General features: G+C 41.5%; 206 protein-coding genes, 2 tRNA genes and 1 other RNA gene (1 of these 209 cut by a window edge). 105 read left to right on the forward strand and 104 right to left on the reverse strand.

The genetic code is table 11. The features are described from left to right. The 4 genes from ACH3Z1_RS10705 to ACH3Z1_RS10720 all read left to right on the forward strand — a co-directional run. On the forward strand, nt 1-369 hold the end of the coding sequence (locus ACH3Z1_RS10705) for a pyruvate dehydrogenase complex E1 component subunit beta (protein ID WP_490821948.1). The gene continues 621 nt to the left of window position 1, outside the view; the window shows 369 of its 990 coding nt (coding positions 622-990); its start codon lies off the left edge, out of view; the stop codon is at nt 367-369. Nucleotides 370-457: 88 nt separating this feature from the next. Continuing rightward, nucleotides 458-1,780, forward strand: a complete 1,323-nt coding sequence (locus ACH3Z1_RS10710) for an alpha-L-fucosidase (RefSeq protein WP_490821950.1) — start codon at nt 458-460, stop codon at nt 1,778-1,780. After that, nucleotides 1,777-3,837, forward strand: a complete 2,061-nt coding sequence (locus ACH3Z1_RS10715) for a TonB-dependent receptor (protein ID WP_490821952.1) — start codon at nt 1,777-1,779, stop codon at nt 3,835-3,837. Before ACH3Z1_RS10710 ends, ACH3Z1_RS10715 begins: the two co-directional genes overlap by 4 nt. 34 nt (nt 3,838-3,871) lie before the next feature. Next, nucleotides 3,872-5,023, forward strand: coding sequence for a sigma-54-dependent transcriptional regulator (locus ACH3Z1_RS10720; protein WP_490821953.1), 1,152 nt, complete (start codon nt 3,872-3,874; stop codon nt 5,021-5,023). On the opposite strand, the gene ACH3Z1_RS10725 is transcribed toward ACH3Z1_RS10720, so the two are convergent. After that, nucleotides 5,020-5,904 (reverse strand): MerR family transcriptional regulator, encoded by an 885-nt coding sequence (locus ACH3Z1_RS10725; protein WP_490821954.1) that lies wholly within the window; start codon nt 5,902-5,904, stop codon nt 5,020-5,022. The genes ACH3Z1_RS10720 and ACH3Z1_RS10725 overlap by 4 nt on opposite strands. A gap of 233 nt (nt 5,905-6,137) precedes the next feature. On the opposite strand from ACH3Z1_RS10725, the gene lepB reads away from it, so the two are divergent. Together lepB and ACH3Z1_RS10735 are read left to right on the forward strand one after the other, a co-directional pair. Continuing rightward, nucleotides 6,138-7,646, forward strand: coding sequence for a signal peptidase I (lepB, locus tag ACH3Z1_RS10730; RefSeq protein WP_490821955.1), 1,509 nt, complete (start codon nt 6,138-6,140; stop codon nt 7,644-7,646). Nucleotides 7,647-7,822: 176 nt separating this feature from the next. Beyond that, a complete protein-coding gene (locus tag ACH3Z1_RS10735; protein ID WP_490821956.1) occupies nt 7,823-8,308 on the forward strand; it encodes a cytidine deaminase in 486 nt (161 codons plus the stop codon). 9 nt (nt 8,309-8,317) lie between these two features. On the opposite strand, the gene ACH3Z1_RS10740 is transcribed toward ACH3Z1_RS10735, so the two are convergent. The 3 genes from ACH3Z1_RS10740 to ACH3Z1_RS10750 all read right to left on the reverse strand — a co-directional run bounded on the left by ACH3Z1_RS10740 (nt 8,318) and on the right by ACH3Z1_RS10750 (nt 9,858). Further along, nucleotides 8,318-8,974: a hypothetical protein gene (locus tag ACH3Z1_RS10740; RefSeq protein WP_490821957.1), complete on the reverse strand. Its 657-nt coding sequence runs from the start codon at nt 8,972-8,974 to the stop codon at nt 8,318-8,320. Beyond that, nucleotides 8,952-9,449, reverse strand: a complete 498-nt coding sequence (locus ACH3Z1_RS10745; RefSeq protein WP_490821958.1) for a methylated-DNA--[protein]-cysteine S-methyltransferase — start codon at nt 9,447-9,449, stop codon at nt 8,952-8,954. Before ACH3Z1_RS10745 ends, ACH3Z1_RS10740 begins: the two co-directional genes overlap by 23 nt. Before the next feature lie 79 nt (nt 9,450-9,528). Beyond that, nucleotides 9,529-9,858 carry a tRNA-binding protein gene (locus ACH3Z1_RS10750; RefSeq protein WP_490821959.1) on the reverse strand — a complete coding sequence of 110 codons (330 nt, stop codon included), beginning with the start codon at nt 9,856-9,858 and terminating at the stop codon, nt 9,529-9,531. Nucleotides 9,859-9,896: 38 nt separating this feature from the next. On the opposite strand from ACH3Z1_RS10750, the gene ACH3Z1_RS10755 reads away from it, so the two are divergent. Next, nucleotides 9,897-10,307 carry an OsmC family protein gene (locus tag ACH3Z1_RS10755; RefSeq protein WP_490821960.1) on the forward strand — a complete coding sequence of 137 codons (411 nt, stop codon included), beginning with the start codon at nt 9,897-9,899 and terminating at the stop codon, nt 10,305-10,307. A 52-nt stretch (nt 10,308-10,359) separates the two neighbouring features. Here ACH3Z1_RS10755 and ACH3Z1_RS10760 read toward each other — a convergent pair whose 3' ends face one another. After that, nucleotides 10,360-11,232 carry a transglutaminase family protein gene (locus ACH3Z1_RS10760; protein ID WP_490821961.1) on the reverse strand — a complete coding sequence of 291 codons (873 nt, stop codon included), beginning with the start codon at nt 11,230-11,232 and terminating at the stop codon, nt 10,360-10,362. A gap of 239 nt (nt 11,233-11,471) precedes the next feature. On the opposite strand from ACH3Z1_RS10760, the gene ACH3Z1_RS10765 reads away from it, so the two are divergent. Continuing rightward, the gene (locus ACH3Z1_RS10765; protein ID WP_490821962.1) at nt 11,472-12,551 is read left to right on the forward strand and encodes a fatty acid desaturase family protein; all 1,080 of its coding nucleotides are present in this window, start codon (nt 11,472-11,474) and stop codon (nt 12,549-12,551) included. Nucleotides 12,552-12,643: 92 nt separating this feature from the next. Here the strand turns inward: ACH3Z1_RS10765 and topA are convergent, their stop codons facing one another. Both topA and ACH3Z1_RS10775 read right to left on the reverse strand, forming a co-directional pair. Continuing rightward, nucleotides 12,644-15,220, reverse strand: coding sequence for a type I DNA topoisomerase (gene topA / locus ACH3Z1_RS10770; RefSeq protein ID WP_490821963.1), 2,577 nt, complete (start codon nt 15,218-15,220; stop codon nt 12,644-12,646). A gap of 268 nt (nt 15,221-15,488) precedes the next feature. Next, entirely contained in the window at nt 15,489-16,355 is an 867-nt protein-coding gene (locus ACH3Z1_RS10775) for an alpha/beta hydrolase (RefSeq protein ID WP_490821965.1), read from the reverse strand. Between the two features lie 11 nt (nt 16,356-16,366). Between ACH3Z1_RS10775 and ACH3Z1_RS10780 the strand changes: the two genes are divergently transcribed. The 7 genes from ACH3Z1_RS10780 to ACH3Z1_RS10810 all read left to right on the forward strand — a co-directional run bounded on the left by ACH3Z1_RS10780 (nt 16,367) and on the right by ACH3Z1_RS10810 (nt 21,524). Next, entirely contained in the window at nt 16,367-17,131 is a 765-nt protein-coding gene (locus ACH3Z1_RS10780) for a Rossmann-like and DUF2520 domain-containing protein (RefSeq protein ID WP_490821966.1), read from the forward strand. 100 nt (nt 17,132-17,231) lie between these two features. Next, nucleotides 17,232-17,567 (forward strand): 2Fe-2S iron-sulfur cluster-binding protein, encoded by a 336-nt coding sequence (locus tag ACH3Z1_RS10785; protein WP_490821968.1) that lies wholly within the window; start codon nt 17,232-17,234, stop codon nt 17,565-17,567. Nucleotides 17,568-17,711: 144 nt separating this feature from the next. Beyond that, on the forward strand, nt 17,712-17,951 hold the full coding sequence (gene iscX / locus ACH3Z1_RS10790; protein ID WP_490821970.1) for a Fe-S cluster assembly protein IscX: 240 nt from the start codon (nt 17,712-17,714) through the stop codon (nt 17,949-17,951). Nucleotides 17,952-17,963: 12 nt separating this feature from the next. Continuing rightward, complete coding sequence (locus tag ACH3Z1_RS10795; RefSeq protein WP_490821971.1) at nt 17,964-18,479, forward strand: KdsC family phosphatase; 516 nt, start codon at nt 17,964-17,966, stop codon at nt 18,477-18,479. 58 nt (nt 18,480-18,537) lie between these two features. Beyond that, nucleotides 18,538-19,464 carry a geranylgeranylglycerol-phosphate geranylgeranyltransferase gene (locus ACH3Z1_RS10800; protein WP_490821972.1) on the forward strand — a complete coding sequence of 309 codons (927 nt, stop codon included), beginning with the start codon at nt 18,538-18,540 and terminating at the stop codon, nt 19,462-19,464. Between the two features lie 145 nt (nt 19,465-19,609). Beyond that, the gene (locus tag ACH3Z1_RS10805; protein ID WP_490821973.1) at nt 19,610-20,197 is read left to right on the forward strand and encodes a Maf family nucleotide pyrophosphatase; all 588 of its coding nucleotides are present in this window, start codon (nt 19,610-19,612) and stop codon (nt 20,195-20,197) included. A 58-nt stretch (nt 20,198-20,255) separates the two neighbouring features. Then, entirely contained in the window at nt 20,256-21,524 is a 1,269-nt protein-coding gene (locus ACH3Z1_RS10810) for a DUF2851 family protein (protein WP_490821974.1), read from the forward strand. A 77-nt stretch (nt 21,525-21,601) separates the two neighbouring features. Here ACH3Z1_RS10810 and ACH3Z1_RS10815 read toward each other — a convergent pair whose 3' ends face one another. Further along, on the reverse strand, nt 21,602-22,009 hold the full coding sequence (locus ACH3Z1_RS10815) for an OsmC family protein (protein WP_490821975.1): 408 nt from the start codon (nt 22,007-22,009) through the stop codon (nt 21,602-21,604). A gap of 45 nt (nt 22,010-22,054) precedes the next feature. Here ACH3Z1_RS10815 and ACH3Z1_RS10820 point away from each other — a divergent pair, with 45 nt between their 5' ends. From ACH3Z1_RS10820 to ACH3Z1_RS10835, 4 genes are all read left to right on the forward strand, one after another. Then, nucleotides 22,055-22,876: a hypothetical protein gene (locus tag ACH3Z1_RS10820; RefSeq protein WP_490821976.1), complete on the forward strand. Its 822-nt coding sequence runs from the start codon at nt 22,055-22,057 to the stop codon at nt 22,874-22,876. A 146-nt stretch (nt 22,877-23,022) separates the two neighbouring features. Then, the gene (lipA, locus tag ACH3Z1_RS10825; RefSeq protein ID WP_490821977.1) at nt 23,023-23,958 is read left to right on the forward strand and encodes a lipoyl synthase; all 936 of its coding nucleotides are present in this window, start codon (nt 23,023-23,025) and stop codon (nt 23,956-23,958) included. 109 nt (nt 23,959-24,067) lie between these two features. Next, nucleotides 24,068-24,778: a hypothetical protein gene (locus tag ACH3Z1_RS10830; protein ID WP_490821978.1), complete on the forward strand. Its 711-nt coding sequence runs from the start codon at nt 24,068-24,070 to the stop codon at nt 24,776-24,778. A gap of 23 nt (nt 24,779-24,801) precedes the next feature. Beyond that, nucleotides 24,802-25,755, forward strand: a complete 954-nt coding sequence (locus ACH3Z1_RS10835; RefSeq protein WP_490821980.1) for a phosphodiester glycosidase family protein — start codon at nt 24,802-24,804, stop codon at nt 25,753-25,755. A gap of 89 nt (nt 25,756-25,844) precedes the next feature. On the opposite strand, the gene ACH3Z1_RS10840 is transcribed toward ACH3Z1_RS10835, so the two are convergent. Further along, complete coding sequence (locus ACH3Z1_RS10840) at nt 25,845-26,822, reverse strand: ROK family protein (protein WP_490821981.1); 978 nt, start codon at nt 26,820-26,822, stop codon at nt 25,845-25,847. 26 nt (nt 26,823-26,848) lie between these two features. Then, nucleotides 26,849-28,456 (reverse strand): MFS transporter, encoded by a 1,608-nt coding sequence (locus ACH3Z1_RS10845; RefSeq protein WP_490821982.1) that lies wholly within the window; start codon nt 28,454-28,456, stop codon nt 26,849-26,851. A 124-nt stretch (nt 28,457-28,580) separates the two neighbouring features. On the opposite strand from ACH3Z1_RS10845, the gene ACH3Z1_RS10850 reads away from it, so the two are divergent. The 9 genes from ACH3Z1_RS10850 to ACH3Z1_RS10890 all read left to right on the forward strand — a co-directional run bounded on the left by ACH3Z1_RS10850 (nt 28,581) and on the right by ACH3Z1_RS10890 (nt 38,593). Beyond that, nucleotides 28,581-29,996 carry a glycogen synthase gene (locus ACH3Z1_RS10850; RefSeq protein ID WP_490821983.1) on the forward strand — a complete coding sequence of 472 codons (1,416 nt, stop codon included), beginning with the start codon at nt 28,581-28,583 and terminating at the stop codon, nt 29,994-29,996. 84 nt (nt 29,997-30,080) lie between these two features. Then, nucleotides 30,081-31,364 (forward strand): glucose-1-phosphate adenylyltransferase, encoded by a 1,284-nt coding sequence (locus ACH3Z1_RS10855; RefSeq protein WP_490821985.1) that lies wholly within the window; start codon nt 30,081-30,083, stop codon nt 31,362-31,364. Nucleotides 31,365-31,569: 205 nt separating this feature from the next. Next, entirely contained in the window at nt 31,570-32,964 is a 1,395-nt protein-coding gene (locus ACH3Z1_RS10860) for an MFS transporter (RefSeq protein ID WP_490821987.1), read from the forward strand. Between the two features lie 30 nt (nt 32,965-32,994). Then, nucleotides 32,995-34,863 (forward strand): alpha-amylase family glycosyl hydrolase, encoded by a 1,869-nt coding sequence (locus ACH3Z1_RS10865; protein WP_490821988.1) that lies wholly within the window; start codon nt 32,995-32,997, stop codon nt 34,861-34,863. A gap of 93 nt (nt 34,864-34,956) precedes the next feature. After that, entirely contained in the window at nt 34,957-36,138 is a 1,182-nt protein-coding gene (locus ACH3Z1_RS10870; RefSeq protein ID WP_490821989.1) for a cation:proton antiporter, read from the forward strand. A gap of 10 nt (nt 36,139-36,148) precedes the next feature. Then, a complete protein-coding gene (locus ACH3Z1_RS10875; protein WP_490821990.1) occupies nt 36,149-36,514 on the forward strand; it encodes a VOC family protein in 366 nt (121 codons plus the stop codon). Between the two features lie 14 nt (nt 36,515-36,528). Further along, a complete protein-coding gene (locus ACH3Z1_RS10880) occupies nt 36,529-37,464 on the forward strand; it encodes a WD40 repeat domain-containing protein (protein WP_490821992.1) in 936 nt (311 codons plus the stop codon). 20 nt (nt 37,465-37,484) lie between these two features. Next, nucleotides 37,485-37,907: a tail fiber domain-containing protein gene (locus ACH3Z1_RS10885; RefSeq protein WP_490821993.1), complete on the forward strand. Its 423-nt coding sequence runs from the start codon at nt 37,485-37,487 to the stop codon at nt 37,905-37,907. 95 nt (nt 37,908-38,002) lie between these two features. Further along, nucleotides 38,003-38,593, forward strand: a complete 591-nt coding sequence (locus tag ACH3Z1_RS10890; RefSeq protein ID WP_490821995.1) for a PepSY domain-containing protein — start codon at nt 38,003-38,005, stop codon at nt 38,591-38,593. A gap of 99 nt (nt 38,594-38,692) precedes the next feature. On the opposite strand, the gene ACH3Z1_RS10895 is transcribed toward ACH3Z1_RS10890, so the two are convergent. Together ACH3Z1_RS10895 and ACH3Z1_RS10900 are read right to left on the reverse strand one after the other, a co-directional pair. Continuing rightward, complete coding sequence (locus ACH3Z1_RS10895; protein WP_490821997.1) at nt 38,693-39,430, reverse strand: GLPGLI family protein; 738 nt, start codon at nt 39,428-39,430, stop codon at nt 38,693-38,695. A gap of 16 nt (nt 39,431-39,446) precedes the next feature. After that, nucleotides 39,447-42,224, reverse strand: a complete 2,778-nt coding sequence (locus ACH3Z1_RS10900; RefSeq protein ID WP_490821998.1) for an outer membrane beta-barrel family protein — start codon at nt 42,222-42,224, stop codon at nt 39,447-39,449. Nucleotides 42,225-42,343: 119 nt separating this feature from the next. Here ACH3Z1_RS10900 and glgB point away from each other — a divergent pair, with 119 nt between their 5' ends. Both glgB and ACH3Z1_RS10910 read left to right on the forward strand, forming a co-directional pair. Further along, nucleotides 42,344-44,371, forward strand: a complete 2,028-nt coding sequence (gene glgB / locus ACH3Z1_RS10905; RefSeq protein WP_490821999.1) for a 1,4-alpha-glucan branching protein GlgB — start codon at nt 42,344-42,346, stop codon at nt 44,369-44,371. Between the two features lie 168 nt (nt 44,372-44,539). After that, complete coding sequence (locus ACH3Z1_RS10910; RefSeq protein ID WP_490822001.1) at nt 44,540-45,208, forward strand: head GIN domain-containing protein; 669 nt, start codon at nt 44,540-44,542, stop codon at nt 45,206-45,208. Nucleotides 45,209-45,310: 102 nt separating this feature from the next. On the opposite strand, the gene ACH3Z1_RS10915 is transcribed toward ACH3Z1_RS10910, so the two are convergent. The 3 genes from ACH3Z1_RS10915 to ACH3Z1_RS10925 all read right to left on the reverse strand — a co-directional run bounded on the left by ACH3Z1_RS10915 (nt 45,311) and on the right by ACH3Z1_RS10925 (nt 47,701). Further along, the gene (locus tag ACH3Z1_RS10915) at nt 45,311-46,075 is read right to left on the reverse strand and encodes an SDR family NAD(P)-dependent oxidoreductase (protein WP_490822002.1); all 765 of its coding nucleotides are present in this window, start codon (nt 46,073-46,075) and stop codon (nt 45,311-45,313) included. 69 nt (nt 46,076-46,144) lie between these two features. Further along, entirely contained in the window at nt 46,145-47,095 is a 951-nt protein-coding gene (locus ACH3Z1_RS10920) for a helix-turn-helix domain-containing protein (RefSeq protein ID WP_490822003.1), read from the reverse strand. Between the two features lie 87 nt (nt 47,096-47,182). Continuing rightward, complete coding sequence (locus tag ACH3Z1_RS10925; RefSeq protein ID WP_490822004.1) at nt 47,183-47,701, reverse strand: GNAT family N-acetyltransferase; 519 nt, start codon at nt 47,699-47,701, stop codon at nt 47,183-47,185. Between the two features lie 102 nt (nt 47,702-47,803). Between ACH3Z1_RS10925 and ACH3Z1_RS10930 the strand changes: the two genes are divergently transcribed. Next, nucleotides 47,804-48,097, forward strand: a complete 294-nt coding sequence (locus ACH3Z1_RS10930; RefSeq protein ID WP_490822005.1) for a hypothetical protein — start codon at nt 47,804-47,806, stop codon at nt 48,095-48,097. On the opposite strand, the gene ACH3Z1_RS10935 is transcribed toward ACH3Z1_RS10930, so the two are convergent. Together ACH3Z1_RS10935 and ACH3Z1_RS10940 are read right to left on the reverse strand one after the other, a co-directional pair. Continuing rightward, a complete protein-coding gene (locus ACH3Z1_RS10935; protein WP_490822006.1) occupies nt 48,069-49,226 on the reverse strand; it encodes a sensor histidine kinase in 1,158 nt (385 codons plus the stop codon). The genes ACH3Z1_RS10930 and ACH3Z1_RS10935 overlap by 29 nt on opposite strands. Before the next feature lie 169 nt (nt 49,227-49,395). Further along, nucleotides 49,396-50,370, reverse strand: coding sequence for a DUF8428 domain-containing protein (locus ACH3Z1_RS10940; RefSeq protein ID WP_490822007.1), 975 nt, complete (start codon nt 50,368-50,370; stop codon nt 49,396-49,398). Between the two features lie 42 nt (nt 50,371-50,412). Here ACH3Z1_RS10940 and ACH3Z1_RS10945 point away from each other — a divergent pair, with 42 nt between their 5' ends. Beyond that, nucleotides 50,413-51,129 carry a ribonuclease H-like domain-containing protein gene (locus tag ACH3Z1_RS10945; RefSeq protein WP_490822008.1) on the forward strand — a complete coding sequence of 239 codons (717 nt, stop codon included), beginning with the start codon at nt 50,413-50,415 and terminating at the stop codon, nt 51,127-51,129. Nucleotides 51,130-51,279: 150 nt separating this feature from the next. Next, a complete protein-coding gene (gene holA / locus ACH3Z1_RS10950; RefSeq protein ID WP_490822009.1) occupies nt 51,280-52,278 on the forward strand; it encodes a DNA polymerase III subunit delta in 999 nt (332 codons plus the stop codon). Nucleotides 52,279-52,353: 75 nt separating this feature from the next. On the opposite strand, the gene ACH3Z1_RS10955 is transcribed toward holA, so the two are convergent. Beyond that, nucleotides 52,354-53,307 (reverse strand): bifunctional riboflavin kinase/FAD synthetase, encoded by a 954-nt coding sequence (locus tag ACH3Z1_RS10955; protein ID WP_490822010.1) that lies wholly within the window; start codon nt 53,305-53,307, stop codon nt 52,354-52,356. A 236-nt stretch (nt 53,308-53,543) separates the two neighbouring features. Here ACH3Z1_RS10955 and ACH3Z1_RS10960 point away from each other — a divergent pair, with 236 nt between their 5' ends. Together ACH3Z1_RS10960 and ACH3Z1_RS10965 are read left to right on the forward strand one after the other, a co-directional pair. Continuing rightward, nucleotides 53,544-54,722, forward strand: coding sequence for an AIR synthase related protein (locus tag ACH3Z1_RS10960; protein ID WP_490822012.1), 1,179 nt, complete (start codon nt 53,544-53,546; stop codon nt 54,720-54,722). Between the two features lie 75 nt (nt 54,723-54,797). Continuing rightward, nucleotides 54,798-55,478, forward strand: coding sequence for a cell division ATP-binding protein FtsE (locus ACH3Z1_RS10965; RefSeq protein ID WP_490822013.1), 681 nt, complete (start codon nt 54,798-54,800; stop codon nt 55,476-55,478). Nucleotides 55,479-55,559: 81 nt separating this feature from the next. On the opposite strand, the gene ACH3Z1_RS10970 is transcribed toward ACH3Z1_RS10965, so the two are convergent. Then, nucleotides 55,560-56,705, reverse strand: a complete 1,146-nt coding sequence (locus ACH3Z1_RS10970) for a glycosyltransferase (protein WP_490822015.1) — start codon at nt 56,703-56,705, stop codon at nt 55,560-55,562. Further along, nucleotides 56,705-57,787 carry a glycosyltransferase family 4 protein gene (locus ACH3Z1_RS10975; protein ID WP_490822017.1) on the reverse strand — a complete coding sequence of 361 codons (1,083 nt, stop codon included), beginning with the start codon at nt 57,785-57,787 and terminating at the stop codon, nt 56,705-56,707. The genes ACH3Z1_RS10970 and ACH3Z1_RS10975 overlap by 1 nt, the downstream gene beginning before the upstream one ends. A gap of 238 nt (nt 57,788-58,025) precedes the next feature. On the opposite strand from ACH3Z1_RS10975, the gene smc reads away from it, so the two are divergent. Further along, nucleotides 58,026-61,547 carry a chromosome segregation protein SMC gene (smc, locus tag ACH3Z1_RS10980; protein WP_490822018.1) on the forward strand — a complete coding sequence of 1,174 codons (3,522 nt, stop codon included), beginning with the start codon at nt 58,026-58,028 and terminating at the stop codon, nt 61,545-61,547. Nucleotides 61,548-61,645: 98 nt separating this feature from the next. Next, on the forward strand, nt 61,646-62,083 hold the full coding sequence (locus ACH3Z1_RS10985; RefSeq protein ID WP_490822020.1) for a hypothetical protein: 438 nt from the start codon (nt 61,646-61,648) through the stop codon (nt 62,081-62,083). A gap of 1 nt (nt 62,084) precedes the next feature. Here ACH3Z1_RS10985 and ACH3Z1_RS10990 read toward each other — a convergent pair whose 3' ends face one another. Further along, a complete protein-coding gene (locus ACH3Z1_RS10990; protein WP_490822021.1) occupies nt 62,085-62,918 on the reverse strand; it encodes a hypothetical protein in 834 nt (277 codons plus the stop codon). Nucleotides 62,919-63,018: 100 nt separating this feature from the next. Here ACH3Z1_RS10990 and ACH3Z1_RS10995 point away from each other — a divergent pair, with 100 nt between their 5' ends. From ACH3Z1_RS10995 to ACH3Z1_RS11005, 3 genes are read left to right on the forward strand one after another with little or no spacing between them, the layout of a single operon-like run. After that, entirely contained in the window at nt 63,019-64,143 is a 1,125-nt protein-coding gene (locus ACH3Z1_RS10995; protein ID WP_490822022.1) for a DUF3667 domain-containing protein, read from the forward strand. 21 nt (nt 64,144-64,164) lie between these two features. After that, nucleotides 64,165-64,932: a nucleoside triphosphate pyrophosphohydrolase gene (gene mazG, locus ACH3Z1_RS11000; RefSeq protein WP_490822023.1), complete on the forward strand. Its 768-nt coding sequence runs from the start codon at nt 64,165-64,167 to the stop codon at nt 64,930-64,932. A 4-nt stretch (nt 64,933-64,936) separates the two neighbouring features. Then, nucleotides 64,937-68,680 carry a sensor histidine kinase gene (locus ACH3Z1_RS11005; protein ID WP_490822024.1) on the forward strand — a complete coding sequence of 1,248 codons (3,744 nt, stop codon included), beginning with the start codon at nt 64,937-64,939 and terminating at the stop codon, nt 68,678-68,680. A 45-nt stretch (nt 68,681-68,725) separates the two neighbouring features. Here the strand turns inward: ACH3Z1_RS11005 and ACH3Z1_RS11010 are convergent, their stop codons facing one another. From ACH3Z1_RS11010 to rplU, 5 genes are all read right to left on the reverse strand, one after another. Next, the gene (locus ACH3Z1_RS11010) at nt 68,726-70,927 is read right to left on the reverse strand and encodes a TonB-dependent receptor family protein (protein ID WP_490822025.1); all 2,202 of its coding nucleotides are present in this window, start codon (nt 70,925-70,927) and stop codon (nt 68,726-68,728) included. A 109-nt stretch (nt 70,928-71,036) separates the two neighbouring features. Then, nucleotides 71,037-72,710, reverse strand: a complete 1,674-nt coding sequence (locus ACH3Z1_RS11015) for a DNA polymerase/3'-5' exonuclease PolX (RefSeq protein ID WP_490822026.1) — start codon at nt 72,708-72,710, stop codon at nt 71,037-71,039. 95 nt (nt 72,711-72,805) lie between these two features. Further along, on the reverse strand, nt 72,806-72,988 hold the full coding sequence (locus tag ACH3Z1_RS11020) for a hypothetical protein (protein WP_161817819.1): 183 nt from the start codon (nt 72,986-72,988) through the stop codon (nt 72,806-72,808). A gap of 73 nt (nt 72,989-73,061) precedes the next feature. After that, nucleotides 73,062-73,328, reverse strand: a complete 267-nt coding sequence (gene rpmA / locus ACH3Z1_RS11025) for a 50S ribosomal protein L27 (RefSeq protein ID WP_490822028.1) — start codon at nt 73,326-73,328, stop codon at nt 73,062-73,064. 53 nt (nt 73,329-73,381) lie between these two features. Further along, nucleotides 73,382-73,687, reverse strand: coding sequence for a 50S ribosomal protein L21 (gene rplU, locus ACH3Z1_RS11030; RefSeq protein ID WP_490822029.1), 306 nt, complete (start codon nt 73,685-73,687; stop codon nt 73,382-73,384). A gap of 273 nt (nt 73,688-73,960) precedes the next feature. On the opposite strand from rplU, the gene ACH3Z1_RS11035 reads away from it, so the two are divergent. Beyond that, a complete protein-coding gene (locus ACH3Z1_RS11035) occupies nt 73,961-75,457 on the forward strand; it encodes a GH3 auxin-responsive promoter family protein (protein ID WP_490822030.1) in 1,497 nt (498 codons plus the stop codon). 34 nt (nt 75,458-75,491) lie between these two features. Here the strand turns inward: ACH3Z1_RS11035 and ACH3Z1_RS11040 are convergent, their stop codons facing one another. Beyond that, nucleotides 75,492-76,238, reverse strand: coding sequence for a DUF6498-containing protein (locus tag ACH3Z1_RS11040; RefSeq protein WP_490822031.1), 747 nt, complete (start codon nt 76,236-76,238; stop codon nt 75,492-75,494). Between the two features lie 187 nt (nt 76,239-76,425). On the opposite strand from ACH3Z1_RS11040, the gene ACH3Z1_RS11045 reads away from it, so the two are divergent. Then, the gene (locus ACH3Z1_RS11045; RefSeq protein WP_490822032.1) at nt 76,426-77,583 is read left to right on the forward strand and encodes a 1-deoxy-D-xylulose-5-phosphate reductoisomerase; all 1,158 of its coding nucleotides are present in this window, start codon (nt 76,426-76,428) and stop codon (nt 77,581-77,583) included. A 73-nt stretch (nt 77,584-77,656) separates the two neighbouring features. Further along, entirely contained in the window at nt 77,657-79,009 is a 1,353-nt protein-coding gene (gene rseP / locus ACH3Z1_RS11050; RefSeq protein ID WP_490822033.1) for an RIP metalloprotease RseP, read from the forward strand. Between the two features lie 210 nt (nt 79,010-79,219). Here the strand turns inward: rseP and ACH3Z1_RS11055 are convergent, their stop codons facing one another. Further along, nucleotides 79,220-80,380, reverse strand: coding sequence for a hypothetical protein (locus tag ACH3Z1_RS11055; protein ID WP_490822035.1), 1,161 nt, complete (start codon nt 80,378-80,380; stop codon nt 79,220-79,222). A 107-nt stretch (nt 80,381-80,487) separates the two neighbouring features. Then, nucleotides 80,488-80,860: a transfer-messenger RNA gene (gene ssrA, locus ACH3Z1_RS11060) on the reverse strand. Nucleotides 80,861-81,116: 256 nt separating this feature from the next. Here ssrA and ACH3Z1_RS11065 point away from each other — a divergent pair. Both ACH3Z1_RS11065 and ACH3Z1_RS11070 read left to right on the forward strand, forming a co-directional pair. Continuing rightward, on the forward strand, nt 81,117-82,637 hold the full coding sequence (locus ACH3Z1_RS11065; protein ID WP_490822036.1) for a DUF2271 domain-containing protein: 1,521 nt from the start codon (nt 81,117-81,119) through the stop codon (nt 82,635-82,637). After that, a complete protein-coding gene (locus ACH3Z1_RS11070) occupies nt 82,627-83,277 on the forward strand; it encodes a PepSY-associated TM helix domain-containing protein (protein ID WP_490822037.1) in 651 nt (216 codons plus the stop codon). The genes ACH3Z1_RS11065 and ACH3Z1_RS11070 overlap by 11 nt, the downstream gene beginning before the upstream one ends. 69 nt (nt 83,278-83,346) lie before the next feature. On the opposite strand, the gene ACH3Z1_RS11075 is transcribed toward ACH3Z1_RS11070, so the two are convergent. Continuing rightward, entirely contained in the window at nt 83,347-83,958 is a 612-nt protein-coding gene (locus tag ACH3Z1_RS11075; RefSeq protein WP_490822038.1) for a bactofilin family protein, read from the reverse strand. Nucleotides 83,959-84,169: 211 nt separating this feature from the next. Between ACH3Z1_RS11075 and ACH3Z1_RS11080 the strand changes: the two genes are divergently transcribed. Both ACH3Z1_RS11080 and ACH3Z1_RS11085 read left to right on the forward strand, forming a co-directional pair. Beyond that, nucleotides 84,170-84,601: a bactofilin family protein gene (locus ACH3Z1_RS11080; RefSeq protein WP_490822039.1), complete on the forward strand. Its 432-nt coding sequence runs from the start codon at nt 84,170-84,172 to the stop codon at nt 84,599-84,601. A gap of 9 nt (nt 84,602-84,610) precedes the next feature. After that, nucleotides 84,611-85,108: a cupin domain-containing protein gene (locus ACH3Z1_RS11085; RefSeq protein ID WP_490822041.1), complete on the forward strand. Its 498-nt coding sequence runs from the start codon at nt 84,611-84,613 to the stop codon at nt 85,106-85,108. A 4-nt stretch (nt 85,109-85,112) separates the two neighbouring features. On the opposite strand, the gene ACH3Z1_RS11090 is transcribed toward ACH3Z1_RS11085, so the two are convergent. Both ACH3Z1_RS11090 and ACH3Z1_RS11095 read right to left on the reverse strand, forming a co-directional pair. Then, nucleotides 85,113-85,472, reverse strand: coding sequence for a hypothetical protein (locus ACH3Z1_RS11090; RefSeq protein WP_490822042.1), 360 nt, complete (start codon nt 85,470-85,472; stop codon nt 85,113-85,115). After that, on the reverse strand, nt 85,472-86,035 hold the full coding sequence (locus tag ACH3Z1_RS11095; RefSeq protein WP_490822043.1) for an RNA polymerase sigma factor: 564 nt from the start codon (nt 86,033-86,035) through the stop codon (nt 85,472-85,474). The genes ACH3Z1_RS11090 and ACH3Z1_RS11095 overlap by 1 nt, the downstream gene beginning before the upstream one ends. A 71-nt stretch (nt 86,036-86,106) precedes the next feature. Here ACH3Z1_RS11095 and ACH3Z1_RS11100 point away from each other — a divergent pair, with 71 nt between their 5' ends. Beyond that, nucleotides 86,107-86,871 carry a C40 family peptidase gene (locus tag ACH3Z1_RS11100; RefSeq protein ID WP_490822044.1) on the forward strand — a complete coding sequence of 255 codons (765 nt, stop codon included), beginning with the start codon at nt 86,107-86,109 and terminating at the stop codon, nt 86,869-86,871. Nucleotides 86,872-86,922: 51 nt separating this feature from the next. Here the strand turns inward: ACH3Z1_RS11100 and ACH3Z1_RS11105 are convergent, their stop codons facing one another. Genes ACH3Z1_RS11105 through ACH3Z1_RS11120 form a run of 4 tightly spaced genes read right to left on the reverse strand, consistent with a single transcriptional unit; the run spans nt 86,923 to nt 88,560 of the window. Then, nucleotides 86,923-87,075 (reverse strand): hypothetical protein, encoded by a 153-nt coding sequence (locus ACH3Z1_RS11105; RefSeq protein ID WP_490822045.1) that lies wholly within the window; start codon nt 87,073-87,075, stop codon nt 86,923-86,925. A gap of 44 nt (nt 87,076-87,119) precedes the next feature. Then, nucleotides 87,120-87,560, reverse strand: a complete 441-nt coding sequence (locus ACH3Z1_RS11110; protein ID WP_490822046.1) for a TSUP family transporter — start codon at nt 87,558-87,560, stop codon at nt 87,120-87,122. 5 nt (nt 87,561-87,565) lie between these two features. Continuing rightward, complete coding sequence (locus ACH3Z1_RS11115) at nt 87,566-88,114, reverse strand: inorganic diphosphatase (protein ID WP_490822047.1); 549 nt, start codon at nt 88,112-88,114, stop codon at nt 87,566-87,568. Nucleotides 88,115-88,158: 44 nt separating this feature from the next. Continuing rightward, entirely contained in the window at nt 88,159-88,560 is a 402-nt protein-coding gene (locus tag ACH3Z1_RS11120; protein WP_490822048.1) for a hypothetical protein, read from the reverse strand. Nucleotides 88,561-88,697: 137 nt separating this feature from the next. On the opposite strand from ACH3Z1_RS11120, the gene ACH3Z1_RS11125 reads away from it, so the two are divergent. From ACH3Z1_RS11125 to ACH3Z1_RS11135, 3 genes are all read left to right on the forward strand, one after another. Continuing rightward, nucleotides 88,698-89,696: a fatty acid desaturase gene (locus tag ACH3Z1_RS11125; protein WP_490822050.1), complete on the forward strand. Its 999-nt coding sequence runs from the start codon at nt 88,698-88,700 to the stop codon at nt 89,694-89,696. 187 nt (nt 89,697-89,883) lie between these two features. Beyond that, nucleotides 89,884-90,087 (forward strand): hypothetical protein, encoded by a 204-nt coding sequence (locus ACH3Z1_RS11130; protein ID WP_490822051.1) that lies wholly within the window; start codon nt 89,884-89,886, stop codon nt 90,085-90,087. 96 nt (nt 90,088-90,183) lie between these two features. Further along, nucleotides 90,184-90,906, forward strand: a complete 723-nt coding sequence (locus ACH3Z1_RS11135; protein ID WP_490822052.1) for a TlpA family protein disulfide reductase — start codon at nt 90,184-90,186, stop codon at nt 90,904-90,906. Between the two features lie 69 nt (nt 90,907-90,975). Here the strand turns inward: ACH3Z1_RS11135 and ACH3Z1_RS11140 are convergent, their stop codons facing one another. Next, complete coding sequence (locus tag ACH3Z1_RS11140) at nt 90,976-91,422, reverse strand: acyl-CoA thioesterase (protein WP_490822053.1); 447 nt, start codon at nt 91,420-91,422, stop codon at nt 90,976-90,978. A gap of 152 nt (nt 91,423-91,574) precedes the next feature. Here ACH3Z1_RS11140 and ACH3Z1_RS11145 point away from each other — a divergent pair, with 152 nt between their 5' ends. Both ACH3Z1_RS11145 and ACH3Z1_RS11150 read left to right on the forward strand, forming a co-directional pair. Further along, nucleotides 91,575-92,324, forward strand: a complete 750-nt coding sequence (locus ACH3Z1_RS11145; RefSeq protein WP_490822054.1) for a M12 family metallo-peptidase — start codon at nt 91,575-91,577, stop codon at nt 92,322-92,324. A 121-nt stretch (nt 92,325-92,445) separates the two neighbouring features. Beyond that, nucleotides 92,446-92,904, forward strand: a complete 459-nt coding sequence (locus ACH3Z1_RS11150; RefSeq protein WP_490822055.1) for a DinB family protein — start codon at nt 92,446-92,448, stop codon at nt 92,902-92,904. Between the two features lie 39 nt (nt 92,905-92,943). On the opposite strand, the gene ACH3Z1_RS11155 is transcribed toward ACH3Z1_RS11150, so the two are convergent. The 9 genes from ACH3Z1_RS11155 to ACH3Z1_RS11195 all read right to left on the reverse strand — a co-directional run bounded on the left by ACH3Z1_RS11155 (nt 92,944) and on the right by ACH3Z1_RS11195 (nt 107,040). Further along, nucleotides 92,944-94,365 carry a TolC family protein gene (locus ACH3Z1_RS11155; protein WP_490822056.1) on the reverse strand — a complete coding sequence of 474 codons (1,422 nt, stop codon included), beginning with the start codon at nt 94,363-94,365 and terminating at the stop codon, nt 92,944-92,946. A gap of 19 nt (nt 94,366-94,384) precedes the next feature. Next, the gene (locus ACH3Z1_RS11160) at nt 94,385-95,053 is read right to left on the reverse strand and encodes an ABC transporter ATP-binding protein (protein ID WP_490822057.1); all 669 of its coding nucleotides are present in this window, start codon (nt 95,051-95,053) and stop codon (nt 94,385-94,387) included. A gap of 37 nt (nt 95,054-95,090) precedes the next feature. Further along, a complete protein-coding gene (locus tag ACH3Z1_RS11165; RefSeq protein WP_490822058.1) occupies nt 95,091-97,481 on the reverse strand; it encodes an ABC transporter permease in 2,391 nt (796 codons plus the stop codon). A gap of 22 nt (nt 97,482-97,503) precedes the next feature. Next, nucleotides 97,504-99,933: an ABC transporter permease gene (locus ACH3Z1_RS11170; protein WP_490822060.1), complete on the reverse strand. Its 2,430-nt coding sequence runs from the start codon at nt 99,931-99,933 to the stop codon at nt 97,504-97,506. A gap of 35 nt (nt 99,934-99,968) precedes the next feature. Then, on the reverse strand, nt 99,969-102,326 hold the full coding sequence (locus ACH3Z1_RS11175) for an ABC transporter permease (RefSeq protein WP_490822061.1): 2,358 nt from the start codon (nt 102,324-102,326) through the stop codon (nt 99,969-99,971). Between the two features lie 31 nt (nt 102,327-102,357). After that, nucleotides 102,358-104,790, reverse strand: a complete 2,433-nt coding sequence (locus ACH3Z1_RS11180; protein WP_490822062.1) for an ABC transporter permease — start codon at nt 104,788-104,790, stop codon at nt 102,358-102,360. Nucleotides 104,791-104,822: 32 nt separating this feature from the next. Next, entirely contained in the window at nt 104,823-105,500 is a 678-nt protein-coding gene (locus tag ACH3Z1_RS11185; RefSeq protein ID WP_490822063.1) for an ABC transporter ATP-binding protein, read from the reverse strand. Between the two features lie 114 nt (nt 105,501-105,614). Further along, a complete protein-coding gene (locus ACH3Z1_RS11190) occupies nt 105,615-106,871 on the reverse strand; it encodes an efflux RND transporter periplasmic adaptor subunit (RefSeq protein WP_490822064.1) in 1,257 nt (418 codons plus the stop codon). 16 nt (nt 106,872-106,887) lie between these two features. Continuing rightward, nucleotides 106,888-107,040 carry a hypothetical protein gene (locus ACH3Z1_RS11195; protein ID WP_490822065.1) on the reverse strand — a complete coding sequence of 51 codons (153 nt, stop codon included), beginning with the start codon at nt 107,038-107,040 and terminating at the stop codon, nt 106,888-106,890. Between the two features lie 239 nt (nt 107,041-107,279). Between ACH3Z1_RS11195 and ACH3Z1_RS11200 the strand changes: the two genes are divergently transcribed. Next, nucleotides 107,280-108,644, forward strand: coding sequence for a sigma-54-dependent transcriptional regulator (locus ACH3Z1_RS11200; protein WP_490822066.1), 1,365 nt, complete (start codon nt 107,280-107,282; stop codon nt 108,642-108,644). A gap of 6 nt (nt 108,645-108,650) precedes the next feature. Then, nucleotides 108,651-110,015 (forward strand): sensor histidine kinase, encoded by a 1,365-nt coding sequence (locus tag ACH3Z1_RS11205; protein ID WP_490822067.1) that lies wholly within the window; start codon nt 108,651-108,653, stop codon nt 110,013-110,015. Between the two features lie 87 nt (nt 110,016-110,102). Here the strand turns inward: ACH3Z1_RS11205 and dnaG are convergent, their stop codons facing one another. Then, on the reverse strand, nt 110,103-112,037 hold the full coding sequence (gene dnaG, locus ACH3Z1_RS11210; protein ID WP_490822068.1) for a DNA primase: 1,935 nt from the start codon (nt 112,035-112,037) through the stop codon (nt 110,103-110,105). Between the two features lie 173 nt (nt 112,038-112,210). Here dnaG and ACH3Z1_RS11215 point away from each other — a divergent pair, with 173 nt between their 5' ends. The 4 genes from ACH3Z1_RS11215 (at nt 112,211) to ACH3Z1_RS11230 (ending at nt 118,924) form a co-directional block, all read left to right on the forward strand. Beyond that, nucleotides 112,211-112,957, forward strand: a complete 747-nt coding sequence (locus ACH3Z1_RS11215) for a DeoR/GlpR family DNA-binding transcription regulator (RefSeq protein WP_490822069.1) — start codon at nt 112,211-112,213, stop codon at nt 112,955-112,957. A 335-nt stretch (nt 112,958-113,292) separates the two neighbouring features. Beyond that, nucleotides 113,293-116,436 carry a SusC/RagA family TonB-linked outer membrane protein gene (locus tag ACH3Z1_RS11220; RefSeq protein WP_490822070.1) on the forward strand — a complete coding sequence of 1,048 codons (3,144 nt, stop codon included), beginning with the start codon at nt 113,293-113,295 and terminating at the stop codon, nt 116,434-116,436. Nucleotides 116,437-116,475: 39 nt separating this feature from the next. After that, a complete protein-coding gene (locus ACH3Z1_RS11225; RefSeq protein ID WP_490822071.1) occupies nt 116,476-118,116 on the forward strand; it encodes a SusD/RagB family nutrient-binding outer membrane lipoprotein in 1,641 nt (546 codons plus the stop codon). Nucleotides 118,117-118,138: 22 nt separating this feature from the next. Further along, complete coding sequence (locus tag ACH3Z1_RS11230) at nt 118,139-118,924, forward strand: DUF4397 domain-containing protein (RefSeq protein WP_490822072.1); 786 nt, start codon at nt 118,139-118,141, stop codon at nt 118,922-118,924. A 48-nt stretch (nt 118,925-118,972) separates the two neighbouring features. Here the strand turns inward: ACH3Z1_RS11230 and ACH3Z1_RS11235 are convergent, their stop codons facing one another. Beyond that, entirely contained in the window at nt 118,973-119,605 is a 633-nt protein-coding gene (locus tag ACH3Z1_RS11235; protein WP_490822073.1) for a J domain-containing protein, read from the reverse strand. A gap of 86 nt (nt 119,606-119,691) precedes the next feature. Next, nucleotides 119,692-120,090, reverse strand: coding sequence for an STAS domain-containing protein (locus tag ACH3Z1_RS11240; RefSeq protein ID WP_490822074.1), 399 nt, complete (start codon nt 120,088-120,090; stop codon nt 119,692-119,694). A gap of 91 nt (nt 120,091-120,181) precedes the next feature. Between ACH3Z1_RS11240 and ACH3Z1_RS11245 the strand changes: the two genes are divergently transcribed. Then, on the forward strand, nt 120,182-122,737 hold the full coding sequence (locus ACH3Z1_RS11245) for an ATP-dependent Clp protease ATP-binding subunit (protein WP_490822075.1): 2,556 nt from the start codon (nt 120,182-120,184) through the stop codon (nt 122,735-122,737). Nucleotides 122,738-122,878: 141 nt separating this feature from the next. Here ACH3Z1_RS11245 and ACH3Z1_RS11250 read toward each other — a convergent pair whose 3' ends face one another. From ACH3Z1_RS11250 to ACH3Z1_RS11260, 3 genes are all read right to left on the reverse strand, one after another. Further along, the gene (locus ACH3Z1_RS11250; RefSeq protein ID WP_490822076.1) at nt 122,879-123,442 is read right to left on the reverse strand and encodes a UbiX family flavin prenyltransferase; all 564 of its coding nucleotides are present in this window, start codon (nt 123,440-123,442) and stop codon (nt 122,879-122,881) included. A 166-nt stretch (nt 123,443-123,608) separates the two neighbouring features. Beyond that, the gene (glgP, locus tag ACH3Z1_RS11255; RefSeq protein ID WP_490822077.1) at nt 123,609-125,261 is read right to left on the reverse strand and encodes an alpha-glucan family phosphorylase; all 1,653 of its coding nucleotides are present in this window, start codon (nt 125,259-125,261) and stop codon (nt 123,609-123,611) included. Between the two features lie 192 nt (nt 125,262-125,453). After that, a complete protein-coding gene (locus ACH3Z1_RS11260; protein ID WP_490822078.1) occupies nt 125,454-126,410 on the reverse strand; it encodes a hypothetical protein in 957 nt (318 codons plus the stop codon). A 107-nt stretch (nt 126,411-126,517) separates the two neighbouring features. On the opposite strand from ACH3Z1_RS11260, the gene ACH3Z1_RS11265 reads away from it, so the two are divergent. From ACH3Z1_RS11265 to ACH3Z1_RS11280, 4 genes are all read left to right on the forward strand, one after another. After that, the gene (locus ACH3Z1_RS11265) at nt 126,518-127,174 is read left to right on the forward strand and encodes a metal-dependent transcriptional regulator (RefSeq protein WP_490822079.1); all 657 of its coding nucleotides are present in this window, start codon (nt 126,518-126,520) and stop codon (nt 127,172-127,174) included. A 1-nt stretch (nt 127,175) separates the two neighbouring features. Continuing rightward, a complete protein-coding gene (locus ACH3Z1_RS11270) occupies nt 127,176-129,059 on the forward strand; it encodes an Nramp family divalent metal transporter (RefSeq protein WP_490822080.1) in 1,884 nt (627 codons plus the stop codon). A gap of 91 nt (nt 129,060-129,150) precedes the next feature. Beyond that, nucleotides 129,151-130,383, forward strand: a complete 1,233-nt coding sequence (locus ACH3Z1_RS11275) for an NADP-dependent isocitrate dehydrogenase (RefSeq protein ID WP_490822081.1) — start codon at nt 129,151-129,153, stop codon at nt 130,381-130,383. 95 nt (nt 130,384-130,478) lie between these two features. Next, nucleotides 130,479-131,033, forward strand: a complete 555-nt coding sequence (locus tag ACH3Z1_RS11280) for a hypothetical protein (RefSeq protein ID WP_490822082.1) — start codon at nt 130,479-130,481, stop codon at nt 131,031-131,033. Between the two features lie 65 nt (nt 131,034-131,098). On the opposite strand, the gene smpB is transcribed toward ACH3Z1_RS11280, so the two are convergent. From smpB to ACH3Z1_RS11335, 11 genes are all read right to left on the reverse strand, one after another. Continuing rightward, a complete protein-coding gene (smpB, locus tag ACH3Z1_RS11285; RefSeq protein ID WP_490822083.1) occupies nt 131,099-131,539 on the reverse strand; it encodes an SsrA-binding protein SmpB in 441 nt (146 codons plus the stop codon). Between the two features lie 29 nt (nt 131,540-131,568). Then, the gene (gene accD, locus ACH3Z1_RS11290) at nt 131,569-132,489 is read right to left on the reverse strand and encodes an acetyl-CoA carboxylase, carboxyltransferase subunit beta (RefSeq protein ID WP_490822084.1); all 921 of its coding nucleotides are present in this window, start codon (nt 132,487-132,489) and stop codon (nt 131,569-131,571) included. 101 nt (nt 132,490-132,590) lie between these two features. Then, on the reverse strand, nt 132,591-133,658 hold the full coding sequence (gene fbaA / locus ACH3Z1_RS11295) for a class II fructose-bisphosphate aldolase (protein WP_490822085.1): 1,068 nt from the start codon (nt 133,656-133,658) through the stop codon (nt 132,591-132,593). Nucleotides 133,659-133,806: 148 nt separating this feature from the next. After that, complete coding sequence (locus ACH3Z1_RS11300) at nt 133,807-134,625, reverse strand: ABC transporter substrate-binding protein (protein WP_490822086.1); 819 nt, start codon at nt 134,623-134,625, stop codon at nt 133,807-133,809. Nucleotides 134,626-134,656: 31 nt separating this feature from the next. Then, nucleotides 134,657-134,848 (reverse strand): hypothetical protein, encoded by a 192-nt coding sequence (locus ACH3Z1_RS11305; protein WP_490822087.1) that lies wholly within the window; start codon nt 134,846-134,848, stop codon nt 134,657-134,659. Between the two features lie 59 nt (nt 134,849-134,907). Then, nucleotides 134,908-135,807 carry a LysR substrate-binding domain-containing protein gene (locus tag ACH3Z1_RS11310; protein ID WP_490822088.1) on the reverse strand — a complete coding sequence of 300 codons (900 nt, stop codon included), beginning with the start codon at nt 135,805-135,807 and terminating at the stop codon, nt 134,908-134,910. Between the two features lie 98 nt (nt 135,808-135,905). Then, the gene (locus ACH3Z1_RS11315; protein ID WP_490822089.1) at nt 135,906-137,261 is read right to left on the reverse strand and encodes a pyridoxal-phosphate dependent enzyme; all 1,356 of its coding nucleotides are present in this window, start codon (nt 137,259-137,261) and stop codon (nt 135,906-135,908) included. Nucleotides 137,262-137,450: 189 nt separating this feature from the next. Next, entirely contained in the window at nt 137,451-137,633 is a 183-nt protein-coding gene (locus tag ACH3Z1_RS11320; protein ID WP_490822090.1) for a hypothetical protein, read from the reverse strand. A 296-nt stretch (nt 137,634-137,929) separates the two neighbouring features. After that, nucleotides 137,930-138,874, reverse strand: coding sequence for a phosphate acyltransferase PlsX (gene plsX, locus ACH3Z1_RS11325; protein ID WP_490822091.1), 945 nt, complete (start codon nt 138,872-138,874; stop codon nt 137,930-137,932). A gap of 34 nt (nt 138,875-138,908) precedes the next feature. Next, a complete protein-coding gene (gene rpmF, locus ACH3Z1_RS11330) occupies nt 138,909-139,103 on the reverse strand; it encodes a 50S ribosomal protein L32 (RefSeq protein ID WP_078830450.1) in 195 nt (64 codons plus the stop codon). Nucleotides 139,104-139,131: 28 nt separating this feature from the next. Next, on the reverse strand, nt 139,132-139,677 hold the full coding sequence (locus ACH3Z1_RS11335) for a YceD family protein (protein ID WP_490822092.1): 546 nt from the start codon (nt 139,675-139,677) through the stop codon (nt 139,132-139,134). A 123-nt stretch (nt 139,678-139,800) separates the two neighbouring features. Here ACH3Z1_RS11335 and ACH3Z1_RS11340 point away from each other — a divergent pair, with 123 nt between their 5' ends. Continuing rightward, nucleotides 139,801-140,922 (forward strand): DUF3810 domain-containing protein, encoded by a 1,122-nt coding sequence (locus tag ACH3Z1_RS11340; RefSeq protein WP_490822093.1) that lies wholly within the window; start codon nt 139,801-139,803, stop codon nt 140,920-140,922. Beyond that, a complete protein-coding gene (locus ACH3Z1_RS11345; protein ID WP_490822094.1) occupies nt 140,909-141,391 on the forward strand; it encodes a TspO/MBR family protein in 483 nt (160 codons plus the stop codon). The genes ACH3Z1_RS11340 and ACH3Z1_RS11345 overlap by 14 nt, the downstream gene beginning before the upstream one ends. 76 nt (nt 141,392-141,467) lie before the next feature. On the opposite strand, the gene dcd is transcribed toward ACH3Z1_RS11345, so the two are convergent. Next, nucleotides 141,468-142,004: a dCTP deaminase gene (gene dcd, locus ACH3Z1_RS11350; RefSeq protein WP_490822095.1), complete on the reverse strand. Its 537-nt coding sequence runs from the start codon at nt 142,002-142,004 to the stop codon at nt 141,468-141,470. Nucleotides 142,005-142,115: 111 nt separating this feature from the next. On the opposite strand from dcd, the gene ACH3Z1_RS11355 reads away from it, so the two are divergent. Beyond that, nucleotides 142,116-142,697 (forward strand): 4'-phosphopantetheinyl transferase family protein, encoded by a 582-nt coding sequence (locus tag ACH3Z1_RS11355; RefSeq protein WP_490822096.1) that lies wholly within the window; start codon nt 142,116-142,118, stop codon nt 142,695-142,697. 81 nt (nt 142,698-142,778) lie between these two features. Here the strand turns inward: ACH3Z1_RS11355 and ACH3Z1_RS11360 are convergent, their stop codons facing one another. Both ACH3Z1_RS11360 and ACH3Z1_RS11365 read right to left on the reverse strand, forming a co-directional pair. Beyond that, nucleotides 142,779-143,885, reverse strand: a complete 1,107-nt coding sequence (locus ACH3Z1_RS11360) for a hypothetical protein (protein WP_490822097.1) — start codon at nt 143,883-143,885, stop codon at nt 142,779-142,781. Next, nucleotides 143,878-145,131: a DUF2130 domain-containing protein gene (locus ACH3Z1_RS11365; protein ID WP_490822098.1), complete on the reverse strand. Its 1,254-nt coding sequence runs from the start codon at nt 145,129-145,131 to the stop codon at nt 143,878-143,880. Before ACH3Z1_RS11365 ends, ACH3Z1_RS11360 begins: the two co-directional genes overlap by 8 nt. A 233-nt stretch (nt 145,132-145,364) precedes the next feature. Here ACH3Z1_RS11365 and ACH3Z1_RS11370 point away from each other — a divergent pair, with 233 nt between their 5' ends. Beyond that, a complete protein-coding gene (locus ACH3Z1_RS11370) occupies nt 145,365-145,922 on the forward strand; it encodes a hypothetical protein (protein WP_490822099.1) in 558 nt (185 codons plus the stop codon). 233 nt (nt 145,923-146,155) lie between these two features. Here ACH3Z1_RS11370 and ACH3Z1_RS11375 read toward each other — a convergent pair. Further along, a tRNA-Leu gene (locus ACH3Z1_RS11375) sits at nt 146,156-146,241 on the reverse strand. Between the two features lie 68 nt (nt 146,242-146,309). Beyond that, entirely contained in the window at nt 146,310-148,121 is a 1,812-nt protein-coding gene (gene argS, locus ACH3Z1_RS11380; RefSeq protein ID WP_490822100.1) for an arginine--tRNA ligase, read from the reverse strand. Between the two features lie 57 nt (nt 148,122-148,178). Here argS and ACH3Z1_RS11385 point away from each other — a divergent pair, with 57 nt between their 5' ends. Continuing rightward, the gene (locus ACH3Z1_RS11385; RefSeq protein ID WP_490822101.1) at nt 148,179-148,676 is read left to right on the forward strand and encodes a GtrA family protein; all 498 of its coding nucleotides are present in this window, start codon (nt 148,179-148,181) and stop codon (nt 148,674-148,676) included. Here ACH3Z1_RS11385 and ACH3Z1_RS11390 read toward each other — a convergent pair. Continuing rightward, nucleotides 148,673-150,886, reverse strand: coding sequence for a right-handed parallel beta-helix repeat-containing protein (locus tag ACH3Z1_RS11390; RefSeq protein ID WP_490822102.1), 2,214 nt, complete (start codon nt 150,884-150,886; stop codon nt 148,673-148,675). The two genes, ACH3Z1_RS11385 and ACH3Z1_RS11390, sit on opposite strands and share 4 nt — an antisense overlap. A 201-nt stretch (nt 150,887-151,087) precedes the next feature. Between ACH3Z1_RS11390 and dnaK the strand changes: the two genes are divergently transcribed. Next, nucleotides 151,088-152,998: a molecular chaperone DnaK gene (dnaK, locus tag ACH3Z1_RS11395; RefSeq protein ID WP_490822103.1), complete on the forward strand. Its 1,911-nt coding sequence runs from the start codon at nt 151,088-151,090 to the stop codon at nt 152,996-152,998. Nucleotides 152,999-153,143: 145 nt separating this feature from the next. Here the strand turns inward: dnaK and ACH3Z1_RS11400 are convergent, their stop codons facing one another. Beyond that, complete coding sequence (locus ACH3Z1_RS11400) at nt 153,144-153,371, reverse strand: hypothetical protein (RefSeq protein ID WP_490822104.1); 228 nt, start codon at nt 153,369-153,371, stop codon at nt 153,144-153,146. Nucleotides 153,372-153,527: 156 nt separating this feature from the next. After that, a complete protein-coding gene (locus tag ACH3Z1_RS11405; RefSeq protein ID WP_490822105.1) occupies nt 153,528-154,478 on the reverse strand; it encodes a class I SAM-dependent methyltransferase in 951 nt (316 codons plus the stop codon). Between the two features lie 110 nt (nt 154,479-154,588). Here ACH3Z1_RS11405 and ACH3Z1_RS11410 point away from each other — a divergent pair, with 110 nt between their 5' ends. Together ACH3Z1_RS11410 and ACH3Z1_RS11415 are read left to right on the forward strand one after the other, a co-directional pair. After that, nucleotides 154,589-156,220: a M14 family metallopeptidase gene (locus tag ACH3Z1_RS11410; RefSeq protein WP_490822106.1), complete on the forward strand. Its 1,632-nt coding sequence runs from the start codon at nt 154,589-154,591 to the stop codon at nt 156,218-156,220. 20 nt (nt 156,221-156,240) lie between these two features. Then, on the forward strand, nt 156,241-157,986 hold the full coding sequence (locus ACH3Z1_RS11415) for a M14 family metallopeptidase (protein ID WP_490822107.1): 1,746 nt from the start codon (nt 156,241-156,243) through the stop codon (nt 157,984-157,986). A gap of 58 nt (nt 157,987-158,044) precedes the next feature. Here the strand turns inward: ACH3Z1_RS11415 and ACH3Z1_RS11420 are convergent, their stop codons facing one another. Both ACH3Z1_RS11420 and ACH3Z1_RS11425 read right to left on the reverse strand, forming a co-directional pair. Then, nucleotides 158,045-159,235: a pyridoxal phosphate-dependent aminotransferase gene (locus tag ACH3Z1_RS11420; RefSeq protein ID WP_490822108.1), complete on the reverse strand. Its 1,191-nt coding sequence runs from the start codon at nt 159,233-159,235 to the stop codon at nt 158,045-158,047. 292 nt (nt 159,236-159,527) lie between these two features. Beyond that, nucleotides 159,528-160,757 carry a serine hydrolase gene (locus ACH3Z1_RS11425; RefSeq protein ID WP_490822109.1) on the reverse strand — a complete coding sequence of 410 codons (1,230 nt, stop codon included), beginning with the start codon at nt 160,755-160,757 and terminating at the stop codon, nt 159,528-159,530. Nucleotides 160,758-161,012: 255 nt separating this feature from the next. On the opposite strand from ACH3Z1_RS11425, the gene ACH3Z1_RS11430 reads away from it, so the two are divergent. Together ACH3Z1_RS11430 and ACH3Z1_RS11435 are read left to right on the forward strand one after the other, a co-directional pair. Beyond that, the gene (locus ACH3Z1_RS11430) at nt 161,013-162,440 is read left to right on the forward strand and encodes an L-serine ammonia-lyase (protein WP_490822110.1); all 1,428 of its coding nucleotides are present in this window, start codon (nt 161,013-161,015) and stop codon (nt 162,438-162,440) included. A 152-nt stretch (nt 162,441-162,592) separates the two neighbouring features. Next, on the forward strand, nt 162,593-163,897 hold the full coding sequence (locus tag ACH3Z1_RS11435) for an NAD(P)/FAD-dependent oxidoreductase (protein WP_490822111.1): 1,305 nt from the start codon (nt 162,593-162,595) through the stop codon (nt 163,895-163,897). An 83-nt stretch (nt 163,898-163,980) separates the two neighbouring features. Here the strand turns inward: ACH3Z1_RS11435 and mqnE are convergent, their stop codons facing one another. Then, entirely contained in the window at nt 163,981-165,141 is a 1,161-nt protein-coding gene (gene mqnE, locus ACH3Z1_RS11440) for an aminofutalosine synthase MqnE (protein WP_490822112.1), read from the reverse strand. A gap of 268 nt (nt 165,142-165,409) precedes the next feature. Between mqnE and ACH3Z1_RS11445 the strand changes: the two genes are divergently transcribed. Continuing rightward, a complete protein-coding gene (locus ACH3Z1_RS11445; RefSeq protein ID WP_490822113.1) occupies nt 165,410-166,729 on the forward strand; it encodes a nucleoside permease in 1,320 nt (439 codons plus the stop codon). 180 nt (nt 166,730-166,909) lie between these two features. Here the strand turns inward: ACH3Z1_RS11445 and trxA are convergent, their stop codons facing one another. After that, nucleotides 166,910-167,227 (reverse strand): thioredoxin, encoded by a 318-nt coding sequence (trxA, locus tag ACH3Z1_RS11450; RefSeq protein WP_295203810.1) that lies wholly within the window; start codon nt 167,225-167,227, stop codon nt 166,910-166,912. A 335-nt stretch (nt 167,228-167,562) separates the two neighbouring features. Here trxA and ACH3Z1_RS11455 point away from each other — a divergent pair, with 335 nt between their 5' ends. The 9 genes from ACH3Z1_RS11455 (at nt 167,563) to ACH3Z1_RS11495 (ending at nt 177,059) form a co-directional block, all read left to right on the forward strand. Next, a complete protein-coding gene (locus ACH3Z1_RS11455) occupies nt 167,563-168,900 on the forward strand; it encodes a PIN-like domain-containing protein (RefSeq protein ID WP_490822114.1) in 1,338 nt (445 codons plus the stop codon). Nucleotides 168,901-169,565: 665 nt separating this feature from the next. Next, nucleotides 169,566-169,847 carry a GIY-YIG nuclease family protein gene (locus ACH3Z1_RS11460; protein WP_490822115.1) on the forward strand — a complete coding sequence of 94 codons (282 nt, stop codon included), beginning with the start codon at nt 169,566-169,568 and terminating at the stop codon, nt 169,845-169,847. Between the two features lie 96 nt (nt 169,848-169,943). Next, the gene (locus ACH3Z1_RS11465; RefSeq protein ID WP_490822116.1) at nt 169,944-170,675 is read left to right on the forward strand and encodes a methyltransferase domain-containing protein; all 732 of its coding nucleotides are present in this window, start codon (nt 169,944-169,946) and stop codon (nt 170,673-170,675) included. 981 nt (nt 170,676-171,656) lie between these two features. Beyond that, nucleotides 171,657-172,280 (forward strand): hypothetical protein, encoded by a 624-nt coding sequence (locus ACH3Z1_RS11470; protein WP_490822117.1) that lies wholly within the window; start codon nt 171,657-171,659, stop codon nt 172,278-172,280. 441 nt (nt 172,281-172,721) lie between these two features. Continuing rightward, nucleotides 172,722-173,462 carry a hypothetical protein gene (locus ACH3Z1_RS11475; protein ID WP_490822118.1) on the forward strand — a complete coding sequence of 247 codons (741 nt, stop codon included), beginning with the start codon at nt 172,722-172,724 and terminating at the stop codon, nt 173,460-173,462. A 260-nt stretch (nt 173,463-173,722) separates the two neighbouring features. Further along, nucleotides 173,723-174,550: an energy transducer TonB gene (locus ACH3Z1_RS11480; RefSeq protein ID WP_490822119.1), complete on the forward strand. Its 828-nt coding sequence runs from the start codon at nt 173,723-173,725 to the stop codon at nt 174,548-174,550. 342 nt (nt 174,551-174,892) lie between these two features. Next, nucleotides 174,893-175,459: a helix-turn-helix domain-containing protein gene (locus ACH3Z1_RS11485; protein WP_490822120.1), complete on the forward strand. Its 567-nt coding sequence runs from the start codon at nt 174,893-174,895 to the stop codon at nt 175,457-175,459. A gap of 100 nt (nt 175,460-175,559) precedes the next feature. Continuing rightward, on the forward strand, nt 175,560-176,513 hold the full coding sequence (locus tag ACH3Z1_RS11490) for a hypothetical protein (protein ID WP_490822121.1): 954 nt from the start codon (nt 175,560-175,562) through the stop codon (nt 176,511-176,513). Nucleotides 176,514-176,711: 198 nt separating this feature from the next. Then, complete coding sequence (locus tag ACH3Z1_RS11495) at nt 176,712-177,059, forward strand: bleomycin resistance protein (protein WP_490822122.1); 348 nt, start codon at nt 176,712-176,714, stop codon at nt 177,057-177,059. A gap of 73 nt (nt 177,060-177,132) precedes the next feature. Here the strand turns inward: ACH3Z1_RS11495 and ACH3Z1_RS11500 are convergent, their stop codons facing one another. After that, a complete protein-coding gene (locus ACH3Z1_RS11500) occupies nt 177,133-178,380 on the reverse strand; it encodes a DUF418 domain-containing protein (RefSeq protein WP_490822123.1) in 1,248 nt (415 codons plus the stop codon). Between the two features lie 234 nt (nt 178,381-178,614). Continuing rightward, the gene (gene dnaE, locus ACH3Z1_RS11505; protein WP_490822124.1) at nt 178,615-182,361 is read right to left on the reverse strand and encodes a DNA polymerase III subunit alpha; all 3,747 of its coding nucleotides are present in this window, start codon (nt 182,359-182,361) and stop codon (nt 178,615-178,617) included. Nucleotides 182,362-182,625: 264 nt separating this feature from the next. Here dnaE and ACH3Z1_RS11510 point away from each other — a divergent pair, with 264 nt between their 5' ends. Further along, nucleotides 182,626-183,345, forward strand: coding sequence for a C40 family peptidase (locus ACH3Z1_RS11510; protein WP_490822125.1), 720 nt, complete (start codon nt 182,626-182,628; stop codon nt 183,343-183,345). A 129-nt stretch (nt 183,346-183,474) separates the two neighbouring features. Here ACH3Z1_RS11510 and ACH3Z1_RS11515 read toward each other — a convergent pair whose 3' ends face one another. Together ACH3Z1_RS11515 and ACH3Z1_RS11520 are read right to left on the reverse strand one after the other, a co-directional pair. Beyond that, nucleotides 183,475-184,737 carry an aspartate kinase gene (locus tag ACH3Z1_RS11515; RefSeq protein ID WP_490822126.1) on the reverse strand — a complete coding sequence of 421 codons (1,263 nt, stop codon included), beginning with the start codon at nt 184,735-184,737 and terminating at the stop codon, nt 183,475-183,477. Nucleotides 184,738-184,910: 173 nt separating this feature from the next. Further along, the gene (locus ACH3Z1_RS11520) at nt 184,911-186,554 is read right to left on the reverse strand and encodes a M28 family metallopeptidase (protein ID WP_490822127.1); all 1,644 of its coding nucleotides are present in this window, start codon (nt 186,552-186,554) and stop codon (nt 184,911-184,913) included. 294 nt (nt 186,555-186,848) lie between these two features. On the opposite strand from ACH3Z1_RS11520, the gene ACH3Z1_RS11525 reads away from it, so the two are divergent. The 6 genes from ACH3Z1_RS11525 to ACH3Z1_RS11550 all read left to right on the forward strand — a co-directional run bounded on the left by ACH3Z1_RS11525 (nt 186,849) and on the right by ACH3Z1_RS11550 (nt 191,087). Beyond that, complete coding sequence (locus ACH3Z1_RS11525) at nt 186,849-187,346, forward strand: CAP domain-containing protein (protein WP_490822128.1); 498 nt, start codon at nt 186,849-186,851, stop codon at nt 187,344-187,346. A 143-nt stretch (nt 187,347-187,489) separates the two neighbouring features. After that, nucleotides 187,490-188,503 carry a class 1 fructose-bisphosphatase gene (gene fbp, locus ACH3Z1_RS11530; protein ID WP_490822129.1) on the forward strand — a complete coding sequence of 338 codons (1,014 nt, stop codon included), beginning with the start codon at nt 187,490-187,492 and terminating at the stop codon, nt 188,501-188,503. A 76-nt stretch (nt 188,504-188,579) separates the two neighbouring features. Beyond that, a complete protein-coding gene (locus ACH3Z1_RS11535) occupies nt 188,580-189,062 on the forward strand; it encodes a hypothetical protein (protein WP_490822130.1) in 483 nt (160 codons plus the stop codon). A 2-nt stretch (nt 189,063-189,064) separates the two neighbouring features. Continuing rightward, on the forward strand, nt 189,065-189,829 hold the full coding sequence (locus tag ACH3Z1_RS11540) for an ABC transporter ATP-binding protein (protein WP_490822131.1): 765 nt from the start codon (nt 189,065-189,067) through the stop codon (nt 189,827-189,829). 166 nt (nt 189,830-189,995) lie between these two features. Continuing rightward, nucleotides 189,996-190,523: a YfiT family bacillithiol transferase gene (locus ACH3Z1_RS11545; RefSeq protein WP_490822132.1), complete on the forward strand. Its 528-nt coding sequence runs from the start codon at nt 189,996-189,998 to the stop codon at nt 190,521-190,523. Beyond that, nucleotides 190,524-191,087, forward strand: a complete 564-nt coding sequence (locus tag ACH3Z1_RS11550; protein ID WP_490822133.1) for an NUDIX hydrolase — start codon at nt 190,524-190,526, stop codon at nt 191,085-191,087. It abuts the gene before it with no gap. Nucleotides 191,088-191,171: 84 nt separating this feature from the next. Here ACH3Z1_RS11550 and ACH3Z1_RS11555 read toward each other — a convergent pair whose 3' ends face one another. From ACH3Z1_RS11555 to ACH3Z1_RS11595, 9 genes are all read right to left on the reverse strand, one after another. After that, nucleotides 191,172-192,479 carry a bifunctional folylpolyglutamate synthase/dihydrofolate synthase gene (locus ACH3Z1_RS11555; RefSeq protein WP_490822134.1) on the reverse strand — a complete coding sequence of 436 codons (1,308 nt, stop codon included), beginning with the start codon at nt 192,477-192,479 and terminating at the stop codon, nt 191,172-191,174. 117 nt (nt 192,480-192,596) lie between these two features. Continuing rightward, nucleotides 192,597-193,481: a hypothetical protein gene (locus tag ACH3Z1_RS11560; RefSeq protein ID WP_490822135.1), complete on the reverse strand. Its 885-nt coding sequence runs from the start codon at nt 193,479-193,481 to the stop codon at nt 192,597-192,599. A 234-nt stretch (nt 193,482-193,715) separates the two neighbouring features. After that, on the reverse strand, nt 193,716-194,483 hold the full coding sequence (locus ACH3Z1_RS11565) for a sulfite exporter TauE/SafE family protein (RefSeq protein WP_490822136.1): 768 nt from the start codon (nt 194,481-194,483) through the stop codon (nt 193,716-193,718). A gap of 37 nt (nt 194,484-194,520) precedes the next feature. After that, complete coding sequence (locus ACH3Z1_RS11570; RefSeq protein ID WP_490822137.1) at nt 194,521-195,741, reverse strand: MFS transporter; 1,221 nt, start codon at nt 195,739-195,741, stop codon at nt 194,521-194,523. An 8-nt stretch (nt 195,742-195,749) separates the two neighbouring features. Further along, the gene (locus ACH3Z1_RS11575; protein ID WP_490822138.1) at nt 195,750-196,667 is read right to left on the reverse strand and encodes a DMT family transporter; all 918 of its coding nucleotides are present in this window, start codon (nt 196,665-196,667) and stop codon (nt 195,750-195,752) included. 14 nt (nt 196,668-196,681) lie between these two features. Beyond that, a complete protein-coding gene (locus ACH3Z1_RS11580; RefSeq protein ID WP_490822139.1) occupies nt 196,682-197,995 on the reverse strand; it encodes a radical SAM family protein in 1,314 nt (437 codons plus the stop codon). An 89-nt stretch (nt 197,996-198,084) separates the two neighbouring features. Further along, the gene (locus ACH3Z1_RS11585) at nt 198,085-198,654 is read right to left on the reverse strand and encodes a hypothetical protein (RefSeq protein WP_490822140.1); all 570 of its coding nucleotides are present in this window, start codon (nt 198,652-198,654) and stop codon (nt 198,085-198,087) included. A 6-nt stretch (nt 198,655-198,660) separates the two neighbouring features. Continuing rightward, nucleotides 198,661-199,698: an agmatinase family protein gene (locus tag ACH3Z1_RS11590; RefSeq protein WP_490822141.1), complete on the reverse strand. Its 1,038-nt coding sequence runs from the start codon at nt 199,696-199,698 to the stop codon at nt 198,661-198,663. Nucleotides 199,699-199,774: 76 nt separating this feature from the next. Continuing rightward, a complete protein-coding gene (locus ACH3Z1_RS11595) occupies nt 199,775-200,308 on the reverse strand; it encodes a hypothetical protein (protein WP_490822142.1) in 534 nt (177 codons plus the stop codon). A gap of 103 nt (nt 200,309-200,411) precedes the next feature. Here ACH3Z1_RS11595 and ACH3Z1_RS11600 point away from each other — a divergent pair, with 103 nt between their 5' ends. The 3 genes from ACH3Z1_RS11600 (at nt 200,412) to ACH3Z1_RS11610 (ending at nt 204,084) form a co-directional block, all read left to right on the forward strand. Then, nucleotides 200,412-200,831, forward strand: coding sequence for a cytochrome c maturation protein CcmE domain-containing protein (locus ACH3Z1_RS11600; RefSeq protein WP_490822143.1), 420 nt, complete (start codon nt 200,412-200,414; stop codon nt 200,829-200,831). Nucleotides 200,832-200,875: 44 nt separating this feature from the next. Next, a complete protein-coding gene (gene ccsA, locus ACH3Z1_RS11605) occupies nt 200,876-203,332 on the forward strand; it encodes a cytochrome c biogenesis protein CcsA (protein ID WP_490822144.1) in 2,457 nt (818 codons plus the stop codon). Between the two features lie 173 nt (nt 203,333-203,505). Continuing rightward, nucleotides 203,506-204,084 carry a DUF4294 domain-containing protein gene (locus ACH3Z1_RS11610; RefSeq protein ID WP_490822634.1) on the forward strand — a complete coding sequence of 193 codons (579 nt, stop codon included), beginning with the start codon at nt 203,506-203,508 and terminating at the stop codon, nt 204,082-204,084. A 33-nt stretch (nt 204,085-204,117) separates the two neighbouring features. Here the strand turns inward: ACH3Z1_RS11610 and aat are convergent, their stop codons facing one another. The 5 genes from aat to ACH3Z1_RS11635 form a co-directional block, all read right to left on the reverse strand. Continuing rightward, complete coding sequence (aat, locus tag ACH3Z1_RS11615) at nt 204,118-204,762, reverse strand: leucyl/phenylalanyl-tRNA--protein transferase (RefSeq protein ID WP_490822145.1); 645 nt, start codon at nt 204,760-204,762, stop codon at nt 204,118-204,120. An 88-nt stretch (nt 204,763-204,850) separates the two neighbouring features. After that, entirely contained in the window at nt 204,851-205,156 is a 306-nt protein-coding gene (locus ACH3Z1_RS11620; RefSeq protein WP_490822146.1) for an ATP-dependent Clp protease adaptor ClpS, read from the reverse strand. Nucleotides 205,157-205,300: 144 nt separating this feature from the next. After that, entirely contained in the window at nt 205,301-205,555 is a 255-nt protein-coding gene (locus ACH3Z1_RS11625; RefSeq protein WP_490822147.1) for a GIY-YIG nuclease family protein, read from the reverse strand. A gap of 55 nt (nt 205,556-205,610) precedes the next feature. Beyond that, nucleotides 205,611-205,685 (reverse strand) — tRNA-Val (locus ACH3Z1_RS11630). Between the two features lie 68 nt (nt 205,686-205,753). Next, nucleotides 205,754-206,044 carry a hypothetical protein gene (locus tag ACH3Z1_RS11635; protein ID WP_490822148.1) on the reverse strand — a complete coding sequence of 97 codons (291 nt, stop codon included), beginning with the start codon at nt 206,042-206,044 and terminating at the stop codon, nt 205,754-205,756. Nucleotides 206,045-206,176: 132 nt separating this feature from the next. Between ACH3Z1_RS11635 and ACH3Z1_RS11640 the strand changes: the two genes are divergently transcribed. Next, entirely contained in the window at nt 206,177-206,509 is a 333-nt protein-coding gene (locus tag ACH3Z1_RS11640; protein WP_490822149.1) for a DMT family protein, read from the forward strand. 38 nt (nt 206,510-206,547) lie between these two features. On the opposite strand, the gene ACH3Z1_RS11645 is transcribed toward ACH3Z1_RS11640, so the two are convergent. Then, nucleotides 206,548-206,949: a DUF3106 domain-containing protein gene (locus tag ACH3Z1_RS11645; protein ID WP_490822150.1), complete on the reverse strand. Its 402-nt coding sequence runs from the start codon at nt 206,947-206,949 to the stop codon at nt 206,548-206,550. 170 nt (nt 206,950-207,119) lie between these two features. Next, complete coding sequence (locus ACH3Z1_RS11650; protein ID WP_490822151.1) at nt 207,120-208,184, reverse strand: YCF48-related protein; 1,065 nt, start codon at nt 208,182-208,184, stop codon at nt 207,120-207,122. 162 nt (nt 208,185-208,346) lie between these two features. On the opposite strand from ACH3Z1_RS11650, the gene ACH3Z1_RS11655 reads away from it, so the two are divergent. After that, on the forward strand, nt 208,347-209,069 hold the full coding sequence (locus ACH3Z1_RS11655; RefSeq protein ID WP_490822152.1) for a tRNA threonylcarbamoyladenosine dehydratase: 723 nt from the start codon (nt 208,347-208,349) through the stop codon (nt 209,067-209,069). 101 nt (nt 209,070-209,170) lie between these two features. Here ACH3Z1_RS11655 and ACH3Z1_RS11660 read toward each other — a convergent pair whose 3' ends face one another. Further along, a complete protein-coding gene (locus tag ACH3Z1_RS11660) occupies nt 209,171-210,340 on the reverse strand; it encodes an exo-beta-N-acetylmuramidase NamZ family protein (RefSeq protein WP_490822153.1) in 1,170 nt (389 codons plus the stop codon). Between the two features lie 108 nt (nt 210,341-210,448). Beyond that, the gene (locus ACH3Z1_RS11665; RefSeq protein WP_490822635.1) at nt 210,449-211,021 is read right to left on the reverse strand and encodes a YkgJ family cysteine cluster protein; all 573 of its coding nucleotides are present in this window, start codon (nt 211,019-211,021) and stop codon (nt 210,449-210,451) included. A 153-nt stretch (nt 211,022-211,174) separates the two neighbouring features. Between ACH3Z1_RS11665 and ACH3Z1_RS11670 the strand changes: the two genes are divergently transcribed. From ACH3Z1_RS11670 to ACH3Z1_RS11685, 4 genes are read left to right on the forward strand one after another with little or no spacing between them, the layout of a single operon-like run. After that, nucleotides 211,175-213,055 carry a DNA topoisomerase IV subunit B gene (locus ACH3Z1_RS11670; RefSeq protein WP_490822154.1) on the forward strand — a complete coding sequence of 627 codons (1,881 nt, stop codon included), beginning with the start codon at nt 211,175-211,177 and terminating at the stop codon, nt 213,053-213,055. Nucleotides 213,056-213,083: 28 nt separating this feature from the next. Continuing rightward, the gene (locus ACH3Z1_RS11675) at nt 213,084-213,920 is read left to right on the forward strand and encodes a DUF1835 domain-containing protein (RefSeq protein ID WP_490822155.1); all 837 of its coding nucleotides are present in this window, start codon (nt 213,084-213,086) and stop codon (nt 213,918-213,920) included. 9 nt (nt 213,921-213,929) lie between these two features. Beyond that, on the forward strand, nt 213,930-214,301 hold the full coding sequence (locus tag ACH3Z1_RS11680; protein WP_490822156.1) for a polysaccharide biosynthesis C-terminal domain-containing protein: 372 nt from the start codon (nt 213,930-213,932) through the stop codon (nt 214,299-214,301). A gap of 20 nt (nt 214,302-214,321) precedes the next feature. Continuing rightward, entirely contained in the window at nt 214,322-216,838 is a 2,517-nt protein-coding gene (locus tag ACH3Z1_RS11685) for a DNA gyrase/topoisomerase IV subunit A (protein WP_490822157.1), read from the forward strand. A 96-nt stretch (nt 216,839-216,934) separates the two neighbouring features. Here the strand turns inward: ACH3Z1_RS11685 and ACH3Z1_RS11690 are convergent, their stop codons facing one another. From ACH3Z1_RS11690 to ACH3Z1_RS11705, 4 genes are all read right to left on the reverse strand, one after another. After that, nucleotides 216,935-217,450, reverse strand: coding sequence for a hypothetical protein (locus ACH3Z1_RS11690; RefSeq protein ID WP_490822158.1), 516 nt, complete (start codon nt 217,448-217,450; stop codon nt 216,935-216,937). Nucleotides 217,451-217,477: 27 nt separating this feature from the next. Further along, nucleotides 217,478-219,160 carry a SusD/RagB family nutrient-binding outer membrane lipoprotein gene (locus ACH3Z1_RS11695; protein WP_490822159.1) on the reverse strand — a complete coding sequence of 561 codons (1,683 nt, stop codon included), beginning with the start codon at nt 219,158-219,160 and terminating at the stop codon, nt 217,478-217,480. 23 nt (nt 219,161-219,183) lie between these two features. Beyond that, nucleotides 219,184-222,408 carry a SusC/RagA family TonB-linked outer membrane protein gene (locus tag ACH3Z1_RS11700; RefSeq protein WP_490822160.1) on the reverse strand — a complete coding sequence of 1,075 codons (3,225 nt, stop codon included), beginning with the start codon at nt 222,406-222,408 and terminating at the stop codon, nt 219,184-219,186. Between the two features lie 319 nt (nt 222,409-222,727). Beyond that, nucleotides 222,728-223,648: a hypothetical protein gene (locus tag ACH3Z1_RS11705; RefSeq protein ID WP_490822161.1), complete on the reverse strand. Its 921-nt coding sequence runs from the start codon at nt 223,646-223,648 to the stop codon at nt 222,728-222,730. A gap of 129 nt (nt 223,649-223,777) precedes the next feature. On the opposite strand from ACH3Z1_RS11705, the gene ACH3Z1_RS11710 reads away from it, so the two are divergent. Then, on the forward strand, nt 223,778-224,620 hold the full coding sequence (locus tag ACH3Z1_RS11710; protein ID WP_490822162.1) for a CvfB family protein: 843 nt from the start codon (nt 223,778-223,780) through the stop codon (nt 224,618-224,620). 81 nt (nt 224,621-224,701) lie between these two features. Here the strand turns inward: ACH3Z1_RS11710 and ACH3Z1_RS11715 are convergent, their stop codons facing one another. Further along, nucleotides 224,702-225,124: a hypothetical protein gene (locus tag ACH3Z1_RS11715; RefSeq protein ID WP_490822163.1), complete on the reverse strand. Its 423-nt coding sequence runs from the start codon at nt 225,122-225,124 to the stop codon at nt 224,702-224,704. Between the two features lie 168 nt (nt 225,125-225,292). On the opposite strand from ACH3Z1_RS11715, the gene ACH3Z1_RS11720 reads away from it, so the two are divergent. Beyond that, nucleotides 225,293-226,483 (forward strand): acetyl-CoA C-acyltransferase, encoded by a 1,191-nt coding sequence (locus ACH3Z1_RS11720; RefSeq protein WP_490822164.1) that lies wholly within the window; start codon nt 225,293-225,295, stop codon nt 226,481-226,483. Nucleotides 226,484-226,489: 6 nt separating this feature from the next. After that, nucleotides 226,490-227,014 carry a GNAT family N-acetyltransferase gene (locus ACH3Z1_RS11725; RefSeq protein ID WP_490822165.1) on the forward strand — a complete coding sequence of 175 codons (525 nt, stop codon included), beginning with the start codon at nt 226,490-226,492 and terminating at the stop codon, nt 227,012-227,014. 73 nt (nt 227,015-227,087) lie between these two features. Here the strand turns inward: ACH3Z1_RS11725 and ACH3Z1_RS11730 are convergent, their stop codons facing one another. Both ACH3Z1_RS11730 and ytxJ read right to left on the reverse strand, forming a co-directional pair. After that, on the reverse strand, nt 227,088-227,732 hold the full coding sequence (locus ACH3Z1_RS11730) for an NAD(P)-dependent oxidoreductase (RefSeq protein WP_490822166.1): 645 nt from the start codon (nt 227,730-227,732) through the stop codon (nt 227,088-227,090). 56 nt (nt 227,733-227,788) lie between these two features. Beyond that, nucleotides 227,789-228,121 (reverse strand): bacillithiol system redox-active protein YtxJ, encoded by a 333-nt coding sequence (gene ytxJ / locus ACH3Z1_RS11735; protein WP_490822167.1) that lies wholly within the window; start codon nt 228,119-228,121, stop codon nt 227,789-227,791. 297 nt (nt 228,122-228,418) lie between these two features. On the opposite strand from ytxJ, the gene ACH3Z1_RS11740 reads away from it, so the two are divergent. After that, nucleotides 228,419-229,798, forward strand: a complete 1,380-nt coding sequence (locus ACH3Z1_RS11740; protein ID WP_490822168.1) for a UDP-N-acetylmuramate--L-alanine ligase — start codon at nt 228,419-228,421, stop codon at nt 229,796-229,798. Nucleotides 229,799-229,822: 24 nt separating this feature from the next. Then, complete coding sequence (locus ACH3Z1_RS11745) at nt 229,823-230,593, forward strand: exonuclease domain-containing protein (protein ID WP_490822169.1); 771 nt, start codon at nt 229,823-229,825, stop codon at nt 230,591-230,593. Nucleotides 230,594-230,686 lie beyond the last annotated feature (93 nt).

Raw genomic sequence — 230,686 nt, forward strand, 5'->3', positions numbered from 1 at the left:
ATCGTTTCATTCAACAAAATGATGAAAGTAGCCCTAGGAGCCGCAGCCGAACTGGAAAAAGAAGGGGTGAGTGCAGAAGTGATCGATTTACGTACTATCCGCCCACTTGATTGGATGACGATTCTGGAAAGCGTAAAGAAAACAAACAGACTGGTTATTGTGGAAGAACAATGGCCATTTGCATCTGTTTCATCTGAAATATCCTACCGTATCCAGAAAGAAGGTTTCGACTACCTCGACGCCCCCATACGCAGAATCACCAGCGCTGATGCCCCCATGCACTATGCACCCAACCTTACAGCCCTCGCCATTCCCGATGTGGCCAGAACTGTAAAACTGGTGAAAGAAGTGATGTACATGAAGAAATAAATCAACAGATAGAATAAACAGAAAACAAAACCCGGAGAACTTACTCCGGGTTTTTGTTTTCTGTTTAACTTCATTCAAACTGTTTATCATGAGAAAAACCTTCATCCTGTTCTGTGCCCTCTTTCTGTTTTTGGTGAGCATGGCACAATACAAGCCAACAACGGCAAACCTGCAGGCACGTCAATGGTTTGATAGTGCACGTTTCGGACTCTTTATCCATTGGGGAGCATCGAGTGTACTGGGTGCGGGCGAATGGGTAATGAATATCAGAAATATCAGGGTCAATGAATACAAACGACTGATGCAGTTTTTTAACCCGACAAAATTCGATGCTAGGGCATGGGTGAAAATGGCAAAAGATGCAGGGATGCGCTATATTACTTTTATTACACGACACCATGATAGTTTCAGTAACTGGGATACCAAACAGTCTGACTGGAAAATTACCAATACCGTTTATGCCAAAGATGTTCTGAAAGAATTGTCGGTTGCCTGTAAAGAACAGGGTATTAAATTATTCCTGTATTATTCACTGGTCGACTGGTTCAGGTCCGATTATCCATATGAAACAGGCAGAACAGGGAAAGGTACCGGGCGCACACAGAAAAGTAATTATGAAGCGTATCTCAATTTCATGAAATTGCAACTGACAGAGTTGTTAACCGGTTACGGAGATATAGCGGGTATCTGGTTCGACGGTCACTGGGATCAGTTGGATAATGATGAAGACAAAACACAGCAGTCTAAAATCAACTGGAAGTATGAAGAAATATATGAACTGATTCATCGGCTGCAACCACAGGCGCTTGTTGGTAATAATCATCATCTTGCACCATTACCTGGTGAAGATTTTCAGATGTTTGAGAAGGATCTGCCAGGCGAAAACAAAGGAGGGTTTAGCGGACAGGCTGTCTCAACATTACCATTGGAAACCTGTGAAACGATCAACAATTCCTGGGGTTTTAATATCACAGACAGAACATATAAATCTACCAAAGACATTATTCATTTACTGGTAAAAGCTGCAGGTTATGGTGCCAATCTCTTACTCAACGTTGGCCCGATGCCGAATGGAGAGATACAACCCGAGTTTGTTACACGTTTAAAAGAAGTGGGCGACTGGCTACAAAAAAATGGTACAACCATTTATGGAACGAAAGCAGGAGCAATCAAACCCCAGGATTGGGGAGTGTTAACAGAAAACCAAAACCAGGTATATGTTCACATTCTCAAAAAAACAACTGGCAGAATTTTCTTTCAACTACCTTATCACATTGAATCAGCTTTTTTAGCAAGAGATAAAACGTCCATATCATTCGACAAACTTAAAGACGGATATTGGTCGCTCGATATTTCAACAACAGATGGTAGTTTACCTGATGATATAATTGTGTTAAACATAAAAAGATGAAGCGTAGGGGAATATATTGTATTGCTTTTTTACTATGTATCGTTCAAGCTCTTTTTGTAAATGCACAACAATCTGTGTCTGATACTACCAGGTTAACAGATGTAGCCGTGACTGCATTTTATGGTAGAACGAAATGGCAAACCATTCCTGCAGCCATTGCATTAGTTGGGCCATCGGTTATAAGAAACAGTCCTGTGTCATCTCTGCTACCAGCCATGAACAGCCAGCCAGGCATTCGAATGGAAGAAAGGTCGCCCGGCAGTTACCGGTTATCTATTCGTGGGAGTTTATTGCGATCTCCATTCGGTGTGAGAAATATTAAGGTTTACCTCGATGAGTTGCCATTAACAGACGGTGGTGGAAATACTTATCTCAATCTGATAGACCTCTCACAGATCAATAGTGCAGAAATATTAAAGGGTCCTGTAGCTGCCGCATATGGAGCGGGAACAGGAGGCGCAGTTTTATTTCAATCCGGGTTGTACTTCGCTGCAGTAAGAGAGGATCGGTTGTATGGAGGTATTGCAGGAGGTTCTTACGGACTTTTTCAGCAGCAGGCAGGCTGGTTACATCATACCTCTACATTCAGCAGTCATTTGCAACAGGTACACCTGCAGTCAGATGGATATCGTGAACAATCTGCCATGCGAAGAGATGGTTTTAAGTGGCAGGGTGCCATCAAAGCCGGCCATCACCAATGGGGGTTTTTGAGCTTCTATACCGATCTCTATTACCAGACACCTGGCGGTATTAATGAAACACAATTCAACCAAAATCCCAAACAGGCACGTCAGCCTGCAGGTGCATTGCCTGGTGCGGTACAGCAAAAAACGGCTATCTACAACAAAACGTTTTATAATGGAGTGCATCACCAGGTAAACCTCAATGCTAAAAATAGTATTCGCTCTTTTGCTATGATGAGTGTAACCGGGTTTAAAAATCCTTTTATCACGAACTATGAAGAAAGGGCGGAAGACAATTTTGGTACAGGTTCACAATGGCAATACAAACACCAGTCTGGCGATCATCAATGGCAGCTCAATACCGGTGGAGAATGGCAGTACCAGCATTCACTGATTGATAATTTCGGAAACAGGACTGGTGTAAAAGATACTGTCCAGTTTAGCGATAAAGTGTATGCCATACAATGGTTCCTGTTTTCACAGTTACAGTATAAGTACAAAGAAAAACTATTACTAACTGTTGGTCTCAGCTCAAATCAACAGTCCTATCGTTACAGAAGGCTCACCGATGCAGGTTCTGTTTATGCACGCAGGCAAATAAGCAGTGTAGTCACACCAAGACTGGCTTTATCGTATGCCATCCAACCAATGATCAATCTATATACTGTTGTGTCAAAAGGGTTTTCAGCACCCACACTGGCAGAGTTCAGACCCTCAGATGGAAATTTTTATGGAGAGCTGAATGCAGAATCAGGATGGAATGTTGAAGCAGGTATCAAAGGAAGCCTGATAAATGAAAGAATATTATTTGATGTAGCTTTTTATCGTTTCAAACTCAATAATGCCATTGTTCGCAGAAACAGCAATAGCGGAGCCGAATATTTTATAAATGCTGGCGGAACTTTGCAGCAGGGCGTGGAACTGATGCTGAAAACCTTCCCGGTAAGAAATGGAGCAGGAAAAATAAAAGACTGGTCTGTTTGGGCTGGTTATACCCATCAGCCATATCGTTTTACCAATTACCGGCAGGGGAATACCGATTACAGTAATAAAAAACTTACAGGTGTTCCAGCAGCAACCTGGATACTGGGTATTGATCTGCAGTTGCGAAATGGTATTTATCTGACATCGTTTTTCAATGCAGTATCATCTGTTCCGTTGAACGATGCCAATGATGCATATGCAAAAGCGTACCAGTTATTGCAGGGTAAACTTGGCTACAGGGTGGGTAAAATCGATATTTTTATGGCAGTTGATAATGCCTTGAACCAGGTGTACAGCCTGGGTAACGATATCAATGCCCTGGGCAGAAGGTATTACAATGCTGCTGCTCCCCGTAATTATATGTTCGGCATGAATTTTGGTTTACGCTGACTTCACATGCTTTATCTTAGCAAAAACGTACACTATGCCAACTATTCTGATTATTGACGATGAACGTGCTATCAGGAATGTTTTAAAAGATATCCTGGGTAATGAAGGGTTTAAAGTAGAAGAGGCTGCTGATGGGGAAGAAGGACTCAAAAAATTTACCTCAGGTACCTATGATGTAGTGCTATGCGATATTAAAATGCCCAAACTCGATGGGATAGAATTCCTGCAGAAAGTAACCGAACTTAATACCGACACCCCTGTCATCATGATCAGCGGACATGGAAACATTGAAACGGCTGTTGATGCTGTAAAGAAAGGAGCATATGATTATATCTCAAAACCACCAGATCTGAACAGGTTACTGATTACCATTCGTAATGCAATGGACAGAACCAACCTGGTGCAGGAAACAAAAGTGCTAAAGAGGAAAGTATCAAAAGTGCAGGAGATTATAGGTGAAAGTGAAGCTATTCTTCGCATCAAGGAAACCATCGATAAAGTGGCGCCTACCGACGCACGTGTATTGGTAACCGGTGAAAATGGAAGTGGTAAAGAACTGGTAGCACGTTGGTTGCATGAAAAAAGCAATCGTGCCCAAGGCCCCATTGTAGAAGTAAACTGCGCCGCTATTCCAAGCGAGCTGATTGAGAGTGAATTGTTTGGTCATGAAAAAGGATCTTTTACATCGGCTATTAAACAGCGTATCGGAAAATTTGAACAGGCAAATGGTGGAACCCTGTTCCTCGATGAAATAGGCGATATGAGTCTGAGTGCACAGGCAAAAGTATTACGTGCTTTACAGGAGGGTAAGATTACCCGTGTTGGTGGTGATAAAGAAATATCGGTAGATGTACGCGTCGTGGCCGCAACCAACAAAGACCTTTTAAAAGAAGTGGAAGAAAAAAACTTTCGTCTTGATTTGTATCATAGGCTCGGTGTTATCTTAATTCATGTGCCTTCACTCAATGAACGAAAAACAGATATTCCCCTGCTGGTCGATAAATTCCTGGATGATATTGCCACAGAATATGGGCAGGCTAAAAAAGACATCGATAAAAAAGCCATTGAAGCTTTACAACAACATAACTGGACAGGTAATATCCGCGAACTGCGAAATGTGGTTGAGCGTCTGGTAATTTTATCGGGTAAGGAAATTACCGTGAGTGATGTGACATCTTATGTTTAATTGTTGACTTCCTTCGCAAATTCCAGCATTTCCTTCAATGTATATAGTACACGCACATTTTTATGTTGTTGTGTGAGTTCTTTGGTGAGTGGTCCAGCCATTACAATCTGTTGTTCTTCGAAAAGTAGAGAAGTGTGTGCCATCATTTCATCAACCGATGTTTCATTCAAATTTGTAATGGCATGGAAATACAGGTGTGAGGGTTTTTTATGCAATACATATGCTTTTAAATCATCAAACGGCAGGTCAACTCCCATATAAATACAACGTTTGCCACTTGCTTTCATCAGGTAATACGTAAGTAGTAAAGGAATTTCATGGTATTCTCCTTCCAGGGTAAAAAGCACATACGTATTTGGTGAGGGTAGAGGTGATACTTTGAGCAGTTCGATCTGCGCAATTATTTTCCGCCTCACAATATTACTGGCAAAATGTTCCTGAGCCGGTATCATATGATCGGTTAGCCAAAGCAGCCCTACGCGCTCTAAAAACACATAAACGATATCGAGGATGGTGGATTCAAATCCGAATTGTTTGAAAGCTTTGTCCAGCAACATTTCAAAAGCATCTTCATTAAAATCAATGGCTGCTTCAATCAGTTTATGTACATACGTGCCTGCCGATTGACGTTCTTCCATGCTTCCCATGGTGAGGGAGCGTATGGAATCATCGGATAAACGTGCAATTTTTGAAATTTTAACCCCATTGTGGTACAGCTGTGAAATGCGGAGGATCTGTTTCAGATCCTCATTATCATAATACCTATGCTTACTTTCTTTGCGTTTGGGTATCAGAAGCTGGTATCGTTGTTCCCATATTCTAAGGGTATGCGCCTTGATGCCACTCAGATTTTCGATGTCTTTAATCGTAAAATGGTTCATGCTTGGTTTTTGGTCGTCTACCCGGGGTTCTGCCATAAATTTACAGCATATAAATTAAACAATTTTTTTTGTAAGAATTTGGTGTGCCCAAAGACTAAGGGGATGTTACAGGAAACCAGTATGGCAGGTTGCCCTAAACCGGCTGTAAACCACTGATTTAGGAAAAGTTTTCAAACGATTCCCTTGTCATGTGCCTGAAAAGGATATTTTTGTTTCCACCTAAAAAATAAAACATGGGTTTAATTCTGTTTGTAGTAGGTATCATTGGTTGGCACGCAGGTATGTGGGGCATGTTTAAAAAAGCCGGTATTGCACCCTGGAAAGCATTGGTGCCTTTTTATAACACTTGGCTGATCGTTGAATTATGTCATATCCGTAAGTATTGGTTCTGGCTGCAGTTAATACCCATTGCCGGTCAGTTTATTACGATCTGGATCACCATCATTTTTGTCATGCATTTTAAAAGGTTTAACCTTATTCATCATACTGCTGCGGTATTACTGCCCTTTATTTATTTTCCTTATCTCGGTTTTTCCAGCAATGAAAAGTGGTATGGGAAAGAAGCATTTAGTCAGTATAAAAAACCAGGATCAAGAGAGTGGGTGGATGCAGGTGTGTTTGCAGTAGTAGCAGCCACCATCATCCGTACCTTTGTTTTTGAAGCTTATGTGATTCCTACAGAGAGTATGGAGAAAACCCTACTGGTAAACGATTTTCTCTTTGTCAATAAAATGAGTTATGGTGCACGCATACCCCAGACACCACTCTCATTTCCATTTGTACACAATACGCTTCCCTTTTCACAAACAACACCATCTTACCTGAAATGGATACAACTACCTTATAAAAGATTACCGGCATTTACGGAAGTAAAAAGAAACGATGTGGTGGTGTTTAATTTCCCCGCAGGTGATACCATCATTAACCTGCCTGAATATGGTAGTAAGAATACTTATTACGATGTGTTGCGTTATACTTTTAAAGGCAACAGACAGGAATTATTTGCAAGCCCGGAATTTCCGGTCATTGTTCACCCGATGGATAAAACCGATAATTATATCAAAAGATGTGTGGGTGTGGGTGGCGATGTATTACAGATACGAAATGGTGAACTGTATGTAAATGGCAATCCGGCCATGGTGCCGGGTGGGTCACAAACTGAATATATAGTAGTTACCAATAAACAACCCTATGATGCCGATTTCCTGAAAGAAGAATTGGGAATTGATATTGCAGATACAAAGGGACAACTGGAAATGCTCAGCGACAGTAGCTATAAATTTAATCTGACACCCGAAGAGTTGGAGAAGTTGAAAAAACTACCCAACTATGTTTCATCTACTAGGTATGTAGAGAATTATGTCGGTATGACCTTCCCTAACGACGAAGCCAATTATCCATGGAGCATTGATAATTTTGGCCCCCTTCGTGTTCCTGCAAAAGGCGATACCCTGCACCTGACTACACAGAACATATCCATCTATCGGCGTTTGATTGCTACGTATGAACACAATACACTGGAAGAGAAGGATGGTAAATTCTTTATCAATGGAAATGCCACAACCACGTATATCACGAAATACAATTATTACTGGATGATGGGCGATAACCGTCATCGCAGCCAGGACAGCCGTTTCTGGGGCTTTGTACCCGAAACACATATCGTTGGTAAAGCCTCGCTGATCTGGTTTAGCTGGGATAAAGGCCCAAGATGGAAGCGGATTATGCGAAGCATCAGGTAGGAGTGTAAAGCTACAAGCCGCAAGCTTCAAGCTACAAGTTAGGTTTCTCTTGTAGCTTGAAACTTGTGGCTTGTATCTTGCCCTTTTTTTCTCCATTAAAATCATTATATTACATTGCCGTAAGGGGTCCTCATCGCGAAAGCTTTGAGGACTTTTTTGTCTAAATATGTTTGTGTATGAATCATCAACAGTACCAATTCGAATTTGAAGTGTACGACTCAGCGGATCAGTTGAATGAACAGGATGCCGCATTATTGAAACAGGCAAGGGAAACCACCAAATTGGCATATGCCCCTTATTCCCATTTTAATGTAGGTGCAGTAGCAGTACTGTCCAATGGTGAAATAATAAAGGGCACCAACCAGGAGAATGCAAGTTTTCCGGTAGGAATCTGTGCCGAACGGGTATTATTGTCCAACGCAGCAATGCTTTATCCCCAGGTGCCTATTGAGCACATGGCGATCAGTTATGATAATACCAGGGGTAATAGCAATCATCCCATATCGCCCTGTGGTATCTGCCGACAGAGTTTACTGGAGTATGAAATCAGGGTACAAAAACCCATTCGCCTCATACTGGGTGGATTATCCGGTAAAATATATGTAGTGCCAAAAGCCAGCAGTTTATTACCCTTGAGTTTTACAGGGGCAGATATGGAATAAACATTACTACTACCCGCTTGTTAAATCAGTCGTAATAATGGCAGTTGGTTTTTCTTTTCTGTAAAACTGTAAAGTTTGCGTAATCAGCCTGAAAAGAAAAGGATAGTTATTGGGACCAGGTTGCGGCGTAAAAAAATCTGCTGTTTTCTTTCTTCCATTAAACCTGATAAAATGAAAAGAATAACCACTGGTTACCTGCTTTTCATTTTTTAGTCCTGCGTTATTGCTGAGTAATTCAACGGGCAGATTGATTAAACTATCAAGTAAAGACCTGAGTGATAATTCCGGAAGCGTCGAGCTGTAGCTTAATGAATCTCTTCTCGATACTTCAAACAGTTCAATAATACTGGCCAGTTTTTCGATCTCGTAAGTAGCTTCCTCTACTGTAGTTGCAGCCCGTATGGCCGCTCTTTGTGCTAAATATGCCGGGTCTTTCTCCATATCGCGCTGGCGAAGACTGTCGATGCGTTTAAAGAAGAAATTTGTTTTATCACGATACTGTTCTATACGGATGTCATAACCCGAAGTGGTTCCGGCTGTTCTAACTGCAATCTGCCAGTTTGCCAACATGGATTTTGACTGGGCAAGCAATGAGATGGGCAACTGCATCAATAACAGCAATGCAAAAAGTGATGGGAGGGTATTAGAACAGCGTTTGTACACCATGTGTAATTTTAAATTCATGTTGAAGCAGCCACTTTTTCCGCCACATTCCGCCACCATAACCTACCAACGACCTGTCGCTGCCAATGACCCTGTGGCAGGGAACGATAATGGCAATATTATTTCTGCCATTGGCACTGGCAGCGGCCCTGATTACTTTTGGGTCACCCAGTTTTTTGGCCATATCCAGATAGCTGATGGTTTTACCATAAGGGATCTCGAGTAGCTCACTCCATACTCTTTTCTGAAATTCGGTTCCTTCCTGGTGAATGGGAATGTCGAAATGCTTTCTGCTTCCGTGAAAAAACTCAATCAACTGCTCCGTACACTGGTGCATGATTTCACTTATACCCGGTTCGCCATAAGTAAGCTGGTCGGGATTATCAACAAAACTCAATTCGCCAATAAACTGGTCTGTACCACCAATTTTGAGCAGTCCTACCGGACTTTCATAATAAGTATAATAGAGTTCGCTCATGGCAGAGGTCGTGTGGCGATCAGTTGGTTTGATCTCCGAATATACTAAGCCAAAACGGTAATTGGTAGATTTACCCCGATCAGCCAATTCTTTGCCCGTTTTCTACAGCTCGTTCAGGTTGTAATAAAATTACATTTCCTTCAGTGTCATATACCCCCAATACAAGACATTCACTAAAAAAATTGGCGATTTGTTTGGGCGGAAAATTTACAACAGCTACTACCTGCTGCCCCACCAACGTCTCTTTAGGGTAGTGTTGTGTAATTTGTGCAGAAGATTGTTTAATACCCAGTACGCCAAAATCGATCTTTAACTGGTAAGCAGGCTTCTTTGCTTTGGGAAAATCTGTAACTTCAAGAATGGTTCCGCTTCGAATTTCTATTTTTTCAAAATCATCCCAACTGATCATATCTAAATCATTTATTCAAATTTAAAAATTTAATCGCTATGAAACGCAATGCAACTGCAGTATGGAACGGCTCTGGAAAAGAGGGTAGTGGACATCTTACCACACAAAGTACCACACTGAATCAAACCCAGTATTCTTTTAATTCAAGGTTTGCAGAAGGAGTAGGAACCAACCCTGAAGAGCTCATGGCAGCAGCACATGCGGGTTGTTTTACCATGAAACTGAGTTTTGTATTGGGTGCTGCTGGTTTTACACCTGACTCATTAGAAACACAATGCACGATCACTTTGGAAGATGGCACGATTACCAGTTCTCATCTTGTACTCAAGGCAAAAGTACCCGGTATCAGTGCCGAACAGTTTGAAACATGTGCGGCAGATGCAAAAGCCAATTGTCCGGTTAGTAAGGCCTATAATATGAGTATTACACTCGACACGCAGTTATTGTAAAAATCTGAAATTGAATAAAGAATAAGTTGGAGCAAAGAAGGTTTGCTCCAACTTATTCATCCAATAACCCTGCCAGTTGCAATAATTCTGTATGCTTATAGGCGTTGGTGGGGCTATCAAAGCATTTAGACAGCTCTTCCAGCAAAAGTTGGATCAGTCTTTTATGTGATTGAGGCTTGAAATAAGAAGCAACCGGCGGAACAGAAATACGTTTAAAATAGTTCTCAATATCGGCATGTGAAAAAGCCTGTCCACTGGTACCATCTACGAAAAAATGAATTTTATCCTGTGGATGTCCAGGGTACAATGCTGCATCATAATCTGAATGATAAAAAGCAATAATGCATTGTTTCGGGATATTGATGATGCGCGCATTGATCTCCAGTTGATCACATAGCACCTGGTAAATCAGTGCATTTGAAACAGCATTCCCTTTTTTTGTCTCCAGTACTTTGTGTAGAAAAAATTCATCCGGCTTTTCGTAGTTTACTTCAGTTCCTTTGAGGTTGTAATAATTGTAGAGAATACTCGACAATACATTGGCCTGTTCAAGTGGTGTGAGAAAACTATTGAGCTCAAGCCATACATTCCGTCGTATTTTTTCAATTTCCTGTATCACCGGAGTAGTCTGAAGATCGGGGTACTGAAATTTCGATACCAGTAATGCGCCGAATAAAAGATCGTGATAAGCACTATCCCGCCATTCAGTAAAATCGTTGTTCAGGTCTCTGAAATGCAGGCGATGGATAATCATTTCGATTCTGCCCTGAATATCTTCACTGGGGGTATTTTCCCAGAGATGCTCGAGGTTGGGGATAATTCCTTTACCATATCCTACGATCCGCTCTGAAATAGTGGAGTAAACCTCCTCATCGGGGTCATCGATCAGGGTGAACAATGCATGTATTTCCTTTGTTTCCTGCATGTGTTGAAGCTTAGGGCGTGTTGGTTACCATACTGTAACCTATATTTATATCAAACTAAAATAAAATTGATGTATTTGTCAATAAGAAGTTATTCAGTGCTGTGGAAATATCAGGATAATGTTGAATACTAATGTGGAGAAATTGTCGTTCTGTGCCACAGTTCTGTAAAAAACAAGTTTTAACAGGCAAATGACATAGAATTAGCGTTATTTTGTGGTCTATCATCTCAAACTTATACATGTCACAGCTTGCTATCCCCAAGTTTCCCGCAGTCAAACAATCATTGCATACAGAATTAAAGAAAAGAGTTCAGCAATATTTTGATGAAAGAGGCATTGCGCCAACGGGTAATCCCAAACTTTTTACCAAGGCCATTATCATGGTCATTGCATTTATAACCGTTTATCTGCACCTGCTTTTTTTTACGCCGGTCTGGTACCTCGCTATTTTTGAATGTGTTGTGTTGGGTGGGCTCGTAGCAGCCATCGGTTTTAACGTTATGCACGACGGCAGTCATGGTAGTTTTAGCCATAACAAATGGCTCAACAGGGTTGCTGCATCATCGATCAGCATGTTGGGTGCCAATCACTTTATGTGGAACATGAAACACAATATGATTCACCATAGCTTCACGAATGTAGACGGAGTGGATGATGATATCGAAGTAGGCATCCTGATGCGTATGGCTCCCACACAAAAACATTATAAAGTACATAAATTTCAACACATTTATTTCTGGATATTGTATATGCTGTTGTATGTGTTCTGGATCTTTTTTGCCGATTACAAAAAATATTTTTCACAGAAAATCGGCAATGTTCCCCTGAAAAAAATGAGCTGGAATGATCATGTTGAATTCTGGGGTGTTAAACTGTATCATGCTGCTGTATTCATTGTACTGCCTATTCTAACCGTTGGCTGGTTATACTGGATGATCGGATTTATCATCATGAGTTTCTTTGCAGGATTTGTACTGAGTATTGTATTTCAGCTCGCACATACTGTTGAACATACAGAGTTTCCTATTGCCGATATCGACACCAATAAATTGCCGGATGAATTTGCGGCTCACCAGATAAAAACCACAGCTAATTTTGCTACCAGAAATAAACTGGTGAGCTGGTTAGTAGGTGGATTGAATTTCCAGATTGAACACCACCTGTTTCCTAAAATATCGCATGTGCATTATCCAGCCATCAGCGAAATCGTAAGAAATGTATGCAGGGAATATCAGTTGCAATACATTGAATACCCTACCATGCGTAAGGCCGTAGTGGCGCATGTGCGTTTTTTGCGCCAGATGGGAAGACCAGTGTAAGGAATATCGAATAAGAAATATGGAATGACCAATATAAAATAAAGAGGGTTCATCTTTGAAAAGATGGACCCTCTTTATTTTATGAAATACAGTTATTTCTTTTTTGTGGCAGCTTTCTTTGGAGCTGCTTTTTTTGTAGCCGCTTTCTTGGCTGGCGCTTTTGTTTTTTTGGCAAAAGCGTTGGGAACCTGTTCTACGATCATTTTTTTGATGTCTTCCACATCAATATCAACAAGCTCCTCGGCTGTGTATTTACCACCATCGGCTTTGCGGCCCATTTTCAACATCTTCTTATTGAAGCGGATAAACGGACCCCAGCGACCATTTTCAATATTGATTTTTTCTGCAGGCCATTGTTTGATGAAACGATTGGCCTCTTTTTCCATTTTCTTTTCAATCAGTTCATTGATATCCTGCTGCGAAAGTGTATCGTAGTTGTAGGCCCTTGGGATATTAATAAACATATCATTCCATTTGATAAACGGCCCAAAACGTCCTTTTCCTTTGGTTACAGGTAATTCATTATAGAAGGCAATAGGAGCATCCGCCTGCTGTTTTTCATGCAACAATTCTATGGCTCGTTCCAGTTCAATGGTATGAAGGTCTTCGCCCTTGGGAATGGAAATAAACTGATCGCCCAGTTTGATGTAGGGACCAAAACGCCCCACATTAACCGATAATTCCTGCTCTTCATAAGTGCCGAGTACACGTGGTAAAGCAAAGAGCTCCATGGCTTCTTCCATGGTAATGGTTTCAATACTCTGATCTGCTTTCAGTTTGGCGAATCTTGGCTTCTCTTCATCTTCTACCTGGCCAATCTGCACCATGGGGCCATAACGGCCCATACGGGCAATTACTTTTTTGCCCGTGGCTTCATCTATACCTAATTCTCTTTCACCTTTGGCTCTTTCGGCATTCTCTAATGTATGTTCAATGTTTTCATGGAAAGGTTTGTAGAATTCATCGATCATGCTACTCCAGCGGGTTTTGCCTTCGGCAATCTCATCAAACTCTTCTTCGATGCGTGCAGTGAAACCAAAATCCATCACTTTACTGAAATGCTGTTTCAGAAAATCAGTTACTACCATCCCCAGATCAGTAGGGAAGAGTTTTGATTTTTCAGCACCCGTATTTTCTGTGAGTATTTCTTTTCCTATTTCCTGTGTTGGGGTGAGTCGTAAAATATTTACCTGTCTTTTAATCCCTTCCTTATCGCGCTTCTCAACATAATTTCTTTTGATGATAGTTGAAATGGTTGGCGCATAAGTAGAAGGGCGACCAATACCCAGTTCTTCCAGTTTTTTCACCAGCGATGCTTCCGTATAACGCGGGGCGGGGCGGGTAAATTTTTCAGTAGCGGTCATTTCCCTGAAATCCAGCACCTGTCCTGAACTAAGAGGAGGTAACATGCCATCAGTGTCCTCTTCATCTTCCTCATCTTTTCCTTCAAGGTATACTTTCAGGAAGCCGTCGAATTTCATTACCTCACCGGTTGCGCTCAGGGTTTCATGGTTGGTGGAGATATCTATTTTGGCTACTGTTTTCTCAAATTCTGCATCACTCATTTGTGAGGCGATGGTTCTTCTCCAGATAAGTTCATACAGCTTACGGGTATCTTCATCGGCCACCGTCCGGTTATTCATATAAGTTGGGCGTATGGCTTCGTGTGCTTCCTGTGCACTCTCGTTTTTGTTTTTATACTTACGTGGCTGATAATAATCATTACCATAACTGTTGTCAATTTCCTTACGGATATCGCCCATCGCAGTATCACTCAAATTAATGCTGTCTGTACGCATGTAAGTGATCTTACCACTTTCATATAATTTCTGCGCCAGTAACATGGTCTTACTTACACCATAACCCAGTTTGCGCGATGCTTCCTGCTGGAGGGTAGAAGTAGTGAAAGGTGCTGCAGGAGAACGTTTGGCAGGTTTTACCGTTACATCCTGTACTTTATAGGTGGCGTTTTTGCAACTGGCTAAAAAATCAGCAGCTTTTTCCTGTGTATTGAGTTTGGTAGGGCCGTCTGCTTTAAATGAAACATCCCTGTTATTGATGTCTTTCGCAGCAAAAATGGCTTCAATCTTATAACTGCTTTCCGGTATAAAATGATTGATCTCCCGCTCACGTTCTACAATTAATCTCACAGCCACACTTTGTACCCTGCCGGCACTGAGGCTGCGTTGCATACCAATTTTGCGCCATAAAACAGGGCTCAGTTCAAAACCTACCAGCCTGTCGAGCACCCTGCGGGCCTGTTGGGCATTCACCAGATTCATATTGATCAGTCGCGGTTGTGCAATGGCTTTTTTTATGGCCGGTGCTGTAATCTCATGAAAGACAATTCGTTTCGTGGTTTTGGGGTCCAGACCCAATACCTCAGCCAGGTGCCAGCTAATACTTTCTCCTTCACGGTCCTCATCCGATGCCAGCCATACTTCGTCGGCTTTCTTGGCCAGTTGGCGCAGTTCTTTCACCACCCTTTCCTTGTCTTCCGGCACAATATAACGGGGCTGGTACTGATTGTTTACATCAATACCCATATCGTCTTTTTCAAGATCGCGTATATGTCCATAACAACTTTTTACCTCAAAATCGCTTCCAAGGATCTTTTCAATTGTTTTGGCTTTTGCCGGTGACTCAACTATCAATAAATTCTTTGCCATCTACCGTTTATATGCTGTTTAAAACAGCTTTTTATTGCTTTTCAAGTCATTTTTTCATCGCATTCATACATATATATATGCGTCAAAAAAATGGTATGCTACCCTGCAATATTAGGCGAAACCATGAAAACACAAAAAATGTTGACAGATTAAGGAATAATTACGCCGTATTTTCTCCTGGTTTTGAGAGGAGAAGCAGAAGCGGACAATTTATTTATTAAGCTTTGAAAATGAATAGGTTAGAAGCTTTTTACACCCGAAAACAGGCTTAGTTGTGTTTGAGGAAATCAAAAATTGCCCGCATCACCTGTTTATCGCGGTATATTTTGTTGTGCCCCAGTCCTTCTGTAATCCTGAACTGAATATAGGGTAATTGCAGGGACTGAACGGGAATGGTATCCTTATAAGGGCATATATGGTCGCCCTGGTCATGAACCCAAAGAATGGGTAATCTTACTGACTGAACCACTCTTTTAATGGAAAAATGATCTACAGGTTTACCGGTCATTTCCATGATCAGTTGTTCAAATTCAGCCTGAACAGGCTCTTTGATCCGGAACATGGCATAAAACCCTGCTACGGCTGATCTCGTTTCCGTGGCTGGGGCAATCAACACCAGTTTTCTATTGACAGATGGGTTTGCTTGCTCAACAAAAAGTGAAGTGGCCAATCCCCCCAACGAATGGGCGATAAACCCGTTGATGGGGCCAAATTTTTGTTCAACAGTTTGTAAAAAGCCCATATAAATAAGGGCGTTGATCATTTTGCCCTCACTCAATCCATGTGCCGGGGCATCAAATGCCAATACTTCAAAACCTTCTTTTAATATTGGCTGAATATATTTTTCAAACTTGTAGCTATAACTGCTGAATCCATGCACAATGAGCAGTTTTTGTCCGTTGGGCTCATCGGGTATCCATTGAAACCCTTTTATATTCAATCCTTCAAAAAGCAAAGAATGTCTGATGGCTTTGTGAAAAATGACGGGCTCTTTTTGTTTTACCCCTTTGCTATAGGGCGTACAAAACACCCGGAAAGCCTGTTCTGCCGCTTTCCGGGGCGATACCATGGCGATGGTGCGAAGTTTTGTTTTGTAATAACCAATCACAACTCTTTGTGCTAATTTCATCTTCATAATATAAAGATATGGAGGTAGTACTGATAGGAGCGGGTAATATGGCACATGTATTGGGGCGAACGCTTAAACAGGCTGGTCATCGTATTGTATCTATATGGAACAGGGATCCGCAGAAAGCGCATCAACTGGCGGAGGAGTTGTCGGCAAGTGTTGTTGAGAAGTTGGAACAATTACCAGAGCACGCAGATCTGTATATATTGGCAGTAAGCGATCATGCGATTGGTGAACTGGCAAGCTCTCTGCATATTAGTAATGGGGTTCTTATTCACAATGCAGGAACAGTAGCGATTGATGTATTGGCGCCAGCAGCTAAAAAATTTGGGGTACTATGGCCCATGAAGATGATCAGAACATCGATGACAACGCTGGGTGATTGTACCATCGTGGTGGATGGTATTGATAAAGATACAAGACATATGCTGCAACAACTGGCTGGTCAGTTATCGACAAGGGTAACGGAGGCCAATGATGCAACAAGACAGAAAATGCACCTGGTAGCAGCCATCAGTTCCAATTTTACCAATCATATGTACCACCTGGCGGCAGATTATTGTAAAAAAGAAGCGATTGATTTTTCTTTATTCTATCCACTTATTGAATCGGCGGCCACACAGATTCAGACGTCTTATCCGGGTGATGTTCAGGCAGGGCCTGCTTTCAGGGGTGATATCGAAACCATTGAGCGTCACAGGGCTTTATTGGCCGGCGATCCAACTGTTTTGAAGTTGTATGATGAAGTGACCCGTAGTATCCGGGAAAAGTTTGGCCGATAGGCCTTTTTCCACAAAATTCCTCATTCCGACGCTAAAACCATGAATAGATGAAGGGAAAGACATGGTTTTGAAATACTTTTGCACTCCAAACGGAACCGATATGTACACGATTAAAGTAAAGTTTGAACAGAAAGGAATGGAGCCGGTTACTTTAACCGCAGTTGAACCCGACCAGAGTTTACTGGAAGTTTGTTTAGACAATGGAATAGAATTACACCATAACTGTGGCGCTGTTTGTGCCTGCAGCACCTGTCACCTCTATGTGGAAAAAGGAATGGAGCACCTGGAAGAACTCAGCGATAAAGAAGAAGATTTTATTGACCGGGCCATTAATCCAAGACTCAATTCGAGATTAGGTTGTCAGTGTGTATTACAGGAAGGTACAGGAGAAGTTGAAGTAACGTTGCCGGATCAGACACAGTTTCTAGGAGAGTGATAATTTGAAAATTTGGGAATTCGAAAATTTGAAAATGAAAAATCTTGCGAAGCAGGATGCATTTTCAGCAGGCTTGATACTGCAGCCAAATATCCTGATTCCCAATTTTCAAATTTCCCAATTTTCAAATTTTCAAATTAATATATGAGCCATTTCGAACCACCGATACACTGGGCAGATCATGAAGACATTGCGATGAAACTCTATGAGCGTTTTGGCGATGATTTTAGTGAAAGCAAAATTTATCGTATCCGTTTTACCGATTTACTGGAATGGATTTTACAGATACCCAATTTTGAAGGTAAAAGAGAAGAGAGCAATGAGGGGCACCTTGAAATGATACAGAGTGCATGGGTATATGAGTGGAGAGATAACCAGAAATAACCTGAACTGAAGATGTTAGAAGCATTTCGTCATATCAGCACTTTTGTATTTGATGTGGACGGTGTAATGACCGATGGCAGTTTATTGGTATTGCCTGATGGGGTTATGGCACGTCGCATGAACATTAAAGATGGCTATGCTTTACAACTGGCTATTAAAAAAGGATACAGGGTGTTGGTTATTTCAGGTGGCGATTCCCCGGAGGTGAAAGACAGACTCAACAAACTGGGTGTAACAGATGTGTGGATGAAAACACATCATAAAAAACAGGTATTGGCCGAATACCTTTCAAAGAATGGTATCACCAGCGAGCAGGTTTTATATATGGGCGATGATATTCCTGATCTGGATGTCATTCAATTGGCTGGATTGCCCTGTTGTCCTTCAGATGCCGTTCAGGAGATAAAAGATAAGTCAGTTTATATTTCTCACCTGAATGGAGGTGCAGGTTGTGTAAGGGACGTGATCGAAAAAGTAATGAAATTGCGTGGCGACTGGAATGAAGACACATCTGTAAGATCCAGGTAACATTTAATTGATACCTCCATATTCACTGATTATTTATCTTGTAGCATAAATTCTTTTTTTGAAATTAGTCACTGCTTTTTTTCAGTTGGTGCGCTGGCCCAACCTTTTGTTTATCATACTCACACAGTTTCTGTTTGAGTATTGTATTTATGCGCGTATTTATGGAACTCCCGAGAATCAATACCAGTTCTGGTATATTGTTATTGCATCTGTTCTAATTGCTGGTGCAGGTAATATCATCAATGATTATTTCGATCTGAATATAGACCAGGTGAATAAACCTGACAAAGTAATAGTAAACACTGTCATCAACAGACGATGGGTCATCTTCTGGCACATGCTGTTGAGTTTGATGGGTTTATTTTTTACTGTGATGGCATTACCCGTTTCGCTCTACTGGCACCTGGTACTGGCCAATATCGGCAGTGTGATATTGCTCTGGTTTTATTCTACCAATTTTAAAAAACAGTTGCTGGTTGGGAATATCGTGATCTCCCTGCTCACGGCATGGGTAATACTCATTCTCTTTTTTGCCAAACAACCATTGCAGATTAAACAACTCTTATCGGCCGGATATAACGAAATCCGGTTCTTTCGTCTGGCGATATTATATGCTTCTTTTGCATTTGTGATCTCTCTGATCAGGGAAGTGGTAAAAGATATAGAAGATATAGAAGGTGACAGAAAATACGGTTGTAAAACCCTGCCGATCGTTTGGGGTGTACAGGCAGCAAAAATATTTGTTGCTGTTTGGCTGGTAGTATTAATTGCAGCACTTACCATCCTGCAATTATATGTGCTGCCATTAGGCTGGTGGCATAGTGCATTGTATTGCCTGATAGCTATTATTGCACCACTGATCTGGATTTTTAGCCGATTATTTAAAGCATCTTCACCGGCAGACTTCCATCGGTTAAGCTCCGTCATAAAACTGGTGATGCTAACCGGAATTTTGTCAATGATATTTTTCAGAATTTATCAGTGAGTAGTGAGTAGTCAATCGTGAAAAAATAAAAAATAAAAATTCAAAAAATAAAAGCTGAACTACAATAAAGCAAATCTAAGCCAAGTTCTTTTAAATACTTGTAGCTTGTAGCTTGTAGCTTGTAGCTTGTAGCCCCTTTAACACCATGCAACACATCATACTCGCATCACAATCGCCACGTCGTAAAATGTTATTGGAATGGGCAGAAGTGCCCCTTGAAGTGATCGTAAAGCCAACTGATGAATCTTTCCCTGCCGGACTTTCTGTGGAAGAGGTACCGGTGTATATCGCAAAAGAAAAAGCACACACAGTTAAAAAATATTTACAGGATGCCTATCACGGAGAGCATGGAGGTAAAACTATACTTGCAGCAGATACCGTAGTGGTCCTCAATACTGAAATTATTGGTAAACCCAATGACCGCGATCATGCTATTAAAATCCTGAAAAAATTATCTGGTCAAACACACCAGGTCATTACGGGTGTGGTGATTTTATCCGGCGAAGCAACTATCTGTTTTGCAGATATAACTGAAGTGCAGTTTCATCCGCTCACAGAGGAACAGATTATATTTTATGTAGACAAATATGAGCCTTATGACAAGGCCGGAGCCTATGCCATACAGGAGTGGATTGGCGTGGTAGGTATTCAATCCATCAAAGGCGATTTCTATAATGTGATGGGGCTACCTGTTAGCAGGGTGGTGCAGGCACTTCATCAATTATCCCTTTAAAAATCAGGTATAAACCGCAATAGCGTTCTGGGTAGTTTTCGGGAAAATCAACCATCCAATGAACGAACGTCTATTGCAGTTTATCTGGCAGTTTCAGCATTATAATGCAAAAGAACTCACCCTTTCTTCTGGTGAAACCCTGAAAGTCATTCACGCTGGTACCTGGAACCATCACCAGGGACCAGATTTTACCGATGCGAGACTTCAAATAGCAAATACCATATGGGCGGGCAACGTGGAACTGCATGTGCAATCATCAGATTGGTACAAACATGGACATGAAAACGATCCTAATTATCACAACATCATTCTGCACGTGGTATGGCAGGAAGACAATATTGTAAAAGACAATTTTCAGCAGCGCATACCCACGCTGGTTTTATCGGGCAGGGTATCAGGTTTACTATTGGACCGTTATGGGCAGATGATGGAAACGGTAAAACAGGTGCCCTGCCACCATTTATTACCGGCAGCGAGCGAGCTTATCTGGTTTTCATGGAAGGAGAGACTAATGGTAGAAAGACTGGAAAGAAAAGCAGCAGGTATTCTGAAGCAACTACAGCAAACAGACAATCATTGGGATGAGTCTTTTTGGCGACAATTGTCCATGGGTTTTGGCTCAAAAACCAATGCTGTTTTTTTTGAACAGTTAGCAAGAACCATTCCTTATTCCATTTTACAAAGACACAGAAACATAGCAGAAGAACTCGAAGCACTCCTTTTTGGTCAGGCACAACTCCTGAATAAAAAAAGAACAGATGCTTATCCGCAGAAGCTGATGAAAACATACCAGCACCTTCAGCGGAAATACAAGCTTGTAACTGTTAGCGGTCATCCGGCATTTCTGCGTATGCGGCCAGCATCATTTCCTACCATTCGTCTTTCTCAATTGGCCATGTTGATACATTTTCGTGAGAACCTGTTTTACCAGATCAGGAATATGGAAACAATAGACAACCTCGTGCAACTTTTCCACGTAAAAGCAAGTCATTACTGGAATGAGCATTATCGTTTTGATGAACCTGCGTCTCCATCTTTGAAATGGATCGGCAGGCAGATGACCATTCACCTGCTCATCAACTCAGTGATTCCTATGGTGTTTACTTATGGTCTCGAAATGAAAAAGCAGGTGTATAAGGATAAATCGCTGCAATGGTTGTATGCATTGGAAGCAGAGCAGAACAGGATCACACGCTACTGGCAGTCTGCGGGCATTCATAACCGAAGCGCACTCGATTCTCAATCCTTGATCGAACTCAATACGCAATATTGTGTTAATAAACGTTGCCTCGATTGCGCAATAGGCAACAAACTATTGAGCCAATGAGTCATAGGAGAAATATACTTGCGGCTTGTGGCTTGCGGCTTCAAGCAACAAGCCACAAGCTACAAGAAGATACTGCCTTACTGCCAATAAAAAGCCATATCCAGTTCCATATCCGGGTGAAGGCTTCTTTCAACAGGGCAGGTGCGGGCCGTACGTTCGAGCAGTTCTTTGGTTTTATCGTCGAGTTGCAGTGTTGATGGAAAATATACATGGGCAATGATCTTACCGATTCTTCGGGGATCACTCAACATGATTTTGGTCGTATCAACACGGGTGCCGTCAAGGTCAATGTTCATGGTCCGGGCCTTGATGGCCATTGTAGTAACCATACAGGCACTGAGGGCAGTAGCCACCAGGTCGGTAGGAGAAAAACGCTCTCCCTTACCCTGGTTATCAGTAGGGGCATCGGTTTCAATACTGGTTCCGCTCTGAAGATGGGTGGCGATGGTTCGCAACTCACCTTTATAAATAATTTGTGAAGTCATTGCGTCAATTTTACTATAAATTTACAAGTAACAAATCTAATGGAAGTGAAGAAGCTATTTATCATTGTTAGTCTCCTCGGGTCAGTTGTCGTTTCGGCACAACAGAAAACACAAACACCAGCCCAAATGGAGAAAGCCAGGAAAAAGGCAGAGAGAAAGGAAAAGATCAATCAAATGATCAAACAGGAGGAGGAGGGTGCCCTTGTTTTTAACAAGCAGGGATCATTTAGCTTCAAATTCAATTCCGATGGATGGGGCATGTTTTATGAGCGCGGTAAATACAAAACCGTTACCAAAACCAATCTCTGGTGGATTGAATTAGGGGAACATAAACATCCGAAAGAAGAGAAAGTGCCTACCATCAGTGCATCAGGCGGGTTCCTGATTGTTTCCAGCTATATCTATGGCAAACGAAATAATTTTTATAACCTCAAGCTGGGTTTTGGTCAGCAAAAACTGATTGGAGGCAAAGGCAATAAAAATGGTGTAGCCGTTTCGGCCATCTATGGTGGTGGTCTTACAGCAGGTCTTTTGAAACCTTATTACATCGAAATTCAAAATCCAACCACCAATAAACAGGAACAGATTAAATACGATAATAACGATAACCTGTTCTTAGACCCAACCATTATTTTGGGTCGCGGCGGACTTACCAAAGGCTTTGGTGAAATGAAATTTGTACCCGGGGCCCACGTTAGAACGGCACTCCGTTTCGATTATGGCCGCTACAATGAAGTGGTATCTGCACTCGAAGTGGGCTTAAATGCGGAATATTATTCCCAGAAAATGCCCATTTTGTTACTAAATAAGGAAAAACCCTTCTTTTTCAACGCTTACGTAGCCCTTACTTTTGGTAAGCGAAAGTGACCTATTTTTGCGGGGCAAAGTCCGAAAGTCGGGAAGATGCATCTTTCCGGAGAAAAGGGTCTATGAATCTGTTTGGATGATAACCCATTGAACTTTTCGCTTACAGACTTTCGCTCTTTCCTACTTACGGACTAAAAAGGAGTTACATGCAAGAGTTACCAGTTGTTTCTAAAATAGACCCTGCCAGTTCCAAAATACAAAAACCTTCTTGGTTAAGGGTAAAGCTGCCCATCGGCGAAAGCTACAAACATGTTCGTGGATTGGTTGATACCCATAAACTGCATACCATCTGTGAAAGCGGTAATTGTCCGAATATGGGCGAATGCTGGGGAGAAGGTACGGCTACATTCATGATTCTCGGAAATGTGTGCACCCGTAGTTGTGGTTTTTGTGCAGTGGCTACCGGCAGACCAGAACCCGTTGATTGGGATGAACCCCAGCGTGTGGCAGAAGCTATTCACCTGATGAAAGTGAAACATGCGGTACTTACAAGTGTAGACAGAGATGAATTAAAAGACGGTGGTTCGATTATCTGGTACAATACCATTAAAGCGGTTAAAAACCTTAATCCCGATACCACACTTGAAACATTGATACCCGATTTTAAAGGGAATGCCGACCAGGTACAACGTATTATTGAAGCAGCACCAGAAGTAGTGAGTCATAATATGGAAACAGTGGAACGCCTCACACGACAGGTACGTGTACAGGCCAAATACCAGAGAAGTCTTGAAGTATTAAACCTGCTGAAAAAAGGTGGGATGCGAACCAAAACGGGCATGATGCTGGGTTTGGGCGAAACCAAAGATGAAGTGGTGCAAAGCATGAGAGACCTGGTGAATGTAGGATGTGATGTACTTACACTCGGACAATACCTGCAACCCACTAAAAAACATTTAGCTGTTCAGCGTTTTGTTCATCCTGATGAATTTTCGGAATTACGTGAAATTGGATATGATCTTGGTTTTGATTATGTTGAAAGTGGTCCGTTGGTACGTTCGTCATATCATAGTGAGAAACATGTGATAAAGGGATGGGGTAGAAATAAGTGGATGGAAGAGAAAGCCAACATGTTGGTATGATTGAATAGTAAATGAAGTGATTATTGTGGTTTGATCTTGAACCGTATTTTTTATATTATAAATATTCTTCTTAGTTTTTCTGTTGGCACTTGCTAATACCTCACTATCAATGATAGCACAAGAACAGAATGAGGCCTTACTTATAGTTGGTAATGCAGCATTGAAAAATGCCGGGTGGGTGAATTATGCAAATTATTGTTTTGATAGAGAGAAAGGTCTGCGAAAACAGGCATTTCAACAACTTGATCATTTTCTGAAATTAACGGATGGCTGGACAATTGAGCAACAGAGAGAATTTGTACAATTTCTCTTCCCCTTTATGGAAACTGTGCAGGATGCAGATTATGGCCCTTTCCCTCAACTGCTAAGTGAGCGACTGGTGAGACCTGTTCTTGAGAAGTGGTGTGAAACAGAACAAAAAGATGCAAGGCCATTCAGATGGTATGGTACCTATTATCGAAGCCAGGAGTATTTATTTAAGGCTCTGGAAATTGATCCTGCAGATGATATGGCGAGAGAAATAATTTTAAAAAGATGGACTGATAACATTAATTATTCTCTGCATCATTTACCTGAGTATTATATCGGAGATCCCTCAGAAGATTTAAAGTTAGCAGAAAAAATAGAACTTCAAATCAGCGAGTTAGCTGCTTTTTCACGCCAGCAATATTGGATCAATATACTCGAATCAGATATGGAGCTTGTGAGAAATTATATGGATTGGCAAGCATCCGCACACAACAATTTCGAAAAATGGGGGCAGGAAAACAATAGAAAAACTGGTTACGGCACAACACCAACATATTACTACGAGAAATAAACGTGGCTATTTTAATGATTTTCATGCGTAAAAAAGTATATCTCTTGCTGATTCATGTAATTTTTATTTCTGGATTACATGCTCAAATACAATGGGTAAATGTAGATTCCCTCTTTCAGCCATTGCCATCATCGGTTCATGTCTATAAAACCAATGAGTCACTCGATGGGAAACCCAATATTGCTTATTATGTAACCGTTGAGCTGAAAGATAAAAAACTGGACATCTCTACAGCGGTCGGAAATGGTAAAAGATATACACCCACTGAATATTTCGAACAGTACAATCAACCATTACTGGTAATGAACACTACTTTTTTTGAGTTTGTTCATAATAACAACCTCAATGTAGTGATCAATAAAGGGAATTTGCTCGCTTATCAACAGCATGCTATAGCAGGAAGAGGAAAAGACACTTTAACCTATCGCCATCCTTTTGGAAGTGCAATAGGTATCAACAAAAAAAGACAAGCAGATGTGGCATGGTTGTACACTGATTCTGCATCTAAGTATGCGTTTGCAAGCCAGGTAACTGTACCATTCTTTAAAGACAGTATTGCTGACCCGTCAGCAAGTGATATGCTAAAAAAAGGAGTATTCAAAAAATGGAAAATGCAAACGGCAGTAGGCGGTGGTCCGGTATTATTGCAGCATGGCGGGATAAGCATTACCAATAACCAGGAAATCAAATTTGCTGGTAAAGCTATCGACGATAAACACCCACGTTCAGCAATGGGTTATACAAAAGATGGGAAACTTATTTTTCTGGTAATTGAAGGGAGATTCCCCGGTAAAGCAGAAGGTGCCACTCTCACACAGACTGCTCAGCTATTGAAAGATATTGGCTGCACAGAAGCTCTTAACCTTGATGGTGGTGGCAGCAGTTGTTTACTCATCAACGGAAAAGAAACCATCACACCAAGTGATAAAACAGGTCAAAGGGCAGTGCCGGCAGTGTTTGTAGTAAAAAGGTTATAAGCTACAAGCTTCAAGCCACAAGCTGCAAGTTGATCTGTTCTGGTAAACACTACTATTCTTGTGGCTTGAAGCTTGTAGCTTTTTTTCTACTAGTTCTTCTCCCACACCAGGGCAGAAGCCCCTAAAATTGCGGCATCAGACTCTTTCAGGTGGCTAACGAGTATTTTTACTTTGTTCTGGAATACCTGGATCAGGTTGTCTTCCATGCTTTCGCGTGTAGGTTTTAATATCAGGTCACCTGCTTTGGTAAGTCCGCCGAAAAGAACAATCGCTTCCGGGCTGGAGAACATAACAAAATTGGCGAGTGCTAGGCCAAGTATTTTCCCGGTGTATTCAAAAATTTCTTTGGCCAGTTCATCCCCTTCCATTGCGGCATCATATACTTTTTTGGAATCGATTTCATCTTTTGGCACATTTCTCAGCCAACTGGGCTGATCACTTTTTTCGAGTAATTCCAATGTGGTGAGTCGAACACCTGTGGCAGATGCATAACTTTCCAGTGATCCACGTTTGCCGGTACCATCATGTAACCGGCCATCGGGTATAATGATGGTATGTCCGAGTTCACCTGCAAACCCATCATGCCCATAAACCAATTTCCCATTGGCTACAATACCACTACCCACACCTGTACCCAGTGTAATCATGATAAAATCATTCATACCCTTGGCAGCGCCATACATCATTTCACCAATGGCTGCTGCATTGGCATCATTGGTAAGGGTAACGGGTAATTTGAATTTGTCTTCAATGAGTTTTGCGAGTGGAATAATGCCTTTCCATGGCAGGTTGGGTGCATATTCAATGGTTCCTGTGTAAAAATTCCCGTTGGGTGCACCAACACCAATACCTTTCATTCTTCCTACACCTCCTGCTTTTGCAATGAGTTCAGATAAAAGATTGTATAGTTCATCAATAAATGATTCAACTTCTGCATGCTTGCGTGTAGACATTTCACTGGAGAACAAAACATTTCCCACACGGTCTACAATGCCGAATTTGGTTCCGGTACCTCCAATATCAATACCAATTGCCAGTGGTTCTAAAGATGTCGTATTGCTAGCCATAACAATTCAAATTTTCATCCGCAAAATTAATGTCCGCTGCTTACTTGTGCATCAAAATCAAGACCCTGCGATTGTAATACTTTTTTCATCTTAACAGCCAGGAAGGCAAGAAAGGCAAAACAACCGGCAGCCAACAGGTAAGACTGGTGCATGCCTACCGCTTCCAGATCGCCAATAGCACCCTGTAAAGGAGGAATGATGGCACCGCCAAGAATCATCATAATTAAAAATGCAGAACCCTGACTTGTATACTTGCCTAATCCGCCTACACCCAATGAGAATATACATGGCCACATAACTGAACAACAAAGCCCGCCAGCCATTAAGGCATAAACAGAAACAATTCCATTGGTAAATACGCCTACAAGCATGGCAATGGTTGCGAGTATGGAAACGGCCAATAAAGTTTTGGCAGGTTTTTCCTGACCGTAGAAAAAGGCGATAAGGGCAATAATAATACAAACACCATATCCCCATAAATCACTGATATCACTACCATACATGGAGTTAACACCCAAAACCACTAAAAATGCAATAAATGGAACGACAACGGTAAGTAATCTGCGAACACCAGCAGATACGTTGAAAACACTTACAGCACCTGTCCACCTGCCAATCATCAGGCTACCCCAATACAAGGAAATGTATTTTGAAATCATGCTTTCATCGAGCCCCATTTCGGTCAGATAGCCGGGTGTTTTCAAGAGTGCACCAAAATTATTATCGATGGTTACTTCAACACCTACATATACAAAAATACCTAACATGCCATAAATCAATTGTTGGTATTTCATGGCACCCCAGCCAGTATTGTTTTTAATGGCACTGGCATTGGAATAAAACAAAATACCTACAACAGATACCATGCTAATTAATAGCAAAGTAAGTTTGGGCACTTCTGTTAATTGTCCAACAACAATGATGGCACCAATCAGTAAAGTCATGATGGTTAAAGAAGCGGCAGCTTTATTGGCTTTTTCAAATTTTTCATCATTCTTGCCATCGGGTAATTTGGAGAAGGCAAAAAACAGTGCTACCAATGCGAACACAGCAGCTACGATCATATACAATACATTTATATTAGTTACAGTTACTTCTGCTTGTTCTCCACCAACAGATCCAAACAGGAAAAAACTCACAATGATGGGTCCCAGTGTGGTACCTAATGAGTTTACACCACCGGCAAGATTAAGTCTGTGAGCACCTGTAGAAGCATCACCTAAAGAGATCGCAAAGGGTTGTGCAGAAGTTTGTTGTAAAGAGAAACCCAATGCCACGATAAAAAAGGATGCCAGTAAGGCAGGGAATGAGTTGGCGTTGGCAGATGGAATAATCAGTAATGCGCCAGCCACTGATATCCATAAACCATAAATAATACCTTTTTTATATCCGATTTTGTTGAGGATATCATAACCTAAAATATTAGAAGAGATAAACAGAATCAAAGACCCAATAAAATAAGCCCCATAAAATGCGGAACCGATCAATTGCGATTGAAACTGGTTGAGCTGAAAATGGGTTTTACAGAATGGGATCAGTATACTGTTTGAAGCAGCAATAAATCCCCAAAAGAAAAAAACAATGACAAGTGTAGCAAGAGCACTCGTATTAGTTGGTTGTTTTGGCTGGGTCATACAATCGGTCGTTTAATGTAGGCTGTAAAATAACGAGAAAAATCAGCCCGAAAAATTTTAAAGTAGAATTTGACAGTACCGTTTTACTTCCTAACTTGAAAGCAAATCAGACAAACTGCGATTCATGGAGATTATTCATGTGAGTGCCGAATGTTACCCGGTAGCCAAAGCCGGCGGACTGGGAGATGTGGTAGGGGCACTTCCTAAATACCAGGTAAAAGCTGGGCATATTGCCAAAGTGGTGATGCCCATGTACAGAACTAAATTCTTATACGAGAACGACTGGACGGTAGATTTTAAAGGGCAAGCCAATTTGGGGAACTGGTTTTTTGATTATACGGTTATCAAGGAAAGCAGCAACAAACTGGGCTATGATCTTTTTCTCATTGATATCAATGGTTTACTGGATCGCCAGAAAATTTATGGATATGATGATGATGCCGAAAGATTTACTGCTTTCCAGATTGCCTTGGTGAATTGGATGATTCACTGGGAACATCAACCCGATATTGTTCATTGTCATGATTATCATACCGGGCTCATTCCGTTCATGATGCAGTATTGTTATGATTATAACAGGCTGAAATATATTCCTACAGTTCTCACTATTCATAATGCGCAATACCAGGGTTGGATGGGCTGGGATAAAAGTCGTTATATACCCCGTTGGGATCTCTGGAAAAGAGGGATGCTCGATTGGAATGATACGATTAATCCATTGGCATCAGGTATTAAATGTGCCAGTAAAGTAACAACTGTTAGTTGGAGTTACATGGATGAACTCAGGAGTAATTCAAACGGACTCGAAAAATTGTTTGAGTATGAAAGAGGGAAATGTGTAGGTATCTTGAATGGAATTGATAATGAGGTCTGGAACCCGGCAACCGATCAATACCTGGAAAACCACTACAGTGTTAAGAATGTTACTGCAGGCAAAAAAAAGAACAAAGCCCTTTTATGTGAACGTTTCGGACTGGATATTGAAAAGCCTTTATTCATTTTCATTGGTCGGTTGGTAGGAGAAAAAGCAGCAGATATTTTGCCTTATGCTATTCGTTTAGCCATTGAACAAACACAGGGACAAGCCAGTTTTCTGGTATTGGGTAGCGGAGAAACAGCCGTGGAGTGGGAGTTCCAGCAAATGGCTGAACCTTATAAAGGCGTATTCAGTGTTGTGATAGGGTATGATGAAACTTTGAGTCACCTGATGTATGCAGGAGCCGATTTTCTGCTGATGCCCAGCAGGGTAGAACCTTGTGGATTAAACCAGATGTACTCGATGCGTTATGGTACAGTGCCGATTGTGAGGAGTACGGGTGGCTTGCAGGATACCATAGTAGACATGGGCGATTCTGATGGTTTTGGTATTCGCTTTAACCATGCAACAGCAGAAGATGTAAATTATTCCATAGGCCGCGCTGTTTCAGTTTATCAGGACAGCACACATATGGAACGCATGCGTAAACACATGATGCAGATAGACCATAGTTGGGAGAGCACGGTGGATGAGTATACTAATGTGTATAAAAGCCTTAAATAATTTTATGATATCAGATGTCGGATATCTGACTTGAAATATATCCGACATCTGATATCTGACATCAAAAGATTAAATAACGACCATATGAATAGTATTTCAAAATCAGTGTTAGCCGTAATTCTTGGTGGTGGTGCGGGCACCCGTTTGTATCCGCTAACGGCCAGCCGGTCAAAACCGGCTGTTCCTATCGCAGGCAAATACAGATTGGTAGATATACCTATCAGTAATTGTATCAACAGTAATATTAACAGGATGTTTGTATTGACACAATTCAATTCAGCATCCCTGAACAAACATATCAAGAACACGTATCATTTCAGTGCATTCAGTACAGGCTTTGTTGATATCCTGGCTGCAGAACAAACACCTGATAATCCGGGTTGGTACCAGGGAACTGCAGATGCAGTAAGACAGTCGCTAAGACATATATCCAATATGGATTTTGAGTATATACTCATTCTCAGTGGCGACCAGTTATACCAGATGGATTTTAGTGAGATGCTGGAAAGCCACCGGTCGAAAGGAGCTGATATTTCTATTGCCACCATTCCCGTGAATGAAAGAGATGCACCTGAGTTCGGTATCCTGAAAGCGGATGAAGATAGTTATATCACATCCTTCATTGAAAAACCAAAAAAAGATTTGTTACCTGATTGGGTAAGCGATACGGGCGCCGAAATGCAGCGAACCGGCCGTAACTACCTGGCTTCAATGGGTATTTATATCTTTAGTAAGAAGGCATTGTATCATTTATTAAGTGACGTACATCCCAATGCCACCGACTTTGGTAAAGAAATTATTCCGGATTCAATTCAGAATTATAAAGTCGTGAGTTTTCAGTACGATGGTTACTGGACCGATATCGGAAATATTTATTCCTTTTATGAAGCCAACTTGGCTCTTACACAGGAAATACCTCCGTTTAATCTATTCGATAACACCAAAACTGTATACAGCCGGGCACGCATGTTGCCACCTGCCAAAATAAGCGGTACCACACTCGAAAAAACAATTATAGCGGAAGGGTCAATTATACATGCAAGCAGAATTGAGCAAAGTGTGGTGGGTATCAGATCGCGTATTGGTCATGGAACCACTGTGGTGAATAGTTACCTCATGGGTAATGATTATTATGAAACCATTGAAGAGATGGCAGATAATACCGCAAAAGGATTACCCAAAATAGGTATTGGAGAACGGTGCTATATTAAAGATGCCATTATTGATAAAAACTGCAGAATTGGTAACGACGTAAGAATCAACGGAGGAGCTCATTTATCCAATACCGATCATGCATTATATACGGTAAAAGATGGTATTGTAGTTGTCAAAAAATTAGCAGTACTGCCGGATGGCTTCGTGATTTAATTTCATTTGTATGGAATAAAAATAGCTCTGCGTAAACTCAGCATCCTCTTGTTCTCTGCGGTGAATACTTCTTCAGAAAAAGAATAGGAGTAAGCAACGGTTACGCATTGTTGTATGGAAAGTATAGTTGAATATTCATTCACTACTTAATAAAAATACGCTACATTTAAGTATATGTAATTAGTACACATTACAAACGATTGCCATGGCCAGCTCAGCACCACATTCACCTGCTTCTGCAGGTTTGATGCCTAAACCACGTTTATCACTCAGCCAGATATTCTTTATGAGTTTTGGCTTTCTCGGTGTTCAATTCGGATTTGCACTGCAAAACGGAAACACCAGTCGTATCCTCCGCTCATTTGGTGCAGATGTAGAACATCTTCCCATGTTCTGGATCGTAGCGCCTTTAATGGGAATGATTGTGCAACCACTCATTGGTCACTACAGCGACAGAACCTGGAACAGGGTAGGGAGGCGAAAACCTTACTTTCTGGCAGGCGCTTTACTATCATCCGCAGCACTTGTATTTCTTCCGAATTCTGCATCTATGTCATCCATGATTCCTGCGTTGTGGATCGGTGCAGGAATGGTGATGATTATGGATGCTTCTTTCAATGTGGCAATGGAGCCCTTTCGAGCACTGGTAGCAGACAACTTACCCGATTCGCAAAGAACAAGTGGATTTGCTATTCAAACCTTTCTTATTGGTGTGGGAGCAGTAATTGGTTCGGAGCTACCATCGATACTTGCTAAAAACGGATTTTCACAGGAAGCAGGAGAATCAGGTGTGGCTGACAATATTAAATATGCGTTTTATATTGGAGCTGCCGTATTCATTATTGCCATACTCGTCACTGTTTTTTTATCGAGGGAATACCCGCCAGCAGAATACGAAAAATACCATGGTAAACCAGATGAAGCTTCACAGAAAGCTGGTATTGGTGAGATATTCAAAGACTTTAAAAACATGCCAAAGACCATGAAACAGTTGGGACTGGTTCAGTTCTTTTCATGGTTTGCTTTATTCAGCATGTGGGTGTTTACCACTGATGCTGTTGCTACACATGTTTACCAGTTGTCGCCCGACGATACAAGATCTGTTGCCTACAATAATGCAGGTAATACAGTAAGCTCAGCGTTCGGTACCTATAACCTGGTGGCAGCGATTTATGCATTATTCCTGCCACTCTTTGCTAAGTTTTTGGGGCGGAAAGGGACACATGCATTCTCGCTTATTGCGGGGGGGGTCGGACTGATCTCTATCTATTTCCTTAAAGATCCTCAGTTCTTAAAATATTCTATGATAGGCGTGGGGCTTGCGTGGGGAAGTATTCTAGCGATGCCTTATGTAATACTGTCCGGCTCTATACCCGCAGGTAAACTGGGTATTTACATGGGTATCTTCAACTTCTTTATTACACTTCCGCAAATTGTAAATGGTATTGGTGGCGGGTGGATTGTAAAAAATATTTATGGTGGTCAACCCATTTATGCCATTGTACTGGCAGGATTTTTTATGCTTTGTGCAGCAGTAAGTGTTTTGTTTGTGTATGATGCAGGTGCCATTAGTATAAAACAGGAAAGAAGCAAGGGATAAATGTTTTGATCGAATCAAAAAGAAATGGGTATGAAAAAATATTTTCAGTTATTGTTGTTGCTGATGTTGTGTAAGCCAGGAACATCACAGGATGTATCTATTTATCCCTCGCATTGGTTTGCCGATATGCAGCATAATAATGTTCAACTCATACTGAAAAGTAATGATACATCTTTCTGGCGCTATCGTTTTACCATTACGTATCCGGGGGTACAGAAACAACGCTCGCATCGCTTTAGTAACGGGAAATATGTGGGTCTTGATGTTGCCATCGCAAAAGACACCAAACCCGGTGATGTGAAGATTGTAGGTGTGTACAAGGGCAAAACCATAGAGCTCACATGGAAAATCAAACCAAGAAGAGCAGGCAGAAATACAGCTTTTGCTCAGGGCGTCACCTCAAAGGATTTTATTTACCTCATCATGCCAGACAGGTTTAGTAATGGTGATCGCACAAATGATCAGTTTAATAACCTGCATGATGTAAGTAGTAACCGCAATGATGTATTGCTGCGTCATGGTGGCGATTTAAAAGGAGTGCAAAATCATTTGTCATACCTGAAAGATTTAGGAGTCAGCACCGTGTGGATGACGCCGGTGATTGAAAATAATATGCCACTCAATAAAGAAGCTGCGGGTATGATGAGTGGTTACCATGGTTACTGGTTTACGGATCATTACAAAGTGGATGAACGTTTGGGAGGCAACCGGGCGTATCAGGAACTGTCTGATTCCTTACATGCCAATGGCATGAAATTGATACAGGATGCAGTGTACAATCATATCGGGTCACATCACTGGATAGCACAGGAACCACCATCACCAGACTGGATCAACCAATGGAAAACCTATACCGGCAGTAATCATAGGGATGAAGCCATCTTTGGGCCATATTCAGGTACAAAGGATAAGAAACAGATGCTGGACGGTTGGTTTGTTCCACACCTGCCAGATGTAAACCAGCGAAATCCTTTTGTGGCTAACTATCTCATTCAGCATGCTATCTGGAGTACAGAAGAATTTGGAGTTGATGGATGGCGGGTCGATACTTATAAATATTGCGACGAAGTTTTTTTGAATAAAGTGAATGACGCACTGTTAAAAGAATATCCCAGACTAACCATCTTCGGAGAAGCCTGGACCAATACGGTTACCGGTAGTGCCTATTTCACCAGAAACAACATAAACGTTCCGTTCAAACACAATGCGGAGGGCGTAACAGATTTCCCATTGAATGCGGCTATCATAGCCAGCCTCAATCAACCCTTTGGCTGGACAGAAGGAGTGAATAAACTATACATGACATTGGCGCAGGATATTTTATACCAGCAACCGCTGAACAATTGCATTTTTCTCGATAACCACGATATGGACCGCTTCTATTCAGTGGCAGGAGAGAATATGAATAAATTCAAACAGGGTATAGGCATGTTGCTTACACTAAGGGGTATTCCACAACTGTATTATGGTACGGAAATACTGATGAAGAATTTTAAAAACCCGAGTGATGCAATGGTGAGGCTGGACTTTCCGGGTGGATTTGAGGGCGATCAGGTAAACAAATTCGATAAAGCCGGAAGAACAACAGAAGAACAGGAAGCATTTGATTTTGTAAAAACACTGGCATTGTTCCGGAAAAAATCAACGGCGCTCACTACAGGTAAAACCATGCAGTTCCTCCCAACTGATGGTGTGTATGTGTATTTCCGGTACGATAATAAACAGACCATCATGTGCATCATCAATACAGGCGATGTGAAGAAGAATGTATCATTCAATGAGTATGCAGAAAGAACCAAGGGTTTCACAAAAGCAATAGATGTTTTTTCAGGTAAAAATCAGGGAGAAGCATTCGAATTGCCCGCACGGGGAATGATGATATTGGAATTACAGAAATAGTTGCTGCATACTTGCCGCTGTTATGTTAATCTGTTGAGGAAGTGCCAAGCACGATTATGAAAACCGGCACTCAGCGCTTATATTGCAATCAACATGACTACATCCATCATTATAACATTATGTGTACTGATATTACTCGCATATCTCTTTGATATCAGTTCCGCTAAAACAAGAATACCAACCGTCATTCTTTTGTTGTTATTGGGCTGGGCGCTTAAACAATTAACGGTATTCTTTTCAGTGACAGTTCCCGACCTATCCTCTTTATTACCCTTGCTGGGTACGGTAGGGTTGATATTAATTGTACTGGAAGGTTCTCTTGAATTAGAGTTGAATAAATCAAAACTGCCACTGGTAAGGAAAGCGGCCATCGTATCTTTTTTCCCACTAATTGTGAGTGGATTATTGCTGGCCTGGTTATTCAGTTATTACGGCGGGTATTCCTATAAACAATCACTGATCAATGTACTTCCCTTCTCCATCATCAGTAGCGCCATAGCCATACCCAGCGCCAAAAACCTGGATACCTATAGCAGAGAGTTTGTTACCTACGAGAGCAGTCTGTCTGATATTGTGGGTGTTATCATTTTCAATTTTGTGGCACTGAATGCAGTAATTGACGCTACCGCATTTATGCATTTTGGCTGGCAACTCTTACTGATACTGGTGGTTTCCTTTTTAGCATCTGTTGGCCTTTCTTACCTGCTTGGCAGAATACAGCATCATATTAAATTTATTCCCATTATGGTGATGGTAATATTGATTTATATTGTATCCAAACATTATCACCTGCCTTCACTGTTACTTATCCTGTTGTTTGGCGTTTTTCTTGGCAATCTCGATGAACTGAAACAGCATAAATGGATTGCCAAACTAAAACCAGATGACCTGAACAAGGAAGTTCACAAGTTCAAAGAGATCGCAACAGAAGCAGCATTTGTGATCCGTACTTTTTTCTTTCTGGTATTTGGTTTTCTGATCGAGACAACAGAATTATTAAATACAGATACACTTGTATGGGCAGCAGTAGTAGTAGCTGTTATTTTTATAACCAGGGCCATCCAGTTGAAAATAGCAGGAATAAAACTCTTTCCGCTGCTGTTTATTGCACCCCGTGGATTAATCAGTATTCTCTTATTCCTGTCGATTTCTCAGACCGATAAAATTGATATGGTAAACAATTCACTCATCATACAGGTCATTATCTTAACAGCATTGGTAATGATGATAGGAATGATGGGTGTGAAGAAAAACAAAGCCTCTATACCTGTATAAAGAATAGTATATGGAAATTCGTCTTCATGAAATTGAAATAGGTGCCACAGTACCCGGGCAGACTACAGCTTTTTTTTCTTCGGTATTGGGTTTGCCTGTCAAACTACAGGAGAATGGGCTTAGTGTTTTCGATAGTGGAATATCTGGTCTTGATTTTAATGTATCAGATCATCTGGCAGATGGCGCAGTGAGGGTGAGTTTTCTGACCGACGATTTACAAAGCTGTATCCTCACATTAGAAAAACAACAACAGCCATACGAAGGTCCATATGAATCGCATTTGGGAATGTTGGCAATACGGTTCAAAGCACCCAATGGAACGGAAATAGTCATCAATACGCCAACAGACAGTTCACCTCTCTGGTTGAAACCATGATATAAAGTATAGGTATGAAATATGTAGCACTGCTGTTGAGCTGTTTTTTGCTTGGATCATTTTCTAAGCCATCGCCCGGTAAGGGTTTGTGGACCGTAACAGTGGATCCAAGTGGACGTTATGCAGTAACGGGAGGAGATGACCGCATCATCCGGCTTTACCAGACCAAAGACATGAAATTGCTGAAAACTTTTCCGGTTGGCTCCATGATCAGACGACTGGCATGGCAACCATTCGGACAATTGCTGGCAGTAGCTACCAACGATAAACATATGCACCTGCGTAATATGGTTACGGGCGACTCTATTCCATTGCAGGGCATTGAGTCTGGCGGAAGAGGAATAACCTGGAGTTATAATGGTAAATTTCTTGCGGCAACAGATAATCACCTTATTAAAATATTCAATGAAAAGGGACAATGGATAAGAACCATTCCCAAAGAAAATAACAGCAGCTATTTTGATATTGACTGGCACCCCTCGAAGAATTTGCTGTTGGTGAGTGGAGATGATATTCGTTTGTATGAAATGAGTGGGAAAAAAATTATTACCCTCAAACATCGGGAAGAACAGACAGGCGTGTTATCTGTAGAGTGGCATCCTTCCGGGTTGTTTTTTGTAAGTGGCGATTATGGACATGAAGCTGAGGGTATTACCAGTTTATTACAGTACTGGACGCCGGAAGGTAAATTATTTAAGACCATCAAGGGTAGTAAAATGGAATACCGTGATCTGCAATGGAACCCGGATGGAACTTTGTTGGCAACAGCCAGCGACAAGTTGCGTATCTGGACCAAAGATGGTGAATTGAAATATGAAGGAGGTGAGGGGAAAGAAAATTTATGGGGGCTAAGCTGGAACGATTATTCAAAAGAACTAGTCACCGTATATTTCACAGGAATTTTAGAAAAATGGAACAGCAAAGCTGTTTCTTTGCAACGATTCGAATAGCTCACTAAAAATGCCATGTTATGAAAAAAAATAGGAAATCACTTAGTCTGGCGCTGATTACCTGCATTGTTACACAAGCTGCAATGGCCCAGGAAATGAATGATACCGAACTCAAAAAATACATCAGGCCGCTAAGCGATGCAACAACCCAGTTGCTAAAATTAAAGCCACAGATGTTTGAGTATAAAGCAGAATTCAACCGTTCACTGAAATTACCGGCAGGCAGACAATTTGGCTTTGGTATTGAAAATGTTGAAGCGGTTTTCCCGCAACTGGTAAAAAGTAAAACCATCTCTTATACGGCCGGCAAGAATCTCTTTAAACAGGCTTATGTAAAAGAAGTGGAAATGGAGGGGCTGATTCCAGTATTGGTAGAATCAATCAGGGAGTTACAAACGCAGATATCGCAGCTAAAAGCAGAGTTACAGGCTTTGAAAAAATAGCTTTACCCAGCCACATAAAACATCTCAGGCTTCATGGGTTATTGAATATATTTAGCATTTCCCGGTTACTGGGTCATGCTAAATAGTGCAGTGTCATGTTGAATCATCAGGAAAGCCGGCAACAGCAGGCAAAAGTTTTACGGGTATTCAGAAAAGTACATCGGGTAACCGGTGCTTTATTGTTTGTTTTCTTTTTTATGGTAGCCATCACCGGTCTTTTATTGGGATGGAAGAAGAACAGTAAAGGGTATTTGCTGGCCAAATCATATAAAGGAGTATCGGCCGAAACCAGAAACTGGTTGTCGGTAGATAGCCTTAGCAGGAGAGCTGCTCATTATTTGCGTGATAGTGTTAATGCTGGTTTAAGCACTACGATTGACCGTATCGATTTCAGACCTGAAAAAGGCATGGTTAAATTCCTCTTCACCGAACATTTTACAGCCTTGCAACTCGATGCCAGTACGGGAGAACTGTTACATGTTGAAACAAGAAGAGCTGATTTTATTGAAAAAATACACGATGGTTCTGTTGTAGACCATTACCTGAATATTTCATCAGGTAGTTTCAAATTATTTTATACAAGTATAATGGGACTTGCCCTTGTATTGTTTACCGTGACGGGCTTCTGGTTATGGTATGGTCCGAAAAGAATGCGGGCAAAAAAAGGAAAGTCCGTGAGTCTGTAGCCGATAGTAATTACCCCCAAAACTATTCAGCCATCAAAACCCCCGGACTTACCAGTATACATTTCATTCTCACATGCCGGAATGAATCCGACGTCAGTTTTATAGTAAAGAAGTCCACAATATTCGTGCCGCTTCTTTACCCCAATCCTTCATTGCTTTATTCAGGTCAGTAGAAAGTTGTGTCCAATTTGCTTTCTTACCTTTTTGTGCTGGAGTAAGTTGGGCGGGTGTTGGGTCTACCAATTCTACTTTCGTGGCAAACCAGGTAGTATGTAATCTCGGTACTGCCAGGCCAAGTATCATGCCCGGTAAACCGCTAAAACTTTCAGGGCCGCTATTGACCATGATCTGGTCGGTATAAAAAGCAACTACATAAACTGAGTCGCAGATTTTAGTGACAGCTTTTTTGCATTCAAAGCCTGCAATGGTACGTGTTTCATCGGTAATGCGCCATTCGAGCTGGCGAAGGCTGTCCTGTATCAGGTAAGTTTGTTCAAATACATCCCGCTGCATGGAAATGGTGCCCTTATTGATGTCTTTAATGGTAACATCAGATTCTGAAGGTTTGCCCATCCAGAGATATTTATTGTCAGGATTTTCTTTGAGCAAACGGTAAACAGAACGTTCATTATTGAAGCGAAGTTCAAAATGATCTGTCAGCATTTTGGGATAGATCTTTTTCATTTCAGCAATCCAGGGACCTTCATTTTCTCCTTCAAGCTGACTGTGCTGGTTGTATTTTCTTTCAAATTCAACCCTGCCGGAACTGATAAACCTTGCCTGCGAAAAACAGGTGGTTGCTGATAACAGGAATAATAGGATGAATATATTTTTCATAGTAATGCTATGTTTTTTAAAATCCGTTAGTAGGTTTTCCGTTTTTGCTGAAATTATAAGCCAGTGTAAACATCCAGAAACGCTGGATATTCTGCTGGATGGTTTCCGTGATAAAGTTGGTGTTGATATTTCTTCTGATATTCTGATTCTGGTTAAAAATATCATTGATGGCCAGCTTCATTTCAATCTGGCTACTTTTTCCAAAAGTCTTGGAGAGGAAACTGTTTACAAGGTAAACATTGCTATTGCCTGCAAATACAGATGTTTTTTGATACAGGTTAAACTGAGCTGTTGCATTGAATACAAATTTGGCAGGTAATTTCAACGTTAGATCAGACCATGTAGAGTATGACCAGTATTTGGTTGTTGCATTAGGTCGGATGGATGAACTTGAATTATTATAGCGGGCATCAAAGCTCACATAGAAATTAAATTTCTTTTCAGACCAGTGGCTGATACTCATGTTAAAGCCAAGCGAATTGTTTTTACTGATGTTTTGTAAACCATTAACAACGTTTACGAAACGCGAGATATTGGGTGATAATCCAAAACTCAGGTTGTAGGAAGGAAATAAGTCAAATCCATAAGAACTCCACATAGACCCATTGTAGTTGCCATTCACATTAATTGCCTGGTTAATTCTTCTTCCCAATGTATCAATAAAGTTGGCATTGGTAATGGCGTTATTGGTGGTGGTGAAGTTTGCACTCAGGTAAATATTCCTGCTCTTCAATACTTTATAATCACTGAAACTCATGTTGAAATTGTGCCTGAATTCCTGTTTCAGGTTAGGATTACCTATGGTAATATTTAGTGGATCGATATTGTCGATAAATGGCTGTATCTGCTGTAGGGTGGGGTTCCTTGTAGAGCCATTATAGTTCAGGTTAATTCTTCTTTGTTTTTTAGGAAGGAAAGTGATACCCGCCGTTGGTAAGAAATTCGTAAAGCTGATATTCCTGTTATTTCCTTTGTTGATATCATCGAGGTTAAACTTGACAGAACCCAGAGAAGCCCCACCGTATAAATTGAATTTCTTCTCATTCAATCTGATGGTAAATCCTCCCATATGGTTATTGGAATTGTAAATGAAATGATTGCTTAAAGTGTCAATCATATTTTCATATTTACCACCCGGGCCTGTGCGTTCCAGCGTATTTCTTTCTGCATCATTTCTGTTAAATGCAAAGCGATAGTTCAGTTCCATGAAAGTATTTTTCCATAGGGGTTCTGTATAAGAGAGCTTTCCATTTACACTGGATAATGCTTCTTTATTGGTTTTGAACTGATCAAGGTTATCCTGGCGAACCAGCAAACCATTCTTATCGTAGAAATCATTTTTTGCAAATAGGAACCCGTCATTGGTTTTGTCCATAATGGAGAAATCACCACTGAAAGAAAGAGTACGACCTTTTTTCTTTAAACGTTTCTGCCATTGTAAAGAACCCAGTAAGTTTCTGTCTTCACCATCATTCGTCGTAGTACGGTCAGACTGGTTAATGATTTGCCCCTCTTCGCTGATGGCTTTACCTAAAAAGGTATTGGCATTTCTGTTCGTAACAATAGAGCCTGTTAATGACATTTTTAAGGTACTCGTAGAATCTATTCTCAAGTCATATTTACTGGTGATACGGTTTCTTTTCCTGTCGCTTACAAAATTCTGATCCTGTGTATTAATGAATGTAGTATCTGGCAGAATGGTTTGTGTAGTAGTGAGTGTTCTGCCTTTTACATTCAGGTTATTGTACTGGTAAGAATTATTGATATTGTGCTTATCCTGGTTCCATTTATTGCTGAACAACAATCCTCCGGTGGTAGAAGTTGGTAAACCCTGACCATATGCAAACTCATCGCCACCACCGCCCATGATCATAATACCACCGTCTTCCATAATCTGCATATCACCACCCATTCCACTACCACTATAATTATTTCTTTCATTCCAGTTGAGCGATTCGAATTTGGTATTATCATTGGTAATATAAGCTGCAATCTTTCTTTTACCTTTAAAAGCATTCAACATGCCTTTGCCATAGCGGTAACGATCAAAATCGGTACCTGCTTCTACTTTACCAAAAAATCCTTTTTTCTTATCTTCTTTTAATTGAAGGTTGATTGTTTTGGCTGTTTGGCCATCATCAATACCAGTAAATACCGCCTGGTCACTTTTTTTATCAAACACCTGTACTTTGTCAACAGCATCTGCTCGGAGATTTTGCGTAACAACAGCAGGGTCATCACTAAAAAATTCCTCTCCATCTACTAATATTTTCTCTACTTTTTGTCCCTGGGCACTGATTTCACCCTTTGAGTTTACCTGTATGCCCGGCATCCTTTTTAAAAGATCCTGCACATTGGCATTGGGACCTACATAAAAACTATCAGCACGGTATTCAGTTGTATCGCCTTTCATGCGGATGGCAGAAAGACGTTGTTTCACAATTACTTCTTCCAGCAAATGTGCTTTTGTGGTTACATAAATATTACCGAGTGTTTTTTGAGGCTGTGCCGACAGGTCAATATCATCTACAAAATCAGCATATTCAGGGTAGGAAATGATCATGATATATTTGGAAGCAGCAAGATTGCCAAAGCTGAATTTTCCCTGCTGATCGGTTCTTACAAACTTAACCAATACAGAATCTTTGGGTCTCAATAACGAAACCACCGCATGCTGTAGATTTACTTTATTGGTAGAGTCAACAACCGTACCTTTAAGGGAGGCGTTCTGGGCAAAAGTTTCAGTAATGGAGAATAACCCCATTATGAATAGAAGTGCAGTCAGTTTTTTCATTGTGTTCAGTTGCAGTATTTGATGCCTGATATGGAAAAATCCATAAAAAAATTGTAATAACTAATTAATTAGTTGAAAAATAATGTTAATATTTTTCTTAATCTGATTACAAACCTCTTATGAGCGACAAAACTAATAAGTCAAAAAACGTCAATTCAGATAATCCTGTTAAAGGAGTGGGCAATGGAGGAAAGGTTGTAAACGAGGATAAAAAATATGAAGAACTGCATTTTATAGATGCAAGTCAACCCGTATGGAACTATTCCTTATTCACTGACACCGATATCCAAAACTTTCAACAGGGTACCCATTATCATTTGTATGATTTTTTGGGTAACAAACAACTTGAAGTATTAAATACTTATGGAACCTATTTCGCAGTATGGGCGCCTAATGCAACCTATGTAAGTGTAACAGGTTACTTTAATGAATGGAACAAAACATCGCATCCATTAAAAGTTCGTTTAGATAACTCTGGTATTTGGGAAGGCTTTATTCCAAACGTAGGTCAGGGAGAAGCCTATAAATACCATATACATGGATACAAAGGCATTAAACTTGATAAAGGAGATCCATATGCACATTTTTGGGAGAAACGTCCCTATACCGCATCCATTACCTGGCAAACCGATTATGACTGGCAGGATGAAGAATGGATGAAAAACAGGTCAAAACACAATGCATTGGATGCCCCTTGGTCGGTGTACGAGGTACACCTGGCCAGTTGGATGAGACCTGATAAAAATGATGAAGAATCATATAATTCATACCAGCAGCTAGCTGAAAGACTGGTTCCTTATGTAAAAGAAATGGGTTTTACCCATGTGGAACTGATGCCTGTGATGGAACATCCTTTTGATGGGAGCTGGGGATACCAGGGAACAGGCTATTTCGCACCCACTTCACGTTACGGTTCACCACAGGATTATGCAGCATTGGTTGATGCTTTTCACCAGGCGGGCATTGGTGTGATTCTCGACTGGGTACCTTCACATTTTCCTTATGATGCTCACGGATTGTTCATGTTCGATGGTACACATACCTATGAATATGCCGACATGCGTAAGGGCTACCATCCAGACTGGAACTCTTATATTTTCAATTATAAAAGGGGAGAGGTAAAATCATTTCTCATCAGCAGTGCCAGATTCTGGTGCGATCGTTTTCATACAGATGGCCTGCGGGTAGATGCAGTTAGTTCCATGTTGCGGCTAGATTACAGCCGTAACAAAGGACAATGGGAGCCCAATGAATTTGGCGGCAATGGTAACCTGGAAGCCATAGCTTTCATCAAAGACCTGAACGAAACACTGTACCGGGACTTCCCCGATATTCAAACCATTGCAGAGGAAGCAACCGACTGGCCCAAAATAAGCAGACCTACATTTGAAGACGGATTGGGTTTTGGTATGAAGTGGATGATGGGCTGGATGCATGATACCCTTGATTATTTCAAAATGGACCCTATCTATCGCCAGTTTCATCAGGATAAGTTTTCATTCAGTATGATGTATTTCTACGATGAAAATTTTATGCTGCCGCTGAGTCACGACGAAGTAGTGCATGGTAAGAGTCCGATGTTGTATAAAATGCCCGGAGACGAATGGCAGAAATTTGCCAACCTGCGCATACTGTACACCTATATGTTTACACATCCCGGAGCCAAACTCTTATTCATGGGAAATGAATTTGGTGCTACGAGTGAGTGGAACTATAAAAGCGAATTACAATGGGAGTTATTACAGTTTCAGAGTCATGGTGGTATGAAACACTGTGTGCAAAAACTCAATGAACTCTATCGGTCAGAACCCGCGCTCTATGAACAGCAGTTTTCTTCAGAGGGATTTGAATGGGTAGACCTCAATCATAGAAGTGAGTCGGTGATGGTATATAAACGCAAAGGCAAGCAACCCAAAGATGATATTCTTGTGATACTTAATGTTACCCCTATTGTTCGCCACGACTGGGAAATTTATGTACACGGAAAGGGGAAATGGGCCGAAATATTCAACAGCGATAACGAAGCTTTCTGGGGAACCGGAGATGTATATAATCCTGCAATCAGTTCCACATTGGTTGATAAAGTCTCAGAATGTTACCAGCTAAAAGTGCATTTGCCGGCCCTGGGAGCTGTGGTGTTAAGGTAGGGGGAAGCAACAAGCTACAAGTTTCAAGCCGCAAGCTACAAGCACTTTAAGGCGAAATTAAATCAACTTGTGGCTTGTAAAAACCCACTTGAAGCTTGTGGCTTGAAGCTTTAACTCCTGTTGTAACATTTCTCCTGCTGCCCCGTTACACTTCAAAACAAACCTATCATGAAACAGTTATTCAGTAGTTTATTGGCGATCAGTATACTATTTTCTTTTGCTCTTGGACAGGAAGTGGTATCGGGAGAGAATGCGCAGAAAAGAAATGTGGGATCGTTCCATGCCATCAAAACATCGGCAGGTATCCAGGTTATTTTAACCAAAGGAAGTAAAGAGGAACTGGCAGTAACTGCCAGCGATGCAGACCTAGTAGATAAAGTAAAAACAGTTGTATCAAACGGCGTTTTGCGTATTTCACGCGACAGCGATAACTGGCGTTTTTGGGAAAAAAGAAGAAACTGGAAAGTGGTTGTATATGTTTCATATACAGAACTGGATGGACTGGATGCCAGCAGCGGAGGTTCTATACAGGCGAAATCTGTTAACCTAGATAAACTAACTGCCGATGTCAGCAGCGGCGGTACCATTACATTGTCGGGATCAGCAAAAACCTTATCGGTTGATGGCAGTAGTGGTGGAATTTTCCGTGGGTACGATTTGGCGGTTACCAATTGTAAAGCCGATGTAAGCAGCGGTGCCGGTGTACAGGTGACTGTTACCAAAGAAATTTCTGCTGAAGCCAGCAGTGGCGGTTATGTTCGTTTCAAAGGTGAAGGACTTATACGCGATATAAATGTGAGTAGCGGCGGTTCAGTAAAAAGACAGAGCGATAAATAGGAGAAGTTTTATAGTCCATAGTTAATAGTCCATGGTCCATAGAAAGAATTAAATTTTCTGCTATGGGCCATGGACTATTAACTATGGACTAGTCACTATAAACTAATAATGAATTCCCCCGGCCACTTCAATCCGCTGTGCATTTACCCATTTGGCATCATCGGTACAGAGAAACGCCACTACGGTTCCAATGTCATCGGGGATACCTACACGTCCGAGTGATGTAAGAGAAGCGAGATAATCTTTCAGTTCCTGGTTGTCTCTCACAGCACCACCACCAAAATCGGTTTCAATAGCACCAGGTGCAACCACATTCACCCTGATCTTTCTGTTACCCAGAAATTTAGCCTGGTATTTGGTCAGTGTTTCTACTCCTCCTTTCATAGTGGCATATGCATCATATCCGGTATAGGTAAACCTTGCCAGACCTGAAGAAATATTGACAATTCCGCCACCGTCATTCACGATCGGTAATAACTTTTGTGTAAGGAAGAAAGGAGCTTTCAGGTGAATATTCATCATGCTGTCGAACTGTTCTTCTGTCGTCTGTTCAAAATCGGCATACACACCCGAGCCTGCATTGTTTACCAGAAAGTCGAACCTGTCTGTTTGAAATTCGTCTGTCAGTGTTTTTTGTACCGTTGCGGCAAAAACAGCAAATGAATCAGCTTTTGATACATCCAAAGAAAGTGCTACTGCTTTTCTTCCGGTAGCTGCAATTGCTGCGACTACTTTTTCTGCCTCTGTTTTTTGTTGTTGGTAAGTAATGATGAGATCCAGTCCTTTTTTAGCCAGCTCAATAGCCATGCTTTTGCCCAAACCGCGACTTCCACCGGTTACAAGTGCAATTTTTGTTTTACGAGTCATTTTTATTGTTTTAAATACCACACAAAATTGACCCGGTCTGTAAAATCTGTTGTTGCGATTATCAGTGTATTATTTGTAAATATCAAATAATTGATCCCGGTAATGCAGGGGAGACATATTGCTTTGTTTCTTGAAAAAATTAGAGAAATGAGCTACTTCCTCAAACCCCAGGCTCATAGCAATCTCTGAGATATTCCAATTGGTTTGGCGTAAAAGTAGTTTCGCTTCCTGAGCTATACGACTCGAAATAATTTCGGTAGTGGTTCTGCCGGTAAATTCTTTTAATACTTTATTGAGATGGTTAACATGCACCTGCAAAGTATTGGCATAATCTTTGGCCGTTCTTAAAGCCAATGTCTGTGTATTGGTTTCAATAGGGAACTGTCGCTCCAGTAACTCGATAAAAAGGGATGAAATTCGGCTGGCAGCATTGATCGTGTTACCTGTAGCTGTCAGTGGTTTGAGTTTTTGTCCGTTGTGTATTAGTTCAATCACATAATTTCTCAGGAGGTCGTATTTGTAAGGATAGTCAGATCCGATTTCCTGGTGCATTTTCCTGAAAATAGCTTCAAAATCAGCAGCCTGGCTGTCAGAGATATGATATACAAAGTCGCTGCCCGGTTTAAAAATCGGGAGATCATCTATCACCAGTCCTGAATTTGATTTGGATAAAAATTCACGCGTGAAAACACAAAAATGACCAGCCTGTTTTGAATCATGGGGTGTATAACTGTAGGGTAGCTTAGGTGTGGCAAAAAGTATGGCATGCTGTTGAATCTCTATCACGCGATCTGCATACTCGACCCTGTTTTTGCCTTTAATCAGACTGATTTTATAATAAGTGCGCCGATTGTACGGCATTTTGGCTTTTCCCGCACAGGCAGACTGAAGCTCGCTGATATCAAACACATTAAAATGACCAATGTCTTTTCCCTGGTCGGCATCGAGCATTTTATCGATTTCTGAACATACACCCCCGAATATTTCCTTGTAAAAAGCCTTGATGGTAACCGGTTCCATAATCGTTTGTAAAATTCAAATAATGTGCAAGGTAGGGATTTTATGGTAACTGGATGATTGGGTGGTAAAACCAATTGGCGTATGTCGTTACAAATATTTGACCATATCCAAATTCCACATCCCATTCATAGCGAAGCCACCGATCGTTTCAAAACCCATTTTTTGATAATAGGCAACGGCGGTTATATTATTTTCCTGCACACCACCCCAGAGCAGTACCTGTTTGATCTGTTGTTGTTTCAGGTATGCTTCTGTGGTTTGCCATAGTATTTTCCCCAACCCTTTATTGCGCCATCCGGCTGCCAATGATGGTGCATACATGGCTGTGTTATTGTGAGCGGGGAAGAATGAATAACTATTTAGCCGTTGTACATCATGTTCAAAATACCCCAGTTTGATAATGCCATAACCAATGATATACGTGCTGCTGTTTTCGATCAGCATAAAACCCATAAAAGATGGGTCATGGTATAAATGATTCAGTGCATCCATTGTAAAAGGGTGTGGTTCGAAACGTAAACGGGTCTCGTTATCCAAATGCAATAAATAAGACAGGAGATGAGGCAGGTCATTTTCTTTCCAGGTTCTGCAAGTAATGTCTGTCATCGGTTTTCACAGTTTATGCACAAAAAAATCGGGTAACAATTTCTTTACAATTTAATCATTGTGCAGTTATGTTACTGTGGTCACTTGCACTAAATATTTTGTATGAAAACAACATCTTACAGCCTCCTGGTAAATGCAACCGGGCAATTATTGCAGCAGCATGCGTTTGATCATCTGTCTGATGAAAAACTTTCACGCATGAACAGTTGCCTGCATAAACTGGGAAGCCAGCCGGTCACAGAAGATCTTCGATCGGTAGAGACTGAGTTACTCAATTATTGCAGAGAGGCCAATCTGTATGTGGAAACAACCACACCACAATCATTGCATCAATGGTATGCGGCCATGAGTTGTTTTGGTGAGCCTGTTATGCTTTTGCTGGAAGAGGCAGAATAAGACGGAAGCAGGTGCCTTTACCGGCTTCACTCCATTTGACAAATAATTTTCCATTATGGTATTCTTCCATGATGCGTTTACTCAGCGGTAATCCAAGTCCCCAACCTCTTTTCTTGGTGGTAAATCCGGGTTTGAAAACTTTATTAAGGTGTGCAGACTGGATACCTTTTCCTGTATCGGTAACATCAATCACCAGCCCTTCAGGGGTAATATGTGATTCAATACGGATCACGCCTTTGCCTTCCATGGCATCCAATGCATTCTTGATCAGATTTTCAATAACCCAGTCAAACAAAGGAGCACTTAGCAAAGGAGTAACCGGTAAAATTTCCGGATGAAACTCAAACTGCACCTGTGCACCCGAACGTTTTTTCATGTACACAATCATCTGTTCAATCTGCTCATAGGGGTTGCCCGGTTCCAGTTTAGGCTGACTGCCTATTTTCCCAAAACGGTCTGTAATGAGTAACAAGCGATTTACATCTTTACTGATTTCAGGAATGATGGCTTCATTTTCCTTTTTCTGTTTCAATATTTCCACCCATCCTTCCAAACTTGAAACAGGGGTACCCAGTTGATGCGCAGTTTCGCGTGCCATGGAAGCCCATAACTGGTTTTGCGCACCACGATAATGCGATTGTACCGCCATGATGGCAATGGCAATAAACAACGCAACAATGACCAACTGAATCAGCGGATACAGTTTTACTTCTTTCAATAATTTACTTTGTCCGTAATAGTAATGATTCGCAGTGTAAGGACTGTCTTTGAGCACCAGTACAATTGGCTTGTCATTGTATCGGCGAAACTCCTGAAGTTTCGATTGTAAATACCCGGAATCTGTCTGAACTAAACTACTGTCGAGGTTCAGGTAATTACCGGTGAGACTATTTTTTTCAGTGGTTTCAATAATCGGGATCTCTTTGTTTTCAAAAGAAATAAAAGTGGCGAGGTTCAGGCTGGCGGTATCGGGTGTATTCAGGATGGTTCTTTGTGCTTCGGCCCAAACCGTAACATATTTTCTTTCTTCTGTAGCAATTTTACCTGCTACATACTGTGAATAAAAAATGGTTCCGCTCACCAGTATAATGGCAATTACAACCAATATTATCCGCCAGTTAATACGCATGGATGTTTTTTTGGTTGAAGATAGGGGATAGTGAGTAGTCAGTAGTGAGTAGTCAGTGTTTTTTTACTCACTACTGACTACTCACTATCAAGTTTCCAAAACACAAAGGGCACCTTGCGGTACCCTCGTGTTTTGCTTGCTTGCTTGCTTCTTATTTCTTTATAACATATTAACTGAATAAGCCGCCTTTCTTCAATGTCTTTACCCCTTCACCAATTTTGAAACCATTGTTATAGATTTCAATTTTATAGTTGCCGGTCTGGTATTTCTCAGACTGTTTCCAGTCGAAGCTAACGGGCGTTACTTTACCCTGCTCATAATTAACGGTTACTTTACTGGTATATGTTTTTTCACCGTCTTCACGGGTAACAAATTTGGTGCCTTCAGAAATGACTTTTCCATCAGGAGCTGTTACACATACATAGATGTCTTTACTTCCACTAGGCGCAATCCTGTTAGGATCAAGTACGAAAGAAATACGCATCAGATCGGCACGCTTTGAAGTGCTGGTGGCTTTTTCTTTACCGCTGCTGCGCACATCAATGGCAGTGATACCAATATTTGAAGCATGTAGGGTAGAAGCTACATCTACTTTTTCATCCAGTTCTTTTTTAGTGGCACTGAGGTTCTGTTGCAGGTTTTCTTTTTCAGAAGTCAACTGCGTTTTTTCGGTACTCAGTTGTTCGTTGGCAGCCGTAAGCTGCTTATTCTCCCCCTGCAGTTTCTCAATTTCTGCAAAGAGGCCATCCACTTTGCCATTCAGTTCACTGATCATTTGTTTAGCCTGTGCCAGTTCAGCATCAGAAGCATTTTTGCGTTTCAGGATATTGCTGATACTGCCTTTCAGTTTCTGGATCTCAGAACCACGGTCGGCCAGTGCACCCTGTAACTGGATATTGTTCTGCGTAAGTGAATCGGCTTTGGCGGATACTTCCAGGAACTCCTGCTGAATGGCATTACGTGCACTGTCAACATTGGTAATCCTGGTTTCTAACTGCCCAATGGTTTCTTTGGTCTGGCTTTTATCGTAGAAGATATAGGCCCATGTACCCAGAAGGGCAAAAATGAGAATGCCGTATATTACTTTACGGTTGTCTTTTTGCTGTGGTGCAGCACTTGGATCGGGAGTGTTGAAGCTACTCATAAAATGAATTTTTCAGTTAACGGATTTTTTTAAACTTTTTATATGCTCAAGGATCTTTTAATACTTGATATTGAAACAGTGCCTGCCTTCTCATCCTTTACCAGTATGGATCCGGACTGGCAACGCCTATTTTGCGACAAAATATCTAAAACCGTGCCAGAAGGTATCGACCCGGTAGAATCTTACCGAAAAAAAGCTGGCATACTCGCCGAATTCGGACGTATTATCTGTATCTCAACCGCTTTTTTCCACACAAATGAAGAGGGCCAGTGGCACCTGAAAGTGAAGAGTATTGCCGGAGATGATGAGGTAGAAATACTGAGGATTTTTACGCAATTATGTGAAAAAATCCAGCAGGTGAATCCACATTTCCAGTTTGCGGGTCATAATATCCGCGAATTTGATATACCCTATATCGGGAGGCGCATGCTTATCAATAACCTGACTTTACCTGCCTGTCTGCAGTTACAGGACCGAAAGCCCTGGGAACTGAAAATGTTTGATACCCTTAACTGGTGGAAATTCGGGGACCATAAAAATTATGTATCACTCGATCTTTTGGCGCATGTGCTGGGTATTCCCAGCTCAAAAACCGATATGGATGGCAGTATGGTGCAGGACGTGTATTATGTTGATAAAGACCTGCCGCGTATTGTAGCTTATTGTGAAAGAGATGTAGTGGTAACAGCCAATATTATCCTTCGTTTCCTTCAGCAACCTGTCCTGAAACCAGAAAATATTACAGTCGTAACGGTCTGATGGCAATATTGGGGAGAAAAGGGGCGTTGTAACATCGTGAATGGTGAATGGTCGTGTTTTATTCACGATTCACCATTCACCATTCACGATGTTCATAACTAAAACCCTAATCTTTTTTTAAATCCTTCATCAACCATCATCTTTGCACCCATGTCGGCGGAAAAGATCATCACAGAATGGAAAAAGGGGCATTTCAAGCCAATTTATTGGCTGGAAGGAGAGGAGCCGTATTTTATTGACCAGGTGGTAGATCATGCCGAACATAAAATTCTGCCCGAATCGGAAGCCGGGTTTAACCTCACTGTTTTTTATGGTAAAGATGCCGATTGGGCAGCAGTGGTAAATGCCTGCAGACGTTACCCCATGTTTGCAGAAAGACAGGTGGTGATACTCAAAGAAGCGCAGCAGATGCGTGATATTGATAAGCTGGAACCTTATATTGAAAACCCCCTCAGTTCAACCGTTTTTGTTGTCAGTTATAAAGACAAAAAAGTAGACGGCCGTTCCAAACTGGCCAAAACCCTGAAAGCTAAAGGGGAAATGCTGACCACCAAAAAAATGTATGAAAACCAGTTGCCTGAATGGACAATGGAAGTGGTTAAAAAACAGGGGCTCTCCATCAACCAGAAAGCCCTCATGCTGTTGGTGGATCATGTGGGTAATGATTTAAGCAGAATTGAGAATGAAATTGAGAAACTGGCGGTAAATCTTTCCGGCAGAACCAATATTACCGAAGACGATATTGAGAAATACATAGGCATCAGTAAAGAATTCAATGTGTTTGAATTGCAGGAAGCCATTGGGAGAAAGGATCTGTCGAAAACCATCCGGATCATACAATATTTTGAAGCCAATCCAAAAGCCGCGCCCATACAGCAGGTATTGCCTGCCTTGTATAATTATTTCAGTAAAGTATATATGTTGTTTGGACTACAGAACCCCGATGAAAAAACAGCCGCCAGCTCATTGGGTGTGAACCCTTATTTCATCAAAGACTATCTTAGTTCTGCACGTAAATATGAATACTCGGGTGTGGAAAGGGTATTATTACTTCTCCATCAATATAATCTTCGTAGTGTAGGGGTGCACGATGCCGGCACTTCAGATGCAGGTTTAATGAAAGAAATGGTCGTGAAAATGATGAATTAGTGGCGATCATCAGTTAGGAGATGATTCATCATAGTGAGGAGTGAGTAGTCAGTAGTGAGTGAAGAAAGAGCGGGTTTAGTTTTCACTTTTAACATCAAGAACTTCCTGGGCCTCTTTTTTATCCTGTGCCAGTTGTGCTTTCAACCCATCAAGACCATCAAATTTTACTTCATTACGCAGTTGCTGTAATACATGTACACGAAGCTGCTGGCCGTAGATATCTTCATTGAAGTCGAAAATATTTACTTCAATAACCCTTTTCTTTCCGTCAACAGTTGGGCGTAGTCCAATATTCATCATTCCTCCGTAAAAGCCTTCATGACTATCGATGAGTTCAACCCTTACCGCATACACGCCATTCTCGGGAATCAGTTTCTCTTCGCTTCCAATATGAAGGTTTGCTGTTGGATAGCCGATGGTTCTGCCCAGTTGATTGCCTTCTACTACCAGTCCTTCAAAAAAGTAGGGATAACCCAATGCAGCATTGGCAGTGGCTATATCATTTTCTGTTATTGCTTTTCTTATTCTCGTAGAGCTTACCGCAATTTCATTGAGCAATTGTTCGGTAATTTCTTTTACAACAAACCCTAATTGTTTACCATACAACTCCAGTAACTGATAATCTCCTGTTCTGCCCTTGCCAAACCTGTGGTCGTAGCCAATGATAATGGTATGCGGTTTGAAATATTTGTAAAGGAAATCAGTAATATATTCTTCCGCAGACTGGTTGGCAAAATGATGATCAAATGGAACCACCACCAGGTGATCGATACCTGCTTTTTCCAGTAATATCTTTTTCTCAGCCAGCGTGTTGAGCAGCTTCACATCTCCCGGAACCGAAGAAACAATTTTGCGTGGATGTGGATGAAAAGTAATAATGACCGTTTCGCCGTTTATTTTCGCAGCTTCTTCTTTTAACTGGGTCAATATCTGCTGGTGACCTTTATGTACACCATCAAAAGTGCCAATGGTAACGACGGCATTACGAAATTCGGGTAGAGAACCCGCCAGTTCACGATGTACTTTCATATCGATCGCGAAGGTAGGGAAAAGGGAAATGTGAGGCGTAAACATGAAAAGTGAGACGTGAAGGGAATCATCTTTTCTCATAGCCCCATCAAGGGTCGGGATGAGATGAATAAGCTACAGGCCACAAGCTGCAAGCCACAAGGAAATCCACCTCTCAACCCTTACCTTTGCAACCACGAGAATTAGCATGAGCCCTAATTTTCAAATTTTCAAATTTTCAAATTTCCAAATTAAAAATGTCTCTCTATTCCCAACGTGGTGTTTCAGCCCAGAAAGAAGAAGTGCATGCGGCCATCCAGAAGCTGGATCAGGGTTTGTATGCACATGCTTTCTGTAAAATATATCCTGATTTTCTGTGTAATGATGAGGCTTTTGTAAACATCATGCATGCCGATGGAGCAGGCACCAAAAGTATCCTTGCCTATTTGTACTGGAAAGAAACCGGAGATGTGTCGGTTTGGGAAGGCATTGCGCGCGATGCAGTGGCCATGAATCTCGATGATTTATTATGTGTGGGTGTAACTGATCAGCTTCTGTTTTCTTCTACCATCGACCGTAATAAACTCAGGATACCAGGAGAAGTACTGCAAGCGGTTATTAATGGTACACAGGCATTTTTTGATCAGCTAAAGACCTATGGCGTAAACATTCATTACCTCGGTGGCGAAACGGCCGATGTTGGCGATGTCGTAAGAACCATTGCAGTGAACGGAACCATGACCAGCCGCTGGCCCAAAGAAAAACTCATTACCAATGAAAAAATCAGTGCCGGAGATGTGATCGTAGGTTTTGCCAGCGCAGGAAAAGCCGTGTATGAAAATGAATACAACAGCGGACTGGGCAGTAACGGATTAACCAGCGCCCGTCATGATGTATTGGAAAAATATTATGCAACACAGTATCCGGAAACCTATGAAACCTCATTATCGGATGCAGTAGTGTATATCGGAAAGAATAAAATGACAGAAGCCATACCCGTGCAAGGTTTTGGTGATTTACAGGTGGGCAAATTATTGCTGAGTCCTACACGTACTTATGCACCTCTGGTAAAACAATTACTCGATCTATTTTTTGATCAGATACATGGAATGATACATTGCAGCGGGGGCGGACAAACCAAATGCATGAAATACCTTCCCAAACCGTTTAAGATTGTAAAAGATAATTTGTTTGAAGCGCCACCCATTTTTAAACTGATTCAGGAGAATTCAGGTGCCGATATGCGCGAAATGTACCAGGTATTTAATATGGGGCACCGTCTGGAAATTTTTACAGATACAGCTACAGCAAATGCCATGATGGGTATTGCTGAAAAACTAGGTATCGAGGCTAAAATTGTGGGAAGGGTAGAAGCTGCTGAGAAAGCAAGTCTTCATCTACATACAACAGCAGGCGAAATCATTTATGAATATTAACAGGATCAAAACCTGCTGATCCTTATTTTTGAAGATGACCAGTAATGGTCTGTTTAGAAATTGTAATTTAGAACCATGTCAGAAACAGTCGTATCCATCCATAACGCCAAAATTTACCAGGGCGGCAGTCTTATCTTAGAAGATGTAAATTTCTCTGTAAACAAAGGAGAATTTGTGTACCTCGTTGGTAAAACCGGAACCGGTAAAAGCAGCCTGCTGAAAACATTGTATGGTGAATTACCGCTCACAGAAGGGAGTGCATCGGTTGTGGGTTTTAACCTGCGTGATATGGACTGGAAAAAAGTGCCCTTCCTTCGCAGGAATCTTGGAGTAGTATTCCAGGACTTTCAGTTGCTGACAGACAGGAACGTGCATGAAAACCTTCGCTTTGTACTCAAAGCTACAGGTTGGCAGGATGAGAAGCTGATCGAAGAAAAAATCAATGACGTATTGGATAAAGTAGGATTGAGAAGCAAGGGCTTCAAAATGCCTTTTGAAATGAGTGGAGGGGAGCAACAACGTGTAGATATTGCCCGTGCACTGCTTAATTCACCCAAACTGATTCTCGCCGATGAGCCAACAGGAAACCTCGATCCCGAAACCAGTGATGAAATCATGCAATTGCTGATCCAGATTGCCCGCGATTATGGAACTGCCGTGATCATGGCCACACACGATTTTATAGTGATCAACCGCTACCCCTCACGCATCCTCAAAACAGAAAAGGGCAGGGTAATGGATAGCGCAGCGATGTAAAAGGGAAGTTGAAAAATCAAAATTCAAAAAGGGATCAGCATTGACTCCGCGAACATTCTCGTACAGCTACCCTTGTCATTTTCAAATTTTCAAATTTTCAAATTTCCAAATCCACCCCACCTGCTTTTCCGCATTTCTTTGATTGTTAAACAGGTCATTGGTAATCGCTCTTCGTTTTTCAGTTTCTTCCTTCGTAAAAGCTGCTGAAAAAAGCGTTTCAATTTTTATGATAAAATCTTCGGCGTTGTCGGCGATATGACAAACCGGTTCAAGTCCGGAATGAGTAACTGTGGATGCATTTACCAGACAATGCCTGCCATTAAAAATGGCATTCACCAACTTTATCTTAATCCCTGTATTCGTATAAGAAGGGAGGATATTGATCTGGGCTTTGGCAATCATATCCTGCATTTCTTTTTCAGAAGGATCGGCCACCAGACAGGTATGCCCCATGCTATGGGCCAGTTCATAAAGTCTTTCAGATGGATTATGTCCTGCAATAACAAAAGGGATATCAGTTTTACTGAATACTTTCTCTAATAACCAGATGGCTGCTTTTTCATTGGCATCCACGCTCAGGTCGCCATGAAAGAGGCAAAAACTACCAAACCCATGTTTTTCTTCTACCGTCCAGTGATCGGGTATATATAAAGAAAGATGGTCAATATTGTTGGCGCCAAATTCATTCCGGTACACATCATTATCCGCATCTGTCATACCCCAGAAAATGGCTTTGGATGCAATTTTTCTTTCATAGGCTTTCAGCATAATACTTTCCCTTTTGTAATACAGTTTTCGGAAAGCAGAGCTGGCCTGTTTGCAGAGATCATTGTAGTATTGATATTCTACATTGTGAAGCCGTACAAAACAATCACGGTGTTGGAAACGTTCATCTGTTAGCAGGTAAGTACAATGTACGCCCTCCATCATGATGGGGTGGTTATCATGAAGCAGGTTTTGAAGCAAGTCTTCATTCTTTCTAGATGCAACAATATAGGGAAGTGAGGCAGATACACCTTTATGACCTGTAAAGCGCTGATAGTAATGAACAGAAGTGCAATAGTCATTCAAAACAGGTTGTTCTCCGCGACCATAATCAAAACAGTGAAGATGAATATGCACACCTGCGGCCTGTAATGCTTTCAGTTTATAGAACACATCATATATGCCACCCTGGTTAACAGGATAAGGAACAGTATAAGCGATAATGTGCAGGTGTTTTTCCATTATGCCAGAGCTTGGTAAAATCGGATAAGTTTTTCCGACTCATGCTGCCAATTGAGAACAGAACGTGCCGACAGGGCTTTTTGTTGCAAACTTTTATATAATACAGTATCAGTAAGCAATTTGTTCAGTTCGCGGGCAATACTGTCGCTATCCGTTTGGGCTATCAGATGGGCAAAGCCAAATGTATCATTGATGGATCTGTATTCAGGATAGTCAACACATAACTGCGGAATACCGGCCATCATGTAATCGAAAAACCGGTTGGACAATGACTGGTACTGATTTAGCCCCTTTTCATCAAAAAGGGTGAGACCAAACAGCGCTTTTTGTGTAATGGTTTTTAGGTCGACGGGGGGGATATAACCCCTCAGTTCAACCTTGTTTTCAAGCTGGTATTGCTGAATGAGTGCCTTGGTTTGTTCGTAGTAGTTGCCCTTCCCGCAAATTACCAGCTTTGCATTTACATGCTGCATGGCTGGAATCAGGGTATCAAAACAACGTCCTTCATTAACGGAGCCCTGGTATAAAATATAGTTTTCCGGCACAATCTTTTCCAGCGGGTATTCATGCGGAAGATTTCTGATGATAGCATATTGAACATCATATTGTTGCTGCAGCCAATTGGCAATAAACTGGTTCACTGTATATCCTTTTTTAAACCTTTTAACAGCGAATTTTTCAATCCCTGACCATATCTTTTTTATAGAAGGCCTGCGTATGATTTCAAATTGTTCTGTAAACAGTTCATGTGCATCGTACACCCTGATTTGCTTTTTGAGTGCCGAAGAAAAATAACAGGGCAGAATGGTATCAAGATCAATGGCGCAAATAATATCTGCTCTATGTGCTAAAAGAAATAAGAAAAGCCTGATATTAAACTCGATATAAAACAGCGGCCCCTTTTCCATGAAACAAAAAAGCCGCTTCTGTCTGAATGGTTGATCCGATAACGGATTTGATTCTTTTCGTTTTCTTCCTACCAGTAAAACCTCATAATGATTGCTGCTCAACGTAGCCGCAATTCGGTGCATACGCTGGTCGTAATTCAGGTCGTTGGTAACGGTAAAAATGATGCGCTTCAAATCAGGAGGTTATTCAACAAATATACAGTCAGAAAACTTCGGAGGGGTGGGTTAAAAAATCGATTTTTTAAATCAAAATAAACGATTTAATTAATTTATTATCAGTTAGTTATGTAATTTTCATCTTTATGTATTTTTTTCATCATCCTTTTTCTCCACCTATTATACACAGCGATATAATCTTTCCGGAAAATCTACCCCTTTTCCTGTATGTTCGCAGGTACTAAATAGAGGAAAAGTGAGATTAAAATCATTAGAAATCAAAGGGTTCAAAAGTTTTGCTGATAAAACCGTGGTGAGTTTTGATGAAGGTATTACCGGCATCATCGGTCCCAATGGTTGTGGCAAGAGTAATATCATTGATAGTATCCGTTGGGTAATAGGCGAACAAAAAATATCTGCATTAAGAAGTGAAAACCTGGAAGCGCTGGTTTTTAATGGTAGTAAAACCAGAAGTCCGAGTGGTCTGGCAGAAGTAAGTCTCACTTTCGAAAACACAAAAAATCTCTTACCAACCGAGTTCAATACCGTAACGGTAACACGTCGCTTTTATAAAAATGGTGAAAGTGAATACAGGCTGAATGATGTAACCTGTCGTTTAAAAGATATCCATAATCTTTTTCTGGATACCGGAGTGAGCACCGACAGTTATGCCATCATTGAATTGGGTATGGTGGATGATATCATCAAAGACAAAGAAAACAGCCGTCGTCGTATGCTCGAACAGGCTGCAGGTATTACCATCTACAAAACACGTAAGAAGGAAGCCAAGAATAAACTCGACGCAACTGAACAGGATCTGGCACGTATTGAAGACTTATTGTTTGAGATCAATAACCAGTTAAAAACACTGGAGAACCAGGCAAAGAAGGCAGAGAAGTATTACGAGATCAAAAAAGAATACAAGGAAGTATCCGTAGAACTGGCCAAAGCTGCTTTGGAAGGATTTAACATCACTTACAAAGAACTGAATGAGCAGCAGGAACTGGAGATCAATAAAAAGGTACAGCTTGATGCAGAAATTGCATTGGAAGAAGCTACCATCGAACAGGAGAAGGTAGGTTTTATTGAGAAGGAAAGGGCTTTACAAAGCATGCAGCATGAGTTCAACGACCTTCTGCAAAACCTCCGTAGCAAAGAGAACGAGCGAAACCTCGCTACACAGAAATTACATTACCTCAAAGAAAAGGAAACCAGTTTAAAGGATTTCCTCGAAAAAGCATCGGGTCAGTTAAAAACCATTGGTGATTCTATCGAGTACACACAGATACAGGTGGGTGAAGAAGAATCGCGTTTGGTAGAACTGCAAGACAGGGTAGAAACAGCCAAACTCGATATAGAAGATAAACGCCGTCTTTTCGACGAACGCAGAAGTGGGGTAGATGCATTGCGTAACCAGTACCAGCAGATACAACGTAACCAGTTCGATGCTGAGAAGAAAGTGGCTGTAGCCGATACATCCATCCAGAACCTGCAGCGTGCACAGGCGCAACTGAATGAAGAAAAACAGAACCGCGAACTGCAACTGGAGCAACTGCAAAAAGAGCTGACAGAAAAAGAAGAAAGCCTGGAAGCGCGTCGTGTAGACCTGCAGCAATTGCAGGAACAGCATGAGCGTACCCGCGAAAATATTTTTGAAACTCAGGCGCAGCTTGAAGTATTACGTAACGAACTGGCAGAAGAGAACCGTAAACTCGATGCCAAACGAAACGAATACAACCTCCTGAAAAGCCTCATCGATTCGATGGAAGGTTATCCGGAGAGCATCAAGTTCCTGCATAAAAATCCGGAGTGGAACCATGCGGCACCTATTCTTTCCGACATCATTTATGTAAAGGAAGAATTCAGGGCGGCAGTTGAAAATGTACTGGAGCCATACCTCAACTATTATGTAGTGAACAACCTGCAGGAAGGATTGCAGGCCATTCATTTACTGGATGCGAACAGCAAAGGGAAGGCCAACTTCTTTATGCTCGAAAAATTTGCCGATCTGCGTGTGGACACCCACCAGCCGGCCAATACCATCCGGGCCATGGATGTAATTGAAGTGGATGAACAATACCGTAAACTGGCAGAATATTTATTAGGGAATGTTTATATCGCCGAGAATGATGAAGCCATAGCCAACAGTAATGGTGCTGTGGTACTCGAAAAAACTGGTAAATACGTCAAAGGTAAATACACGCTTACCGGCGGTAGCGTAGGCTTGTTTGAAGGAAAGAAAATTGGCCGTGCCAAGAACCTCGAAAAACTGGCGGAAGAAATTCAGGACCAGGAATCGGTGGTAAGCCTGCTGAAAGCCGATATTCAGGCCAAACATAATGAAGTGATTGCATTTAATGAGCAGTTAAAAGAAAATGCAATCAAGCAAACGGAGAACGAAATCAATCAGCTCACCAACCAGGTATTTGCTACCAAAAACCGTATCGAAAACCTGCAGGCTGCACAGCAGAATGGTTTACAGCGTTTGACAGATATTGAAACCCGTTTACAGGACGAACAGGATGGTATTGCTGCTACCAGGGAAGAGCTGCACCTGCTCAATGACCAGTTGTTACAAACAGGTGAACAGATGAAACTGGTAGAACAGGATTACCAGTTGGCTGAACAGGAATACAATTATGCATCGGTACAATACAATGAAACCAACCTGCAGTTAACGCGTCAGCAAAGCAAGATTACCACCCTCAAGCAGGAACTGGTATTCAAAGAAAATCAACTGAGCGAATTACACCAGCAGATTGAAAACAATACATCTCAATTGTCTGAAGCATCAGATAATATTAAAGAAGGTGAAAAAGCGCTGGTTGGTTCTGAGGAATTGCTCATTGAACTGATGCGCAAGAAAGAAGAAGAAGAGAAAAAATTAAATGAAGCCGATCAGGCCTATTATAACCTGCGTAATGCCTTACAGGAGAAAGAAAGTGAGCTGAGACTGAAAGTGAAGAGCAAGGAAATGATTGATCATCTGGTAACAGAGATCAAAGACAGGTTGAATGAACTGAAACTGCAACTGGCTGGCATGAAGGAAAGACTGAGCGTGGAATTTAAAGTAGAGCTCGATGAAATACTCGATCAGGCCCGTACCACAGAAACCACACTCGAAGAATTGCAGGCCACCAGCGACCGCATGAAAAAGCGACTGGAAAATATGGGTGAAGTAAACCCTACAGCCATCGAAGCTTTCATGGAAATGAAGAAACGTTATGAGTTCATTCTTGAACAAAAGAATGACCTTGTTTCTGCCAAAGAAAGCCTGCTGCAAACCATCCAGGAAGTAGAGGCAACAGCTAACCAGCAGTTTCTGGATACTTTTAACCAGGTTCGCGAAAACTTCCAGAAAGTATTCAAAGCCCTGTTTACCGAAGAAGATACGGCCGATATGGTACTAGTTGATCCTACCAACCTCGCCGAAACAGGTATCGAAATTATTGCCAAGCCAAAAGGGAAACGTCCATCTTCTATTACACAGTTGAGTGGTGGTGAGAAAACCTTAACGGCAACAGCATTACTATTCTCGATTTATCTGATCAAACCCGCACCATTCTGTATTCTTGATGAGGTTGATGCGCCACTGGATGACGCCAACGTTGGTAAGTTTACACAGATGATCAAGAAGTTCAGTGATAATTCACAGTTCATCATCGTAACCCACAACAAACAAACCATGGGAGCCGTTGATGTAATCTACGGTGTAACCATGCAGGAGCCCGGTGTAAGTAAACTGGTTCCGGTGGATTTCAGGAGTTTGACGAACTAAATAATAGAAGTGAGTAGTGAGTAGTCAGTAGTGAGGTGGTGTTATTACTCCCTACTGACTACTCACTACTCACTTTTCCCATCCTGCGCCTATACTCCATGTACAAGTCTATTTTTATACTATACCTTGTCTGTTTTGGTTGCTATCTGCTGTTCACCCGTCAGCCGGATTATTTTGATGGGATAAAAGTTCCGGCAGTAATCAGACAGGTACACAATGCATCTGACGGTCACCTGGAACTGATGGCTGTTTTTAATACCGGTACAAAAGAGTTTTCAATCAATCCACAATATATATTCAGGAATATCAGAGAAGGACAGCGGCTCACGGTTATTTATGAAACCGGTACACCTGAAAAAGGGGCTGTATATGCATATTGGGGTTATTGGATCACATGGGGCGAACTGGTCATGTCTGTTGTACTTTGCTTTTTACTCTTCCAGATAGCAGTATCTGTTACCAGTAATCCAAGTGCTGCATCACTTGCCGAACAAGCCGGTTATAAAGAAGAAAAAAAGAAAAAATACCTCGACTGATTTATTGTACTGTATACTGGTATTCGATTTTTCCTACCTGTAATTTGCTTTTATCACTACAGATTTCTTCTGTCTTAAGCCCCTTCTCGTTGTATTTGTATTTCCAGACGAAATAATTATTACTACCCAGTGAAAACTGGGTCATTTGAGTGGGTTGATTAGCGGCATTATACTCATACACAAAATCGGGTAGTAGCTTTTTGAGTTTGCTATTGTATCGGACAATATCGGTAAGCTGCCTGTTGGCATTATAATAATAGTAATAGCTTTCGATGGTACGTCCGTTCTTCTTCCATTTTTCTTCTCCAATATTACCCTGCTCATCTTTTATAAACTGAACAGTAACGGTATCGGTCAGGTTCTTGATTTTGAGCATAGAAAGAGGGGCGCCATATTCATCATAGAACCATTGGTGTACTTCTGAAAGGGTGCTGTTCATGAAAGTATCAATGGTAGACAGGGTAACCACACTGATGCGACCCTGGGCATCGTAGCTATAATCGGTTTTGTTGCTGATGTTTTTATTATTGGTCTGGGTGCGCTTTAAAACGCCGAGATCGTAAGTGTTGGTGGTAACACTGGTCTGGTTATTGGTTTGTGTTGTGATGGTTACTTTTTTTCCATCTCTGCTGATCTCCTGTGTAACCGAAAACCCTTCTGTGATGGAATTATCGGGTTCATAAGAGATGGTTTTAATGGTAGCAATCTTTTGTGCCCGCCATATTTTGTACTGATCATTTCCCTGGCGAATGGAAATAAGATCATTGAAATAATATTGCGCCTGACAACAAACAGTTATTAATAAGAACGAAACTACACTGAGGGTTTTCATCATGGAGCAAAATTACTCAAATCTGGCTGTTCATTTTTCAACATTCAGTCAAAGGCCGTTGCGGCTATGGATTAGTTATGTATTTTTAATCAAACGTTAACAAGTGTCGCATTTACCGGAAAGAAAGGAAAAAATATGCCTGAATTGTGGAGCCGCCCTGCATGGACGGTTTTGTCATTATTGTGGACAGGAAAACATTGAGCCAAAAGACAGCTTCTGGCACCTGGTAACACATTTTGTGTATGATATCATACATTTTGATGGTAAGTTTTTCAGTACCCTCAAATACCTGTTATTCAGACCCGGGTTTCTTTCCTATGAGTATTTAAGAGGGCGAAGGGTCGATTATCTCCACCCAATCAGGATGTATGTATTTACCTCTGCTTTTTTCTTTCTGATTTTTTTTAGTTTTTACCAGAAAGAACAAGACATTGAGATCAAAGAAAAAAAGGACACGGCTGAGAAAGTAATGTCCAAACTGGAAAAACAGAAAACAAGGCTGGAAGCGGCATTGAAAACTTCTGACGCAGTTGTAGCTACCGGACAGATCAAGGATAAGATAAAACAGACAGAAGTTGATATTGCGATGTTGAAACGCGACAGTACCCTTGTGGACAGTGTTCGAAGTTTGCCACAGGGTGGATTTACAATCATGTCATTCGATGACAGAAAAATTAACGCCACATTGGGCTCTGTAAAGGAATATGACTCATTACAGGCTGCATTACCGGAGAATGAACGCGATGGTTTTATTGTAAGGGCATTTGAAAGGCAGAATATACATCTGCGTGAAAAATATAAAGGCGATTCAAAGGCAAGTATGAAAGCCATCACGAATAAGTTTATTCACTTCTTTCCTCAGATGCTATTCGTATCCTTACCGTTATTTGCACTCTTGTTGCAGGCCATGTATGCAAGAAGAAAGCAGTTTTATTATGTAAACCACATCATTTATTCCATACATCTATATTGCGCCATTTTTATTATCATCCTGTCTGGCTTATGGTTACACAGTATTATAAAAGGAATTACACATGAAGTACATGACTGGGTTGGCACTGTATTTACGCTGGCCGGCTTCTTCTACCTGTATAAATCGATGCGTAATTTCTACGGACAGCGTAGAGCAAAAACAATCCTGAAATATATTTTGTTATTGTTTGCAGCTTTATTGATAATGGTCTTATTGTTTAGCGTGTTTTTCCTTTTTTCAGCATTTACAGTATAAACGGAACAAGAAAATTAAAACATGAAATCAACCGCTGATAGTTTTCTGGCATTGGTAACCATTATGGACGAACTCAGGGAGCAATGTCCGTGGGATAGAAAACAGACCATTCATACACTCCGTTCCATGACCCTTGAGGAAACATATGAGCTGGCTGATGCAATAGATGCCAATGACTGGCAAGGTATAAAGGAAGAACTGGGAGATATGCTGTTGCATATACTTTTTTACACCAAAATAGGAACAGAGCAGCAACAGTTTGTACTACAGGAAGTAATAGACGGAATAGCACAGAAACTCATAACACGCCATCCGCATATTTATGGAGATGTTAAAGTCGACAATGCAGAAGATGTGAAACGAAACTGGGAACAGATTAAAATGAAAGAGGGCAAAAAATCGGTGCTCGGTGGTGTGCCGAAATCATTGCCTGCTGTTGTAAAAGCCACCAGAATACAGGAAAAAGCAAAACAGGTAGGCTTTGAATGGGACAACAGGGAAGATGTATGGAAAAAAGTGGAAGAGGAGATGGGTGAACTGAAAGAAGCCATCCAGGCAGGTAAAGAGGAAGAGATTAAAGAAGAATTTGGCGATTTACTCTTTAGTCTGATTAATTATGCACGGTTTTTGCAGGTAGATGCAGAAGCTGCACTGGAGCAGACCAATAAAAAATTCATGTATCGTTTTCAGGCGATGGAATCAATGGCATCAGAAAAGGGATTAAATCTTGTAGATATGACCCTGACCGAAATGGATGCGCTTTGGAACGAGATCAAAAGAAAACAATAAACTGTTGATCAAAACACTCAGAAAAGCTGCTTATAAACACGGATACCTGGCCATTACTGCTGCCTGGCTCTATACCTTTTCATTTATTTTCATCAACTACTGGAGCTATAATTCTTCGCCCCAGAAAGTAAAATCAAAACTGGAACAGCAAATCAATAAACTTGAAAAAAAGTATTATGATCTGCTCGATGATACAGCAAGATTACATGCACTGATAGAACCTGCGAATAATGAGGCCAAAGAGAAGATCACCAAAGAACCTTTTGGCTTGTTTGTATATGCACTGGCTGGAAAAACAAGTCCAACGCTCTTGTATTGGAATACGAATAGCTACTATACCGTACAGGACGATCTCTACAGACAGGATAGTGCCTGGTTTTCCGTAAAGCGAAATGGAGAATTTGAGATATTGAAATCAACAGTTCCTGTTAAAGACGGGGGATTGCTGATCGTTGGAATGATACCCATTCACTGGTCTTATTTTATTGAGAATAAATACCTGCATAGCGATTTTGCCGGCTTCAAAGGATTAGATGAACAGTATGAGCTGACAACTCTTCCCGGATCTGATGTGTTGCCGATTTTGAGTAGTACAGGCAAAGAATTGTTTGGGATTAAACTCAGGCAGGGTAAATCTTTTATAGCTTATGATGGGTTTACGATCCTGTTAAGAATACTGTCAGTCGTCTTTTTACTGATTTTCCTCCATTCAGTAACTGCTGAATTGATTTTGGTACATGGATTCAAAACCGGGTTTAGTTTATTGGCAGCCATCGTATTATTATTACGTTTTATAGCCTACCAGTTTAATTTCCCTTTTGATTACAGTAAGCTGCCGTTGTATGATCCCTCTATTTATGCTTCCAATATTATTCATCCATCACTGGGTGATTTATTGGTGAATGCCATCTTATTATTCTGGTTGATTGGCGTATATAAAAACTATACCGATGATAAAACATGGCTCAGGAAACCCTTGCCATTAAAGGTCAGGAACTATGGCAGTATCTTTCTATTAACCCTGATAGGATATGGAATCGCCGGCATTGTACAAAGCCTGGTACAGGACTCCAAAATATCTACAGATGTAACCAATTTTTTCAGTCTGGATATTTACAGTGTAGTAAGTTTTGTGATTCTCTGTTTTCTGGTGCTCAGTTTTTTTGGTCTTTCCCAGATATTGATAAGGCCGTTGGTGGAACGAAAATTTCCCCTACTGGAACAATCTATTACAGTAATTATAAGCGGATTTATTTGCCTGTTATTGTTTTTTCCCAATAAACAAATACCAACAGGCCTGGTAATTTTACTTTGGTTATTGTTGTATTTACTCATCATCCATTTCAGGGAAAAAGACCTCAATTTACCATTACTCAGGTCTACCTTTTTTATATTCTGGGTTATGTTCTTTACTTTTTCCATTGCTGGGATGGTCTTATATGAGAACAGGATTACAGAATTTGAGCAGCGAAAACGCATTGCCGAAAAGCTGGCACTGCAGATAGATCCTTCAGGTGAGAATCTCTTGAATATTGCGGCCACCAATTTCGATGATCAGTTCTTACTGAAAAATTTTAGCCGATTTCAAAGTGAACTGGAGAACAAGTATATCAAAGACAGCCTCATTAACCAGAACTTCTCGGGCTATCTCAACAAATACGATACACGTATTTATACTTTCGACAGTTTGTATCATCCGCTTTACAATGAAGATTCCACCGATTTTGCAGCTATTAAAACCATTATCCTCAATCAGGCAAGGCCTACGGTAATACCGGGTTTGTATAGCTATGATAATACGTCAGAAGGATTTAGTTATCTCTATCAGAAAGAGGTAAAAGAAAAGGAAAGAACGCTTGGGTATTTGTTTGTGATCGCCAAATCGAAACGATATAAAAGTGAAGCATTGTATCCTGAATTGTTTAATCAAGTGCAAAATCTTTCCTCTGATCTGAATACCAATTATGCGTATGGTATTTATAACAAGGGGAAATTGATCAACCACTTTAATACTTACCATTTCCCTTCAAGACTGAAAAAGAATCAGATCAACGATTTTGAATTTACGTATAAGGTTTCCGGCGAATACAGTGAACTATGGTTTAATAGCGGAGATGATAAGCAGGTTGTAGTAGTGAAAAGAAATACATGGGTTGTGGAGTTTCTTACCTTATTTGCATACCTGTTTTGTTCTTTTCTGCTCATCATCTTTGTTTTTCATATTGGCAGCCAGCTGTTGATCGCAAGATTTAAATGGCGTGAGATTAAAAAACTGTTCAGATTTAATATCCGCACACAAATACAGGCTACGATTATTTTCCTGAGTGTATTCTCTTTTCTTGTCATTGGTATAGCCACGATTTCATTTTTCATTATTCGATTTAACAGGGGTAATGAAGAGCGGTTGTCAAAATCGATCCAGGTGATGTCGAATGAAATCAATAGTAAACTGAATGCACAGTTTAGTTTTGATGATGTATTGACCTTCAAAAACGTAGGCTTGTCGAGAGAACTGGAACAGGATATTGCAGAAGTATCTGACCTGCATAATGTTGATGTGAACTTTTACGACATCAATGGTAACCTGCTCACTTCCACGCAACCATATATATACAACAAACACCTGCTGAGTACGCAAATGGAACCCAAAGCCTTTCAGCAGTTGAGCTATGATAATAGTATACGTTATATACAATCTGAAAAAGTGGGCGATTTTGAGTACCTGAGTATTTATGTACCCCTCTCAGATGATGCAGGGGAGAATTACGCTTATCTTAATATTCCTTACCTCAATTCGCAAAATGAACTGAACCAGGAGATATCGGGTTTTCTGGCCACATTAATCAACCTCAACGCCTTTATCTTCCTGGTAGCAGGTGCCATTGCCTTTTTCCTCACCAGTAGAATCACTGCATCGTTTAGTTTGATTGGTGATAAAATGCGACAGATGAATATTGGGATAAGTAACCAGGAGATTGTATGGACAAGAAACGATGAAATCGGCATGCTGGTGGGGGAATACAATAAAATGGTACGTAAGTTGGAACAGAGTGCCCTTGCATTGGCCAGAAGTGAAAGAGAGGGGGCGTGGCGTGAAATGGCCAGACAGGTGGCACATGAAATTAAGAACCCACTTACACCAATGAAGTTGAGTATTCAATACCTGCAGAAAGCGATATTGAATGGATCGCCGGATGTGAAAGAACTCACATCGAATATGGCGCTTACATTAATAGAACAGATTGATCAGTTATCGAAAATAGCCAGCGATTTTTCGCAATTTGCCAATATTGGGAATGCAAAAATGGAAAAGATTGATCTGCGTGAAGTGGTAGAATCCGTAACACGTTTATATGCAACCCATCCTGAACTGGACATTCACTTTGCACAATCACTGAGCACTGCCCCCGTTATGGCGGATCGTGTTCAGATGAACCGGCTACTCACTAACCTCCTACAGAATGCAGTAGAAGCCGGGAATGAGAACGATAAAAAAGTACAGGTGACCATTGATATTGAACAAAGAGAAAACAAGCTGTTGCTTTCTGTTCGGGATAATGCGGGCGGTATTCCAGAATCGATGCAGGTGAATATTTTTACACCCAATTTTACAACCAAATCATCCGGAACGGGTCTCGGCCTAGCTATTTGCAAGGGTATTGTAGAGAAAGCGAATGGCAGTATCTGGTTTGAAACAGCAGAAGGTAGTGGAACTAGTTTCTTTGTTGAGTTTCCGGTAGCATCATAAAAAGAGCCGACCACTGGTCGGCTCTTTTTATGAAATATGAAGTGGCTATAATTGTATTTCAAGCCCGGCTGAAATAAACCTGTCTAATCCAACCCTGATGCCTGTTGGTCTTCTGCTTGCGATATACCTTTCATTCAATATATTCTTACCAGACAGACTGAAATGAACAGTGGGTGTAATATTCCAGAATAATGAAGCATCCAAGACCCAACGATTGTTGATTAGCCCTGTTAAGCCATTGGCAGATGCAGTTAAGGTGTTTAACTCGTCGGTAAATTGTTCTCCCGTATAAGTGCCATAGAATCGAAACCCAAACCCTTTTTTAAATTCTGCACCTGCATTCATATTAATGATCCAGGAAGGAGCATAGGGTAATTTGTTGTTCCGTACGTTTTTGGCGCTCGCGCCTGCGCCGATAAACCTGTCAGCAACATACCTGGATTCAACATAAGTAGCATTTATGCCGATAGAATATTGATGCATGCTCTTTAATATTTTACCCATCTCCAGTTGCAAAGCTGCTTCAATTCCCTGGTGTTTGGTTCTTCCGCCATTGGCCAATCCGGTAGCATTGGAATTGCCGCTGGATTGCGATACCGGTATGATCTGGTTATCAAAGTTCATCATAAAACCAGTGATCTCGGCCGTTAAAAAATCACCCTTCGCAATACGTGCACCGATTTCATAATTGATACTTTTTTCTGCATTCAGATCGAGCGCTATTCCTTCAGCAGTAATGGCATCTTTTGTACGTGGTGGTGCAAAACCTTTATGAACACCTGCAAATAAAGTGAACAGTTCATCCGCTTTATAGCTGATACCTGCACCCGGAATAAGGCTGAAAGTATTACTACGCGTAAGCAGGTTGGTATCTGCCACCACATTATTGACACCATTGATCCTGAAACGGCCTCTTAAAATTCTTCTCGAATAGTCAAAGTTCTCCAGACGAATGCCGGCATTAAAACTCCAGCGATTATCCAGCGCAAGAGTGTTTTGGATATAAGCACTGAAAGCGTTTCCTGCTCTTTCTTCCACATCTCTCAGATCACCACCTCTTGCATCTGCTTTACGGCCAATCAAAAATTGTTCATCCGCTTTTTCATATAAAAATCTTGTCCCAACAACCAGTGCATTATTGCCATTCAGAAAATGATGGTTCACTTTTAATTGTGGTTCAATGCCCATTACCTGGAACTGCCTGTTTCTATGACCATTTGCATTCAACATATAAATAGCACCACCTGAAATAGATGGATTACCCCAAACAACCCCTGTCTGATTAGGTGTACTGGCATTGGAGGTAAATTCCTGTCTCTGCCAGTTACGGGTAGTAGTATAAGCAAACCCCGTTGTTTGTAACGACACAGCGTTGCTGATTTTATATTGATGTGTGGCACTTACAGAATAACGGCGAACTGGTAAGCGGTCGTTGGGTGCCATCAGTACAAAATCCTGATCGCCCTTATCGTACATGGTTTGTGTTAAACCGATATAGGTACTGTTGCTGATTTCATCGTAAACACCCATTTTTAACCCCAGAGATGATTGATCACTCAACCGTAACTTGAATTTGACATTCAGGTCATTGATCCTGAATTTGGTATAACCTAAATGATCGGCTCTTTTATGCAGGTAGTTTACAATGAAACCGGTATTATTCACCGTTTTTCCATAACTCATATAACTGCTGAAAAAACCTTTTTGCCCGCCCTGTAATTTTAATTTTGCTGATTCTTTAGCTGGAGGATCCTGCGTAATATAATTTACCACACCGCCAATTGTTTGCGGGCCAAAAAGTATCTGTCCGCTTCCTTTCAATACTTCTACTGTCTTCATTTTATCGATAACTGGGGTGAAGTACATCTCAGGTTCACCATAGGGGTTTAGCGCAACAGGTATACCATCTTCGAGTACCAGTATATTACGGCTTCTGTCGGGATCCAATCCGCGAACGCCTATGTTAATTCTCAATCCGGCACCTTCTTCATCCACCACATTCAAACCTGGTATTTTTCTCAATACATCATTACCACTTACAGGAGCAATCTGCCTGATTTGTCTTTGTTTCATCACATATACAGACCCCGGTATACGCGACAATAACCTGTCTGTATAAGAGACCACCTGTATCTGCGGCATTTCAACAATTTTACTGCTATCTTCTTTGCCTGTAGAGGATACTGGACCTTGGGCATAGGCACAATTTGCCATGATGATAAAGGCGATCATCTTTCCGATTTTCATGCATTCTGTTTTAGATGTGCAATATTCGGAAATCAGCAGCCCCTGGATTGACAGGATCGGGAAATCGATTTACGGAATCCGTAAAATCAAGCTACAACCAACAAACAGTCTATCTTTTGGCATGTTGCTGTACCAGAAAGGCTTCAAAATCTTCTCTAGAAAAACTGCTCAGGTTGTTTTCTTTGGTCAGCCCGGCTTTTTGTGCTGTGAGTACCCCGTATCTGCAATCATCAAAGCCTTCTATATAGTGTGCATCGGGGTCAATTGAAATCAGTACGCCCTTCTCCAGAGCCAGGTCAATCCAGCGCCAGTCAATATCAAGTCTGCGGGGGTGTGCATTTAATTCAATCACCACATCATTTGCGGCGCAGGCATCAATTATTTTGGCATGGTCCACCGGGTATCCATTACGGCTGAGGAGTAAACGCCCCGTCATATGACCCAGTATGCTGGTATAGGGGTTCTCAATGGCGTTTATTAACCGCATCATGGCTTTCTCTTCGGGCATTTTCAGGTTAGAGTGAATGGATGCGATGACGAGGTCAAAATCAGCCAGAACTTCATCGGGATAGTCAAGGCTGCCATCGTTCAGGATATCGCTCTCAATGCTTTTGTAAATTCGGAAGGGGGCGAATCGCTGGTTCAGTTCCTCTACCTGCTGGTGCTGTGCATATACACGGTCAATATCAAGCCCGCTGGCATAAAAAGCTGAACGGGAGTGGTCGCTGATGACCAGGTATTCAAAACCCCGTTCAATAGCGGCGATGGCCATTTCTTCCAGTGTATTACTGCCATCACTCCATTTACTATGACTGTGAATGATGCCTTTGATATCATCGGGCTGAATAACAACAGGTAACTTGTTATGGCGTGCCTGATCAATGATGTTTTCTTTTTCGCGTAAGAAAGGGGGGATGAAAGCCATTCCTGCTGCTTCAAAAATCGCTTCTTCGCTTACATATGAATGTTCCGGATTCCACCCGAAATTGTTTTTCCAGGCGGTAAAAAATTCTTCACTGCAACTGGTTTCAAAAAGTTTGCTGAAGCGTTGCTGTTCATTGCAACAATGAAATCCAAGACTCACATTGTCGGTTGATTTAACAGAGATATGCTCGTCGCCCGATGAGATGATTTCGAACTGTTGTGCCGAAAAAAAAGCATGCAGTTCATCAGAAGAACAGGTAGTTACCCATTCGAGTATATGCACAATTTCGTCCTGTTTTCGGTACGATCCTGTGGATAAAAAAATTGCCTTAGGGAAGCTTGCCTGGAGCTTTTCGGTGGCTTTTCCGGCAAAACCTTCCATTTGCTGGTAGAGGTAACTGCCGAGTGATCCAAAATAAAATTCGATAGACTCCCTGATATTGTTCTGTGTTTTTTCACCAAAACCTTTATAAAGTGTCAGACGATTTTCATTACAGGCATACAACAATTCACCCAGTGTTTCTATTTCGAGTTCTTTCCAGATCGTTGCAATTTTCTTTGGACCGAGTCCTTTGATCTGCAACATTTCAATAATGCCTTCCGGAGTTTTGGCGATGTACTCATCCAGCACAGAGAGGTTTCCTGTTTCCAGTTGTTCCAGAATACGCTTGCCGGTACTTTCACCAATTCCTTTTTGTGCGAATATTTTATCCGGGCTCAGCGTAGAGAGTTCCATCGGCAGCTTGTCAATGCTGAAAGCTGCGCTGGCGTAGGATTTGGCCTTAAATGAATTGTCTCCATGGATGTCCATGAGCTTGGAAAGAAGAGAAAAATTGGCGGCAATTGCTTCGTTGGTCATACTGAAAAAATAAGAAATGGGAGTGAAGTTAGCATAAAAAAAGTCCCGCTTGAGGCGGGACTCTTAAATCTATTTTAGCTAAAGCTAAACTAAGATTACTTCTTTTTAGCGGCTTTTTTAGCAGCTTTTTTAGGAGCAGCTTTTTTAGCAGCTTTTTTAGGAGCAGCTTTTTTAGCGGCTTTTTTAGGAGCAGCTTTTTTAGCGGCTTTTTTAGGAGCAGCTTTTTTAGCAGCTTTCTTTGGTGCAGCTTTCTTAGCAGCTTTTTTTGCAGTTGCCATGTTTTTTAGATTTAATGGTTAGTAAATAATACATTAAAAATAAAAACTTATTTGTAACTACAAAAAAAATTTTTTATGCGGTCACTTCAACGGGAGAAACCGATACGGTTGTTTTATCGTTTCTTCCTTTCTTAAATTCAACGATACCGTCAGATAATGCGAACAAAGTAAAGTCAGAACCAACACCTACATTCTTACCTGGATGGTAAACTGTTCCTCTCTGACGAACGATGATATTACCAGCAATTGCAGGTTGACCACCATATATCTTAACACCGAGACGTTTGCTCTGAGAGTCGCGGCCGTTCTTTACGCTACCTTCACCTTTTTTGTGTGCCATGGTTATTTGTTTTTAATCCGGATCACTCAATTGATACCGGGTTATGTTTTTTACTAAGCGATGCTTTCGATTTTGATACGCGTATAATGCGTTCTGTGACCATGCTTCTTACGGAAGCCCTTTCTTCTTTTCATTTTAAAGGCGATCACTTTGTCTCCCTGAACTAAGTCGCTGATGATTTCAGCTTTTACAGTAGCTTTTACATTACTGCCTGAAGCAACAGTACCGGCATTGTCTGTAAACAATACATCGGTAAATTCAACTTTGTCTCCGGTTTTGCCCTGCAGGTGAGGAACGTACAGGCTTTGACCTTCCTGTACCTTAAATTGTTGACCTGCGATTTTTACAACTGCTAACATAGCTATCCAAAATTAGGACGGCAAAGGTAGGGATTTGGGCGTTAATTTTGCAAAGATTTTTGAAATAAATCTTATTCACAAGTGCGGAAAAGCAAAATTATGCCTTGATTCGATCATTTTTAGCCATTTTTGACGGAATGATCCACCAATCTCCGACCTGTTTTTTCGTATGTCATTGATAATCATAGTTATGTAATAATATCCCTTTCAGGCCCAATTAACCCGAACTTCTGTCTATTTTTGCCCGATGGGTCTTAAAGACCGCATATTGCTATGAACCTGAAATCCTTGCTGGCAAAACCATTTGCCCAATATATCCATAAACAGATCAAAAGAAACAGTTCTCACGCCCTGGCCGATCAGGATACAATCCTGAAACAGCTATTAAAGGTTGGTAAGGGTACTGAATTCGGCAAAGAGCACAAATTCAATGAGATCACTGATTACCAGTCTTTTCAACAAGCCATACCCTTACGCGACTATGAAGCGTTTAAACCCTTTATTGAAAGAATCAAAGAAGGCCGGGAAAATGTACTCTGGAAGGGAAAGCCTATCTATTTTGCTAAAACAAGCGGCACCACCAGTGGGGTGAAATATATTCCTATTACCAAAGATTCCATTCCAAACCATATCAATACCGCACGTAACGCCTTACTCTGTTATATGGCAGAAACTGGTAACACCGCATTCGCTGGCGGAAAAATGATTTTTTTAAGCGGCTCACCCATATTGGAAAGGGTGGGCGGCATACCCACCGGACGTTTAAGTGGTATCGTCAATCACCATGTACCCAGTTATCTCAGGGCCAACCAATTGCCCGGGTATGAAACCAATTGTATTGAAGACTGGGAAACAAAGCTGGATAAAATAGTAGCAGAAACCATCAATAAAGACATGACCCTCATCAGCGGTATTCCACCGTGGATGCAGATGTATTTTGACAGGTTGATAGAGAAGAGTGGCAAAAAAGTGGGCGAACTCTTCCCCAATTTCAGCGTAATGGTACAGGGTGGTGTGAATTTTGAACCATACAGGGCCAAATTATTTGAAAGCATTGGCAGGAAAGTAGACAGTATAGAATTGTTTCCGGCGAGTGAAGGTTTTTTTGCCTTCCAGGATCAGCAGGATGGGGAAGGATTATTGCTCAATACCAATAGTGGCATTTTTTATGAATTCATTCCCGCCGCAGAAATATTCAATGAAAACCCCACAAGGCTCAGTCTGAAAGAAGTGAAAACAGGAGAGAACTATGCACTTGTTATCAATAACAATGCAGGACTATGGGGGTATAATATTGGTGATACAGTAAAATTTGTAAGCACAGATCCATACAGACTTGTGGTAAGTGGCCGAACCAAACATTTTATCTCTGCATTCGGTGAACATGTGATAGGAGAGGAAGTGGAATATTCATTACTTAAAGCTGCAACAGAAACAGGAGCGCATATTACAGAGTTTACCGTAGCTCCCATGATTGAACAAGGAGAAGGAAAAAGTTACCATGAATGGTTTGTTGAATTTGAAAAAGAACCGGAAAACTTCCAGCTTTTTATACAGAAGACAGAAGAAAACCTGCGCCTGAAAAATGTGTATTACGATGACCTGATCAGGGGGAATATCCTTCAAACATTAAAAGTCCGCAAAGTGCGCAAAAATGGGTTTATTGATTATATGCGTTCCATCGGCAAGCTGGGCGGACAGAATAAAGTTCCTCGTTTAAGCAACGACAGAAAACTGGCAGATGCGCTGACAGCTTTTGTTGATCATTGATACAACTTCATTTTTTTAGATTGATACGGTTGAATTATTCCAGGAACAGATCAATTTTTTCTGGAGTGATATGGATGTTTTTCAATTTGCCGTCCTGTGTAATATAGTTGATCAATTTTTGTTGAACAGGCGGATGGTACTTTACCGCAAAAAGATACATATCTAATGCAAAGCGGGTGAAAATCAATAACACAGCCGCTACGATGGCCTGATCTGCAAAAAAGAAAAAGAATCCGGCCATGATGGCCACAATTTGTTGTACGACTATCCTGATATAGGGCTGCAGGAATAAACCTGTTAAAGTAAATTCATGGTAGCGTTTCGGAATAAAAAAATTACGGATACTATATGCTAGGTTGGCAATTGCAATGGAGGCAAAAGCCAGTTGCATATCGGTCTGTGACAGTAAAAAACGATAATTCGCCAGCACATTAAATCCGTCAGGCTGTAAGCCCGGCAAACTCTTACCAACAGTAGAAAAAATAAATATTGACTGTACAAAAATGAAAAAGAAATAGTGGGCAAGAAAAAAGGGTATAATACCCCATCCGTTCACTTGCTTCGGGTCTTTCGACACAGGAGTATGCTGTTGGGTCTGTCCATACCGGTATACCATCCATAATTTAAAGAGATGAATAATACCAATAATGATGGTTTCAAACACGTAGGCAAAAACAATAATCACTGGGCGCCACCCTAAAAAAAACAAACCCACCAACATCATGAGCATGTTTAGCCAGATAAAGAGATTGCGGGAAGAGGGTAAATAAATTGTGTACATGCAGGGTTATAAAATGTAAATGGAAGTTAACTGTTTTATGATTGTGGCTAAACTGTAAATATGCATCTATACAATTGAAAATTCTTTATGGTTCAAGAAAACCGTTAAAAGACCAATCGGGTATTGCTGATACTCCTTTTTTTGGCATAAATTGTGTAACTATGCCCGCATCTACGGGAATGATACTATGAATCAGAAAAGGATCGCCATATTTGGCTCAACAGGATCAATCGGAACACAGGCACTGGATGTAATTGCAGCCAATCCCGACCTGTTTACAGCAGAAATACTTACCGCTCAAACCAATGATGAACTGTTGATCAAACAGGCACTGGCATTTAATCCGAATGTGGTGGTGATTGGCGATGAAAGAAAATACAACACCGTAAAAGAAGCACTCAGTGGTACTGATGTAAAAGTATTTGCCGGTGAGAAAGCCCTGATAGAAGCCGCCGCCATGGATTGTTATGATATGATGCTGGCTGCCATTGTAGGATATGCAGGACTCAAACCCACACTGATGGCCATCTCCAACGGGAAAGCCATCGGGCTGGCCAATAAAGAAACACTGGTAGTAGCAGGAGATATAGTGGTGCGTATGGCCATGGAGAAAAAAGTGCCGATTATTCCAGTAGACAGCGAACATTCAGCCATATTCCAGTGCCTGGTAGGAGAAGGAAGAAATAAGATTGAAAAAATTATACTTACCGCAAGTGGCGGACCTTTTCTGGGAAAGAAACCCAATTTCCTGGTGAATGTAAAAAGAGACCATGCACTACAGCATCCCAACTGGAACATGGGGGCCAAGATCAGCATCGATTCGGCTACACTCATGAACAAGGGATTGGAAATGATTGAGGCCAAATGGTTGTTTAATCTTCATCCCGATCAGATAGAAGTGATGGTACATGCCCAAAGTATAATTCACAGCATGGTACAGTTTGAAGATGGCAGCATTAAAGCACAAATGGGCCTGCCCGACATGAAACTGCCCATCCAGTATGCCATGGCTTTCCCGGAAAGGATACCCAATGCATTCCCCCGGTACGATTTCCGAAAACCCAATACCCTCACATTTGAGGAACCCGATACCAAAACCTTCCGTAACCTGGCACTGGCAACAGAAGCCCTGTATAAAGGAGGTAATATGCCCTGTATACTCAATGCTGCCAATGAAATAGCTGTTTTCGCCTTCCTGCGCAACCGGATCGGTTTCCTGGATATGACCGAAGTGGTGGAACAAACCATGCAAAAAACGGCTTTTATCGAAAATCCAACACTTGAAGAGTACTTTGAAAGCGATGGAGAGGCCCGTAACTTCGCCGCTTCCTTGATTCACATGTAATCTTTACCTATTTTCACACCTCTATACTGCACGAAAAATGAGGTATTTTAATCTAAACAATCAGTAATCCTGTATGACATTATTAGCAATTGACTGGGGTAGTGTGGCAGTTAAGGCCGGACAATTCATTTTATCTTTTTCCATTTTAGTCATTTTACATGAACTCGGACATTTCTTACCGGCACGCTGGTTTAAATGTAGAGTAGAGAAATTCTACCTGTTCTTTAATCCATGGTTCAGTCTGTGGAAGAAAAAGAAAGGTGAAACAGAATATGGTTTGGGCTGGGTACCATTTGGCGGTTATGTAAAGATCGCAGGCATGATTGATGAAAGCATGGACAAGGAGCAGATGAAATTACCTCCGCAGCCATGGGAGTTTCGTGCGAAACCAGCCTGGCAGAGATTAATCATCATGATTGGTGGTGTAGTAGTAAACGTAATACTCGCCATTGTAATTTTTATTGGTATTACATGGGTATGGGGTGATGAATACCTTCCGGTGAAAAACCTGAAATATGGTGTACATGCCGACTCTCTCTCAAAATCGATTGGTGTGCAGGATGGCGATAAAATTGTTGGCATCAATGGGAAACCATTGGAAAATTTTGCCACACTTGAATCTGAAATGGTGTTGAATGATGCACAAACCATATTGGTAGAACGTGAAGGCACCGTAAGGGCATTAAATGTACCGGAAGGATTTACCAAGCAACTGGTAAAGAACAGGAAAACAGGAGGGATGGCGATACCACGTTATCCTGCTATCGTCGATAGCGTGTCGGCAAAAGATGCAGTATTTACCGATGGCAAATTGCAAAAAGGCGATACACTGATTGCACTCAATGGAACACCGATTATTTATTACCATGAATACCAGCAACTGGTAAAAACTTTTGCAGATTCTATTATCACACTTACTGTATTACGTGGAACAGATACCGCAAAAGTAAAACTGTTGGTGAATGAAAAGGGTAGGGCCGGATTTTTTGCAGTGTCGCCCCTCGCTATCTTCGGAACAGTAGAAAAAAAATATACACTGATGCAGGCCATCCCTGAAGGCTTTAAGCGCTGCTGGGAAACACTGGATCGTTACATTACAGGCCTCAAACAATTGTTTACGGGCAAACAGGATGTAAACGATTCATTAGGAAGTGTAATCAGTATTGGTAACACTTTCCCCGGGGAGTGGGACTGGCAGCGTTTCTGGACGCTCACTGGTATTTTCTCCATTGTATTGGCCTTTATGAATATTCTGCCCATACCTGCACTCGATGGCGGTCATGCTTTGTTTACCTTAATTGAAATGATTACCGGACGTAAACCCGGCGATAAATTCATGGAGTATGCACAAATGGCCGGAATGATTCTTTTATTAGGATTGATGGCCTATGCACTCGGACTCGATTTCTGGCGTTTATTCAAGTAAGAAATAACATAGCATAAAAAAGTGCTCAACTAACAGGTTGAGCACTTTTATTTTGTACAATACAAAAAGACGCTGCGAAACCTTCGTTACCTCTTTTCTCAGCGGTAGAAAAGGAGCAGAAGCGCTTCACCGCAGAGAAATAAGAGCGCAGAGATTTCGCAGAGTCGTTGATGATTTTTATAACTGAAAAAAATAGGGAGTGTTTTATTGCTAATTTCTTCTTCTTTTCTGCCAAACTAAATTTTCAAGCAATAAAAGATGATTGTATGCAGGGGAATAATAGTAGAAAGTACCTACTCCCATCTTAGTCACTCTTTTTTTCCAGGGGTCAGGCAACATGGAAGCCATACTGGCTATAAAGAAATAGAACTCTTCATCTTCAATCAGGTAAAGTAAGCTGGTTGTTTGATCGTAAATAATTTCAGGTGGTTGAACGCCCCACCGCAAGAGGGAAGTGCTCAGTATTACTTTATCCATAAAACTATTGGCAGAAGCCAGTGCCGTTTTCGTATCTGCTATCAACTGCGGTTTTAGTTTTTCAAGCGAGGAGATAGGCTTCAATGACATCAGCCTTGAAATATGGTATAAAATATTGGGCAAAGTAGCATAATGCGGAGAAACATAATTGGCAAACTCTATATGCTTATTGGTTTTAATCATGTCCTCTATCAGGTATAAACTGGCTGAATCCGCGGCTGTCCATGGCAGGTTATAAAACTGAACGAAGTACAAAATATTCGACAATACACTGATATCAAAATCAACCGGCATTTTTTCACCAAACCAGGTTGAATAAGCACCTATCTTTTGGTACGCTGGAAAAGTATTGGTCACTTTTTTAATACCATTATTGGTATAACCCTGCATGAGCTGGTGCACTTTTTTTGCAACCGAATCACTGCTTCGTTGTGCCATCAGTATGATCACGGTATCATCAAGATCGTCGGGTAATGACCTGCTCTTGTTAAACAGGTTGAGCCAACCCGAATGGGGAAATATCTGTGGGTGATCGGTGGGCCAGAAATTATAGGTATCCCTTCCGTTTTTTCTGTTTTGAAAAGTTGGATAGACAGTTTGCGTATTGGCAATGATCTTATTTGCCTGTATTTTTTGCGTAGCTGATAAATCAGCTTTAATATCTTCTAAAGTAAATGCCACCAGTCCTGTAAAAAATGGGTTGATGTCTGCTTTATACCTCGTTTTATTGAGTGCATACATACGGTAAGATGGTATGCTACCCTTGGGGAATACCTCATTGTTCTTTGCCTGCAATTGATCTATCCGTTGTAACAGTCTTGATATAACAAGACTGTCATTGGCGCTGAGGCAGGTAGAAAGCAAGAGTAGAAAAAACGGGATGCAATGTTTCATCTATGGTAAAAATACGCTGTTTTATGGTTTGGTATTTCTTAGCCATTGGCTGGTTGGCTCTTTGATAAAAACAGAAAGGAAATGCCATGGCATTTCCTTTCTGTTGCTGGTGGAGTCGAGGGGAGTCGAACCCCTGTCCAAACATCGCTACCATTAGCTTTCTACATGCTTATTTCATGATTAATTGTCGGTGTACTGCCGGACATGAACAAACCAACAATACACTTAGCTGGATGGTCTTAAGCAACAGTCACAGCCTTCTGTTACAGCAACCTGTGTTTATTTTGAGTCGGCGGTGGCACCTGGTAACAGATCAACCTGTGCGACGGCCCAAATGACTATCTAATCACTGATTAGGCAGCCATGGCATACTGTGTATTGCCATTTGAAGTTTGAATATTCAGATTAAAGTGCTAATTATCCAACGCACTGCATGCTTACACCAACCGTACCATATGCTGTCAAAACCAGTACGACCCCGGTAAGTTTGCAAAGTTACGATTTTTCAACGGGAGATTTCTACCGATTTCGATAATGCAGAAGTTAAACCTTTGGCTAAAATTTCCATCAAACGCATTACCAGCGGGCATCGACCAGAAAAATGGGTCCATTGTCTTTTTACCGATCTGGTAAATCCGTCCATTTGAATGCCATTAGTTTTGCTACCATTCCATATGCCATTATCCTGTCAACACCGAACAATTCATCATAGCCCAATACAAACCCATTTTATTTCATGAAAACAACCGGAAGACTGTCTCTCCTGCTTTTACTGGTAACGCTTTTTAGCAGTGCCACCATCACCCCAGAAAAAAAACCTAGAATATTTGTCTCAGATTATGAGAATGTACTGGGTACATCCATGGAAATAAAAATTGTTGCCGGTCAGGAACAGGATGCGAACAGCGCCGAAAAAGCAGCACTCGCAGAAATTGACAGGCTCAACATAATATTAAGCGGCTATGACCCATCCAGTGAGTTCAGTCAATGGAAAGCAACAGTCCATACGGCAAAACCCGTTTCAGCAGAATTATTTGAAGTGCTTTCCCTGTTTCAGCAATGGCATGCTAAAACCCATGGAGCATTAGATGCTTCAGCAGAAGCCATCGGTAAACTCTGGAAAGCAACAGCCAGGGAAAACAGAACACCTTCTGAGAAAGAAATACAAGAAGTAGTACATACCATCCGGCAACAACATTATGTGCTCGATAAAAACAACCAGACTGCCACACATAGAACCAATGCGGCACTGATGCTGAATTCCTTTGCTAAAAGTTATATCCTTCAAAAAGCGGCAGATGCAGCGCTGAAAGTGCCCGGTGTTCAAGGCGTAGTGGTAAATATAGGTGGTGATATTTTAGTACGGGGAGAGCATACAGAACAGGTGATGATCGCCAATCCAAAAGCAGATGCTGAAAACGATCTGCCCATCTCACAAATACAGATAGCCAATAAAACTGTGGCCACCAGCGGAAATTATCGCAGAGGATTATTGATCGATGGTAAATGGTACTCGCATATTGTAGATCCGAGAACAGGATATCCCGCAAACCAGGTAATCAGCGCCACAGTAATCGCTGATCAGGCTACAGATGCGGGTGCACTCGCCACTGCATTAAATGTGTTGAGTCTGAAAGAAGGGGAAGAACTCGTTGCTTCGATACCAGGAGCCGAATACATGCTCATTACGGCCGATGGTAAAAGAATAGAGAGTGATGGCTGGAATGAAGTAAACCCTGGTAAAACAATTGTGTCAGGCAATACCAAATCGGTTACAGCCGCCGCAAAAGATTGGGATACCAAATACGAACTCGCCATTAACCTTGAACTGGCTACTATTGAGGGAACAAGAATACGTCGCCCATTTGTAGCCGTATGGGTAACAGATGCTGATAAAAAACCAGTCCGCCTGCTGGCTCTCTGGTTCAACAAACCCAAATGGTTAAACGATATGCGTTCCTGGTACGCCACTTATTATGGACAGTTTTCATCAGGTCCCAATAATATCAGCTCCACCAGCAGTGCTACCAGAACACCGGGAAAGTATACCCTGAAATGGGATGGCAAAGATGATAATGGTAACCTTGTAAAACAGGGTACGTATACCATTTTTATTGAAGCGGCACGCGAACATGGTACTTACCAGATCATGCGGCAGGAAATAAAAACCGGGAAAGCACAACATATTGATATCGCCGGAAACCCTGAAGTAAGCTCGGCATCGCTGGATTATCAAAAGAAGTCGAATGGAAATTAAACAGGGCTCTCAACCGGTAGCAAAACTGCCCGGCAAGAAACAATCAGAATGGAAAAAATTTACGGCACGTTACTCGCGCTGGCTACATATTTACCTATCGATGTTCAGTTTTGTCATCGTGTTGTTTTTTTCTGTTACGGGTATTACACTCAATCATCTTGAGTGGTTTGATGAATCGGTGGAGAGAGAAAACAAAATCACCGGAACCATACCCGCCAACTGGGTGAATGCCACTGATACAACACAGATTAAAAAACTGGAGATTGTTGAATTACTGCGAAAACAATATGCGATCAGGGGTTATGTGAGCGATTTTATGATTCAGGAGGACCAGTGTCTGGTGTCTTTTCGCGGACCGGGCTATAGTGCAGATGCATTTATTAACAGGCAGGATGGAGCGATGCAGTTAACTGAGTTAAAACTTGGCGCCATTGCCATTTTGAATGACCTGCACAAAGGGCGCGACAGTGGTAATGCATGGAAATGGGTCATTGATCTATCGGCCGTTTTTTTAATCATCGTTTCATTAAGCGGACTCGTTATGTTGTTTTTCCTTAAAAAGAAAAGAATAAATGGCTTACTGATTGCCTTGCTTGGCGGAGTGGTTTGTTACATGATTTATAAAATATGGATCCCCTGACCAGCAAAGTAGGGACAATAAAAAAGGGATGTTGTTAGGCATCCCTTTTTTAATATTATCATATATTGATCAGAATTCATCTGAATCAAGGTCGGTAACATTGCTGTCAGCAGGAGGATTACTTGGTGGCGGATTTGGGGCCACATAAATCGTCTGGTGATAGAATTTATTGGATGGTTTTACCTGGTTCATTTTCTCATTGAAAATATTCAGGTAATTATTGTCTTTGTTGTTCTTGCCAAACACTTCTTTCAGGTGAGAGAAGAGGTCCATCGAACTGCTTTCAAAGGCAGTGGTTTCGAGACTGATCAGTTTGATATTAGCATCCACATACTGGTTCATTTCTGTATTAATGATGGTACAATGAATATTACCTTTCAATACAGAATCTTTACAGAGATTAACCCTTAAGCCATATACAGAACCTTCAAACTCACCTTCTACTTTTATGTCATTACAAATGATCACACCTGTCATTACACCGGTAGGGGTAATATGAACGGTCTTTTTACTGTACAAAACACCATTGAAATTACCATCGAGTACAATATCGTTCTCAGAATCGAGTACACCCGAAACATTGGTTGATTTGGTGATGATCAGTTGTTTGTCTTCCGGAAAAGACTGGTTACCGAAACCGGCATTGGGGTCGTGCAGTAATTGTTCCCTGAATTTGTTCATGGTTTGCTTTTTTAAGCGGATAACTAGGTTGCAAAACTAAGCTTTGCGGCTGTTTAAAGATCAAGATACAAATTATTATTTATTTGTAAAGATTTAGAGATCGGTACCAAATAGCGGATAAACCACATAATTTGGTTATCTTAAACGTCCAATTATTCATAAAACCATATCCGATCCTATGTTTTTTCTCAAAAAAAGCAAGTCAGAGCCTATGCTCCCCGCCGTACAGGTGGTCTCGGGAGGCTTTTATTTTGGTATTATCCGCACCATTTCACCCATTCGTATTGAAGGCGATTTTAAGGGTATTATTTTCTGTAACAACAAAGTCATCATCGACCGGAAAGCAACCGTAAGTGGCGATATTCTTTGCCATGAAATAGTGGTGGGGGGATTAATTGACGGAAATGTAATCTGTAAAAACAAATGCATGCTGAATGAAGATGCAACGGTAAACGGAGTGGTAAGAACGGCATTGTTTGAAAACGAACCCAATAGTTCTGTATCTGGCCCTGTATATGTGAACAAGGAAAATACCAATATCAATATCGATGAGTATTATGAGCTCTTCAATAAAAAAGAAAACCTCGAGAAAATCAAGAATGAATATTTTTCTTTACCACAAAAATTAATTCTGATCAGTTGATATTTGCACATGCACGAAACCGTACAACAACTGATTAAACAATTCGCCCTGCAGCCACATCCGGAAGGGGGCTATTATAAAGAAACCTACCGGTCAGCGGAAATAATTTCGAAAGAAGCATTACCAGACCGTTTTGCCGGGGAACGGTATTATTCATCTGCTATTTATTTTTTGCTGGAGCAGGGTAATTTCTCTGCCTTTCACCGTATTCAAAGCGATGAGTGCTGGCATTTCTATGCAGGTGATACTTTATGGGTTCATATGATCTCACCCAATGGACAGTTTACAACCATTCACCTCGGAAACAAGCCTGGTACCCAGTATCAGTATGTAGTGCCGGCAGGGTATTGGTTTGCATCTGAAACGGCACCGGGTGGCAGTTTTTCTTTTGTAGGATGTACGGTTGCTCCGGCTTTTGATTTCGCAGATTTTGAACTGGCAGATAAGGAAACACTCTCTCAACAGTTTCCCCAACATCGTAAAATGATTGAGCGATTGTGCAGGTGAACCTTTACACTTTATGCTGATAAAGACGTATCACCCAGTAAGCCAGTACACAAAGCAGGAGGATGGTAACAATGGTGATCATTGTCCATTGCTGGCTGTTTAAATTTCTCCTGAGTTTTCTTTTGCGGTCTTTGGAAGTTTGTTTGCGTAATTGCAGCTTTAACTGCGCCGCATATTGCTGCATTTTTTGTTTGTCCTGAAATCCCTGTAAACCTTCTACTGCATCGTTGATGAAATCAGAATCTGCCATCTGTTTCTCAATGGCAAAACGTTCCTCATCCGAAGCATTGCCCTCCAGGTAACGAAGCAGGTCGTCATTTTTTATGCGATCGTCCTCATGTAATATGTCTTTCAAATCGGTCATCAGGCTTGTTTCATTTTCTTTTCAACCAAAATTTTGAGGTTTCTTTTTCCATTCTGAATATGGCTCTTTACCTGTAATAAGGTAAATCCGGTCTGGTCGGCAATTTCCTGGTAGCTTCTTTTTTGCAGGTAGAATAAAGTTACACATGTTTTCTGCTCCGCATTTAATTCATCCAGTGCATTTTCAAGATAAGTAAGCGCCACTTCCTTCTCCATCAGCGACTGCTTATCGGTTTCCTGCGCGGTGAGCCCCCTTTGTTCTTCGGCTGATACGATGATATGTTTATCGCGCAGCTTCATCAAACAGTGGTTTTTGGCCACCATATAGAGCCAGCTTTTCAGGTAATCTACTTTGTATTTACCCAGTTCGGTAATGGCTTTTAAGAAAATCTGTTGTACGGCATCTTTAGACTCTTCTTCATTTTTCAGGTATTTCATACAAACACCCAGCAGGAGATAGGTATAACGTTCGAGGAGAATACCCAGCCATTCATTATTACTATCGATATAAAAACGTTCGAGTAATTCGTTATCGCTGATATGTGAGTATTTCTCTGAAACCACGCTTTAAAATAGCTATTTCTTATTAGATGCCCAACCTTTAAAATTCCATATCTTGAACACAAATAATAACTATGTCATTTGTTATGCCGGTTGTGGCTGTTAGTCCTATGCGTAAAGAAGCGGCACATCGTTCAGAAATGGTGAGCCAGTTAATGTTTGGAGAACTGGCAACCGTATTGGAAACATCAGGCGATTTTGTACGGGTACATACTTTGTATGATGAATACGAAGGATGGTGCCAGCAATCGCAACTGGTTTTTATGGAAGAGGCTCCGGCGATACATACGAACCTGTTAAGCCAGGGCTGGTCATCGGTTGTGGAAGTAAATGGCGCAGCTATGATGATTGGTGGAGGAACGCCACTGGATTTGTTTTCAGGGAATACATTGTCGTTGCCCGGTTTTCATTTTGTATACCAGTCAGCAGGCTGGCAACCTGCTACAGCAAAATTTGAAGAAGCACAAATTAATACCATCGCTAAACAGTACCTGAATACTGCATATTTGTGGGGCGGACGTAGCGTATTTGGCATTGATTGTAGTGGCTTTGCGCAACAGGTATTCCGGCATTTTGGCATACGATTACCACGCGATGCTTACCAGCAGGCAGCCATAGGGGAGACGATTGGTTTTTTACAGGAAGCACGTTGTGGCGACCTGGCTTTTTTTGATAACCCTGAGGGCCGCATTACACATGTAGGCATCATGTTATCAGCAGATACCATTATCCATGCATCCGGACAGGTTAGAATTGATCCGATTGACAATATGGGTATTGTGCATGCACAAACCGGGAAAAGAACCCATCAGTTGAGAATCATCAAAAGGTACAGGTAATAAAAAAGCAACCCTCGGGTTGCTTTTTCTATATTACTCCAATAGTAAATCTTACATAATATCCATGCCTTTGGCAAAATAAGTAACGGTGCCAGGTAAAGCCAGCCAGAAGAACTCACGGTAAACAAACAATAAAACGATCATTGCAGCAAACCAGAAAAAGAAAAGGGCCCAGTATTTAGCAGTGGATTTTTTTGCTTCCATTTTTTTCAATTTTGGCAAAGATAGGGTGATGGGTTGAATCGGCATCAGCCTTTTTCATGGTTTTTTTCGGGTGATTGGATAGTGGCGCTATGTACCGGGTCTTTTTTATGCGTTGAGCGGTCGAAAAACAGCATCTTCACCGAAATCAGAAACAATACCACGGCAAATACTTTTTTCATTTTTTCATCACTCAATGAAAGAGATAGTTTACTTCCGAGAAAACCTCCTGCAACAAATGCCAAAGCCACAATCAGTACATAATTAATATTGATGTAACCCTGCTTATAATATTGCATAACAGCCAGTATGCCAATAGGGAGCAGCATAATGCCCAATGAGGTTCCCTGAGCCTGTTTTTGGGTAAAGCCCAAAAGCAATACTAAAGCGGGTACAATAATAATGCCGCCACCAATGCCCACCAGTCCGCTCAAAAAACCTGCGGCAAGCCCTATTAATATCAGTAAAATAATGGTTGTTGTATTCATGGGGTTTATTTGTTACCAAAAGTTTCTTTATAAAAATCAATGGCTTCCTGAACAATAGACAATGCTTTGGCCTTATCACCAAAATCTTCTACAACCACCGATTTATTTTCCAGCTTTTTGTATTCTTCAAAGAAATGCCTGAGCTCATCAAAAAAATGCTTGGGTAATTCTTCAATATTATTATAATGGTTGACACCCGGATCGGTAGCGGCAACAGCAATAATTTTATCATCGGGGTCGCCGCCATCTACCATCTGCATCACACCAATTACTTTGGCATCCATCAGGGTAAGTGGTTGTACCGATAAAGAAGTAATTACCAGTATATCCAGCGGATCTTTATCACCACCATAAGTCTGTGGAATAAATCCGTAATTGATCGGATAATAGAAAGAAGAAAAAATAACGCGGTCGAGCCTCAGTAAACCGGTTGTTTTATCAATTTCATATTTACAGCGGGAACCTTGTGGTATTTCAATAACTGCATTCACAACACGGGGTGCCTGTTCACCGTAATGAACGCCATGCCAGGGATGAAGAACGGTTGATTGCATGATTAGTTGGTTTAGTCGTTTGATCCAATAATGGTATAGGCCGATCAGAGATTCGGGTTAAAAGTATATTTAAAATCAACCAGCCATTTTTCTTCCTGCTTCACCACTTTTACTTTCAAAGGTTGCTGATCGAATGAGTTGCTATAATAAATAATAGAAGTAACCGTATCCACATCGCTCACTTCACTGATATTGATGGAAGCTGTTCTTAATTGCTGCCGACCCTCTTTGTCATAGTTCCTGAATTTGGCTTCTGCTCTTTCCAGATGTCCCTTATTAGTACTGTCATCAACCATATACCATTTTGCTTTGGTAAAATCTCCTTTCAAACAGGCATCTATAAACTCACGCCCTGCATCAAGTGCATTTTCGGCAACAGGGTAAGTATTTGTTGGCTGACTACAGGACATTACCAGTACAAGTAATGACAATAATAGTTGTTTCAAGCTCTTTTTTTGATAAAGGTAATACGGTCTTTTCAAACCCTGCCATATTTCAATATTTAAAGGTTTTTTTGACGATTATTTACGAATGCTCAAACAAAATCACTGTTTCTATAGAAATAGCTATATATTGAAGAAATATGCAGCAGAAAAAAAGCTTTGTTTATTCCCAGGAATCTGAACCCCATCGCAATCGTACTAAAACCATTCTGAAGGCGCATCCGCAAATCAGGAACCTGATCGGGAAAAACCCACTGACTATTTTTGCTATAGTTGCATTGGTACTGTTTCAAACACTGGGAGGCTGGGCCGTAGAGGGACAATCCTGGTGGATCGTTTTTGCTGCCGCCTATATTGTAGGAGCATTTGCCGATCATGCATTGTTTGTGATGATACATGAATGTTCACACAGACTTATTTTCAAATCGCCGGTGGCCAACAGGCTGGCAGGTATTTTCGCCAATATGCCGCTGATATTTCCCAGTTCGGTTTCATTTGAAAGATACCATATCAAACACCATTCTTTTCAGGGCGTACATGAGCTAGATGGCGACTTACCCAATCATTGGGAGGCCAAACTGATCGACAATTATTTTATCGGCAAAGTAATCTGGCTTTTGTTCTATCCTTTTTTTCAACTGTTTCGTATATCAAGGTTAAAAGAAATCAAACCCTTCGACAAATGGATCGCCTTAAACTGGCTGGTACAGATTGTTTATGTTACGGCCATCACTGTATTGATTGGTCCGAAAGCACTGGTATTTATGGTACTTAGTTTTTTCTTTTCTGTTGGGCTACACCCATTAGGCGCACGCTGGATACAGGAACATTACCTTACACATGGCGAACAGGAAACCTACAGTTATTATGGTGTGTTTAACCATGTAGCATTCAATGTGGGTTATCATAATGAACACCATGATTTCCCCTCTATACCCTGGAACCGTTTACCTGAAATCAGAAATACGGCACCAACTTTTTATAATTCGTTATCCTATCATACATCCTGGACAAAACTCTTCTTCCGTTTTTTGTTTGATAAGGAGATCAGTCTCTACTCTCGTATTGTACGTAAAAACAGGGGGGCTGTGCCCTTATGTGACCAGTCAACACCCGATATCGCCACTCAAACGAGCTAAACGCCGAATTAACAAGTATTTTACAGTTTAATTTTTTTAAGAACCTGTTATGTACTACTTTTGCACCCTGAAAATGAGCAGGTAATAACATCTCGCGGGTTCGCTTTGATTTCTGCACCAACGATTGACTTTATTTCCCCCTGATACTGCTCACTAAAACATAGTGTAAAGAATAAATTGAAATATTATGAAGAGTAATGTAATGCCTTCTATTGTCCAAATAGAAGCAGAAGAACTGAAAGAACTGGTTAGAGAGGTAAAAGAAACTGTTGCTGTTGATGTACTCAACACAAAAAAACAAACTGTGAGCACTCCATTTGGAGCCATTGACCTCTGGAAACTCCGCAGAAATGTAAGAACTGCGCGTGCATCATTCCATTGGGAGTATTAATACCTCATACCAATTCATTTCATAAAGTCCTTCCACATAAGTGAAGGACTTTTTTTATGTTAGAAATCTTTGTAATTTGAGGAAACAAATCCTGCTATGAAACAGTTATGTTTTTTCCTCGCTGTACTATTTACCCTGTGTACAAATGCACAAACGCCCGGTACTAGAATCTCGCTGAATGAGAAAACGATTGTAAAAGATTCAGTCGGTACGATTTATCCCTATGTCATCTGGCAAAAATTATTGCAAACAGGTGAATATGACATTAAACCCTTCAATATAAAAGCTGATCCGCCCGAATTTCTATTGGTGAGATTAACTGAGGCAGAAATGAAAGCGCGTGATGAACGGCTGGCCAAGCCAAGGGAGAGTGCTTATTTCAGAACGGGAACTAATATCAGCAATGCAAAACTGGTAACACTCGACAAGAAAAAATACAACCTTAAGGATCTGGCAGGTAAAGTAGTGGTATTGAATTTCTGGTTTATCAATTGTCCGCCCTGTCGCATGGAAATACCCCACCTGAATAAGATGACCGACAGTTATAAAGGCAGGGAAGATGTAGTGTTTCTCGCTGTGGCACTGGATGAAGCATATGAGCTGAAACAGTTTTTGAAAGAAATGCCCTTTAATTATGGCATCGTAGACGGAGGCCGGTACATCGCATCGCAATACGGCATTACATCATATCCTACCCATGTGGTATTGGATAAAGAAGGAAAAGTGGCATTCCATACATCGGGTTATGGTATGGCAACAGTTCCCTGGTTAAAAAAATCGATTGATGCGGCACTGGGAGGGAAACCGGGAGAAAACTGATAAAACAGAGAAACAGAGGAATGTCGGATATAGAAGTGGTTGAATTTTGTGAATGATATAATGGACTGTTTATTTTTCTATCCAGCTAAAATCTGCTGATTTAGGTACCGCTTCAAATACTTCGCGGAAAGAATCGGGTGGAACAGTGAGCTTACGGATTTTGGTATCGAGCCAGGCGCCATCAATATGGAGAATGGCACTCAGTGTGTCACTATTTTTCCAGATCTCATGTTGCATGCTCCAGCGACCCATATCGTGGGTGGCTTTGGTGAGGGTGAGGTTCAGTTCAACCTTATCACTAAAACTGATTTCCCTTTTGAAAATACATTCCTCCCTGAACAAAATGGGGCCTGTATGTAATTGCATCAGCAGGGAAGGGGTAATGCCTCTTTCCGTCATAAACGACATCCGCACAAAAGCTCCCCAATCGTAATACACTGAATGACGCAAATGAAAATTAGGATCCAGATCGCTCCAGCGTACTTCTACCTGTTTACTGTATGGGGTATTGGCCATTGATCATTTTTTGTGGAAAGTTAACGCTTTAAGCTTTTGAAAGCTTGTTGAAGCGCTAAAAGGGCGGTTCTGTCATTCCGGGATTTCGATTCAGCTTTTTTGGCATCATTTTTTCATAGTAGTAGTTGAAATCCTTTATAAATGCATTATGTATGAAAAAATCAATCATTTTTTTTCTGCTTGTCTTTATTATAGCCGGATGTAAAAAAGAAACCACCAGCAATATTATCAGCGGACCAACAACGAATGTTGATAAACAGGCTGCTGGAAATTCTGCTGCCGGGTTACTGGCCGCAGATACCTATACCTCTCTGCGTATAGAATTGCAATATGCACCGGGGATGCAACCACAGACGCAAACCCTAACCAATCTCAGTAATTTTTTATCGGAACGACTCAATAAACCAGCAGGCATAACAGTAGTCACTAAACAGGTAAATTCATTGGGAAAATCTACAGTGAGTAATGCAGATATTACTGCTTTTACAGACCAGTACAGAACACTGTACACCGATGGTAACCAGATAACGTTATATATTCTTTTTGCAGATGCCGATTATTCTACGAGCGGGGTTGTAGGGGTGGCTTATCGAAATACAGCCATCTGTTTATTTGAAAAAACAATACAGGCCAATAGTGGGGGTATCAACCAGGCCAGCAGGGTAAAAGTAGAAACCGGTGTACTGTTGCACGAAATAGGTCATCTGCTTGGACTCACCAATAACGGCACATCTATGGTTACGCCGCACGAAGATGGGGCCAACAAAGCCCATTGCAATAACAGCAACTGCCTCATGTATTACAGCATCGAAACAACTGGGCTCATGAATATGCTGAGCAATGCAGTTCCTACACTCGATGCCAATTGTTTGGCAGATTTAAAAGGGAATGGAGGAAAATGAGGGAGGAGGAATAAGAAATAAGGAATAAGAAGCTGTGGCAGTGTAAAGAAAAAGGGTATAAATTTATAGGACTCATCTCCTTCTTTGCGAAGCAGAAAGGGGCGGGGTGAGTTGAAAATAAATGAACGAATCAGAAAAAATAGCCGCACTCTTCGAAGCCTTTTATGATGGCGAATGCTGGATTGGTCTCAACTTTAAACAGGCCATCAAAGGGGTTGATGCAATATTGGCAGCCAGAAAAAAAGGAGAAGCTTTTAATTCTATCTGGCAACTGGTGAATCATATCATCTATTGGCGCAAAACAGTGATGATAAGATTGCAGGGAGTACTGGGCAATCCTCCCATGCCCGACTTCTATCAACCCGATACTACAGATCAAAAAAACTGGAAAGAAACCCTGCTTCATTTTGAGGAAGTACAAAGAGAACTGGTAAACGCTATCGGAGCATTTCCGCCCGCCAGTTTAGACCATGCCTCACCCATGAAAGGGCAAACCTATTATCAACTACTCATTGGTTGTTTGCAACACGATGGCTACCATATGGGGCAGATGATCCTGTTAAAAAAGGATAAGGCTTGAAGTAAAATCAAAAGCCAAGAATTCAAGAATTCAGTCCTTCTACCACAATGCTTTGCCCTGGTAAAAATCAAGTAGTTTCATACGTAGTATATAATCGTATTTAGCAGCTACAAAATTAGCATTGGCCCTGTCTACATTATTCTTAGCCAGCATATATTCTACCACTGTATTTACACCCGAATTAAAACGCACTTCTGCGGCTTTGAAAGAAGCAGTAAAATCTGCAACCTGTTTTTCCAAAGTCTGGTATCTTTCAAAAGAAGTATTCATGTTAACATAAGCCTGGTCCACGGCACGGTGTACTTGTGTCTTTATGCTTTCCGATTCGAAAGCAGCGCGCTGTTCTGAAATTTCAGCCTGCCTGATTCTTGTCTTTGCCTGCATTCGGTTGAGTATGGGAATCTGCAGATTGATGCTGATAGAAGAGTTGAAATTATTTTTCCACTGGTCGCCATAACCAATCTTCTGTGAGCTGAAATTACTTTGTGGCGCAAACACCGGTATTTTAGTATTGTTCACCGTTACATATTGAGGTGTGGCTACATCGGCTGTACCTAATAGTAATTGTTTGCTGGCTACGCTTGAATAGTTGGTGCCTAATCCGCCATTCAAACTCAGTGTAGGAAGCATTAACGCGCGTGCTGTTAAAACTGTTTTACGTGCGCTTTGTTGCCTGAATTCAGCCGCTTTAATCATGGCTAATTGCTGTGTGGCAGTTTTAAAAATCTGATCAGCATTCACATCATATAGTACTGGCGTATTCTTGGTATCCAAAGGCTCCAGTTCCATTGCTGGTGAGTAGGGCTGGTTCATCAACTGCGCCAGACTGATCTTCGCAGTTTCAAGACTGTTCCTGATGTTAATCATTGAAAGCTGATCTCCGCTTAACTGGCCCTGCATATCGTACAATGTTGCAGGAGCAATGGCGCCGCTGTTGTTGAGAATAATGAGACGGTCAACCTGTCCCTTGGTAACGGCTACCTGTTTTTCTGCAATGCCAAGTTGTTCTTTATTACTCAAGACCTGCAGATAGGCCAGTATTACATTGATGGTAACATTGTCTTTCTCCTGCTGCCAGCTCATTTCACTCGCCTGCAGGTTCAGTTGGTTTTGTTTGATGGAATGGTTGATGGCAGAACCGTTCCAAATGGTGATGCTGCTGTTGATGCCATAATTGGCCTGCGTAATTTCGCTGTTTACATAACTGTTGGTGAATGGGTCAATACTTCTTCCCTGGTTAATACCATGTGAGATATTACCATTCAGTGAAGGCAGGCGGTTTGCTTTGGCTTGTTGCAGACTTGTTTTATCTGTTGCCAGTTGATAGGCTGATTGACGCACCTGTAAATTATAGGCAATAGCTGTTTCAATACAGTTACGCAGACTGAGCGGACCAGTCTGGTTTTGTGCAGAACCCTGTTGGTATAAAAAAACAGCTATAATGACAATGATATGTTTCATAATAAGTATTGTATTCCTTTTATTTTTTTTCGACCCTGCCATCCAGCAGTTCAATGATTCTTTTTCCATAACCGGCATTTTTCTCTGAATGGGTAACCTGTATAATCGTGGTGCCGTTTTCCTGGTTCAGTTGCTGAAACAGTTCCATAATCTCTTCACCCTGTGATGAATTGAGGTTGCCGGTAGGCTCATCGGCCAGTAATAGTTTAGGCTTTGTTACAATGGCCCTTGCTATGCCTACGAGTTGTTGTTGACCACCTGAAAGCTGTGAAGGGAATAGATCTTTTTTTCCGACAATATTGAAACGATCCAGTATATCAGCCACCATCGCCTGTCTTTCCGATTGTTTGATGTTATGATACAAAAGAGGAGTCTCAATATTCTCATAAACAGTTAATTCATCTATGAGGTGATAGGCCTGGAAAACAAAACCAATGTTTTCTTTATACAGTTGGGAACGCTGTTTTTCTTTCAGTGAAAACACATCTGTATCATTTAAAAAATATTGACCTTCTGAAGCTTCGTCTAGCATGCCGATAATATTGAGTAGGGTAGACTTACCGGAACCCGATGGCCCCATGATAGACACAAAATTCCCCTCAGCAATTTCGAGGTTGATGTCTTTTAGAATAAATACACGGTTACTGACTGTATTTACCCATTTGAATATGTTCTTGAGTTGTATCATGATATGGGGAATAAATTATGCATGAATGTCTTTGTTGTTATTCTGATCTTAAATTCTTTACCGGGTTTTCCATGGCTGCTTTTATCGCCTGGATACTAATGGTGAATAAGGCAATGGCGGCAGCGGTTAAACCAGCCAGCAGGAATATCCACACTTCAATATTGATTCTGTAAGCATATTCATTCAGCCATTTCGACATTACCCACCAGGCAATAGGTGTAGCGATCATAATACCTACCCCTACGAGTACAATAAATTCTTTGGAGATGAGCTGAACAATATGGCTGACAGATGCTCCTAGCACTTTTCTGATGCCTATTTCTTTGATTTTTCTTTCAGCCGTAAAAGCTGCAAGACCAAATAATCCGAGAGCAGCTACGAGAATAGTGATGACGGCAAACAAAAACATCAGTGTGGTTATTTTCTGATCGGTTTTGTATAGTTTGTCAAAGTCCTGGTCTAAAAAACTGTAATCAAAAGGAAATTTTGGAAACAATGCTTTCCACTTGGTTTCAATGACCGATAACTGATCTCCTATATAACCCGGAGAGAGCTCTATGAAAATGGTATTTAGCCAGCCCGACCGTCCATGTATCATCAAAGGAATAATTTTTTCATGCATACTTCTGAAATGAAAATCTTTTACAACGCCAACAATAGCACCAGTATCGCCATTCCAGTTAAATCGTTGACCCACATATGGCTTGCGGATACCGAGTTCCTTAACAGCGGTTTCATTTAATATATAAGCATGTTCATCGGCTTTGTTCTGGTCCATCAGCCAGCGCCCTTCTTTAATTTCGATGTTGAATAGTTTAGGAAACATGGCGTCAGCCGATAATACAGCGATGGTGGGATTGAAATCCTTAGGTCTTCCATCCCAGTCAAATGATCCTGATGAAGCACTTTGATGATCGATGATGGAACCACTGGCCTGCGAAACTCTTTTCACACCTGGTACCTGCAAAAAAGATTGTTGCATGGTTTGAGTGAAGGAAGTAATTGCTTCATTACTCTTTCCCTTCATCGCAAACCAGGGTACTGTTACTTTGAGTATCTGATCTTTTTGATAGCTGCTATCTGTTTGCTGAATATGTTGCATCTGTAAATAGGCAATGATGGTACAGGCAATGAGCGTAACAGAAATGGTAAACTGTGTTACCACTAACGCTTTTCTGAACAGGCTGTCTTTGATCGTGGGTAAACTGCTACCTCTTAATACCTGTAAAGGTTTAAAAGAAGTCAGTATCAGGGCTGGATATACACCATTTAATAAAGTAGCAATGGTGAGTGTACCCAGAATAATGGCCAACACCGGCCAGTTAGATAGTGACAGACTGAAATTGTTTTCTGTAAACCGGTTAAAATAAGGTAGAAAAAACTGAACAAGTAACATTGTGATGCATAAAGCTGCTAGGCTAACAAGAGCAGATTCGAGCATAAGCTGAAAGAATAGTGTTTTGTTACTCGCACCATTGATTTTTCTGATACTGATTTCTTTGGCACGTATACTGGCTCTAGCGGTACTGAGATTGACATAGTTGATACAAGCCGTTAATAATATCAGAAGGGCAATTACGAGGAATACAGTTACCATTTGCTTATTGGTATGTTCAAATGTGTAGTTCTGTAACCCAGTCTCAAAATGCATGTCCTTTAAACCAACCAGCGTACTTTTAATAGTGGAGTCCTCTTTGTTTTTTCTTAGTATACCTGTAATCTTATTTTCAACCTTTTTCTGGTTACTGTTTTCATTTAGTCGTATAAATGACAGGTAATTAAAGTTGCCCCAGCTCATATCATTTTTCCTGCGTGCTTCATTTTTCATGATACCTGCGAGATTGCTGAGTATTTCAAATCTGAAACTGGAGTTAGGCGGGTTGTCTGCTACAACAGCATTCACTGTATAATAGAGACTGTCCATTTTCAACACCTTACCAACTGCCTCTTCATTACCAAAATATTTTTTTGCTTTTGAGTCTGTTAAAACCAGTCCATAAGGATTTTGAGCGAAATCTTTCAGACTACCCGATTGCAGTTTGTAGCGGAACATGGAAAACCAGTTGCTGTCAACATAAGCAATATTCGATTCTTTCAATAAGCTTCCCTTTTGTTCAAAAATGAGTGGCAGCCAGGTACCTGTCATCATCTTTGTTACCTGATTGATCTCCGGAACCTGTTTTCCCATCATATCAGCATATGGCAGTGGGGAGGATTCCCATACCCATATTTCACCAGGTGATACCTGTATATGATTGGTAACACGATAAATTTGTGAGGCCTTGTTGTGATAATTATCGTAATTCAACTCATTGATAACCCATATCATGATCAGGAACGACACTGTCATGCCGATAGAAAGTCCACTCAGGTTAATAAGTAGTGTTCTTTTTTGTTTGATGAGGTTACGATAAGCATTTTTAAACATGGTATCCGGTATAAAAGGTTTCTTATTCTGTTCTTAAGCTTTTCACTGGATTTGCCATCGCCGCTTTTAATGCCTGTGTTGAAACGGTAATAAACGCAATGGAAAATGCAATCAGTCCAGCCAGTATAAATATCCAGGCAGGCATAGATGTTCTATAGGCAAAATCTTCCAACCACTGCTGCATCATCCACCAGGAGAGTGGAATAGCAATAGTCATAGCGATCATCACGAGTTTCATGAAATCACCGGACAGCATCAGCACCAATTGTGAGCTTCCTGCTCCTAATACTTTTCTGATACCAATTTCTTTATTGCGTTGTTGAGTAGCAAAAGCAGTCAGACCGAAAAGCCCCATACAGGCAATAAATATGGCAATTAACGCAGCTGCAATAAAAACTTTACCCAGGTTCTGTTCGGTGCGGTACTGACTGTTATAGTTTTCGTCTGCAAAAAAATATTCAAATGGGTTGCCCGGGAAACGTACCTGGTATATTTTTTTAAGATCGGCAATTTTGTCCTGTATATCTGATGTGTTTACCTGTAATGTGAAATAACCAAATGAAACAGAAGGGAGAAAAATGACTGGATCAATAGGTTGCCGAAGTGATAAATGGTGATAATTTTTTACCAGCCCGATGATTTCATATTCATCTCCCCAAAGTATTTTCTTTCCAACAATATTCTCTTTAGGATTAAACCCCATTTGTTGGGCCGCAGTTTCATTGAGTAATACTTTTTTTGTATTCCTCCAACCAGCATCAGCTTCTTCGCGTGTATATGAACGACCTTGTAGCAGATTGATTCCATAAGTATCGAAAAAAGTATGATCAGTAATGAACATGGCATAACTTTTTTTCTCATCTCCTTTTAAAGGGTTTTGACTGGTAATGCCATCCGCATTAAAATTATATCCACGTCCGGGTACATTATTGGAAGCGGCATATTTGCCGATATAAGGGAGTGTGCCCAGTGTATTTTTAAAATCACTGTTTCTCTGGGCCTGATCATCGGAAGAAACCGTAGGGCCTTTGATGACAAGGAGCTGGTTCATATTCAGTCCCTTGTTTTCAGATTTCATAAAGCTGAGTTGTTTAATAACAACGATGGTGCCTACAATCAATAAAACGGATACAGTAAACTGAAATACAACTAATATTTTCCTGATACCATTTCCGCCACTCATACCCAGTTTACGCCCATGTAATACATCGATAGGTTTAAACCTGCTGAGCGTGAAAGCTACATAACCACCGGCCAGTAAGGCGCCGAGAATAATAATAAGTAGAGCGGTGATCCAGCTAAAATCCTGCAGAAAGATGCTCAGTGAAAGTGTTTTGCCTGTAATATCGTTAAACAATGGTTGTACAATCTGCACAATCAGCACCGATAATAAAGAGCAGCATAAGGTAATAACCAGTGTCTCTGTTAAATAATGTACGCTCAATTGCCATTTATTGGCACCCAATACTTTTCGTATACCTGTTTCTTTTGATCTTTTTAAAGCAAGTGCTGTAGATAGGTTGATATAATTGATCCATCCAATAATAAGAATCAATGCGGCAACAGCCCCCATGGCCCACACAAAGCCAAGACTGCCATAGGTTTGCAATGGATAATCGAGTGTTGGAGCAAGATGCAGGTATTTAAAAGGCTGGAGTAAAATATTACTTCGTTCTTCTCCCTCTGTTGATTTCCTGTATAGTTCTGTAATTGATTTAGATACTGCTTCACCGGATGCTGTTTCTTTCAACTTCAGGTACATGGTTACAAAACCAGATTCAAGCGTGGATGGGTCGGCCCAATCATTACCGTCCCGGTTTTGAGCCGATGCCAGTGTGTTGATGGAAAGAATAATTTTAGCTTGTATATCTGAAGAGGCAGGCATGTCTTGAAATACACCGGTAATGGTATAATCTGTTTTACCAAATTGATTATTCACGGTGATGCTTTCTCCAATTACATTCTTCCGATTGAACAGTTTCTGCGCAATCGATTCGGCAATAGACATTGTTTTAGGATCCTGTAAAGAGCCATTGCCATCTGTTAAGGGGAAACTGAAAACATCAAAAAAACCATTGTCAGCATATACAATCTGTTCTTCCCTGAAACTATTGCTGCCAATGGCAGTACCTGAACGATGTATAACACCTGAACCAAGTCCTTCAGCTACACGCATACAGGCATCAATACCCGTAATATTATTCTTTAATAAAGGGGCATAACCAGGAGGGATATCGTAAGCAGTTGTATTTTCTTTGGGTTGACTAATGACCAGACGATACAGGCTGCTATAATTTTTATGGAAACGGTTACTGTTTTTTTCCGACCGTGTATATTCTAGTATCAACAGGAACACACTGATGCCAATGGTTAATCCTGCAATATTCAGGAGCGAAAAACTCCGGTTTCTCCAGAGATTCCTGATCGCAATGATGAAATAACTTTTTAGCATACAATAATGTTTGTGGTTAATGAATACTGTGTTGATTATTCTGTTCGTAAACTTTTTACAGGATTAGCCGTTGCCGTTTTGAAGGCGTTCAACCCAACCGTAATCAGGCAGATAAGCAGCGTGATCAGCCCTACGATAAAAAATATACCGATGTTAATATTGATTCTGTAACTGAAATTCGTGAGCCATGCTTTCATCATCCACCAGGCAATCGGTATGGCAATGGCGAATGAAATAAGTACCAGTATTAGAAACTCTTTTGACATCAGGGCGAGCAGACTTTGTACCGATGCTCCCAGAATTTTTCTGATGCCTATTTCTTTCGTTCTTCTTTCGATAGAGAATGAAACAAGACCGAATAAACCCAGGCAGCAAATAAAAATAGCAAGACCTGCAAAAATGAAGGCGAGGCGACCAATTAATTGCTCGTTGGCAAATTTTTCATTGAAAGCAGTATCTGCAAAACTGTATTCAAAAGGAAATTCAGTATTGTACTTTTTATAGTTTGTTTCAATGACTTCCAATGCTTTTTTCAGTTCGATACCCTGTTTTACACGAATGTTCAAACTGCCAATCCAGTTCGGATCGTAAGCGAGCATGAGCGGAATCGGTAATGCATAGGGAGATGTCATGATGAGATCATCGATAATGCCTGTTATACGTCTTTCTCTGCCAGCCCATGAAATAGTAGAACCAACAGGATTTTTAAGTTTCATGACACGAATGGCTTCTTTATTCAACATTACACAGTTGCTATCGCCTTTTTTAAAGTCGCGGCCATCCAGTATTCTGGCCTTCATGATGTTGGTGAAGTTTTCGCCAGAACCAAGAAAACCAACAATGAGATTAGGGTCTTCCGGTGCGCCAGCCCATCTTACACCTGAGGTAAATCCAAAAATAGTGCTGAGCGGCATACTGGTTACATTGACTGCCTCGATCATTCCGCTCTGGAGTAATGTATTTTTCATTACTTCATAATTCTTACCCATTTCATTGTTGGCAGAAACCATGATGAGGTTATTGGTATCGTATCCCAGATCCCGTTTTTGTACATGTTTGATCTGCTGATAAATAATCAGAGTCGCTGAAATAAGCATGATGGATACAGCAAACTGCGCTGTTACTAAAACCCTGCGGGGTAATAAAGCTTGCTTGCCTGGAAGAAAACTTCCTTTCAACACTTTTACAGGCTTCATGGCAGAGAGATAGAATGCAGGATAGCTGCCTGCAATCAAACCAGTCAGTATGATGATGCCTACAACCCCCAGCCATAATGCAGGTGCGTTATAAGGAATACTAATTTGCTGGTTTAATAAACGATTGAATAAGGGTAAGCCAACATAAATCAAACCTGAGGCTACTATAAAAGCGAAAATGGACATGAGTAACGATTCGCACAAAAACTGAAGTAGTAACTGTTTTTTCTCAGAGCCCAATGTTTTCCGGATACCAACTTCACGTGCTCTTTTTTCTGAACGCGCAGTAGAGAGATTCATGAAATTTACACAGGCAATGATGAGTATGATAATGGCAATCCATGTAAACAGGTTCACATACTGGATACGGCCACCCGTATTTTTGCCATCCCTGAATTCTTCATAAAGTCTCCATTTGCTCATCGGCTGGAGTAAAAGGCCACCCCTGGTTGTAGGGTTTTCTGAGGGAGAACTTTTCTTGATAAGGGTGAGTAATTTCTGTTCAAGAGACGCAATGTTGGTTCCCTTTTTAACTTTATAAAAAGTTCTGTTATTACAGTTTACCCAATCAGTAAGTGATTGCTTAATCCAGTCTGATGATACATCAAAAGGAATGATGGCATCAAAGAGCAGGGTAGAAGACGCGGTTATGTCTTTTACGACCCCTCTTACCGTTACCGTTCTGTGACGATTAATTTCCAGCATTTTCCCAACTACATCTGTGTTATTGAAGAGTGCTTTGGCAGTGCTCTCTGTGAGTACGATACCATTGGGTTCCTTGATAGCAGATTCATCACCATGAATAAAATCATAGGTGAAAACATCAAAAAAATCATTGGTAACAGAAACAGTGGGACGTTTGATTTTTTTATCGCCTACAGTAAATAATGTGTTTTCGCCATAGGAAACGAGGGTGGCGCCTTCTACTTCAGGGAAGTTCTCTTTTGCTGCTTTTGGTAGAGGAAACATCAGGTCTGAGCCAGTAGATAATTCACCATTGAAATTCCTGGTAGAAAATCCCTGGTAAACCTGGTCATAATTTTTCTGTGTCTTGTTCCAGCTTCTTTCATGCTGTACCCACAAAAGAATCATAATAGTGCAGGCCATACCAATACCTAAGCCTGCAATATTGATAAGGGAGAAAAGTTTATTTTTTCTTATGTTCCGCCATGCAATAAGGAAAAAATTACGTATCATATAAGTGCGTTTAGAATTGGTGAATGAAGGGTTATTCTGTTCTCAAACTTTTTACCGGGTTAGCCAGAGATGCTTTGATGGCTTGTACACTTACTGTAACCAATGCAATGACGATGGCTAAGATACCGGCCAGTAGAAATACCCACCATTCAATATTGATCCGGTAGGCAAATCCCTGTAGCCAGTTATTCATGGCCCACCATGATAATGGGAAAGCTATTACAGTTGCAATTAATACGAGTAGTAAAAAATCTTTTGATAGCATAGTCGTAATATTTGTAACAGTGGCCCCAAGAACTTTACGAATGCCTATTTCTTTTATTCTTTGTTCTGACATATAAGTGGCAAGACCAAATAAACCCAGGCAGGCAATTAAAATTGCTAGTAATGAAAAGGAAAATGCTATACTGCCCATTCTTTGTTCACTACGATACATATTATCGAAGCTTTCATCAAGAAAGCGATAGCTGAATGTAAGCGATGGCGCCATCGCCTTCCATTTCTGTTCTGCCTGCTTTATTAAACCTGGGATATCCTGGGTATTTATTTTAAAACAACCAATCCACCCACCACGTCCAAGCCTCATGCAAATGGGTCCTATTTGTTCGCGTAGCGACTCAAAGTGGAAGTTTTTGACTACGCCAACAATTGTATAGGCTGTTGGTGTAGGATCGCCGTTGTTGATATTGTTTCTCGTGTATATTTTTTTACCGATGGGATCTTTTAAACCGATGATCGAAGCGGTAGCCTCATTAATAAGCATGGCTGATGAGTCTGTACCAAAATCGCGACTGAAATTTCTGCCTTTTACTATTTGCATACCAAGGGTATTGATATAGTCGTAATCAATATCCCATGTTTGCATGTTCAGGCTGTTTTTTGTGGTCATAACAGCTTCTGTAGAAAAAGTGTTATCGCTTCTTGAAGAATAAGATACAGGCAGGAAACTTGTAATAGTAGCACTGGAAACACCGGGTAATTGCAGGATTTCATTTTTATAGGCGTTAGCATTTTCATTTAATCCATCAATACCGCTTACCAGTAAAACCTGTTCTTTATTAAATCCCAGTTTTTTATTTTGAATATAATTAAGCTGTTGGTATATAACCAATGTACCAATGATCAGTATAATGGAAATAGAAAATTGAAATACGACCAACCCATTTCTTAACCAGCTTTTTTTGAACCTGCTGTTTTGGTTGCCTTTCAATACAGTTAGCGGTTGAAACCTGGATAAGAAGAAAGCTGGATAAATGCCGGCAAGTATTCCCACGATGACAGGTAATGCAAGTAGTATAATTAAGACATAGCCTTTACCGATACTGGTACTACTTAGTTCTTTGGCAGCAACGGTGTTAAAATAGGGGAGGATAAGAATACTGATAAGAACGGCAAAGATGAGTGAAATAATAGCCATTATGACCGATTCGCTCAGGAATTGTTTGATAAGACTTGATCTGTTGGACCCCAATACTTTTCTGATACCAACCTCTTTAGCCCGGTTGGCAGATCTTGCTGTACTCAGGTTCATAAAATTGATACAGGCAATCAGCAAAATGAAAAGCGCAACAGCAGAGAATATATATACAAACTGCATACTTCCATTTGAGCCTAACTCAGGAAAGCGGTCAGATTTTAAATGAATATCCTGTAATGCGATTAATGTATAACTTAAATTATTGCCCGCACGTTTGAATTCATCCATACTTTTGATATTCATGAATTGACTGGCTTGCGGAAGAATATATTTGTCAATAACCTGCACAAAGTTTTTTTCAAATGCGTTTGGATCGGTGCCAGGCTTTAACTGGATATAAGTGTGAAAATTGTGGCTTAAAAAGTTCCCCATCTGGTAGTTCACATTTTTCATGGAGAATATCATGTCATATTGAAAATGTGTATTCGTGGGAATGTCTTTCATGACTGCAGTAACCTTGTAAGGTCTTTTGTCAGCTTCAATATATTTGCCAATGGCTTCTGTAGTATTGAAATATTTTTTAGCAGTTGATGCTGAAATGACCACTGCATTTGGTTCTGATAATGAAACAACCGGATCTCCACTCAACAGGGGTAAAGAAAAGACTTTGAAAAAAGTTGAATCTGCATGACACACATTATTCTCGGTAATGTACTCCGTACCTTTTTTCACCAGCTTTGATCCTGAGGAAGCATAAATGCGCGTGTACTCAACAACTTGTGGGTAGTCTTTTTTAAGGGTTGCTCCCATTGGATCTGAGCAAACAGCCAGTCTGTTTTCATTACCGGAAAAAAGGATATCAGAATTAACACGATAGATATCTGCCCCATTTTTGAAATGCTTATCGTAACTCAATTCATCTGCTACATATAATGCAATGAGAATAAAACAGGATAAACCTATTGCCAGCCCGGTGATATTGATCACGGAGAATGCTTTATTCTTGAGTAAATTTCTCCAGGCGATGATAATATAGTTATGAATCATAGAGGTACTATAAAGGATAAAATAATAAGTATTTAAACGAGGATATTCTCCGTAACAGTCTGCCCATCCAGCATCCTGATGATTCTGTGACTATACCTGGCATCGTGTTCAGAGTGCGTAACCATTACGATGGTGGTACCCTGCTCATTCAGGTTTGTCAGTAGTTCCATTACTTCATTACCATTTGAAGAATCAAGGTTACCGGTAGGCTCATCAGCAAGGATAAGTTTAGGATTGTTTACGACTGCACGAGCCACTGCCACACGTTGTTGCTGGCCACCTGACAGTTGTTGTGGGTAATGGTTACGGCGGTGCATGATCTGTACCTTCTCCAACACTTCTTCTACTTTTTGTTTTCTCTCAGCGGCTTTTACGCCTGTATAAATGAGTGGGAGTTCCACATTTTCGAATACAGTGAGCTCATCAATCAGGTTGAAACTCTGGAATACAAAACCAATATTTCTTTTTCTCAGGTCAGCACGTTGTCTTTCATTGTATCCTGCAATTTCCTGACCATTGAAAATAAAACTACCGGCATCGGGGTCATCCAGCAGACCAAGGATATTCAGTAATGTTGATTTGCCACAACCCGATGGCCCCATTACGGCCACAAATTCTCCTTTTTTAATTTCCATGGAAAGCTTGTTCAATGCAATGGTTTCCACTTCATCGGTTCTGTAAACCTTTTCGAGATTTGTAATCTTTATCATGCTGTTTGTTTATAGTATTAATGACTGTTTATTTATTTTTTCAAACTGGTTACCTTCTCCTGTATTCGGCGAGATCAGGACGGTCTTTCCCACTTATGGTCTTTCGGACTTCTCTCACTGTTTCTTCAACACCAGTTCCTGCATATTCCCATAATTCTCATAACTCGACGTAATAACTTTCTCGCCTGGCATTAAACCCTGAACCACTTCATAGAAATCGGGATTCTGACGGTTAAGTTGGATGTCTACACGATATGCTTTTGTTCCATCTGCACTGAGTTTAAAAATCCAGTTTCCGCCAGTTTGCTGGTAAAACCCACCACGTGGGATCAGTATGGCTTCTGTTTCATCACTCAGCGCGAGACCAATCTGTAGTGTTTGTCCACGCCTGATACCCTGAGGTACTTCCCCGTCAAATTGCATATCAACCTGGAAGCGGCCTCCCGTAACCTGTGTATACACTTTTGTGATTTTTAATTTGTATTGTTTATTGGCAAAACTAAAATCACCTTTGAGGCCAATAAAAACGCGTGAAATATAATGCTCATCAATATCTACCCTTACTTTAAAACCATTTAGCACATCAATCTGGCCAAGACGTTCACCTTTGTTTTTATTCTGACCGATTTCTGCATCCAAAGAAGTAAGCTGACCGTCAATGGGAGCTCTTACCACGAGGTCGCCCACTTTTTTGCGGGTTAGCTGTAAGGCATTTCTCGAACCTTCAAACAATTGCTTGGCTTGCTCCAGGCTTTGCTTGGTAGAAACAGAATCCTGTCCTAGTATTTTTTGGGCGAGTTTCTTTTTTTCCAACTGGTAATTGTAATTGTTCTCCGATTGTCTGAATTCCTGTGCACCTATTGCTTTTTGTTCGTAAAGATGTTTATTGAGTTCATACACCCGCTTCGCTTCTTTCAGCAGATTGTCAACGTCGGTCATCTGGTTGAGTCTTGTCACCGTATTCTGTTCTGCAGCGTTACGGGCAATCTGCATTTGTGTAAGAAGATTAAATACCTGTGTTTCCTGTGTAACAAGATTCAGTGCAAGGTCTGTGTTCGATAAACGCATGATGGGCTGACCTTTTTTCATAACTGCCCCATCTTCTACATATTTTTCTTCTACACGTCCACCTTCGAGCGCATCCAGATAAATGGTTGTGAGTGGGAGTACCACACCATTTACAGGGATAAATTCTTTGAACGGGGCTTTTTTTACCTCGCTGATGGTAATTCTTTCCAGGTCAACATTTAGCTTTGGTTTGCCTGAGGTATAATAATAACTCGCAGCGATTAATCCAATGACTGCTATTATACCTGCAAGGGTCATGATTCTTTTAGAATTCCATTTCTTTTTTTGAATAACTCTATCCACGTGCTGATATTTTCTGTTAGATAAGATTGATAAAATGTGTCGTTGAAATTTCCAGTGTTTGTTGTGATTCGTTATCACAGAAAGAAAGAACACAGGCTACCAGCCCGGCTGTAAACGAGAACAGCAAAATGCCCATCAATACACTTTTTGTTACTACGATCTTTTTCATCTCTTTTAATTTACCTAAGAGGTACTGAAAGGATGGTGCCAAAGGGGAAAAGGCTGATAATCAACTAATTGTAGTCAGGCATGGTATAAAACTGTACGCTTTTGATACAAAAACTGTTCGTTTTTGATACAGTTTGGGTGATAAGCAACCCTCTAATCTCTTCGTTCTCAGTTTCTTATTGAACTGGTATATTTATGGACTGAAATCTTCAATAGATCATTCAGTCTAAATTCTTATACATGAGTTTGAAGAAAGCGCGCATACTGGTAATTGATGATGATGCAGATGTGCTTATTGCAGTGAGATTATTATTGCGCCCCGAAGTCAAGGAAGTAGTAACAGAAAAAAATCCCGAGCAATTGCCCGCACTCATCGGTTCAGGTGAGTTCGATTTAGTTTTGCTGGATATGAATTTTAATGCGTCGATCAATACCGGGAATGAAGGTATTTATTGGTTAAAACGCATCAAGGAAATAAAACCGGCAACAGCGGTTATTATGATAACTGCTTATGGTGATATCGATCTGGCAGTTCGTTCGCTGAAAGAAGGAGCGGCAGACTTTGTGGTAAAACCATGGCACAATGAAAGATTGCTGGATACAATTGCAACTGTATTAAAAGGTGCAGGTACAAGTAAAGTGAATGAACAGAACAATAAAGGTTATCCAGTCGGTATAGCCGGTAATATGATGTTGGGAGAAAGTGATGTAATGCAGGAAATATTTTATAAACTCTCCAAAATAGCACCTACCGATGCCAATATCCTGATACTGGGAGAGAATGGAACGGGGAAAGATTTGATTGCTGCTGCCATTCACCAGCAGTCGCTTCGGGCAAATGGTCCTTATATAAAAGTGGATGTAGGTTCCTTAACAGAGAGTTTATTTGAGAGTGAATTGTTTGGACATAAAAAAGGAGCATTTACAGATGCACGTGATGATCGGGAGGGTCGGTTTGAAACTGCGCATGGTGGAACTTTGTTTTTGGATGAAATCGGAAACATTACGCTACAGCAACAGGCAAAACTGTTAACTGTATTGCAGAATAGGCAGGTAACAAGACTGGGAGCCAACCAGGCACAGCCGATTGATATCAGACTGATCTGTGCCACCAACCTTCCGTTACAGGAACTAGCCAATGAGAATAAGTTCAGGAAAGATTTAATTTATCGCATCAATACAGTAGAAATTGTGGTTCCGCCACTGCGAAAACGAAAACAGGATATTCCATTGCTGGCCAATCATTTCGCTAAAATTTATGCCGCTAAATATTTCAAGCCCAATACTAGTTTTGCAGATTCTGCTTTAGAAAAACTGCAGCAGTATTCATTTCCCGGTAATGTACGCGAGCTACAATACACCATTGAAAGGGCCATTATTATGGCAGAGTCAGAGTTGATTGAAGCAAAAGACCTGTTGTTTTCTCCTTTAGAGAACCCGGTAACCGATACGGAGGAAGTTGCAGAACTGAAGCTGAGTACCATGGAAAAAAATACCATTATGAAAGTAATCGATAAACATAATGGAAATATCAGCAGGGCGGCAAAGGAATTAGGATTAACAAGAACGGCTTTATACCGCAGGTTGAGTAAATATGAATTATAAACGCTGATGAGCAAAAAGAAAAATAATAAAAGCGAGAAATCGTTTCAATGGGATATTCTGAGCAGGGTAATATTATTGTTTATAGTATTAACGACTGCTGCTTTTTTATTGGTGAAGGAATGGTATGTATATGCATTTCTTTTACTGCCCGTCATTGGTTACCAGGTGTATGATTTTTACCGTTTCCACAAAATAGCGGAGGCAGAAGTACAGGATTTCGTGGAATCTATTCATTATCGTGACTTTTCCAGAAATTTCAATGTACAGAATGCACCACATGAATTGCAACCCCTGCGAAAAGGATTTAATGATATTAACTCCACTTTTAAACTGATTACCCGCGAAAAAGAAACCCAGTTTCAATACCTGCAAAAAATACTGGAACTTGTTGATACGGGAATACTTTCTTACGAAATCGAAAGTGGCGAAGTGGTATGGATGAATGAGTCACTAAAAAAAATGTTGCTCACGCCTTATCTTAAAACCATTCACTCGCTGGAAAAAAGAGATCCGGTTTTATATGAGCAACTGGTGGGTGTAAAAGCGGGTAACAGTGTAGTTGTAACTGTTCATCAGGAAAAAAACAATTTACGTGTACTGGTTTCTGCCACTGCTTTTCAGACAGATGATAAAGTATTTAAGCTGATTGCGTTTCAAAACGTTAATGAAGCATTAGATGAAACAGAATCGAAAGCATGGCAACGACTATTGAGTGTGATGACGCATGAGATTATGAATTCAGTTGCACCTATTTCCTCACTTGCAGATACACTACATCATCGTCTACAGGCTTCTGCAAAAGAGCCAGGTGAAGATGCGGGACTAACAGAGGATCTCACCATTGGAATCGATACCATTAAAAAAAGAAGTGAAGGGTTGCTGAAATTTGCTGAAGTGTATCGCAACCTGAATAAAGTAACCCAACCCAATCTGAAACAAGTGTATGTACGCGATTTGTTTGAAAGTATGCACCATCTGATGGAACCCACCCTCAACCAGAAAAAAATTGAGATGGATATCGTATTAAAAGACCCGGCACTTTCACTGGAACTGGATCATAACCTGGTGGAGCAGGTACTGATTAACCTGATCATTAATGCCATGGATGCGGTAAAAGAAACAGAAAACCCACGCATCACTCTATCCGCCGGAGAAATGCCGAATAAAAAAACGGTCATTAAAGTAACGGATAACGGGTCTGGTATGAGCGAAGAAGTAATGAACAATATTTTTATACCGTTCTTCAGCACCAAGAAAAATGGAAGCGGAATAGGCCTGAGCCTCTGCAAACAAATCATGATGCTCCATAAAGGCAATATCACTGTGCAGTCTGTAGAAGGAAAGGGAACGGCGTTTGCGTTGCAATTTTAATGCGGGAATAGTGAATGGTCAGTCGTGAATATTACTGCCAAAAATAGTATGCCCATTGACGATTGATCATTCACCATTCACTCTTCATCATTTAATAATCACCGTCCCTAACTGGTTGGTAATGGTGCGTTCAGCGTCTTTGAGGTATTTATGCACTTCAAGTAATTGTTTGAAATTCTCCATAGGTGCATGTTCAATATCGCGCTGGTTTTCTTCGATCATTTTTTTGATCCTGCGGAGTTTGTAATAACTGATACTCATCATTACATCCTGTTTGCTGGTATCTCTGTTAACGATGTTCATTCCTTCCAGTACCTCATCCCAGTTCTGACTCAATTCAAAAGGGAAAACAGAAATGCTGATCACGAGGTTTCTGATCTCTTCATCATTGTGATACAACATCGATTTAGTTGTTGGTTCCAGTCCCTTTGTGTACCAGGATTTATATTCTTCGTAAAGTTTTTCCAGAACGGGTGTTTCAAAATGAAAATGCTCCAGTTCTGAAAAAATATAATCAGCCATATTACTGGTTTCATCCCAGGATCGGAGACCGTATTCCAATAAGACCCGCAGGATATTTCTTTCGTGTGCTTCATCCTGCACCAGCATGCGACTGGTATCGTCGAGTACATCTTCAGGTTGTGCGCCGTCCTGTAAGTGGGCATTTACATCATCGAAAGAAAGCGTTTTCTTTTCCTCTTTGGTGATTTTGTCGCGCTTGTATTTGTTGACAAGGTTGGTGAGTCCGGCTTCATCAATTCTCAATAAACCCGCGCATTGTCTGATATAATCCTGTTGCCTTGTAAAATCTTCTGCTTTATTGATTTTACTCAGTGTTTCAGCAATCTGGTTCACCACTGCGCTTTTTCTGCTCACATCGTTGCCCGCTTCTTTCAGCATTACTTCCAACTGAAAAAGAATAAAGTCTTTTTTCGATTTGGCAACAAATTCATTAAAAGCCGTAACACCTACTTTGTTTACATAACTATCAGGATCTTCGTTATCAGGAATAAGAACCAGCCGAACATTTAGTCCTTCTTCCAATGCCATATCCAGACCGCGTAATGCAGCTTTTACACCTGCACTGTCGCCATCATAAATAATGGTCAGGTTGTTGGTATATTTTTTAATCAGCCTGATCTGGTCGGTGGTTAATGAAGTACCGCCACTGGCCACTACATTTTCAATACCTGCCTGGTGTAAGCTCACCACATCTGTATATCCTTCTACCAGCAGGCATTCATCGGCTTTATCGATGGCCATGCGTGCCTGGTAGGCGCCATAGAGAATCCTGCTTTTTACATAAATTTCATTCTCCGGTGTGTTGATGTATTTGGGACCACGATCGCTTTTGCCGATTACCCTTGCACCAAACCCGATGATTTTTCCGGTATTACCATGAATGGGGAAGATGATGCGGTTACGATAATTATCAACTAATTCTTCATTGTTACGAAGCGCTACCAATCCCGATTTGGGTAACAATTCACGGTTAAACTGGTTAGCCAGCAGGGCTTTGGTCAATACATCTCTTGCGTCGGGATTATAACCAATCTGGAATTTATGAATGATATCTTCCCGGAACCCGCGTTCTTTCAAATAGGAGAGGGCAATATTTTTTCCTTCTTCTGTTTCGAGTAATTGTTGGGAGAAAAATTTCTGCGCGAAATTGTTGATGGCATAGAGACTTTCGGAAGTCAACAGTTGTTGCTTCTGTTCCGGACTGGTTTCTGTTTCTTCAATCTCAATATTATAACGTGCAGCCAGCCAGCGTAAAGCTTCTACGTAACTGTACTTCTCATGTTCCATCAGGAAAGTGATGGAGTTGCCGCTTTTGCCACAACCAAAACATTTATAAATTTCTTTGGTGGGCGAAACGGTAAAAGAAGGCGTTTTTTCGTTGTGAAACGGACAATTACCAATATAGTTGGTACCTCTCTTCTTCAATTTCACAAATTCCCCCACAATATCAATGATATCGATGCGGTTGGTAATTTGTTGTATGGTGTTTGGGGAGATCATTTAAATGGACGACGAATCAATGGTCAATGGTCAATGGTGAATAATAAGATGATGTATAATCCTCTATTGACGATTCACCATTCGCCATTCACGTAAATTCTCAGCCGGAGAGCGAAAATACAATTTTGGGTCTTAGGAAATTGGGCAATTGTATCATTTCCTTATTTTTAACTATGCTAAAGAAAGAACGCCAGGCATATATTATTCAACAGATCAATATCCATAATAAGGTATTGTCATCTGATCTCAGTGTGCAGTTAGATGTTTCGGAAGATACAGTTCGACGCGATCTTCAGGAACTGGCCGAGGAAGGTAAACTGATAAAAGTACATGGCGGAGCATTGTCCAAATCCTTTCATTTCACCCTGGAAACCAGTAGTATTTATTCACTTCCTGAAAAAAAACGGATCGCATACAAAGCCATAGAACTCATTAAAGACGGGATGTTTGTGGTTTTATCAGGAGGTACTACCATACGGGAACTGGTGAAGGCCTTACCCCCTGATCTGAATGCTACTTTTATTACAGTTAGTGTACCTATTGCATTGGAATTACTGGAACATCCGAGTTGTGAAGTGATTTTTTTGGGAAACAAACTATCTAAAACGGCCCAGATTTCTGTTGGAGCAGAAGTCATACAAAGGCTTTCTGGAATCAGGGCCGATTATTGTTTTTTAGGAACCAATAGTATGGATGCCAATTATGGTATTACTGATCTGGAGTGGGAGATTATTGAAGTAAAAAGAGCCATGATGCATTGTGCACAGAAAACCGTTTCTCTTGCTATTTCTGAGAAATTGAATACAACCCAGAGGTTACAGGTTTGTAAACCGGAAGAAATTGATATACTAATCACTGAATTGGAGCCCTCCGATCCTAAACTGGTACCTTATATACAAAAGGGTATTACAGTATTGTAAGTATGATCATTGCTTGTTCATATGCCAAAACCTTCTAAAAACAGCAGTCAGACCTATTAGGTGCAGGTTTTTGCGGAAATTCAGGTCTTTGCCGTGAAATGTGTAAAAAATTATGGATAAATATATTCGTAAATATGCACGGTAAACTTTAACATTGCTTTATTATTCCGCTTTTCGATAATCTGGGTTGTTTTTTGCAGCTTTTTGCAGCATTAAAATTCCAACATGGTGCATTGTTTTGCGGGAATCGATTGTCTTAATTGAGGAATCCGGGATTGCCATACGAAGCGTTCCGAGACTAACTCACCGTTTTATTAGAAACCAAAAAACCTGTTATGAGAAATTTCGTCTCAATGATGAAAGTGGCATTTATGCTACTTTTCCTGTTTTCCCTGCCGGCCCTTGGTCAGAGTCAGACAGTATCGGGTACTGTTACAGATGCTGCGACAAAATTACCATTGGCGGGTGTAACTGTTAAGGTTGTGGGTGGATCTGCCACTGCACAAACCAACGACAGAGGCTCCTTTACCATCCGTGCGAACAACGGACAATCACTTCAGATCAGTTATGTGGGTTATGAAGGAAAGCGTGTTCCGGTTACCGGCGGTCAACTTACCATTACCTTAACAGCAGAAGTATCTGAACTGGAAGAAGTGGTAGTAGCGATGGATATTAAACGTAAACCACGCGAACTGGGTTACTCGGTTCAGAAAGTAGGAGGTAAAGAAATCGCCGAATCTCAACGTGAAAACTTTGTAAACAGTTTACAAGGCCGTGTGGCGGGTGTTTCCATTACACCTACAGGTGGTCAGGCCGGTTCATCATCATCCATTGTATTAAGAGGTTTTAACTCAATGGCACTTAGCAACCAGCCACTTTTTGTTGTGGATGGTGTAATTGTTGATAATGGTTCTGTAAACGAAAGTGGAGGTGGTGCCACCATTGGTATTGCATCTGACCAGCCTAACCGCGGATCAGATTATACCAACCGTATTTCAGATATTAATCCGAATGATATTGAGTCGGTAACCGTATTGAAAGGACCTGAAGCTACTGCCCTGTATGGTAGCCAGGCAAGTTCCGGCGCCATCGTTATCACGACCAAGAAAGCAAAAGCAACCGGAAAAGTGAGCGTAAACTATGACAATAGTTTCCGTATTCAGTCGCTCACCCGTTTGCCCAAAGTATCTCATATGTATAGTCAGGGGAATAATGGTATTTCTGATAATTCCCTCTTTACTTTTTTTGGCCCTGCATATGGTGCTGATGATAAAGTGTACAGAAACCAGGTAGAAGATTTTTTTGAAACAGGTTTTGCACAAACACATAATATCAGTGCTGATTATGGTACTAAAAATTCATCATGGCGTTTTTCTGGTTCATTCTTCGACCAGAAAGGTGTAGTGCCTAATAACAAGTTCTCGAGATATAACCTTCGTGTATCGAATACCACCAAGCTGAATAAATACATTGATATTTCTCCTTCCATCAGTTATATCAAAACAGCTAACCATAAACCACAGCGTGGAGCGGGGGCATACCTGATGAACCTGCTGGTATGGCCATCTATTAATGATGCTAGTAATTACCTGACAGAAGATTCAAGAAAAATTACCGTAGGTGCAGATGAATTTGATAACCCTTATTTCAACTCAAATTTCAACAGGGCCTATGATATAAATGATCGTTTCCTGATGACTTTGGGTGTGAACATCAATCCGTTCCCATGGTTAAGTCTTGCGGGTCGTTTCGGATATGATACCTATAAAAATGACGGATATTCTGTAATGGATTCAGCCTCTTCTGCAAGGCTCCCAACTACTTTTGGTGGTGGCTTTGTAAGAACTTCAAGAGGATTCCAGGATAATTTCTATCGTAACTATAAAGGATATAACCATACCATTACAGCTACTGCACGTAAAACGATTGGTGCATTTAATGGTCGCGCCATGGTAGGAACCATGTGGCAGGATTACCGTACAGAAATGTATGCTGTATCTGGTTCAGGTTTGAAAGGCAACTATAAAAACGGGATGGATAGCAACAACACAAATCCTGCTACCCGTATCCGTTTGAACAATGCTATACGTAATGGCGGACCTAACTTTGTGTTGAGCCGTCAGGTAGCGTTCTTCGGAGAGTTTGCCCTGAATTACAAAAACCTGGCATTCTTAACGTATTCTCATCGTTTTGAAGAGTCATCTATTTTCCCTAAACAATTCAGAAGCTATAACTACCCAGCGGGAAGTGTTAGTTTCATTATGTCAGATATCCTTCCTTTTATCAAAAAAGGAAATGTGTTGAACTACTTTAAGCTGAGAGGTTCACTGGCGCAAACGGCCAGATCAAGTTCACCTTATGCTAACCAGTCTGTGTTCAACTTTGTAACATCTAGCGGTGGTGGTTTTGCATATGGTTTCTCTAATAACAACTTCTTCCTGGAACCAGAAATCCAGAAGACCTATGAAGTGGGAGCGGAGTTTAAATTCCTGAACAGCAAAATTAACCTGGATGTTACTTACTATAACACACTGAATGAAAAACAGATTGCTGAAAACTTCAGAGCTAGTTATGGTACAGGTTTCGTACTGAATACATTGAACGTAGGTTCAACCCGTAACACAGGTATTGAAGTGGCTATTGATGCGACACCTATCCAGAAGAAAGACTTTGGATGGACTACCCGTGTGAATTTCAACAGAATGCGTAATAAAGTATTGAGTCTGCCAGCAAACGTACCTGAATTTTATATCTCAGATACCTGGGTATTTGGTAATGCCCGTGGTGGTTTGATTACTGGTGGTCCAAGTACAAGTATTACAGCAGCAGGTTACCAGCGTAACAGTGCCGGTCAGATTCTGATTGAACCTACAACCGGATTACCACTGGTTGATGCAACATTCAAAGTTAGAGGTGACAGAAACCCCGATTTCACCATCGGCTGGAATAATAACCTGCGTTATAAAAACTTTGCTTTGAGTTTCTTATGGGATATTAAAGTGGGCGGAGATATCTTCAATGCCAACGAAATGTTCCTGACCATAAGAGGTAAAAGTATAAGAACAGAAAGCAGAAAACAAACAATTGTAGTGGATGGTGTTCTGAACGATGGTTTACAAAACTCAGCTACTCCAACCAAAAATACTGTTGCTATTACTCCTTATAACCTGCAGACTTATTATACTACAAGAATGCCGGAAGAAGAGTTTATTGAAAAAGACGTGAACTGGGTTCGTTTGAGAGACATTACGTTGAGTTATGTTTTCCCTGCAAAAGCCATTCGCAAACTCAGCTTCCTGAAAGGATTGAGCCTGTTTGCTACAGGGAATGATTTGATTCTGATTACAAACTATACAGGTGCAGATCCTGCTACCAGCGCCAATACATCAGCTACAAGAGGCGTGGGTGGATTTGGATTTGACTTTGGTAACATTGCCACACCGATCAGCGTAAACTTTGGTCTGCGTGCTGCTTTCTAAAAAGAATCAAACTAATCGAGTAACTACAAAGAAAATATTATGAAACATACATTTTTCAAAAAACTGCTTTTCGGATTTACACTGACCAGTGTAATCGCCGTATCATGTAGTAAAAAGATTGATGAAGCCTACCTCAATCCCAATGCCGACGTAAAAGTGCCACCTGAGCAGTTATTGCCAGGTATCCTTGCCAGCATGGTTGGTAATGGTGCCGGTCATGGTTCATCAAACGATAATCGTTTTGCCGGTCGTTATGTTCAATACTGGCATTCCAATAGTGCCGGTACACAGGCCGATGCATATGATATGATGGGTGGAACCAATACTGTGAGCGATAATGCCGCCTCTATCTGGCGTGCACATTATTACGATTTGGGTCAGAACCTGATGCGTATGATTGACTGGGCAGCAGAAGAAAAGAAATGGGATTATGTAGGTGTTGGTCAGGCCATTTTTGCATGGAGCTGGTTAACCCTGGGTGATTATCATGGTGAAGTAATCCTGAAAGAAGCATTCAATACCAGCTTAATCACTTTCAAGTACGATGAACCTCAGGAAGTATACACTTATGTAAGACAACTCTGTCATACAGCATTGGCCAACCTGAATAAAACAGGTGATGGTGTTAGTCCCGCCAACCTTGCAAAAGGCGACCAGTATTTCTATGGTGGCGATGTAAACAAGTGGAAGAAGTTTGTGTATGGTGTATTGGCGCGCAGTTTCAATCACCTGAGCAATAAAACTTCCTATAATGCTGATTCGGTAATCGCTTATGCAAACCTGGCTATTACCAGCAATGCAGATAATGCTACTTTAAAATATGCACAAACCATCTCTGCGAATTCTAATTTTTACGGACCGCTCAGAGGTAATGTTGGTACTTTACGTCAGGGAGCATTTTCTGTAAATCTGATGAACGGAACCAACCCACATCCTGCTTTTAACGGTGTAGTGGATCCACGTAGATGGTACTTACTCCGCACAAACCCCAATGGTGGTTTTGTTGGGATAGAGCCTAACAGAGGCAATGCAGGCATTACCAATGCGAATGACCGTCCAGAAAACTTCTGGGGTGGTACAAGTGCTACAACAACATCGCCAGCCAACGATGCTGCCTGTCGTTTTATCTTTAGAAATGCGGCAGAATTCCCAGTAATGACAGCCAGTGAAATTCAGTTGATGAAAGCAGAAGCGGCCTTCAAAAAAGGAGATAAAGTAACTGCATTGGCTGCTTTCCGTTTGGGTGTTAGCCTGCATTTTGATATGCTGACCGACAAATACAATGTAAACATTCCGGCAGGTAATGAAATAACCGCTGGTACCAAAGCTGCATATATGGCAAGTTCAGCAGTGCCTGCTGATCCGCTTACACTTACGTTAAGTCATATTATGTTGCAGAAATACATTGCACTTTGGGGTTACAATGCATTGGAAACATGGGTTGATATGCGTCGTTACCATTATGATGAGGATGTAGATGCCGGAACCGGTTTAAAAGTGTACACTGGCTTTACACCACCCAGTGGTGTAAATATGTGGGTTGATAACGGAGGTAAGAAAGTGTATCGCGTACGTCCGCGTTATAATTCTGAATACGTTTGGAACTTAAATGAACTGATTCGTATAGGTGCCGATAAACTGGATTATCATACAAAAGAAACCTGGTTCTCACAGAAATAATCACACCCTCAAAACTTAACAGATGAAAAAAATACTATCATATACAGCCTTACTTGCTGCAGGGATGATGACCATCATTGCGTGTGAGAAAGAGGCAGAAAAGACAGCTACATTTACTTCCGCTTCGGATATGGCTTTTGTGAGTGTAGTTCACGCATCGCCCAATTTCAGACAGGTATTTAATGCGCCGGATTCAATTAACGTATTTGTTAATAATAAGAAAGTGAATGGTGCCTTCATTACTTATGGAGGACTGTTCCCTGCTTCAGCAACCACATTGAATGGATATATTGGATTAGAACCCGGTTTACAGAATATCAAACTTACCGTGGCTGGTGTTGCTACGGCTGATTCTATTCCGCTGGCTACATTGTCTAAAATTTTTACAAAAGGGCAGAAATATTCACTGATCATTACAGATGAAATAAAGAATGCAAGAGATTCCTCTAAGATTTTATTGCCTGATGTTTACTCCAGACCCAATGCAGGGTTATTCAATCTGCGTTTTGTAAATGCTGTTGCTACGGATACTGCAGGGTTAATGGTAAGCGTATTTTCAACCAGAAGAAATGCGGCTATTTTTAATAGTATAGCACAGGGTGGTGTGGCAAACTTCCAGTCATTCCCTTACAATGCTCAGTTGAATGATACACTTTATATCCGCCGTCCGGGAAGTACTTACAACCTCGATACCCTGAATAACGTTTCATTCAGTAATCAGAAAACCTATACGCTGATTTACAGAGGAGATGGCAGAACCAATGTGGGTACCAAAGCACGTGCGCTGGTTACTTATCTGCATGAGTAATAGTTCTTCAAATAATGATTCAAAGGCCCTTCGCAAGAAGGGCCTTTTTTATGCATAATAAATCAGTAAACAAGTGATGACCGCAATTAAAAGAGCCAACCATATTTTATACCTGTTCCAGTAATAATTTCTTTTGTATACCTCTATAAAATGCCGGAGCCGCTCAACAGTAATATGATTCAATCCATGCATTGCTTTAACCGTATCCGCAAATTGCATACAATGGTACCATTCCAGAAACTGCATGCAAAAGAGTAGGTTTTGTACGAACAAATCATTTTGTTCTTCATCCTTATATTTCTCCAGTAATTGTATATGATAAACTGATAAAAGAGCCTCCAGATCAAGCACCAGTTTATCCCGATTGATCCGGTCAGGATTATTTTTTTTTAATCGCTCCACCAGTTCATCACTCATCAACCTCACTTCCTTTGGTGTAGTGGCAATACGGCGACTGGTTTGTTGAGCGGCAAAACGGGTCAGGTCATATTTCTTTCTTTGAACAGGATCACTCAAGACCGCATAAGCTTCCCGAATCAGAACAAACTGTGCCGAAGCCTGCTGCATTTTATTTTTATCAGGATGAAATTCCAGCGCGAGCCTACGATATGCTTTCCTGATCTCCTCAGCAGAAGCAGTGGGTTGTATTTGTAAAATCTGGTAATAGTCTTTGTTGAACATCGGGGAGAAATTTGTTGATGTCAGATATCAGATGTCAGATTTGAAATGAAATCTGACATCTGATATCTGACATCCCGCATTTTACATTAGTCCGCTTTATCAAATTCAACATCATCTCCATCCAGCAACTCGCGTTCAATTTCTTCCATCTGAACAATGTCCCAGGCTTCACTTTCTGTAGGTGTTATATTCATGAAGTCTAGCAGTTCTTCTTTCTCAAAAATGGCTTCAACAGGTTCTTTCAGGTTACATAAAACAAACGAAGCGCTGTTTTCATAAAAATGTTGCTGAAGACCGGCAATAGCAGTGGCGGCTTCAGGGTCCATTTCGGTCACAGGTTCAAGGTTGAGTACGATATTTTTAACCGGCTGATCGAGAAAACCTGAACAGGTTTCCGAAAGTTTTGCTGCTATATTGGCAGAAATAAGGGGGACGACCGGTGTTACAACGGTGAATTTCTCTTTGGTATCAATTTTGACTTCCATTTCCTGCGAGGTTAGGTTAACAACTGTGAATAACTGATGCACAACTTCGCTCAAAAATATTCGTTATAATTGTATAAATCCAATTTAGGTTATGGATAATAATTTTTCAGCACAGGTTAAAGAGATCATCTCTTTCAGCAGGGAAGAGGCTTTGCGGCTCGGAAACGACTTCATTGGCACAGAACACCTGTTATTGGGTTTGATCAGGGATGGCGATAACACGGCCATCAAAGTGTTAAAACAACTGAATGTAGACCTTTACGAATTAAGGAAAGAAGTAGAACTGGCGGTGAAGGATAAAACCGGTAAAAATATTGCCAATATCAATAGTTTACCCCTTACCAAACAGGCCGAAAAAGTAATCCGGGTAACAGTACTCGAAGCCAAAGCATTAAAAAGCCCGCTGGTAGAAACTGAACACCTGATGCTCAGCATCCTTAAGAATAAAGAGAACATTGCCACACAGATATTGAATCAGTTCGATATTGACTACGATTTGTTCCGCAATGAGTTAGGCATGGTGGGATCGGCTAATCCGCCCAGTCCACGGGCTGAATTCAGCGATGAGGGTGAAGATGAATTTGACGAAGAAAAACGTTCATCCGGCTACCAGCAGCAGAAAGCCGGAGGTAAAGCTGGTGCCAATGCAAAAAGCAAAACTCCCGTCCTCGACAATTTTGGCAGAGATATTACCAAATTGGCAGAGTCAGGTTCACTTGATCCGATTGTAGGACGTGAAGAGGAAATTGAGAGAGTGAGTCAGATACTCAGCAGACGTAAAAAGAATAACCCTATACTGATTGGTGAACCTGGTGTGGGTAAAACCGCTATCGTAGAAGGTTTGGCCCTGCGCATTGTACAACGGAAAGTAAGCAGGGTATTATTTGATAAAAGAGTGATATCACTCGATCTCGCAGCATTGGTAGCGGGTACCAAATACCGCGGTCAGTTTGAAGAGAGAATGAAAGCCATCATGAATGAACTGGAGAAAAACAGGGATGTGATTCTTTTCATTGATGAAATACATACCATTGTGGGTGCCGGAGGTGCCAGTGGCTCACTCGATGCATCCAATATTTTCAAACCTGCACTGGCAAGAGGAGAACTGCAATGTATTGGTGCATCTACACTCGATGAGTATCGTATGTACATTGAAAAAGATGGTGCATTAGACAGGCGTTTCCAGAAAGTAATTGTGGAACCCCCTAGTGTGGAAGATACCATTATCATCCTCAATAATATCAAATCGAAATACGAAGACTTCCACAATGTGAGCTATGCCGATGAAGCAATAGAAGCATGTGTAAAGCTGAGTGATCGTTATATGACAGACAGGTTATTGCCTGATAAAGCGATTGATGTACTGGATGAAGTAGGCGCCAGAGTACATTTGAAAAATATCAATGTGCCTGAGGAAATTGTAGAGCTGGAAAAGAAGATAGAAGACATAAAGAACGAAAAAAATAAAGTAGTCAAGAGCCAGCGATTTGAAGAAGCTGCTGCTTTACGTGATACGGAGAAGAGACTCGGTGAAGAGCTTGAAAAAGCAAAAAACCAGTGGGAAGAGGAAAGTAAACACAAACGTTATCCTATTTCAGAAGAGCATATCGCAGAAGTGGTGAGCATGATGACTGGTATACCAGTGAAGCGAATGGTACAGGCAGAAACAGAGAAACTGCGCAGGATGAGTGAAGACATGAAGGGAATGGTGATAGGTCAGGATGAAGCCATACAAAAAGTAGTAAAAGCCATTCAACGTAACAGGGTTGGATTGAAAGATCCTAAAAAACCAATTGGTACATTCATCTTCCTTGGTCCAACCGGTGTTGGTAAAACAGAGTTGGCACGTTCTCTCGCCAGGTATATGTTCGATTCAGAAGATTCACTGATACGGATTGATATGAGTGAATACATGGAGAAATTTACCGTAAGCCGTTTAATAGGGGCGCCTCCGGGTTATGTTGGATATGAAGAAGGTGGACAACTGACAGAGAAAGTCAGAAGAAAACCTTATTGTGTTATCCTGCTTGATGAAATTGAGAAAGCACACCCGGATATCTACAATATACTTTTGCAGGTACTGGATGATGGTCAGTTAACAGATGGTCTCGGAAGAAAGGTAGATTTTAAAAATACCATGATCATCATGACATCCAATATTGGTGTACGCCAGTTGAAAGAGTTTGGTGATGGCGTTGGTTTTGCTACGGCAACGCGTATTCAGAATGCGGAGGAAAATAACAAAGCTGTTATTGAAAAAGCGCTGAAACGTACCTTCTCACCCGAATTCCTGAACCGTATAGATGATGTGGTGGTGTTTAATTCACTGAACCAGGAAAACATTTTCAACATCATTGATATACTGATGAAAGGGGTGTCAAAGCGTTTACAAAACCTTGGCTTCGCGCTTGAACTGACCGCAGCTGCAAAAGAATTTATTGCTGAAAAAGGTTACGATGCCCAGTTTGGTGCAAGACCACTGCACAGGGCTATACAGAAATACCTCGAAGATCCTTTAGCCGAAGAGATATTGAATATGAATATTAAACAGGGAGATGTGTTGATTGCTGATCTGGACAAAGAATCAGGTAAACTGAAATTCGATTTCCAGAAAAGGGTAGAAGAAGGCGAAAGCGCAAATGTGTAAGAGAAGGTAAGTACTCAAATACAAAGGCTCTGCTGAAAGGCAGGGCCTTTTTCGTAAAGGGGAGGCGCTAAGTGAGTAGTGAATAGTGAGTAGTCAGTATGGTTTCATTTCACTCACTACTAACTACTCACTATTTACTTCCTATTTCTGCCCCCATCTGAATGAATGTTGTTCCAGGCCGGCAATATCTAAAACCCGGTCAACTACAGTGGCAGCTGCCTCTTCAATGGTTTGTGGACGGCTGTAAAAGGAAGGTGTAGCCGGACAAATGATACCACCTGCCAGTGTTACGGTTTCCATGTTTTTAATATGGATGAGGTTATAGGGTGTTTCACGGACCATTAAAATCAGCTTTCTTCTTTCTTTCAATACAACGTCTGCAGCACGTGTTACCAGATCGTCGCTCACGCCAGATGCAATACGCCCTAATGTTCCCATGCTGCAGGGGGCCACAATCATAATATTGTATTTGGCAGAACCGGAAGCAAAGGGGGCGTTGAAATCGTATTTATCAAAATAGCGGAATGGATAATTGTTGTAATCTTCATTACCCAGCTCTGTTCTCCATACTTCTTTGGCATTTTTGCTCATGACAATACCCGCTTCCTCATATTGGTCGTTGAGTGACACAAGTTTATCTAAGAGCAACTTCGCATAAATGGAACCGCTGGCACCAGTAATGGCTATGGCAATTTTATTACCCATGCTAACTATTTGTAGTTGAAAACAAAGGTAAAGTTAAATAGTTCTGATTCTCTGTGTCATTCTGTGCATTCAGTGGCAAATAGTATTAATATGGTACTGAATAACACAAAAAAACAGGGTACTAGCTTGGCGCAGTACCCTGTTCCTTTACATTAATCTTTCTTTGTTATTTGTACATGATCTCATAGTACTCATGTGCCATTCTGTTGCTATCGAACTGGAAACGCACATCTCTCATACCATTTTTAGTGATCTGTCTCCATGTATCAAAATTATCATAGTACATAGGAATGATCTGTTGTTCCAGTATTTCATATGCTTTGTTCAGGTCATATTCATCCTGGTCATGCACGGTCATGTTGGCATAGTCTGCTTTTGGTACCACAAAACCATTGTTACCATGGTTCACAAATTCAGGAATCCATCCATCATCGGTAGAGAAATTCACTGCTCCGTTCATCGCAGCGGTCATGCCACTGGTGCCGGATGCTTCGCGTGGTACACGAGGATTGTTAAGCCATACATCAGCCGCCTGTTTCATGCGTTTGCTCAACCCTAATTCATACCCTATTAAAACAGCTACATTTTTATAATTCTTACTCAGGTGAACAAGATTATTAAACTGTGAAATGGCAGGATAATCAACCGGGTAAGGCTTGCCTGCCCAGATAATTTGAACCGGGTGTTTAGTATTATTGAGCATTTTTTCAAATCGCTCCATGTCATAGGTAAGCATGTCTGCACGTTTGTAACCCGCAAACCTTCTGGCCCAAACAATGGTCAGTACATTTGGATTAAATACTTTACCTGTTTGGTCAGCAACAATTTCAAAAGCCCTTTTCTTCAGATATTTTTTGCGGTCGTCAAATGTATAGTCATTACCCTCTTCCATGGCGCGATACATTTGTTTGTCGGCCCAATAGCGCCAATTCTGCGCATTGGTAATGGAAGTAATGGGACAGATACCTTCGTGGTTCTTCCACATTTCACGGCTTACAACACCATGAAGGGCTGAAACGCCATTGGCTTTTCTGGCAAAACGTAAAGCTGCCAGCGAGTGATTAAACTGGTCGTCTTTGATGCCGGTAATCTTACGCACTTCATCAATAGAAAGACCACAGAAATAACTCATTTTATGGCAGAGGTAAATATCATGCTTTTCATTGCCTGCTTCTTCGGGAGTATGTGTAGTAAAGACAAGGTGTTCTTTTACTTTCTCCACACTCTTGAATTTGTTCAGCAAATAAAATGCAGATGAAATACCATGCGCTTCATTCAAATGATACACATCCGGATTAAATCCTAACTCATCAATCAGTTTAGCACCACCTACACCCAGCAAAATAAACTGGGCTACTTTGGTAGCCACGTTGGCATCGTATAAACGATGGGTGATGGTTTGTGAAACATAATCGTTTTCAGGTAAATCAGTACTCAGTAAGAATAAAGGAGCACTGTTGAAAGTTTCAGGGTTCAGGTAAAATGCTTTTACCCAAACAGGGTGTTCATGAATCAGTATCTGAAATTTGATGCCTGTATCTTCCAGGAAACTGTAAATCTTTTCCATGAAAGTAACCTGGAGTGTCTGGTCCTGGTTACGTGTCTGATCGTAATATCCATATTTCCATAAGATACCAATGCCGATCATATTTTGTCTCAGTTCATAAGCACTGCGTAAATGAGAGCCTGCCAGAAATCCTAAACCGCCACTGTATATTTTTAAAGGTTGATGAATTGCAAATTCCATGGAAAAATAAGCAGCTTTTTTTCCATACTGCTCATTAATCTGGTAAGGGACATGATAGTTTCTAAAATTCATAAATGCTCGTTTGGTGATCGAATAGCGCTTGCAATATAGGGGTATTTGAGAAAATGTATTTCATACACATTAATGATGTGGGTAATCAGTGGGAAGAAAAACAAAATTCAACAAACAATCGTTAGGATTCAATATAGAAAGGCGTTTGCAAACGTTTTCGAAGCATGATATTTGCAACATTTTTTTTCAATTTCAGGGGGCAGTTGTTCTTTTTTTCTTTGTTTTTGGCTCCCTCTTTTTCCGGTAAGTATCATCAAAAAAACATTTGATACCACGGTGATTACCACAGCTTCCCTGTTCTTTAACGCTTACATAGTTACCTGAAAATTTAAAATCGATGATACAGGGATCGCCGTTTTGCAGATATTGCGCGTTGCCCGACGATTTCAATATGAATTCCCCTTTTAACTCACCCACACATGTTGCCCTGTCTTTTTCAAAATGAATAAAAAATAAATAATGATTGGCATCTTTGCCATCCCTGACAGAGATATAATTTTTTTCATTCTTCACGTATTCACCACTCAGTTTATTTTGTCTGGGTAAAGTATCAATAGGGTTGATGACAGCTGTTTTCTCGGGGTCCTCATTGCTGTCGGTAACTACCAGCATAAAAATGCCTGCATCATTGTAGACCCATCCCGACCGGGTAAACTTCAGTGTATTTTCTGCCGAAGCCTTTTCCCTGTTGATCATGAAAGTCGGTTCCTTGTTGATAGATACGAAGCGATAGTATCCGTCTGTTTTCTGGTTGGTCAGCAACTCTTTTGATGCCAGGTAATTGAGTTTTTTATCGGTAACAAAAACAACACAGGTAGTTTTTTTCTGGCGGGTAAAATTGATGAGCAGGTAATTTTCTTTTTCCTTTTCAATCATCCCAACAGGTCTGATGACTGTTTTTTTATCTTTTCCGATATATGCACTGATCGCACTGTCGGGAATAAACTGGCTCAATGCTTTATAACCAATTCTGGTTGTATCAGCTTTGCGGGCAATATTGGAGTCGGCCATCAGGTATGATCCTGCAATCTTTGGAAAAGCCGTCATGAATTCTTCTGCTTTTAAAGGGACATCTCCTGAAAAATCAATTTTTTCATCCTTGCAGGCAATGAAAAGAATGAGGAGGAATGCATAGAAACAGGACTTCATGAACAGAATTTGCAATAAAAATAGGGTTTTCGGGCGAAGTAGGGTAGATATCTTGGATATTATCTTTTTATTTTTTAGGTTTGTCTAAAAATAAATTTAGGTTGCCAATGTTTACTGTAGCGGAAGAAAATTATATCAAAGCAGTGTACCATCTCCAGCAGGAGCAGGAAATGGTTTCTACCAATGCATTGTCTGCCGAATTGCAGACACGCCCTGCATCTGTGACCGATATGCTCAAGAAATTAAAAACCAAACGCATTATCAGTTACGAACCTTACCATGGTGTAAAGCTGAGTAATGAAGGAAAGAAAGTGGCATTGGGTATTATCAGGAAACACCGGTTATGGGAATATTTTCTGGTAGATAAATTACAGTTTGGCTGGGATGAAGTGCATGAAGTAGCGGAAGAGCTGGAACACATCAGCAGTACAAAACTCGTCGATAAACTCGATGCTTTTCTCGGTTACCCCAAATTCGATCCGCATGGCGATCCGATACCAGACAGTAAAGGCCGTCTGGCATCACAACAACAGGAACAGTTATCGGGGATAGCTATGAACAAAGTAGTAGAAATTACGGCGGTAGGAAGTCAGTCATCAGAATTGCTAGAATTATTAAAACACAAAGGGTTACAGATGGGTACCAGACTCGAGGTGAAAAAGATATTCGATTTTGACGGCTCGCTTGAATTAAAAATTAAGAACCAACAGATAGTTACGATCAGCCGCGATCTGGCATCTGTTTTATTTGTAAAACCAGTATAAGATGAAAAAGCATCCGGAAGAACATCTTTCGTTAAGCGAAGTACATGCATCTGTTGATACCACCATTCCCAGAAAAGGGTGGCGAAGGATACTGGCATATCTCGGACCTGCTTACCTCGTTAGTGTAGGATATATGGATCCCGGCAACTGGGCCACAGACTTACAGGGTGGAGCACAATTTGGCTACCAGTTAATATGGGTATTGCTCATGAGTAACCTCATGGCACTCTTATTACAAAGTCTCAGTGCACGTTTGGGTATAGTGAGAAGAAGAGACCTGGCACAGGCTAACCGCGAAACCTATCCACCCGTTGTCAATTTCTGTTTATACATACTCGCAGAACTGGCCATTGCTGCTACAGATCTGGCGGAGGTGGTAGGTATGGCCATTGGTATTCACTTGCTCACAGGGCTTCCGCTGATATGGGGTACGGCCATTACGGTACTGGATACATTTCTTTTCCTTTTACTGCAACGTTATGGTATCCGAAAAATGGAGGCATTTATTTTGGCACTGGTAGCCACCATTGGTGTATCCTTCCTGATTGAAATACTGATTGCAAAACCTGATCTGAGCGAAGTTGTAACCGGGTTTATTCCATCAGCCTTGAGTCATGAATCACTGTATATAGCAGTTGGTATTATTGGAGCAACGGTGATGCCCCATAATTTATACCTGCATTCGGCACTGGTACAGACCAGGAAAATTGGTGCTGATAAAACCAGTATCAAAAGGGCATTGAAATATAATTTTATTGATAGTCTTGTTGCGTTGAATGCTGCATTTTTTGTGAATGCAGCCATTCTGGTATTAGCAGCCACCGTATTTTTCAAAACAGGTAATACTGATGTAGCCAGAATTGAAGATGCGCATACACTATTGCAACCATTACTCGGAACAGAACTGGCACCGATCTTATTCGCGGTTGCACTGATTGCTGCAGGACAAAGCTCAACCATTACCGGAACGCTGGCAGGACAAATTGTAATGGAAGGCTATCTGCGTCTGCGTTTGAACCCCTGGCTCAGACGATTATTAACACGACTCATTGCCATTGTACCCGCTGTTATTGTCATCAGTATTTATGGAGATAGTAAAGTAGATGATCTGCTTGTATTCAGCCAGGTGATACTCAGTTTGCAATTGGGATTTGCAGTCATACCACTCATTCACTTTGTAAGCGACAAAGAAACCATGGGTAGCTTTGTGATTAAACCCTGGGTGAAGATTGCTGCATGGGTAGTGGCCACCGTATTGGTTTTTCTGAATGTGAGATTAGTGGCAGAAGAAGCATTGCAGGTGTACGTATCGGAAGGAGAATGGGGATTGAAAATTTTGGTGACGGTACTGATGCTGGTTTTTTTATGGCTGTTCCTGGTGATGACTTTTCTTCCTTTCTTTAAAAAGAGAAAAGAACGCCAGCAGGCAGCTATGCATGGAGAATGGGCGCAACTCAATGATCTTTCGGTGAGTCATATCAGAAAAATTGCAGTAGCACTCGATTTTACCAAAGCAGATGAAAAACTGATTGCCCATGCATTGGCACAGGGTAATAAAAATGTTTCGCTGGTATTGATACATGTGGTAGAAAGTGTATCGGCCAAATACCTTGGAGCTGCCAGTGATGATGAGGAAACAAGGCTCGATCAGCAAAGACTGGATCATTATTGTTTACAATTGCAAAATCAAGGCTACCATGCCGAAGGTATTTTAGGGTATAAAAACAGGGTTACAGAAATTATCAGAATGGTGAAAGAAACAGAGGTAGATATGGTGGTAATGGGAGCACACCGACATAGTGGCTGGAAAGACTATCTCTTTGGCGAAACCATTGAAGATGTACGACATGCCCTGCAAATACCCGTGCTGATCGTAAACGTTTGAGTAAAAAGTCTGGATAATCTGCCAGCGCTTAGGGGCGAAGAAACCATGAAATCGTTACTTTTGTTCCCGTTTATCATTTAAAACTATCGTAATGGCGCAAAAAATTAAAGTAGCAAATCCGGTGGTAGAGCTGGATGGTGATGAGATGACCAGGATTATCTGGAAATTTATCAAAGAAAAACTGATCCTTCCATATCTGGAAGTTGATATCAAATATTATGACCTGGGAATGGAGTATCGCGACGAAACCAACGACCAGGTGACTATTGATGCAGCCAATGCCATCAAACAGTATGGCGTAGGTATCAAATGCGCTACCATCACTCCCGATGAAGAGCGTGTAAAAGAATTCAACCTGAAACAAATGTGGAAGAGCCCGAACGGAACCATTCGTAATATCCTCGATGGTACGGTGTTTCGTGAGCCGATCGTTTGTTCAAATGTGCCACGTCTGGTACCTAACTGGACGGCGCCCATCTGTATTGGCCGTCATGCTTTTGGCGACCAGTATCGTGCAACAGATTTTGTAACGAAAGGCAAGGGCAAGCTCACCGTTAAATTTGAAGGTGAAGATGGCACTGTGCAGGAATTTGAAGTGTTTAATTTTAAAGGGGATGGCGTGGCATTAGCCATGTACAATACCGATGAAAGTATCAAAGGTTTTGCACGTTCTTGTTTTAACCAGGCATTGAGCAAAAAATGGCCTTTATACCTCTCAACCAAAAATACCATCCTGAAAAAATATGATGGTCGTTTCAAAGATATTTTTGAAGAGATCTATCAGAATGAATTCAAAGCTGCATTTACAGAAGCGGGTATCACTTATGAGCACCGTCTCATCGATGATATGGTAGCGAGTGCACTGAAATGGAATGGTAATTTTGTATGGGCCTGTAAGAACTACGATGGTGATGTACAAAGCGATACTGTAGCACAGGGCTTTGGTTCACTGGGTCTCATGACGTCTACACTGGTTACACCCGATGGTAAAGTAATGGAAGCAGAAGCGGCACATGGTACCGTAACACGTCACTATCGCGAACACCAGAAAGGTAAACCTACTTCTACCAACCCGATTGCTTCCATCTTTGCATGGACAAGAGGATTGGAGTTTCGTGGTAAACTGGATGGTAACCAGGAGCTCATTAATTTCTGTCAGGCATTGGAGCAGGTATGTGTTGAAACCGTTGAAAGCGGTAAAATGACCAAGGATCTGGCGGTATGTATCCATGGTAATAAAGTAAACCATGGTGAACATTACCTGTACACGGAGGAATTCCTGGAAGCGCTCGATCAGAACCTGAAAGCGAAGCTGGCGAAATAAAATCGATGTTTGATTTTTTGATCTTTGATTTTTTGATTTGGTATAGCTAAGTCGAAAAATCAAAGATTTTTTTTGCAACTATAATCTTCTTACCAATGAAGTATGTTCTTCTTGCGGTTATCAGCCTATCTTTTTTACTGGGGTGCGGGAAAGATTCAAGTCAAAGTTTTTATGAGATTGTAAATGAATATTTTCTGTCGTTTACCGATACTTTCGCCTATGAGACGGGTTCTCTTTTTTTAATTCCGAATGATACAGCTAAATATGATAAAGCAGCAAATGTTCTTGGAGTTGGTACTTCTACAAGTGATGATCAACGCTTAGCGCGAACATTGAAAGCTTTTCTTTTAAAGTCGGAGAGGATTGATTTTACAGAACTGTTATCAGCACCAGAAATATTTGCCATTAACCTGTCTCAGTTCACTAATGTCGGGCGATTCCACATTATACCAGCTAAGCTTGCGAATACGAATAATGATTCAGTTATTGGAAAAATTTGGTTCTCTAATTTCAAGATAAAGAATGATAAAGCCCTACTCATTGTTTCTAAGCAAGCGTCTCCCAAAAGTGGGGTGAGTAATGGGTATTTATTTAAAAAACAAAAAGATAAGTGGAAGATTGATACAGTAATTGAATTGGAAAAGTGGTAGGGAGGTTTGTTTTTTTGATTTGCTATAACCCATAAATCAAAAAATCAAATATCAAAAATCAAACCTTACTTAAGAAACCTTTTAATCTCCTTCTGCACATCCCTGTCTTTAATTGTTTCCCGTTTGTCGTGAAGTTTTTTACCTTTTCCTAGACCAATCTCTACTTTCACCAGGTTTTTTTCATTCAGGAAAACACGTAGCGGAACAATCGTATATCCTTTCTCTTTTAGTTTAGCCTGTATTTTTTTGAGTTCTCTTTTTTGTAATAAAAGCTTCCTGTCGTGAACGGCGATATGGTTATTAGCAGTGCCATGTGAGTATTCGGCAATGTATAAAGCGCGGACCCATAATTCACTGCCATCAAAAAAACAGAACGAATCATTGAAACTTACTTTGCCATCGCGAATCGATTTTACTTCAGTACCCAGCAATACAATTCCTGCCACATATTTGTCTTCTATGTGGTAATTGTAATAAGCCTGCCTGTTGTTCATTTCTTTTGCCATGGCAGTGGGGAACAATAATGAGGTAGTATCTAACTCCTGAAATGGATCGACAACTGCGCCAGTTTCTGTTTCAGTTTTTTACGGTCAACAATAAAATCAAGAAATCCATGTTCGAGCAGGAATTCACTGCGCTGAAAACCTTCAGGCAGGTCTTTCTTGATGGTTTCCTTGATGACACGCGGACCTGCAAACCCAATGAGTGCACCGGGTTCAGCGATATTCAAATCGCCCAACATACCAAAGCTGGCAGAGATACCACCAAAAGTCGGATCGGTGAGTAATGAAATATAAGGTAAGCCTGCATCGCTCAGTTGAGAGAGTTTGCCGCTGGTTTTGGCCAATTGCATCAAACTGAATGCACTTTCCATCATACGGGCACCACCACTTTTACTGATAACGAGATAGGGGAGTTTATGTTCAATACAATAGTCTACTGCGCGACTGAATTTTTCACCCATCACACTTCCCAGCGAACCACCAATAAATTCAAAATCCATACAGGCTATTACATAACCTTCGCCGTCTATTTTCCCGGTGGCAACACGCATGGAATCTTTCAGATCGGTTTTGGCATGAATTTCATCCAGTCTTTTCTGGTAAGGTTTCAGGTCGGTAAAACCCAAGGCATCCTTACTCCTGATCTGGTCAAAGAGTTCAGTGTATTCTTTGTTGTCAAACAGGAAATCATAATAATCCAGGCTACCTATCCGGTGATGGTAATTGCATTTCGGACAGACATATAGGTTCTCACCGAGTTCCGTTGTGGTACAGATATAGTTACATTCCGGACACTTGTTCCAGAGTCCTTCCGGTGTTTCTTTTTTATCGGCAGTAGAAGTGAGGATACCCTTACGGATTCTTTTGAACCAGCGGGGTTTATTCACATCTTCATTCTGCGCATCTTCACCTGTCAGATTTGCTTCAAAATCTTCTTCACGTTCTTTTTTCATAACGAGCAATGATTGGGCGGCTAAGATAGGGAAAAGTGAGTAGTGAGTGGTCAGTAGTGAGTAAAAGATACAACTCACTACTGACTATTCACTATTGACTATCAGGCATTTCTGTTAATACAGTTCAGGTCCTCAAATGCTACTTCCAGCCTTTTGGCAAAGCTTTCTTCGCCTTTGCGGAGCCATACGCGTGGGTCATAGAATTTTTTATTGGGTTTATCGGCACCTTCGGGGTTACCAAGCTGTCCCTGGAGATAGGCTTCATTCTTTTTATAGAAATCTTTAATGCCTTCCCAGAAAGCCCACTGAAGGTCGGTATCAATATTCATTTTAATGGCGCCATATCCAATGGCTTCCCTGATCTGGTGCTGGGGCGAACCACTACCACCATGGAACACAAAATACACAGGTTTTTTTCCTGTTTTCAGTTCCTGCTCAATATAGAGCTGGCTGTTGTTCAGAATTTCAGGACGAAGCTCTACATTACCTGGACTGTACACTCCATGTACATTACCAAAAGCAGCAGCAACGGTAAAAAGTTTACCTACTTTGCTTAATTCAGTATAGGCATAAGCCACGTGCTGTGGTTGTGTATAGAGTTTATCATTTTCAATACCACTGTTGTCAACGCCATCTTCTTCACCACCGGTAACACCCAGTTCAATTTCAATACTCATACCCAATGGAGCCATTCGCTTGTAGAATTCAACAGATGTATGAATATTCTCTTCGATGGGTTCTTCGGATAAGTCGAGCATATGTGAACTGAAAAGAGGTTGACCTTTTTCTTTATAGAATTGTTCGCCGGCATCGATCAGACCACTTACCCATGGCAACCATTTTTTGGCAGCATGGTCGGTATGTAATACCACGGGAACACCATAATATTTGGCTACATTATGAATATGCAAAGCACCTGAAATTCCACCAGCAATATTACCCTGTAAGTTATCATTGGGCATTCCTTTACCGGCCACAAATTGTGCGCCTCCATTAGAGAATTGAATGATAACAGGAGAGTTTACTTTAGCAGCAGTTTCCAGTGTAGCGTTAATGGTGTTGGAACCAATGGTGTTCACAGCAGGTAATGCAAACTGATTGTCTTTTGCATCATTATACAATGCTTCCAGTTCTTCACCGAATAAAACGCCGGCCCTGTACTTTTTCATATTTGTTCTTGTTTTGTTGATGATGGAGAATCGTGAAGCGTAAATGGTGAATGGTCAATAGTGCATAGTCAATATGAATTCACGATTGACCATTCACCATTCATGCTCCGTTTGGCCGGCAAGATACTTTACTTACCGCAAACACATGTTAGCTTTTTGGGGCTGTGGATGAACTGTTGATTCTGTTTAATAACCCGCAGAAATAGGCAGGTGCCTGCATTAAACGGCTTCCATACCAACTGAACATTTCTCCATCTACCAGTTCAATATGGGAGCCTGGTAATGCCTTTTGTATGGCTTCAATATGTTTATGGGCAAATGGGTAGGGCTCCGATGATAATAGTATACATTCCGGTGATAAGGTTTGCAATAATTCAATGGATGTTTCGGGGTAACGTTTCGATTTTTCAAATAAATTTTCGAAACCACAGTAACGGAGCATGTCATGAATAAAAGTATCGGAACCGATGGTCATATATGGATCTTTCCAGATCAGGTAAACACAGGTTTTAGTAGCAGTTTTTTGTATTTGTTCTGCTAAGCTGGCAAATTCCTGTTCCGTTTTCTCTATGATCTCTGCAGCTTTTTTTTCTTTTTCTGTGATCAGCCCTACTTGTCGGATCATTTCATAAGCATCCTGTAAAGTATTGATATCCGAAGTCCATACAGGTGCAATACGTCTTAAAGCTTCTACCTGTTCTTTTACATTCTCTTCTTTGTTCGCAATGATCAGGTCGGGCAATAAGGCAGCCACACGATCTGTTTTTACATCTTTTGTGCCACCCACCCTTGTCTTGTTGCTGAACCAATCATTCGGGTGTACACAAAATTTGGTGATGCCCACTACTTCATGCGCCAGATCAAGGTCTGCCAGTAATTCTGTTTGTGAAGGCACCAATGAAATAATCCGTTTGGGTGCAGCATGCAGCGAAATGGTAGTGCCGGTCTGGTCGGTAAACAAAGCCATACTGCAAAATACAGAACTTCATTGGATCCAATCAGGAACCGGTTAGATCAACCGCCACCAGCGGGATGCTGCTGTCTGATGGACTATATGTTTTTTCTGTCAGTTTTTTCCAGCCTGTAAAGAGTGCATTATAGTCGGGGGTGAGGTACTGCGAAAGGAGGGAAGTTAATTTTTCAACCGCTTGTACAGATATGTTTACCGATGTTTCAATCCTTGTTTTCATACCGCAAACATAGTTACTGTTTTATAACCTGTTTCATCAGGTATTGTTATTGGCTATAACTAAAAGTTATACATCTTTTCGGCTATGCGGATCAATGTCCGGTTAAGTTCACTGTTTTCACCCTTCCGCTCAATGAAATAGAAGTTTCTTTCGATCTGCAGTCCGGTAAAATGAATTTCTGTTAATGTGCCCTGTTCCAGTTCTTTCAAAACAGAACGTTGTGGCAGAAAGCCAAGCAGATCAGACTCTACCAGAAAATTTTTCAAAGCTTCTGTTCCACCCAAACGTGCTTTTGTTTGTAAGGAACTCATCTTTATTTTTTTCTTTTCGAGTGAAGACCTCAGGGCGGCAAGGGTTCCGCTGCCTGCCTCTCTCAGGGCCAGTGGCAAATGCAATAATTCATCTAATTCATATTGTTTCTTTTTTGCAATGGCACTTTTCTTACTGCATACGGCTACCACTTTATCGGTAATAAATGGGCGATGACTCACCTGTGTGAGTTTGGAGCGACCTTCTACAATACCCAGATTGATTTCGCCATTTAACAATGCCTGTAAAACAATCTCTGTATTACGGTTTAGTAAGTTGATAACAATCTGTGGGTACCTGGACTGGAAAGCAGATAATACTTTTGGTAAAATATACAAGGCAACTGTAGTACTGGCACCCAATTTCAGCGTGCCTTTTACCTGTAAGAGGTCTTTGATAGCCGATAACTCAAATTCTGTCTGGTCCTGTATGGCTTTTACTTCTATGAGTTTTTCATACAATAATCTTCCTGCTTCGGTTAATTCAATACTCACCCCTTTTCGTTCGAACAAACGGGTTGCATACTGTTCTTCCAGGTTTCTGATATGTTTACTGATAGCGGGCTGTGAAATAAAAAGTAACTGACTGGCTTTGGAGAAACTTTTCTGTTTTGCCACTTCAAGAAAAACTTCATGCTTTACGGAGAGCATTGGATTGATTTATGGAATGGTAAAGGTATTCTTTAAAACATCCGGAATAAAAAAAGCCCTGCAGATGTGTGTGCAGGGCCTTTAATTTTTTTAATGTATTACTTTGTCAGACTTTGAATAACATCATATTTGGTAATGATATGGTAGTCGCCTTTCTCATCTTTGGCCAGTACCGCACCATTTTCTTTGTTGATGAGGGTGCCTATTTTTTCAACTGGTGTAAGAAAATCTACAACAGGGTAAGTATGTTCCAACACACTTGATACAGATGCATCTTTCAATTCCGGATTGCTGAATATTTTCTGGAACAAACCTCCTTCACTCAAAGAGCCAATGATTTCGCCATCTTTTAATACGGGGATCTGTTCAATATCGTATTTCTTCATCAGTTCAACGGCTGCCGCCACTGTATGGTCGGGGGCAACGGTAATCAGTTTTTGTCCGCCGCGGCCATTGACAATATCCTTAAAAGTTTTCACATCAAGGAAACCGCGTTCCATCATCCACTGGTCGTTATACACTTTGCCTACATAACGACTGCCATGATCGTGAAAGACACAAACCACCACATCGTCTTTGGTAAGACCTGCTTTCAGTTGCATAAGTCCCTGCAGGCAACTACCTGCACTGTAACCGCAGAACAAACCTTCTTCTTTTGCAATCTTGCGGGCCATGACGGCGCCGTCTTTATCAGTTACCTGAACAAATTCATCAATCACGCTCATATCATAGTTCTGGGGAACAAAATCTTCACCAAAACCTTCGGAGATATAAGGGTGTACTTCATTCATATCTATTTCACCTGTCTTAAAATATTTGGTAAGCAATGATCCATACACATCCACTGCCCATACTTTGATGTTCGGATTTTTTTCTTTCAGGTACATGGCTGTACCGGTAATGGTACCTCCTGTTCCGGCTGTACATACAAAATGGGTGATCTTGCCTTCTGTTTGTTGCCAGATTTCGGGGCCGGTGGTTTCATAATGCGCCTGGCGGTTGGCCAGGTTATCGTACTGGTTCATGTACATGGAGTTAGGAATCTCCTGACCCAGTCTTTTGGCCACGCTATAATAACTCCGGGGATCTTCGGGGAGTACGTTGGTTGGACAAACAATAACCTCAGCGCCAACAGCTTTGAGGATATCTGCTTTTTCTTTTGATTGTTTATCGGTGGTCACAAAAATACATTTGTAGCCCTTCACACAGGCAGCGAGTGCGAGGCCCATGCCTGTATTGCCACTGGTACCTTCAATGATGGTACCTCCTGGTTTGAGTTTGCCTTCTTTTTCGGCTACTTCCACCATCTTCAAAGCCATACGGTCTTTGATAGAGTTACCGGGGTTGAAATAGTCTACCTTGGCCAGTACGGTGGCAGGAATGTCTTTTGCTACTTTATTCAGCTTAATCAGCGGGGTATTTCCAATCGTTTCGAGGATATTATTCAACCACATGCTAAAACTAACGTTTGTTTGCGCAAAGGTAAAGTTTTGCGGCTGCCGTTGAACAGCTTGCTCCGATTTATAACCGGTTGGTTAAAACGATGGGGAAAAGGGGGAGTGGTATTCTCTGTTGTGCATTGTTTCGAACACCACTGCCACCTTATTATGCAGCGATGTACGGTATAGAATCATAACCGGATATTAGAAGCTTTTCACTAAGTGAATCATATTACCTACTTCAATCAGGTTGGTTCCTTTGCGTACAATTTCTGTTTTCTCCTTTTCTTCTGCTGTGGTTTTGTCAGACCCGAGGTAAGCAATTACCATGGCAGGAACTAAAGCGAGCATCGCGAAAAGCTGGAGGTTGTTGAGTAACTTTTTCATATAAGTTGTTTTATTGTTTTTGATTTGATAGATCAAAGATAAGTCAACTTTTGGTACTATGCAATATATAGTACCATCTTTAAGATAGTAATATCTGTTGCAAAATAGCTTATTTAGCTTATTAGTTATTGACTTTCAGTCGTTTAGATCGTTTTTGGCGGATTAGATAAGTTTTTGGCTTTGTGATGAGTGGTTATAGGGCGTGATGGAAATGGAATTGCCACTGAAGACACAGAGGTTCACAGAGGTTTTTCTGTGCTATTCAGTGTACGCAGTGGCAATAAAATAATGTTTGATTAAGCCCCGAAACTGGTAGCGATTTTACCGCAAAGATCGCTCTCCACCATTTTGGCAGCAAGGCCAATCATGTTCATAAAAGCTTTGTCGTTGCTGATGCCATGACCAATAATGACTGGTTTGGCTACACCGAGAACTGGTGTACCGCCATAGTTCTCATAATGAAAACGGCTGAAGTAGCTGTCTGATACCAGGTTACGCTGGCGGGCGATATCGTAGATCGATTCCGCCATTTTGAGGATGATATTTCCGGTAAAACCATCACAGACCATAACATCGGCTTTTTCGCCAAAAATGTCGCGGCCTTCAATGTTTCCGATAAAATTAATCTGGGTATTTTCTTTCAGCAGGGGATAAGTTGCCTGTGCGAGGATATTACCTTTTCCTTCTTCTTCCCCTACATTCATCAGCCCAACAGAAGGGTTACTGATGTTGAGGATATGCTGAGCATATAAACTGCCCAGTTGTGCAAACTGGTTCAGTTGTTCAGGTTTACAATCGGCATTCAGTCCTACATCCACCAATAATCCTGTTCCCCCATTGAGTTTGGGGATGATGGTTGAAATAGTAGGTCGGGCCACGCCGGCAATGGGTTTGATGCTGTACATGGCACCCACCAGCATAGCACCCGTATTACCTGCGCTGATGAAAGCGTCGATCTTACCGGTAGCCAGTAAATGGAATCCGATGGCAATAGAGGAACGTTGTTTTTCCTTTAATGCTTTGGTAGGATGTTCATGGTAACCAATTACTTCGGGGGCATGTACCAAATGCAAATTAGGTGATGACACCTGGTGTTCTTCCAATAAAGGACTCACCACAGTTTCATCACCTATTAAATATAGTGAAGCAGCAGGTGTACCGGCAGACAGATAAAGTTTCAGTCCTTTCACCGCTTCTAACGGTGCAAAATCTCCACCCATCATGTCTATGCCAATATTCATGCGCTGTAAGCTTGGATCAATTGAACTAAAAGGATTACGCTTTCAAGGGAGCTTTTTCAGCTACCAGTTTACCTTTATAGAACAATTTTCCTTCGCTCACGTGTGCACGATGGCGTACGTGTGTTTCACCGGTGGTGCTGTCTTTGCTCAATGTAACTTCCTGTGCCACATAGTGCGTTCTTCTTTTGGCACTGCGCTGCTGTGAATGTCTGCGTTTAGGATTCGGCATATCTCGAATTTTAAAGTATCAATAATGTTTATTCCAGGTCCTTAAATTTCTCTAACCCTTTCCATACCGTGTTATGGTTGTCTTTCTGTGCTTCTTCTTCCATCTTTCTCAGTTTCTCCAACACTTCCTTGTTACACAGTGGGCCACCCATTTCATTTTCTTTACACATTTTCTGTAAGGGGATACTGAGGTTAATGAATTCATAGATCCAGTCGCTCAGGTAAATATGGCTTTCACCCCGGCTGATATAATACACATCCGGATCTTCCTCCTGCTCATTCATGATTTCGGGATCATCCACCATTTTTACAATGATGTTGAATTCGTCCCAAAGCTGCATGGGCAGGTGATTGCCACATCTGTCGCAGGTACTTTCCAATGTGCCATCAATATCAAACCTTAACTGCATGAAGTTGTTATTCTTCTCCAGGCTCAGTTTTACATTGGTGATACAGTTTTTAAAATCCTGCTCCCCATAATTGGTAAAGAACTTGTCCTCAATACGGTATTCATATACATGCGTCCCCGGCTTCAAACCCACAAAAGCTATCTCATATTCCCGCCGATGACTCATAACCGATTTTTAAGGGCTTGCAAAGGTAGTCCAAAATGGCGGAAATGCCAAGAGAAAGTTGAATTTTAGCGGCTTCTACTTATCAACAGACCTGAATCAGGAGGATTACCCATATTTGTATCTATGAAACCGATGGCGAAATTATCACCTGTTTTGTTCATACGTCCGGCTTTTTTGCTGCTGATGGCATTATTGCTGCATATACTGGGTTATTTTCCCAAAGCAGTCGAGAACTGGTACAGTACAGGTATTTATAAAGGGATATCAGCTACTTTAAGGGTTTTGACCAAATGGGCACCTTTCAGTATTGGGGATTGTTTGTATATCTTGTTCATTATCAGTTTAATAGTTGGACTGGTTCGTTCTATCATCCGATTAAAAAGAGAAGGATGGCACTCGCAGCTATTGGTTCCGATGGGACTTAACCTCTTTAGCAAAATCCTATGGATTTATATTGTTTTCAGGCTTTTATGGGGATTGAATTATGATCGTTTGGGTATTGAATATCAATTGAAACTGTCTAAAAAAGGTTATCAGGCAGAAGATGTGATCCAGTTATCCAACCGATTAATCGATAGCCTGAATGCCTGTCGCCAACGGTTACCCGATACTTTATTGCCCCAACCTCCGGTTGACAGTATTTTCCGGATGGCGGGTATTGGTTATGCCCGCGCCTGGGATGAATACAGTTTTCTCAACTATACACACCGTTCCATAAAACCCAGCTTATTTACCGGGCTGGCCGACTGGATGGGTTTTACCGGTTATTACAATCCATTTACTGGGGAGGCCCAGGTAAGAACTGATGTGCCCAAACTGGTATTGCCATTTGTGGCCTGTCATGAAATAGCACATCAATTAGGGTATGCCAGTGAAAGCGAGGCCAATATGGTGGGATTACTGGCTGCACTGGCTTCAGGTGATGTATTCTTTCGATATTCTGCCTACAACGATCTCTTCAATTATGCGCAAAGGGAAGAATTGTATTTGCTGGCCATGGATAAAGATTCCACCCGTTTTCAGCAGGTCATACAATCGAATCGTGAGCGAATGGATACGCTGGTAAGAAAGGACCGGAAAGAAGTGCGGGAATTTTTTCAAAAAAGGCAGCATAAAACTTCTTCAACACTGAATAATCTGTATGATCAATACCTCCGGATCAATAACCAGGAAGCTGGACTAAAAAGTTATGATGAAGTAGTTGGTTGGTTAATTGCTTATCTTAAGAAATATGAAAAGAACTGATGTTGTAAAATTAATAACGGCTGTTGCTTTTACGGTGGTATTAGGCGGGCTGGGAGGGCTGGTGACGGCCCCTGAAATTCCTGTCTGGTACGCTGGTTTGAACAAACCTTCCTTTAATCCTCCATCCTGGCTGTTTGCGCCGGTATGGACCACCCTTTATGTTTTGATGGGTATTGGTTTTTTTCTCATCTGGAAACAACCTGTTTCAACAAAAAGAAACAGGGCGCTGTTGTTTTTTGTGATTCAGTTTGTACTGAATATGGCATGGTCTTTTGTGTTCTTTGGTATGCATGAAACAGGTTGGGCCCTTGTAGAGATGATACTGCTGTGGTTAGCTATACTGGCAACCATTTTTTCTTTTGCCAGATTTTCAAAAACGGCGGCCTGGTTGCTGGTGCCTTATATAGCATGGGTAAGCTTTGCCTTGTTGTTGAATGGGGCCATCTGGAGATTGAATGATGTAGGGTGAATGGTGAATGGTGAATTATATGGGCAAACTATGAAAAGCGTTATTGATATTCACCATTGACCATTCACCATTCACATCAAAATTTATTCTTCCACATCATACTCTCCACCGGCTTATTGGGTTGGCCGCTGTATTTGGCGTTTGATTTCTGGTTGTATTTAACTTCAATTTCACCTTCTACAGGGAAGTAGATGAGCTGACCAATGGGCATACCGTGGTATACGCGGACTGGTTGTTTACAGGAGATTTCGAGGGTCCAGTTACCGCAGAAACCTACATCGCCTTTACCGGCAGTGGCGTGAATATCGATGCCAAGTCGGCCGGTAGATGATTTACCTTCCAGAAAAGGAACATGTGCATGTGTTTCGGTGTATTCGAGTGTTACGCCCAGGTAAAATTTATGTGGTTCTAATACAAAGCCTTCATCAGGAATATCGAAGTATTCAATTTTATTGTGTTTTTTGGCATCGAGTACCTCATCTACATATAAAGCCAGTGTTTTACCAAGGTGTACATCATAGCTATTGCTGCCCAGATCGGCACGGTTATAGGGTTCAATTTTAATAGTGCCATTGTCTATTTCTTCTAAAATACGTTTGTCGGTGAGAATCATTCCTGAATTGTTTTGGGTTGGGATGCAAATAAATCTTAAATCTGCAATCTAAAACGCTAAGAGTTTAAGGTGCCGCTGTTTTATCAACAAGATATCAACGAACATACCCGTTTGGCTGTCTGGGAGATCGCCGAAGCTGAATCTTTTTTTCTGGAAACAGTGGAATTAAAAAAAGACATTACACACCCGCATAAACGCCTGCAACACCTGGCCGGCCGTTATCTCCTGCGTTACCTGTTTCCCGATTTTCCTGCAGAAGCCATTGCCATTGCAGATACCAGAAAACCCTTTCTACCCGATGAGCAATACCATTTTTCTATTTCTCATTGTGGTAATTATGCGGCAGCCATTGTGAGTAAAACAGAAAGGGTAGGTATTGATGTAGAGTTGCTGACACCCAGGGTAGAAAAAATTAAACATAAATTCCTGCATCCTGAAGAACTCGCAATGCTGCACCAATCAACAGCAGATCCGATTACAGTGCTCACTTTATTATGGAGCGCCAAAGAAGCCATGTTCAAATGGTGGGGTAACGGCGATGTTGATTTTAGTGAAGTGCTACGCATACATGAACTGCCCGATAAAACAGCAGGCACCCTCAAAACCCAATTCATTAAACAGGAGATTTTTCCATTAACCCTTCACTACAGACTCTTCGGCAATCTTACACTGGTATGGACCGGGATGGAATAATGAATAAGAAATAAGGAATAAGAAATCAAAAAGTAAAATACTCCACACTTTCTTATTCCTTATTTCTGATTCCTCTGTTTCCTAGTCATCAAACCTGCTTTTTGATTTGGGTATGAGCAGGAGATTATTTTGAAGGGTTTGTTTGAGTTGTCGTTTAACCAGTTGTCCCATGGTGCGTGCTTTGGCAAAAGAGGCAGCCGCGTTGAAATGCAGGGCCAGCTCTTCTTTTAACTGCTCCAGTTTCTCTTTGGTGGAAATGGTATCTGTACTCATGATGTCGAGTAGCTCTTTGATGCGGTAGCGGGATGAAACCAGCCGGTATGTCATCATCGTTCTTTCTTCGGCCTGGTATTGTGCGATGGAGGATTTGTCGAGGTATTGTAAAGCAATATCCACCAGGGCCTTATTTTCTTTGAAGAACTGGGGCAGGTATAAATTTTTTCGGCCTTCATACGATTGCTGGTCGAAATCGATCGCCCTGATGCGGTATTGAAAATCTTCAATATCAGGAATAATATTCACCACAAAATTATAAGAGCGCATATCGCCAAGCAGTTGTACAAAACAACGCTCATTGAATTTTACAAATTCTTTGGCGAGTCGTATCAGGTTGGTGTTGGAACTGTGTAAATGTTCTGCAATAAAAATATCTCCGGGTATGCCGGGAATATGTTCTTCTATCAGCGTGTCTCTGTCGGTGAAATAAGTCATCCGGTTAGGAGAGAGGAGGTGTTCCAGCTCTAAGCCATACACACGACTTGCATCCGCCTGTTTAATATAATAATGATCGTAATTGTCATTGAACTTATTAACGATCCTGATACGAAAGGGTTGGCTGTTACCAAAATAGCAGAAGTCGATACGTGCCACATCGAGGTGTTTAATAAAACTCATATCACCTTCTGTTTTCAGGATGGCATAAATACGTACCAGGTTTTCGCGCAGGTATTCCCATTCACGCATATCATAGGATACTTTTTCCCAGGAAGTATCTTTTCCCTGCCGGTCTTTTAGCGGAACAGAATAAGTGTACCGTTGCAAGTCGCGGTAACGTACAGGAAGTTTTACTTCTCTGCTATAATGCAAAAGGTATTTGCGCAAAGCGTCATTAATTGGGAAGATGGGTTTCTTTCTGGATGGTTTTTCTGCTTCCCCTGCGGAAATGATATGTCCGAATACATTACTCAAGTATTAAGGGTTCATTGTCTTCGAGCAGGTTAAGGTTTACAGCATCGGCGCCCGCAATGCCTTCAATAGATCCTTTGATATGTGCGGCATTCAGTAATACTTTCTCTAATTGTTTTTCTCTGGCCTTCCAGAGTTTTTCCATCGCATCACGTTCTTTCTGTATGCTGAGTTTCATGGTCATAAAACCTTCGCGAATGGCTTTCCACTGTTCGCTGAATTCGGAGCCTATAAGGTAGTCATATAGCATCACCATTTTATCGCCTTTATTTTCCTGGCTTTTCTTGGCATCTGCAATTTTTAAAAGTGCATTGCGCAATAAAAGAGCTACACTTCTTACTTCACCGAAAGTGCAGATATAAACACCTTCTTTTTCACCAAACCGATCCATGTCTTTAGGAAGTGCCTGTGTAACAATAATGGCTACATCAGCACCGAGTTTACGCATATCGTTTTTGAGTTTCTCAATCCAGTCATGCTGAAAATCTTTGGTACGCTTACTTTCATAAATAATTTTACCGGCTTCATTGCCAAACTGGTTACGCACCGTTTGTATACAGTCGGCTCCACGAACACCTTTACCGACTTCTTCGATTTTATCGAATGGAAATGTACTTTGTAACAAAGATTCAAGCATCAGCTCTTGTACTTCTCCCTGTAACTGCATACTGCCCTGTTCTGATTTGCGACGCATTTCTTCTACCAGTTTTTTCTGGTCCTCAATCTGCTTTTCCATCTCTTTCATCCTTAACTGGTATTCCTGTTCTTTGATACTCAGTTTCTCCGCTTCCTCTTTGGAGAGTTGTTCTTTTAATTTTTCTCTTTCTTCCATCAGTTGTCTTTGCAACGATAGTTCGAGTTCTTCTTCCTTTGTTTTGAGTGCCTGTTCTTTTTGAAGGAATTCCAGTTCTTTTTTACGGGCTTCTTTTAATTTCTCTTCTTTTTCCTGATCAGCTTCCTGCAGCATTTTTAGCTGGTTCTCAAAATCGGCGGCAATGTTTTTCCTTAGCGATTCTTTTAATTCTTCTTCCAGTTTCTTTTTTTCGGCGGCCATTTTTTTAGCAGTTTCCTCGTCTTTTAACTGGAGTTGCTGCTGAAAGGACAGTTCTTTTTGTCTGAATTCCTCGTCTTTTTTCTTTTGCCAGTCAACCATTTGTCCACGCAGTTCTTTCTGTACCTCTTCTCTGATAGAGTCGCCGGGTTCAAACTGGTGGTTACAATTGGGGCAGTGTATGATAAAGTCGGCCATGTATATTTTTTTACAAAGTAATACTATTCGGAAAGAGAAGAAAAAACTTCATGGTAAAGTCCTGCATCTGCGGGTGTATTGTTATGGTAAAATCAAATTCTGTTGCCTGCTCCTGTAGACCTGCTTTCTGTAGCTATAAAACTGTAGTTTATTGAAATTAAGAAAAAAACATATAGGTGAGTGATAGTTTTGTTTCGTCGTTTCGCATTATTCAATATCAAAAACCAATATCCATGATGCAGAAAAAAAGTGTGATCATTCTAAGTGTCTTATTGGCTATGCTGATAAGTGTATCCTGTTCAAAATCTGATAAAGGGCCAGGTACCGATACAGGCACTGCCGAAGCAAGCTGGAAAATGGGCACCTATACATATAATAGGGGAGCCAGTAGCCAGAACAGTTCGATAGTGGCTGGGGCACCCCTTCATATCATCGTAGCAACAACATCAGGGGCTCCTACACAGGGCGTTTTTTCAGGAAGTGCTGTTACCGTTAAATTTTTTGACCAGGGCCCAGGTGAATATACACTTGTGACTGAAACGGCTTTTACCGGTGCGAATGCCGGGAATAAAATTTTGTCGATCGATTGTTCCATAGGTACTGGCACATCAACCGGGAGCACTTTATATACCTATGCATCAGGAACAGCAAAAGCACAGGTAACAAAGGTTAACAATCAATACAGGGTAACGATCGATAATGGTATTACGTTGAATAAAAAACTGGATGTAAATGGAGGAGTGGCAGGAGCACTGGCAAGTTATAGTTTTACCTGTAAGTCTGTTTTTTAGAGAGGTCTCATGTGTATGTTAAGCTAAAAGAGGCTACCTTTTTTTGGGTAGCCTCTTTTTAGTTTTCAGTGCGGAAGAGGAGATTCGAACTCCCATCCCCACGGTACCGTGGGGACTACCACCTCAAGGTAATATGTGTGCCAATTCTATTGTCAAGTTCTTTGTAAGATCCGGCTTTTGAGAAATGTTTTTTTACGGGCATAAAAAAACCCAGAAAAATTATCTGGGTTTAGTGCGGAAGAGGAGATTCGAACTCCCACGCCCGGTAAAAGGCGCTACCACCTCAAAGTAGTGCGTCTACCAATTTCGCCACCTCCGCATTCTTTGGGACGGCAAATGTACAGTAATTCGGGAAATCTATACAAAGCCTTACAGAAGATTTTTTGTTTACATCCGCTCCGGTACCCTGATGCCCAAAACCGACATACCATTCTTTAAAGCCTGGGCTGTTAACTGCGATAACTGTAAACGAAGCTGTTTTTTTTCTTCGGTCTCGGCATTCGCAATAGAATGTTCCGTATAAAATGAATTGAATGTTTTCGCCAGGTTAAACACATAGATAGCCACTTTAGAAGGGTCATGCTCAGCCGCCGCTTCCTGTAAAACAACCGGAAACTGTTCGAGGGTGAGGAGCAATGATTTTTCCAGGGGAAGGACAGGTGAATGGTGAATGGTCAATGGGGAATTTATTTTCCCATTGACCGTTGACGATTCAACATTGCCCGCTGCTTTTCTAAGGATACTCCTGATCCTTGCATGCGTGTACTGTATAAATGGACCTGTAAACCCGTGGAAATCGATACTTTCTTCCGGGTTGAAAATCATTTTCTTTTTAGGGTCAACCCTTAAGAGGAAAAACTTCAAAGCACCCAGTCCAATCGTGTCATACAATTCGATGAGTTCATCAGGTGTAAAATCTTTAACCTTACCAAGCTCCTCTGTTTTCTGTCTGGCAATATTTACCATTTCCTCCACCAGATCATCAGCGTCCACCACCGTACCTTCCCGGCTTTTCATTTTACCGGAAGGCAGTTCCACCATGCCATAACTAAGGTGATAAATTCCATCAGCGGAAGGTAGTTGGAGTTTCTGACAGATCAGTTTCAATACTTTAAAATGGTAATTCTGTTCATCGCCCACCACATAAATGCTCTGGCTGGCATTGAATTCTTTTTGTTTCTGTTCGGCCAGACCAATATCCTGTGTGATGTAAACGGAAGTGCCGTCTTTTCTTCTCACCAGTTTTTCATCAAGACCATCGGCGGTGAGGTCAATCCAAACACTGCCGTCTTCTTTCTGGTAGAAAACGCCTTTTTGTAAGCCTGTTTCAACCAGGTCTTTTCCCAGTAAATAAGTATTGCTTTCGTAATAAGTTTTATCAAAATTGCTGCCAATGCGTTCATAGGTGGCATTAAACCCTTCATACACCCAGCCATTCATGGTACGCCAGAGTTCCATTACTTCGGGTTTACCAGCTTCCCAGTCGATCAGCATCTGCTGGGTGGCTTTCATAATGGGGGCTTCTTTTTCTGCCTGTTCTTCAGACATGCCACCTGCTACCAGTTCCTGCATTTCCTTTTTATAGGCATCATTGAATTTTACATAATAGTCGCCCACAAAATGATCGCCTTTTGTTCCGGTGCTGGCAGGTGTTGCTCCATTGGCAAAACGTTGCCAGGCAATCATACTTTTACAGATATGAACACCACGGTCGTTTACGATACAGGTTTTAACCACATCGTTACCTGTAGCTTTCAATATTTCAGCAATGCTCCATCCCAGAAAATTATTCCGTAAATGTCCGAGGTGAAGCGGTTTGTTGGTATTGGGAGAAGAGTATTCTACCATTACTCTTTCTGCGCGGGGCTGGTGAAAACCAAATCGGGTATCTGCAAAAGACTGATCCAGAAACTGCAGCCAGTAAGCATCGGTTACCGATAAGTTCAGAAAGCCCTTGATGATATTATAACCGCTGAACAGGGAAGGGTTGGCTTTCAGCAATGCTTTGCCCATTTCTTCTCCCAGCGCATCCGGCGATTTTTTTAATTGTTTTACCAGTGCAAATAATACAACGGTATAGTCGCCCTCAAATTCAGGTTTGGTAGCATTTACCAATACCTCATGGGGGTGCATATCAACCTGGTATAATGTTTTGATCGTTGCCGATGCTGCCGCTTTAATCTGGTCTACAACACTCATATTCATAATGGTTACGGCGGCAAAAGTAATTAATTAAGCCCTACCTTCGCCGGGTTCATGCGAAACTTACACGAACATATCAGGGGCTTTATATTGAGTGTTGTGGATCTTTTTTATCCGGTTTTCAAAAAGATCATGCCCCTGCAAACCTACCGCTATGCAGCCTGCGGCGGATTTAATACCAGTCTGGATATCTTCCTGTTCTTTATATCCTATAACTATATTTTTCAGAAAGAAACACTGCACCTGCCATTCATTGCCATCAGCGCACATATTGCGGCTTTCCTGGCGGCATTTGTGGTAACATTTCCAACCGGTTTTTACCTGAGCCGCTATGTGGTTTTTCAGGAAACATCTGTCGCCAAAAGAAAACAGCTCAGTAAATATTTTCTGGTGGTACTGGGTTGCTTTTGTTTGAATTATGGGTTCCTGAAACTCTTTGTGGAAGTGTTTGGCTGGTATCCTACCTTCTCCAAAATCGTCACTACCTTCTTTGTGGTGGCATTCAGTTATTTTACCCAGAAGAATTTTACGTTCAAAGCACCCACTCATTAATTGTTGATGAGCCGCGTTTGGTAAACGGGTTGTTGAGTATTGTCTTTAACAGGTTTGAGGTAAAACATAAGCGTAGCAATACCCGATTTTTCTGCATGTATTACCCTGATTTCGTGCATGCCTTTGGTAAGTTCAATGACAGCCCTGTGATGGGTATATTCATCGTATGCAGTGTATTTGGGATCCCATCCATCTATCACCAGTTTTCCGTCTACATATACTTTAACAAAATCATCGGCAGTAACAGCTAAATCATAGAAACCTTTTTCTGTTTCAATAGAGGTAACCGCATCAGTGGCAAAAGAATCTGCAGGTAAGTTTTTGCCAATGCTTCCCCACCAGGTAAAGTCAAGTTTTGAAAAGGTGTCTGAATGAACGGGTGTAGATTTCAACAGGTCCATGAAAGCATCAGTAGCTGTCAGCGGATCGGTTTTTTCATCCCATTTAAACCAGCGTGTGGTCCATTTTTGCAACAAGGCGAATTGCGCATATTCAAATAAGGAACCACTGCTTTCTTCTTTTCCAAACACATTCCTATAAGAAGGACCATCATACTGCAAACGAATATGTTTAGCGGAGGTATTACCTACTGGCTTAGCTAACAGCATCGAAGGAAAACTATCATTCCCTTTTTCAAGCAATTCAAAACCATTTAAATCTTTAACGGTCCATCTGCCGGTTTTTCCGAGTACTTCAAAATGATATACACCTGTACTGTCAATATTTTTCAGCCATAATAAAGGGTATTGAAAATTATAAGGTCCCCATTGGGTGATACGAATATTTTCTTTTCCCTTCGGATATAGCGGATCAGGTCTTTTGCTGACAGGGGCTTTTTTGAGCCTTTCATCGGGTACATAGTCCATGTCGAGTGGATCGTCTTCACGGGAAGTATCAATATCACTGGTTCTTTCGCCTAATTTCAGGTTAACGGTATACGCCATTTTCTGGTTACCACTAAAAGCCACTGTATCAGTTCCCATAATATCATAAATGGTTTCTGTTGCAGTAAACTGGTTGGCAGCAATCCAGTAATTCATACTTCTTGTATCTCTTAACTGCGCGTATTTCCAGTCGGCAGGCTGTGTGGAACGCGACCATAATTTGATGGCCGTTTTATCATAGAGAAAACGGTTGATCGCAATATTATTATTCTGCCCGTGTTCAATGGCAATTCCAATACGGTTAAAAGCAAAATCGTTGTCGGTAAAATCACTGCCAAAACTATACCCCCCCCAGATACCATGATCGCAGTCGCGGATCACATTTTTCATCACCAGGTTTCTGCTGAATGTTACTTCAACACCATTGGTGGGGGCATAGGAGAAATCATTGCCATAGATGAAATTATCATTGCAGCCACCTTCACCCGTATCCATGGTATGCTGGCCGGCCCAGAGAAAAAATCCATCGCCACTATGCGTAGCACTGTTGAAAGCAAAAACATTTTCGGTACACTGTTCAAATACCAGGAATCCTGCACTGTCTTGCCCACGTTTGTATTTGCCATGACTATATCCACGCACATTCCAGTCAACCCTGTTATGGTAAAAAGTATTAAAACTGCTTCGGTATAATCCAATACCAATACCTGAATTGAAAGAGAAATTATTATCGTGAACAACAGCTTTTTCACAACCCGTCATCATGAGTCCGCACTGACCACTGGTAACAGTATTATTTACAACGACGGCATTACTGCATTTGTTGAGATAGATACCGGCACCATATCTTTTCCATTCCTGGTTTTCATTTTTATGGTAACTCATCCAGTCGCTGATGTCTTCCCTGTCACGGTTGCTTTTTAGTTCCTGTCGATAATTGTAACTAAGATCACAATTTTCAATGGTCAGCCTGTCTACACTGTCTGCCAGTATGGCTATTTTGTAGCCATGGATATTGGCATTGCGGATGGTGATATTTTTTGAACCAGGCTGCACATGAATAGCCACTCCATAAAACTCATCCGGACGGGTTTTGTCATTGGAGCCCTGCAGAACCACCTCTTTCATGTCAACCGTAATGTTTTCACCCGCAATTTCAATCAGGGCTGTCGTTGAAAGCGTATTGAGGGGGTATAATCCGGGTTGAATACGGGTAGATGAAATAATCTTCATACCCTGAACAGGAGAAACCACGGGTAGATCCTGCGCCGAAACGGATAAGATAAGACCTGACAATACCCCTGTAATCAGACATTTTAACTCCATGCTTAAAACTAAGATATTCTGTTATATGGGATGCCAAATGGCAGATTTTACATAGACCAACTGTCATAAACGCATTGATTTGGAGGCCTTTCCGTAAGATATACAGCGTTTTACCGGTGGGTATGACAATTTTTCATTTCAGGGTCAGATGGCATAATGATTGACAGTTGTAAGCCGATTATTAACCTGAAATCAATAGTTATGGGCAAGATAATAGGCATTGACCTTGGAACAACAAATAGCTGTGTGGCCGTTATGGAAGGTAACGAGCCGGTAGTGATTGCAAATGATGAGGGACGCAGAACCACCCCTTCCGTAGTGGCATTCCTGAAAAACGGGGAGCGTAAGGTAGGAGATCCTGCCAAACGCCAGGCCATTACCAACCCACAAAACACCATTACGAGTGTAAAGCGTTTTATGGGCCGTCGTCACGACGAAGTAACCGAAGAAATCAGCCATTGGAGCTATAAAGTGGCCAAAGGCGATAACAATACTGTACGTGTTGCCATTGATGATCGTTTATATACGCCACAGGAAATTTCAGCCATGATTCTTCAGAAAATGAAGAAAACGGCGGAAGATTACCTCGGACAGGAAGTAACAGAAGCTGTTATTACCGTTCCGGCCTATTTTAATGATGCTCAACGCCAGGCAACCAAAGAAGCGGGTGAAATTGCTGGTCTGAATGTTCGTCGTATTGTAAACGAACCTACTGCCGCTGCACTGGCTTATGGTCTGGATAAAAAACATGCCGACCAGAAAATCGCTGTATTCGATCTGGGTGGTGGTACATTCGACATCTCTATCCTCGAACTGGGTGATGGTGTATTTGAAGTAAAATCAACCAATGGTGATACCCACCTGGGTGGTGATGATTTTGATAAAGTAATCATGGACTGGCTGGCAGATGAATTCAAGAGCCAGGAAGCCATCGATCTGCGTAAAGACCCAATGGCTTTACAGCGTTTGAAAGAAGCGGCTGAAAAAGCAAAGATTGAACTGAGTTCTTCTGCAGAAACAGAAATAAACCTGCCCTATATCACAGCAGTAGATGGTGTGCCTAAACACCTGGTACTGAAATTAACACGTGCAAAATTTGAAGCATTGGCCGATAATTTATTTGTACGTTGTTTAAAACCCTGTGAAGCTGCATTGAAAGATGCCGGTTACAACACATCACAGATTGATGAAGTGATCCTGGTGGGTGGTTCTACCCGTATTCCTAAAGTGCAGGAGATTGTAGAGAAATTTTTTGGTAAGAAACCCAATCGCGGTGTAAACCCCGATGAAGTAGTAGCCGTAGGTGCTGCCATCCAGGGTGCGGTATTAACCGGTGAAGTAAAAGATGTATTGTTACTCGACGTAACTCCACTGGGTCTGGGTATCGAAACCATGGGAAGTGTAATGACTACCATGATTCCTTCGAATACCACTATTCCTACCAAAAAAACAGAAGTATTCTCAACCGCCAGCGATAACCAACCCGGTGTACAGATTCATGTATTACAGGGTGAGCGTCCGATGGCCAGCCAGAATAAGAGCCTGGGTATCTTTAACCTCGATGGTATTCCACCAGCTCCAAGAGGCGTACCGCAGATCGAAGTAACTTTTGATATCGATGCAAATGGCCTGTTGCATGTAAGTGCAAAAGACAAAGGAACCGGTAAAGAACAGAAGATTCGTATTGAAGCGGGCAGTGGTTTAAGTAAGGAAGAAATTGAAAAAATGAAAGCCGAAGCCAAAGCCAATGAAGCCACCGATAAAGAAGCGCGTGAAAAAGTAGAGAAGCTGAATCAGGCTGATAGTTTAATCTTCCAGACAGAGAAACAATTCAAAGAGTTTGGCGATAAAATTCCGGCAGATAAAAAAGCACCTATTGAAGCTGCATTGACCAAGCTGAAAGAAGCGCATAAAAACCAGGACATTGCTGCAGTAGATGCTGCAATGACTGAAATGAACACTGCATGGACAGCGGCCAGTGAAGAAATTTATAAGGCACAACAGGAAGCAGGTGCACAACCCGGTGCAGAAGCACAGCCGGGAGCAGAGCAGCCCAATGGATCAGCTAAAAACGATACCGTTGAAGATGCGCAGTTTGAAGAAGTGAAATAATAAAGACCTCATACATTGTCAAGGCCCCGATTAAAAAACCGGGGCCTTTTTATATACCTGTAAATGAGAAAACTATTTTACCAACGATCTTATTCCCGTACAGTATATATTACTCAAGTCTTAGCCTTGACGAGTTGTTGAAATTTTATACTTCCTGCACAAGTGTACTATTGGTAGTGAAATCTTTTACGAAAGAACTGTTCTCTTTTTCTGCATACAAAATCCGGTACTTTTCACTTGCGCTTAACCGTTTCCACCAGGACCGCGATGAAGCTGTGAATAAAATACAGGCCTGAATTTCCATGAATAATAATTCGCTATCAGAAAAAACACGGGCTTCGCGATAGGGTTTAAAACGTGCAGCGGTGTTCATGGTATTTATTTTTTCAAAATTATTTATTGCCAGCAAAAGAAAAAGCGTCCTGCAGAAAACAAGTAATAATACTCCGTATAATTACCTAATACTATTTGTCTGACTAAGTAGAGTACACTTCAGCTTTAGCAATAAGGTATCGCATTTTGCGATACCTTATTTGGTAATGCGATAACACCAGCGTTTTAATTTCCCTTCAAAATCAAATGGAGTAGTGGCTTTGGTGATGTCTTTAATATCGGTGGCTTTTATCTGTTCGGTGTCGAGTATGAATTTTGTATAGTTGGTGCTGAAGAAAAGTGTACCGCCAGTGGTCATGGCAGCCAATACATCATTAATCAGTTCCACATGGTCGCGCTGGATGTCGAGAAAATCTTTCATGCGTTTACTGTTGCTGAACGTGGGAGGGTCCATGATGACCAGATCGAAACTGTTGGGGGGTAATGTTTTCAGGTATTGTTTTACATCGGCATGTACAAAAAAGTATTTGTCTTTATCCTTAAACCGGTTGATCACCATATGATCTTCTGCCCAGTTGAGATAGGTTTTTGATAAGTCTACAGAAGTAACAGAAGCGGCGCCGCCTGCAGCCGTATACACAGAGAATGATCCAGTATAACAAAACAAATTCAAAACCCTTTTACCGACAGCTATTTCTTTGGCCATCTGACGGGTAATGCGATGATCGAGGAATAAACCGGTATCGAGATAATCAGCGAGGTTCACCAGAAATTTCAGCCCATTTTCTTCAACGGTAAAGAATTCTTTTTTACTGTCAATCTTTTCATACTGCTCATCCCTGTGCGACATTCTTTTTCGCTGTCTTACAAAAATGGAAGCAGGTTTTATTGCTGTTATCTCCGTAATCACAGCAATACACTGATCGAGCCATGCTTCATGTTCCTCATCGGTCATGCCATGTCTGCGGAGGTATTCGGCCAGGTAAATCTTGTCCTCGTAAAATTCAATGGCAAAAGGAAATTCAGGCAGATCATGATCATACACACGGTAACAGGTGATACCCATTCTCCTGGCCTGCTTATGGCGGTGTTTGTACACTTTCGATAAGCGGTTGCGAAACATTTCCAGTTTTGGGCTTTCAGACATGCGGCAAAGATAATGGGTGAGCACTTATTTGCCGTGATTCAGCCACTCACAGAAATTAGCAGTAAAAGCTCTCAGTTTACTTTATATTTAAGACCCAAAAATCAAACTGCATGCGAAAACTCATGATCACAACACTGCTGTGTTGGGTAGCAGCCTCCGTAAGCGCCCAGGACTACAGTAATGCGGCAGAACAGGCTAACAGACTCAATGCATTGACCAAAGCCTATCCGCAACTCACCACCCTTAAATCTTTAACTAAAACCAATGGCGGAAAAGATATTTGGCTGCTGACCATTGGTACAGGTAAAACAGAAACCAAACCTGCCATTGCCGTAATAGGGGGAGTAGAAGGCAATCATTTGCTGGGCACCGAAATGGCCATCGGTTTTGCTGAACAATTATTGAAAGGATCAGCCAGCGACAGCATCCGTGCCTTACTCAACAGAACCACTTATTATGTGTTTCCGAATATGAGCCCCGATGCTATGGAACAGTATTTCAGTAAAACACGCTCGGAAAGAACGGGCAACGCAACTGCTACAGATGATGACCGTGATGGCAAACAGAATGAAGACGGATGGGATGACCTTGATGGGAATGGCAAAATTACTTTCCTGCGTGTGGAATCGGTAACAGGTGACTATAAACTGCATCCCGATGATGCACGCGTGCTGATGAAAGCAGATATGGCCAAAGGAGAGAAAGGTAAATATAAATTACTCACTGAAGGTATCGATAATGATAAAGACGGCTCTTTCAATGAAGATGGAGAAGGTGGAATAGCATTTAATAAGAACCTGACCTACAACCATAAAACATTTGCAGCAGGTGCCGGTGAATTTCCCGCCAGCGAAAAAGAAACCAGGGCCATGCTCGATTTTCTTTATGATGCATTCAATGTATATGCAGTGGTAAGTTTTGGTACCAATAATAATCTCTCCACACCGATTGCCTATAACCCGGCAGCAGCGGCACAACGTATTGTAGCAGGTTTGCTTGAACCCGATGCCAGAGTAAACGGTATGGTGAGTGATATGTACAATAAAGTAACCGGCAGTAAAGATGCACCCCGCACCAATGCAGCAGGTGGTGATGTATTGTCATGGGGCTATTTCCATTTCGGTCGCTATAGCTTCAGCACACCGGGCTGGTGGGTGCCTAAAGCAAAACCAGATACGGCAAAAAAAGAAAAAGCATTTACGGTGGAAGACCCTGCAGCCAATTACCTGCGCTGGGCTACTCAACAAGGTATCACCAACACATTCACAGAATGGAAAGCCATTCAGCATCCTGACTTTCCCGGACAAAAAGTAGAAGTAGGTGGTATTGACCCCTACGTAATGAATAATCCGCCCTATAAAATGGCTGATGCCGTGGTGAAAAAGAATACGGAGTTCCTCGTGAAGCTCGCATCTTACCAGGCAGAGATTGATATTGTGAACCTTAAGACAGAGAAACTGGCCAATGGGTTAACACGTATCAGCCTCGAAGTGGTGAACAAGGGTAGTCTTGCTACACATAGCAAACTGGGTGAAAGAAGTTATTTCCTGAAAAAAGTAAAAGTGGCTTTGCAAACAGCGGCCAAACAGGATGTAATCGGAGGCAAGAAAATTCAACTGCTGAATAGTATCGAAGCCAATGGTTCCAGCTCATTCAGTTGGGTGGTAAAAGGCACGGGTAAACTTACTGTAGAAGCAGGTTGCCCAACCGCAGGTACCAAAACCATTGAGATTAATCTTTGATCATCACAAATCATTTCAACATGAAAAAGTTTATTTCAAAAATATTCGCCACCATACTCGTACTCAGTTCGGGTATCTGTGTGCAGGCTCAATTGCCTAACCAGGTGTTTAAAGCTGCGGGCTCTCCGGTAAATCCGAAAGTAACCGTTACCTGGAATCGTTATTATGATCATGCCGGCATCAGTGAAATCTGTAAAAAAATTGCCGCTGCATATCCCGAACTCGCCAAATTACAGTCGATCGGAAAATCTTATGAGGGTCGCGATCTCTGGTGTCTGACCATCACCGATTTCAAAAAAGGCAATGCCGATACCAAACCCGGTATGTATATCGATGGCAATATTCACTCGAATGAAATACAGGGTGCTGAATTTGCCTTATATACCGCATGGTACCTCACAGAATCTTTTGGTGATACCAAATTCATTCAGGAATTACTGGAAGACAAAGTGTTTTATATCGTGCCCACCATCAACCCCGATGCGCGCGACAGTTATATGCATAAACCCAATACGGGTAGTTCACCCCGCTCTGGTGTAATACCGGTTGATAATGATGGAGACGGAGAAGTAAATGAAGACAGTTACGACGACATCAATAAAGACGGTCATATTACCATGATGCGTCGCAAAAATCCAAACGGACGTTGGAAACTCGATCCCAAAGACCCGCGCAATATGATTCAGGTAGGTCCCGATGAAAAAGGTGATTATGAATTATTGGGTATTGAAGGAATTGATAATGATGGCGATGGTCGTGTGAATGAAGATGGTTACACTTTTGAATACGATCCGAACCGCGACTGGGGTTGGGGATGGCAGCCCAACTATATCCAGAATGGTGCTTACAAGTATCCTTTCTCATTGCCGGAGAACAGAGCTGTGATGGAATTTGTAATGAAACATCCGAACATCGCCGCTGCGCAATCATTCCACAATGCGGGTGGTATGATCTTACGCGGTCCCGGCGGACAGGAAGACGTTGGTACCTATAATGCACAGGATATTGCCGTATATGATGCCATTGCCAAAAAAGGAGAGGAACTGATTCCGGGTTATAAATACCTGGTGGTGTATAAAGATTTGTATTCAGCTTATGGGGGTGAGTTAGACTGGTTTTATGCCGGTCGTGGTATCTATACGTATTCCAATGAATTATGGACACCCTACCTCATGTACATGCGTGATGCTACACGTGATCCATTTGACAATGCAAGTTTCAGCTTCGATCGTTATTTATTGTTCCAGGATGCATTTGTGCCCTGGGCAGAATACGATCACCCGCAATATGGTAAAATTGAAGTGGGTGGAATGAAGAAAAACTTTGGTCGTGCGCATCCCGGATTCTTACTCGAGTCTGATGCACACCGTAATATGGCATTCAGCATCTATCATTGTTTCCATACACCCAAACTCGATGTACACGAGATCAGTGAGAAAGATTTGGGTGACGGACTGAAAGAAGTAACTGCTGTTATTACAAATAGCCGTCTCATGCCAACACATAGTAGCCAGGATACCAAGAATAAAATCGAACGTCCTGATTATATTACGCTGACCACTACTGGAAAAATTCTTTCCGGCATACAGGTTGAAAACCGCGACCTCAACCAGAGCAGGGAACAGGAACAGAATCCCGCTACAATAGAAGTAGCTAATATTCCCGGTCTTGGTTCTGTAACAGTAAAATGGATTGTACAGGGTGGTGGTAAATACACGGTGAGTGTAGACAGTAAAAAAGGCGGAACAGTGTCCGCCTCCAAATAATCTTACATTAATCTGTGAATCTGTGGCTTAATTTCTTTAGCCACAGATTCACAGATTTTTATTTCAATTGCGCCAGCGCATCCTTAATTCTTCCCCAGGCTTTTTCGATATTGCCCATGCTGTTGGCAAAAGAAAAACGCACACAATTCGGTTCACCAAAAGCATCGCCCATTACAGAAGATACATGCGCTGTATTCAACAGGTACATGCTGAAATCTGCTGCATTGGCAATGGTATTGGTGCCGTCAGACTTACCATAATAAGCACTTACATCCGGAAACACATAGAACGCACCTTCGGGTTCAAAACATTTGAAACCTGGAATTGATTTTACCAGCTCCAGTGTTCTTGTTCTTCTTCTGGTAAACTCTTCGGTCATTTCTTCCGACGGACGTAAATCGCCTGTTAAGGCAGCTACGGCAGCTTTCTGTGTAATAGAGCAGGTGCCACTGGTAAACTGACCCTGTAATTTTTCACAGGCTTTGGCAATAGTGGCATTGGCTGCTATATAACCCAGGCGCCATCCGGTCATGGCAAAACCTTTACTCAGTCCATTGATCAGCACCACACGGTCTTTCAGATCGGCAAACTGTGCAATGCTTTCATGTTGTCCAACGAAATTGATGTATTCATAAATTTCATCTGAGAGAATGGTGATATCAGGATATTTTCTGAACACTGCAGCCAGTGCTTCCAGTTCTGCTTTGCTATACACTGCACCCGATGGATTACAGGGTGAGGAAAACATGAACACTTTTGTTTTAGGTGTAATGGCTGCTTCCAGTTCAGCAGCGGTGGTTTTAAAACCATTCTCCACAGTTGTTCTGATCTCTACTACTTTACCGCGTGCAATCTTTACGAGTTCTGAATAAGTTACCCAATAAGGAGTAGGTATTACCACTTCATCGCCTTCATCAACCAGTGCAAGAATGGCATTGGCCAGACTCTGTTTGGCGCCGGTAGAAGTAATAATATTTTCAGGAGCATAATCCAGGTTATTATCGCGCTTCAGTTTGGTACAAACAGCTTCTCTGAGGTCAAGAAAACCTGGAACGGGTGTATAGTGGCTCCAGTTATCGTTGATGGCTTTAATGGCAGCATCTTTAATATGCTGGGGTGTGTCGAAATCGGGTTCACCTAAACTGAGGTCGATGACATCAACACCTTTGGCTCTTAATTCACGGCCCAGTTTGGCCATTTTCAGTGTTTCGGGCTCATTGAAACGGTTGAGAAGCGAGGATAATTGCATTGCTCTTACATTAAATAAATTGGTTACTTGAATTTTGCGAGCGGAAAGTTCGTAAAAAACAAGCAAACAGGTGTAAGTTTTGGGGAAGTCAGGGAGTTTGGAGTCGGAAAAATCCGAAAGTCGGAGAAAAGTGGCTCTGTTTTCTATAGATAATCAAAATGAATACGCAAACCTCCGTGTAACTCCGTGTTCAACTCCGTGCAACTCTGTGGTAAAAAATATCTCAAAACCACAGAGTTGCACAGAGTAAGGCACAGAGTTACACGGAGGTTATCAAACAAGAGGGGCTTCTTTAATATTCAATCTTATATCTACTTAAATCCGGTAATCGTTTTCTCTTTCTTTGTACTTCATGCTCGTAAACAAGTTGACCGATATTTTTCAGGAAGGGGTATCCTATGGCATCATAATCATATTTGTCATCATTAAATACGCCATCACTATTACATAAAATGGTAGCGCTCAAAAAGAATTCGATCTTTTTTTCAAAGTCAACGAAGTAACACACATCGGTTAGGAAACCATAGGCGCCACCAATTTTGTTGAAGATGCGGATATGTTTGGGTGCCCTTCCTTTAGCGGCACCATAGTACAGGAATTTGGCTGAAGCATCACCTACTTTACTGGTATCATATTTGGGTGATTCGCTTTCGGAAGGGAAGGCACTCATCCAGCGGTATAAAAACTGGTAATCGGCATCGGTAAAATCGAATCGCTGTTTAGCCGGAAAAGCATCGGGCATGATGACTGTTTGCAACATGCGATGAAAATCTTTCAGGTACACCCTGTTCTTATCATCAAATACAAATGATTCATTCACCAGTTGGTTGCCGGCATAATAGCCTTTGCCTAAACGGGTTTGAAAAGAAGGGAAGATGGCTTTACTTACTGCAGCAGGTTGTGAGAACAGTTCTTTGCCATTCCTGTCAAGCAAATAAACAGGATTGGTTCTCCTGTTTTGTTCCTCTGTTCTGCTTACACTGAGCCGGTGACGAATGACGGCATCCGGATAACCTTTGGCACTAAGCATCTGCTGAATATTTTCCTGACCCATGTATTCATACAGCCTGTTAAATGCATCGTTATCACTCACCAGAAAAATCTGTTTGATAAAACGTTCAATGCTCGGACGGTTGGGCAGCGTATCCTGTAATTTATTGAGGTATTTCACCAAATCAATACTGTCTGTCACCAGGGTATTTTGCAGATCAATGGGTAAACCTGCTCTCTTAGCCTTACTCCATTTTTCCAGTGCCAGAAAAGCCACCGGCATTTTCACCGTACTCGCCGGATAAAAATATTCATTCGGGTTAAGATGAAAACCATAATCAGTAAATGAGGGTCTGTTCTTTTTATCTCTGTCAATCTGCGTGTACATGATCTGCACCCGGAAACTATCCCTGTTCTGGAGAATGGTACCAAACAGTTCAGGCTTAGCCTGCATTAGTTGCCTGAGCAAAACAGTATCCTGGGCGGAAAGGATTGTGGTGGTGAGCAGGAAGAAGATGAAAATGAATCGCATGGTTAAAAATAGGGAAAGTCGGGAAGACCGAAAGTCAGGAAGAAGTAGTTCTATTCTCTATAGATCATCAAAACACATACGCAAACCTCCGTGTAACTCCGTGCACCACTCTGTGAAACTCTGTGGTAAAAAAACCACAGAGTGACACGGAGGTTGTACTATTATTGGTCATATCCGACATCAGCTATCTTTCTCCCGGACTTTCCGACTTTCGGACTCCCATACTGCTTAACTTTACCCCTCTAAACGATCACCATGCCACACGAAGCGATTTCGGTATTTGATATGTTTAAAATAGGGGTAGGTCCATCCAGTTCGCATACATTGGGCCCCTGGCGGGCAGCTTTGCGGTGTGTAGACACTATTACAGCAAAGCACAGTCTCGAAGAAGTAGCATCTGTTACCGTACTGCTTTATGGCTCACTCGCCAAAACAGGAAAGGGACATGGAACCGATATTGCCGTGCTGTTAGGCTTATGCAGTGAAGATCCTGTTACCATAGATGTAAACAGCATTACACCCAAGGTAAAAGAAATCGAACATACACAGACCTTATTGTTGGGAGGTAAAGTATCTATACCTTTTCATTTTCCCGAAAACCTCCAGTTTCTCTTTAATGAAACATTACCCTTTCATCCGAATGGGTTGTCGTTTCTGGTGGCATTGAAGAATGGGGAACATTTTAGTGAAACCTATTATTCTATTGGTGGTGGCTTTGTAGTTAAGGAAGGAGAAGACAAAGGATCACAACAGGCTGTTGATCTTCCATTCCCCATCAACACCGCAGATGATATTTTACACTGGTGTATGAAAACAGGCATGAGTGTAAACGAAGTGGTGATGGAGAATGAAACGGCCTGGCGCTCAGAAGCAGCTACTCGGGAAGGGGTATTGAATATCTGGAACAGCATGCGCGACTGTACCTACAGAGGCTGTCATACCAAAGGGGAACTACCCGGAGGATTGCAGGTGCGGCGTCGTGCATTCGATCTCAACAAAAAACTCATCAGCAACAGGTCTTATAACGATTATATTTCCTGGATAGCAGCTATTCGTTCGGGCGGAAATGATTTTAAATATATCCTTGACTGGGTCAGTTGTTTTGCACTGGCTGTGAATGAAGAGAATGCATCTTTTGGAAGAGTCGTAACAGCACCAACCAATGGTGCAGCGGGCGTTATTCCGGCAGTGCTGCAATACTATATTGCTTTTTGTGATGGCTATGATGAAGAAAAAATCACCCGCTTTCTCCTTACTGCTTCAGAAGTAGGCAGCATCTTTAAAAAAGGGGCCACCATATCTGCGGCCATGGGAGGTTGCCAGGCAGAAATAGGCGTATCATCGGCCATGGCAGCAGCGGCATTAACAGAATCGCTGGGTGGTACACAACGACAAACACTGATGGCCGCAGAAATAGCCATGGAACACCATCTCGGTCTAACCTGCGATCCGATAGGCGGGCTTGTTCAGGTGCCATGTATTGAAAGAAACACCATGGGAGCCATCAAAGCCATTACGGCATCGCAACTGGCATTGCAGGGCTCACCTGATTATGCCAAAGTGAGCCTCGATAAAGTCATTAAAACCATGTGGGACACTGCCCTCGACATGAGCAGCAAATACAAGGAAACTGCAGACGGAGGCTTGGCGATACATATTCCGATCAGTTTACCGGAATGCTAAGAGAGAATGGCAGATGTCGGATGTCAGATGTCGGATTTTCTTGGGAATGCTCCTTTAAATCAAATCCGACATCTAATATCAATGATTTCTAAAATCGAAACCATCAAATCATAATTCCCCTACACATGGCGTAACTTTGCAAGAAATGCACCATGCAAAAACGAATTGTTATTCTGGGTGCGGGTTTTGCCGGTTTACAACTGGCACGCAGATTAAAAAGCGCCGACTTTGATATCACACTGATTGACCAGTATAATTTTCACCAGTTTCAGCCACTTTTTTACCAGGTAGCCACCGGTCGTCTGGAACCAAGCTCTGTATCATTCCCACTCCGTAAAGTATTTCAGAACAAGGGCAATGTACATGTGCGTATTGCCGGAATTGAACGCATCGATAAGGCAACCAAAGAAGTGCATACCGATGCCGGTATTTTTCCTTACGACTATCTGGTAATTGCTACGGGTTGTACCACCAATTATTTTGGTAACAAAAACATCGAGCGTTATGCGTATCCGATGAAGTCAACCACAGAAGCCATTGCCATACGCAACCACATACTGCTTAATTTCGAAAAAGCATTAGATGCATCTCCCGAAGAACTGGAAGGCATCATGAATATTGTAGTGGTAGGAGGTGGCCCTACTGGTGTTGAACTATCCGGTTCACTGGCAGAGCTGAAAAGAAATATCCTTCCCCGCGATTATCCCGATATGGATTTCTCCCGACTCAATGTGTATTTACTCGAAGCAGGTCCGGCCACACTGGGCCCCATGAGTAAAATATCGCAACAGAAATCGCAGGCCTATCTCGAATCGATGGGTGTGCAGGTGAAGCTAAATACACAGGTAAAAGATTATGACGGGAAAAAAGTATTACTGGCCGATGGCAGCAGTATCGCCTGCAATACCATGATCTGGGCAGCAGGTGTTACCGGTAATGTACCCAATGGTGTAGATGCTTCATTGCTGGTAAGAGGCAACAGGATTAAAACAGACCAGTTTAACCGGATGGAAGGAACAGAAGATATTTTTGTATTGGGTGATATTGCCTATATGGAAACAGATAAATTTCCCAAAGGACATCCGCAACTGGCCAATGTAGCTATTGCGCAGGCCAAAAATCTGGTAGCCAATTTTAAACGGTTAGAGAAAGCACAAAGTCTGTTACCGTTTATGTATACAAGTCCGGGAACCATGGCTACTGTAGGCAAAAGAAAAGCAGTGGTTGATTTACCCTTTATGAGTTTCCAGGGACGTTTTGCATGGTTTGTATGGATGTTCCTCCACCTGATGCTGATACTGAGTGTAAAAAACAAACTCATTATCTTCATCAACTGGGCCATCAGCTATTTCACCAACGATACCACCCTTCGTTTAATTCTGTTACCCACCCAACACCAGGTCGATTTATACAAAGAAGAACAAACGCCGATAGAGCAGAAGAGGCATGAGCTTTGAAAGAGATAATTCAAAAGGCAAAATTCAAAAGTCAAAACTCAAAAAAAATCCTACATCTGACATCTGCCATCTGACATCATACATCATACATCCGACATCAGAAATTCCCCCGAGTAGTCTTTAATCTCATTGTACAGCGTACCTCTCTCCACCGGTTGTCTGTTAACCTGTTTAATAAGTCGAACCAATTCCTCCGTGCTCATGGTAGGTGTTTGTTCTTCACTACCTGCCATGGCGTAAATTTTGGTGGAGTCGTCGATGGTGCCGTCGATATCGTTCACACCAAAAGATAAACTGAGCTGCGCATTCTGTCTGCCCAGCATGGGCCAGTAAGCTTTCAGGTGTGGAAAATTATCCATGTACAAACGCGAAACGGCATACATACGCATGTCTTCTACAATGGAAGATTCGGCGATATGACTCATATCATTATCCTTATTGCGGAACTTGAGTGGAATAAAAGTGTTGAAGCCACCGGTTTTATCCTGTAACTGGCGCAGTCTGTCCATATGGTCAATACGGTGCCAGAACTGTTCAATATGACCGTAGAGTAAAGTGGCATTGCTGTGCATGCCCAGGTTGTGTGCGGTTTCATGGATAAGTAACCAACCATCTGCATCTACTTTATCTTCACAGATCTGTTTGCGGATATCGGGATGAAAAATTTCGGCACCGCCGCCGGGTAAAGAATCGAGCCCGGCTTCATGCGCCATGCGCATACCTTCTTCCACAGAAACTTTGGCTTTGCGGAACATATAATCGAGTTCAACAGGTGTAAATCCTTTGATATGAAGATCGGGGCGATGTGCTTTGATGGTGCGTAAAAGTTCGAGGAAGAAATCGAGGTTCATTTTTGGATGAACACCCCCCACAATATGTACTTCGGTAACGGGTTTGCCATCGTAGCTTTTCACGATATGCATCATCTGTTCAATACTCAGTTCCCAGCCTTCATCGCGGTGGGCATAGAGGCGGGAGTAGGAGCAGAACTTACAGGAGAACACACAAACATTGGTGGGTTCAATATGAAAATTGCGGTTGAAATAGGTTTTGTTACCGTGCTTCTCTTCACGTACCCAGTTGGCGAGGGCGCCGAGCCAGGAGAGGGAGCCTTTTTCGAAGAGCAAAACACCCTCATCAAAAGAAATACGTTCCTTATGTAGAATTTTTTCGCCTATCTTTTTTAACTGGGTATCGGGCTGTGTGGCAACTAATACAAATGGGTCTGAAATTCGGGTGCTCATCTTCACTATTTAGGGTGCAAAAATACGGGTTTTGAGCTGTTAGCTATTAGCCATTAGCGGAGGGTGTGGGGGTTACCGGGTACCAGCAAGCAGGTATAGAAGCATTTCTATAGCATACCATTTTTCTTTAAAATCCAGCACTAAAAGCTAAAGGCTAATAGCTAAAAGCTAACAGCTCCCTCAAGTTCACGAATTTTCTATAGATTCGTTGGTCCCCAGTATCAACAGTAACCGGTAGGGGATGGTTCAATGATTAACTGAATAACCTATGTCGATTAAATTAAGACTAACCGTTCTGAGTTTTTTGCAATTTTTTATATGGGGTGCATGGCTAACTACCCTGGGTTCATATGGTTTCGGGTTTAAAAACTGGACAGGGGCACAGTTCGGGGCTGTATTCTCTACCCTGGGTCTGGGCTCACTCATTATGCCCGCCTTGGTGGGTATTATCGCCGACCGGTGGATGAATGCCGAAAAACTCTATTCTATTCTACACATTTTATACGGCATCACACTATTTGTATTGCCATTGATTGATGTGCCCGATACCTTCTTCTGGGTATTATTGGCGAGTATGTGTTTTTATATGCCCACCATCTCCTTATCCAATTCGCTATCGTACCGTATTTTAATAGACAACCAGCAGGATGTGGTAAAAGTGTTTCCCCCCATCCGTGTATGGGGAACCATAGGTTTTATTGCGGCTATGTGGCTCACCAACCTCATCAGCGATCCGCAATCGCCATGGGATGCAGGTAAGGCATTTGGTGAACAGATTGCATCTGTAACAGGCAATGCCATCAACGCCAACCAGTTTTATATAGCGGGTGTGTTTGCCGTGGTGCTGGGAATCTATGCATGGTTCCTGCCCAAATGTGCGCCGGAAAACAAAGGAAAGGGAAAGGGCTCCTGGATCGATAACCTGGGTTTACGTGCCTTTAAACTGCTGGGTAATTATAAAATGGCCATCTTCTTCCTGTTTTCTATGTTTTTGGGAGCCGCCCTGCAGCTAACCAATATGTATGGCGATACCTACCTGAAAGATTTCGAAAAAATAGAACAGTATAAAGACTCATTTGTGGTGGAATATTCAACCATCATCATATCCATATCGCAGATATCTGAAACACTGTTCATTCTGGCCATACCATTCTTTATGAAAAAGTTTGGTATTAAGAAAGTGATGCTCATATCTATGTTTGCCTGGGTATTAAGGTTTGGTCTGTTCTCTTTTGGAAACCCGGAAGGTTTGCTGTGGATGATCATCCTCTCGAATATTGTGTACGGTATGGCTTTCGATTTCTTTAATATATCGGGTTCACTCTTTGTAGAAACCACCATAGAACCGGAAATACGCTCCTCGGCACAGGGTTTATTCATGATGATGACCAACGGCTTTGGCGCCATCATGGGAAGCATACTGAGTGGCTGGATGATAGATAAGTTCTACCTGCTGCCCGATGGCAGTAAAGACTGGCCCGGCATCTGGATGGTCTTCGCCATCTACGCCCTGTTCATCGCCATCTTTTTTGGTATACTTTTCCGTCATAAGCACGATGCCGCGGTTGTGCAGCATGCTGGGCATTAGGGCTGTTAGCTGCTAGCCTTTAGCTATTAGCAGTTAGCTTTTAGCAACTCGCTACTGAAATGGATTTAGAAGTAATACAAAAAAAAGAAACCGACCAAGAAGCCGGTTTCTTTTTTTAATAACATATTGGTAAAAGCCTCTTCTAAAAGCTAACTGCTAACAGCTAAAGGCTAATAGCTCCTATAAATGCGACTGTATCTTCTTATCCAGCACCGACTTAGGCACTGCACCAATTTGTTTGTCTACAATCTGACCACCTTTAATGAAAAGGATGGCAGGAATAGATGTAATACCATAGTTAACACTCAGGTTAGGGTTATGGTCTACATTTACTTTACCTACATTTATTTTACCGTCATAATCTTTGGCCAGTTCTTCAATAACGGGTCCGATGGCGCGACAGGGTCCACACCATTCAGCCCAGAAATCTACTACGGTCAGTTTATCACTATCCAGTACGGTCGTCTGGAAATTCGCGTCTGTTAATTCTAAAGCCATTGTTTTTATTTTTTAGATGTTTATTGTTTTAGAGACCGGAAGTCCGTTTTTCCCTCCTTGTAGCTTGAAGCTTGAGGCTTGCAGCTTTGAAAGGAAGACAAATTTAAGCCCAAACCCCCTTCTCTGCCCCTTTGACTTTTCCACCACTGTTATTAATGACGTTAGGGCAGGGGGAACCTGACAGGGGGGCAGCAAATAAGGAACAGGAAATAAGGAATTAGAAATGGGTGGGGGTTGTGAGAATGAATAAAATGAGTAAATTTACTAATGTGTGAAATGGATTTCGTTAACCCACACATTTGTCATTAATAAGCAGACATACTACTATAAAAGATATGAAGAAAGAATTTTTCGGTTTTTACGAACCAACCCAAGCTGAAATTGATAAGGCGTGGGAAAATGGCATATTTGTGTTTGACGCAAATGCTCTTCTCAATCTTTATCGATATTCTGATTCGACACGAAAGGATTTTATTTTAGCTATTACAAAACTAAAAGAGAAACTATTCATGCCATTTCAAGTTGGACATGAATATCATTCGAATCGACATTTTGTTATTGAGACTTTGACCAACTCTTATAACAGCCTTCTATCCTCAATAAAAGATATTTCTGAAAAAAATATCACCAATTTATTGAACCAATATTTAAGGCATCCTTCCATTCAAATTGAAAGTATAAAAAAACTTCAAGATGATTTTCTAAAAAAAATTGGGAGTGAGTTGGAAAAACAAAAAAAAAGTCATCCAGATTTCAGAGGTAAGGATGAAATACTTTTACAGCTTACCGAACTTTATGAAAACAAGGTAGGTGTACAATTCAGTAAAGATGAATTAAAGAAAATATATGTTGAAGGAAAAGAAAGATATGATCAACTAATACCGCCTGGATATAAAGATTTAGAAAGCAAACGGAAAAAAGGTGATCAACATATTTACGGAGATTTAATTATTTGGAAAGAAATTATCTCATTAGCTAAAAAGGAAAAGAAGGAAATTGTTTTTATTACAGATGACAGAAAAGAGGATTGGTGGACTATTGAAAATGGCAAAACAATAAGACCAAGAGAAGAGTTAATTAAAGAATTTTATGATTTAACTGGGTTAAGTATTCTAATTTATAATGCAGATAATTTTTTACAGTACGCTAAGGAAAGAAAACTAGTTACTAAAATAAAGGATGCAACCATTAGCGAGGTTAAGAAAGTGAGACAATCCGATGAGAGTTTTATTACTGCAATGGACTTTTTGAAAAATGCTGAGACTATAAAAGCATCGTCCCAATGGTTTAATCCACCTAGTTCAGTTGCCGACATACTGAAAAATGCTGAGACTATAAAAGCATCGTCCCAATGGTTTAATACGTCTAGTTCAATTGCGGATATACTCAAAAATGCTGAGACTATAAAAATGTCGTCCCAATGGTTTAATACGTCCAGTTCAATTGCGGACATACTCAAAAGTGCCGAGACTATAAAAGCGACGACCCAATGGTATAACCCAGTCAGTTCAATTGCTGACATTCTGAAAAAAACTGAATTGAGAGATTTGACCAAGGCAAGTTCAGAAGATAGTCAAACAGATATTACCGAATCAGAAAGATCCAATAATAAAGAGCAAGATAGATTACCCCAGGAAAAAAAAGACAATGATGAATTATCCGAAAGCCAATAACTCCATAAATAAATGTGAGCATTAACTTTTGGAAAGTTCTGAGACTTTCTAAAAGGCTCTAATCTATCCCCAATCTCCGCCCCTTTGATTTTTTTGCCACTGTTATTACTGACGTAAGGGCAAGGGAAACCTGACAGGGGGCAGCAAAGCATCTTCTAAAGAAAAATCCCGGCATCCAGAGGAGGAACGACATGCTTGGGCTTGCAGGAATGGATTAAAATGAGTAAATTTACTAATGTGTAAAATGGGTTTCGAAAATCTGCATACAGGGTAGATTCCTTCTTCGCAGGGTGTTCCCCGCCTCGTCTCCCTCTATCACCGCAGGTGAAAGATCGGGGACGTGGCGGTAGGGCTTACGCCGAGAAGAGCCAATAATAGCTTAACCTTATAGCATACCACTCACCCGCACGCACAACTAAAAATAAATAGACCCTTCGTCGCAAATTCGATCTGCGATCGAAATGCTCCTCTGGGTGACGTGTAAGGAGTGGGAGCCTGCTGCAGTGATTGGCAAAGCCAATCACTGCAGTTTTTTTATCTGCATACATTGTCACCCTGAGGAGCATTCCGACTTTCAGTCGGAAATTGCGACGAAGGGTCCGCCCCAGCTTATAACTACGCCCTGTTCGCAGTCAATGACTGTATTTTCGTAATAAACTTATTTCATGCATAAGCCCGGATATATTTATATACTAACCAATGCTTCTAAAACGATGTTATATGTAGGTGTTACATCAAACTTGACACAGCGAATATGGCAGCATAAGCAAAAACTATATCGCAATAGTTTTACTGCTAAATATAATATTTGTGCATTGATTTACTATGAGTGTTATACCTCCATTGAAGATGCAATTAAAAGAGAAAAAGAAATAAAAGGGTGGAGGAGAAGTAAAAAGAATGCATTGATACATGCAAAGAACCCTGAGTGGGAAACTTTACAATAAGCCTCTATTGCAGTCAGGGTGTCAGTATTACTTTAGAGCTTACTAATTCGTCACCGAAGAATCGAACAATAAAATTAATCATTAACTTTCCTATGTGTGAGCGATCGCAGAGGCCTCTGCGAGAGACATCTGCGCGGAACATTCAAAAAAGTAGACCCTTCGGAAAAAAAAATTATGCTACGAATCATTTTATGTTTATTGGTGGTTGTGTGTAGTTCAAATCGAATAATACAAAAAAGTGATGAACTGCCGGGGATAACTGAGATTAGAGAATATCAACTTGAAACAGTTGATACATTGGTGGATATTGGTTGTCAGGATGGACTCTTTTCAAGAGAAATTGCTCGGTTTTATCCGAATGTATTCTTAGTGCTGGAAGATTTAGAATTTTTCACTTTATGTAATAAGAGCGGGAAGAAGTGTACTGATTATTTTACGCAAACTGAAATCAAAAAGACGTTCAGGGATTCAAAAAAATATCAAAATATTGAGAATAGGTACAGGTTTATCGCAGGTCGAATTGATTCAATTCCTTTGGCTACGTCTTCTTACAAAAGGGTTTTGTGTAGAAGGACAGTACATGAGTTTGAAAAAACCAAAAAAATGGTCAGTGAGCTTAAACGAATATTGAAAACGGATGGGATTCTTACAATCGTTGAGCCAGAACCGAACTATAAAAACCATATAGATGAATTTTGCAATAAAAAATACTTAACTAAAAATGAAGTACTTGAAATTTTTAAAGATTTTAAACTTTTGAACTTCAGGTCAATTCCGTATGGTAGTGATCGAATGAATATGTTTAACTTTAGTAAACAACTATTTTGAGCAATAACTTTAAGAAAGTCCTGAAACTTTCCAAAAGTTACTCGTCTCCTAAACCTTTTTATAACCAAAGCAAGTTTGTGAGAGAATAAATGAAGGTAATGTTGTAGAATACTAGATTTTTTTTATTAATGTGCGAGTGTATGCGTAAATTGTTCTTAGATGGGAGGTGAGAACATGAGATGAACTCAATTAAATAAACTGTTGCATATCTAAGTGGAATATTTTAAATACTTACTCGCTATCTATCTTACTAATTGGGTTAACTTGCTTGGTGTATTAGTAGGTACTGGTTTATCATTAATATTTGCTGCGCTATTTCAATTTCACGAAAGTGCGAAATCAGTGTCGGAATTACTCACGGAACTTTTAATGACACCTGTTTTTCTCTTAACATATGGGCTTATACCTATTGGATTATTTCTTTTAGCATTAGTTATACTTGATACAATTTGTTTTTTTCAAAAAACTCAGCGACTTAGAATTCTTCTATTAATTCAATGGCTGCTCATTATTCTTAAGCCTATTTTATGGGCCTTCGAATATAGCTTTTGGTTATGGGTTGGGCTTTCAATTTCATTCTTTGTGACACAACTTCTTCGTGAAAAGAAAATAAAAAATATACAAGGGAAATATTTTAACTCCTTCAAATACTAATTCTGAAAGATGAGCGATAACTTTTGGAAAGTGCTGAAACTTTCAAAAGTTTATTATTCTTGAAGTGTGTCTAGTAAGACACTATAAGACAATTCGAATCAGCTTCCACTCATAGCCGTATCATAGCCTACATGGCTTCGGTCATCCTTCGGGGTTTCTTCGGGAATTCCCGAAGCGGTTCCGAAGGATTCCCGAAGAAACCCCGAAGAAAGGGTGGCTGAAACCCCTGTTCATCTTTACAAACCGCTAAATCTTTCCAAAACTTTCCCTGGCAGCTCATTGGGTATCGAAAATCAATGTATGTTAGATGGTACTAAACATAAGTAAATGAAAAACATGGTTTGTTTGGTGCTTTGTCTCAGCTTATTGAGCAAGTATGGACAGGCACAAACGTCGTTTGATGGTCACCAATGGCAGGCTCCCTACCAGCTAAACATACCCAAAGACTGGACCATCGAACGTTTCCTGATTCCCGTCAGCTTTGCCCCGCAAATTCCCTATAAAGGGGTGGAAGATATTCGGTTTACACCCGGCTGGGCAAAACCGGCCAGCGAAGAATACTGGACCTATGCTTTTTTATGGTATGTAGATGGAACCGTGAAAATGAGTGCACAGACCATCACAGAAAACCTGAAAAATTATTATACAGGGTTATTAAAGGTGAATACTGATCCTTCAAAAGTAGATATCGAAAAACTACCACCCGCAACCACTTCTTTTAAAAAGACCGCCACAGCAAAAAATGATCTTGAAACCTATAGCGGAACGGTTAACATGACAGATTATATGTCGCGCAAGCCCATAACACTCAATTGTATTGTTCATCTGAAGTTTTGTAAAGAGGAAAACAAGACAATCATTTTTCATGAATTGTCGCCCAAACCCTTCAATCATCAAAACTGGGCTCAGCTAAACCAGTTATGGCTTAACTTTTCATGTAAAAAGACATAGAGAGGGTCACTTTCTTCTTCGCAGTGTTTCCCGAAATGAGCGATAACGTTTGGAAAGTTCCGAAACTTTCCAAACGTTTCTCATCTCCTGAGCCGGTATATCATCAAAGCCTGTTTGTGAAAAATTCTATGAGGCTGCTGTTGCAGGATGGCAGAAAAATATTTATTTTTATTAATGTGTAAAATTAGCTGTTAATCCTGTTTGTTCAGAAGGGCTGTATAGTGCGTAAATACATGCGTTGACTGCTATTGTAAAACCACACACTTCAAAATGAAAAAGCGACTTTTACTTGCCTGCCTGTTTGTAGGGCAAATTGTGTTTGGGCAAACAACACAGCATATAAAAATTCCGGGCACAAAGTGTAGCATGATTCCACCAGCTGGTTTTGTTGCAGCGACCGCTTTCAGTGGTTTTCAAAATGCAGCAACAGGTGCTTCCATCATGGTGAATGAACTTCCCGGTCCCTATCAAACTATAGTAGATGGTTTTACAGCAGAAGCTTTACTATCAAGGGGGATGACATTACTAAAGAAGCAAGTTATTGATTTTAATGGCTCAAAAGCTTCACTGATGCAGGTTACACAACCAGCCAACGGTACAACTTATCACAAACAAATGCTGGTCTTTGGCGATTCAAAAGCTACCGTTATAGTGAATGGTATTTACCCTGAAGCATCAAAAAATATAGAACCACAAATGAAGGATGCTATATTATCAATAGTATACAACAACCTGCAAAATGAGCACCCACTGGAGGCAGTAACTTTTACGATTGATACAAAAGAGTCGGAATTTAAACTCATCAGGTATATGTCGGGTAGTTTAATTTATTCAACCGACGGAAAAATCCCCACTGATAAACCGACTTTTATGGTGGCTAAGTCGATTGCAAAAATTTCCTCTCAGAATCAAAAGCAATATGCAGAAGAAAGGCTTAAAAATCTTCCTCGTGGCGAACAAAGTATGATCAAGGAAACCAATCAGGTAAAGATTGACAATTTAAGCGGCTATGAAATTATTGCTAACGGGAAAACGAAAGATGACAAAACTGAATTGGTATATCAGGTCATGCTCTTTAACGAAACTGGTGATTATTATATCATGATTGGACAGACCAAAGAAGATTTTGATAAGTACCTGGAAAGTTTCAGAAAGATTGCAAAAACATTTAAGCGTAAGTAGGTAAAGCTGCCATTCAGATTCAATCTTTACCAGACGTAAACCTTTTCCTTCTATGAATAGTGTATTTAGTAAGCGAGCATTTCGGCTCAGATTTCTATCGGAGAGGACTCTGCGAGCCACACAGCTAACATGTTTACATAAAACAAAAGAAGTAGAACCTACTCCTTGGTCACCTGTAACAAAAAGTAGTAGCTGACATTAATTTATTCCGAACAGTAAATTAATTTACAGCAATTCTAAAATCTAAAAAAAATACTGCAATGATCCGGTTCATTATTGTGCTTTCCTGTTTGTGTATTTTTAGTAGCCATGGGGTTTGTCAATCTCAGGGCTTTGTAGAATACTTTAAGAAAGATTGGAGTGAGGCCAAAGATATCGATGAGGCGACCTACTTTATGCATGCCGTAAAAGAAGACGATTCAACCTATATCTGCAGGTATTACAGAAAGACCGGCCCGATGGTTAAATGGGAAACCTATAAAGATCCTAAACTGGAAATACCCAATGGCCGATTTGCCTGGTACAATGCAAAAGGTAAATTAGACAGTATGGGTACGGTGGTGAATGGAAAGAAGAACGGCAACTGGTATTATGAGCTGGATGACAGCATGCATGCAAAACGAGAAGAGTATTTTGAAAACTGTAAGTTTCAGGTTCGCAAGAACTATGTTACAAGAACAGTAACCTATAGTGATGGCTCATCCAAATCGTTTGCAGAACTTGAAAAAGAAGAGGAGGAGCAGAAAAAAAAGGAAACCAAAGAATTTACAGTGGTTCAGTCGCCTGCAGATTTTGAGGGTGGTATTCCTGGCTGGACAGCCTATCTCTCCAAAAACCTTGTAACGCCGAATCGATTAATGGAATTAACGACAAGATCAACCAAAGCAGTTGTTGGTGTACTTTTTATTATTGATAAAGAAGGGTACCCCGGAGATGTGTTTATCCAAAAATCATACGAATGGTCTGCAGATATGGAAGCCATCCGGGTAATCAAAGCTTCTCCCAGATGGACACCAGCGGTTCAAAATGGTAAGAAAGTTATATACAGACATCGCCAGAATATATCCTACCAGATTTCGGTAGAGTAGGTGATGCTCCTTTCTTCTCCGAAAAGTGTGCTTTCTTCTTCACAGTGTTTACCGCGATGTCTCCCTCTATCACCGCAGGTGAAAGAATGGTGTCGTTGCGGCAGAGCTTACACTGGCACATGTTACTATTTACTTAGCTTTCTCATTATTATACATAACATACACAGCGAATAACTATTTGATACACCGAATGTGAAGCAACGCAAGGTCCCCAATCTCGCGCCTTTGGCGTGAGTGGGATACGATCGTAAAAAAAAAATGTGTTGATGGTATCCGGGAAAAAGAAAACAGAAAACAAAATTTGCCTGTATTTTGCTCTCTTAAACCAGGGGAGTAGAAAACATGCAACTCGGAAAGAAAATTGCCGCGGCGAGAAAATTTAAAGGGCTTACACAGGAAGAACTCGCCGATCTTTCACAAATAACCGTTCGAACCATTCAGCGTATAGAAGCCGGTGCGAATACGCCACAAAGTTTTACCCTGAAAGCCATTGCCAAGGCACTGGATATTGCTTATGAAAGTCTGATTGATCAGGAACCTGAAACCAGCAACATTGCACCTGCCACTGACGACCTGCGCCATTTCATGATCCTGTTTAATTTTTCCTGTTTTACCTATATCATTATTCCCTGGGTACATAGCCTCGTACCAATGTCTATCCTCAAAAAAAGAACGGATATTCCTGCTGCCGCCCTTCGCTATTGCCTAACCATCATCAGGCGGCAGATTTACTGGGTCATCAGTCTGCACCTCGCCCTGCTGGCTGTTTTTGGATACAACTACGCGATGCTATCCATGAAGGGCAGTAAAGAGGGTGTAATGGCGTATATCTGGCCTTTTCTCCTGATGTATTTTCTGAATGCACTAGTCATTCTCTTGCAACACAGGCAGATCCGGAAAACCTTCTAAAGCATTGATTTTAAAGGGATGTCGTGCAGATGTCGTGTGCTTGTCGGGCATTTGTAGCTGGTCTTACCCTGTCTGCACCCTTAGTTTTGTTGAAAAAATTATGCACTCATTTTTCCGTACAAAACAGGGTCTGTTTACTATCGTGAGTTTTGTTTTCATCAGCATGGTTGATGGTCAGGCTCCGGCCACCCATATTGGTTTGTTGCCCTCCAAAAAATATACTGTTCCTTTTAACTGGATGCGCGACAGCGTAAATGGTACGATAGAACCCCATGCCGCCATGCTCATTCCGGTGAAGCTACCCAATTGCCCCCAACAGTTTTATATGCAGTTCGATATGGGTGCCCCGGCTACCATTTTCTATCAACCCAAACTCAGGGCCATCAGCGAAAAATATCCTGCTTTTTACCCGGTGGAAGATAGTACCCGCCGCCTGGCAGCCATAGAAATAAGCGTCGGAAAAAATACAGTGAAGATCACCGAACCGGGTCTGCTTGATTTTACAGAAAAAACCATTGACTGGTCGGGAAGAAAAAAAGAAATCATCGGTACCATTGGCAGCGACTGGCTGGAAAACAAAACGGTTTTAATTGACTATCCTCATCAACAGATATTATTGAACTATACCGTTCCGGAAAAACTACAAAACCGGTTAACCGATTTTAGTTATGTACAGCGTAATATTCTGCTTCCCGTAACCATAAAAGGAAAGAAAACAACCCTGTATTTCGATACAGGCTCCAGTGCTTTTGCTTTATTAACGTCAAGAGAAACGGCGATGTCGATGGCGGTTGCCGATGCTGTTACCAGCAGGTACCCGGTAAAATCATGGGGCCGTACATTGTATGCCAACAGCCTGGCAACAAAAGACAGTGTGGAACTGAGCCAGCTTAGCATTCCCATTCAAACCGTAACCTATATGGAAGGCGCCAGTGAAGAGCAGGTAATCCGTATGTTGAAATTGGGCATAGGAGGGATGACGGGTAATAAATTGTTTTTACATACTGGTCTGGTCCTCGACACCAAAAACAAAAAGTTTATGTTGATACATTGAAAAACCGTGCAACTCCGTGGTTACTATATTAATATTTTTTTTAACCACAGAGCTACACAGAGTGGAACACGGAGTAGCACGGAGTTTTTTTGACTAAGCGTATAAAGAGGGGGGATGATGTAGAAGCTATATATTGAAAAAAGAGGTTTAATGATTGAATTTAATAATGCTGTAAACAGAAATAACTGAAATTGTGGTATGCTTCAACAGATACATCCCAAATTGCCGATGCGCAATAAGGAACATACCAAAACATACTACCAGCAATTGGGTTTTACAGTAAGTGCAGATTATGGTGATTACCTCATCATACAGCAGGATGCGATTGAAATACATTTTTTTGCTTTTCCTGCTCTCGATCCGTTGACGAATGACGGACAAGTGTATATCAGAACGAGTGATATTGATCAACTGTATCAATCGTTACTGGAAAAAGCTGTAGTCATTCATCCGAATGCACCATTGGCCGAAAAGCCCTGGGGACAAAAAGAATTCGCACTGCTCGACCCCGATCATAACCTACTCACTTTCGGTCAGGCCATATAACTCCGTGCCACTCCGTGTCAAACTCTGTGAAACGCTGTGGTTAAAAAAAGTAAGCAAAAAGAACCACAGAGTTTCACGGAGTAGATTTTTTCCGGAAGGGTTGTACTTTAAAATAAGTGGCTGTTCTCCATAACCATTCTACCGGACCGAAATAAAAATACCGGAACCAGCATTTGCAAAACCATGCCTGCAGTATAAAAAATATAATGGCTATCACCCAGTTTAACCAGGGAGCCGTTACTCCCACCAGTTGAAAACCGAAATGGAAAAATAAAATCAATCCGAGTGCTGTTTGCAGGAGGTAACTGGTCAATGCCATTTTACCTACGGGTGCCAAGGGATACAAGAGGCGTTGCCAGAATGACCGGTTCATCAGTAACGTAATACCCGCCACATAAAACACCACAAGGGCAGCGCTGTTGATATTGAAAAGGATGCCAAAAATATAACCGGGTAATGGCATTTGTTCCCAACCTAATTTTAAAAGTTCATTTGCTACAATGATGCCGATGCCGATCACCAGCGTGGTGAGTACCAGCCAGCCTGCTTGGTTTCTGATTTTTTTGAAAGCAGGATTCCTTTCCTCACTGCTCATCGCAAACCAGCCTTTCCTGCCACTGTACATACCCAGCAGAAAAAAGCCAAGTGTAACATAAATCCTGCCACTGCCAAACTGGAAATCAAATTTTTCTCCGATGCTGAGGATATTGCTTTTCATCATCGTCCACAAATCACTTTTATACACGGTGCTGAAAAATACCTGTGAGGGATCCTGAGCGGAGGGCGTAGCAGCAGGTGGTGGTGGCGGTGGGGTAGCAGTGGCACCCATTTGTTCAATCAACCCCGATAACTGAATTAATAAAGCCGGCAGGTTGATGGCGAGTAAGACACCGATGATCAGTATCACTTTATTACTCAGTTTACGCATAGGCAAGAGCAGAAAACCCAGTGGGGCATATATCGAAAGAATATCTCCTCTCCAGAAAGCATGGTGTATCAAACCGATGATACCCATTAGGGTAATGCGCCAGGCATAACGCCATACAAAGGGACGGCCACTGTCTTCCATGCTTTTCATCTGGAGAAAAAAGCTCAGTCCAAAAAGAAAGGAGAAGAAAGCAAAAAATTTACCCGAAATCAGTATATCGTTGATAGTGCCTACTATGCGCATGGCAATACCATCGTGTTTTTGAAATAGGTCTCCGGGCATATTACCGGCATTGTACCAGTAAATCATATGCGCGAGTAAAATACCGAGCAGGGCAAATCCACGCAGGGCATCAACGGTAATGATGCGTTGTTTCAGGGTTTCGGCTTGCATTCGTTGTTTATTTGAATGCAATAAGGTATGATTTTTTGAGATTTGTGGCAAGGAAATGGATAGGCGGCGGAGGGTAGGAGTGAATGGTGAATGGTCAATAGGTATTTTCAGTTGTTGGGCAATGTATCAATAAAGGCAGGAATAAATTGTGAAACTCCGTGTTCAACTCCGTGCAACTCTGTGGTTTTTTTACCACGGAGTTACACAGAATACGGCACAGAGTTGCACGGAGTATTATCCTACCAGACCTACACTTACTTCTATGTCTGGATTATCCAGCAGAAAATTCGCCATGTCTTCATTCATGAGGAAGCCTCTTTCTAATGTGTAGAGGCTTACTTTTAATTGTTCTCTTGGTTCATACAAGGTAAACCGCAGTGATGACTTGCCGGGATGTTCCCTTACATTTTTATCAATGAATGTAACAAAATCGGGTGTGAGCGATGCGGGCTGCATGTTAATTTCAATGCTGCGTGTTAAGTTCTGTTTTACCGTTTCCAGTAACGACATCACATTGATCTTGAACTCAAAATTATTCGGCTGGTTATACCGAGAGCGGAAGAAACCGGTTAATAAAATGTTCTGTCCTTTTTCGAGGTAGTTCTGGAATTTGATATAATCTTCACTCCACAAAATAAAATCAGTCTTACCGCTAAAGTCTTCAATGATAAAGGAACCGAAATTTTTACCGGTCTTGGTTACACGATGTTGTACATCAATCACCAAACCCGCCACACGTAACTGTTTACCCGGATTGGGTTGCAGGTGCAGTGTTTCCTTGATCTCATTAAAATCACTGATATTGGTAATGCCATAATATTTCAGTTCAAACTTAAAATGATCCAGTGGGTGACCACTCATGAACATTCCCGTTACATCTTTTTCATGATCGAGTAATTCGGTGAGTGTCCAGGGTTCAACGCTGGCAATTTTCGGTACGGGTACCTGCATGGCAGAAGTCATATCACCAAACAAAGTATTGGCACTGGCGGCAGATGCGGTCTGGTTGGCCTGTCCGTACTGGATAATTTTTTCCAGTCCGTTTAATTTGTCTCCATCAGCTACATGAAAATATTGTGCGCGATGAAATTCTGGGAAGCAGTCGAATGCACCGGAATAAGCCAGACTCTCCAGCGATTTTTTATTGACACTTCTTTGTACCACCCGCTTACTGAAATCGAATACATCTTTGTACCATCCATTCTTTTCCCTTTCTGCAATAATATTTTCTACAGCTGCTTCACCTACGCCCTTTAATCCGCCCAGACCAAAACGTATTTCACCATTCTTATTCACTGCAAAACCTTTCAGTGATTCATTGATATCTGGTCCCAATACTTTTATGCCCATGCGTTTACACTCTTCCATGAAGAAGGTGATTTTTTCAATACTGCCCGCATGGTTGAGTACGGCCGACATATATTCTCCGGGATAGTGCGCTTTGAGGTAAGCCGTCTGGTAAGCCACAAATGCATAACAGGTTGAATGCGATTTGTTGAAGGCGTATTGTGCAAATGCTTCCCAGTCGGTCCATATTTTTTCGAGTTTATCGGCAGGATGTCCTTTGGCAGATGCGCCATCGATAAACTGTTTTTTCATTTTGTCCAGTACCGCTTTCTGTTTTTTACCCATGGCTTTACGGAGCACGTCCGCATCACCTTTGGTAAAACCGCCGAGGCTCTGGCTCAGCAACATCACCTGCTCCTGGTATACCGTGATACCATAGGTTTCGGCGAGGTATTCTTCCATTTCAGGAATATCATAACTCACGGCTTCGCGGCCGTGTTTACGATCGATGAACTTGGGGATGTATGCAATCGGACCCGGACGATACAGGGCGTTCATCGCAATCAGGTCATCAAATTTATCGGGTTTGAGGTCGCGCAGGTATTTCTGCATCCCTACACTTTCAAACTGGAATGTAGCATTGGTTTCACCGCGTTGGTAGAGATGAAATGTTTTTTCATCATCCAATGGAATGGTATCCAGATCAATAGTAACACCATGGTTCTGTTTGATGAGTTCCAGTGCTGTCTTCATGATGGAGAGGGTCTTCAGACCCAGAAAGTCCATCTTGATTACACCTGCATCTTCAATGATGCTTCCTTCAATTTGTGTGACCCAGAGATCAGAGTCTTTGGCAGTGGCCACCGGTATAAGTTCTGTTAAATCTCTGGGAGCGATGATGATACCAGCGGCATGTATACCGGTATTACGTACAGAACCTTCCAAGCGTTCTGCTTCTTTGAGTACCTGTGCACGGATATCGGTACCGTTGTAAATTTCTCTGAGTTTTTTTACGTTCTCAATATCTTCCTGCTGGTAAGCTTCTTTTTCTTCGAGCGATTTCTCACCTTCTTTGATGGTCAGTGGTGCATGCAGTACACGACCCAGTTCGGTACCGGGTTTGTCGGGTACCAGTTTGGCCAGCATATTACTTTCGGCCAGTGGCAGATCGAGTACACGGGCCACATCTTTGATGCTCATTTTGGCGGCCATGGTACCATAGGTAACAATCTGTGCCACCTGCTGCTTGCCATATTTCGCAACCACATAATCAATAACTTTCTGACGGCCCTCATCATCAAAGTCGGTATCTATATCGGGCATGCTCTTACGATCCGGATTCAGGAAACGCTCAAACAGGAGATTGTATTTAATGGGGTCGATATTGGTGATGCCGATACAATAGGCTACCACACTACCTGCGGCCGATCCGCGACCCGGACCCACAAATACACCCAGCTCACGACCTGCTTTAATGAAATCACTCACAATTAAAAAGTAACCGGCAAAACCCATGGTCTTGATGGTGAACAATTCAAAGTCTATTCTTTCCTGTATCTCTGGTGTAAGATCGGAATAGCGCATTTTAGCGCCTTCCATGGTAATATGTTTCAGGTATTCCCACTGGTTCAGGTTGGCATCAGCATGTAGCTGAAATGAAGCAGGAATGGGGAAGGCCGGAAGTAAGATGTCTTTCTTCAGGTTCAATACCTCCACTTTGTCAACAATCCGGTTGGTATTATCCAGCGATTCAGGAATATCGCTGAACAGTTTTTCCATTTCCTGTGTGGTCTTGAAATAAAACTGGTCGTTGGGGAATTTAAAACGACGGTTCTTTACCTGTGTATCATCGTTCACAAAATCATCGAATCCAGGTGTGCTTTGTTTTTCACCTGTATTGATACAAAGCAGGATATCGTGTGCATTGGCATCGTCTCTGTCTACATAATGACTATCGTTGGTAGCAATAACAGGGACCTTGTATTTTTTCGCAAACTTTAATAAAGCCTGGTTAATGAGTTCCTGTTCCTTGATATTATGTCTTTGCAGTTCGATATAATAATCTTCACCAAACATATCGAGCCACCATTTGAATTCCTGTTCTCCTTTTTCTTCCCCATCGTGCAATATGGTTTGAGGTACATAAGCACCAATACAGCAGGTAGTGGCAATCAGTCCTTCATGGTATTGTTCAATCAGTTCTTTGTCGATACGTGGATACTTGCTGTACATCCCCTCAATAAAACCCAGTGATGTAAGTTTAACCAGGTTTTCGTATCCTTTTTTATTTTTAGCGAGCAATACCTGGTGATAACGTTCATCTTTTACTTCTTTGGTGAAAGTTTTGATATGACGGTCTTTCACCACATAAAATTCGCAACCCACAATAGGTTTTACCTGAGGTGCGAGTATATCTTTCCCGTTTTCATCTTTTCCAATCACTTTGGTATTCTTCCAGGCCTGGCTTACAAATTCAAATGCCCCGAACATATTGCCGTGATCGGTAATGGCGAGGGCGGGCATGTTATCTTTGGCAGCTTTTTTGTATAGACTGTCGATGGCGGCAGCGCCGTCGAGTAAAGAATACTGGGTATGTACATGCAGGTGTGAGAAAACCATAAGGGGGATGTCGGATGTCTGATGTCGGATGGCGGATTTTTTGGATACTGCCTTACCGATTTTTCCGAACAACAAATGTCCTGATTTTGGGGCGTTTTGGGAAGGAGGGATTATCCACATTTTCGTGAGACAGAGAGTTGAAAACCGTGCAACTCCGTACCGTACTCCGTGAAACTCTGTGGTTGTATGCTAAGATTTTTTTAACCACAGAGTTTCACAGAGTTGAGCACAGAGTGGCACGGAGGGTTTTCCACATTTGTGCAGTTGGGGTGAAAAATGTAAAACTTATACTCAATCCTTGGGCTGAAAAGGATGGGGGATTATATTGCAAATCTTATGATGAACAGGATCGTTTTTTCAATAGGAATGTTATCGGTATTTGTACTGGCGAGTTGTAAATCGCTGAGTAAACTTACGGCGAGAGATAATTCTGCGTCTAAAACGGCTCCTGCCAAAACAACAACAACGACGACACAACAACGGGAATTCCTCGATGGAATTGAAGTAACGCCGGGCGCCGCAGTAACCAGTCGCCATAAAACCAGTACCACCAATGCTGCCGCAGGTACAGCAAAAGATAAAGTAGCTACGACTGCTAAAGACATGAGCAGCTTTAACATAGAACGTGCCGGTTATCTTCAGTTAAAATATGCTGTCATTATTGATGCCACCGTTGAAAAACTCACGAATATCCCTTTACTTGAAACCATCGATAAATGGTGGGGAACCAAATACTGTATGGGTGGCAGTTCAACAGATTGTATTGATTGTTCCGCTTTTACACAGGTATTGATGCGTGATGTTTTTAATACCAGTTTACCAAGAACCGCACAGGAACAATTTGACAACAGCGAAAAAATTGACCTGGCCGATTTACAGGAAGGGGATCTTGTTTTCTTTCATACAACGGGTCGTAGAAAAGATATTACCCATGTGGGTGTTTACCTGCTCAATAATAAATTCGTTCATGCAGCCACCAGTGGCGGTGTCATGATCAGCGACCTCAACGAAAAATACTGGCAACCGAGGTTTAGAGGCGCGGGACGCGCTGGGCGCTAATTTGAAAATGTGCTAATTTGAAAATTTGAAAATGAAAACCCTTTTGTTTAGTAGTTCATTCTAAAGTGAAGCAACATTTTTTGTGCAGCAAAAAAACTCCTGTCATTTTCAAATTAGCACATTTTCAAATTATTTATAGAGTGCCTGTATCGTTTCTCCTGTTTTCTGCATTAAAACAACCTCCTTTCCCTCCAGCATTTTAGTGACAAGTGTTTCATTGTAGTGGCGGATGGTGAGTAGGTGGAGGTCTTTTTCTATTTGTACATCGAAGAGATTACTGGCTTGAGAGGCGAACTGTTCGGTTTTATCCTGTTTATCATCCATACAGATCTGAACACCGATGGCGCCGGTTTGAATGAGGTTGGGACGAACGCGTGTTTGTGCAAAAATGCCATATAACTGTCGCATGGGTTCTTCTCCCATAAAAGAAAAATCGCGGCTGTTGAGGTGTACCAGCAACTGTTTTTCTTTGATCACGATAATAGGGGGGAGTCCCTTGATATTTTTTTTATGGATGACGGTACCCGGGAGTGAGGGGTCGAGAAAACATTTTACATACATCGGTATGCCCTTGTTCTGTAAGGGTTTGATGGTTTTGGGGTGTATGACCTGTGCCCCATAAAAAGCCATTTCAATGACTTCCGTAAAATTCAGTTCACTGATGAGTTGTGCATCCGGAAACTGTTTGGGGTCGGCATTCATGACACCCTCAACATCTTTCCAGATGGTTAAACTTTCGGCATTGAGCATATTGGCAAAAATGGCGGCGGTATAGTCACTGCCCTCTCTTCCTAAAGTGGTACTCTCATTTTCATCAGTAGAGCCAATAAAGCCTTGTGTGATGAGGATGTTTTGATCGGCCAGAACCGACTGCCAGTTTTGAGTGGCTTTCTCTTCCGTGTATGTCCAGTCAACCCCCGCATCCCTGAAATTATCATCGGTACGAATGATGTCACGAACATCCAGCCACTGGTTCTGTATTTTTTCCTGGTTCAGGAAATGACTGATGATACAGGTACTGAGTAATTCGCCTACACAAACCACCTGGTCGTAATAATAATCAAATTCGCGAACGGGTTTATCGTGTAAGAGCCATTCTACTTCTGTGAAAAAATCGTTGAGTTGTGCTGCACAACCATTGTAATGTGTAACCAGTAAATATTTAGCAGTAGTAAGATGTTGATGCTTGACGATGTCGAAAAGCTGTAGTGCTTCCTCTTTTTTACCGGCATAAAATGCTTCCACCACTTTCTCCAGCGCATTGGTGGTTTTACCCATCGCAGAAATAATAATAACAAGCTGTTCGTCTTTATAAGTTCCTACAATAGATGCCAGGTTCTTGATACGCTCAACACTATTTACACTGGCTCCGCCAAACTTGAATACTTTCATGTGCTAAATTCTTGGATGCAAAACTAGGGGAGAACAATTTGAAAATTTGAAAATGTGCTAATTTGAAAATGAAATATCTCTCATTTTATAGTTTATTATAAAGTAAAACATGTTTTTTTGTGCAGCAAAAAACTCCTTTCATTTTCAAATTAGCACATTTTCAAATTTTCAAATTACTTCTTCTCCCTCACTGCCCTAAACTCAGACCCCGCTTTCCATTTTGGCATATGTGTTTCAAATGCCAGTTTTTTTCCTACCTGGAACAGCCATTTTAAATCGTTGATGGCACCATTCATGGTCCAGGTGGCGGGATTGTAGCTATCGGAGGGCTGGTGATAATTTTTCTCGGTATAATCTTCCTTCAATTTTTGACCAAATTCTTTGCCTTTGTTGATCACATCAGTACCTGTACTAACATAGAGTGCCGGAATACCTGCTTTGGCAAAATTGAAATGATCGGAGCGATAATAATAACCTGCTTCGGGATGTGAATCATAAGAGATATAACCACCTGTTTTTTCAACAGCTTCTTTCAGGTAATCTTCGAGATCAGACTGTCCTTCACCCACAATCACAATATCTTTTGTGGTTTCAAAACGATTGAGACCATCCATGTTGATATTGGCCACTGTTTTATCGGCAGGGTATATCGGGTTCTGCGCATAATAGGCAGAGCCCAGCAAACCTTGTTCTTCTGCGGTAACTGCGAGGAAGATGATGGTTCTTTCCGGTTGTTTTTTCATGCTTTTGAATGCACGGATCAGTTCAAATAAACCGGCAGTGCCAGTTGCATTGTCTAATGCACCATTGTAAATAGAGTCGCCTGTAGCATCGGGTCGTCCAATACCGAGATGATCCCAGTGTGCTGTATAAATGATGACTTCATCTGGTCGCTTGCTGCCTGTGATTTTACCGATTACATTGTACGATTTTTTATAAGTGGCCTGAACATTCATGCTGGTAGAAACAGTCAGGTTCAATGGCACTGCTTTAAATCCGGGTTGATTGGCTTTCTTGAGCAGTGTAGAATCAAAGCCTGCGGCTGTAAATAACTGGTTCGCTGTTTTCTCGGTAACCCATCCGATCACATCACAGTTCTTTACATCCATACCCCTGGTATCGAGTTGTAAGCGTGATGTGTTGAAACTGTTTTGCTGCACACTGAATGGATAACTGGCGGCTGCCGTATTGTGAATGATCAGACATCCTTTGGCACCCTGTCTTGCAGCTTCTTCAAATTTATAGGTCCAGCGGCCGTAATAGGTCATGGTTTTGCCTTTGAATAAACTGGTATCACCCACCCAAAAGCCGGGGTCGTTTACCATTACCATGACCACTTTGCCTTTTACATCCAGTCCGGCGTAATCGTTCCAGTTGTATTCAGGGGCTACCACACCATAACCTGCAAAAACGAGTTCTGATTTGTCGAGGCTTTGAGTAGCATCGGCTTTATCGGTCCAGATGATATAATCATCAAAAGCTTTCAGGTTGAATTTGCCTTTGGCTGAATTGACTTCCATAGTAGGTGCTGCCTGGGCAAGCAGACTCACCATGGGCACATCCTGCACAAAGCTGTTGCCATTACCCGGTTCGAGACCTGCTGCGGCAAACTGGGTAGTTAAATAGTCGATGGTTTTGGTTTCACCTTCGGTAAATGGTTTGCGACCCATAAATGAGTCTGATGCCAGTATGCTTACATGGTGCTTAAGACTGTCGGCCTGAAAGGCTGCCAGGCCATCTTCCGGATCAACACTGGTTGAACAGGCGGTGAATACAGTCATTCCAATAAGGGAAAGACCGATGTATAGTTTATACATGCTTGATAATTTTAACGATTAAGTTGGGTTCTAAGTTAGCGGTTTTGGCTTATTTCGTAGAAGAGACAGTTAATCAGATATAAAGGATACGGAATTACGTTTTCTTACATTTATTTCCTGATGTCTTTGTGTTTGGTATAGTTGTTGTCTATAATCAATAATAAACCCTGCGAAATCTCCTCTAACTCAGTTCTCTGTTCCTTGCCCCGGATTTAAATCCGGGGCAAGGAACAGAGAACTGGAAAAAAGGGGGAGGCTTCGCTGGGGATGATAAGAAAACTTAAATTGATATCGATGATTAAAAAATGTAGTTTTTTATTGGTGTTATTGATTCCGGTATTGCTTTTTTCCTGCACCAGGAATATCAGTCCTGCAGGTAATAACACACCTAAACCGGAAGCGGGTTTCAATGCTGCCGAAATGACCGCTGATATCCTCTATCATGTAAATGCTTACCGGAAAAAGAAAGGGCTTGGTGCATTGTCATCACTAACTGTAGCAGATCAGCAAGCCGCACTTCACAGTAAGAATATGGCACTCAAGAAAACCGCATTCAGTCATAATGGTTTTGAACAACGTATAGCCACCATTTCCAAAACCGAAGGAACCATGCGGGCTGCCGCAGAAAATGTGGCTTATGGACAATTATCCGCCAAAGAAGTAGTTGACGGCTGGATCAACAGTCCGGGTCACCGAAAAAACATAGAAGGCAATTATACTCTCACAGGTATTGGTGTTTACCGTGATAGCAGGGGTGTTGTGTTTTTTACGCAGTTGTTTATGTGGAAATAATTTGATAATTTATAATTTGAAAATTTGAAAATGAGGAGTATCATTTAATGTGTAACTCTTACATAGCCAACCGCTCATTTTCAAATTTTCAAATTATCACATTTTCAAATTGAATACCTTCGTTCAAACGATAGCCCCTGCATATGACAGTGAACAGAAGAATTCTCACGCTGGATGAATTTACTTTACAGCAATTAAGACAATTTCCTACTGCCACCGGTGAACTGAGTAGTTTACTGCGCGATATTGGCCTGGCGGCTAAACGTGTGAATGTAGAAGTAAACAAAGCCGGTCTTGTAGACATTCTCGGTGATGCAGGAACCATTAATGTACAAGGTGAAGATGTGAAAAAGCTCGATATATATGCCAATAACCAGTTTATGGGCGTATTGCAGCATGGTATCAGCTGTGCGGGTATAGGAAGTGAGGAAATGGATGATTTTGTGGTATTTGATGATGAAGTGAGTAACCAGAGTAAGTATGTGGTGATGTTCGATCCATTAGATGGTAGTGGTAATATTGATGTGAATGTGTCTATTGGTACCATCTTCAGTGTATACCGTCGTATCAGCGAAAGAGGAAAGCCCTGTGTGAAAGAAGATTTTTTACAACCGGGTAATCGCCAGGTGGCGGCAGGGTATGTCATTTATGGTTCGAGTACCATGTTTGTATATGCTACCCGCCGTGGTGTAAATGGTTTTACACTTGACCCGGCCATCGGAGAATTCTGTCTCAGTCACCCCGATATCAAATGTCCGCCATCAGGAAAATTCTATTCTGTAAATCATGGAAATTTTTTCCAGTACGATATCAACGTAAGAAAATACATCGACGCCTGTCAGCGTAAAACAAAAGAAACCGGAGGTCCTTATACCCAGCGTTATATTGGCAGTATGGTGGCCGATGTACACAGAAACCTGATTAAAGGAGGGATTTTCATGTATCCCGGAACAACAGATAAGCCCAAAGGTAAACTGCGCTTATTGTATGAGGCCAATCCTTTTGCCTTTATCCTTGAAGTAGCGGGCGGGAAAGCCACTAACGGGAAACAGCGTATTCTTGATATACAGCCAACAGCGCTGCACCAGCGAACACCCTTATTTATCGGTAGCAGTGAAATGATGGCCGAACTGGAAAGCCATTTGAATGCTGAATAATGAATAGTGAATATGGAATGATGGAATTATTTATCCTAACTTCATCATTCGAAATTCATTATTTATCCTCTTGTTTATGCGATTGATTTTTTGTTTCCTGTTTTTATTATTTATCCAGGAATTAAATGCCCAGCAAAAACTGGAACCGGGGCGTATGCATTATATCACAAACCCTAAACCCAACAGTATATTTTACAGGGATACTTTATACAGGGGAAGTAAAGAGTTTATGCAACTGTTCTATCGGACACGCGACCAGCAATTGATTAGTCTTTATCAAAAGCATCAGTCAAATAAAATATCAGGACAGGTATTAGGGGTTGTAGGTAGTTTTGCGCTGATTTTTGGTATCAGTAGTCTTTCATCAGATGATCAGAAGGGTTTGGGATGGGCATTGATAGGGGGAGGATTTGCGTCTACCCTAACAAGTGGTTACCTGCTCCTGCAAAGTCAGCGAAATTTGTATACAGCGGTCACATTATTCAATCAACGTCATAACAAAGCCTCGCTTGGTATTGGGCTCTCGCAGCAACAGGCAGGACTTGTGTATAAATTCTGATTATGGCAAACCCCATTATAAAAGTTAAAAACCTGCACAAGAAATATGGTGATTTTGAAGCGGTAAAAGGCCTCAGTTTTGAAGTGCTGGAGGGAGAGATATTTGGGTTACTCGGACCAAATGGTGCGGGTAAATCAACTACATTGGAAATTATTGAAACACTCAGAGAGAAAACAAGTGGTGAGGTTTGGGTAGATGGTTTCAATCTTGATAAACAACCCAATGAAATCAAGAAAATCATTGGTGTGCAATTGCAGACCTCGGGGTATTACCCCGGACTGAACCTGGTTGAATTACTGGAATTGTTTGCTGGATTATACAACCAGCCAATAGATCCGATGGCTTTACTTGATACAGTAAACCTGCGCGATAAAGCCAAAGCCAAATACAAGGATTTGAGTGGTGGACAGAAACAAAGATTTTCCATTGCCACCACTTTAATCAATTCACCCAAAATAATATTCCTTGATGAACCTACAACAGGTCTTGATCCGCAGGCGAGAAGAAATTTATGGGATCTCATCAGACAGATTAGAGGCAAGGGAACAACCGTTATCATCACCACCCACTATATGGATGAAGCCGAGATTCTGTGTGACAGGGTTGCCATTGTAGACAAAGGAAATATCATAACACTCAATTCTCCCGATAAACTGATTGATGAACTGGTGGCCAGTGGTTTTGAGAAACCAAAGGAAATAAAGAAAGCAAACCTGGAAGATGTATTTATTCAGCTTACAGGACATTTATTGAGGGAGGGGGCGTGAGGGGGAAGGGTGAATGGTCAATGGTGAATCGTGAATGAAAAAGTTTAGTGAGTAAGCAATAACCTTACTCGTAACAAAGTTCTCCTTATTGACCATTGACCATTGACCATTGACCATTGACCATTGACCATTGACCATTGACCATTGACCATTGACCATTGACCATATGAATACCGATCCAAGATACCCGATTGGCAAGTACCAGCCGCAGCCCTATTCGGAACAACAGAAAAAAGAATGGCTGGCCGATATACAGTTTTTACCCGATGAGGTAGAAAGAGCTATCCTTAACCTGGATGCTGCACAATTGCATACAGCCTACAGAGATGGGGGATGGACGGTGCAGCAACTAGTGCATCATATTGCAGACAGCCATATGAATGCGTATATGCGTTTCAGGCTGGGCTTAACGGAGGATAATCCGACCATTAAACCTTATGATGAAAATGAATGGGCGAAACTGGCTGATGTAGATGTGGTGCCTATTAATGTTTCTATCACTATCCTGCATGGTCTGCACCAGCGTATGCTGGCTACCATCAAGGATCTTACAGCAGAACAGTGGGAAAGAAAAATTACGCATCCTGAACATGGCCGTGAAATGACGCTCTGGTTTTTACTGGGGCTGTATGCATGGCATGGCCGTCATCATACCGCACATATTACTACCTTGCGTGCCAATAAAGGATGGTAAATGATGAGAGATCTTCGCTGGGAGAAAATTGATTCCCGTAAAGTGTATAGTGACCGCTGGTTACAGCTACGTGCCGATGCATGTAGGTTTCCGGATGGCAGGGTAATAGAGCCTTACTATATCGTTGAATTACCCAACTGGGCCAATATTGTGGTTATTACAGCAGAAGAAAAAATTGTATTGGTCAGGCAGTATCGTTACCCTGTTGATCAGGTTACATTTGAATTGCCGGGTGGCGTAATTGATAAAGGGGAAGAACCTATGCAGGCCGCCATTCGTGAAATGCAGGAAGAAACAGGTTACCATTCATCTGAGGTTGAATTTTTATGCAAGCTGGCGCCTAATCCGGCCATCAACGATAATACAGCGTATTTCTATCTCGCCAAAAACGCAGTACCCGGTGAAAAGAAAAATTTTGATGCGTTCGAAGATATTGATGTGATGCTGTTCTCTAAATCGGAATTTCTAGAATTACTCCGCGAAAATAAAATTCAGCATGGTGTGCAGTTAGGTCCCATCTATGAGGCACTCATTAAACTCAATTGGCTCTCAATCTCAGCGTAACCTCTGTGTAACTCCGTGCTTACTCCGTGTAACTCTGTGGTTAAAGAATGATGTTGAAACCACAGAGTTTCACAGAGGCTATACTTAAAGCCGGACTTCACCTACGAGGAATACACTTCCGCAGATGAGGATGAGATCATCGGAAGTAGCTTTTGCCAGCACTTCCTTCAAAGCAATATTTACATCAGCATACACAGTTCCTTTCAATCCAAATGTAGCAGCCTGTTGTTGTAGGCTTAGCGCATCTAATGCACGTGGAATATTGGCTGCTGTAAAATGATAGGAGGCATGTTGGGGTAATAAGGCCAGCACTGCATCAATGTCTTTGTCTTTTACCATTCCGATGATGATATGCAGGTGCTGATAAGTACAATGCTCCAATTGCTCACGGATGGCTTTCATTCCATCTGCATTGTGTCCTACATCTAATATAACGGAAGGATGTTGATGAACCAGTTCCCATCGTCCATGTAAACCGGTTTTCTTTTTTACATGTGGCAAGGCTTTTTGAAGAATGTCTGTATGACAATTCCATCCCTTTGTCTCCAGTTCTTGTGCTGCAGCAAGTACAGTTAACAGGTTTTTGAGCTGATAAATACCCGGAAGATCCAATTGATAAGTTTGTCGTTCATCAGACCGGTGTTGAGCAACTGTTACCTCAAGCAGGTGGTGCTGGTATTGCCAATCGCTTACCCATCTTTCTTCATTGGCAAATACAAATGGAGGTTGTATTGAACTGTCCTCATTGATCAGTGCAAACTGTTTTTCAAAAACCGGTCTGGTTTCAGGTAATGATTCGCCAATGATGACAGGAATATTTTTTTTGATGATGCCTGCTTTCTCTGCGGCAATTTCGGGTAATGTGTTGCCCAGCAGATTCATATGATCCCAGCCAATATTGGTAATGATACTGAGTTCGGGTTGAATGATATTGGTACTGTCAAGTCTTCCACCCAAACCTGTTTCAATAATGGCAATATCTACCTGCTGTTCTGCAAACCAGGTAAAAGCCATGGCAACAGTAATTTCAAAAAAAGAAGGTTCTATGGTTTCAATCAAAGGTTTGATGCGCTCCGTAAATCGAATCACAAATTCTTCGGAACACATTGCTCCATCTACCTTTATCCGTTCACGAAAATCTTTTAAATGTGGTGAAGTGTACAAGCCTGTTTTATATCCGCCAGTTTGTAAAATGGCAGCCAGCATATGACTGGTTGATCCTTTTCCATTGGTGCCTGCAATATGAATAGCTTTAAAATACTGCTGCGGATTTCCCAACGCCTCACATAAACGTATCGTATTGGTAAGGTCTTTTTTATATGCCGCTGCACCCAGTCTGCTGAACATAGGCAACCTGGTAAATAAATAATCGAGGGTTTCGGCGTAAGTCATAACAGACTGTAAAGAAACAGAGAAATAAGGAAAAAGAAATCAAAGAACAAGAATCAAGGAGCAAGAAATCGATCACTTTCTCATTCCTTATTTCTTATTCCGCTATTCCTTATTTTCCTAGCCTCTTAATTTAAAGCTGAACACCAGTGTTCCTGTTTGTTCTTCAGCAGTGCCTGCATTTAATTTCAGCGAACGTGCTTTTCGCAGGGCTATGTTTCTGATATGCTGACTGGTGGTGGTGGTACCTCTCGGATTTACAACGGCTACCGTTACATTACCGGATTTATCTACCGTAATGTCTACAGCCACTTTTGCATTTTCATTGAAATCGTCTTCAAAAGAAGGAAGTCTTGTGATACGGCGACCATCGAGTCCGTTGCGGATACTTACGCCGCCACTGCCACCAGCGCCGCCATTACCACTTGCTGCATTACCGGTGTAACTGTCGGAGTTGGGATTACCATTTGGATTTCCCTGATCGCCTTTGCCGCCCGCAATACCCTGGTTACGGATACCATTATAACTATCCGCACGATTACCACCGGTACCAGTGGTAGTGCCACCCGTAAATACTGCTTTGGGTTTAGGTGCAGGTGGGGTAGGAGTTGTGTTATTGGTAGTAGCAGGTTTAGTAACAGCGGGTTTGATATCACTCACCGGTTTTGTTGCCGGCTTTGTTACTGGTTTATTAACAACAGGTGCATCATCCGCCTCATTTTCATCACCCGTAATATTGGCCTGGTTAGTAACTGGTGCAGATGCAACAGGACTTGTCTTAACATCTTCCGTCTGAGCAGGCTCGCCTGGTATTTGTGGTGCCACATCACCCAAACCTGTTTCACTGTTGCCCAGATTTACTTCAATGCCTTCTCCAAAAGTAGGAGCCGGTATTTGAGGGAGACTCCATTGAAGAAAGAAGAAAAGAAGGAACAACAAGCCACAAATAGCCGCCGTAATAGCGGATGCCTTGATATTTTTCTCTTTCTCGAAATCGATGGTCATGTGAACAGTATTACTCATAAATGTACGACTAAGACTTTCGATGGTGAATAATGTTGAAAATTACATCCACAACCATGCAGTAATCCACTTTTGGGGTATAAATAAAGGTTAATCTTGGAGGGGAATCGTGAATGGTCAATGGTGAATGAAGGGGAATAGTGAGGGTAGTCAGGTACAATACAAGTCATCAGTTATTCCCCATTGACGATTGACCATTCACGATTCACCTCACCCTCAAGCAAAAAACACATCATATCCGAATCTCAGTAAAGTAGCGGTAACAACCAGCAGGAAGAAGATACGGATGAAACGGTTGCCTTTCTGGAGGGCCAAACGTGCACCTAAAATGCCACCAATGGCATTGCTGATGGCCATGGGGATGGCAACGGTCCATAGAATACTGCCTTTTAACAAAAATAAAACAATGGAACCCAGGTTGGTAGACAGGTTCACGATTTTGGCATTGGCGCTGGCCTGCATAAAATCGAAACCCAGTATGGCAATAAAAGCCAGTACCAGAAAACTGCCTGCACCCGGACCAATAAAACCATCGTAAAAACCAATCACCAGACTGATCAGTAAACTGAGCCAGATGATTTTTTTAGGGGAATGTTTTTTATGCACCTGCTGACCAAAATTCTTTTTACTGTATGTGTAAATGGCCACAAGAATTAATACAATGAAGATGACAGGTTTCATGAAACGATTACTCACCACTGTCAATAATTCAGACCCAACAAATGCAGCCATAAAAGCAGTGATACACATTAAAGCCGTTAAGCGCCAGTTCATGGCTACTCTTTTCAGGTATTGACGTGCGGCAAAAAATGTACCGCTGAAAGATGGTATTTTAATGGAACCAATAACAGTGGAGACTGGTAAATCAGGTAATAGTATAAGCGCAGCAGGTGTTTGAATGAGTCCGCCACCACCCACAATGGCATCTACAAAACCGGCGCTGAAAGCGGCTATACAAAGTAATATGATTGTAACTGTATCCATCAGGCGGCGCAATATAATTGAATAATAGATATAGATATTAAGCTGCCTGTTTCCGGAGTAATGATCGCATACTAATTAATCCGAATAAAGGTCCGGGTACCATCAGTATAAAACTTACTGTCTTATTGCTGTCAAGCCATGGAATGATGGATGTTGTATGCATGAAAAAATAACTCATGATTTCAATGCTGATAATGGTTATGGCAAAGCCAATGGATGTAACCAGTGTGAGTGCCGTTCCTTTCTGGCTCTTGTCTGCTGTTTGCGAAACCAGTGCAGAAAACTGTGGTGAGTCGGCAATCACAAGACAACCCCAGATTATCATGGCTATCAGAAAAAAGGAAGGTGGCAATAAGAAAAAAAGCGGTGACAGCAGGCAGCAGATGCCTGAACCCAATAAACTTGCAAAAGCTACCCTTGCACTCCCCAACCTTTGCGCAAAATAACCGCCGATGATACAACTGATGGTGCCTATGCCTATAATGAAAAAGGACCATAGAGATACATTCAGGTTGATGGCTTGTTGTAGGTTATACCAACTCAGCATAACAGGTACAAAGGCCCAGAAAGTATAGAGTTCCCACATATGTCCGAAATAGCCAAAGGCTGCAGCTTTAAAATCTTTGCGATGAAAAAGTGCAGGCAGGTTACTGAATGATATACCGGTTGCTTTGGTTCTGTGAGGTCCGTTCTTCAGCAACAGACCGACCATGATGCCGCCGGTAGCAGCAATACAGGATGTATACATGATCACTTCTTTCCACATGGAGATATCACTGAGCCCTTTTAATAAATGGGGAAGTGCTTTTCCTGCTACCAATGCGCCTACCAGAAAACCCAAAGCCTTACCAAGGTTTGCGGCATACCAGTCGGCTGCAATCTTCATTCCTACAGGATATACACCGGCAAGAAAGAAACCGGTGAGAAAACGCAGTAAAAGTATCCAGCTGATATTTCCATCTGTGAATAAAACAAGACAGTTAAAAGCCGCCGCCAGTACAGCAGATAACATAAAAACTTTAACAGGCGAAAACCTGTCGGCAATAGTGAGCAGGGCAAACAATAAAGTACCCGTAATAAAACCGAGTTGAACAGCAATGGTGATATTGCTCAACATGTCATCCGGGAAATGATATAGTGACTGCAAAGCAGGAAGAATTGCATTGCCGGCAAACCATACCGATGTTCCTGCAAACTGTGATAATACAATAACGGGTAAAATATAAACAGGGACCGCTGAAGGTTTTTTTACAGTCATACTGTAAATTATGCAATTGTTTTTTTGCGTTGCATGGTATTGGCAAGAATGAGTCCGCCAATGACTAAAAGACCACTGATGATATGGATATTATTCATCTGCTCACCCAATAACCAGACAGCTTCGAGTGTGCTGAAGATGGGGATGAGGTTGCCAAATAAAACAGTAGTACCCGTTCCCAATTTTTGCAATGCCGCATTCCAACAGAGAAAAGAAATCACTGACGTGCCAAGCCCGAGATAGATAATAGATCCAATGATATTTCCATTCCATTGAACAGGTGCTGTAACACTTAACTCAATAAGATAGGCCGGCAACAGCAGCAGGGCACCGAATAAAAAAATAACAAACAGAAAATTGACGGGTGTAATACCTGCTGGTTTTTTTCTGACCAGGATATTATATACCGCAAAAGCCAGGGCCCCGGCAAGTATCCAGAGATCTCCTGTGGAAAAACTAAAGGAAGCCAGTTTTTGCCAACTGCCTTGTGATAACAACAATACGATACCAGCTATACAAATCAGCATGCCAACGATCCTGAATATATTCAATCGCTCTTTCAGGAAAATGATGGCCATAATGGTAGCGAAAATGGGAGAAGAGGTAGTGCCGATTAAAGCCATATTGATGGCAGAGGTATAATGTCCGGCCACATACACAAAAGTGTTGAACAACGTAATACCACTTAATGATACCCAGAACAGGTATTTCCAGTTCTGTAATACAAGTTGTTTTTGCGCTTTGAATTTCTGATAAGCCAGTGGTGCAATTAAAATAGTAGCCAAAGCCCATCTGTAAAAGGCAAGACTCACTGGCGGTATTTGCTGATTCACGGCTCTGGAGATCACAAAATTACCCGACCAGATAACAGTGGCCAGCACAGCGAGTGAAATGCCGATATAATAATCTTTTTTACCAGGGTGCATACCTGCAGTTGCTGCTATTGATATAATTCAGCACCTGCGAAATGCTGATCGTAATTGCCTTTGATTCTTTCGATGGGTGGATTGAAATAACCAAACCTGAGTGCCGGAAACTCTTCCCGTATCAGGCTCATGAGCTGTTTTACACCCAACATTTCACCGGTTTCATGTACACCTATTTTACCCATGTACCAATCCGGATCAATATTGAAATTACGCCACTGGATCATGGAAAGATCTGTTTCAATGATCAGCTTCCGTAATGCTTCATATTCTTCCACGCTGTCTGTCATGCCAGGGAAAACAAAATAATTGATGCTGGCCCATCCGCCATAACTTCTTACCACTTTCAGGCTCTCCATAATATCTTCGAAACGATAATTATTGGGTCGGTAGTAAGGTTCATAAATATGTTTACGTGCCGAATTGGTACTTACACGAATGCTGTTGAGACCTGCTTCACACAAAGCTTTCACCGCATCTGGTTTAGAACCATTGGTATTGATATTGATACTGCCTCTGTCGGTATGTTTCCTTATTTCAATGATAGACTGGCGAATGGTTTCCCACATGAGTAAGGGTTCGCCTTCACAACCCTGACCAAAACTCACAATAGGGAAAGGTGCGTTCATTAAATGTGGTACCGTAAACTCTACAATCTCTTCCGCCATGGGTTTGAATGTGAGACGATCCTGTGTAGAAACAATGGTCTCTTCTTCGGGCTGAAATGAAATGCAACCCACACAATTGGCATTACAGGCCGGTGAAGTAGGAACAGGACATTCCCAGCGTGACAAAGAAAAATTTCTTGCAGCAGGGCAGTTATAAGTCATGCAGCAGTTCTCCATCAAATGTTTTACCAGTCGGTTCTCCGGGTAATGTTCGAGTAATTGCTGTGTGCCTGTTTGTATTTTTTTATCGTCGTAACCTGCACATTCCTGGCGTATATCTTTTTCAATTCGTACAGCAGGTACATAGGTTTTGTCGTTGAACCAGCCTGCTGCTGTATAACAGAACAAAGGCAGGGTAGGGGCATCGGGTAAGGTTTCGTAAGCAGCGATGTATAAACCTGTATGTGCAGGAGGAATGAACGCTGCAACTGCCCATCCTTTTTCGCAGAGGCGCATATCGCCGGTAACTACATCAATACCTATTCCTCTTCTGCCCGGTAATTCATAGAGGTTACCGCCATCGGGCAATTCTATCCAGTCTTCAACAGGTATAGGAAAAGCATCCCATCCCGCACGACCAACGGCATACAGGCTGGTGTCCTCAAAAATATTTCCGTTACCATCGGAGTAGAGGATGTATGGTGATTGGGATAAGGGCATGGGGTGTTTTGGTTTTGCGGGTGAATGGTTTGTAGTCGGTAGTGAGTAGTCAGTAGTGAGTAATATTGATTCCCCTTACTCACTACTCACTATTCACTTTTCTCCTTCATCCTTTCCTTACAAAATTCATTGAAATCTTTTTCCAGTTGCGGAGCAACATGGGAATCAATTTCTTTTTGTATAAGTTTATTGTTTTTAAAATCAATGGTCAGTAGTCCGTCTTTTAGTACAACATTACTGAATTCACTCCAGTGATAATGGCTGCGGGGAAATGTATTAAACACCACTTCCTCTTCATCAAAAGCCACTTCCCTGGGAAACTTTACCTGTTTTTCAATGACGGCTGCGATAACATATACTGCAGCGAGCCAGGTATAGGGCATGGGTAGCGTCATCATTAATCCCCAGGCAGCAAATAACATGGCAATACGGAAGTAAGCTGTTTTGCCATTCCGCTTTTTTACAAAGGTAAAAGCCACCCATCCAATGATCAGTGCTACAACGGTTACAGGGAATATTGATGCGTTAGAAAAAGGGGTGAGTGCCGATTCCATCAGTACAATGATGGCCAGGAATAACATCATCAGACTGATATTGTCTACCAGTTTAAAATTGCGCTGTTTTAATACTACCACATAATCGTAAGTCCTGGCTGCCATAATTCATTAATTTTTTACCATCAGGTTGCAAAGTCTCCACAACAGGCGGGCGCCTACATTGCTGTCCCAGTCTGTTTGTCCTACGCCAATTTCCACCAGATCGAACCCGATGATTTCTCTGCCGCTTTCCTTTATTTTTTTGAAAAGATACAATACTTCCTCTGTTTCAAATCCGCCATGTACAGGTGTTCCGGTATTGGGGCAATATTTTCTGTCGAGTCCGTCAATATCAAAACTGATGTATACTTTTTGTGGCAGGTGCTGAATGATTTCTTCTGCAATATGTTTCCAGGTATCGCCTTCAAACTGGCGCTCCTTGATATTCTTATCGAAATAAGTGATGACCCTGAACTGGCTGTTGCAGATGTATTCCCATTCTTCTTCACAGAGATCGCGAATACCTACCTGTACCAGTTTCTGTATCTGAGGAATTTCAGTGAGTGCATTGTACATGATAGATGCATGTGAGTAGACGAAATTCTCATATCCCTTTCTCAGGTCGCAATGCGCATCAATCTGTAACACCCCAAAATCGCCATGCTTTTCAGCAAGGGCTTTCATAAAGCCGAGTGGGGTGCTGTGATCGCCACCTAAAAGTCCAACGATTTTTCCTTTGTCTAGCAGTGCTTTGGTTTCATCATACACCCACTGATTCAGGAAGATGCCGCCTTCATTGATTTCTTTCAGGCTTTTGCACATGAACTTGTTTTTCTCCACTTCATCGCCTTTGGAGATATAATCAATATAGAGTTCTGCTTCTTTACGTAAGTAATCGCTTTTGAGTAAGATTTTTTTATTGGTTTCACGCAGGTAAAAACCTTCTCTCCATCCATTCGGTACGTCTGCATCAAACAGGTCTACCTGAATACTGGCTTTCAGAATATGTTCTGCAGCACGTGAAGTACCCGCACCATAACTTACTGTTACTTCCCAGGGTACAGGAAGTATGACCAAACGGGCATCATCTTCAGTAAAGGGAAGTCCGAAAATATTGTTGTTGGGGTTACCAACGGCGTTGGGGTTAAACTGCGATAAGTCGGCCATGATCTTTCTTAGATTGCAAACGGGCTGCAAATTGCAGCAATTTTCTGAATTATGGGATTAAATCAGCTTAAAAGCGCTATTTGGGCTCAAAGCGCTCTACAAAACTTACAAACACTCGTTGCCAGGGAATCAATGCATTGGCAAGAAGACTATAGGCCGGAATGGCTGTATAAGAGATAGAAATGACCGGAATAGTACAAAGAAAAGACAGGAGCATCAACCTGTATGTCCATTTCAATGCATTCCGGAATTCCACAGTTTTAACGATAAAGGGGAGGTATGCCAATGGGAATATGGACAGTATTAGTGCCGTATTTCGACCATGGTAGCTGACGAGGAGGAATACCATCGATAAAAGGCAAATGATCGCCAGTTTTCTCGACGGGATAATCATGAAAAGGATCGTAATTGTAGACGGTACAATGGTTGCCAATTGACCTGATAAAGATGACGATAACCAGCCGGAACTGTTTGCAGCAAGCTGGTGTGGCAGTTGTCCCATCACCCAAAGAGCAATAAAGACCAGTATAAGCCATAACCCGGTTATGCGACCCATGAAAACGGGATACCCATCTTGTACCGGTAAAACAGAGGCTTCCTGTGTATCCATACTTTAAAATTGTGGAAAGATTTCGTTTTTAACAACAATGCCTGACAAACATCAGCTATTGCTTGTTCATTTTGGGCTACTTTTGCAGCGTAAACGAGACAAGATGAAAAAAACACATATTATCATCCTGGTATTGATAGCTGCTGCCATTGTTGTACTGATCAGTTATACCGGTGATCTGACTACTTATGAAACCATTGCTTCTGCCCGTCAGAAAGAAGGAAAATTTGTAAACCTGATCGCCAAACTGGATACTACCCAGCCCCTGGAATACGACGCGGTAAAAAACCCCAACTACCTCACATTTACGGCTGTTGATACATTGGGTAACAGTGTGAAAGTGGTTTACCACAATAACAAACCAACCGATATGGAAAAAAGTGAGCGTCTTGTTTTAAAAGGAAAAATGCAGGGCGATCATTTTGAGTGTAAGGATATTTTATTGAAATGTCCGTCGAAGTATAAAGACGATCCCAAAGCACAACAGAATCAGCCCGTTGTAGCTACCGAACCTACAAAATAAGGGCCATTGTTTCGCACTCCATTTTCTTTACCGAATCATACATCATGCAATATTTAGGTGAACATTTATTTCCCGGTCAGGCAGGACATTTTTTCGCAGTATTATCACTTATAGCTTCTCTTATTGCTACAGTAGCCTATTTTAAAGCCAGCAGAACTGAGTTGGAAGCAACAAAGTCGGGTTGGATCAGGATGGCGCGTGTAGCTTTTCTTGTAGAGACCATCAGTGTACTGGCCATGTTCGGTATACTGTATTATATCATCTCCAATCATTTATTCGAATACAAGTATGCTTACACGCACAGCGACAAAAGTTTACAGATTGAATATCTGTTGAGCTGTTTCTGGGAAGGTCAGGAGGGAAGTTTTATGCTGTGGAGTTTCTGGCATTGTGTGTTGGGGTGGGTATTGATCTGGCGTGCGAAAACATGGGAAGCAGGTGTGATGACTGTTGTTAGTTTCGCTCAATTCGCATTGGCGACCATGTTGCTTGGGGTATATGTTTTCGGGACAAAAATTGGTAGCAGCCCCTTTGTTCTTACACGTAATGAATTAGACTGGCCTATCTTCAGCCAGCCAAATTATCTGGCTCGTTTAGCAGATGGGATGGGTTTGAATACATTGTTACAGAATTACTGGATGGTGATTCACCCGCCGATTCTGTTCCTGGGTTTTGCCTCTACCATTGTTCCTTTTGCCTATGCTATCGCAGGTTTAATGAGTAAAAAGCATGAGTGGGTAAAGCCATCATTGCCCTGGGCTTCTTTTTCAGTGGCTGTATTGGGCGTAGGCATTATGATGGGAGCCGCCTGGGCCTATGAAAGTTTATCCTTCGGTGGATACTGGGCCTGGGATCCAGTGGAGAATGCATCGCTGGTGCCATGGCTCACCCTTATTGCAGGTTTGCATACCAACCTGATTTACCGTAACAGCGGTTATTCACTACGACCTACTTATTTCTTCTATATTATCAGCTTCTGTCTTATTCTTTATTCCACTTTCCTTACCAGAAGTGGGGTATTAGGTGATACATCGGTACACGCATTTACCGATCTGGGTATGAATACACAGTTGCTGTTGTTTTTACTTGTATTTTTTGTACCTGCCTTGTTCCTGTATTTCAAACAATACAAAGCCATTCCCAGTATTCAGAAGGAAGAGAACACTTATAGCCGTGAGTTCTGGATGTTTATCGGATCACTGGTTTTCTTTTTATCGGGTATGGTCATCATTGCAAAAACATCCACACCTGTATTCAATAAATTATTCGGTACCAATATTGCGCCGCCGGAAGATCCTGAGTATGCGCATAACCAGATCCAGATTTTTGTAGCGGTGATCATTGGTTTTCTCACAGCGATTACGCAATACCTGAAATACAAGGATACACCCAAAACATTTTTCGGTAAGAAAATATGGATACCTACCATCATCGCTGTTCTGATTAGTCTGGCCATCAGCTTCTTTGGAGAAGTTAATTATGACAAGAAGGGCCCCGGATTTTTATTTGCCATTCATCTCGCCATATTCACCGCTGTATATGCAGTGGTAGCCAATGCCTCATATATCTGGCTTGGATTAAAAGGAAAACTGAAAGCTGCGGGTGCTTCTGTTGCGCATATCGGTTTTGGAATGGTGTTGGTAGGCATACTGATTTCCTCAGCCAAGAAAACCGTATTAAGCTGGAATACCACAGGTGTTACACCTTTGCGCCAGGAAGATGCCAAAGAAAGAGGGAACCCCGCAGGAAACCCGGCAGAAAATATTACCCTGTTTAAGGGAGTGGCAACCGATATGGGCAGGTATATGGTTACTTATACCAAAGACACGATCAACGAAAGAGACCGCAAAAGATATTTTGAAATTACTTTCAAAGCCAAGCAGGGAGGGGAGTCGTTTAGCCTGTATCCGGATGTGATTAAAAACAATAAGGGGATGGAAGGTTTTGCTGCCAACCCTGCTGCCAAACATTACTGGCACAAAGACATTTTTGCTTATATCACTTCTTTCCAGGAAAACGACAGTGAAGACACAACCCAGTTTGTAAATCGGGATATTAAAGTGGGCGACACACTGTTTTATAGCAATGGTTTAATTGTGTTGAATAAAGTAAGCGTCAATCCGCCGGAACAAGCCGCACTGTATGGTAATGGTGAAACTGCTTTGTTCCTTGATATTGCAGTGTTGTCGAAAGATGGTCGTCGTTACGCTGCTACACCGGGTATCGCAGTGAATGGTAATTCTTTCAGACCCATTGCCGATACGGTAACAGCGCAGAGTCTGGTGATTCAGTTTAACAAGGTGAAAGATGAGAAGAAAGGCCTGCTGGAAATCGGTATCAAAGAAAGTGGAGGTATTACCGATCTGATTACACTCAAAGTGTATGAGTTCCCGATGATCAATATTTTATGGCTGGGTATACTGGTTATGACAGCGGGTCTGATCATGTCCATCATACAGCGAAATAAACAGGTGAAAAATACCCTCAAGTCTGTTTCCTGAGTGAAGACTGAATTGTAGTGTAACCCTGTGCTTTTATCCGTTGACGAATTGTTAAAAGGATACCATGCACAGGGTTACTTTTTTGTATAGGCAGCATTAATTATCGGAACTAGTTCTATATTTAAGTAGTGCAAATCCCTGGCAAACATATCATAACAGTTTTCTTGGTCCTGGTGCTGGCAGGGGCAGGGAATAACCTGTATGCGCAAACCCGTGGACCTTACGATACTATCAAAGTATACGCGTATATAACACCTGAAGGAGATACTATTCCTGAAAGTGTGCTGCCTCCGGTTGAAGTGCTGGGAAAATTAACGGGTAAATGGAAACGTCACTGGGCCGAATGGACCCGTTTGCGCAATGCTGTATATGTTACCTATCCGTATGCCATTGCAGCAAGCCGGATCATGAATGAGATTAATGTGAAACTGGAGCATGTGAGCGATAAAAAACAACGAAGGGCCATTATTAAATCGCGCGAAAAAGAGCTCAAAAGAGATTTTGCAGACAAGCTTACGCAGTTATCTGTTTACCAGGGTAAAGTGTTGATGAAACTCATTTACCGGCAAACGGGGAATAACTGTTACGAAATTATACAGGAATACAAAGGCGGTTTTAATGCAGCTTTCTGGCAAACCATTGCAGTCGTATTTGGCAGCAACCTCAAACAGAACTACGATCCCTACGGTAAGGACCTCGACATGGAAAAAATTGTACGGGATGTGCAGTTGATGTATGGCTATAAGAGCTAACTGGTTATGATGCCAGATGTAAGATGTCAGATTTTACAGGTGTTGCTGCAGTTGCCGGATGAACTGTTCTCTTGGGATCATTTCAGCACCAAGGCTTTCGAGGTGATCTGTATGCACCTGGCAATCGATGAGCATCACGCCTTCTTTTTTGAGTTGTTGTACATAACTGATGAATGCAAATTTGCTCGCATTACTATGTTTACTAAACATGCTTTCTCCAAAAAAGAAAGGTCCCATTCTGATTCCGTACAAGCCTCCAACCAGTTCGCCATTCAGCCATGTTTCAGCCGAATGTGCCACCCCCATCTGGTGCAGTTGAATAAAAGACTGTTCCAGTTCATCGGTAATCCATGTGCCGTCCTGTCCTCTGCGTTGTAACGATTTACAGGCAGCGATCACTGCTGCAAAATGGGTATTGGTACGGAAGCTGAAATCTCCTTTTTTGAATACCTGCAACATGCTTTTGCTGATCTTTAACCGATCGGGAAACAAAACAAACCTCGGATCGGGACTCCACCACAAAGGGATACCATCATCGTACCAGGGAAAAATGCCATTCCGGTAGGCGAGTAAGAGTCTTTCAACAGACACATCTCCTCCCATGGCCAGCAATCCATCTTCCAGAGCCTCAGTAACAGGCGGAAACCAAAGGCGGGAATCAAGTGCGTGTAAAGACATGGGTTAAGTAATAAGAAATAAGGAATAAGAAATATGGAATCAGAAAGGAGAGTAGAAAGTACTTTCACATTCCTCTGTTTTTTATTCCTTATTTCTCTGTTTCAATAGTGGCTCCGATGCCACGATCGGTAATGGCATCGCACATGGGTTTAAGGGTGTCGTAATCGCCGGTTTTAACGGTTGATTTTCCTTTAAAATGAATGATCATAGCAGATTGTTCGGCCTGTTCGTGCGTGTGTCCACAAACTTCCATCAGTGTTTCAATCACCCACTCAAAAGTGTTCACCTCATCATTCCACACAATAAGGCGAAAGGGAGTGGCATTGTCCACCGCAATATCTTCTTCCTGTGATTCCCAGGGGCGGGTAGCACCACTATTTGAAATACGGGTCATTGCGTAAAGGTAATTTGAACTTCAGAAAGTATTGATAAGGTTAAATAAAAAAAGACTTACAATTTGAGTTGTAAGTCTTTTCTCTGTGGGAGCACACGGGTTCGAACCGCGGACCCCTCCGTCTGAAGGTCGGAGTGCTCTAAATCAGCTGAGTTGATTAATGAGGGCAAGAATTTTGACTTTACTCTTCCACGCCTTAATTTCCCTTTCTCTATCGAGCGCTTCTTTTTTAGTGAAGAATTGTTCGTGATAGACTAATCTCCAATCTGGGTTCTTGTCAGTAAACCCCTTGTGATTAGTATTATGCCTTCTAATTCGTTGAAATAACTCATCGCCGGTACACCCGACATAGAATCGATTTTTAGATGCAGAAAAAAGGATATAGGTTTTGTATGTCATTGGTGCAGGGGCATAAAAAAACCACCTCTGATGAGATGGCCTTTCTATTATTCTGTGGGAGCACACGGGTTCGAACCGCGGACCCTCTGCTTGTAAGGCAGATGCTCTAAACCAACTGAGCTATGCTCCCTTTTTGTTGGGAGTGCAAAAATAGGGTCTGGAACATTACTGCCAAAAAAAGTTTTGAGTTTTTTTAAATTAATTCAACTGTAAAGCGGGTAAACGGTAGTGTAAACTGTCGTATACAAACAATTCTTCGATCTCATAGGTCCAGTATTTGTACAGGGGCGATTTTACGAGAATTTTGTCTGCTTCCTCCTTACTCTCTGTATTCAACGTAATCCAGCAGGTCTGGCTTTCCATACTTACCGCATAACTGTCTATAATGCTTTTATTCAGCAAATAATTGACATAGGTACGGTGTGGTGGCACCAGTGCCATAAAATCATCATCCATCTGGAACTTGATAATTGCCTGAAACTTTTTCATGTTCGCTCTTTTACTGGGTTACGTAATACAAGATCCGTGCTGTTCTGCTTTCATGTGGCAATCTGGCAATCTTTGTATCAGTTTTACTGCTGATATTGCAGGGAAAACTGTCAAACTACAAATGAAAGTTATATGATAAAGACTATTTTATTACTGCTGGTTTCCAACATCTTTATGACATTCGCCTGGTACGGTCACCTCAAACACCAGGGTGTGCCATTATGGAAAGCCATTGCCATCAGTTGGGGTATCGCTTTTTTTGAGTACTGTTTAATGGTTCCTGCCAACAGGGCAGGGTATGCCAACGGATTCAGCGGCTTTCAATTAAAGATTACCCAGGAAATCATAACGCTGCTTGTCTTTACCGTTTTTGCAGTGTTCTATCTCAAAGAACCTTTTCAAACAAAATACCTGATCAGCTTTTTATTTATACTGGGGGCCGTGTATTTTGCCTTTAAAAAGTAAGGGGTACTTTCCAGTACCCCTCCATCTATCCTATAACCTTATTCCGTATCTTTTTTTACTTCCCGGATGCGGCGTCTGAAGGCTTTCTTCTCCTGGGGAGATAGACTATCTGCACGTTGTTTCATCCGTTCTTTCATTTGTGTTTTTTGCTCAGGTGATAATTCATCAAAACGCTTGCGCATTTTTTCACGCTGCTCTTTTTTCTGTTCAGGGGAAAGACTGTCGTAACGCGCTTTCAGTTCTTTTCTTTTTTCAGGAGACATACGCTCCCCACGCTCTTTTCTGAACTCTGCCAGTTTAGCTTTTTGTTCAGGACTCAGGCTATCGCCACGTTGGCGAATTTGACGTCTGGATGTTGAGTTTTCCTGCGCCATTGTTTCGAGATTGAGTAAAGTAAGCAGGAAGAAACTGCCAAGACAAATGAGAATGATTTTTTTCATGTTTCAGTGGTTTTATAAGTATAAGACCGCTGACTCAGATGCAGGTTTAAAGAATAAAATAGGCAGGTAAGTTTTTTAACATTTGTAATCCTTCTGTACTCCTCTGTGTCTTCAGTGGCAATACAATTAATTATTTGCCACTGAAGACACAGAAGGGCACAGAAAATTTATTAGGGAAGAATCAATTGTGCAATCCGGCCACCACCACCTGCCATATAAATGGCTTTGCCATTCCTGGCTTTTTGTACCACATGAAAACTCTCTTTGGAAATAAGCTGCCAGTTTTTGCCGCCATCTTTGGAAATATCAATACCGGAAGTGCCACAGGCTACCAGGTTGCTTGCATCAAGGTAAATGACACATGACCTGTATCCATGCGGCATGGTTTCGGGTAATGAATAAACAGGTCGGCCATTTTGAAAAGATACAAGCACACAATTATTGGAGCCAATACTGTCTTTGGCGAAATCGCCACCTACAATGACAGCAGATTTGGTTTTGTGGAATACATCAATCGAATTGGCACCTGTTGAAGTACCACCCTGCATCATGGGTAAGGAATCGTTGATATTGTGGAGTGATAAATCTTTCAGTCGGGCTTTGGTGCCACCTGTAGCAACCAGAGCCGGAGAATAATTACCCATGGTGGTGAGTTTAACATTGGTGCCGCTTGATGCAAACATGGCTTCGGTGTCGGGCACCAGTCTTACATCATCTTTCGATTCAGGTGAGGGCATCACCTGCCAGCTATCACCTGCATCAAAAGACATGGCCACAAATAATTTTCCATTGATTGGATCACCCACCACAATCAGGGTATGGGTAGGAGCTGTATTATCTTGTTTCTTGCTTCGTTTTATCTGTGCTGAATCGACCAACATATCCATGGCATCCAGAAACATTCCCTTCGTAGTATCTTCAAATACTTTAGCCCAACTTTTTCCGCCATCTTTTGTTTTGAGTATTACGGCAGGTTCTGCAATGGCCATGATAACGGCTGTTTGTGCATCAATGGCTTCAATATCCCTGAAATCTCTTTTTTCATAACCGGGAACGGTAATGGGCTCGAGTGTAATACCTCCATCCAGTGATCTTATCACTGCTCCATTACTGCCGCTGGCCCAGAAAACCCGGTCGTTCACTACGCTGAGTCCGCGAAAACTTACGCGCCTGCCTGCTTCCAACACTTTCACGGGGGAAGTCTGAGAAAAACCATTTAATAAAGCTAGCGTCATGCACAACACAATAATTATTTTATAAAACCGCATAGGAACTACATTTTTGTATCTTAAAATGATCAATCACGAATGTCGAAATCTGATGAAAGTTAAGTGATGTAAATGGTAATTTATCTCCTAACTAAATCAGACATCTGACAGCTTACATCAGCAATACTTATGATTCCATACTGGATGAGCCGCACCCAGCTCTTATTGGGTGATGAACCAATTGAAAAATTAATGACCAAAAATGTGTTGGTAGTAGGATTAGGTGGCGTAGGAGGTATCTGTGCAGAAATGATTGCCCGTGCAGGTGTGGGCAAAATGACCATTGTTGATGCAGACACTGTTGATTTAAGCAATTGCAACCGACAGATTCCTGCGCTTCATTCAAAAGCAGGAAAGCTAAAGGCAGAAGTGATGGCTGAAAGACTGAAAGATATTAATCCCGACCTTGATCTGACAGTCCTGACAGAATTTATCCGCGATGAACGGACCAATGAAATACTGGACCAGGGCGGATTTGATTATGCAGTTGATTGTATTGATACCCTTTCACCTAAAGTATATTTTATCAAAGCCTGTATCGACAGAAAAATTCCCATCGTAAGTTCACTGGGAGCAGGTGGTAAAGTAGATCCATCAAAAGTAGTGGTAACAGATATTTCGAAAACACATCAATGTAACCTTGCCAGGTATGTGCGCAAGCGATTACATGAATTGGGTATCTATAAAGGTTTGCAGGTTGTTTTCAGCGCAGAAAAAGTAGACCAGAGCCGGATCATTGAAACGGAAAAAGCCTATCCCAAAAAATCCATCATCGGAACCATCAGTTATATGCCTGCCATTTTTGGCTGTGTAGCGACCAGTGTGGTGATCAGGGATTTGTATGAGGGATGAATGGTCGATCTTCAATGGTCAATGGTCAATGGTGAATGAATGATTTTTTACTATTCACCATTGACCATTCACCATTCACCATTCACCATTCACGCTATTCCCTATCCATACATCAAATACCCCCTCACATCCTCCTCCCATTCCTTACACCTGCAGTATTTTGTAATGGCTGCCATAAAAGCGGGGATCGGTAAGTCGAATATCGCTTCACTGTTGGTGATGCCAGTAAGTTTGTCAAGATGCCCTTTGCCGGATGGATTTACACTGGTTGGATAAGTGGCCCATTGAAATTGAGAAGGATGCAGACTTTTAATCAGCTTTATCAATATCATTCCATTCATCACCGAATTAAAACATGAGCGGTCATCTACTTTCATATGCACTGCTTGACATAATTCGTTTTCGAACTTGCTATGTGCCGGAGTGATTTGAGTGGTTGCAGCAGTCATTTCACCACCCGACATATTGTTGAGCATATCAGCCAATACATCTGCATGCAGCCAGGGAGCTGCTGCGCATTCAAAACTGAGATCAGTGCTGCGCCCTTCGCTGATATTGGTGGCTTCCAGCAAACAGACACCCGGATATAATAACATCGATTGAAAACTTTGTATGGCCGGAGATGTGGGTACAAAAGGAATACCCCAGTCTGGCTGAAACATGTCTCTTTTCCAGTTGCCACACCTGATTACTTCTATCTCTGCGCCTATTTTTCGGGTACCATTAAAATACAGTGCCAGCTCTCCCAGGGTACAACTATGTCGCACGGGCATGGACCATCTTCCGATAAAAGAACTATTGACTTCATCCAGCATTGGTCCTTCACACAGCTGCATATTACCGGAGACAGGATTGGGGCGATCAAGAATCACCAGTTTTTTATGACAGGCCGCGGCAGTTTCAATGATATAGGAGAGTGTCCATAGATAGGTGTAAAAACGACTGCCGATATCAGGCACATCAAAAAGCAGTAAATCAATATCAGCAAGCTGCGTAGCAGTCGGGGCCAGTCTCTCACCATATAAACTGATCACAGGTAAACCTGTAAGTGTATCATTCCCATCTTTTATAGGATGACCATCGGCGCCACGTACATCCAGTCCATGTTCCGGCGAAAAAAGCAATTGAATAGTAAACCCTGCTTTTAGTAAAGCCTGTCGCGATGGTTCCAGTAAACAGGTTGTTGCCGCTTCATTGGTTACCATACCTATGCGCAACGCTTTCCAGGAAGGCTGTTCACGAAGCAACATATCTATTCCAAAAGCAACCATAAGGGGATTTTTTGATGTCGGATGTCAGATGTCGGATGTGGTGTAAAGATGAAATAAATGGAGCAATTACAAATCATAAGTCAAAAATCAAAAATCCGACATCTGATATCAGACATCAGACATCTGCAATCTGCGATCTGTCATCTCCTGTTTCATTGTTTCCACGATATTAAAAATAATGGGGCATCGGCCATAGTGCATGAGGGTGGTGAATAATCGTTTGCTGAATCCCGGTAAATGCATGGCAGGAAATTCGCGGCAGCCTTCAAAACGGTATTCATAAACCGAGCATTTATTTTCTTTCAGAAAAGCACAGGGTATGGTATTCAGGATCATCAAGCCATTGCTTCCTTTCTCGATGTACTCATAATCAAAATGAGTTCTGCTAATATGTAGGTGATCCGATAAACGATCTGCTTCAGGTTCAGAAATATTAACCATCAGACTTTTGCAGCAGTTGCCACAATCGGTACAATTTATTTTTGGTGCAATATCTTCATTGAGCTTGTGAACCCATTCATCTACTTCGGCGGAATGGAGTTTTTTGATTTCCTGGGCAAAAAGGTCGTTTTCTGCTTCCCGTTCAATGGCCAGTGAAGCAATCTGTTCGAGGTCTTTTACAAGGTATTTTTCGGGCTGTCTGATGAGGTAAAGGTAGGTCCCTGGCGGAGAAAACCGAATAAATCAACATTTTTCATCGTTTTATCCACATCAAAAGCCTATTTGTAGAAAAGTAAAATTGTACCGGGAGTTGAGGTGGTTAGATTTGCGGGTTGAGAAATATGCGTATCCTTTCAACTGGATGGATACAGTGACTGATTAAAATGATTGCAAATGGCTGAACAGAAGAATTTGAACGAGTATAATGAAGATTCGATACGGTCGCTCGACTGGCGTGAACATATCCGCCTAAGGCCTGGTATGTATATCGGTAAATTGGGAGATGGTTCTGCTACAGATGATGGTATATATGTACTCATCAAGGAAGTACTCGATAACTGTATTGATGAACACACCATGGGTTATGGAAAACAGGTGGAAATCAGCATCGAAGGAAAACAGGTAACCATTCGTGACTACGGGCGTGGTATTCCACTGGGAAAAGTAGTTGATGTGGTAAGTAAAATTAATACCGGTGCCAAATACGATAGTAAAGCATTCCAGAAAAGTGTGGGTTTGAATGGTGTGGGTACCAAAGCAGTGAATGCACTCAGCCAGTATTTTAAAGTGACTTCACACAGAGACGGAAAAGAAAAAACCGCCGAGTTTGAAAGAGGGGTGCTGGTAAAAGATCATAAAGAACAGAAAACAACAGAATCAAATGGAACGCTGGTAAGTTTTGTTCCGGATGAAACCGTATTTCGCAATTTTCACTTTATCCATGAATACCTAGACAGCCAGTTGTGGAACTATTGTTACCTGAATGCGGGGTTGTCTATTCATTTTAACGGGAAAAAATATGTCAGCAAAAATGGTCTGCTCGATTTATTAGAGCGTAAAACCAATGCGGATGAGTTGCGTTACCCGATTATTCATTTAAAAGGAGAGGATATTGAAGTAGCTCTTTCGCATAACAATGATTATGGGGAAGATATTTTCTCTTTTGTGAATGGTCAGTACACTACCCAGGGCGGTACCCATCAACAGGCATTCAGGGAAGCATATATAAAAGTTATACGCGACTATTATAAAAAAGATTACGATGCAGCCGATATCCGTGGAAGTATTGTAGCAGCTATTTCTGTTCGTGTACAGGAGCCGGTATTTGAGAGCCAGACCAAAACCAAACTGGGTTCACAGAATGTGTATGAGGGTGGACCTACCATGAAGAAATTTGTGGAAGAATTTCTTGCCAAAGAACTGGATAATTACCTGCACAGAAATCCTGCTGTATCTGATGCACTACGCAAGCGCATTGAACAGAGTGAGCGGGAGAGAAAAGAACTGGCGGGTATCAAAAAACTGGCCAATGAAAGGGCCAAGAAAGCAAACCTTCACAATAAAAAATTAAGGGACTGCCGGGTACATCTGAGTGATGACCTGCCAGCCAAGAATAAGGAAGAATTTATCGCCCTCCAGAAGAATTCAACCATCTTTATTACGGAAGGTGATAGTGCCAGCGGAAGTATTACCAAATCGAGGAATGTAGACACGCAGGCGGTATTTAGTTTGAGAGGTAAGCCATTGAATGCCTATGGCCTCACTAAAAAAGTGGTGTATGAAAATGAAGAGTTTAATCTCCTGCAACATGCACTGAATATTGAGGAAGGAATGGAAGGATTGCGATACAATAATATTGTGATCGCAACGGATGCGGATGTGGATGGTATGCATATTCGTTTACTGATGATGACATTCTTCCTCCAATTCTTTCCCGACCTCGTAAAACGTGGTCATGTGTACATACTCGAAACACCATTGTTCAGGGTAAGAAACAAACAGGAAACCATTTATTGTTACGATGAAACTGAAAAGCAGGCAGCCGTAGCTAAACTGGGAAGCAAACCTGAGATAACGCGCTTTAAAGGATTGGGTGAAATTTCACCCGAAGAATTCGGTCGTTTCATCGGAGAAGAAATGCGTGTACAGCCCGTCATCCTTGAACAGGGCGACCACATTCAGCAACTCCTCGAATATTATATGGGAAAGAATACCATGGAAAGACAGGAATTTATTATTAATAACCTCAAAGTAGAATTAGACCTGGTTGACTGATTATTAACTCAAGTAAGAAAAAGAAAAGATGATTCATATTGTTTTTGAGACAGCGAATGTAGCAGCCTTACAACAGGCCATTGAATTGGATGAGAGTCTGCAGGGTAGTATTGTAGAAATAAAAGACGATTATGCAGTGGGCCCTCTGGGAGATATCTTTGAAACAGAAGGTTACCAGACCCGACGCGACTGGTGGAAGAACCTGCTGGAATATTCTCCCTATACCGAGCAGATTAATATAGTCGATGACAAACTCACGGTTCACCAGTTACTCAAACAATTGGATGATGAGCCAGAGACAGAAGTATGGATATGGATGGCCCAGAACGCACATGATGTGTGTGGCTATTATTGGCTCATGAGTCAGTTAAAAGAGTATCAAGGTCGTGTACAGGTATTGTACCTGAATAACCTGCCCTTTATCAATGAAAAGGGGCAGATATTTTACCCATCCTATCTCCATGAAATTCAACCGAAAGAATTTCTGAAAGCCAAAAAACTGGCTCGCCCCATTACGCCCAGCGAATTTGAAGTGGATCCCGATGAATGGAAAAAACTTTGTCAGGATGCTGCACTGGTTCGTTTTCTGGAAGGCGGAAAAAAAATCATTGGTAAAGAAGCTGATTTCTTTGATAAAGATATTCTCGCGCATATTACCGGTGAGGCACAGAAACTGAATAAAGTGATTGGCAATACCCTTTCTAAAATGAAAGTAAAGACAGGAGATGTTTTTCTGGTTTGGCGCATCAGGGAACTGGTGGCTGCCGGCAGACTGGAAACAGTTGGTGACTGGAACAGGGGATGGAAAGAAATGACTGTAAAAACAGCATCTGCATCACAAGCCGCAGTAACGGAAACAACATAAAGATTTTGTATGGTAGAAGTAATCCCGGTACAACAAGTGGCAGAAGATGAAAGAGGGACCACCCATTTTTTTGATACGGACAGAACAGGGCAATTCATCATTGCTTACCGCATAGCGGGCAGTGCAAGCGGCAGACATTATCATAAAGGGACTGCAGTGCATAAAAATCCAGAGCAGATCATCATTATGCAGGGAGAAGCAACGGTGAACTGGCTGGATGTAAGAAGCGACAATAAGGGAAGCATAAAAGTAAAAGCGCCGGTCATGGTGAAAATTCAACCATGGGCCTGGCATGAAGTAATAGCAGATACAGATATCATCGTGTTTGAACTGAATGGTCTTGAAGATGCAAAAGACGATACTTTCAGACTGACTCAGTAGCGATCACAAATGAAGTAGACATGGCGAAAGAAAAACAACCAAACAGGGTTTTTGAAAATGAAACAGGCGTACAGGGGCAATACCGTAACTGGTTTCTCGATTATGCCTCCTATGTAATATTGGAACGTGCCATTCCGGCTATTGAAGACGGTTTAAAACCCGTACAGCGCAGGATTTTGCATGCCATGAAGGAAATGGATGATGGTCGCTTTAATAAAGTAGCCAATATCATTGGGCAGAGTATGCAGTACCATCCGCATGGCGATGCAAGTATTGGTGATGCACTGGTAAACCTTGGTCAGAAAGATTTGCTGATTGAAACACAGGGTAACTGGGGCGACGTAAGAACAGGGGATGAAGCAGCAGCCTCCAGGTATATAGAAGCTCGTTTATCGAAGTTTGCACTGGATGTGGCGTTTAATCCCAAAACCACCACTTGGCAGTTGAGTTACGATGGGAGAAAGAATGAGCCGGTAACATTACCCATGAAGTTTCCATTATTGCTGGCACAGGGTGCTGATGGTATTGCGGTGGGGTTATCAACCAAATTATTGCCACATAATTTCTGTGAACTGATTGATGCAACCATCAAATGCCTCAAAGGCAAGCGCTTTGAAATATTTCCTGATTTTCAAACAGGGGGTATGATTGATGTGGCGAATTATAATGAAGGGAAAAGAGGCGGTAAAGTAAGGGTAAGGGCCCATATTGAAGAACTTGATAAAAAAACACTGATCATAAAAGATGTGCCTTATGGTGTAACCACTACCCAGTTGATGGAAAGTATCACCAAGGCCAATGACCAGGGGAAAATTAAAATCAAAAAAGTTACGGATGTAACGGCGAAAGATGTTGAAATACATATTGATCTGGCAGCCGGTATTTCACCCGATATTACCATCGATGCACTTTATGCATTTACCGATTGTGAAGTGAGTATTTCACCGAATGCCTGTGTTATTGTGGATCATAAACCACAGTTTTTGGGCGTACATGAGCTGCTGAAAGTATCTGCTGATAATACCCGGGAATTGCTCAGAAGAGAACTCGAGATCAAATTGGGTGAACTGGAAGATAAATGGCATTATACATCGCTCGAAAAAATCTTCTTTGAAGAAAAGATATATAAGGAACTCGAACAAAAACACGCTACATGGGAGGCAGTTATTGAAGCGATTGATAAAGCGTTTACGCCATTTAAGAAAAAGCTGAAAAGGGCTATTGAAAGAGAAGATATTCTTAAGCTCACGGAAAAGCCTGTCAGAAGAATTTACCGACTCGATATCAATGAACTGAATGAACAGATCAAATCGATAGAAGCAGATATCAAACAGGTAAAACATGACCTGGAGCATCTCACCGATTTTGCCGTGGCTTATTTTGAAAACCTGTTGAAAAAGTATGGCAAAGGCAGAGAACGTAAAACAGAGATTAAAGAATTTGATACCATACAGGTAAAACAGGTAGCTATCGCCAATACCAAATTATACATCAATCGCTCAGAAGGGTTTATCGGTACAGGACTCAAGAAAGATGAGTTTCTCTGCGATTGTTCTGATTATGATGATATAATCGCTTTCACGCGTTCAGGCACCATGAAAGTGGTGAAAGTGTCTGATAAGGTATTCATCGGAAAAGATATAATGCATGCCGCGGTGTTCCAGAAAAATGATGAGCGTACTACATACAATATGATTTATCTCGATGGTGCCAGCGGAACCAGTTATGCCAAGCGTTTTAATGTAACGGGTATTACAAGGGAGAAAGAATATGATCTTACCAAAGGGTCGGATAAAAGTAAAGTGCATTATTTCACTGCTAACCTGAATGGGGAAGCCGAAGTGGTGAAAATTGTACTGAGTCCTAACTGCACGGCCCGAAACAAAGAATTTGATTTCTATTTTGAAGAACTGGAAATCAAGGGAAGAAGCAGCATGGGTAACCAGGTAACGAAATACCCCATTAAAGCGGTAAAACTGAAAGAAGCAGGTAAGAGCACATTGGCAGGTCGTAAGCTCTGGTTCGATGATAAGTTTGGTAGATTGAATACGGAAGAAAAAGGTCAGTATTTAGGCAGCTTTGAAGATGAAAAACTATTAGTGATTTACCACGATGGTACATATGAACTGACTGACACCGAAATGACCCAGCGTTTTGAACCGGAAAAGATGGCGCTGATTGAAAAGTTTGATGCCAATAAAATTATCACAGCGGTATACCTCGATAGCGATAAAAAGCAATATAATATCAAGCGGTTTAAAGTAGAAACAAGTACACTGAAAACCCAGTTTCTCTTTATTAAAGAAGGAGACGGTAATCGTCTGGAAGCCGTTACAACAGAAGACGAACCAATCTTATCAGTTCAAACAGGTAAGGGTACACAGGTCCGGAAAGCCAAATTCAAGGTAGCTAAAATGGTAGAAGTAATGGGCTGGAAAGCAGTGGGAGCCAAGCTCACAGACTTTAATAAGAGCATTGAAATGGAATGGGAAACAAAGCCCAAAGAAGACAACCAACAGCCCGAATTATTTGAGTAAGAGGACGGCTAAACCATTTCATATCGGCGCTATACAAGCATGAAAAAAGGGTATATCAAAAATGATATACCCTTTTTAGTCATAGGATATGTGGTTTTATTTAGCTGAATACCTTACATATTCTCCAAAGCCTGGCATATTGATTACACCAGCACCTGAACCATTTCCTGTTGTTGGGAAAGCTTCATATTTTTTTGTCCCGACATAAATGTCTGGGGCAAAATCATACGTGTCATTCAGTGCAATGGCTGTTCCAAAAAGTGTAGCAATTTCAGCGGCTGTTACAGTGATGGCCGCTGGTAAAGTTGTTACATTGGCTTTGAAAACTTTTACACTGGCTGCGGCTCCGTTTTTCCTAACTACTATATCAACTTTATCAGGCGCTTTCGTTCCCGGGAAATAAAGTGATACGGTGAATTTCCCCTGAAAAGCTGCCTGATTTGAAAAGGTAATGGTAGTGGTACTGCCAGTTTCGATATTGGTAGTAATGGTGGGAATATCTTCGATACCCACACGTTTAGAGATCGCTCCATCATCCTTTGAACAGCTGGTAAATGCTATCACAAAGAATAATGCAAGAGCAGATAGTATATTGATTTGTTTAAGTTTCATGTTCTTCTGTTTTAATAAATGGATCAATTAAGGCTGCCAAAATACTTTAAACGATTCTGGAACTTTTTGGGGTGGTGCATTTGAGTTCAATGCAATTTCGTTGGCACTGAACGGCAATGACCATGGATATTTTCTATCGTTTGATACAGAAGTAACAGTACCATCGGGCGCCGTTACACTTGTAACAGTACCTTCCGGAGCAGGAGCAAATAATACTGGATATTTGGTTCTGCGATAATCGGTATAGTTGTCAACAGGATTCTCAATTCTGTTGATCCATTTCTGTGTCATGATATGCTCCAGTTTCTTGGCAGTGCTTGCAGCATCATAGGCAGCGAGAACACCTGCTTTATAGTTGGTAGTAGCAGTTTGTGTTGCAATTAATGGCACTGTTTGAGGAGCACCAGCAGATCCTGGTTTAACAAAGTTGGTGATCACATAGTCAACCTGATTAAATGATTCATCCATTGCTTTGCTGAAAACAGCTCTTGCATCACCCGTAACTGCTCCAACACTGATCAGCTCAGCTTCAAGGTACAAACGGTCTGCATAAGAAATAAACTGATGCGGTCTGGCACCTGTTCCCGCGTTCTGGGTACCTATTGCGTTCACAGATCTGGCTGCACCATCATCATACCTGCCACCTACCGGATAAATACCAAATAAGGAATAAGTCTGGCTGTTTGAACCGTCACGGCAACGACCATTTGATCCGAAGAGAATGGTAATAAATCCACCATCACGGAATTCAGTACAGTTCTCAGGTGTTGGATTAGTGCCACCTGGTGCAGATTTCTGGTTATAGATATAATAAGGAATCCTTGGGTCAGCAATACCTGTAAGTATGTCTGGATTGCGACCTTTCATGATTTCATACAACCATGGACTGAAGAGCTGTCCACCACGCTGCGTAGCGTTATAGTCACCATAACCGGGGTGTCTGTCATCGGTAGTAGCGATCGGGCCATAAGCCAATGAAAAACTTTCAGCCTGAGAGTTGATCAGTGTGTTGGGAGATGCTAACAATGCTGCAACCTGTGTTTTCACATCCTGTACCAATCTAACCTGAGTATATAACTTCAGTTTGATGGTATTGGCTGCTTTGATCCAGTTTGTTTTACTGCCTTTGTAGATATAATCATCATTACCAGGTAAAGATGGGTTTATCGTGGTATTGTTGATGTCGGCAATACCTTCATCCAGCATCGCAAATAATTTAGGGTAGATGTCTGAACCCTTGTCAAATTTAGGTTGGGTAATGCCTTCTTCGAATTTATCGAATTCAGAAAAAGGAACATCTCCCCAGATATCAACCATCATACTGAAAGTATAAGCTTTCAATATTTTGGCAATTCCAACATAAACGAAACGTTTTTCTGCAGTACCACGTGTAATGATCACGTTCAGGTTAGAAATGGCACTATACAAGCCTTCCCATCCTGATGCGCCTGCGCCATAGCGGTCTGCACCAACACGACCTGTCATCTGATGTGTATACACGGAGAAAGTATTTCCCAGACCAGAGCCTAATGCAAAGCTGTTGGAAATATTACGTTCAGCGGCACTCAGTACCATAGACAATTGTACCGATTCCGGGGTAGGGCTATTGGGGTTCTTGTTTACATCAAGGAATTTTTTACAGCCAATGCCTGATGCAGACAGCACTACCAGGGCTGAAAAAATGTAAGCGATATATTTTATCCTTCTCATAAATAATGTTTTACTTAATGATATTAGAAAGTTACGTTCAGGTTCAGACCATATCTTTTTGTACTGGGAGCACCACCGGTTTCTACACCTTGTGTACCTGCGCCTACTACTGAATTAATATCCGGATCGAAATTGGTATACTTAGGTACATTCGGAGCCAGGTACCAAAGATTACGGCCACTCAATGAAAGGGTAACATTTGATAACTTAAGCTTGCTCACCCATTTTCTTGGTAAGGAATAACCCAGTGTAATTTCTCTCAACCTGTAAACAGTACCATCGAAAACGGCATATTCAAATGCACCGTTGGTAGCAAAACTTGCACCTGTTCCCTGTGTAAAGAATAAATCGTTGGTGGTAACCCTTGTCTGGTTTTGTACGGTTTTACCACCCACCAGCATTGGCGTATAACGATTCAGTCCGTTTGGACCAGGCACTGGTGTTGGGTTTCCGTAAACACCTGTAATGACACGGCTTTTTTCTCTGTCTTCTGTATCTTTCGTGACACCTCTTCCCAGCATGCTACTGATGGTTTCAGAGTAGAAGTCACCACCCTTGGTCATATCCCAAAGAACACTTAATTGAATTCCTTTGAAATTGAAATTGTTGGTAATACCTAATTTATAATCGGCATTAGGGTTACCCACCATACCTGGGTTAGGATCAAGGAATGGCATACCAGAGGTAGGATTAATCAATAACTGACCATCATCTGTTCTGGCAGAGAAAGAACCCCTTAAATAACCATAAGGGAATCCTGCTTCAATATAGTTGAAACCACCAATGATATCTCGTGTAAGACCTGGTATCAGTCTTTCAACGGTGTTAATATTTCTGGTAAAGATGGCTCTTACATCCCACTGGAAATTCTTGAGAATTACTGGTTTGATGTCTAAAGCAGCTTCCCAGCCCGTGTTACGGATTTCTCCGAGGTTGGTAAAGAAAGAGCTATAACCGGTAGTCTGAGGTAAACCGATGGAATAAATCAGATCAGTAGATCTTTTATCATACCATGTCAGTTCAAGACCCAGTTTCCCTTTGAAGAAACGCATATCGGAACCAATTTCCAATTCGGTTGTAAACTCAGGCGTCAGGTTTGGATCATAACTTGAACCACCTCTGGTAGCCAGTGGCTGACCGAGGAAACCTGCGGCATTCAGACCAAATATTGGCTGTCCATTATGTGGTGCAGCGTCATTACCCACTCTCGCATAACCGGCACGCAGTTTACCATAATCAAGCCAATTCGATTTAAGTCCGAAGGCATCAGACCAAACCACCGAACCTGAAACGCCGGGATAGAAATACCTGGCATTTTTATAGGGCAGGGTAGAAGTAATGTCCATTCTACTTGTAACGTTTAAGAAAGCAAAGTTTTTGTATCCGAGAGAAGCGTCTGCGAATACACCCACCAGTCTTCTTTTTGATCTGCTATCGCCACTGAAAGTCTGACGGCGAGTATTGGTAAGATTAAATAAGCCAGGGATTACGAAGTCAACACCATATACCTGCTGGTTACGGCTGGTTCTTTCGTTAATTTCACCACCGACATTGAGATCAAGTGTAAAGTTTTCAAAAACCTTTGGATTGAACACAGCAATGATTTTTGCATTTATTTCCTGCGTCCTGTTGATCACTTCTGTAAGTGTGCCCAACAGGTTGTCTGCACTTCCCAAAGAAGATTTATCAATGATCTGGTCTCTGTATAATGCATAGTTATTAACGCCTGCATTGAAATCGACACGGGCTCTTTTACTGAATTTGTATGATGCTCTTACATTTGCTGCTATACGGTCATCGATACTGGTAATGACATTGTGATAGGCTCCCCATACCGGGTTGGTATACTGACCATCGTTAAATCCAATTTGTCGGCCAGACCTGTCTTCTGATGGCCATCCAACGATGTCCCAGTTCCTGGCCATAGTGTAGGTACGTCCCCACTGTGAAATAAAGCTCTGTGCCTGACCAATAAAACCGCCTATCTGTTTGCTTCTGGCATAAGAGATGCTGGCACCAAACGTAAGGTTACCAACACTTGTCTGGCCACCCACACTGATATTGTTTTTGGTATAGCTTGAATTAGAGATATAACCTTTCTGATCTACACGAGATAAAGTAGCACTGAATGTGGTATTTCCCTCACCGCCATTCAAACCAACAGAGTTTTCCAGTAAGTGACCTGTATTAAAGAGAGAGGACACGTTATTGGGGTATGGTTTGTAAGCAAGACGGCCATTCGGAAAAAGTTCAGGATAAGATGCAAACATAGTAGCCCATGTTGTAGCGGGGATGGAATCAATACCAGAGGCTGAAGTACCAATGACATTACCCCCGGCATCATAGATGACGCCCTTTCCGAATTTAGCACCCCATGAACCATTCGATGATTGTGTTCTGAAGTTCGCACCTGCACCATAAGAGTTCTGGAATTCTGGGATATCCGATATTTTTTCGATGCTGTATCCGGCTCTGTAAGTTACGTTCAGAGATTTAGCACCTTTTTTCGGAGCACCCGACTTGGTGGTAATTACCAATACCCCGTTGGCGGCACGAGAACCATACAATGAAGCAGCAGCAGCGCCCTTCAATACGTTCATCGACTCGATATCGTTAGGGTCAAGGTTGTTTAACCCCGATCCGTAAGTACCACCACCACTGAATGGACTGGTTGTATTTACGAGGTTATTACTGTACGGAACACCATCCACAATAATCAAAGGCTCACCACCATTGAATGATGATACACCCCTGATCTGCATACGAGTGGCAGCTCCCGGAGCACCCTGACCAGCACGGATATCCACCCCAGGTACTTTACCTGCAAGGTTGTTGAGGATATTGGGTTCTGATTTTTGTAAAAGGGTACCTGGCTCCACTTTTGAAACCGCATAACCAAGTGCTTTTTCAGAACGTTTAATACCCATCGCTGTTACTACCACTTCAGATAAAGATGCATCAGGCGCCAGCGAAACATTTACTGTTGTGCTGTTGCCTACTGTTATTTCGCGTGTGCTGAAGCTCACGCTGGAAATAACCAGTACGTCACCTTTTGAAGCGGAAATTTTGTAGTTACCCTGGGCATCAGCAGCGATGCCTGCATTGGGTTTTCCTTTGATCGTAACCGAGGCAGAAGGAATAGGAGCTCCTTTCTCATCTGTTACCCGACCGGAAATGTTTAGCACCTGTGCGTTTACTGCAATAGTAACACACATTGCTAGCAAGAGGCTAGTCACAATTTTTCTCATGTGTTGGTTTGTTTAAGAAGTTATAGGACCATGAATTTAAAAAAAAATGTTAAACTCTGTTTAAATGTTAAAATATGAGAAGGAATTGAATAAATAGGATAAATATTAAAATATATTATATGTGTATGAGCAGACAGTCTCTCTCTGCTGATTTATCTATCCTGTATATGTTTAAATCAACAGCCAGCCTGTAATATTTTACTGCTTAAATAAAAGGAAACAATCCAAATTCAACCTTTACATGAGGGAATAGTGGCTAGCCTTGAAACACTGTCTGAATGTTGAAGCGGTTATTTCTTCATTCATCATTGTAGACTCGTTATTTTCTGTTCTTCAGCCTGATGGTTGCTGTACGATTAAGATCACTGGTAAGAATGAGTTCATATCTTTTCTCACCGTCATAAATAATCAGTGCAGCCGTATTGGGGGGTACCATGCCCAGGTTTTCTGCGAACATGCTTAGTTCATTATAAGCTACTCTGCTATCTACGAGGATTGTCTTCCTGATGGCTTTATGATCGAGTTTTACTTTGGGTATCAATAAGCGGTCATTGAGATAAACGGAAACAGAGTCATAATCAATACTTCCGTTATCGTATAATTCAAGACGCAGTGGGCCACCGGAAACTTCAATTTCACGAACAACCAATTTGTCTCTTGATTTGAATACAGTATCAATCATGGGAGGCTCAATGGTAGCGGTAGTAATCGTATCCTGATTTCGAAGGGTATCTGTTATTGACTCATCCACTTCTGTTTGTTCCGCCATATTAGTCTGCAACGGAATGGTATCTGTTGAATACCTGAAACGAAACTGGATGGAAGGAGCTGTATACCGATGTGCAGCATCACTTTCAAAAGCACCATTTAATATTGATTCTGTCCGGTTCACAATCAAAGTGAAATTGCCAGTAAGTATGCAATCAATTCCGTTTTTTGTACTTTTTGATAAATAATAAATAAAGGGAATAGGCTTAAAAGTCAGTTGTCTGTTTTGATTGTTGAATAGTCCGCTCACCGGAAGCTTAAACAGGCTGTCTCTGAAATAATATTGTAATTCACCGGCAACAGTTTTCCCTTTTTGTTTTAAAATAAGTTCAGCCAGATAAGCACTATGTTCACCGGGAACGACTACTTTACCCACACCAAACCAATGGCCTTCTACCTGTTGTGCATGCAAGGTTTGTTTCCAACCAAAAAATAAAAAAACTAATCCAATTAGGGGTTTGATCCGCTTCATTGGCCGCAAAATATTTAAAGCATTTGAAGCAGCTTCTCTAAAGTTGCTAACAGTAGTGGAAAGGACCTTACACATGCATTTAGAGCCCAAACCAATAAACTAACCTATTTTTGCCCCTTAAACTGTTTTATGGAGCCAGTGCTGGTAGGCCAATACAATACACTGAAAGTATCAAGAAAAGTAGATTTTGGGTTTTATCTCGACAATGGCGAGGATGGCATACTGTTGCCCACCCGTTTTGCCCCCAAAGGATTAAAGATTGGAGATGAAATAATGGTGTTTGTATACCATGATTCAGATAACAGACTCATAGCCACCACACAAAAAGCAAAAGCCTGTGTGGGAGAAATCGTTAAAATGAAAGCAGTAGCTGTAACCAGACAGGGAGCGTTTCTGGATTGGGGACTCATGAAAGACCTCTTTGTACCGGCATCGAAACAACTTGGTGGTATGCGAGAAGGTGGTGAATACCTGGTAAAACTCTATATCGATGAAATGACGGGCAGGGTAGCAGCCACAGAAAAATTAGAGCAGCTTTTAAATAACGATACATTAACTGTTAAAGAACTCGATCAGGTAGACCTGCTTGTATATCGTAAATCCGAGTTGGGTTATGTGGTCATCATCAACAACCAGCATAGTGGTATTATACACACAAGTGAAATATTTACCGACATTGAAATTGGTGACAGATTGAAAGGATTCGTAAAAAAAATATTACCAGGAAATAAAATTGATGTAGTCCTGGGTAAACCCGGTTTTCAGAAAGTAGAAGATGAGGCGGGTAAAGTATTACGCCTGCTCGAGGAAAATAATGGTTACCTGCCTTACAACGACAAATCGGCCCCGGAAGATATCTATTCATTCTTTGGTATGAGTAAAAAGACATTTAAAATGACCACGGGTAACTTGTATAAGCAAAGAAAGATTGAGTTTACACAAACGGGGATTAAGCTACTGGAAAGTGAGTAGTGAATAGTCAATAGTGCGTGAGGAAAATGGAAAGAACACAATACCTGAAATCGCAATCAGGTTGCCCCTATTGTCTATTGACTATCTCTTCTCTACCAGCCATGTAGTGTCCGTTGAACTACTGGTGCCATTCGGCGCCTTAACGGTGGTGGTTCCGATATAATAATTATCAGCAATTTCTTTAACATCATAAAACAGTACGGTACTTTGATAAAACTTTTTTTCTTCCACTGTTTTAGGCCCAGAACCTGTTAAGTAGGTAGCTGCAAAACGACAATTACCCAACCAGTCAATTTTCCAGTAAGTAGTGTCATTGGTTTTTGTATTGATATCCTGCTGTATACCATCAATACGGTTGATGATTATATGTATGCCCTGTTTGGTATAGCTGTGAAACCTTCCTTTCTTTAATTGGGTACAGTCTGGAATAAAACTTATAAAACCCATCAACACGAAAAAGGAAGCAAAGAGTAATAAAAGTGTTGGTTGTTTTATCCATTTCATTGCGTCTGATCTTTGCACTAAGATAAGCCTCTTTGAAGCCAGGCATCTCTAATCATCTGTAAATCTGTGGCTTTTCGATTTCCACAAATGGACAGATTATTTTTTAAATAGGGGCATGCTAACAACTGTTAGTATGATTGCTTTATATTTGCACTTCAAAATCAAACAATGGGAACAAAAACTGTGTATATCGTATCGGCTGTTCGTACGCCAATAGGTTCATTTGGAGGAAGTTTAAAAGATTTTACTGCACCACAACTAGGCGCTATTGCTATTAAGGCAGCAGTGGAAAGAGCAGGCATTCAGCCATCTGATGTACAGGAAGTATTAATGGGCTGTGTAATACAGGCCAATACCGGTCAGGCCCCGGCAAGACAGGCAGCGAAATTTGCAGGTTTGCCCGACAGTACTATTTGTACCACCGTGAATAAAGTATGTGCCAGCGGAATGAAAGCCATTGCACAGGGCGCACAAGCCATTTTATTGGGAGATGCTGATATTATTGTAGCAGGGGGGATGGAAAGTATGAGTAATGTACCATTCTATTCTGCTAACCTGCGATGGGGTAATAAATATGGTCATGTGCAAATGATAGATGGACTGGCAAAAGACGGTCTTACTGATGTGTACCACAATTATGCCATGGGTAATGCGGCTGAACTTTGTGCCAAGGAATGCAATATCTCGCGCGAAGAACAGGATGCATTTGCCATAGAAAGCTATACCAGAAGCCAGACAGCCTGGAACAACGGAAGTTTTGCTGCAGAAGTTATTCCTGTACCTATTCCGCAAAGAAAGGGCGACCCGGTTATGTTCGCAAAAGATGAAGATGCTTTCAACGTAAAATTTGATAAAATACCTGAACTGAAACCAGCTTTTACAAAAGATGGAACAGTAACGGCGGCCAATGCATCTACCATGAATGATGGTGCTGCTGCTGTAGTATTGATGAGTAAAGAAAAGGCAGAAGCCATGGGCATTAAACCGCTGGCCATTATTCGCAGTTATGCCGATGCAGAACAGGCGCCCGAATGGTTCACTACCACACCATCATTGGCCGTTCCGAAAGCAGTGGCCAAAGCCGGTCTTGCGATGACCGAAATTGATTTTGTAGAACTCAACGAAGCTTTTTCTGTAGTAGGCATTGCCAATATGCAAAAAATGCAGTTAGACCCTGCCAAAGTAAATGTGCATGGCGGAGCCGTTTCATTAGGTCATCCACTGGGTTGCAGTGGTGCAAGAATTATTGTTACACTTATTCATGTACTCAAACAACATGCTGGAAAAATAGGTGCTGCCGGTATCTGTAATGGTGGCGGTGGTGCCAGTGCTATGGTCATTGAAAATGTTTCTGCGTAACAAGCAATGAGCGAAATAAACATCCGCAGAGCCACAGAAAAAGATGCATCACTGATAGCCGAAATCAGTCGCGAAACTTTCTATGATAGTTTTGCAGAACAGAATACGCCGGAAGATATGGCACTCTTTATGGAACGGCAATTCAACACATCATTGCTGATGGAAGAATTGTTTGATGACTCCAATATATTTTTCCTTGCTTGCTGTGAAGATGAACCTGCGGGTTATATTAAGCTGAAGCCGGGAGCACATGCCGATCTCGAAAATGCAAACCAGGCTATAGAAATCTGTCGCTTCTATGCAAGAAAACAAATGATTGGAAAAGGAATAGGGAAGGCAATGATGTTACATGCTATTCAGTATGCCCAAACCAATAACTGTAAAACCATCTGGCTCGGTGTTTGGGAACACAATAAACGTGCGATCAATTTCTATAGTTCATTCGGCTTCCAAAAATTTTCAGAGCACGACTTTATCCTTGGAACTGATGTGCAGAGAGACTGGTTGATGAGGCGAGTGAGTAGTGAGTAGTCAGTATAGTATAATTATGAAAATCAAAATATTGTATTCAACTCACTCAATACTGACTATTCACTACTCACTATCATAGCCTGCTAATCCCTACCCGTTGAAGAACATACTGCCTGCTACCAATAGCCTGCAACATACAATCTGCCAGATCACCTGCAGCTATCTGGTACTGATTGGGTTTTGGCGCATAATTGGCTGCTGTAATGTACTGTCTGTTACCAGGCTGGTCAAGAATGTCGGGAGAACAAACAAAAGTCCAGTCGAGCGAAGAAGCTTCCAGTGAACGAAAAGCTGCTAAATGTTCAAGTCCAACCGGTTTGTATTGTTCGGGATAATCAAGTTGTTCAATCAGTAATTCCCCATCAGCATCTTCTGTATTGAGTATGCCCATGCCACCCAGTGCCACAATTCTTTTTACACCTGTTTTTTCCATCTGTGTAATGATATTTTTCATACCAAGACTTCTGGTTCGGTCTTTTCCATCAAAGGAGCCTCCTAAAACAGAAACAACCGCATCTGTACCTTGAATGGCCTTATATACATCCGCTTCTTCAAATACATAGCCCTTCATCGCTACCAACTGATCAGATGCAATGTCTTTATCGATCAATGATTCAATAGAACGTCCAAAAGCCCTGATAGTATAACCCAGTGCCAAAGCCTGTGAAACCACATATTTACCTACCTGTCCGGTAGCACCAAATACAGTAATGGTCATGAAATAGACTTTTCAGCAATGTACTGAATGTAAAAGAAAAATGTAGCGGGGAAAACTTATAAAGCGGCTTGTTCTGAAATTTCATCCATATTAATACCCTGGTGACTTTCATCATACACACATTCTCCATTTTTAATGAGTAATACCTGTGGAGATTCGTGGTAGACTGAAAAATCTTCTGCAACCTGATCCGAAACTGGTCGGTACGCCAGTAAGTCGAGATAATAAAAGTTGATATTGTCAGGCGTTTCGCTTCTTTCGAGCCTGCTACGCACCATGGCACTGATACTGCACCGGGTACTATGCTTGAAAATTAACTGGGGTTGCTGATAGGAGGCTGATTTTATTTCTGCTAGTTGTTCAACTGAACTTAGGGTATTCCAATTCATCTTGTATATCAAACAGTCTTTAAACAAATACGTTCATTCCCTGTTAGGGTTTAAAATAACGGGGGTTGGTGGTCGGACAACCTCTGCTTTTAGAAGAAGTGCAGGAGCTAACCAATGCAGCGCTGATGACAAACAGGAGCATTAATGCGGTTATCTTTTTCATGTGTGTTGTATTAAGTTGGCGTTTTGACTGTATTTTGCGCTGTAACGAAGATACAGATTTAAGTTAAAATGTTGCTTTGTACACAGTTTCCGATTCGTTAATTTGTATAAAACGATTGAAATCAATCAATTATTATGAAGGTTCACTTTATCTCTATAGGCGGAAGTGTAATGCACCAGTTGGCTATTGCATTACGTAAAAAGGGTTACCAGGTTACAGGAACAGACGATGAAATTTTTGAGCCAGCCCGGACCAACCTTCAGGAACAGGGACTATTACCTGCCCAGATTGGGTGGCAACCTGACCTTATTACCCCAGAGCTGGATGCGGTAATTCTGGGTATGCATGCCAAACAGGATAATCCGGAACTGCAAAAAGCAGTTTCACTCGGACTGAAGATTTATTCCTTTCCGGAATACATCTATCATGAGAGCCAGAACAAAACCCGGGTTGTCGTTGGAGGAAGTCATGGTAAAACTACTACTACCAGTATGATCATGCATGTGTTGAAACATTCACAACAATCGTTTGATTATCTGGTGGGCGCGCGGGTAGAAGGTTTTGAGCAATCAGTAAATATTACGCATGCACCTGTTATTGTATGTGAAGGAGATGAATATCCAGCCAGTGCCATAGAGCGTAAACCCAAGTTTCATTTTCTTTATCCGCATGTCGCCATCTTAACAGGTATTGCATGGGATCATATCAATGTATTCCCCACATTCGATTTTTACCTGGAACAGTTTATTATTTTTATTAACAGGATAGAGAAGGGAGGCATACTTATTTATAATGAAGCTGATCCGGTTTTAAAAGAACTGGTGATCACTCATACAAGAAATGATATCCGATATCAACCTTATCATATTCCGGCACATGAAATTGAAAATGGTCGTACAACAGTAACCATTGATGGGGTAAAAGGAGCGTTGAAAGTGTTCGGGAACCATAACCTCATGAACCTATATGCTGCTTACTATGCATGCAGGGAGCTGGGTATTTCGGCTGAAGCGTTTATACCTGCTATCGGGAGTTTTACAGGTGCTGCAAAAAGATTAGAGTTACTGGCATCTGCTGAAGACTGTGTGATCTATCGCGATTTTGCACATGCACCCAGTAAGGTAAAAGCAACCATTGATGCCGTAAAACACCAGTTCCCTGAACGGAAGCTGATTGGTGTATTGGAATTACATACCTACAGCAGTTTGAATGAGGCATTCATGAAAGAATACAACGGCGCTCTCGAACAGGCCGATGAAGCAGTGGTGTTTTATTCAAAACATGCATTGGAAATAAAAAGATTACCTGATTTACCTGTGAAATCCATAGAAGCAGGTTTCAATAAAAAGGAACTGACTGTTTTTACAGACAGTAAGGCACTTTCGGAATGGCTGAACACACGTAATTATGAAAACACCAACCTGTTGCTCATGAGTAGCGGTAATTATGATGGAATTGATATTCCCTTATTGGCCAACCAGTTGATGGAACAACACCTAAAAAGCAGTATTTAAAAATTAAAGTATTTACTTCGCATCATGAAATTGCAACTCAGTCGTCCACTTGCCTTTATTGATCTTGAAACAACGGGTGTAAATATCAGTACCGATCGTATTGTAGAAATTGCAATCGTAAAAATTAATCCGGATGGAAGCAAACAGGTAAAACGTAAGCTCATCAATCCATTGATGCCCATTCCTAAAAGTTCGAGCGATATACATGGCATTACAGATGAAATGGTAAAAGATGCGCCCAGTTTTAAACAGGTGGCGAACGAAGTGAAGCAGTTTATTGAACAATGTGACCTGGGTGGTTATAATAGTAATCGTTTTGATATTCCAATGCTCATTGAAGAATTTCTTCGGGTCGGTATTGAATTCTCTGTTGATGGTAAAAAACTGGTTGATGTGCAGAAAGTGTTTCACATGATGGAACAGCGTACCTTAAGTGCGGCCTATAAATTTTATTGTCAGAAAAACCTTGATGGAGCGCATAGTGCAGAAGCAGATGCCACTGCTACCTGGGAAGTACTGGAGGCTCAGGTTGAACGCTACCCCCAAATAGGGGATACGGTAGACAGCATTGTGAAGTTTACCGGTGAAGATGATATTGTAGATTTTGCCCGTCGCTTTGTAAAAGAAAATGGGGTAGAAATCTTCAATTTCGGAAAACACAAAGGTAAAACCGTTGTACAGGTACTCAAAGAAGAGCCTCAGTATTACGATTGGATGATGAAAGGAGATTTCCCGATGAATACCAAACAGAAACTCACAGAAATACTGAACAGAACCTTGTTAAAAAAAGGATAAGTCTGTATTAAATACACCGTATTTCCCGCAATTCTTTCCCCGAAACAGCGAACAATCGTTCTGTGTTGTATTTTAGCGGGGCAACCTGTTACA

This window comes from Sediminibacterium sp. FW305-C-49 (assembly GCF_058231085.1).

Excerpts from the sequence above, each read along its gene's own strand:
- ACH3Z1_RS10710 (WP_490821950.1), top strand. The coding sequence starts at position 458 with ATGAGAAAAACCTTCATCCTGTTCTGTGCCCTCTTTCTGTTTTTGGTG.
- ACH3Z1_RS10715 (WP_490821952.1), top strand. The coding sequence starts at position 1,777 with ATGAAGCGTAGGGGAATATATTGTATTGCTTTTTTACTATGTATCGTT.
- ACH3Z1_RS10720 (WP_490821953.1), top strand. The coding sequence starts at position 3,872 with ATGCCAACTATTCTGATTATTGACGATGAACGTGCTATCAGGAATGTT.
- ACH3Z1_RS10725 (WP_490821954.1), bottom strand. The coding sequence starts at position 5,904 with ATGAACCATTTTACGATTAAAGACATCGAAAATCTGAGTGGCATCAAG.
- lepB (WP_490821955.1), top strand. The coding sequence starts at position 6,138 with ATGGGTTTAATTCTGTTTGTAGTAGGTATCATTGGTTGGCACGCAGGT.
- ACH3Z1_RS10735 (WP_490821956.1), top strand. The coding sequence starts at position 7,823 with ATGAATCATCAACAGTACCAATTCGAATTTGAAGTGTACGACTCAGCG.
- ACH3Z1_RS10740 (WP_490821957.1), bottom strand. The coding sequence starts at position 8,974 with ATGGTGTACAAACGCTGTTCTAATACCCTCCCATCACTTTTTGCATTG.
- ACH3Z1_RS10745 (WP_490821958.1), bottom strand. The coding sequence starts at position 9,449 with ATGAGCGAACTCTATTATACTTATTATGAAAGTCCGGTAGGACTGCTC.
- ACH3Z1_RS10750 (WP_490821959.1), bottom strand. The coding sequence starts at position 9,858 with ATGATCAGTTGGGATGATTTTGAAAAAATAGAAATTCGAAGCGGAACC.
- ACH3Z1_RS10755 (WP_490821960.1), top strand. The coding sequence starts at position 9,897 with ATGAAACGCAATGCAACTGCAGTATGGAACGGCTCTGGAAAAGAGGGT.
- ACH3Z1_RS10760 (WP_490821961.1), bottom strand. The coding sequence starts at position 11,232 with ATGCAGGAAACAAAGGAAATACATGCATTGTTCACCCTGATCGATGAC.
- ACH3Z1_RS10765 (WP_490821962.1), top strand. The coding sequence starts at position 11,472 with ATGTCACAGCTTGCTATCCCCAAGTTTCCCGCAGTCAAACAATCATTG.
- topA (WP_490821963.1), bottom strand. The coding sequence starts at position 15,220 with ATGGCAAAGAATTTATTGATAGTTGAGTCACCGGCAAAAGCCAAAACA.
- ACH3Z1_RS10775 (WP_490821965.1), bottom strand. The coding sequence starts at position 16,355 with ATGAAGATGAAATTAGCACAAAGAGTTGTGATTGGTTATTACAAAACA.
- ACH3Z1_RS10780 (WP_490821966.1), top strand. The coding sequence starts at position 16,367 with ATGGAGGTAGTACTGATAGGAGCGGGTAATATGGCACATGTATTGGGG.
- ACH3Z1_RS10785 (WP_490821968.1), top strand. The coding sequence starts at position 17,232 with ATGTACACGATTAAAGTAAAGTTTGAACAGAAAGGAATGGAGCCGGTT.
- iscX (WP_490821970.1), top strand. The coding sequence starts at position 17,712 with ATGAGCCATTTCGAACCACCGATACACTGGGCAGATCATGAAGACATT.
- ACH3Z1_RS10795 (WP_490821971.1), top strand. The coding sequence starts at position 17,964 with ATGTTAGAAGCATTTCGTCATATCAGCACTTTTGTATTTGATGTGGAC.
- ACH3Z1_RS10805 (WP_490821973.1), top strand. The coding sequence starts at position 19,610 with ATGCAACACATCATACTCGCATCACAATCGCCACGTCGTAAAATGTTA.
- ACH3Z1_RS10810 (WP_490821974.1), top strand. The coding sequence starts at position 20,256 with ATGAACGAACGTCTATTGCAGTTTATCTGGCAGTTTCAGCATTATAAT.
- ACH3Z1_RS10815 (WP_490821975.1), bottom strand. The coding sequence starts at position 22,009 with ATGACTTCACAAATTATTTATAAAGGTGAGTTGCGAACCATCGCCACC.
- lipA (WP_490821977.1), top strand. The coding sequence starts at position 23,023 with ATGCAAGAGTTACCAGTTGTTTCTAAAATAGACCCTGCCAGTTCCAAA.
- ACH3Z1_RS10830 (WP_490821978.1), top strand. The coding sequence starts at position 24,068 with ATGATAGCACAAGAACAGAATGAGGCCTTACTTATAGTTGGTAATGCA.
- ACH3Z1_RS10835 (WP_490821980.1), top strand. The coding sequence starts at position 24,802 with ATGCGTAAAAAAGTATATCTCTTGCTGATTCATGTAATTTTTATTTCT.
- ACH3Z1_RS10840 (WP_490821981.1), bottom strand. The coding sequence starts at position 26,822 with ATGGCTAGCAATACGACATCTTTAGAACCACTGGCAATTGGTATTGAT.
- ACH3Z1_RS10845 (WP_490821982.1), bottom strand. The coding sequence starts at position 28,456 with ATGACCCAGCCAAAACAACCAACTAATACGAGTGCTCTTGCTACACTT.
- ACH3Z1_RS10850 (WP_490821983.1), top strand. The coding sequence starts at position 28,581 with ATGGAGATTATTCATGTGAGTGCCGAATGTTACCCGGTAGCCAAAGCC.
- ACH3Z1_RS10855 (WP_490821985.1), top strand. The coding sequence starts at position 30,081 with ATGAATAGTATTTCAAAATCAGTGTTAGCCGTAATTCTTGGTGGTGGT.
- ACH3Z1_RS10860 (WP_490821987.1), top strand. The coding sequence starts at position 31,570 with ATGGCCAGCTCAGCACCACATTCACCTGCTTCTGCAGGTTTGATGCCT.
- ACH3Z1_RS10865 (WP_490821988.1), top strand. The coding sequence starts at position 32,995 with ATGAAAAAATATTTTCAGTTATTGTTGTTGCTGATGTTGTGTAAGCCA.
- ACH3Z1_RS10870 (WP_490821989.1), top strand. The coding sequence starts at position 34,957 with ATGACTACATCCATCATTATAACATTATGTGTACTGATATTACTCGCA.
- ACH3Z1_RS10875 (WP_490821990.1), top strand. The coding sequence starts at position 36,149 with ATGGAAATTCGTCTTCATGAAATTGAAATAGGTGCCACAGTACCCGGG.
- ACH3Z1_RS10880 (WP_490821992.1), top strand. The coding sequence starts at position 36,529 with ATGAAATATGTAGCACTGCTGTTGAGCTGTTTTTTGCTTGGATCATTT.
- ACH3Z1_RS10885 (WP_490821993.1), top strand. The coding sequence starts at position 37,485 with ATGAAAAAAAATAGGAAATCACTTAGTCTGGCGCTGATTACCTGCATT.
- ACH3Z1_RS10890 (WP_490821995.1), top strand. The coding sequence starts at position 38,003 with ATGTTGAATCATCAGGAAAGCCGGCAACAGCAGGCAAAAGTTTTACGG.
- ACH3Z1_RS10895 (WP_490821997.1), bottom strand. The coding sequence starts at position 39,430 with ATGAAAAATATATTCATCCTATTATTCCTGTTATCAGCAACCACCTGT.
- ACH3Z1_RS10900 (WP_490821998.1), bottom strand. The coding sequence starts at position 42,224 with ATGAAAAAACTGACTGCACTTCTATTCATAATGGGGTTATTCTCCATT.
- glgB (WP_490821999.1), top strand. The coding sequence starts at position 42,344 with ATGAGCGACAAAACTAATAAGTCAAAAAACGTCAATTCAGATAATCCT.
- ACH3Z1_RS10910 (WP_490822001.1), top strand. The coding sequence starts at position 44,540 with ATGAAACAGTTATTCAGTAGTTTATTGGCGATCAGTATACTATTTTCT.
- ACH3Z1_RS10915 (WP_490822002.1), bottom strand. The coding sequence starts at position 46,075 with ATGACTCGTAAAACAAAAATTGCACTTGTAACCGGTGGAAGTCGCGGT.
- ACH3Z1_RS10920 (WP_490822003.1), bottom strand. The coding sequence starts at position 47,095 with ATGGAACCGGTTACCATCAAGGCTTTTTACAAGGAAATATTCGGGGGT.
- ACH3Z1_RS10925 (WP_490822004.1), bottom strand. The coding sequence starts at position 47,701 with ATGACAGACATTACTTGCAGAACCTGGAAAGAAAATGACCTGCCTCAT.
- ACH3Z1_RS10930 (WP_490822005.1), top strand. The coding sequence starts at position 47,804 with ATGAAAACAACATCTTACAGCCTCCTGGTAAATGCAACCGGGCAATTA.
- ACH3Z1_RS10935 (WP_490822006.1), bottom strand. The coding sequence starts at position 49,226 with ATGCGTATTAACTGGCGGATAATATTGGTTGTAATTGCCATTATACTG.
- ACH3Z1_RS10940 (WP_490822007.1), bottom strand. The coding sequence starts at position 50,370 with ATGAGTAGCTTCAACACTCCCGATCCAAGTGCTGCACCACAGCAAAAA.
- ACH3Z1_RS10945 (WP_490822008.1), top strand. The coding sequence starts at position 50,413 with ATGCTCAAGGATCTTTTAATACTTGATATTGAAACAGTGCCTGCCTTC.
- holA (WP_490822009.1), top strand. The coding sequence starts at position 51,280 with ATGTCGGCGGAAAAGATCATCACAGAATGGAAAAAGGGGCATTTCAAG.
- ACH3Z1_RS10955 (WP_490822010.1), bottom strand. The coding sequence starts at position 53,307 with ATGAAAGTACATCGTGAACTGGCGGGTTCTCTACCCGAATTTCGTAAT.
- ACH3Z1_RS10960 (WP_490822012.1), top strand. The coding sequence starts at position 53,544 with ATGTCTCTCTATTCCCAACGTGGTGTTTCAGCCCAGAAAGAAGAAGTG.
- ACH3Z1_RS10965 (WP_490822013.1), top strand. The coding sequence starts at position 54,798 with ATGTCAGAAACAGTCGTATCCATCCATAACGCCAAAATTTACCAGGGC.
- ACH3Z1_RS10970 (WP_490822015.1), bottom strand. The coding sequence starts at position 56,705 with ATGGAAAAACACCTGCACATTATCGCTTATACTGTTCCTTATCCTGTT.
- ACH3Z1_RS10985 (WP_490822020.1), top strand. The coding sequence starts at position 61,646 with ATGTACAAGTCTATTTTTATACTATACCTTGTCTGTTTTGGTTGCTAT.
- ACH3Z1_RS10990 (WP_490822021.1), bottom strand. The coding sequence starts at position 62,918 with ATGATGAAAACCCTCAGTGTAGTTTCGTTCTTATTAATAACTGTTTGT.
- mazG (WP_490822023.1), top strand. The coding sequence starts at position 64,165 with ATGAAATCAACCGCTGATAGTTTTCTGGCATTGGTAACCATTATGGAC.
- ACH3Z1_RS11010 (WP_490822025.1), bottom strand. The coding sequence starts at position 70,927 with ATGAAAATCGGAAAGATGATCGCCTTTATCATCATGGCAAATTGTGCC.
- ACH3Z1_RS11015 (WP_490822026.1), bottom strand. The coding sequence starts at position 72,710 with ATGACCAACGAAGCAATTGCCGCCAATTTTTCTCTTCTTTCCAAGCTC.
- ACH3Z1_RS11020 (WP_161817819.1), bottom strand. The coding sequence starts at position 72,988 with ATGGCAACTGCAAAAAAAGCTGCTAAGAAAGCTGCACCAAAGAAAGCT.
- rpmA (WP_490822028.1), bottom strand. The coding sequence starts at position 73,328 with ATGGCACACAAAAAAGGTGAAGGTAGCGTAAAGAACGGCCGCGACTCT.
- rplU (WP_490822029.1), bottom strand. The coding sequence starts at position 73,687 with ATGTTAGCAGTTGTAAAAATCGCAGGTCAACAATTTAAGGTACAGGAA.
- ACH3Z1_RS11035 (WP_490822030.1), top strand. The coding sequence starts at position 73,961 with ATGAACCTGAAATCCTTGCTGGCAAAACCATTTGCCCAATATATCCAT.
- ACH3Z1_RS11040 (WP_490822031.1), bottom strand. The coding sequence starts at position 76,238 with ATGTACACAATTTATTTACCCTCTTCCCGCAATCTCTTTATCTGGCTA.
- ACH3Z1_RS11045 (WP_490822032.1), top strand. The coding sequence starts at position 76,426 with ATGAATCAGAAAAGGATCGCCATATTTGGCTCAACAGGATCAATCGGA.
- rseP (WP_490822033.1), top strand. The coding sequence starts at position 77,657 with ATGACATTATTAGCAATTGACTGGGGTAGTGTGGCAGTTAAGGCCGGA.
- ACH3Z1_RS11055 (WP_490822035.1), bottom strand. The coding sequence starts at position 80,380 with ATGAAACATTGCATCCCGTTTTTTCTACTCTTGCTTTCTACCTGCCTC.
- ACH3Z1_RS11065 (WP_490822036.1), top strand. The coding sequence starts at position 81,117 with ATGAAAACAACCGGAAGACTGTCTCTCCTGCTTTTACTGGTAACGCTT.
- ACH3Z1_RS11070 (WP_490822037.1), top strand. The coding sequence starts at position 82,627 with ATGGAAATTAAACAGGGCTCTCAACCGGTAGCAAAACTGCCCGGCAAG.
- ACH3Z1_RS11075 (WP_490822038.1), bottom strand. The coding sequence starts at position 83,958 with ATGAACAAATTCAGGGAACAATTACTGCACGACCCCAATGCCGGTTTC.
- ACH3Z1_RS11080 (WP_490822039.1), top strand. The coding sequence starts at position 84,170 with ATGCTCCCCGCCGTACAGGTGGTCTCGGGAGGCTTTTATTTTGGTATT.
- ACH3Z1_RS11085 (WP_490822041.1), top strand. The coding sequence starts at position 84,611 with ATGCACGAAACCGTACAACAACTGATTAAACAATTCGCCCTGCAGCCA.
- ACH3Z1_RS11090 (WP_490822042.1), bottom strand. The coding sequence starts at position 85,472 with ATGACCGATTTGAAAGACATATTACATGAGGACGATCGCATAAAAAAT.
- ACH3Z1_RS11100 (WP_490822044.1), top strand. The coding sequence starts at position 86,107 with ATGTCATTTGTTATGCCGGTTGTGGCTGTTAGTCCTATGCGTAAAGAA.
- ACH3Z1_RS11105 (WP_490822045.1), bottom strand. The coding sequence starts at position 87,075 with ATGGAAGCAAAAAAATCCACTGCTAAATACTGGGCCCTTTTCTTTTTC.
- ACH3Z1_RS11110 (WP_490822046.1), bottom strand. The coding sequence starts at position 87,560 with ATGAATACAACAACCATTATTTTACTGATATTAATAGGGCTTGCCGCA.
- ACH3Z1_RS11115 (WP_490822047.1), bottom strand. The coding sequence starts at position 88,114 with ATGCAATCAACCGTTCTTCATCCCTGGCATGGCGTTCATTACGGTGAA.
- ACH3Z1_RS11125 (WP_490822050.1), top strand. The coding sequence starts at position 88,698 with ATGCAGCAGAAAAAAAGCTTTGTTTATTCCCAGGAATCTGAACCCCAT.
- ACH3Z1_RS11130 (WP_490822051.1), top strand. The coding sequence starts at position 89,884 with ATGAAGAGTAATGTAATGCCTTCTATTGTCCAAATAGAAGCAGAAGAA.
- ACH3Z1_RS11135 (WP_490822052.1), top strand. The coding sequence starts at position 90,184 with ATGAAACAGTTATGTTTTTTCCTCGCTGTACTATTTACCCTGTGTACA.
- ACH3Z1_RS11140 (WP_490822053.1), bottom strand. The coding sequence starts at position 91,422 with ATGGCCAATACCCCATACAGTAAACAGGTAGAAGTACGCTGGAGCGAT.
- ACH3Z1_RS11145 (WP_490822054.1), top strand. The coding sequence starts at position 91,575 with ATGAAAAAATCAATCATTTTTTTTCTGCTTGTCTTTATTATAGCCGGA.
- ACH3Z1_RS11150 (WP_490822055.1), top strand. The coding sequence starts at position 92,446 with ATGAACGAATCAGAAAAAATAGCCGCACTCTTCGAAGCCTTTTATGAT.
- ACH3Z1_RS11155 (WP_490822056.1), bottom strand. The coding sequence starts at position 94,365 with ATGAAACATATCATTGTCATTATAGCTGTTTTTTTATACCAACAGGGT.
- ACH3Z1_RS11160 (WP_490822057.1), bottom strand. The coding sequence starts at position 95,053 with ATGATACAACTCAAGAACATATTCAAATGGGTAAATACAGTCAGTAAC.
- ACH3Z1_RS11165 (WP_490822058.1), bottom strand. The coding sequence starts at position 97,481 with ATGTTTAAAAATGCTTATCGTAACCTCATCAAACAAAAAAGAACACTA.
- ACH3Z1_RS11170 (WP_490822060.1), bottom strand. The coding sequence starts at position 99,933 with ATGCTAAAAAGTTATTTCATCATTGCGATCAGGAATCTCTGGAGAAAC.
- ACH3Z1_RS11175 (WP_490822061.1), bottom strand. The coding sequence starts at position 102,326 with ATGATACGTAATTTTTTCCTTATTGCATGGCGGAACATAAGAAAAAAT.
- ACH3Z1_RS11180 (WP_490822062.1), bottom strand. The coding sequence starts at position 104,790 with ATGATTCATAACTATATTATCATCGCCTGGAGAAATTTACTCAAGAAT.
- ACH3Z1_RS11185 (WP_490822063.1), bottom strand. The coding sequence starts at position 105,500 with ATGATAAAGATTACAAATCTCGAAAAGGTTTACAGAACCGATGAAGTG.
- ACH3Z1_RS11195 (WP_490822065.1), bottom strand. The coding sequence starts at position 107,040 with ATGAAAAAGATCGTAGTAACAAAAAGTGTATTGATGGGCATTTTGCTG.
- ACH3Z1_RS11200 (WP_490822066.1), top strand. The coding sequence starts at position 107,280 with ATGAGTTTGAAGAAAGCGCGCATACTGGTAATTGATGATGATGCAGAT.
- ACH3Z1_RS11205 (WP_490822067.1), top strand. The coding sequence starts at position 108,651 with ATGAGCAAAAAGAAAAATAATAAAAGCGAGAAATCGTTTCAATGGGAT.
- dnaG (WP_490822068.1), bottom strand. The coding sequence starts at position 112,037 with ATGATCTCCCCAAACACCATACAACAAATTACCAACCGCATCGATATC.
- ACH3Z1_RS11215 (WP_490822069.1), top strand. The coding sequence starts at position 112,211 with ATGCTAAAGAAAGAACGCCAGGCATATATTATTCAACAGATCAATATC.
- ACH3Z1_RS11220 (WP_490822070.1), top strand. The coding sequence starts at position 113,293 with ATGAGAAATTTCGTCTCAATGATGAAAGTGGCATTTATGCTACTTTTC.
- ACH3Z1_RS11225 (WP_490822071.1), top strand. The coding sequence starts at position 116,476 with ATGAAACATACATTTTTCAAAAAACTGCTTTTCGGATTTACACTGACC.
- ACH3Z1_RS11230 (WP_490822072.1), top strand. The coding sequence starts at position 118,139 with ATGAAAAAAATACTATCATATACAGCCTTACTTGCTGCAGGGATGATG.
- ACH3Z1_RS11235 (WP_490822073.1), bottom strand. The coding sequence starts at position 119,605 with ATGTTCAACAAAGACTATTACCAGATTTTACAAATACAACCCACTGCT.
- ACH3Z1_RS11240 (WP_490822074.1), bottom strand. The coding sequence starts at position 120,090 with ATGGAAGTCAAAATTGATACCAAAGAGAAATTCACCGTTGTAACACCG.
- ACH3Z1_RS11245 (WP_490822075.1), top strand. The coding sequence starts at position 120,182 with ATGGATAATAATTTTTCAGCACAGGTTAAAGAGATCATCTCTTTCAGC.
- ACH3Z1_RS11250 (WP_490822076.1), bottom strand. The coding sequence starts at position 123,442 with ATGGGTAATAAAATTGCCATAGCCATTACTGGTGCCAGCGGTTCCATT.
- glgP (WP_490822077.1), bottom strand. The coding sequence starts at position 125,261 with ATGAATTTTAGAAACTATCATGTCCCTTACCAGATTAATGAGCAGTAT.
- ACH3Z1_RS11260 (WP_490822078.1), bottom strand. The coding sequence starts at position 126,410 with ATGAAGTCCTGTTTCTATGCATTCCTCCTCATTCTTTTCATTGCCTGC.
- ACH3Z1_RS11265 (WP_490822079.1), top strand. The coding sequence starts at position 126,518 with ATGTTTACTGTAGCGGAAGAAAATTATATCAAAGCAGTGTACCATCTC.
- ACH3Z1_RS11270 (WP_490822080.1), top strand. The coding sequence starts at position 127,176 with ATGAAAAAGCATCCGGAAGAACATCTTTCGTTAAGCGAAGTACATGCA.
- ACH3Z1_RS11275 (WP_490822081.1), top strand. The coding sequence starts at position 129,151 with ATGGCGCAAAAAATTAAAGTAGCAAATCCGGTGGTAGAGCTGGATGGT.
- ACH3Z1_RS11280 (WP_490822082.1), top strand. The coding sequence starts at position 130,479 with ATGAAGTATGTTCTTCTTGCGGTTATCAGCCTATCTTTTTTACTGGGG.
- smpB (WP_490822083.1), bottom strand. The coding sequence starts at position 131,539 with ATGGCAAAAGAAATGAACAACAGGCAGGCTTATTACAATTACCACATA.
- accD (WP_490822084.1), bottom strand. The coding sequence starts at position 132,489 with ATGAAAAAAGAACGTGAAGAAGATTTTGAAGCAAATCTGACAGGTGAA.
- fbaA (WP_490822085.1), bottom strand. The coding sequence starts at position 133,658 with ATGAAAAAGTACAGGGCCGGCGTTTTATTCGGTGAAGAACTGGAAGCA.
- ACH3Z1_RS11300 (WP_490822086.1), bottom strand. The coding sequence starts at position 134,625 with ATGGCTTTGTTTACCGACCAGACCGGCACTACCATTTCGCTGCATGCT.
- ACH3Z1_RS11305 (WP_490822087.1), bottom strand. The coding sequence starts at position 134,848 with ATGAAAACAAGGATTGAAACATCGGTAAACATATCTGTACAAGCGGTT.
- ACH3Z1_RS11310 (WP_490822088.1), bottom strand. The coding sequence starts at position 135,807 with ATGCTCTCCGTAAAGCATGAAGTTTTTCTTGAAGTGGCAAAACAGAAA.
- ACH3Z1_RS11315 (WP_490822089.1), bottom strand. The coding sequence starts at position 137,261 with ATGTGGTTGAATAATATCCTCGAAACGATTGGAAATACCCCGCTGATT.
- ACH3Z1_RS11320 (WP_490822090.1), bottom strand. The coding sequence starts at position 137,633 with ATGAAAAAGTTACTCAACAACCTCCAGCTTTTCGCGATGCTCGCTTTA.
- plsX (WP_490822091.1), bottom strand. The coding sequence starts at position 138,874 with ATGAATATTGGCATAGACATGATGGGTGGAGATTTTGCACCGTTAGAA.
- rpmF (WP_078830450.1), bottom strand. The coding sequence starts at position 139,103 with ATGCCGAATCCTAAACGCAGACATTCACAGCAGCGCAGTGCCAAAAGA.
- ACH3Z1_RS11335 (WP_490822092.1), bottom strand. The coding sequence starts at position 139,677 with ATGAGTCATCGGCGGGAATATGAGATAGCTTTTGTGGGTTTGAAGCCG.
- ACH3Z1_RS11340 (WP_490822093.1), top strand. The coding sequence starts at position 139,801 with ATGAAACCGATGGCGAAATTATCACCTGTTTTGTTCATACGTCCGGCT.
- ACH3Z1_RS11345 (WP_490822094.1), top strand. The coding sequence starts at position 140,909 with ATGAAAAGAACTGATGTTGTAAAATTAATAACGGCTGTTGCTTTTACG.
- dcd (WP_490822095.1), bottom strand. The coding sequence starts at position 142,004 with ATGATTCTCACCGACAAACGTATTTTAGAAGAAATAGACAATGGCACT.
- ACH3Z1_RS11365 (WP_490822098.1), bottom strand. The coding sequence starts at position 145,131 with ATGGCCGACTTTATCATACACTGCCCCAATTGTAACCACCAGTTTGAA.
- ACH3Z1_RS11370 (WP_490822099.1), top strand. The coding sequence starts at position 145,365 with ATGATGCAGAAAAAAAGTGTGATCATTCTAAGTGTCTTATTGGCTATG.
- argS (WP_490822100.1), bottom strand. The coding sequence starts at position 148,121 with ATGAGTGTTGTAGACCAGATTAAAGCGGCAGCATCGGCAACGATCAAA.
- ACH3Z1_RS11385 (WP_490822101.1), top strand. The coding sequence starts at position 148,179 with ATGCGAAACTTACACGAACATATCAGGGGCTTTATATTGAGTGTTGTG.
- ACH3Z1_RS11390 (WP_490822102.1), bottom strand. The coding sequence starts at position 150,886 with ATGGAGTTAAAATGTCTGATTACAGGGGTATTGTCAGGTCTTATCTTA.
- dnaK (WP_490822103.1), top strand. The coding sequence starts at position 151,088 with ATGGGCAAGATAATAGGCATTGACCTTGGAACAACAAATAGCTGTGTG.
- ACH3Z1_RS11400 (WP_490822104.1), bottom strand. The coding sequence starts at position 153,371 with ATGAACACCGCTGCACGTTTTAAACCCTATCGCGAAGCCCGTGTTTTT.
- ACH3Z1_RS11405 (WP_490822105.1), bottom strand. The coding sequence starts at position 154,478 with ATGTCTGAAAGCCCAAAACTGGAAATGTTTCGCAACCGCTTATCGAAA.
- ACH3Z1_RS11410 (WP_490822106.1), top strand. The coding sequence starts at position 154,589 with ATGCGAAAACTCATGATCACAACACTGCTGTGTTGGGTAGCAGCCTCC.
- ACH3Z1_RS11415 (WP_490822107.1), top strand. The coding sequence starts at position 156,241 with ATGAAAAAGTTTATTTCAAAAATATTCGCCACCATACTCGTACTCAGT.
- ACH3Z1_RS11420 (WP_490822108.1), bottom strand. The coding sequence starts at position 159,235 with ATGCAATTATCCTCGCTTCTCAACCGTTTCAATGAGCCCGAAACACTG.
- ACH3Z1_RS11425 (WP_490822109.1), bottom strand. The coding sequence starts at position 160,757 with ATGCGATTCATTTTCATCTTCTTCCTGCTCACCACCACAATCCTTTCC.
- ACH3Z1_RS11430 (WP_490822110.1), top strand. The coding sequence starts at position 161,013 with ATGCCACACGAAGCGATTTCGGTATTTGATATGTTTAAAATAGGGGTA.
- ACH3Z1_RS11435 (WP_490822111.1), top strand. The coding sequence starts at position 162,593 with ATGCAAAAACGAATTGTTATTCTGGGTGCGGGTTTTGCCGGTTTACAA.
- mqnE (WP_490822112.1), bottom strand. The coding sequence starts at position 165,141 with ATGAGCACCCGAATTTCAGACCCATTTGTATTAGTTGCCACACAGCCC.
- ACH3Z1_RS11445 (WP_490822113.1), top strand. The coding sequence starts at position 165,410 with ATGTCGATTAAATTAAGACTAACCGTTCTGAGTTTTTTGCAATTTTTT.
- trxA (WP_295203810.1), bottom strand. The coding sequence starts at position 167,227 with ATGGCTTTAGAATTAACAGACGCGAATTTCCAGACGACCGTACTGGAT.
- ACH3Z1_RS11455 (WP_490822114.1), top strand. The coding sequence starts at position 167,563 with ATGAAGAAAGAATTTTTCGGTTTTTACGAACCAACCCAAGCTGAAATT.
- ACH3Z1_RS11460 (WP_490822115.1), top strand. The coding sequence starts at position 169,566 with ATGCATAAGCCCGGATATATTTATATACTAACCAATGCTTCTAAAACG.
- ACH3Z1_RS11470 (WP_490822117.1), top strand. The coding sequence starts at position 171,657 with ATGAAAAACATGGTTTGTTTGGTGCTTTGTCTCAGCTTATTGAGCAAG.
- ACH3Z1_RS11475 (WP_490822118.1), top strand. The coding sequence starts at position 172,722 with ATGGTGAATGAACTTCCCGGTCCCTATCAAACTATAGTAGATGGTTTT.
- ACH3Z1_RS11480 (WP_490822119.1), top strand. The coding sequence starts at position 173,723 with ATGATCCGGTTCATTATTGTGCTTTCCTGTTTGTGTATTTTTAGTAGC.
- ACH3Z1_RS11485 (WP_490822120.1), top strand. The coding sequence starts at position 174,893 with ATGCAACTCGGAAAGAAAATTGCCGCGGCGAGAAAATTTAAAGGGCTT.
- ACH3Z1_RS11490 (WP_490822121.1), top strand. The coding sequence starts at position 175,560 with ATGCACTCATTTTTCCGTACAAAACAGGGTCTGTTTACTATCGTGAGT.
- ACH3Z1_RS11495 (WP_490822122.1), top strand. The coding sequence starts at position 176,712 with ATGCTTCAACAGATACATCCCAAATTGCCGATGCGCAATAAGGAACAT.
- ACH3Z1_RS11500 (WP_490822123.1), bottom strand. The coding sequence starts at position 178,380 with ATGCAAGCCGAAACCCTGAAACAACGCATCATTACCGTTGATGCCCTG.
- ACH3Z1_RS11510 (WP_490822125.1), top strand. The coding sequence starts at position 182,626 with ATGAACAGGATCGTTTTTTCAATAGGAATGTTATCGGTATTTGTACTG.
- ACH3Z1_RS11515 (WP_490822126.1), bottom strand. The coding sequence starts at position 184,737 with ATGAAAGTATTCAAGTTTGGCGGAGCCAGTGTAAATAGTGTTGAGCGT.
- ACH3Z1_RS11520 (WP_490822127.1), bottom strand. The coding sequence starts at position 186,554 with ATGTATAAACTATACATCGGTCTTTCCCTTATTGGAATGACTGTATTC.
- ACH3Z1_RS11525 (WP_490822128.1), top strand. The coding sequence starts at position 186,849 with ATGATTAAAAAATGTAGTTTTTTATTGGTGTTATTGATTCCGGTATTG.
- fbp (WP_490822129.1), top strand. The coding sequence starts at position 187,490 with ATGACAGTGAACAGAAGAATTCTCACGCTGGATGAATTTACTTTACAG.
- ACH3Z1_RS11535 (WP_490822130.1), top strand. The coding sequence starts at position 188,580 with ATGCGATTGATTTTTTGTTTCCTGTTTTTATTATTTATCCAGGAATTA.
- ACH3Z1_RS11540 (WP_490822131.1), top strand. The coding sequence starts at position 189,065 with ATGGCAAACCCCATTATAAAAGTTAAAAACCTGCACAAGAAATATGGT.
- ACH3Z1_RS11545 (WP_490822132.1), top strand. The coding sequence starts at position 189,996 with ATGAATACCGATCCAAGATACCCGATTGGCAAGTACCAGCCGCAGCCC.
- ACH3Z1_RS11550 (WP_490822133.1), top strand. The coding sequence starts at position 190,524 with ATGATGAGAGATCTTCGCTGGGAGAAAATTGATTCCCGTAAAGTGTAT.
- ACH3Z1_RS11555 (WP_490822134.1), bottom strand. The coding sequence starts at position 192,479 with ATGACTTACGCCGAAACCCTCGATTATTTATTTACCAGGTTGCCTATG.
- ACH3Z1_RS11560 (WP_490822135.1), bottom strand. The coding sequence starts at position 193,481 with ATGACCATCGATTTCGAGAAAGAGAAAAATATCAAGGCATCCGCTATT.
- ACH3Z1_RS11565 (WP_490822136.1), bottom strand. The coding sequence starts at position 194,483 with ATGGATACAGTTACAATCATATTACTTTGTATAGCCGCTTTCAGCGCC.
- ACH3Z1_RS11570 (WP_490822137.1), bottom strand. The coding sequence starts at position 195,741 with ATGACTGTAAAAAAACCTTCAGCGGTCCCTGTTTATATTTTACCCGTT.
- ACH3Z1_RS11575 (WP_490822138.1), bottom strand. The coding sequence starts at position 196,667 with ATGCACCCTGGTAAAAAAGATTATTATATCGGCATTTCACTCGCTGTG.
- ACH3Z1_RS11580 (WP_490822139.1), bottom strand. The coding sequence starts at position 197,995 with ATGCCCTTATCCCAATCACCATACATCCTCTACTCCGATGGTAACGGA.
- ACH3Z1_RS11585 (WP_490822140.1), bottom strand. The coding sequence starts at position 198,654 with ATGGCAGCCAGGACTTACGATTATGTGGTAGTATTAAAACAGCGCAAT.
- ACH3Z1_RS11590 (WP_490822141.1), bottom strand. The coding sequence starts at position 199,698 with ATGGCCGACTTATCGCAGTTTAACCCCAACGCCGTTGGTAACCCCAAC.
- ACH3Z1_RS11595 (WP_490822142.1), bottom strand. The coding sequence starts at position 200,308 with ATGGATACACAGGAAGCCTCTGTTTTACCGGTACAAGATGGGTATCCC.
- ACH3Z1_RS11600 (WP_490822143.1), top strand. The coding sequence starts at position 200,412 with ATGAAAAAAACACATATTATCATCCTGGTATTGATAGCTGCTGCCATT.
- ccsA (WP_490822144.1), top strand. The coding sequence starts at position 200,876 with ATGCAATATTTAGGTGAACATTTATTTCCCGGTCAGGCAGGACATTTT.
- aat (WP_490822145.1), bottom strand. The coding sequence starts at position 204,762 with ATGTCTTTACACGCACTTGATTCCCGCCTTTGGTTTCCGCCTGTTACT.
- ACH3Z1_RS11620 (WP_490822146.1), bottom strand. The coding sequence starts at position 205,156 with ATGACCCGTATTTCAAATAGTGGTGCTACCCGCCCCTGGGAATCACAG.
- ACH3Z1_RS11625 (WP_490822147.1), bottom strand. The coding sequence starts at position 205,555 with ATGACATACAAAACCTATATCCTTTTTTCTGCATCTAAAAATCGATTC.
- ACH3Z1_RS11635 (WP_490822148.1), bottom strand. The coding sequence starts at position 206,044 with ATGAAAAAGTTTCAGGCAATTATCAAGTTCCAGATGGATGATGATTTT.
- ACH3Z1_RS11640 (WP_490822149.1), top strand. The coding sequence starts at position 206,177 with ATGATAAAGACTATTTTATTACTGCTGGTTTCCAACATCTTTATGACA.
- ACH3Z1_RS11645 (WP_490822150.1), bottom strand. The coding sequence starts at position 206,949 with ATGAAAAAAATCATTCTCATTTGTCTTGGCAGTTTCTTCCTGCTTACT.
- ACH3Z1_RS11650 (WP_490822151.1), bottom strand. The coding sequence starts at position 208,184 with ATGACGCTAGCTTTATTAAATGGTTTTTCTCAGACTTCCCCCGTGAAA.
- ACH3Z1_RS11655 (WP_490822152.1), top strand. The coding sequence starts at position 208,347 with ATGATTCCATACTGGATGAGCCGCACCCAGCTCTTATTGGGTGATGAA.
- ACH3Z1_RS11660 (WP_490822153.1), bottom strand. The coding sequence starts at position 210,340 with ATGGTTGCTTTTGGAATAGATATGTTGCTTCGTGAACAGCCTTCCTGG.
- ACH3Z1_RS11670 (WP_490822154.1), top strand. The coding sequence starts at position 211,175 with ATGGCTGAACAGAAGAATTTGAACGAGTATAATGAAGATTCGATACGG.
- ACH3Z1_RS11675 (WP_490822155.1), top strand. The coding sequence starts at position 213,084 with ATGATTCATATTGTTTTTGAGACAGCGAATGTAGCAGCCTTACAACAG.
- ACH3Z1_RS11680 (WP_490822156.1), top strand. The coding sequence starts at position 213,930 with ATGGTAGAAGTAATCCCGGTACAACAAGTGGCAGAAGATGAAAGAGGG.
- ACH3Z1_RS11685 (WP_490822157.1), top strand. The coding sequence starts at position 214,322 with ATGGCGAAAGAAAAACAACCAAACAGGGTTTTTGAAAATGAAACAGGC.
- ACH3Z1_RS11690 (WP_490822158.1), bottom strand. The coding sequence starts at position 217,450 with ATGAAACTTAAACAAATCAATATACTATCTGCTCTTGCATTATTCTTT.
- ACH3Z1_RS11695 (WP_490822159.1), bottom strand. The coding sequence starts at position 219,160 with ATGAGAAGGATAAAATATATCGCTTACATTTTTTCAGCCCTGGTAGTG.
- ACH3Z1_RS11700 (WP_490822160.1), bottom strand. The coding sequence starts at position 222,408 with ATGAGAAAAATTGTGACTAGCCTCTTGCTAGCAATGTGTGTTACTATT.
- ACH3Z1_RS11705 (WP_490822161.1), bottom strand. The coding sequence starts at position 223,648 with ATGAAGCGGATCAAACCCCTAATTGGATTAGTTTTTTTATTTTTTGGT.
- ACH3Z1_RS11710 (WP_490822162.1), top strand. The coding sequence starts at position 223,778 with ATGGAGCCAGTGCTGGTAGGCCAATACAATACACTGAAAGTATCAAGA.
- ACH3Z1_RS11715 (WP_490822163.1), bottom strand. The coding sequence starts at position 225,124 with ATGAAATGGATAAAACAACCAACACTTTTATTACTCTTTGCTTCCTTT.
- ACH3Z1_RS11720 (WP_490822164.1), top strand. The coding sequence starts at position 225,293 with ATGGGAACAAAAACTGTGTATATCGTATCGGCTGTTCGTACGCCAATA.
- ACH3Z1_RS11725 (WP_490822165.1), top strand. The coding sequence starts at position 226,490 with ATGAGCGAAATAAACATCCGCAGAGCCACAGAAAAAGATGCATCACTG.
- ACH3Z1_RS11730 (WP_490822166.1), bottom strand. The coding sequence starts at position 227,732 with ATGACCATTACTGTATTTGGTGCTACCGGACAGGTAGGTAAATATGTG.
- ytxJ (WP_490822167.1), bottom strand. The coding sequence starts at position 228,121 with ATGAATTGGAATACCCTAAGTTCAGTTGAACAACTAGCAGAAATAAAA.
- ACH3Z1_RS11740 (WP_490822168.1), top strand. The coding sequence starts at position 228,419 with ATGAAGGTTCACTTTATCTCTATAGGCGGAAGTGTAATGCACCAGTTG.
- ACH3Z1_RS11745 (WP_490822169.1), top strand. The coding sequence starts at position 229,823 with ATGAAATTGCAACTCAGTCGTCCACTTGCCTTTATTGATCTTGAAACA.